We start from the raw sequence: 230,686 nt of genomic DNA, 5'->3' as shown, positions 1-230,686 counted from the left end.
GAATCATGATTCCTTATAAAGTTCCAAAGCCCTTCCCAGCTTTCTCTGTCCAGTGCAACAAACTCTTCGATCTCCATTACTTTTTCTTTTATTGAATAAAGGATATAACCTGCACCCTCGTTGTTGCTTTGCCTGTAGAGTGCTATTTTCGAGTTTGAAAGCACATTATTATTCCACCACACTTCATTTCGCTTCAATGAGCCGTTATAGCGTTCTGAGAATCTCTCATATATTGGAGACAGTATAGGTGAACTGTCTTCAGATAGTCGTTCTACTCTGCCGCTCACTTCATGAAAGGGCGGAAATTGGGTTTTATGTATTTTATATTTTTTGTAATCACATGTTAGTTCCCATCCAAAACTCCGGTAAAACTTTACTGAAAACGGATGAAGCATGGATAGATAAGTACCCGTGTTATTCATCACTTCCAATGAATGTCTGAGCAGCTGCCTGACCAGTCCCTTTCTTCTGTTCTCAGGCCAGGTTGCTACTCCCGCCAAACCGCCCATTTTTACGGATCTTCCCCCTAAATAAGCATCAAACGGAAGCAAATGCAGTTTAGCCAGCAGCTGGCCATTTTCACCAAACGTACCGTAAACGCTTGCAGGATCGAGATTTCGAAGTCTCTTTTCTATATCTTCTCTTGTTAATGAATATCTGAATGCATACTGTGAAAGCTCAAGAGAATGCATCAGTTCTTCCTTTTGAAGGTTTCTAATCACTGGTTTTCCTCCTTTTTCTCTCTAACAACTAGTTCGACATTATACGGTCCAACTCTTTTTTTTTTCAAAAAAAAAAGTTAACCGGCTGCCGGTTAACTTACTGTCTTTATGAATGATTTGCAGCAGCACTCATTTTGATCAGTGCTAAATCTTCTTTGTCTTTCGCCCGTTCTCTTTTTACCCACTTATAAAAAATGTGTCCAAGCACTACTCCGTAAACCACTTCCTGAAGAATTTTCATAACAATTCCTCCGGTCATCTGGTCTTCTAATGGAGGAAGAAACGATACCAGTTCTGGCGCATGAGCATACGTTGAATAGAGCAGATGGCCGGCAAACATGATCAATGCACAGGCTGGCGTCAGTAAAACACCGCTTGCGAATACATATCCAACCTTCTGTAAATCAGACAATGAATTCAATTCTTCAATCGGACAAAGAACTGGCCACCACATCGTAAATGCCGTGATAAACAAGATGGTATGGCTGAGAAAAGCCACAAATCCATTTGCCATGACTGCGTCAAAGACGACTGGCATATGGTAAATGGAAAACAGCGTAATAAAGACTAAGATCGCAATGAGCGGTTTTGTTAAAAAGCGGACGATGTTCATCAGTGAGTTCTGAAGGCTAAACCATTTCAAATACAAACCATGCGGCATACCGAGGATCATAAGCGGCGGCACCACAAGATAGCTTACTGCCATTTCAATCATATGCACGCTGAATAAATAATGATGGCCGATGACATTTAAAGGACTGCCTTTGGAAATATACAAAAATACAAGACCTGCTGAAAAGAAGAACTTTTGCAGCTTTGTTGTTTTTAAAGCCGAGTTTTTGTTGCCGTAATATTTAAAATATAAAATGCCAATGATCAAAATTAGGATGAAAATATCCGGCCGGTAAAGGCTGTAAAAACCAAAATCACTGATTTTTTCATGACTCATGTTATGGTCCATTATATAAACTCCTTTCCCACGGAAAGCAGGGATGTTCAATATTTATGAAAAATGGCTGCTTTAAGCAGCCATTTTCCATTTAAGAAGTCCAGATCATTCCTGCAATACCAACAACCGTAATGGCAGCAACAAGGATTCCGCACATCATTCCCCAAAGCGGGAAATCATGTCCCTTATGACTTAAATGCATCCAGATATACAATTGAAAGAATACTTGAACAACAGCAAGTACGAGAATAAATAGTACCGCAAAAGAATCAGCTACTTTATCACTCCAAATGGCGTAGAACGCAATCAGTGTTAAAAGGATCATCATAATGAAAGAAACATTATGGTGTTTCCTCTCTTCTTTAAACGCCAATTTACGCTGCAGTGCCTCGCTGCGGTGAACATTGGTTTCAGGGTTGCTATGATTAGCCATCTCTTAACCCACCTTCCCCATAAGATACACAACAGTGAAAATGAATACCCAAACGACGTCAACAAAGTGCCAATAGAGGGCAAATAAATAATACTTTGGTGCGTTTACAAGCGTAATTCCGCGATTCCAGTTGCGTACTAGCAATGTAATGATCCATAAACAGCCGAAAGCTACGTGGCCTCCATGGAATCCTACAAGGGTATAGAAGGCAGAACCAAAAGCACTGCTTGTAAAAGTATGCCCTTCATGGACATATTCATTAAATTCATATACTTCCAGGCCAAGAAAGCAAAGACCCAAGAGTAAGGTTACAAAAAACCATCCTTGCAAGCTTTTTACGCGGTTTTGCTTTAATGCAAGTACCGCATATACGCTTGTTAAAGAGCTTGTTAGCAGGAGCATGGTAGCCAGGAATACGGTTGGAAGCTTGAATAGTTCTTCAGTAGTTGGGCCATCCATATTCATATGGCGAAGGCCTAAGTACGTTCCGAACAATGTTGCGAACAAAACGGTCTCTCCACCTAAGAACAGCCAAAATCCTAAAAATTTATTTTTGCCTTCAAGGGTGGCTTTTTCGGGATGTTTCGGAAAGTTAGCATCATTTAATCGTTCATCTGCGTGCATTATTCTTTAACCCCCTTTAAATCGTCTTCCACTTCTTCTTTGTGAATATGGAAGCCATGGTCGTCAATAATTGAACGTAAGAACATGCAAATAAACGTGGCGATTATTCCAATGATTGTTACAGTTATAGTGTTATAAATTAATCCTAACGCTGCGCTAAAAAGCCCGATTGACATAAAGAGCGGGAGGATGGATGGATTAGGCATGTGGATATCCCCGACTGGTTCTGCAGGGGTCATGCCTTTATTCCCAGCTGCTTTTTCAATCCAAAAGGCATCAAGTCCCCGAACTAATGGTGTTTGTGCAAAGTTATATTCAGGTGTAGGATACGGAATGGCCCACTCCAGCGTTCTTCCATTCCAAGGATCGGAAGAAGGTGCATATTTTTTTGAAGCTGAAATGATTATGTTAATTAATAATACAATCGTACCGATTGCCATTAAGAAGGCACCGATTGAACTGATAAAGTTTAATTGATCCAGGTCCTGGCCGGAAAGGTATGTAAATACCCGGCGCGGCATACCCATCAGGCCCAAGAAATGCTGAGGGAAGAATGTAAGGTGGAAGCCGATAAAGAACGTCCAGAAATGAATTTTCCCAAGAGTTTCATTCAAAACCCTGTTAAACATTCTAGGATACCAATAGTATAGGCCTGCAAAAAGACCAAGTATTACGCCACCCACAATTACATAATGGAAATGGGCTACTACAAAATAGCTGTCATGGAATTGGTAGTCAGCTGAAGGAATGGCAAGCATAACACCTGTTACCCCACCCATTACGAATGTCGGGATAAATCCAACCGCCCAAAGCATGGCTGTTGAGAATACGATTTTCCCGCCCCACATCGTGAAAAGCCAGTTAAAGATCTTAACACCTGTAGGAACAGCGATAGCCATAGTTGCTACGGCAAAAATAGAGTTAGCTACAGGTCCAAGGCCGACCGTAAACATATGGTGGACCCATACCATGAATCCTAAGAAACCGATCAATACGGTCGCGAACACCATGGCGCTGTATCCGAAAAGACGCTTTCTTGAGAAGGTCGCAACAACCTCACTGATCGCACCAAATGAAGGCAAGATGAGGATATAAACTTCAGGGTGTCCGAAGATCCAGAAAATATGCTCCCAAATCAAAATATTACCGCCATTGTCCGGGTTGAAAAAGTTTGCATCAAAAACTCTGTCAAAAGATAACATAAATAAACCAATAGTTAATGGAGGGAATGCAAATAGAATCAAACCTGATGTAACGAATGCTGTCCAGGTAAACAACGGCATGCGCATAAATGTCATACCAGGAGCACGCATGTTGATGATTGTTACCAGGAAGTTAATTCCGCCTATAAGGGTTCCTATCCCCGAGATCTGAATTCCCAGTACATAAAAGTCCACCCCCGGTCCCCCGGACGTTGTTGAAAGAGGCGCATAAGCCGTCCAACCAGCGTCAGGAGCTCCTCCTAAGAGCCAGCTTAAATTCAGTAGTACTCCTCCGAAGAAAAACAGCCAGAATCCTAATGCGTTAACAAACGGGAACGCAACGTCCCTTGCCCCGATCTGCAATGGGACTACAGCATTCATAAAAGCAAAAATCAACGGCATGGCCGCAAAGAAAATCATTGTAGTACCGTGCATCGTCAGCAATTGGTTAAACGTCTCAGCAGCGACAAAGTCATTTTCCGGTTTTATCAACTGAATTCGCATTAACATTGCTTCGATTCCTCCAATGATGAAGAAGAATCCCCCTGCAATAAGGTATAAAATACCAATTTTTTTATGATCGACTGTAGTGAGCCAGTCCATCAGCCCACTTCTCTTTTTGTGACTTGCATGAGTAGACACCTTTTTACCTCCTTTTTACAAACCGCTCCTCTTGCCTATTGAAGTTTTAGACTTAGAAGATAGTCAGCTACTGCGTCAACTTCTTCATCATTAAGGGGCACGTTCGGCATGTTATTGCCTGGTTTTACTTTTTGAGGATTTTTAATCCATTTTTCCAAGTTGGCTTTGTTGTGCTCAAGTACACCGGCAACACGCTGTTTATCACCAAAACCAGTAAGATTAGGTCCGGTATTACCGCCGTTTTTGCCTACCGCATGACAAGACATACAGTTCTTTTTAAAGATTTTTTGCCCTTCAGCAGCATTTCCGGTAGCATTGCCGCTTGCATTCTTGAATGAATCTACCCAAGCCTTGTATTTTTCTTTTGAAACGACTTTTACTTTGAAATCCATAAGGGCATGAGAAGCACCGCATAATTCAGCACATTTCCCTTTATAGATCTGTTCTTTCTTTCCTGTTTCAATCCACATGTAGTTCTTGCTGCCGTCACCAGGATTGGTGTCTGTTTTCCCAGCAAGCGATGGAATCCAGAATGAGTGGATGACATCAGAGGATGAAAGCTCCACATGCACTTTGGTATTAACTGGAAGAACTAGTTCCTGAGAAGTAATAATCTCTTCTTTAGGATACTCAAACTCCCACCAGTACTGATGGCCTGTAACCTTGAGAGCCAGTTCACTCTTTTTAGGTTTATCTTTCGCAGATAAATCAAAAGTTTGCATAACTGTCGGAACTGCAAGAATAATCAGTAAAAGAATTGGAATCGCAGTCCACAGAATTTCGAGCAGATGATTTCCTTCTACCTGTTCAGGAATCGTGTCATCGCCCTTGCGCCTTCTAAATTTGATCAATACAAATACATAAATGATAAAAACGACCAACAATACAAAAATCATAATTGCTAAGCTCAGCACCATTAATGAGTATTGTTTGTTGGCTACTTCACCTTGCGGCATAAGCGCAGACAGTGTTGGATCACCACAACCCATCAGCAGAAGCGCCAGCATTGCAAACAAAGGGATTATTCGCCCTTTACGCAGCAAATTTCTCATCACTTCATAAAACCCCACTTTCTCGTTGTAGTTCAGCTACTATTATCTATTACCTGCTTGTCATAAACGGCATGTGTCCGTTTACATTAAGCAGCAAATAGCAAAAAAAAATGTAAGCCCTTTAATATAAAAGGTCTTTAATATATTCATCCAGTCGGTTCAAGGAGATGTTCCGTACTGAAGTCGATATTATATGTTTACGAGAATCATAGCGACGAACAATATAGTCAAGTAATTAAGAGAGTAGACAAACATCTGCCTTGCCCACTTGATGTCATCACTTGTCCGGATACCAGATAAACCAAGAGCTAGCCAGCCAAATCCCAGGACAGTGGCTAAAATAGTAAATACCTTGCCAAATGGATACAAATATAAGGAGACAGGGATGAGAGCTGCTACATACCAGATCATCTGGCGCTTCGTCATTTTAAATCCCGATACGACAGGAAGCATTGGTATTCCTGCATTTCTGTATTCTTCACATCTCTTCATCGCAAGCGCCAAAAAATGCGGCGGCTGCCATAAAAACAGAATCAAGAACAGAATCCAAGCTTTTATATCCAGGTTCGCATCCACTGCGGCCCAGCCGATCAGCGGCGGCATCGCTCCGGAAATTCCGCCCACAACCGTATTAATAGAATGGGTTCTTTTAAGCCACATTGTGTAAACAACCACATATACAAATAAACCAATCAATCCAAAAACGGCGGCTGTTAGCGTTGTCATGGCTAGAAGAATAACGCCAATGGCAGATAAAATAATCCCCATCCATAATGCCTGGTGTGCTTCAATCTTACCGGTTACTGTCGGTCTGTCCATGGTACGATCCATCAAACCGTCAATATCGCGGTCTATGTAATTGTTTAAGCAGCAGCCTCCCGCGATTACAAAGGCTGAGCCGACAACGGCCAGAGCCAAAACATTCAGCTCATCCATAAAGAGCAGACTGTTAAACTTAATGGCAAGAAATATACCTGCAAAAACTGTGATGAGATTTGAAATAACGATTCCCATCTTGGCAATTGCAAGAAAATCTTTCCATGTACCTGTCGGATTAGCTTCCGGTAGAGAATCAGCCTTGATCACTTTGTCAGCATCATCAAATGTCGTTTGAGTTTTGCTCACCGTATACACCTCCTTTACAGGTAAGTTTCCTTCCATTTCCGGTTTTTGTTAAACTATCCAGGTAAAATGCCATATTTTATTCTAAATAGTAATGAAATGGAAATCAATATGTAAAACGCATCCCTTTTTTCACATATTTGCGAAATTTATCACATATTGTTGTGATATGATAGACATGTTTCTAAAACATTATAAAACAATTTAGAAGGTTTGTATACTTCGACTCGGATAGACATATTCCTATAATATTCCTATGTTTTGGCAAACTTTAGTATAAGGCTGAAATTTAACAAATTTGTGAATTTTCTTTGAACAATCTTATTTAACTATAAAAAAGCATTCCCCCCCAAAAGGTGAAATGCTTTTTTGTCTTTCCATTTAGCCAGTTCAATTAATAAATCCCCAATGGATTTATTGATGCTATCTATTTAGCTAACTCGATCAATAAATCACCCGGTGAAATGGCTTCGCTGTTGGCTGCGTAGATTTCTTTAATGATTCCATCATATGGCGCCTGCACGGTTGTTTCCATTTTCATCGCCTCTGTAATCATCAGATGATCTCCTTTTTTAACCTTTTCACCCTTCTCTACCAAAACCTTCACTACGGTGCCAGGCATACTTGCACCGATATGGCCTGGATCGGACGGATCTACTTTTCTCTTGGCAGCGACAGCCGATTTGATGCTTTCATCTTTAACGACAACTTCCCTCGGCTGGCCATTCAACTCAAAGTAAACGACTCTTGTTCCATCCATTTGCGGTTCTCCGATGGACACAAGTTTAACAATAAGGGTTTTCCCCTGTTCAATTTCGATCTCGATCTCCTCTCCAAGCCTCATGCCATAAAAGAAAGTCGGTGTATCGAGGACTGAAATATCCCCGAATTGCTGAAACATTCTTTCGCGATCTAATAATACCTTTGGATAAAGAGCGTAGGATATCGCATCAAAACTGGTTACTTGACGATTGAGTTTATGGAAGAGCGTTTCTTTAATCTCTATAAAGTCAGCGGCCTCCAGCAATTCTCCAGGACGCTTCGTTATATGCTCTCTTCCCTTTAAGATCAGCTGCTGAAGTTCTTTTGGGAACCCTTGGTATGGCTGGCCGATATAACCCTGGAAAAACTCAACGACAGAATCAGGGAAGTCCAGTTTTTCACCTTTTTCGTATACATCGTCTTCTGTAAGATCATTCTGAACCATGAACAGTGCCATATCTCCTACCACTTTTGAAGAAGGAGTTACTTTTACTACATCACCGAACATATCGTTCACGCGGCGGTACATCCGCTTTACATGGTCCCACTTTTCTTCAAGACCAACCGCTTTTGCCTGTTGTTTAAGATTGCTGAACTGGCCGCCAGGCATCTCATGCTCATAGACTTCTGGATCAGGAGCGTTCATCCCGCTTTCGAAGCCTTGATAGTACTTGCGGACATCTTCCCAATAGGAACTTAGCTCTTGAAGATTGCTGATATCAGCATCCGGCTGCCGTTCATTTCCTGCAAGGGCATAGTACAACGAGTTGGCAGAAGGCTGCGAAGTTCCCCCAGCCATAGAACTGACTGCCACGTCTACTATGTCTACCCCGGCATCAATCGCCTTTGAGTAGGTGAATATTCCGTTACCGCTCGTATCATGAGTATGCAGGTGAATAGGCAGGCTTACATTTTCTTTTAAACGTGAAACAAGTTCATAAGCAGCCTGCGGTTTAAGCAATCCGGCCATATCCTTGATTGCGAGAATATGAGCACCTGAAGCCTCTAATTCCTTTGCCATTTTTATGTAGTACTCTGCATTGTACTTTGTCCTCGAGGAATCAAGAATATCGCCTGTATAACATAGAGCAGCCTCGGCAATTTTTCCGTTCTTCCTTACTGAGTCAATGGCGACAGTCATTCCATCTACCCAGTTCAGGCTGTCAAAGATTCGGAACACATCAACTCCTGCAGCGGATGATTTTTCCACAAACTCCTCAACGACATTATCTGGATAGTTTTTATAGCCAACCGCATTAGAAGCACGCAGCAGCATCTGAAACAGGACGTTTGGAACTTTTTCTCGAAGCTTTAAGAGCCGCTCCCATGGGTCCTCGTTAAGGAATCGGTAAGCCACATCGAAGGTAGCTCCTCCCCACATCTCCAAAGAAAACATGGAAGGCCATAGTTTGGCTGTCGGTTCCGCCGCATGCAGCAGGTCATTTGTCCTTACTCGAGTGGCTAAGAGCGATTGATGTCCATCCCTGAAGGTCGTATCTGTCAGAAGAACTTTTTTCTGTTCTTTAATCCAGTTAACGAGTCCGTCGGCACCATGCTGATCAAGGATTTGTTTTGTTCCGTCTGCAGGCTGATCTATCAGCTGTAAATTCGGAAGACGCGGATTTGTAAATGCCGGTTTCTTCATTTTTTCAATGCCGGGAAAACCATTAACTGTCGTTGAACCGATGTAAGTCAGCATCTTGGTACCCCGGTCCTTCTTCTTAGGGAACAAGAATAACTCACTTGATGTGTCAATAAAAGAAGTATTATAGTTTCCGGATATAAACGATTTATGTTTTACAACATTTTCAAGAAATTCGATGTTCGTTTTTATACCGCGGATCCGGAACTCTTTAAGATTCCTGAGCATTTTAGCAGCTGCTTGATTAAAGGTTAGAGCCCATGTTGACAGCTTAACGAGCAATGAATCGTAATGAGGCGTAATAACAGCTCCCTGAAAGCCGTTTCCAGCATCCAAGCGTACCCCGAAGCCTCCTCCAGAACGGTAAACATTGATCTTACCAGTATCCGGCATAAAATTGTTCGCAGGATCTTCTGTTGTTACCCGGCATTGAATTGCATAGCCGTGGCATGCAATATCCTCTTGCTGCGGAATTCCAATTACATCACCATGAAGCATATTGCCCTGAGCGATCAGAATCTGCGTCTGAACGATATCCACACCTGTTACCATTTCGGTAATGGTATGTTCCACCTGTACACGGGGATTCACTTCAATGAAATAAAAACGGCCGTCCTCCGTAACCAAGAACTCCACCGTTCCTGCATTTAAATAGTGGATATGCGTCATCAGCTGAACGGCGGCATCACATATTTCCTGCCGAAGTTCCTTACTTAGGGCAACACTCGGTGCAACTTCAACTACTTTTTGATGCCTTCGCTGAACAGAACAGTCCCTTTCAAACAAATGCACAATGTTGCCTTCTAAGTCCGCAAGAATCTGAACTTCAATGTGCTTTGGCTTCTCAACAAATTTTTCAACGTAAACCTGATCTTCTCCAAACGCAGCTTTGGCTTCGGATTTTGCTCTTTCATATCCTTCAGCAAGCGAATTTTCACTTCGTATGATCCGCATGCCTCTTCCGCCGCCGCCTAAAGAGGCCTTTATAATGATTGGATAGCCATGTTCTCCTGCAAATTCCCTCACTTCATCAATGCTGTTTACTGGCCCGTCAGACCCCGGTATGACTGGAAGTCCGGCACTGACAGCTACTTCCCTTGCTTTTACTTTATCGCCGAACATAATGAGGTGTTCTTGTTTCGGTCCGATAAACGTAATCTTTTCTTCTGCGCAGCGCTTTGCAAAATGGATATTTTCTGATAAGAATCCATAACCAGGGTGAATGGCATCTATCCCGTTTCTTTTTGCAATGGTGATAATACCTTCAATGTCCAAATAAGCATCAATCGGTTTTTTTCCTTCTCCAACCAAATAGGCTTCATCTGCTTTGTATCGATGATAGGATCCTGAATCTTCCTTGGAGTAAATCGCTACCGTACGAATTCCCAGCTCTGTACATGCACGAAAAATGCGGATGGCAATCTCTCCGCGGTTGGCAACTAATATTTTTCTGATTTGCTGTTGTGACATCGGTACCTCTCCCTCTAATAATTCCTGGAATTACACTGCGTGAAGATTTGCTTTTGCAGGTGCTTGTTCCGGCTTTTGATGCTTCCTTTTATAATTAACATGGCAGGAAATATTAACTAAAATCCCCATGGAAATTAACAACAAGACTAGAGATGAACCACCATACGATATAAAAGGCAATGGTACGCCTGTAATCGGAAGCAGACCAATGGCTGCCCCAAGATTTACTGAAGACTGGATTCCGACCATACCAGAAATACCAAAGGCAAGCAGGCTTCCATAAGTATCCCTGCTTCTAAGGCCGGTTATAAAGCCTTTAATAACAACAAATCCAATCAAGCCGACAATAAGCGCGACTCCCCAGAATCCTAGCTCTTCCGCTATAACGGCAATAATGAAATCTGTGTGAGGTTCCGGAAGAAAGCCATATTTCTGAATACTCTGGCCCAGTCCATTGCCGGTGATCCCTCCAGAACCGATGGCCAAGTAGGAATTGACGAGCTGAAAACCGTCCCCTTGTGGATCTTTAAACGGTTCATAAGCCGCCGTAAAACGCGACTTCTGCTCATGTGTCAAAACCTGGGAACCAAGTCCGATGATCATTAGTGCAGATACAATCAAAATCAGTTTGTGTCCTGGTTTCATACCTGAGCTCAGGATAATGATGCCGGTAGTCGCTGCAATAATCAAACCGGTCCCCAAATCTGGCTGTTTCATGATCAGAATAAACATCACTGCAAATACACTCAACGGAGGTGCGCTGGCCGCAAAATTTTCAAGCTTGTCCTGCTTTTTTGAAAAAATCGCAGCAAGGTAAATCGTCAGCCCAAGCTTCACAAATTCTGCCGGCTGAAACCCGATAGGTCCTATGTAAATCCAGCTCTGTGCGTTGTTTGTCGTTTTTCCGATAAACAGAACCGCTATGAGCAGGAGGATAGAGCCGAAAACAATCGGTACGATGAGTTTTTTATAGAACTGATAGGGAATAATCATCGCAGCCAAAAAACAGACAAGCCCGGCTCCCAAAAAAACAAGCTGGCGGATAAAAAAGTAATTGCTGGAATAGCCGAAGCGGTTAATCGAAACAATGATGCTCGCGCTGTAAACCATCACGAGACCAAGACCGCATAAAACTAAAATTGCAATCACCAGTGAATAATCATAGTGCCGAAACATTTTTTTTAACATTATCTTACATCCTTTATGTAGTCTTTTCCTTAACAATGATTCGTATATAAAACTTCCTTTCCCTCTGTATGATAAAGTTAAAAATATTTTAACACAACTTTGTAAAATGCTCCTGTAATAAAAAAGCTGTTTACGCTGTTTTCACAATCTTTGTTGTTCTTGATAGTGGTTGATTTCCGTTTCAGGCTGCTCGCTTTCCGCGGGGCGTGAGGTGAGCCATTTTCGAGGAGTCTCGCACCTTGCACTCCAATCAACTTGGCAATGAAGATTCTTTACAAAACTGTTCCCAAAGCAACAATCTTTTAGAAGAAAGCCAAATAAAAAAACCCAAACCATTTTGCCAACGGTTTGAGTTATCTATTATTTCCGCATAGAAGCTTCATGCAGTGCGGAAAGCTGACGTTCAAGTGATTCCAGCAAGCCTTTGCCATCTTCCTCATCAACGAGGTTAAGCCTTACTGCAAAATCAATCTCCCGGGAGAGTCCAAACATTTGTGTATCAAGCACTTCCTCATAGAGGGGACATTGCGGCATCGTCAGGTTTTCCATCTGCACCTCAATTAACTTCAGTATCTTTGCAGCATCCGCCTGTAATAGTTCAAATGCCTTTTCTCGATGTCCTGTTGCCATCTCAGGTGACAATATAATCCCTCCGTTCTACTCTGGCTTTCTACTCTTTAATATAGCGCTAGACAGCCAAAAAATCAACATATTACAGTATTAACTCTATTCATGATAGAATGAATAAGAATGAAACAATAACTATACGTCAATTAGGAGCATGGTAATATGGATTTTGTTTTAGAATTAAAGGGGAAAGTTAAGTATATTCTGACCATCGATCCAGGTGTATTTATATTCGATGACAGAAAGTTTGATCTGACCAAATATTTTGATGAAAAAGAGAATGTTGAGAGTGAAGAAGAAAAGTATTTAAAAGCCGTATCTTCCCATTGGGATAAAGAAATTATTGAAGGGTCTGCTCCTCCAGAGAAAAAGCCAGCGTCTAAGAAGACTCTGAAAGAGAAAATTGCAACGGGTACATTCGGCATTGGCTTTGCACACTTCATAAAGAACGCTGAACCGGATAAAACGGCCTCTCATATTGAGATCCATACAGCAGACGGCATGGAAGAAATCACATTGGAAGAAGGCCTCCAATCTGTATTGGGCTTCTCTTTAAATGGAAAGCCTTTAAAAGAAGACGGTCCCGTCCATTTCTATTACGGTGATGGAAGAAATAAAGAAAATCCGTTAAAAAACATTAGAGGATTCATTATTAAATAAACCTGCCGCGGCAGGTTTATTTTTTTCGAGCATCCTCTAAAGCAGATCCGCCGCAAGCTGAGCCAGGCTTGATCGCTCCCCTTTTTCAAGTTTTACATGCCCACTGATGCTCTGGTCTTTGAATTTTTCAACAACATATGTGAGCCCATTCGTAAATTCATCGAGATAAGGATGATCAATCTGTTTCGGATCACCCAGGAGAATTACCTTGCTTCCTTCCCCTACCCTCGTTAATATCGTCTTCACTTCATGTTTTGTAAGGTTTTGTGCTTCATCAATAATAATGAACTGGTCAGGCAGGCTTCGACCCCTGATATAAGTAAGCGCCTCTACATGAATAGATCCTATGCCCGCAAGGATTTTTTCAAGTTCTCCCTGCTTTTTAGCATTAAATAAATATTCAAGATTATCATAAATCGGCTGCATCCACGGCTTTAATTTTTCGTCTTTTTCACCTGGAAGATAACCGATGTCTTTTCCTACCGGTACAATAGGTCTTGCAATAAAGAGTTTAATGTATTTTTTCAAGTCCTCGGTCTGCAGAAGACCTGCTGCCAATGTTAAAAGGGTTTTGCCGGTCCCTGCTTTTCCGATCAAAGTCACGAGGTGAACATCCTTGCGCAAGAGCAATTCGATCGCCATTTTTTGCTGGACATTCCTTGGCTTAATTCCCCAGATTGAATCCCCTTCAAATAGAAGCGGCTTTAGTTTTTTTCCGTTATCTTCTACCCTCGCGAGTGCAGAAACCGAACTCCGGTACATGTCTTTCATAATGATAAACTGGTGGGGGTAGAAAGAGTGGTTGGCAATCTCCAATACAGTAAGCTCCTGATTCTCATAAAATTTATCCAGCAGTTCGCTGTTTACGTATATTTCCTTGTAGCCTAAATAGGTTTGTTCGTCGCGATCCACTACCCTGTCACTCAGAAAATCTTCTGCTTGGATGCCAAGTGCATCTGCTTTGACTCTGACGAGTACATCCTTACTGACCAAAATTACCTCCTTGGCGTTCTCTTTTCCTTTTTCCTCATTTAATAAATTTAAAGAAACAGCCAAGATCCTGTTGTCATTGGTGGGCTCAGCAAATGTTTCCTGAAGCCGCTGGAAGGACCGATGATTGAGTTCAACCCTCAATATCCCCCCATTTTCCAAGGGAACATTTTCATGGAGTTTCCCTTTCGCCCTAAGTTTATCAATTAGCCTTGATACTTCCCGTGCGTTTCTTCCGATCTCATCCATGTACCTTTTTTTTGAATCCACTTCCTCGAGCACGATTGCAGGAATAACGACCTCATGATGGCCAAATGAGAATATTGAATATGGATCCTGTAAAAGAACATTGGTATCAAGGACATATATTTTATTCAATCCTACACAGCCTCCTGACAATTGATTTTCTATGGTTTTGGCGGTGTTAATGAATGATGATTGCATGTCTATTTCCAGCTGTATAAGAAAAGCAGCCGGGACGGACTATAGTTAAATGTATGAACTGTTGAATAAAGATAGAAGAAAACACAGAAAATAACGGAAAAGATCATGCTCGAAAGGATGAAAGTATTGAAAACATTAAGGATTATAGCCGTTATGAGTTCACTATTGCTGCTTTTTGCATGCAACAGCAACAAAAGTGCAGAACAAACGGATAAAACCACACCTAAATTAACCAAGGTTAACCAGACAGCCAATAACGGGCAAAAGCAAGGGCCAAGGAACTCACAACAAGTTTCTCAGCATCTGGTTGAACTGATTACCGGCATACCGGGTGTAGAAGACGCTACAGCGGTTGTACTTGGACGTTATGCAGTTGTGGGAATTGATGTCGATTCTAAACTGGACGCATCAAGGACAGGAACAATCAAGTATTCTGTGGCAGAGGCATTAAAAAAAGACCCCTACGGAGCCAATGCGGTAGTAACTGCCGATCCTGATACCGTTCAGCGTCTAAGAGAAATGGGAAGACAGATCAGACAAGGTCATCCTATAGGCGGAATCATCAGAGAACTTTCTGCCATCGTTGGAAGGTTGATGCCGCAAGTTCCAAACAATATGGATTCACGCAAACCTTCACCGACAGAAACCAACAACAGCCAGCTTTCAAATAACGAGAAAAGGAACCTGAAAAACCAACAGCAAAAACAAGAAAAAGCCACAAAAAATCAGCAGCAAAAATTAAAAGAAACACATTAACCCATCTTTTCCCCGCTGGACAAGCGGGGTTTTTTATATGGAGATTTGTTATTTATTAGTGTTTATAGAGGCTTCTTTGATATAATGGCTTTAACACCAAAAAGACAGAGGTGATTGGTATGCGAGTAAAATGTGTGTTATGTGACACCATTCAATCCATTGAAGATCAATCCTCTTTGGCTAAACGGCTGCGAAACCGGCCGATCCACACGTACATGTGCGAAAAGTGCCAGGAGAGGATCACTGATAAAACAAACAAAAGAATTGCAACAGGAAATTTTTTGTTATACCGTTCTCCTGCAAAAGAAAATGAATGGTAAACTGATTGCTGCCGGTTTTTGGGCCGGCATATTATCCGGCTGTCTTCTAGTTATTTTTCTAAAGGCAGCTGAATCACTGACAGGAAAACGGGTCTACACGCTCCTGATTAACATCGATTTTGTTCCTTCGCTTCCCTCTTTTATGCAGACTGAACTTTCTCAGTTTCTTCTGCATCTCCTTGTTTCATTTTTAATCGGGCTTGCCGCCTGTTCCTTCTGCAGCATATTAGAATGAATGTCTATCTTTTATCGCTCACGCTTAGCGCTGCGTCTGCCTTTTTATACTTTCCATTAACCATCCTGTCATTGCAGCCAACCCCTGCGATTACTGACTTTTATGCTCTTTTTCTCTGGTTTGCAGGACACCTGCTGTATGGATGCCTCTTGGGCTTTCTAATAAAAAGAGCCATGAACAAGTAGTGTTCATGGCTCAATATAAAATATAATCTAATTATACTTAGGCTCTGCTTCAATCGATTCCCAAAGTGCATCAATATAGTCGCAAGGAAATTTTTTATGAAGCTGTGAATCCCCAATTCTGTAATCCACTTCATAACAGCCATTGCTGATACGCACAGCAATTTGTTCTAACCCATGGTCATCCCGCAGAATTTCATCGAAAAAAAGCAGTGTATCTGCTGCAGCTTGATCATCAGTTCTTTCTTCTGCCACCTTTTTTATACTTAGCCAATTGTAAAGCGCATCCTGTAAGGTCATAGAGGCTCTCCTTAAAGGTGTTCGGCTTTATTTTTTTTGCTCTGGTGCAGCCTGATCTTGTAAATAATCAATACTGCGGCAGCACACAAAAGACCCTCTGCAACCGGCAGGCCTATTCCGAAAAAGGTAAGCGGAAAACAGCCCAATATCAAAAGAATATAGATAACTGCAGATTTAAGAAGTGGAAGCTTTTTAGCAAATCCCAGCTGATAGACAAGAATCGTTAATACTGTAATGACCAGATACAATAGAAAGAAACCTGCTACAGGATGTTCGTTTATTCCTAAAAGAAGAGCGATGGGTGAAGAATCCTCACCCGTCGCAGACATTACTTTTTTATCATCCACCGCTCACACCACCAGACGAAATCTTAGTTTTGCTTGGCTATTTTACTTTTCTTGCTTGCACGTTCACGCTCATTTTTATCAAGGATTTTTTTGCGAAGACGGATGCTCTCAGGTGTAACTTCACAATACTCATCTTCATTCAGATATTCAAGTGATTCCTCTAACGACATAACCTTTGGTTTTTTCATGCTTACAGTCTGGTCTTTGTTAGCAGATCGCATATTTGTCATTTGCTTCACTTTTACGATATTTACCGTAATATCATTTTCTCGTGTATGTTCACCGACGATCATTCCTTCATAAACCTCAGTACCCGGTTCTACGAAGATCGTTCCGCGGTCTTCCACATTGATAATACCGTATTGGCTCGCCTTGCCGTGTTCCATTGATACAAGAACTCCCTGGCGGCGTCCTCCAACCTGGCCTTGATGCATCGGCTGATAGCTGTCAAATGTATGATTCAATATTCCATAGCCTCGAGTTTGTGTTAAGAATTCTGTTGAATACCCGATCAAACCACGTGCAGGAACCATGAATTCGAGTCTAACCTGACCACTACCATCATTGATCATGTTCAGCATTTCGCCTTTTCGAGCTCCGAGAGATTCCATAACGGCTCCAGTATACTCTTCTGGTACATCAATTTGAACACGCTCTACAGGTTCAGAACGAACTCCGTCAACCATTCGAACGATTACTTCAGGTTTTGATACTTGAAGCTCGTAGCCTTCTCTTCTCATGTTTTCAATCAGAATGGAAAGGTGAAGCTCTCCGCGTCCAGAAACAATCCAAGCATCCGGTGATTCCGTGTTATCAACACGCAGGGAAACATCAGTCTCCAACTGTGAACGAAGTCGCTCTTCAATTTTTCTTGAAGTAAGGTATTTCCCTTCTCGTCCTGCAAAAGGCGAGTTGTTCACAAGGAAGGTCATTTTCAATGTAGGCTCATCAATTCTAAGAACCGGTAAAGCTTCTTCCTGGCCTTCAGGACAGACCGTTTCACCAACATTGATTTCTTCCATTCCTGATACAGCTACGAGGTCACCAGCTTTTGCTTCCTGGATTTCCACTCTCTTCAGTCCAAGGAAACCGAAGATTTTAGTTACGCGAAATTTTTTAACGGATCCGTCAAGCTTCATAAGAGACACAGCCTGACCTACATGCATTGTACCTCTGAAAACACGGCCAATCCCGATACGGCCAAGATAATCATTGTAATCCAAAAGGGAAACTTGGAATTGCAGCGCCTCATCACTGTTATCAACCGGTGATGGAATATTTTCAATAATGGAGTCGAATAAAGCTTTCATGTTTTCATCTTGCTGATGCGGATCCGTGCTCGATGTACCTTGGATTGCAGAAGCAAATACGACAGGGAATTCAAGCTGGTCTTCATTTGCACCAAGCTCGATAAACAAATCAATGACTTCATCCACTACTTCTTCAGGACGGGCAAAATCACGGTCAATTTTATTTACGACTACGATTGGAGTCAATTTTTGCTCAAGCGCTTTTTTCAAAACGAATCGAGTTTGCGGCATACATCCTTCGTAAGCGTCAACGACTAGAAGAACACCATCAACCATTTTCATGATCCGTTCTACCTCTCCGCCAAAATCGGCATGTCCAGGAGTATCCATGATGTTAATGCGGATCCCTTCATAATTGATCGCCGTATTCTTTGCTAAGATTGTGATTCCGCGTTCTTTTTCCAAATCATTGGAGTCCATTGCACGTTCATTGACATGTTCATTTGAACGGAAAGTTCCTGATTGGTGAAGCATTTGGTCCACGAGCGTTGTTTTCCCGTGGTCAACGTGCGCGATAATCGCGATGTTTTTTATATCTTGTCTCAAATTCAAAATAATCTCTCCTTAAAAATCCTATCTTTTATTTATTAAATTTCCAGAACCAACCTGGATATTTATTTCTCTATTGGAATTCAACTTTACTATTATACCACAAAGAACTACAATCTTTTTCTTTTTTAAAAAATTAGTTACACTATAGTTATCGTTTGTATGATTGGAGGCCCTTATGAAAATTGAAAATATGATTTTTTTGATCATTGCCGTGTTAACAACGTTCAGCATTGCTTTGATCGGAGTGGCAATCGGCCAACATAGCTGGCTGATTGGTATCATTGCGATCATTGCTGTATTTTTACTTATGGGATTAGGTTTTACACTAAAAAAAAGATTCAGGGAAAGAAATCAGTCTTAGTCTGAAAGGACTTTAACAAATTTAATATATTCTTTTCCTTTTTCATCATTTTCTAATCCCGCCTGTTCAAAGCCATTGTGATTCAGGAAGCGGATCCAGGATGTATTTTCCGCAGGACAGGCTGAAAACAATACAGGGCTATTCTGTATCACCATTGAGGAAATCTCCTCTATGATTTTTTTGGCAAATCCTTGTTTTCTTTTTTCAGGATGGATGACAATGGTGCCAAGCCATGGTTTTTTATTGGAAGGAGCAGCGTATACAAGATACGCTGCTCCAATTTTTTGCCCTTCCCCACTCCAGATCAGCCATTCTCCGCCTGTTTCATCATAACGATGCAAATAAGACCGCAAATGCTCATCATTTTCTTGGCCTGTCAAGCCTTCTTCTTCCATCCAAGTGTGTGAATGGCGGATTATTTCTTTAAAAAAATCGAAATCTTCATCCCTTATTTTTCTATTCTCCATCTTGTGGTGTTCCCGTATGGATGGTATCCAAAATTTCTTGATGCAAACCAGGCTTCGCAGCAAAAATACTTGTTTTGCTCAAAACCTCCACTTTCTTGCCGTCCATCGTGGAAATGATTCCACCGGCTTCCTGAATCAAAATATATCCTGCTGCAAAATCCCAAGGTGAAAGCCTCATCGTCATATAGGCATCCAGCCTTCCGCAAGCGACATAGGCCAGTTCGATGGCTGCTGTACCATAAGATCTTGTTCCGCGCGATTTTCTGACAAGGGGAAGAAGCAGATGATGATCTATCTTGCGGTTTGGTGTAATCCAGGTGGCGTTTAAGCCGATGACCGCTTTGTCCAACGTCACTTCACTGAGCAGAGGAAGTTTTTCTTCATTTAAATACAGCCCGTTCCCTTTTATGCAATGAAACAATTCGTTGCGGACCACGTCATAAATAAACGCCGCTTTACCTTCACCATTATGAAAAATCCCCACTGAAATGGCAAAGTTATTCTGCTGATGGACAAAATTAGTGGTTCCATCGATCGGGTCAATGATCCAGACGGTTCCGTCTAGATCCTTCACCTCATCGCCATAGCCTTCCTCCCCCAATATTTCATGGTCCGGGTATTCTTTTTTAATTTTATCGATAAAGAACTTTTCTATGGCTTTGTCCATATCTGTCACTAAATCGGCATAATGTGATTTATATGTAATGTTCAGCTCATTAGAAAATGAACGCTTAATAACTTCTCCGGCTTCATACACCCAGTTCTTGGCCGTTTGGTATAGATCTTCAAGTTTTGTATTGTCCATTATCATCAGCTCCAGTTTCGTTCAATGTTTTATTATATGTTACCACTAGTAAGGCTTAACATAACCATACCATGCACTTTTGTCAGAAGGAACTTTATTGTTCACCCAAAAAAAACGACCCTGCAATAGATCAGGTTCGTTTTTTTACCCTGTGTCAGTTATCATCATGCTTCCAGTCTCACTAGTTCCTGGCGAAGTTTTTCCAGCTTCCGCTTGGATTCGTTGATCTGCTTCGTATTTTTATTTTGCAATGCTTCGAATAATGTCGCTAATTCATAATCGATCTCAAGTTTCAGTACCGGTATTCTTCGCTCGGCGTCCGTTCTTTTCAGTGTTTGAATGACTTGTTTCATACATCCCACATCCTTTCTATCTTTTGTAAGAATACTAAATATTCTGATTTTTGATATTGTCTTCTATCATATGATTGACTTTCACTTAATGCAACCTTAATCTCTTTTTTTAAAAAAATTATATAAAAGCAGCATATATTGCGGATTTTCTTTTACAGTATCCCTTGTGGTAAACTACTAACCACAGTGCACAAAACAGTTCTAGCAGGAGGAAAAGAAATGAGCTTTACAGGATTTAAAGAGAGCGATTTTAAGGTGTTTGCTATTGAAGGACTTGAGGCGAGAATGGAGAAACTGATTGAGCGGGTGCGGCCAAAGCTTGAAGCATTAGGCAGCCATTTCGCGGCAGAACTTTCTTCTTTAACGGGAGAGGAGATGTTTTTTCATGTGGCAAAACATGCCCGAAGAACAGTTAATCCCCCAAATGATACATGGGTGGCATTCTCGAGCAGCAAGAGAGGATACAAAAAACTTCCGCATTTTCAAATCGGACTGTTTGAGACCCACGTATTTATCTGGTTTGCTATTATATATGAATCCCCAGTAAAAAAAGAGTATGCCGCTTCGCTCAAAAAAGAATTAAATACGATCACTGCCTCCATTCCGGATGACTTCGTTTGGTCACAGGATCATATGAAGCCGGATGCTGTGCATCATCGTGAAATGAAGAACGGTAACCTTTCAGGCTTTGTGCGTACTTTGGCAGAAGTGAAAAAGGCCGAACTGCTATGCGGGATTCATATACCTAGGGATGAGGCGGTTCAGTTGAACGGAAAGGACTTTATCGAAAAAGCAGATAGCGTCTTCCGAACCCTGATGCCCCTTTACGAGTTAAAAAAACAGGTGTATTCCGAGTAACATATGATTTGGCAGGAAGGGGAGAGAATCTCTCCTCTTCTTACCATTAGTATATTGTTGAGAGCAAAAAGTGTTTGGGTAAAACGTTCAATAATTTTATTTAATCACTGCTCCCCATCTCTCTTTAATATGGCCTGCTTCAGAAAGTATCCTGGCAAAGAGTTCTTCAACTGAAGGAACATCTTGAATTCTCCCCATGATTTGGCCAGCCCATCCAAAACCTTCGTTTGAGTTTCCATCATAGATGTATTCCTTGTTCCGTTTTCCGCTGATAAGATCTTTTATCTCTTCGTAACCCGCAGCTTTTTCTTCTTCTTGCAAAATAAGGTCTGTCCAGCTGTTGCTGATCGCTCTGGCTGGTGCACCAAGCTTCCGTTTAATGACTACTGTCCCTGTTTCCGTTCCATGAACCAGAGCTTCCTTATATACAGGATGTGCGTGTTCACATTCCTTAGTAGCAATGAACCTGGTCCCCATTTCCACACCTTCAGCACCAAGGGCCAGGGCAGCCATCAAACCTCTCCCATCTCCTATGCCTCCTGAAGCAATTACCGGTATGGAAACCGCATCAGCTACCTGAGGAATGAGCACCATCGTACTGACATCATCTTTTCCAATATGTCCCCCTCCTTCCTGGCCAACGACCATGACGGCATCGGCACCTAGCTGTTCTGCTTTAACAGCCTGTCTTGTGGATGCAACGAGAACAAGTTTCTTCACCTCAATTCCCTTTAAAAGATCAAATATGCCTGACGGGTTTCCGCCTGTCATACTGATCACAGGCACTTTTTCTTCCACTGCAGCTTCAACCATATGTTCAAAGGACCTTCCATGTTGTCCGATTGCAAAATTTACTCCAAAAGGGCTTGAAGTCATTTCTTTCGTTTTTTTAATCTCCTCTTTTAATGATTCTGGAGAATCTAGTGACATAGCCGTAATTTGTCCTAGGCCGCCTGCTTCTGAAACCCCAGCTGCAAGTCTCGAGTATGCTAGATAGGCCAGCCCTCCCTGAATGATGGGATAACGGATACCCAACAACTCCGTCACTTTTGTTTTCATTTCCATGCTTCTTCCCCAACCTTTCTTTTTTTATATTCTTTGCATACAAAACTGTTAGAATCTGATATACTTCTTTTGTTTTACTATGTATTTTCATGAGGATAAGATTATTTTTATTATAGATGAGGTGTCAAAATTGTCACAACACGAAACCCCTTTATTTACTGGTCTAAAAGAACATGCTAAACGAAACCCGTATCAATTTCATATTCCCGGACATAAAAAAGGCTACGGAATGGACCCGGAATTCCGGGATTTTATCGGCGAGAATGCCCTGTCCATAGATTTAATTAATATTGCTCCCCTTGATGATCTTCACCAGCCGAAGGGCATGATAAAACAGGCTCAGGACTTAGCGGCTCAAGCTTTTGGAGCTGACCATACTTTCTTCTCTGTTCAAGGAACAAGCGGTGCCATCATGACGATGATCATGTCGGTCGTATCTCCCGGAGATAAAATTATCGTACCGCGCAACGTCCATAAATCCATTATGACAGCGATCGTTTTTTCTGGTGCCACACCTGTTTTCATTCATCCGGAAATTGACAGGGAGCTAGGGATCTCTCATGGAATAACCCCTCAAAGCGTTAAGAAAGCATTGGAGCAGAATCCTGATGCTAAAGGGGTGCTTGTCATTAATCCGACCTATTATGGAGTGTCAGCCAATCTTAGTGAAATTGTTGAAATCGCACATGGCTACCGTGTACCCGTTCTTGTCGACGAAGCTCATGGTGTCCTTATTCACTTTCATGACAAGATGCCGCTCTCCGCGATGCAGGCAGGAGCGGATATGGCTGCGACTTCAGTTCACAAATTAGGCGGCTCACTTACAGGGAGCTCTATCCTTAACATAAAAGAAGGTCTTGTTTCAGCCAAAAGAGTTCAAACGATCCTGAGTATGCTCACGACCACGTCAACGTCTTATATTTTGCTCGCCTCTCTTGATACAGCAAGAAAACGTTTGGCTACTGAAGGATACAGCATCATTGAAAAAACCATCAAACTGGCCAATGAGGCACGAGAAAAGATCAATAAAATACCTCGCCTTTATTGTGTCGGTGAGGAAATATTGGGAAAAGAAGCGACCTATGACCTGGATCCGACGAAACTTCTTATTTCTGTTAAAGAACTTGGGATAACTGGATATGATGCTGAAGTTTGGCTTCGCGAAAAACATAATATAGAAGTCGAACTGTCCGATCTTTATAACATCCTTTGTCTCATTACGACTGCTGATCACGAGAAGAATATTATGGTATTAGTAAACGCACTTGAAGAAATGTCCCAGCACTTTGAGAATACAGATGAGAGGGCTGCACAAGCTTTGCCTGTACACGTTCCCGATATTCCTGTGCTTGCATTATCTCCTCGTGACGCTTTTTACGCAGATACCGAGAGTGTTCCCTTTGAGGAATCAGCAGGCAGAATCATTGCCGAATTTATCATGGTTTATCCCCCTGGAATTCCAATTTTCATTCCTGGTGAAATCATTACACAGGATAACCTGGACTATATTAAGGAAACCATTGAGGCAGGCCTGCCTGTTCAGGGTCCAGAGGATCCTGAATTAGGAATGCTAAAAGTGATAAAAGAACACATCGCGATTCGATAGAAATAAAAAAATCCCGGATGATATCCGGGATTTTCTTAATTTATTTATTATCGTTCGTATGATTTGCGCAGTTTGGACATTTATTTGCGTAAAGCTTTGTTACCTTTTCGTCTTCAAAATGTTCAATCGTGCTATCACATGTCTGGCAAATGATTTCTCCCATCTAAAACATCTCCTTTTCATGTAAGCGCTTTTATTCTTACCTTTATAATATTATGTCACATTCAATTTGTCAACCCTGATTAGCATAACACATTAAATTATTTATGATGTTTAATCATATTGCTCAGATGCAAGTATAGACGGAAGAGACTCTTCAAAGAAAAGGGAAAGATCTTTCGCTTCCTTTAATGAGTGAATACGAAACACCTTCTGCAGGTACTCATGGTTCTGAAGATCATTTGCATCAAGCAGGGCCGACCGCCCAGTCTGCATACAGACAACCAAGGGCTTACCGAAGAACATGTTCGTATGGATAATACCAAAGTCATACCGAACCTCTTCTGTTGTAAAACCAACAAAACGCACGTTGACATTTTCATGTTCATCATAAAGCTTTTCAAATACTTCCACAGAAACCCCTCCCTAACCATAATTTTTGAAGCGGGCCGCTATGTTTGCAGTATATAACAACTATATTCGCTGAGATGTATTTTATAACAAACTTAATTTATATCTTTTTCCCCAGTATTTCCTTAGTTAAACCAATTAACGTAATATTGTCATACTATTTAAAATAATGGTAAAGTAGTAGGTAAGGTATACTGGCCTCATCCGTTGTTAAATCGGGGGAAAGCGGGGTATTAAATTGCAGCAGCACGCTTATATCAAACTCGTACCGTCATCGAAACAGCATTCTATTACAAGTGAAGAAGTGAAGAATCTTTTTCGTTATTACAAAGAGATTACCTCTAAGACAGGCACCCAGCTTGGATGGGAATATGGTCAATCGGCATTTCCTTATTCAATGGAAGAAAAAAGCGAAGGCAAGGACCGATGGTTTTATTTAAAAGGTACTGACAGACAGCAATTTAAGTATATTATTATTGGATTGGACACTGAGGAAACAGATGAAACAAATACCTCCTATATCCAGGTCACTCTGCCGGAAGGGTTTACACATGGAGACAAAGGAAAAGCAAATGAATTCTGTAAGTTCCTGGCGAAACAACTAGAGGGAGAGCTGCATTTATTTAATGGCAGAATAATGTATTACTATAAGAGAAAATAAAAAAGCAGCAACTTTGGATGCCTGAACCAGATGACAGGCATCTTTTTTTGCATTAACCATCAAGAGAGAGTAAACGTCCCAAAAAGCAGCATGGTCCATTTAGCCAGCAAAAATAAAGACGAGGACAATATCGTGCTTTTAATGGCTACCGTTCTTTTTTGAAACAACGTATGAGAGAACAGGTAAGACAGGTATAAAAACATGAGAAACAAAATAATTTCAAAAAACGTTCGATCATGTCTGGATAATTCGATCACTGTAAAGTAACCGGCCCACAAAACACAATGTACTGGACTGATTAAAAGAAACCATTTCATCGTACACCCCTCCTCTCTTACACTATGCTGGATTTTAAAGGAACAAAACCTAAAAAAGGCCTTCCCTAAGGGAAGGCCTGATAGAATACAATTATTTTACAATGTGGATTGGAGATCCAAGCGCTACTTCAGCAGCTTCCATGGAGATCTCTCCGAATGTTGGGTGGGCATGAATCGTCATAGCAATATCTTCTGCTGTCATTCCAGCTTCGATAGCCAATCCAAGCTCAGCAATCATGTCAGACGCGTTTCCGCCCGCAATTTGAGCGCCAAGAAGCAATCCGTCTTCTTTTCTAGTGATCAGCTTCATGAAGCCGTCAGTTTCATTCATGGACAGCGCACGGCCGTTTGCAGCGAATGGGAATTTGGACGCTTTTACGTCAAATCCAGCTTCCTTCGCGCTCTTTTCATCATATCCTACAGTAGCTAGTTCAGGATCGGTAAATACAACCGCTGGAATAGCTAGGTAGTCGATCTCAGAAGGATGTCCGCTGATCGCTTCAGCTGCAATTTTACCTTCATAAGAAGCTTTATGAGCAAGAGCTGGCCCCTCAACGATGTCACCAATCGCGTAAATGCCTTTTACATTGGTTTGAGCTTGCTTATCGATCTTGATTAATCCGCGCTCAGTGATTTCAATCCCGACTTGCTCAAGTCCAAGCTCTTCAGTGTTTGGACGGCGTCCAACAGTTACCAATACATAATCTGCATCAAACGTTTTGGTTTCACCTTTGATTTCAGCAGTTACGGTAACTCCGTCTTTTGTTTCTTCCACGCCTTTAGCGAGAGCTTCTGTAAAGATTTCTACATTGCCTTTTTTCTTCAAGCGTTTAGAAACCACTTGGCTCATCTGCTTTTCAAAGCCCGGAAGAATCTGCTTGCTTCCTTCCAATACTGTAATTTCAGTACCGAAGTTAGCAAAAGCTGTTCCAAGCTCCATTCCGATGTAGCCTCCGCCGATTACGACCATTTTCTTTGGAACTTCTTGCAAAGCAAGAGCACCTGTAGAAGAAATGACACGGTCACTCCATTTGAATCCAGGAATTTCGATCGGACGGGAACCTGTTGCAATGATACAATTTTTGAACTTGTACGTTTGAGAATTCTTTTCATCCATGATACGTACTGTATTTTCGTTAACGAAGTAGGCTTCACCGCGAATAATTTCCGCTTTGTTTCCTTTAAGCAGGCCTTGAACTCCAGATGTTAATTTATTAACGATACCGGATTTCCATTCTTGAACCTTTGAGAAGTCAACAGTAACGTTCTCTGCTTTAATTCCCATGTCGTCAGAATGCTTCGCATGTTCAACGCGATGGCCGGCATTGATCAGTGCTTTAGAAGGAATACATCCTACGTTTAAGCATACACCGCCCATTTCGCCTTTTTCTGCTACAGCAACCTTTTGGCCAAGCTGTGCTGCACGGATGGCAGCCACATATCCCCCTGGACCTGATCCTATAACAAGTGTGTCTAATTCAATCGGAAAATCACCTACAACCATTTCTCTACGCCTCCATTACCAAAAGTTGTGGATCGTTCAACAAACGTTTAATATGGTTCATTGCGTTTTGAGCAGTTACACCATCAATTAAACGGTGGTCAAAGCTTAATGATAACGCAAGAACCGGTGCAACGACAACTTCTCCGTTTTTCACAATTGCTTTTTCTGCAATACGGCCGATTCCTAGAATCGCCACTTCCGGATGGTTGATGACAGGAGTAAACCATTGTCCGCCAGCTGATCCAATATTTGAAATTGTAATAGATCCGCCTCTCATTTCATCGGATGAAAGTTTTCCGTCACGGGCCTTAACAGCCAACTCATTGATTTCTGCAGAAATTTTGAAGATGGATTTACGGTCAGCATCTTTTACAACTGGAACCATTAGTCCGTTATCTGTATCGGCTGCAATTCCAATATTGTAATAGTGCTTCCAAACGATTTCTTCATTCGCATCATCAATAGAAGCATTAATTGCAGGGAATTCACGTGCAGCAGAAACTAAAGCTTTAACAACGTAAGGAAGGTAAGTAAGCTTAATTCCTTTATCCGCTGCAGCTTGTTTGAATTTCTTACGGTGTGCCACGAGCTCGGTAACTTCAATTTCGTCCATCAACGTCACGTGAGGAGCAGTATGCTTAGAATTAACCATAGCTTTCGCAATCACTTTACGAACGCCTTTAAGTTTTTCACGAGTTTCATTGTCCCCAGTTGGGATCGCTTTAGGAGCTTCTTTTGCAGCAGGTGCTCCTGCTGCAGGTTCTTTTACAGCTTCCTGCTCTTGAGTTCCAGCATCGCCGCTTAGGTATTTGTCGATGTCTTCTTTCATTACACGGCCGTTGTCTCCTGAACCGGAAACTTTACGGATTTCAACGCCTTTTTCCCGTGCGTATTTGCGCACTGACGGCATTGCGATAACACGTTTATTTTCATCGACTGTTTCATCAGAAACCGGCTCTGTTTTTGCTGCTTCTGTTTGTTGAGTTGCTTCTTCTGCAGCTGGTTTTTTCTCTTCTTCAGCTTTTGGCTGTTCTGGAGTATCATCACCATGTGCAGATGGAGGCGGCTCACTTTCTGATTCGATCGTTACGAGAACATCACCAACGACAGAAACAGTGCCTTCGTCAACTTTTACTTCTAGAATCTTACCGTCAACCGGAGACGGAATTTCAACTACTGCTTTATCATTTTGCACTTCAAGCAGGATGTCGTCTTCTTTAACTTCATCTCCCGCTTTAACAAACCATTTTACAATCTCGCCTTCGTGGATACCTTCACCGATATCGGGAAGCTTAAATTCAAATGCCACAAACAACGCCTCCTATAGTAAAAAATTAATCATGCTTTAAAGGGATAAAATGCTGAAAAAGAAATCAAATAGATTTCTTTTTCAGGCATGTTGTCCAGCATTAGAAGTTATAAACTGTCTTTGCCTTCTCAACAATATCTTTATAATCAGGAAGCCAAACATCTTCAGCTGAAGCAAACGGGAATACCGTATCAGGAGCAGCTACACGAAGTACAGGTGCTTCAAGGCTAAGGATCGCACGGTCATTAATTTCAGCTACAACCGTTGCACCTACACCAGCTTGTTTTTGAGCTTCTTGAACGACGATCGCACGTCCGGTTTTTTCAACTGAAGCGATGATTGTGTCGATATCAAGCGGGCTAACCGTACGAAGGTCGATAACCTCAGCAGAGATCCCTTCTTTTTCAAGCTCTTCTGCCGCTTTAAGGGAAGAGTGAACCATCGCTCCGTAAGTAATGATAGAAACATCCTTACCTTCACGTTTCACGTCCGCTTTACCGATCTCAATTGTGTATTCTTCTTCTGGCACTTCGCCGCGGAAAGAACGGTATAGTTTCATATGTTCCAAGTAGACAACTGGGTCGTTATCTCGGATCGCAGAAATCAAAAGTCCTTTTGCATCATAAGGCGTTGAAGGAATAACAACTTTCACTCCGGGTGCTTGTGCCATAAGGCCTTCAAGGTTATCTGCATGAAGTTCTGGAGTTTTTACGCCGCCGCCAAACGGAGAACGGATCGTAATCGGAGAATTATAAACTCCGCCAGAACGGTAACGCATACGTGCAGCCTGAGCCACAACAGAGTCCATTACTTCAAATACAAATCCGAAGAACTGAATTTCCATAACAGGACGGAATCCGGTAAGTCCCAGGCCAATTGCAAGACCGCCGATACCGGACTCAGCAAGAGGAGTATCAAATACTCGGTCTTCACCAAATTCAGATTGAAGACCTTCGGTTGCACGGAACACACCGCCGTTTTGACCAACGTCTTCACCGAACACAACGACATTTTCATTATTTTTCAATTCAGTGCGCATCGCATCTGTAATTGCTTGAATCATGGTCATTTGAGCCATATTATTTCGACTCCTTTGCTTTATATTCTTCAAGTTGCTCTTTCAGATTGTGCGGAAGCTCTTCAAACATAAATCCGATAAGGTCTGTAACCTTTTGCTTCGGTGCGCCATCCGCTTTTTTGATCGCTGCTTTAATGTCTTCTTTTGCTTGATCCATTACTTTGTTTTCCTGCTCTTCAGACCAAAGACCTTTATCTTCGAGGAATTTGCGGAAACGGACAAGCGGATCTTTCTTCGTCCATTCGTTATCAAGGTCTTCTGTACGATAACGGGTTGGATCGTCACCTGCCATTGTATGTGGACCATAGCGGTAAGTAAGTGTTTCGATAAGTGTTGGTCCATCTCCATTTAAAGCACGCTCACGAGCTTGTTTAACTGCAGAATAAACAGCCAATACGTCCATTCCGTCTACTTGAATTCCTTCAATCCCAGCTGCAACTGCTTTTTGAGCAATTGTTTTAGCTGCAGATTGCTTCTCTACAGGAACTGAAATCGCGAAACGGTTGTTTTGAACGACAAAAATGGTTTGTGCATTGTAAGCTCCAGCAAAGTTCAATCCTTCGTAGAAGTCACCTTGTGATGCACCGCCATCACCTGTATACGTGATCGCAACATTCTTTTTGCCCTTCTTCTTTAAACCTACTCCGACGCCGGCAGCTTGAACGATCTGTGCGCCGATGATGATCTGAGGCATTAGAACGTTCACGCCTTCAGGAATCTGTCCGCCTTGGAAATGTCCGCGGGAATATAGGAATGCTTGGTATAGCGGCAATCCGTGATATACAATCTGAGGAATATCACGATATCCTGGAAGAATCCAGTCCTCTTTATCAAGCGCAAATTGAGAACCAAGCATAGAAGCCTCTTGCCCCGCAACCGGCGCATAGAATCCTAAACGTCCTTGACGGTTTAAGGAAATCGCTCTTTGGTCCCAAATACGCGTATAAATCATACGTGTCATTAATTCCTGCAACTCATCATCTGAAAGTTTAGGCATAGCAGATTTATTAACTACTTTCCCGTCTTCTGATAAGATTTGAAAGGTTTCAAATTGTTTTTCAACCTGTTCAATCAAACTCATTAACCTTCACCTCATCCTTCCTTACACCAATGTTATCCGCCATGTATATATAGGCGCTTCTATTAGAATGCCCATAATTTTCCGTATACATGACAAAGACTATAAAAAAGCCTTAAGGGTCCGATGCACAAATCATTATTGCTGTTTCCCTATTTGATCATGGGTAAACATGATCTTGTGCACCCCTCCTGTTTCTAAGGGCTTTCAAAAACTGTATTACTATATTATTGAAATCAAAGTAATACAATTATGTTTATCACATGATTAGTTTACACCAGCGTCCAAACAGCGTCAATTGTTTACTATCAATATATTTTTGAATTTTTACAGGCCAGTTCAAGCCCTTCTAGCACACCTCAATCATCACTGTATCACTTTCCATATCACCCTGTTTCAAAACAGCATTTTTCAAAAGCTGGCTAACCTTAGCGTCAAATTACCGATTGAAAGCTATTCTTTTATGGTAGAATACAGAAAAAGCCATTATCATATGAATAAAGAAGAAACTTTGAAAAATTGGGGGAAACCATATGCTAACCATGAAGGACGTTGTCCGAGAAGGCCATCCTATACTGCGCGAAAAAGCAGAAAATGTTGAACTTCCTCCTCAGCAAGAGGATATCGAAACCGCAAAAAAGATGCTTGAATTTCTGAAGAACAGCCAAGACCCTGATATTGCCCAGAAATACAAACTCCGCCCGGGCATCGGGCTGGCATGTCCGCAAATTGGAATCTCAAAAAGGATCATCGCTGTTCATACTACTGACGAACAAGGGGAACTATTCAGCTACGCCCTTTTTAATCCAAGAATCGTCAGCCACTCTGTTAAAGTAACTTACCTTGAAGGCGGTGAAGGCTGCCTCTCCGTAGACAGAGAAGTTCCCGGCCTCGTTCCGCGCTATGCAAAAGCCACAGTTAAAGGAACAACAATAGATGGAGAGCAGGTCGAACTAAAGTTAAAAGGTATGCCTGCTATCGTCTTCCAGCATGAGATCGATCATTTAGATGGAATCATGTTTTATGACCGGATCAACAAAGAGAACCCGTTTACTCCGCCCACATCGGTAACGCTTCACAGATAGAACAATGAAAAAAGCTCCAGCCGATCAGGCTGGAGCTTTTTTCACTTGACTTCATCCACTATTTACCTAGCAAGAGAAAACAGACCAGCGGCATACTACTACAAACTACGCATAAAAAGGATGGTCGGCTGAAATGAAACGAAAACGAAGATTTATGAACAAGCTAAAAAAACTAATGCAAGAATATCCTTATTTAAAAAGAGCAAAAAAACCTTTTTGTCTGCAATAAACTGGCTTTTACCGGCTTAACATTGTCCGATTTATCATGATAAGATGAAAAAAACATGAAAAACATACCTAATTCATTTATAATAAAACGAAGATATTGATAATACTAGCACGGTAAGGAGACGAAAAGATGATTTTTAAAGTTTATTTCCAGGAAAACAAAAACGAGGTACCTATCCGAGAGAACACAAAATCCATCTATATGGATGCCAATTCAATCGAGGAAGTCAGAAAAAAACTGTCTAATACCAATTACAATATTGAGTTTGTTCAAGAAATCAAAGGGAAATTTCTTGAGTACGAGCAACAATCAGACTCTTTTGAAGTGGAGAAAAGATAATATATGAAATTTGTAAAAAACCATCAAACAGCAGTGTTTGCTCTGGGCGGCTTGGGAGAAATCGGAAAGAACACATACGGCGTACAATTCCAGGATGAAATCATCCTGATTGATGCAGGTATTAAATTTCCTGAAGACGAGCTGCTTGGAATTGACTATGTGATCCCAGACTATACGTATCTGGTAAAAAATGAAGATAAAATTAAAGGTCTGTTTATTACCCATGGACATGAAGACCATATTGGCGGTATTCCATACTTGCTCAGACAAGTGAACATTCCTATTTACGGCGGAAAACTAGCCATCGCCCTAATCAAAAACAAACTTGAAGAACACGGTCTATTGCGCAGAGCCAAACTTTATGAAATCTCAGAAGACCAAGTGATTAAATTCAGAAAAACGTCTGTTTCATTCTTCCGGACAACACACAGCATTCCGGAATCTTTCGGAATTGTTGTCAAGACACCGCCAGGCAACATCGTACATACGGGAGATTTTAAATTTGATTTTACTCCTGTAGGAGAACCTGCCGATCTAACGAAGATGGCGGAAATCGGAAAGGAAGGCGTACTGTGTCTGCTTTCAGACAGTACAAATGCTGAAGTTCCGGGTTTTACTCTCTCTGAGCGAAAGGTTGGCGAGAGCATTAATGATATTTTCCGTAAGGTCAACGGCAGGGTCATTTTCGCAACGTTCGCCTCAAACATCTATCGACTTCAGCAGGTAGTCGAAGCCTCTGTACAAAATAACAGGAAGATCGCTGTTTTTGGAAGAAGCATGGATTCTGCCATAACGATCGGACAAGAACTCGGATTCATCAAGGCGCCGAAAAATACGTTTATTGAATCTTCACAGATTAACAGACTTCCTGACAACCAGGTAACCATCCTGTGTACAGGAAGCCAAGGAGAACCGATGGCTGCATTATCAAGGATAGCCAACGGTACTCACCGTCAAATTCAGATCATTCCAGGAGACACCGTTGTTTTCTCATCATCGCCGATTCCTGGTAATGCATTGAGCGTTAATAGAACCATTAACCAGCTGTTCCGGGCAGGCGCTGAAGTGATTCATGGATCATTAAACGATATTCATACTTCCGGCCACGGAGGACAGCAGGAGCAAAAGCTCATGCTGCGCCTGATGAAACCAAAATACTTCCTCCCTATCCATGGGGAATACAGGATGTTAAAGATGCATATCAATCTCGCAACATCCTGCGATGTTCTGCCTGAAAATTGTTTTACAATGGATAACGGCGATGTGCTTGCTCTTTCAAGCAATGAGGCAGCGGTTGCCGGCAAGATCCCTTCTGGTTCAGTATATGTCGACGGAAGCGGCATCGGGGATATTGGCAACATCGTACTCAGGGACAGAAAAATTCTATCTGAAGAAGGACTGGTTGTTGTTGTCGTCAGCCTGAATATGAAGGAATTCAAAATTGAAGCAGGACCTGATATCATCTCACGCGGTTTTGTGTATATGAGAGAGTCAGGTGACTTAATCAATGATGCACAAAACCTGCTGAACCAGCATTTGAACGGGCTTATGGAGGAAAAACGGACAAGGCAATGGTCTGAGATCAAGAACGAGATCACTGATGTACTTTCTCCTTTCCTTTATGAAAAAACAAAAAGACGTCCGATGATCCTGCCGATCATCATGGAAATCTAAATAGAAAAAGCATGAAAGGACAACCTTTCATGCTTTTTTTATGTAATAACTTTTCCGCTAAGCCATTAAATCTTTCTCAAGCCGGCTGATGTCCTTTTCGCCTCCTATGACAATCAATACATCCCCTTCCTCCACCTTCTGATCGGCATGAGGTGAAACGATTACTTCATTGCTGCGCTTTACGGCCACCACATTACAACCGTACTTAGCGCGGATGTTCATCTCCTGTAATGACTTTCCGCTCATCTTCTCACCTGCTGCCATCTCGACAATGCTATACTCATCAGACAATTCCAGGTAATCCAGAACATTTTTTGAAACAACCTGGTGAGCGATCCTTATTCCCATGTCTCTTTCAGGATGTATGATACGGTCAGCTCCGATTTTCAGCAATACCCTTTCATGGTAATCATTCTGTGCCTTCACAGTAATTTTTGAAACCCCCATATCCTTAAGTATTAAAGTCGTCAGTATGCTGGATTGAAGGTTTTCCCCTATCGCAACGATGACGTGTTCAAAATTTCGGATACCCAGGTTTTTAAGTACGCCCTCATCTGTTGAATCCGCAATGACTGTATGAGTGGCAATGGATGAATACTCATTAACCCGATCTTCATCCATATCGATGCCCAGCACTTCCATCCCCTGATCGCTTAACGCACGGCAAATGCTTCCACCAAAGCGGCCGAGGCCGATAACTGCATATTGGCGTTTCACCATCTATTCCCCCAACTATTTATTTATGTAAAGTCTTTTATTTTAGTATAGATTCTGAATTGGAAAAAGAAAACAACATCTCTATCAACAAGAGAGTTTTCAAATGAGAAAATGAAAAAGACGGCCAAGAGTAATCCTTGGCCGTCCTCACATTGATTGTATTAAACGTTCAGTGTTTCTTGTCCTGGCTTCCAGTTTGCAGGACAAAGTCCGCCAGTTTGTAATGCTTGAAGAACACGCAATGTCTCATCAACATCACGGCCGATGTTGTTGTGGTTAACAACGGCATACATTAGTTCGCCTTCTGGTGAAATAATGTAAAGTCCGCGCAATGCGACACCTTCTTCTTCAATTAGAACACCATAGTCACGCGCAACTGCGTGGTTCGTGTCAGCAGCCAATGCATAATTAAGTTCACCGAGACCGTTAGAATCACGCGGAGTGTTAATCCAAGCTTTGTGAGTATGAATAGTGTCAGTAGAAACACCGATAACTTCTGCATCCAGATCTTCAAACTCATCGAAACGATCGCTTAAAGATGTAATTTCAGTAGGACATACGAACGTAAAGTCCATTGGGTAGAAGAAAAGCACGGTCCATTTGTCATTTTTCATATTTTCTTCAAGACTTACTTTTCCGAATTCCTTGTTTGGTAATACTGCGTCCATTTCAAATCGTGGAGCTTGTTTTGCTACCATACGTTCTGCCATACTAAATCCCTCCAACTAATTGTGTTATTGCTTCGTTGTTATTATAAAACAACCTTACTTTTTAGTCAATATTAAATAATAATTAATTTAAATAAGGAGTTTTATTCACAATCCAACATTACTTTCCCCAATATCATAACAAGTTAATCAAAAGAAGTGAAATAATTGGATTACACACAGTTTAGTCAGTTATACTGTTATGCATAATAAAAAGGATACAATGACTAAAGGAGGACATTGTTTTAATGCCAGATTACAAAAATTTTACGGAGATTGACTTTGGCGCACTTTCATTAAGTACTGGAATTTTAGTTTTAAAGCTTTTAGCCATCTTTATTGTATATATTGTTGTACGAAATATAGGAAGGAAGATCATTAGTACGACCTTTGGACGAATGTCCAACAGGAAAGGCATGTCAAATTTCAGGGCAAAAACCCTTGCAACGCTTGTGATCAGCGTGTATACATATGCTTTGATATTTATGGCCTTCGTCGCCGTTTTTGGATTGTTTAGCATAGATATCCGCGGTTTGCTTGCAGGTGCCGGAATCGTAGGACTCGCGATTGGTTTTGGTGCCCAAGGACTTGTCAATGATGTTGTCACCGGATTTTTTATTCTGCTCGAAAAACAAATCGATGTTGGAGATTATATTACGACCGGAACCTTTAATGGCATCGTTGAAAATGTAGAACTCCGTACAACCAAGGTACGCGGCTTTGACGGAACCCTTCATTATATTCCTAACCGCTTAATAACAAGTGTAAGCAATCACTCAAGAGGCAATATGAGAGCTCTTGTGGATTTCAAAATCCCCTCTACTCCTCAGGTAGAAGAAGCGCTGCAGATCGTTAAGGAAGAAAGCCGCTTATTACAGCAGGAAGAACCTGCGATCCTCGAAGGGCCTAACGTACTGCCGGTAGTCGAAGCCGATACTGGCCTGACGGTTCTTCGAATTCTTGCAAGAACCGAAAATCTAAAGCAATGGAGTATGGAACAAAAGATCAAGGATCGGCTTCAGCAAAGATTCAGACAAGCTGGCATCAGCCTTCCATCACCTGAAGAAGATTCAAATGAAGGGTCCAGCGAGCCCGGCGTGTGATGATTAAACAGGCAGTTCTTCGGGTATTCTTTTCAGTAAGAATGACTTTTAGGGAGGTTAACTGATGCCATATGATTCCATTAAAGAATTGCCCGACCAAGTGAAAGACAACTTGCCCCATCATGCGCAGGAAATTTTTAAAGAGGCTTTTAATTCAGCTTCAGACGAATATAAAGAAGAAGAAACTGCCTTTAAAGTGGCCTGGAGTGCTGTCAAAAAGAAATATAAAAAAAATGACAACGATGAATGGGTAAAAAAAGAAGACCAATAAAAAGAAGCTGACTGGTCCGCATCATGCGGGAAGTCAGCTTTTTGCGCCGGAAATAAAAACGGGACCTTTCCCATTCTGCGGGTTAAGATTCCGTCTGTGATTCTTCTTCTGATTTTTTCAGTACTTTTAACTTTTTAATCTGGTGGCCATCTGTTTCAATCACCTTAAATGAATAACCTTCATGCTCTATTTCTTCATCCAGCCCAACCTCTCCACGCTGGCTCAGTATCCATCCGCCGATCGTATCTAAATCAGTATCATCTAAATCCAAATGGAATAATTCGTTTACTTCCGAGATGAGTACTTTTCCATCCAAAATCGTCACATTGTCATTTATCTTTTTAATTCTTGGCTCTTCATCTTCATCAAACTCATCCCGTATCTCTCCGACAATTTCTTCAATAATGTCCTCAACTGTAACGATTCCGGAGGTTCCTCCATACTCATCCATTAATACAGCCATGTGTACTCTTTCCTTTTGCATCTTTACAAGAAGCTCCTGGATAGGATATGATTCATGAACGGAAATGATAGGCCTTATGTATTTTTCTAATTCTTCTTCTTCATTCGTAACATGCTCATTAAAGAATTCCTTAATGTTGACAAGACCGACAATATGGTCTTTATCATCCACGGCTACCGGATATCTAGTGAATTTCTCTTCCCTCATAACATTTAAATTCTCTTTAAAACTGTTTTCTTTATATAAGCATACGATCTCTGTCCGCGGCACCATGATTTCTTTTGCCAGGCGGTCATCAAACTCAAAGATCTTGTTTACATAACGATATTCTGATTGATTGATCTCTCCGCCTTCAAAACTTTCTGAGAGCAGATGGCGCAATTCTTCTTCATTATGAGCAATTTCATGTTCTTCACTTCTTTTCAGTCCTAACATCCTTGTCAGCACTGCTGCTGAGCGGTTAAGGACAAAAATAAACGGGAACATGACATAACTGAAAGCGATTAAGGGCTTGGCTACTGCAAGGCTGATCTCTTCAGCTTTTCGGATGGCAAATGATTTTGGCGCCAGTTCACCCAGTACCACTTCAAAATAAGTGATGGCCGTAAAAGCTATGATAAAGGAAATGGTATGAAGAACCTGGGGAGGCAGATTTACGTGATGAAATAACGGCTTCAGCAGCGTCTCTACTGTCGGTTCTCCAAGTCCGCCAAGAGCAAGTGATGTAATGGTAATCCCCAGCTGGGTCGACGATAGATAGCCATCTAAGTTGGAGAGAATTTTTTTAACTGCTTTTGCATTTCCATTGCCTTGCTCTGCCAGAAAATCGATTCGAGTTGCACGAACTTTTACGATGGCAAATTCAGAAGCTACAAAAAAAGCGGTTATAAGAATTAGTGCGATAATCATTACAATATTAAATAGTGCCATTTGATAATCCTTAACCAGACTGATTAAGGATCGTCACCTCCTGCCAATAGAATTAGAGTAGGGATAATAAAGGTTACCCTCTCTACCTTACAGATAAACGCACAGACAAGACGAAGGAACAGCCCGATACCGGCTGTTCCCCTTCCGTTTTATTGCTGAAGTTTGCTTTCTACCGCTTGGCAAACATCGTCTGCGCTCATTCCATCCGCGTTAATAACAGAACCTTGCACTACTGCATTTTGCATTCCCATGACATTTTCATCCTGCCCTGAGATGACGCAGCAGTCACATCCATTCACATCATTTTCCTGGCGAAGTGCCACTACATCATAGCCTTTAGCTTTTAAAGCATCGGAAACATTAGTTAAGGATTCCTCCACACCAATTCTAGCCATCGTTTCCACCTCCTTAGCATTTTTTAATCTGTCCAATGAAATGCCTGCTTATCCCTCTTCACACAAATAAAAAAGCGGCCAGGGGCCGCTTTTTAAATTCAATCTGATCATTGGGATGTAGCTTTCCATTCAATATAAGAGGACAGCGTGCGCATTGCAACAGGTATAGCCTCTTCTTTTGGTTCAATGCAGGAATGATGCAGACCATATTCACAGTCCACTCCCAGCCAGAACATAAACCCAGGTATTTCTTTTAAGAAATAGCCAAAATCTTCTCCTGTCATGGCTTCTCGGCATCGATAGAAATCCGCAGGTTTGCTGGACTCGAGAAATGAAATAAATTCTTTGGTCAGCTCCTCATGATTATAGACTTGGTAATAGTTGGATCCATAATCAATGGCCGCTTCACATTCAAAAGAAGCTTCAATTCCTTTTATAATGGCTTCAATACGTGATTTAACCTTGATCATTGAAGCTGAGGAAAGAGTGCGGATCGTGCCTTCTAATCGAGCTGTTTCAGCAATGATATTCTGCTTTGTGCCGCCTGTAATTTTTCCGACGGTTATCACGGCTGAATCAAGAGGATCTATGTTCCTTGAAACAACAGACTGAAGCTGTGTCACAAGGTGGCTCGCCGCCACGACCATATCATTCGCAAGATGAGGATAAGCCGCGTGTCCGCCCTTCCCTTTCAAATCAATAAAAAGCTCCGACGTATTGGCAAACAAAAGACCTTCTTTAACAGCCACAGTTCCAACCGGGTATTCTGGCGCAATATGCAATGCCAGCATCATATCCGGCTTTACAGCTTGAAACTCTTCACTTAGCAGAAGGGGCAGCGCTCCGCCCGGACCCTCCTCTGCTGGCTGAAAGATAAACAGCAGATGATCGTCTACCGGATGATGCACAAAGTGATCAAGGAGACCTAAAGCAATGGTCATATGCAGATCATGCCCGCAGGCGTGCATATAGCCGTTATGAACAGATGTAAAATCATAACTTGTTTCTTCTGAGATCGGCAAGCCGTCCATATCAGTGCGGTAACCAATGGTTTTTCTCGGATTAAGCCCGGGAACTTTTACGAGCACACCCGTTTTCCATGTCTGAACCTCCATCCTTTCCTTTGGAAGGCCTTTAATAAAATCCAGAATAAATTGCTGTGTTTTATACTCCTGAAAACCAGGTTCCGGAATCTGGTGAAGCTGTCTTCTGATCGTTATAAAACGCTCTGTATCCATATTCATCTTATCAGCACCTGATAAATTAGTCGTTTAGCTGGCGAAGTTCTTGTTTGATTTCTGTTTTTGATTTTGTTTTTTCATCAATTTCTTTAATTACGCGTGCAGGCGTACCTGCCACAACAGTATAAGGAGGCACGTCTTCAATTACGATAGCTCCCGCTGCCACAACAGCACCTTTACCAACGGTCACTCCCTCGAGCACAACCGCATTTGCGCCAATGACCACATCATCTTCAACAACAACAGGCTTTGCAGATGGCGGTTCGATGACTCCTGCAAGTACGGATCCAGCTCCAATATGGCAGTTCTTTCCGACTGTTGCTCGGCCGCCAAGAACTACGTTCATGTCGATCATAGTGCCGTCGCCGATTACCGCACCAATATTAATGGAAGCGCCCATCATGATAATGGCATTATTCCCAATTTCTACTTGGTCACGGATAATGGCGCCCGGTTCGATACGCGCGTTCACATGCTTCATGTCCAGAAGAGGGATCGCTGAATTGCGGCGGTCATTTTCTACCACAAAGTCCTCAATTTTGCCTTCATTGTTTTTCAATATTTGTTCGATCTCTTTCCATTCTCCGAAAAGCACTCCAGTACTTCCGTTTAGGAATGACTTGGTGTTTTCCCCAAATTGGAGCCCTTCCAGATCACCTTTTACATATACTTTTACAGGTGTTGATTTCTTGCTGTTTTGTATAAATGAAATAATTTCATTTGCATCCATCATTTTCATGTGTGTGCTCCTCCTTAAATACGTTCTGTCTTGTATTAAACCATTATTTCAAACAACATTCAAACCAAAAATCCTTTTTTATGTTCTGTTGACCAGTTTTATGAAAGCCTCCACTTGTTTGAGCTCAAGTGTACCTCCATGAGATATCATCCAAGTGTCGCGCTTCATTGATTCTCCATTTTTATTGTGCAGCGGAACCTTATAGAATTCGTCTGTTTCACGCAGAGAAATCGAAGGAAGAATGGCATAGCCGACTCCGTGGAGAGCCATCTGCTTGCATGTTTCAATCTGGTCCACGATGATGGTCTTCTTTGGGGGAATACTAAAATGATCCTGCCACCATTCCTGAATATCCTGATAATAGGTAGAATGGCTTTTGAATTGAATAAAAGGCTTATCTGTTGTTTGCAGCTCTTCAACGGTGGAAATGTCTGTATCCGTCAAATAAAGGCTGTCTGAAAACAGATGAATCTTCTCTCCCCGCCATTCAGGATTTCCTCTCACGATACCAATGTGGATCTGATCCTCATAAAGATGTTTGATAATTTCACTGCTCCAGCCTGTGATCAAGGAAATATTTACTTGAGGATATAAACTGACATACTGCTTAAGAGCATTTGGAAGCCAGTATTGCCCTATGATTGATGCTACCGCCAGCCTTAACGTACCAAAGACTTCCTTGGTCAATGACTGCAAGTCTTCTCTCACACGCTCTTCTTCTTTCAATGTATCGTTTACGTGCGCAATGATCTTCTCTCCAGCTGCTGTAATCGCTAGTCCCTTTTGTGACCGTAAAAAGATTTTTGTTCCCCAGCTGTTTTCAATCGTCTGAAGACGCTGGCTCAAAGCCGGCTGTGAAACATACAGCCGTTCAGATGCTTTTCGCATATTCAATTCCTGTGCAAGGACTTGAAGAATTTTAAATTCAGAAAGCTGCATGCTGTCCCTCCTTTACAATAGCAATCGTCACATTTAAGCAATAAGAAAAACTTATGAGTTTTTACTATTATATTCTATTTTCAATTATTTGACGAAATATTTATGATAATGGTAGACCATTCCATATATAGAAAGGAAGTACCAGGATGAAATTAAATATTAAAGGGATTCATCACGTTCAACTGTGCATTCCTCCAGGAGAAGAAGAAAGGGCAAGAGATTTCTATACTGGTGTGCTTGGTTTCAGCGAAATTGAAAAACCAGAGAGTTTAAAGAAAAACGGCGGGCTTTGGTACCAAGCAGGGAACCAGGAATTGCATATCGGAGTAGAAAACCCAGAATCGTCCAAAGGAAAAAGCCACCCCGCATTTGAGGTGACTCAGCTAGAGCTCGTAAAACAGTATCTCCAATCCAAAGAAGTAGTGGTGAAAGATGAAACTGAAATCCCTGGAATCATCCGTTTTTCTTTTCGTGATCCGTTCGGCAACCGTATCGAGCTCCTGGAAACATTACAATAAACCAGGAATCAATCTAACAGGAGAACTATTGATCTCCTGTTTTATTATGGGTAGGTTTAGGAAGCAGTGCCGAGAAAAGAAAGCTTAACACGGACAGCACAAGAACCCCTTTATAAACATCGTCCAAGGAAAACGAAAGTCCGTGCTGCAGAAGATCAATAACAGAGCTGCTCAGTTTGCTTCGTTTTTCTTCATCCAAAAGAATGTTTGCTGCATCGAGGGATACCTTTTTGTCCCCATGTTCTTCAAAATAAGTGCTCAATCTGGTATTTAATATGCCTCCAAGCACAGCAGCTCCCAATGCACTGCCTACGATTCTCATAAACATGTTAGAAGCAGTAGCAATACCCCTTGTTCTCCAATCCACATTATTCTGTATGGCAACGATAAAAGTCGTATTTGTCAGCCCCATACCGCAGCCGATAAGAAATGATCCAGCTCCTGCCCAGACCGGCCCTTTGGAAGGATCCATAAACACGAAGACGATCGAGCCAGCAATTAATGCGATGCCTCCAGCAGTTGCCACCGGCCGGAAGCCTACTTTAAGCAGAAGCTTTCCACCAATGGTTGAAAAAATCGGCCAGCCAATTGACATAGCAGTGAGAGCAAATCCTGCTACGACTGGAGGCTGTTCCATTACCCCTTGAATATACGCGGGAAGAAAGCTGGAAATGCCGATCAGGATTGCACCATTGGTAAGCGATGCAGCGTTTGAAAGAGAAATCAGCCTGTTGCTCCACAGGAATACAGGCATCAGCGGTTCAGGAAACTTTGATTCATGAATCAAAAACCAGAACAGTACGCCCGCGGATAAAATACCCAAAAAATAGGTCTCCCAAGAATTCCACGGCCAGGCGGTTCCTCCCTGTAGGAGCAGGACCATCAAAGCACTTACACCGACTAAAACGAACAAAGATCCGAGGTAATCAATATGTACTCTCTTTTTCTCAATGTTTTCATGCAGATATTTACCGACACCTATCATCGCCAGAATTCCCAGGGGAATATTCATCCAGAAAACAAGGGACCAATGAGAAAATGTGACAAAAAAGCCTCCAAGCAATGGTCCAAGAATAGCAGAGATTCCCCACACACTTGCCAGATATCCTTGTATTTTTGCACGTTCCTCCATGGAATACATGTCACCTACGATGGTTGTGGCTATCGGCTGCACAGCTCCAGCTCCAAGTCCCTGAAGAAGCCGGTAAACAATCAGCTGTTTCATAGATGCCGCAAAACCGCACAGCAATGAACCGATTAAAAAAACAATAATTCCAATAATAAAAACAGGTTTCCGTCCGTATAAATCAGACAATTTGCCATAAATAAGGATGGTCACCGACTGCATGAGCAGATAAGCAGAGAAAACCCAGCTATATAATGCAAAACCACCCAGGTCCCCTACGATTCCCGGCATAGCTGTTGAAACAATGGTTCCTTCAATCGCTGCCATAAACATGGCGATGATCACTGACGCAAGGACCAATGGCCTTATTGTCTGCCTCTCTTCTTTCCTGTCAGGTACAGTCTGCCTGAAACTCTCATTCATTTCTCTCTACCTCTTTCTTCATCTCATGCGGCTCTACATGAACAGATATGCTTCCCACTTTATACGCCTGCTTGAGCATTGCTTCAATATTCTCAGTGATCTCGTGGCTTTCAATGACATTCAGCGAAGGATTTACATGGATGGTTACATCAATAATAGCAGAACTCCCATGATTTCTTGCTTTTAAGTCTGTTACTTGCTTTACACCAATTACCTGCAAGATCTTTTTTTCCATCTCTTTTCCTTCTTCATAATCAAATCCGTCCGAAAGATTATGTGAGGTTTCGTAAAAAATATCCCAGCCGGTTTTGATGATCATTAGTGCCACAAGCACAGCAGCAAGAGGATCCAGCCACACAATGCCAAATTGAGCTCCGAATATGCCAACAGCCGCTCCAATGCTTACGAACGCATCGGAGCGGTTATCAAGGGCTGCCGCCTTTAACCCTTGGCTGTCTGTTTCTCTTGCAAGTTTAATGTTATAACGGTAGACCGCAAGCATAACAAACGCTGAAACAATGGCAGTAAACCCGGCTATGGTTGATGGAGGCTTTATTTTAAATTCCACGATACTCTTTACTGCAGAAATAAAAACTTCAAGCCCGATAACCACCATTATAAAGGATGCAATCATGGATGCAATGGTCTCAGCACGAAGATGTCCATAAGGATGGTCACGGTCCGCGGGTTTCCTTGAAATTTTCAAACCGACCAGAACTGCGACGGATGCCAAAATGTCCGTTGAGTTATTTAATCCATCTGCAACCAAAGCTTCAGAGGAATAGAACCAGCCAACCCCGAGCTTCAGCAGGGATAGGACGATGTATGCCGATAAACTGAGATATACCCCTCTCTCAACTTTACTCTGTGTCTTTTCAGCTGGCACAGTCTCTCACCCTCTTATTCTTCATTCACCTAAAAAAGGCTACGTATAGCATTCCTTAACTGGATGAATTCATCCGTTCGGTTCTATCTTAATGGTGATAGATCATCTTTCTTGTCATTCCTCCATCGATCACCAGGTTCTCACCATTAATAAAGTTATTATCAGGGGCTGTTAAATATAAACAGGCGCTAGAGATATCAGATGGTTTTCCAACCCTCTTTGACCAATGCTGCTGATGGTCAACATCTCTTAAACCTTCATAGTCTTGGGTTTCAATCCAACCTGGGCTGATGGCGTTAACCGTAATGCCATGTTCGCTGAACGATGCGGCCAATGCATGAGTGAGAGCTGTAATACCGCCTTTTGTTGCCGCGTATGCCTCACTGTTAGGTTCTGACATGGCTGCTCTGGTCGATGCGATATTGACGATGGAGCCTCCCCCATTTTCTTTCATCTGTTTCGCGGCTTCCCGCGAACATAGAAATACACTTCGAAGATTGGTTTGAATGACATTATCCCATTCTTCCACGTCCAAATCGAACGGAGACTTCCAAATCCCTTTGCCGGCATTATTGATCAGAATATCAACTGGCCCAAATTCCCTTTTTGTCTGCCCCATAAGTGAGATAATATCTTCAGGCTTGCGTACATCTGTTGGAATAAAGAGAGCTTTTCCTTCATTGGACTGTATCTTTTCCAAAGTCTCTTTCGCTTCCATTTCCTTTTGGTCAGCCAGCACCACTTTTGCTCCCGCAGCCGCAAAATCAATGGCAATTTGCCTGCCAATTCCCTGTCCTGCTCCAGTAACGATGACAACTTTATTCTTAAACACCTGCATCATCCTTTTATCTTCATTTACTATAAATTAGATTTTTAAAATATTCCCTTCTCACAGCTTAAAAAAACAAAAAAATAAACCCGTCTAACTGAAGGGTTTATTCATTGCGGCTTACTACTACTTTTCCTATCGTCTTACCGGATTCTAATTTCGAATGTGCTTCTCTCATCGTTTCTGCATCGATCGGTTGAAGTGTTTCCGTTAATGTTGCCTTTAATATCCCTTCATCGAACATGTTGGCCATATCTGTCAGGATCTCATGCTGCCTTTTCATATCCTCCGTTTCAAAGAGCGATCTCGTGAACATGAATTCCATGACAAACGTTACACTCTTCTGCTGAAGTAAGCTTATGTTCAGTGGTGTTTTCGTTTCTACAATCGAACAAATCTTACCTTGGGGAGCAATTGCTTCCATCATACTTTCCCAATGCTGATTTGTACTGTTCAGACAAAATATGTAATCCACTTCAGACATCCCTATTTTTTTCAGCTGCGGTAAAAAGTCCTCATAATGGCTGATTGTATAGTCCGCTCCATGTGTTTTAGCCCAGACTTCGGTCTCTGCTCGTGAGGCGGTCCCAACCACGGTCAATCCTGCCCAACTTGCAAGCTGAAGCGCAATAGAACCTACTCCACCGGCTGCACCTATAATTAATATGGATCGACCTTTATTTTTATCCTTCTTCATAGCAATACCGAGGCGTTCAAATAAACCTTCCCAGGCTGTAAGACTTGTGAGCGGCATTGCGGCAGCTTCTTCAAAGCTGAACGTTTTTGGTTTATGGGCCGCAATACGTTCATCCACAAGATGGAATTCACTATTTCCTCCTGGTCTACCAATGGAACCAGCGTAGTATACTTCATCTCCAGCTTTGAACATACTTACTCCAGAACCCGTCGCTTCCACTATGCCCGAAACATCCCAGCCAAGAATTTTCGGTTCCTTTTCTATGGCGTTTTTCGGGCTGCGCACTTTCGTATCAACGGGATTAACAGAGATTGCTTTTACTTTTACGAGAAGATCTCTTTTACCTGGAGTTGGTTTATCAATTTCTACATCTAACAGACTCTCAGGATTATCAATCGGTAAATACTTATACAAACCTACCGCCTTCATTTTTCCCCTCAAAACTATCATCCTTTCTTTCTGTTTATGTTTCCCTCAACGATACAGAAAAAAACAGCGGGACACCATTAAAAAAGACTGGTTAAACGAAAAAAAGAAGCTGAAAAGCCCTTTAAGGTCAGCTTCTTTTATGTTTACCAACGTGTATTTGTCCAAATTTTGCTGCCCGTCCAAACCAACAATGATCGGAACGCATAAACTATGACAAGTACAAGTTCTAATTTTTAAGAAGGTGGTTGAAAAATGAATTCCTCAAAACATTCACAAACTTGTAAACGATTTAAACACCTTAAATCGGGAAACAAAGTGACTGTTCGTTTACATGATACATCGGTTCAAATTACCTTTAGACATTATGACTCTAATAAGGGTCTTGTTACAGGAGAGATTGCTGATGGGAGTATTGTAAAATTTAATTGCTGTGACGTAAACTCCGTAAACTCTATCAAAAAGACTCCGTCTCAGAATTGGTTCATTGAAGGGCGAACCTGAAGTTATTGCGATCATGAAGGTTCTCGTGCTTAGGTAGACCAACTTGGCACTAACAAAAATGGCAGAGAATATCACGAAAGGACAGCTGAAATTAGCTGTCCTTTTGACATTCGATTTTACGAAAAGACGATTATCGTTTTTCCTTTAACGTGTTTCGATTTATTGTAGTATAAAAATTCAATACTCTGTAATACAAAAAAAACCTTGAAAATCAAGGACTTTGAATAAACTGTTATGGTGACCCGAGAGGGGTTCGAACCCCCGACCTCTACCCTGTCAAGGTGATTTAAGAAGCGGTGTCTTTAGAGCTATTGTCTTAGTAGGCTTGAGTCTGTAATGGACTCTGTACAGTTTAAACTTTCAGTCTTTATTGTACAGTGTCCACTAAGAAGGTGTCAAACTCACAAGTATATGCTGTGCTGGTGAAAAATAATACAACTCTTACCCATTTACTTCAGCAAGGGGGAATTCACCTTTGGATTTACTAATTAATACAGCTATATTTGTCAAGGATTGTTTATTCTCTTCAGGAATTAAATGCTCGTGTTTGTTGTTAATGTGCTGAAGCAATCTCATAAAGGTGAGCGAGTAAATAGTTATTGAAAGGTTTAATACTTTTAGCTCAAGTTCAGGGTCGGTTCTGGATAAATCTAAAATAAATGCAACGGTATTTGGATATTCTTCTACGACAGTTTGTCTATATATTTCTAGTGAAGCAAAATCTGAGTGCTCATATTTACTAGCTTCCCTATAAAAGGCTAAATAGTGAGCAAACAATAGTTCATCCGAATCAGCCATACTCTTAATGGTAATTAATCGAGTGTCAGCTCTCACTTTTTTACCTCTAGTCTGAATAAAGCCTTCTTTTATCAGTATTTTTTCATTGTTCTTAATTCTGCTTTCTAAGGTTGGATAATCACTTTTTATCCATCCCTTTTTTATCCCTTGTGAAATATTCTTAAGGAAAGCTGTTTCTGATTTCAATGGCTGTATCATGTATTCTCTATATCGCTTTTTTTCATCGTTATCATGGCACAAATAGTCAATCAGCATTGAATTATTTAACATTGATCTCAATAAGATAAAAGCTTCCTCAGCGTGATTGTTCTCTAGCAATAAAAGTGTACTTTCAAACAAATTAGACTGCTTTGCATAAAGAGTAATCACCTCACGGAGATACTCCATATCCGGTAGTATTATGTAAGGTTCATCTTTTTGTAAAAACCATTTAGTGATGTCCTCGATTAAAAAATGTGCATATTCAATTTTCTCTTCTTTGTTCAATTTATTCGCACCCTCTCATCGTATAATAAAAAAGCACTTCAATTAAGAAGTGCTCTAAATGCTCCCTAAAAGCGGGTTCTAGGAAAATATCTCATGAAAAATGGCTACATATAAGGATACAGATACCCCCATAGTTGTAATTTTCAAGGATTACTTCAAATTGATCTTTTCCGTCTCAGTACCCCATGCACCTGTTTGAACCTGAAGAGTCAAATCTCCAGCAGCTGCAACTTCAGGTGCAACATCAAATACGACTTTCCCTGAGATAGTGGAATCCGGGTTTAGCTCCTGCATAAAGAAGCTATTCTCAATAGTTCCATCTTCTCCTTGATTTGCTGACATGCTCGCTGCTGTATCAGCCTCATAAGTTTTCTTACCTCGCATTAACTTGAAAAAGCTACTATCAACAGTTACAGCTTTATCTCCATTATTCTTTAAAGAAACCTCAATAACTACGAATTTACCGCTTGCCTTCTCAGGTAGCGCAGAAGGTCCGACTTGAGCTAGTGATTGCTTCTTATTTACTTTGTAGTTCATCTTCCCTACTTTTACACTATCCCCAATTTTAAATTCTTTTTTAGTTTCCTTTTTTGGTGCTTCCTTCTTAGTTTCCTTCTTTGGAGCTTCCTTTTTAGGTTCAGCTGAAGTTGTTTCTGCTTTCTTGCTGTCATCTTTGGAGGCTGTATCATCCCCAGTACCGCCACCAGCAAAACCTATGACAACAATTACAGCAATCACCCAAACCCACCATTTCTTATAAAATGGCTTTTTAACTTTCTCCCCCATCGTTCAAATCCCCCTTGTAAGTTAAAATCTTTATAACAAGAATATTATAGCACCTATGGAAATGTTTTCAATATAATTAGTAAACATTTCACGGGGCTATAAGCCTTCTTTAACAAAACCAATCAACAAGAGAAAGACGCCACACTCCTTATTATGGAGAAATAAAAAAAAAGCCAGCTCTTGTGAGCCAGCCTTATTAGTCAAACATCTGAGCTTTCATTTGTCTGGATCTGCGACTGGTGGAGCCACCTGAAGAGTTGCTCATCATTAGATTCTCATAGTTCATCAAGTCAGCCTCATAGGTGACCTCAGTAGCCTTATCATGGGTGCTGACAATTATAAAGCTGTAAGACTTGAGGAGATCCTTAATGGCGAGCTGCACATCTTTAGAATCCACCTTCAAGTTTTCGCTCAGGGTGACTAACAGGGTGCTTCCCATTTCAAATTCTTCTTTGAACATCTGACCACCTCCAGTACTAATAATCAAAAGAAAAAAGAGCTACTCCTCTGAGGTGACCTCTCAAGGCTCCGGCTCATAAATACTGCCTTCTGCACCATTGAGAGTTAACCCAGAGGAGCCAGCTCATGTTTAAGATCCTTAGACTTTCCATCCAGACTGTCTTAGCTTTGCTTTTACATATCCTTCAGTCTCTTTGTTCTTTCTCACGTGTTGCATGTACTCAAATTCGCTGACTCTATCTAAGGTTATACCTAAAATAGTCCCACCTATTTGTTCAAATATTGGAGTTTGTTCCTTTAAGCACGCTTCAATAAACTGCTCATCTGTTACTTCTCCATCATTGTGAACGCTCGGAATGTGAATCCAACAAGAATAAACTTGCTCAACCTCGTCATCTCCAGTAAACCTTGTGTTAAATCTCAAATAAACATCTCCTCTATTCATTTGCTTCCCCTCCATTTGCTTTTTTAAGTAAGACGCCTCATAGGAACAAACTCCACTCATTTGAGCTTCTGCATCCATCCCCTTGAGGTGTCTCACCTTTTATTGCCTTCTATCCTCGTCTCATTACTTGACGTAAGTCTTTAAAAACATTGTCCTGAACGTTCTGGTGTACTTGCATACCAGCAAACGAAACAACCTCTTTGTTATCTCCACCGTTCACCGCAACAGAGCCCTCTACTTTATGAACTACTGTTACTGTTTTTCTGTTAGACATTCCAAAACTTTGGAGTCCAACACTCGCAGAACCAACTCCACTTTCAAGTTCCCGGTTCATTGTGCTCATAGCTCCACCAATTGCTCTGGTCATCTGAGGAACCTTAGCAAGCGCACCATTGTACCAAGTAGGGAAGAAGCTTTCTCCTGACTTGTCAAGGTCACTCAAAGGACCTTTTTTGGCTGGTGAGAATGGCAAGAAAGAACGGATCTTACTCATACCATTTTTAACAGCTCCAACTGCTTTGGAGATCCCTGAGGAAATACCTTTAGCAAAAGCATCAAGTAATCCTTTCCCTGAGGAGACAAACTTGGCAGCCCAACCTTTAATAGCTGAAATCATGCTGGAAATCCCTTTAATTACAGCTGACTTAGCTGCTGTCATGGCTTTTGAGAAGGTAGTAGAAATCTTGGAGCCTAGTGAGCTAAGCGCTGAGATTGCTTTCCCGGGTAAACCCTTAAAGAAGTTAACCACTGCTGAGATTCCTGAGTAGGTCAAGCTCTTAGCTTTACTCCACAATTGCTGAAAGAAATTAGCTACTTTCCCCGGCATTGCTTGAACAGCTGAAATCATTTTTTGTACACCTGACTTGGTGGCTGAAGTGATCTGGCTCCAAAGTGACTTTATCTTGTTCCACATGTTAGAAGCCCAGCTCGTAATGGCTGACCATATCTTGGAGGAAGCTCCAGTAATGGCTGAAATCATTCCGTTCCAAGCTGCTTTAACTGCTGTCCACATGATCTTGGCATATTTCACAACAGTGTCCCAGTTCTTATAAAGGAGTACTCCAATAGCAATCAGAGCAACTATCCCAAGAATGATCCAAGTAATTGGATTGGCTAGGAGTGTGGCGTTGAAGAGCATAAACGCACTACGTACTACAGTAATAACTGTTTTCATAATCTTAAATACTGCTATGATGTTTTGAACTAGTGTTATTACAAACATGACTGACCTGAAAGCTACAAAGCCAGCTACTACAGCAACCACTACAGTCCTTACAGCTCCCAAGTGATCTGCTAAGAACTTACCTGTATTAGAGAGCCCTTCGAGTATCCCTGCCATGGTTCCTGAAGTGTTTGCCCACTGTAAAAACCCTTGAGCCACTCCTACTATGACTGTGGAGAGTGGAGCCAGTGCTGCTACTAGCTTAATTAAAAAACCCCAAAGGTTGCTTATCAAGTTCATCACCATTGGAGTGTTCTCTTTAACAAAGTTTATGAAGTTCTGGAAACCTTGACTTTGTGACAGCCCCTCAGCCCACTTCCTGAATCCTGCTGTTAACTTGACTAAGCCACCGTTCACTGAGTCACTCAGAGGAGCAAAAGCTTTCATTACCTCCATAAACCCTACAAAGAGGTTACTCCCCATATCAAGGAACGCTTGCAGGTTCTTCCCAGCAGTTCCATTAATGTAATCAAAGAAGCTTTGTACCTGATCTGTCTTAAAGGAAGCATTCACCTTCTCAAGGAAGCCACCAAGCACATTCCCCACAGAGTTAATCGCTGGAGTTAAAGCTGTCATGGTGTTCTGAATCAGCTTCATCCCCTCTCCAAACACCTTAAACACAGGAGTATCAAAGGAAGCTGTAAACTTGCCCCACCATCCTTGGAAGTTCTGCAAGTCCTTGAGAGCACCCTTTTGAGCTGTACTCATTCCTTTGTATAACTGAGCTAGTTCCTTTTGAGCTGCAATCCTTTCTTTAGCTGAAGAAGCATTCTTGATCTTCTCCTCAGCTTTTGCCACCTCATCAGAAGCCTTCACGACTTTACCAATAGAAGAAACTGCTACAGCACCAAAAGCACCAGCTCCAATACCAGCACTCACGAATGAAGAAGAGAGAGCACCTACTGCAGCAACTGCTGGAGCCAAAGCCGAGATGGAACCCACTAGTCCTGTTGTTATAGCTGCCACCTTTCCTCCGTTCTTACCTAAGTTGTCAATGGATCTGTTGATCCGGTCAATGTCATCACTGGCTCTATCTGAAGCATTTATGATGATGTCAATTATCGAACTACCCATTTAGTTCACCTCCATAATTAAAGCACTCAAAAAAGAATCTTCCTATTGGAAGACCCCCTTGTGAGTTAGCTTTTTAGTTTATTAATTGAGTGGCTTCTCAGCCTTCGTGCTTTCTTGGTTCCCTGAGGAGTCAAGTCCGTCTAGCTTATCCAGCCACTTGTTGAGTACCTCTTGGGACTGGTTCTGAGGGTTACTCGCCTTTTTGTTCCATCCCATCTCTTTAATTGTTTTCATCATGTCCATGAGAGGCTTTGCAGTGTGCTTAGAAGCTTTTTCCAGTCTCCCAGTGTTAACCATGCGAAAGTGAATCACAGCGTCATGGAGTAGCCCCTCAAGCATCACATCTCCAAGACCTTCTTCCACCTCATATTTTTCTCTTACATTATTCTCGAGCCATGCCATGAACTGAAGTTCCCCTTCAGTGAGTGACTCAACAAAGTTTGACTTCTCAGCGTACAATCCATGGATCATGTGAGCGTCTGGTCTCAGGTGCTTAATCTTTGCAAGCTTAGACTCCTCAGGGAGTGTATCATGATGAGGGACTCTCCCTCCATGAGTGCCACACCTAGGGCGTTTGTGTAACTCTAAGCTGTGCTCAGTGGGTGCTTTGGTGCAAACTGAGTAAATGCCGTCTTTTTGACCAAGAGCAAAGCACGCTATCTCAGACTTCCCGAGTTCCCTCCAGAGTTGTTTGCAGTCAGGGTCATCTTTGCCCTCCGTGTTCGCTAGGTGCTCCATTTGCCTCATTTTGAGTTGTAACTCTTTGCTTAATTCTCCAAACCGTGGCATATTATATCTCGCCTCCTTTGTTTTCTCCCTTGAATACCTCTGACAGGTACACATCAATTACGAAATTCCCGGCTCCAAGGTTAGCTTTAGCTAAAGCTTCAAGGAACCCTAAAGAAAAGGACTCACCAGCTAGGCTAGTGAGCTCCCCTTCGTATTGAAACATTAATGTCAGGCTCTGCTCATTGAGGACAGCTTCCTGAAGGTTTTTCATAGTTTCAGCTATGAGGGTTTTCTGATTGTTATCCATTAGACACCACCTCCTAGAGTTCTTTACCGAACTGTTTAACATGCTCCTCATAGAATTTCTCATCAGCTTGCTTCTGTTTTAGCTCCTCATGCTTCCTCATAGCCTCTTTGTAAGCCCAGCTATTTTTAAACTGTTCCATTTCCTCTTTGAGTGCTTTTAAGCGGACTCCAAAAGGTTGCTTTTGTTGGTTTAACTCTAGAGCTTTATTTGCGTATGACAGCTTAAGTCTTAAGTCAATCTTCTCAGACAGCGTATACTCAGAAGCTTTCTTCTCGTCTTCAGCTTCCTTAATGGCTCCTAGTTTCTTAATAAGAGCTTGAAGATCCTTTATCTCCTCCTCAGAAAGGCTGCCTTGTGACTTATCAAGTGCTTTGCTTACAATTTGTGAAAGACGTCCTTCTTCTGCTTCTGTTAATCCTCTATTCATAATCAATCACCTCAATAGTTTTTTTAGTACTAATAATCTTTGAATATTAACTCACCACAAATAACTTAAATTAATGGTGCATCTCCCAAATAATAAATATTGCTTTTTGAGCCAGCTCCAAGAGTAATGTTCTCGGTAAGAGGTTTCACATAAGGTGTAACAATATCATTTTTGGCAAGCTTATAAATGAACTGTGCATCTATGAATGGAGTCCCATATACAGTATTGATGTGGTAAGGTCTGTCTTTCAGATCATAATCTGTGATGGTGCCTCCTCGGTTAACTCTTAAGCCAAAGCGTATATATCCATCTTTGGTGACTGCTGCTCCAATCTTGGCGGTTATATCAAAGTTGTAAACTCCTGCTCGTGGTACTGTGTAGTTAATCCCTGTGAGGTTATCTGCTGGGAAAACTGAGAAAACATTATCAAGTATAGTCATAAGGTTAACAGCGTTCTGAGTAGCCACCTGAGTGTCAGTTCCATCAGTTCCCAGCATACAGTGGTGAGTAGCATTGCCTTGGTGGTACACCTCACGAGAAGGAGTTTTATTAGTGTGATCAGCATTAAGCTCCTGAACAACTTCAATCTTTGGTACCTTAAAGGAGATGTACTCCTCAGCAATAAACCAAGCCTTTGGGATATTGTAGTCACCTACTTTGAATATGTCATTCTGCTCCATTGTCACAAGGTTGGCATAGGTGCCATCTGACATGTAAGCAAAGAAGTTAGCGTCATTTGGGAGGTAAACACTATCAAGTAACTTCATAGCGTTTCCTACTGTGGTATAAGGAATATCTACATTAGTGCCACCACTGGAGTCTCCTAGAGCACCAACCACCACATAAGTTCTTCCCATACTAGCAAGCAATACTCTTTCTTTTGGCTTTGGCTGGTAAGAGTTGAGCTTTGTATATTGCTTTGTGCTGGGTTTTGTTTCCCCATCGAATATAATTCTCGGGTTACCATTTGTGTAAGTTGGATCAATCGTTCCAAGCTTAAAAGGTTTACTACCCATCTTTTTGTCTATAATTTTATTCATTAGAACTACAAACTCTGAACTGTTCATTTTATATTTCACCTCTTTCGTCTGTCTTTTTTAAATCTGCAAGCAAGTTGTCAACTCCAATTACTTTGAGCTGTATCAATGCTAACTTTTCTGCAAGCTCCAGCTCTTTATCTGCCAACTGCTTTCTAAATTCTTGAACAAAATTCTCTCCCATACTCCTCTCCCCCATAGTTAACCGTATTAGTTGAAACTAATAAGAGGAGCCTTTACAGCTCCTCCTCCTCCTTAGTAGTACCTTTATTAGTTTTTCTTAGAGTCCAATAGCTTTTCTAAGCTTGCTTACTACCTCTTGAGCTTCCTTCTCAGCCCGCTCTCTGCCAGCCTCCTCAGCTTTGTTACGAGCTGCAATCAAATCAGCTTCATCTGAAGAGTCAAGACTCTCACCATAACCCAAACCAGCCATACGCTTAAGCTCAGCGGGTTCAACTAACCCTGAGACGTTATCAAACATCGGGAGCAGCTTTTCCATCTCCTGTCTAATCATAATGGCTCTGTAAGCCTCAAAGACTGCATTCTCATGAGCTTTTCCTGCTTCTGCTACTTGTGCTTTACGCTGTCTAGCTTCCTCATCAGCAATAGCTTGGTGGAGCTGCGAGAGGCGCTCTTGAAGCTCAGCTATGTCCTTCTTTGTTTTCTCCTCAGCTGCAGTTAATTTTTTAAGGCGTTTCTCTAATGCACTGTCTGCTCCAAGTGTAAGCTCCAGCTCTATGCCCTCTCGGATCTTAGTGAGGTCAATCATGTGAGACTGAGCATCTGCAATACGACCATTTACCACTGAGATTTCCTCCGCGTTTTTCTCCAATTCGCTCTTCTTGTTAAATAATGCCATAGTGGTATCCTCCATAGCTCAACCCTTTTGGGGAGCTCCTGTTATTTTTTTTGAATGCTAAATAACCTCATCAGAGAATCAATGAGGGTGTGCTTTTTATAGGTGGTGCTTAGTTGCTTAGATTGCCTGCCAGTACTCTTTATTTCTTCTAGCCAGCTCCTCACAATTTCTGAGGAACCCAATATACTGAGCTGGACTCATATCATTCTTACCAGCTAAATATTGAATTGTCTTCTTGAGCTGCTCCTTATCAACAAAGCCTTCAGAAAGACCCGAATCAAGGAACTCAAGCAGTGACTTCTTGTGCTTTTTATTGTTCACCTGAGGAGACACCAAAATAATGTTCCCCGGAGTTGAACCTAGCCAGTCATGACTCAGAGGTTGCACGTGGTCTATTTCTAACTTCTCAACCTTCATCCCAGTAAGCATGCATCTTCCATCAGCAAAAACTTTAAGTTCAATAATGTCCTGCTCAGTAAGGTTGTGAGGTAATCCTTTTTCACTTGCTCTGAAGTTCTGTTTACTAGCCACCCTTTTGTTTTCAATACTTTGAGAATACTCTCTGTGGTGCTCTCTGTTGCAGTCATAGCACCTTGGTCTGTAATTTCCCTCGGTGTATCTTGGAAAGTTGCTTATTAACTTGACCTTGCAACAATCAAGGCATACCTTTTGAGCTACTTCTCCAGTTGGACTCAAGAGCTCCAGCTGCTTTGTTCTCCTTGACTCTTGTACTGTGAAAATTTCTCCCTGTTTGTTCATTTCCGTACCCTCCATTAATTTTTCTAATCTTTGACTTCCTTGTAGAACTGCAGGAACACCCAATAACCCACCAATTAGTTTGCTGGGGTGTGTTCCACTATCTATTTTTGTCTACCACTGCATACGTTCTTTTACGTTTAACTCATTTCCAATAATATCAGTGACCTCTTCAATGCTTACGAACTTCTGTTGCCTTGACACCAATTTTGGGGAAATGATTATAGCTGTTCTACAAGTTCTCAAGCCAATCAAAGCTTGCTTCTTGAGAAGGTTAGCAATCAACCTTTTTACCTGTACTAATGAAAGTCCTACCTCCTCAGCGAAACGTTCTCGGTCAAATAGCTCCACCTTACTGGAATTAAGCTCATAGGGGTTCTGACAAAGCGTGTAGTACTTTGTATTGAAATAAGGGATCATTAAGAACAAGAAACCTAACTCTTGAACTGTGAGCTTTTGAATCAATTCCCTGAGGTGCACATTGTATAGCTTTGAGAAGAGGTCTTTTTCCGTTCTTACTCCTCGTTTGGCTATTTGAGGGTTAACTGAATAGAAAACCTTTCGTCCCACTTTTTCATCAATTACGTACCCCAAGTTAACCAGCTCAGAAATATTTCTTTTTAAGCTCGTTTTGCTAACACTGAGTAGCTTGGAAAGTTGCTCTGTACCCAGCCTTTCGCCTCTAAATACTAAATTGCCATCTTTATCATCTAAATAAGCCATGAGACTAAATAACGTCCCTGCTTGAGTTAAATTTAAAGTTGACTTCACATGTACCACTCCTCTGTCATTCACTTGCACAAAACTTCTTGGATCTTGCTGACTCATTCGCTTTTTATATGCCTTGTCTGAGTTGACTCTTTGAGGAGACTTCACTTCTCCCCCTGCTTCAATCAATTGCCCTACAGTCATGTTTAAGTCCATTTCCTACTCTCCTGCTGTATTTACAGCTTCTTATATTTATTTTTCATTCAGCTCCAGTATCATATATGAGCTCTATTAGCCTTTTTCAGTATCATATATGAGCTCTATTAAAACAGCCTTAAACCCTTGGGGCTCTAAGGTTGAACAGCTATCCACCTCAACAAATGCTCTTATATCTTTGTGTAAATTATTGAGGCATCTCATTACTTTTCTTCTATAACTCTGATTACCTTTGAGATGTCTGTCTCGCCAAGTGCTTCTAGTACTTCTTGAAGTCGCTCAAGAGTGTACCTCTTTTGCTTGCACATCCGGGACACTGTTGGCTGATCTACTCCAAGTTTTTCAGCGAATTGTACTTGAGTGTAACCTTTGGAGCGGATTGCATTAGCTAGATCATTAATAACAATCATTTTCATTTTCCTACCTCCTTTTTAGAATGTAATTTAGTTAGCTTATAATCATATAAACCATAAGAAAAAAACCACCCTTCAGAGTGGCTAAATGGTCAAAGATTATAAAATGAATGGAAACGATACGTGTTAAAACCTATGAAGGAGAAGCTCCAGTGGGAGGAGCCACTGAAGCCCTCTGGGAGAGTGTGGGGCAATAATGCCCGATACGGTGTTGCTTATTAACCCTTCTACTACTATATAACAGCAACGGTCAACCAGACTAAAGTCCTATGAAGGTTAAAACTCATAAAGTGGCTTATTAACCTTCTCATATTACTTAACAGCACCCTGTCTACAAACAAGTGTTCTAGCTCATAAAAGTGGTTTATTAACCCCTTCACTATATATTTCAGACAAGTGTTTACTCCCTCCCGAGTAACACCTCCAAAGCCTTGATAATACTGGGCTTAAGGAGTTGGCACCTCAAGAAACAATAATAAAAATAAAAACAGCTCCCTTGAGTAGCTGCACTATTAGTTGTCACCTCAAGAAGGGAGCTATATTTCTTTTTTTTATTCATTTACGAGCCGGGATAACTTTAAGTTAAACTCCAAAACTAATCATCTCCTAAATAAAGTTTCTTTACTGAATGATGAGTTTTAAGAGACAACCCAAGACAGGAACCACTCAAGAGCCCCTGATTGATTACCTCCCTAGCTCCTGTCTCAAGTATTGACTGAAGAGTGTACTCCTCAATTGTCCTCGCTTGTCCTATGAGTGCTACTTTGATGGGAATATTACCAGAGGTAATAACAAGGAGTGTGGCTTTATCATTTAAAAAAGTAACATTTACTAAAGAAATTCTATTTACTCAATGTTACCTTTTGAGTTTGCCATCTCAGTAAATCAATAAAATAAAGACAGCTCCCCTTAGAGCTCCACCTCAAGAAGGCACCTATTTTTATTTTTAATTTATTCCTTGAGCCGGGTAACTCCTAGCTCCACTCCAAAGCGGGGTTCTAGAGAAAAAATTTTATAAAAAAAATATGAGCTGGATTAATTAACCCCCCCCCATCCTAGTTGTACTCACTAGTCTCTGGATCATTGAGGTGGACTCACGGGGGAGTAATTTAGCACACTAACGTATTACACTAATGGGGTGGACTCCAAAAGCGGGTTCTAGGATTTTATTTCATCTATAAATCACACCATGCGGGAGCGAGATACCCCCCCGGTCTCATGATTTTTCGCTTTCCCTGAGGAGGGAACTATGTAGGCGAACATTTATCATAAATTATGAGCTGGTAATTACCAAGGTAACACCTTAATAATACAAGGTATCTTTGCTTGACTCCTTATGTAAATCCTCGAGAAGATATAAATAATAATGGATTGCTACAAGGTTCTATAAGGAGTGAAGCTTATGAAGAAATCTAAAAGAGAAAAAGTTGGAATGTTGACTAAAGAGGAAAGAGAAAAGAAAAAACGACTAGAAGAACTTAAAGCAATGAACAACATAATTAATGATCCTGTTGAGAATGAAAGGATAAGAAATAAGTTCAATAGTAAGGCTCAACCTACTGTAGGTAACTCTAAGGAAAATAAAAAATGGGATAAGATTAGAAAGGAAAGATACAATCAGTCTGTATGGAAGGAATGGAGAGTAAAGGATGATAAGCCCTCTCCAGTGGTTACTTACAATATTTACGATATTAAAGAGTAATCTCGAGCCCCATACCATCACTCTGAGGAGCGTTTGTAGCATTCTAATGGGATTGTATTAGATAAACCTAAAAAGCCTACAGGAGCCCGCTGATGGGCTCTCCTGAGGCGTTACTCATATTCGCTACTCTAAGCCCTCTGTAGAGCCTATATAAGCCTCGTGAGGGTTCTTTGTGGTGTTATATTGGGGGATTGTATTAGACGTAAGCGAAAACTCATATGAGCTCCCTGAGAGCCTCTCGTGGGGTGTTACTCCTCAGTGATCCTCCTAGCTATTTGAGCTTGTTCTGTTATCCCTGATAGCTCTGTATAAAGTTGCTCTGCTTATCTTTGTTATTTCACATATCTCATCTACAGTCATTTTATTATTATCCCTATTGGAGAACAACTCCAGAGCGTGCTGTAAGCTTTTATTCTTATCAGTGTACTTTTTTGGTCTACCTTTATATACTCCTCTTTGCTTAGCAAGTTCAATACCTTCGAGCTGGCGTTCCTTGATTAACCCTAATTCAAACTCAGCAACACCACTAAGCAATGTAACCATGAGCTTTCCTGTCGGGGTTGTAGTGTCCAGAGTGTCTCCTCCCATGTTGAGGACTACGAGACCAACTCCTTTATCGTTTAGCATATCAATAATATTAAGGGCATCTTTAGTACTTCTCGCGAAACGGTCTAGCTTGGTAACTACAATCGTGTCACCTTTTTGCACTGTCTCAAGGAGAACTTGGAATTTTTCTCTATTGTCTGCACTCTTACCACTTATCTTCTCTTTGAATATCTTCTCACACCTGTTCTCAGTAAGCTGCTTAAGCTGCGCTTCTAAGTTTTGACCTGAGGAGGAAACCCTTGCATATCCGTATCTCATAAGTATCACCTTTTCCATTTTAATTATGATACATGTATATGATACATTGTAAACACTGATTCTTACTGAGTCAATAATTTGTATCATATGATCTTACCCAAATGATACATATGAGGTGGATTCTAGGAAGAGTAGCTTTTCAGTTTACTCTGGAAGGAACAGGATAGAACAAGACATTTAGACCACTGCCAAATTTGGGATGCAGTACTTCAGGGTGATGAAAGAGAAAATGCTGTCTGTAATAGCTACTTCCAAAGAGCTGTAGAGAAAGAGTAATCAGGAGCCAACTCTCAGGGTGGTTTTTGTTTGATCTTATGAGCCAGTTATATTCTGTGACTCAAGAGTGACACCTCAGGGAGGGGAGTAGTGGTGCTACTGTGATACTTTACTACACTGATACTCTGAGGGAGACTTTCGAGCTCATCGAGGGAGGTGTTCTTAATATTAAATGTGGATATTGCATACGAATAAACATAATATACAACTTTATTTAAGTAAGCTATTCTTATCGACTTTTATATTTGTATCAGGATATTGCTTTTTCATTGTTTCCTCTGACTCATTTATTAATTCCAACGCAAAGTTCCTATTTTCTCTTCTCCGCTGCTTTAAATCCTTCTTAGCCTTATCCCAATTTTGACCCGCCAAATATTGCAACTCAGCCCCCAAAATAGAAACACGCTCATCCATATGATAATAAAGAGAAATAAGCTCAAAATAACTATGTAACATTTCTTCCGGGTTATTAGATTTGAAAGTTAAATCATTATATATCTGAGAAGTGGTTCCGGTATTTGATATTAAAAGGTCTTGGAACTCCCTATCATTTTGCTTTATTGTATATTTACGTACATCAGAAAGGAGAATGTCCTTTGCATCACTTTCATTATATACACTAAACTGCTTTCTTACGTAGAATTGCTTTTCTTTTTCATCGTTATTCTTACTTTCCTCAAACAAAACCGTTTGGAAATCGTCTAATGTCCTTCCTAGTCCAGCTCTTTGTTGCTTGGATTCCAATATTAAAGCATATAACCTATGAGTTAGTTTAGATTGATCTTCCCTGTCCTTTACTATTTCTTGAAAAGCACCTGATAAGGTAAAACCAACAAAGGTTGTAATAAGACCCAGTATCAGAATCCAATAAGGGTTACTATAATTTTTAAATTTTCCTTTGAGAAAACCAATGCTTAAACCAGTAATTACTAGTAAAACAAAGGATATGCTTAACAATGCATTGCTCAAGCCCACCCCATATTTGATAAGCCCTACCGAGACTATAAGAGGTGGTACAGTTATGCATATCATCCAAAACACCAAAAATATATATAGCCTTTTCCCTTTTAGTTTATCCTCAATAAAAGATACATTTTTTGTGTTTTTACTTTTTAGACGATGCTTTTTTCCTTTTCTCATAATTCATTTTGTTCCATAGTTTTGTTTTGAGGAAGTTGAAGTTTTTTAGCCCTTTCGATCTCTCTATTGATCGCTTTTAAAAGTCCTTCTAGCTCTTCAATATAGTTATTTTCGAGCTTGTAGAACCCAAAATCTAAAGTAAGCTTCATACCCTCAATTTCCTCTTCTAAGGCAACCCACTGAGCATATTCACTTGGGGAATTATCAGATGATTCCATAAGTCTTGCTCTTTTTAGGTCATATGGAAAAGTCAAGGCACTTGAAAAATCTTTGTAAAAACTTTTACACTTAATCAAATTAGTCTGCATATCAATATCCACTATTCGATCTAAATAAATCCAGTTATCCTCATCAATTGACTGAGCAGTATATTTAGCAACACTGTTTGCATTATGTTTCTCAAGCTTCCTCTTTGTTACAGTCGCAAATTTTAAAGTAGTAATGATAAGTTCTAATTCAATCTTAATACGTACCAATGCTGGCAATTGATTAATTATTCTAGCTCTTTCTTCTTTGTGTAAATCATTCTGAAGCTGTTTATTAATTTGTGAACTGGCAACAAAGAAAGCGACAATAGCACTTATCACTCCTCCAGTGTAATTCCCCCAGAAAGAGAGCCAATTATCCTCATTTCCAAACACCCAAGGGAGTTTTGCTGAGAATACTGTGAAGTTGATAACAACAGGAAAAAGTAATAAGATTAAACCGTACTTGATCACACTCTTGATATTTAAGCCAAACATAATATATCCCCTTTTTAAATGATAATAAAATTATACACCTCAAAAGGAAATATTTACTACAGCAGATGTCACTCAAAAAGCTTCCAACTAAATGAAGAAACTATTTAATAAGGTAAAGATTTTCATCAATTTGACTTACACCTTGCTCATTTAACACCAACAAATAAATCTCATCAGCTATAAATTCGATTTTAGCAATTTCTTTTATTAACTTGTTAACAAATTCTTGAGAGCTATTGTCGTAAATCTCAAAATAATCAAATGTATTTACAACAAATAATATACAAACACCACTATAATTTTTTTGACTCTTCTTTTTTATGTTTTCAACAATTTTACTAAAATAAACTGGGGTTCGATCATCTAGGCTATTGTTATCATTAAAGCGAATATCACCATACCCTCTTAGGTTTAGCCTTTTAGCATCCTCAAATTCCCATTTACCATCCATGTAAGAAGTAATTTCAATCATTTTTTCTGTCCCGTCTTGGTGAATAATCGAGCCATCATATCCTTGATTACCAAGGATTATTTTACACTTTGAATTAACATCACAGTATTTTGATTGACTAAATAAATATAGGGGATAGAATTCCTCTAAAAATTCCTTGATAAGACCTTTTTTTAGCCTAGCAAGTTTCACATATTCATTATTTTTGTTTATATTTTGTTTCTTCTCTTCAAAATACCTTTTCATTTCTAAAGGTGTTCTATATTCTTCTAGGTCATTAAATAAGTGATTAATGTTCTTCATCAATCTTCCTCCTAGCATAGTGAAAGACCTAGCTCAAAGAAGGTCTCTTTTTCATAAGTTCCAGAATGGTACATTCACCGAGCTAGTCTCAGTTGTACGGTCTCCTTTGGTGGTGTTGCATTTGCCACAAAGTAACTGCATATTAGAAGCGTCATTACTACCATAAACGTTCAGAGGAATGATATGGTCTATATTTATTTTGTTCTGTATTCTAATTAAGTTCGATAGGTCACAGCGACAAATTACACATGTTCCTTTATCTCGATAAAAGACTCCTGTTTTTAGCCACTCCGGGAAGTATTGTCGCTTGAATCTTCTTTTATTGGTTACGTATTCTGGATAATTCTCAATAATCATACCCATTTCTTCTTCAATTAGGTGAGATAATTCGAGGTGAAAATCATGTAAGAACTTTCTATCTTGAAAAATAAACTGAAAAGCAGAATGAATAATAAGCTCATCTATCTCATGGTTATTTTCATTAATATAATTGATCCACTTATCGATTACCTCTGAGCAATCACAGTCAAAGTGACCACACTCATCAGCACAACCCTCAAAGTCTGGAACCTGAAGGTTTGGTCTCAAGTTTACCTCATCTAAAACATTTCTCATTACATTAAAAGCATATTCCATATCCAAGTTATTCTTTATTTGATGTATCTCTTCTGAAATATCTTGGAAAAATGATAGATACCAATGAACCGCTGTTTTTTTGTTTGGTTTAACAATACAGTCAATAATTTCTTCTTTAAATACTTTAAACGCTTCTTGGCTGTAACTCCAAAAGTTAGTAACAGCCATACCAGCTAAACCAATCCCAGAAGTAAGAGCCAAGTGCTCATCTTTTGCTGTCATAAATCCCCCACCTTTCTATTTTGATTTTATCGAATCCTGATTTTTCTAGCCAGCTCCAACTCAAAGGTAGTCAGTCATTTTCATTACAATAGCCCTCTTAGTGGGTTAGCCTCATCAAGGCATTCCTTTAATTCATGACTAAAGTAGCCAACATACTGACGAGTAACATCTATCTTGCTATGACGAGCGAGGAGCTGAGCCTGTCTCAGATTAAGACCACCCTTGAGAACACCCTTGATAAAGTAATTCCTCAGAGTATGGGGTGAGAAATGACCTTCCAAGCCTACACTGGTTCTGAGTCGCTTAAATACATTTTGGACGGAATCCTTTTTTAAAGGCTCCCCTTCCTTTGTAGAAAACACTGAAGCGGGTAATCTTTTGAGTTTATTCTCTAGATAGTGCTGGTAATCCAAAAGCTCAGCTCTCAAGGTATCACTCAAGGGTACTGATTGTGTTTTCCGGCTCTTACTTGTTCTTATCATGATCAGGGAACTATCAAGGTCTATATCGCTCCAAGTTAATGAACACACCTCATTGAGCCTCAAACCTGTCCCAGCTAAGAAGATAATAAGCGTGTAGTTCCTTCTTGCTGTGAAGCTGTGTTCTCTTCTATGCTGCCTCCTCAGGTGCCTCAAAACGTCCCTCAAGTCATTATCAGCCAGTATCTTTGGCGAGTCGTCCTCTCGTTGCATTTTTACTCCCTTTGTAAATAACTCCTCAGTGATCTGCTCCTCATGAAGCCATTTAGCAAAAGACCTCATCAGCTTTAACTTTGTATTCACTGTCTTGGGTTTATTGCCTCTTTCCTCAATGCACCACATGAGAAAGGCTTTTGAGTTCCTACTATTAAGCTGGTCAATTCTTTCCAGACCTTCTTGAGCCAGCCACTCATTCCACAACTTAAAAAAGTCAATGTAGCTCCTCAAACTGTTTTCGGTTAACCCTTGGAACTTCTTCTCAGCAAGGAACTCTTTTTCCATCATCTCAATTGAAGCCAACAAAAAAACCTCCTTAATGTTCTCTTTTCGGATTAAACCGTACAGAGTTCACTAAGAAGGTTATACAAGCTCACAGGTTGAGCCCTGTGCACTTTTAGCTCTAAATATGTATGGTGACCCGAGAGGGGTTCGAACCCCCGACCTCTACCCTGTCAAGGTAGCGCTCTCCCAGCTGAGCTATCGGATCAATTGATTATGTATCGGACAAATAGAAGTATACCTCATTTTTCACTTAGTTTGCAACTGCTTTTTTAAAATTAATAAAAAGACCCTAAAAAAGGGCCTAATTTGTAAACCATCACTTTTCTTCCCATTCAAAAGCTACAGTAGATTTCAGGCTGCTGTCATCGCATGTAGAGGTAAGGAAAACCATTACATTTGTTCTTGATGCGATGACCCACAATCCATCCAGATCAACGGTAATACTTTTGTATGGAGGAATGATTCTGGATGCTGCTAAAACTCCGTTCACTGGAGAGTTAGGAAGCGAACCAAATTGAATCTGTCCTTTTGGCCGGGCGGATGGAGTTTTTGACAAGTCTGCAGGAGTAACATTTCCTGACATTCTTCCATTGAACGGCAGCGTTGGCTTAAAATAGATTTGAGCGTTTATCGGGCTGCACGTCATATTGGAGATGGTGATTCGCTGTAACGCCAGATCTACACCTGAACCTTCCGGATTAACGAGGGCCGCCCACACGTTCTCTCCTGGAGGACATGGGCAGACGGAAAGCGTCTCTGTGATCCCTAGAAAATTGTTGGCTTTCGTCACCTCTGCCGGACTTACTTCTGTCGGCTTTTCTTCTTTAGGGTATTTCATTTGGGGGCTGAACGGGATATTTACATTCATATTAGGACTTACCGGATAATTCATATTGGGGCTGACAGGATAATTCATGTTTGGGCTTATGTTAGGGTTCGGATAATTCATATTGGGATTCACGTTTGGGTTCCCATAGTTGCCTTGCCCATAGCCGTAACCCGCCCCAGGACCATACGGGTACATTCTATTTTGCATATGCATTTTCCCTTCTATAAAGTTTCACATTACTACCATATGTAGATAAGCTATACTTGGTCCATCCATACTGGAAAAATGGGTGATGAAAAAGCTGCCCCTATTCGGGACAGCTCCTATTTATCCTATTTTTTCTTCTTGATCGTGCTGTTCCATTTCCTGCTTTGACAGCCGCTCTTCCTGATCCCTGAGCCGATGCGCAAGCCGGCTCGAAGCATTTGCTGCAATGCTTGCAACGAGGTCGTCCAGAAACGTATGGATGCCTTCGGATGTTTTCGTATCCAGCTTTCGAATGATACCCATTTTATATTTATCAAGGTGTCCAAACGTCGTAACCGCAATACTCCCATATCCAAAGACTGCTCCAAGGGCAATCGTTTCATCTACACCAAATAATCCTTCATCCATCTCCACAATGGATTGCAATGGCTCAGAGAGCATCCTTCTTTCTGCTAATTTATCGAGCTCAATTCCAACCAATAAAGCATGCTGGATCTCTCGTTTTGTTAACACGGCATCAACACTTTCAATACATTCTGTCATCGTTAATTGTGGAGAAAAGGGAGACTGCATTTCAAACACAATTTCAGCGATTTCCGGAATCGTTACACCCCGCTCTGCAAGCAGGGCTCTGGCTGCAGACTCAACATCACGGCTATGGACTCGTTTTGCCATTGGGCTCACCTCTGTATTTTCCTTGGATTTTTCCCAAATAATACTTATATCTTGATTACATTATACCACTGTATGATAGAATGGAACGGATACAATGAAAGCGCTGTTTTTAGATAGGAGAATTTTTATGCCCACTTTTCAAGGAACCGTCTATGAAGAAACCATACATAGTAAAGAACTTAATGAAGAAATTCCTTTATTGATCTATTTGCCTCCAGCGTTTACCACACTAAAAAAATATCCTGTATTGATCGCACAGGACGGACCTGATTATTTTCAGCTCGGACGGCTTGCATCTACAGCGGATGATATGATTCAGGCGAATGAGATCGAGGAAATGATCATCATCGGTATTTCCCATAAACGCGGAGAGGACAGGCATCATAAATATCACCCAAAAGGAGAAAAACATAACGCTTATATTCGTTTCATGTCACTGGATCTGCCTTCCTATGTTCAAGAGAAGTTTAATACTTACTTATTGGGATCCGGGATGTGCCTTCTCGGAGACTCGCTTGGAGGCTATGTATCCCTCAGATGCGGGATATCTTTTCCCCGTACTTTCGGCAAGCTGATCGTACAGTCTCCGTACGTTGAGCAGCAAATCTTGAACGATGTCCGCTCTTTCACTGGGTATGAACTGCTGACGCTCTATCATTCCGTCGGAAAAGAAGAAAGCCGCTTTGAATCTGTTGATGGCTTTATAAAAGATTTTTTATCGCCGAACCGTGAACTTTCGGACTGGTTTCTGAACAAAGGATTTGATTATTGTTATGAAGAATTTGAAGGAAGTCATCTATGGTCAGACTGGCAAGTAAACCTTAGGCCTGCTTTGAAATTTATCTACGGAAAATAATTCGATTTGTGAAGTTGTAAGAATTTTTGATATACTAATTCAAAAGATAAGGGAGGAAGTTTTCAATGAAATACGGTATTGCTATATTCCCATCAGAAGAACTCAAAGATAAAATAAATTCTTACCGCAAGCGCTATGATCCTCATTATTCTATCATAGCACCGCATATTACACTCAAAGATCCATTTGAAGCCAACGATGCAGAAATCGAAGAAATTGTTGAATATATCGAAACAGTCGCCAAGGATATTCCTCCGATCAATATTCATATCACCCGAGCAAGTTCTTTTCATCCTGTCAACAATGTTATTTACTTGAAAGTGGATAACAATGATGAACTAAACTCCTTGCACGAGCTTCTCTATGAAGGGCCGCTCGAACACGAACATCCGTATAATTTCGTTCCTCATCTCACCCTTGCCCAAAAGCTTTCTGACGTGGAGCATGCGGATGTGCTGGAACGGTTAAAAATGGTGGAAGCAGAATACCAAGAAACCGTAACAGAATTTCATTTGTTAAAAATGGATGAAGAATCTGACCGCTGGAAAGTCTACAAGACTTTTGCGCTCGGAAAGGACGTTTAATTTTGGAAGTAAAAGTACTAACAACGGAAGATCCATCTTACAAGGACGCTTTGTTTGTTCGAAAACAGGTTTTTGTAAATGAACAGAACGTCTCCGAGCAAGAAGAGATTGACTCGCTTGAAGATCAATCAACCCATTTTGTCCTATACGATGACCGTCGTGAACCAATTGGAGCAGGCCGTTTACGCCCAATAGAAGGCGGAGGGAAAATTGAAAGAGTCTGTATTCTGGCCAGCCGCCGTAAACAGGGGCTCGGCGAGTTGCTGATGAAAAAGATGGAACAGGCAGCCAAACAGTCCGGTTATCCATCCCTTACATTATATGCACAGGTCCATGCAGAGGATTTCTATAAAAAATTAGGATATGCTACAACTTCAACAGAACCCTTTCTAGACGCCAATATTTGGCATGTTGCCATGAATAAAGCATTGAACTGATCTTGAGTCAGTTTAATGCTTTTTTATGTTCACGATCGGTTTATTTTGGACAAACAGGAGAACACTAACTTTAACTTCGCACCAGTGGGGGCTGTCATGAGGCTTGGTACAATTACAATTGAAATGATCATTGGTTTTTTTGCTCTTTTCTTTTTAACTAAATTATTAGGAAAAACACAATTATCACAGCTTACACCTTTCGACTTTATTTCAGCTCTTATCCTCGGTGAACTTGTCGGAAATGCGATGTATGACCCTGATGTGCACATTTGGATGATCTTATTTGCGATTAGCGTATGGGGAGTACTTATGTATTCATTGGAGATGCTGACACAAAAATCAATGACACTGCGCAAGGTTCTCGAAGGTTCTCCCTCTATCATCGTCCGAAACGGCGTCATTGACCGTAAACAGCTGAAAAAGAACAAGCTTGATATCAACCAGCTTCAAGATCTCATCCGGCAGAAAGGCCATTTTAGCATGAGAGAAATAGAATATGCCATTCTGGAGACGAACGGTTCCATTTCTGTACTCTCTAAATCCAATGTACAGCCGGTCACCCGCAAAGACTTAAAGCTTCATGAAGTTGAGGTTACACTTCCTGTCACTTTGATCCTAGATGGTAAAATTATTTATGACAATTTAAATACAGCGGGAGTTGATGAGGAGTGGCTGCGGGCACAGCTTTTAAAAAGAAAAATAAACTCCGCTCAAGATGTTCTCTATGCGGAATGGAAAAAGGGACATGAACTGCTAGTAATGAAAGAAAAGGACTAATTGTTTTTTATAAAGCAAAAAAGAACACTTTGCGTGTTCTTTTTTTGTTTGCATGCTTAGATCCAGGAACCTCCACAGCCGCAATCTTTATGCTTTTTATGCTTTTTATGCTTCTTTTTAAAGCAAATATAGCTTGAAGAAGATTCGTGTTTTTTGAAGCTGGATTCTGACTTAAAATGTTTGGAACAGGATGAAGAAGATTCTTTCTTTTTGCCGTGGGAACTGGAAGATTCATGTTTTTTACAGCTGGAAGATTCTTTCTTCTTAGGAGAATATACGTGATCCGGAGTCCATGTTTCTTTATAGTCGTACTTCTTCTTTTTTTCTTCTACTACGATCACTTTCTCTGCTTTAATAAAGACTTTATCTGCTTTGATCACTTTCTTTTTCTTTTTCTCGCAAGACATACTCTAACCTCCTCTATAATTCCCATAGTATGCAAGATTATAGAGAAGGGACATAGGCTTAATTATCAAAAATTGATAGAAATGTGATTGGCTGCCTTTACTTTATATTGCTGTTTATTGAAGAAAACAAAGGCTTCAACCGTTAGATTGCCTATGACTTCTTTCTTAAATGGAATCTGATAGTCTTGTATCACGGATTTCTCACCAGGTTCTATGATCATTTCTCTTATCGGGCAGATCCAGATTTCTCCGCGCTCTTTCGCTTCTTGCGCCCAGTCGTTGTCGATAAACATCCAATGAAAGTTCGCGAGGTTGTCTTGATTAACCTCATGATTTTCACTGGAGTAAATCTTCCCTTTTAAGACGTTGGCTTCACCTGGATTGAAGCGCAGACAAACAGATGGATTCTGAAGTGTAATTAATCCTGTGTTTTCAATGATAAATGATCCCTTAATAAAGCCTGATTGATTTTCATTCATGATGATGGAGTAATCAAACAGGCAGAGACACTCATAATCCTTCTTAACGAAAATATTCTCTTCTTCGTCTTCCTCTGCTTTCTTCATAAAGGGATCAGGCCTTCCTTGAAGTGAAAGCTTTTTTTCTAATGCCCTTATTTTTTGCTGGCTGAGATCCAGTTTGTTCTCCTTATCGTTTATCTCCTTTTGCACTTCAGCCAGCAATGCCTCATAATCCGCTGCTCTTTTGTCATAATCAATGCTTTTGGCTTGCCCCAGCTCATTTTTCAAGTGTGCGACCTCTTCTGTCAGCCGCACCCGTTCAGCTTCAAGTGCCTGTATCTCTGTATCTTTTGAAGAATCCGCTGCCTCTTTTTCAAGTTTTTCAATCAGTTCCTCTGCAAACACTAATTTTTTTTCCAACTCTAAAGACTTTTCCTGATAAAACTGGGCCCGAGCGATAAGACGGTCATAGCTTAACCGTTCTTTTTGAGAATGCATACGTGTCCCCCCCTAAATAGGCTCCCATCTTTTATCTTATGTAGGCGTCACTGATTCGTTCACTATTTAAAGAAAAAAGAGCAGGATGGTTCCCTGCTCTTTTATTGCGCTTAAGGATATTATTTTAATTTGATATCATCGAAAGTCACGCAATCTTCAACCTCAAGGCTTCCTTCATCTACTTTCACAATTCCTGATTCGAATACAGTGACCCCTCTTTCATCAATAAGCTGAAGCTGAAAACGGCTTCCAGAGTGGCGGCTTACGGCTGCGAAGTTAAAGTCAAATTCTTCACCCTCATTTGTCGTACCTACACCTGAGACCATCAGCTTGAGTCCCTTGCCTTCGCAAGGCTCGCAAGTTAGAGAATCCTGTTCAAAGCTATCCGCTGTGAAGTCGAAGTTGTTTAATCCCCCGTTTTCATCTTCAAACGAAAAGCGAAGTGAACTGTCACTCAGGCTGCAGTTTTGGCAGATATCAGCAAGCACGCTAAGGCGGCCTTTTTCAGTAGAATTGCTTCCGGTGCGTCCGCTCGCTTCGCCGCTGACACTGCAATCGCAGTTAGGGCGAGGGAAGATATCCGGACATTGTGCAGGGAATTCGACCTCCGGACAAGAATCCATTTCAGCTTCTTCAGCTGAGAGGTCATTATTTCGAGGTGAGCAGAACTTAGCAAGTACTTCGAGTTTCACTTCAGCTTCGATTTGGATATCCACACAGAATGTAATGGTGATGTTAAAGGATCGTGGTGCTGGGGCGTTTAGAAGTACAGTTCCTGTTTGGATTTTGCAAAGAATTCTGGTGATTTTGCAAAACAGGTCTGTTCCGTCTGGATAACAAAGTACAAACGGTTCGAGCACAGATGCATCCGTTGTAAGGTGTGTTACGACTCTTCCGTTACGGTCCACAACAGCTACCCTTACCTCAGAAGTGAATAACAGCTCCACGAGCTGTGCATCAACAAAATTACCGTTTAGCGAAACCGTTACATCTCTTTTCTCACCAACCTGCTCACACAGGAAGGTCTCGCATTCTGCCCTCGTTTCTTCTCCGTTTAACGGGAATGGAGGCGGAGCCGCCGGTGTTTGACAAGTCAGTCGCAAAGGACGCCGTGCCGGATCTTCTAATGCTTCCTCGATCTTTCTGAGCTGCTCCGGATTGAAACTAACTTGTTTCGTTACTGAAAATGTATCAGTAACCCAATCATACACTTTCTGTACTCTTATGCATTCTTCTTGGAGACTATTGGCAGCCTTTGGTATAGATTTCTTATGATTTAAACCCATAGTTTCCCTTCCTTTCCTCATCATGTTCTGAAGATTCCCTACATACTATGGGAATACGATAGGTTATGACACAAGAATGAATGCCTATTTTTCGGGCAGCTAGGAGGAAAGACATCATGATTCTTACATTTGCGGGCAAACAGATCGGACAGATGGACACCAATTTTTTTCAGCATATAAAACCATTATTAAATTATTGGGGGTTGGATTGGAATGAAAACTATCATGACATTGAACCCGCTATGTATGACCAGTGTTTTGTGATTTCAGGTCTTGAGCAAAGGGACCTGGAAAGAGTTAAAGAAATTCTTAAGCATACTGATGTTATTATAGAAGAAAACCCCTCGGGAATGAGTACAACAGCCTCAATATCGGTTTCATTTGTTGCTGATCAGCCTGTACCCATCATCATTCAAACGGAAAATTCCAAACTCCTCTATATTACTCCAGCCGAGAATACCGAAAATGCTGTTCAAAACATGATTCATAAGAGCATCCTATGCAAAAGAAAAGCAAATCACTATTCTTTTTCCTTCAGATGGCGAGAAAAAGAATGTATTCCTGAATGGATCAGCTACCTCATCCTGCAGATTGGACTCTCCAAGACATTTTCATCACTCGCTTCCCTCTCTATTGGAGAATACCAGACAGGGATAAACCACATCTTAAGAACGATAAATCCCATGCTCGCTGATCTGCAATGCGTAAAAGAAACAAAAAAAATGAAAAAGCCAAAAATTGAGCCTGAATTTAAGGTGCCTGACACCTTCATCGCTCCTCAGCAGCTTATACCTGTCCGAAGCAGACCCGCAATAGTAACACGAAATAAAAATCTCCATAACGGGCCAGCCATAAGCCCTTTTAAAAGCGTACAAACCCCTGAATCTACTATCAATCCGTTTAAACAAAAAAATAGCAAAACTTCAACAGCCATTAATCCCTTTCAGCCAAATACCTATACCACTCGGAGAAGTAAAGAATAGTATAGAAGCAACTTACTGGAAAAGGTGTGGGTGGAATGGACAAATCTCAAATACGAAAGCTATATCGTGATCGCCAGCAGGAAAAATCAAAAAAAGCGGCAAGCAGACCGTCATTGTTTGAACCTGTGAAAAAAAAGAAGGGCTGCAAAACGTGCGGAAAAGTAACGTGGAAACCTAAAAAAAACAATGATGGCCGCTAAAAAGAAGGATCTCACCCTTCTTTTTTTCTATTTTTCTAGTAGAAAAACCTATTTTTTGTACAAGTAGGTACTTATCCATGCAAATTTTAAAAAACTCAATATACTATATTACCCCTGAATGATCAGGAGTACGAAAGACAAATAAGGAGGAAAAGTAATGGGTTCATTATTTAAAAAACAAGGGTGCAGCTGCAACGAAGAAAGTTCTAGTTCTAGCTCCAGCTTTGTACACAAGAAAAGAAAAAAACACGAAAGCTCTAGTTCTAGCTCAAGCTCAAGCTCAAGCTCAAGCTCTAGCTCTAGCTCTAGCTCAAGCTCAAGCTCAAGCTTTAAACACAAAAAGAAAAGAAGAAAAGAAGAAAGCTCTTCATCTTCATCTTCTTCTCATAACCAATGTAAAGGTTGTGCGTGTGATCAGATCAGAAAGCTAACACCTGGTTCATTAGTACAAATCGTACTAAAAGGCGGAGAGGACTTCTTTAATGACGAGTTAACATTCGCTTGTTTCGATCATAAAACTTGCTGTGCGACTTTCATCTTAGACGGATATCCTATCATCATTGACTGCCGTCAAATTACTGCGATCCAACTATTCACGTAATAGGTTAGGTTATTACGCAAAAATCAGGCCTAAAAAGCCTGATTTTTTTTATTGTTGTTCGACAATCTCTTTAGATAATGAAAAATTCAAAAACAGGCTGGCAGCCTGCCTGATTTTCTAACCATTAGAGAATAGGTTTTTTAGTAATATAAGGCCGGAAGTCATCGGTTTTAGCGATCACGCTGCAGAATTTCAAAATCGTGTTATTTTTAATCCTCCATGTATGGCTTTCTGGTTCATAGCTTCTTAAATAAACATAGTTATCTTTAGTTGCTGAGTAAAGAGGAATTCCATTCTCAATACATGATTTACAAAAAGCTGAATCCTCAGCAATATTGGTGGAACTGAATTTTACCGTATTAAAAACTTCTTTTTTAAAAACCAGCGTCCCTCCCATTAATAAATGATTATTGTATGTCTCCTCATTTTTCGCAACTGCCCCCCCAAATTTATTCGGATTAAATTCGGTAAGCAGGCTTTGATCTTTAAAGTACATAAAAATGGAGGTTTTTCCAACTACGGATGCTTGAGAATTTCTTAAAGATTGAAGTGAATCCAACAAGTAATAAGGCGAATAGTAATCATCATCATCAAATTTAGCAATTTGGCTGAACTTTGCTTTTTCTACACCAAAGTTTAAACATTCTCCCAGCGTAGTATCAGATCGTAATTGATAGATAGAAATGTTAGAAGAATCAGCTGCTCTTTCTTTCCATTTTTCAGCATCCATATTATCTTTATTTAAAATGATAATTAATTCTTTTTCTACATCTTGCTGCCGATCAAAATTAAGGAAAACCTCTTCCATACAATTATCCCTTATCGTGCAAGTGATGACGGAAACCATACAAGCCTCCCCTGTTCCTCATAAGTGACATCAAAACTTTGATACAAACGGTTTGAAATCATCTGTCTTTGTAATAAATTGGCTTATGCTTAAAATAACTTCCACAGGCACCTTCCACGTATGCTGTTCCTGATCATCATTCCTTACATAGGTGAAATTTTCTTTTGTTGTTGAGTAAACCCTTAAGTCCGCCTTCACACAGTCCCTGCAAAAAATCCGGTCTACTTCTTTAACCTGATCGGGAAACCTTACTAGGTCCAAAATTGCTTTATAAAAAACTAATGTTCCTCCTTGTAAATATTGCTTTGCAAAACTGTTTTGATGATTGACATATTGATTTTCATTGCCTGGATTGAAAACAGCTAATACTTGCTTGTTTTTCAAGTATATATATACCGATGTCTTTCCTATAACATCCGCTTTCATAGAATTCAATACAGAAATAGAATGCTGCAGATATGCTGGTGCATAATAATCGTCATCTTCAAAATTTGCAATTATATCATATTTAGCCTGCCCCACTGCAAAATTGATACAATTACCTAAGGAGGTATGTTCCGGGAGTTGAAAAACAGAAACATTATCATAATTTTTTGCTTTTTCACGCCATTTTTTCAAACACATACTGTCTTGATTAAGCACAATGATCAGTTCTTTATGATCGTAATTTTGATTCTTGTAATTATCAAATATATTATCCATGCACGAATCCCTAATTGTACAGGTAATGACAGATACCATATAATCCCCTTTCTTTTTACGGTTTTTTATAACCTTTTGGATTATTTAAAAACCATTGACATGCTGATTCAATCATATCTTTCAGGTCAAACTGCGCCTTCCAGTTAAACTCTTTTTTTAACAAATCTGCACTGGCTATGAGAGCAGGAGGATCTCCATCACGCCTTTTTGCATATTCCACAGTGGCTTTTCTGCCGATTATCGTTTCGCACATTTTTATTATTTCATTCACACTTATTCCTTTTTCATTTCCTACGTTATAAACTCTGTTGGCAGCCTTACTATCCAGCAGTGCTTCAAGTGCAAGAATGTGGGCATTACTTAAGTCTGTAACATGGATATAGTCTCTTATGCATGTACCGTCTCTTGTTTCATAATCATTACCATACACAAAAATTTTTTTCGTCTCTCCGAGTAAATGTTTTATGATATTGGGAATTAAATGGGTCTCAGGTGTGTGGTCCTCTCCCAATTCTCCTGAGTCAATGGCGCCTGCTACATTAAAATACCGCAGAGCAATATATTTTAGCGAATATGCTGTTGAAAAGTCTCTTAATAGTTGCTCCCCAATTAATTTGGTCCAACCATAAGGATTAATGGGAATTGCAGGAGTACTTTCATTTATCATCTTGCAAGGCGGTTTCCCGTAAACTGCACATGATGAGGAGAAAACAATTTTCTTAACATTATATTGCACCATCATCTTCAATAGAGTTATCATTCCATTGACGTTGTTGCTATAATATACTGCAGGTTTTTCAACCGACTCTCCTACGTATGCATTTGCTGCAAAATGCATAACTGCACGAACAGGGTATTTTGAAAAGATTTCTCCTAAATCTTTAGGGTTTCTTACATCCCCTTTTACAAATATTGCTTTAGGATCAAGTGCTTCCTGATTGCCTGTTGACAAATTATCAATAACAACAACCTGATAATTTTTCATAATTAAAGCTTTGACTACGTGACTCCCAATATATCCTGCTCCTCCTGTCACAAGAATCATGGCACTCCTCCTATTCTTTATTATCCTATTCTGTATTAATTTCTTTTTCGAACAAGTGCAGAGCCCTGGCTACGATTTGGTCCATATTATAATACTTGTATTCTGCCAATCTTCCGGCAAATATCACTTTGTCTTTAATGGTTTGCGCTTCAGTTTCATATAATATATATTGCTCCCTGTATTCTTTTTTGGGAACGGGATAATACGGGTCATTAATACCTTTTTTGTAGACTTCCGGATATTCTCTTGCAATCGTTGTTCCCAGGATGTTCTTTTGGTGTGTTAATTTTTTAAATTCCGTAATACGCGTAAATTCATACTCATTTGGATAATTGATCTGGCCTGCTTCTTGAAATTCCTCCTTATTGTGAAATTCAAATTCGAACCGTAAGCTTCTGTATGGCAATTGGCCATATTTATATTCAAAATACATATCGATAGGGCCTGTAAAAATTAATTTGTTAAACTGAACATCTGCTATGATTTCTTTGTAGTCAGTATTCAACAATAATTTGATGTTTGGGCTTTTCAACATTCTTCTAAACATTTCAGTATATCCATGCTTTGGCATCGCTTGATATTTATCTTGAAAGTACCGATTGTCTCTGGAGATGAGAATAGGTACCCGTCCTGTTACAGACGCATCCAGCTCTTCGGGTCTTAACCCCCATTGTTTTACCGTATAACCATGAAATACCTTTTCGTAAATATAATCTGCGAGATTTTGCAGCTGTTTATTTTTGTTATTTTGAAGCTGTAGAATCGTTATCTTTTCCCCAAACTTATATTGTTCCAACAGGGCGTTTTCTATTGCTTTGGCTTTGGTTGAAGGAAATAGTATATTTAGTGAGTTGAGGTTAAATGGGATTGGGACCATTTCTCCATCAAGCATACCAAGTACTCTGTGATAATAAGGAATCCATTCCGTATAGGCTGAAAGATAATCCCACACTTTCTTCGAATTCGTGTGAAAAATATGTGGACCAAATTTATGAACGAGAACTCCATTTTCATCAAAATAATCATAGGCATTACCTGCAATATGATTCCTTTGTTCGACAATTAGAACCCTTTTCCCCAATCTACTGGAAATTCTTTCAGCCATAACACAACCTGAGAAACCCGCTCCAACAATTAAATAATCGAATTTCATCTTTTCCTCCCCAGAATTGGGATTATATGATTTATGTATGCAATAAAGGAGATTGCTATGTATTTTCCAAGGAAATAAAAGAAAAAATCCTGTTTTTTATACAGGATTTTGCTTTGGAATAAGCTGTGCCAGCTGTTTCCAGCCACAATATGTTCTAAAAACAGGGGTATACAAGTCACCCCAATTTTTTAAAGTATTATAGATGTGCCATTCAAAAACTTCATTATATAGATCTATTTTTTTGGTAGCATTATTTGCATGCTGCCTGTAATTATAAAGCATCTCATTTATCCAGTGAATTTCAAAATGTTCAATAAGCAATGCATCCATTCGTTTATCTTCAAGATGACGTCCTTCCCATGGATCATCGGTTGGCCATCCACCCACTTGTTTTAGAGCGGACGTTCTGTAAAAACGGGGAAAGGGTACATCGTTAGATAATAAGAATTCATACCTATCACTATAGGAACGTCCCCCGATGCGCGGTACTTCCAATAGTTTATTCCCTTCCCGATCCTCATAAATATCTGTTTTATTGCCCCAAATAAGTGCAACGTGATCTGAAACCTTTTCTGCTTCATTTCTTAGTTTTTCAATTGTGTCAAAAAAAAGCCAATCATCTGAATCAAGCTTCATTATGAAAGGCGTATCAATAACGGCAAGGCCCTCATTTTGTGCTTTTGACTGACCTGCATTTTCGTTCAAACGAATTAAAGTAACCCTCGGATCATTTAAATAGTCTTCGACAAAAGCAAGACTTTGATCTGTGGAGGCATCGTCTACCAAAACTATTTTCCATTTATCATAAGTTTGCCGGAACACACTTTCCAATGCATCCTTTAAAAATATTCCAGGATTATAGGAAGGTATCAAAACGGTAACATCATAATTTTCCATAAACCTCTCCATGTTCTTCATTATTCTTTTCTAATTTTCATAAAGTTGAAAGCTGGTTATTGGGGTGTACTTTATTAAAAGATACTGGGTTTACATCTTTATAAAAAGACAATAAAACCGGGTGGTTAAATAAATATTCCCTTTTTACGAACAAAAACATATTTTGAGCATACCACCATCCAACTGTATCACTGCTCCACACCTTATCTCGTATACAGTCAATGACCAGGAAATCATGTTTTTTAAATTTTTCAATCCAATAATCTGGCCACTGTTCGTTAACATGGTGATCACCGCCCTGATCAGGTATAGCTGCTGAAAATAATACAACTGAGCCATGATTCACAAGGGATTGCACAAAGGTTTCAGCACAATGCTCAGGGAGATGTTCCGCTACTTCAAGCGATACAACCAAATCAAATGTTCTTCCCAAATCAAGAAGATTCTCCAAGTTATACGGGAAGAACTTTCTTCTTGGTATATCCAGCTGCCTCCTGTCCACATAGTCACCATCAACGCCAAGAATATCTCTTATTCTATATTTCTTCTTAAAAACCGTTAACCACGTTCCCGTCCCACATCCAACATCTAAAACTGATTTTGGCTGGATTAATTCCATTACGATGGGAACAACCCCGTTTGCGGATGATAATGAATCTTCTCTTTTACTTTTATAGAACTCTTTTGAATACATTTATTTGCTCTCACCTCGAATAAAAATTCCTCTTTTTCTTTTAAATTATTCCAAAAGCTACAAATTGGTTGGGCATATAATAGATTTTTATATCCATATGACATCACCTATTTATGTAACGTTTTTCAGTATAAATGCATAATGTAACATATATTTTGATGATAGATACAATACTATTTAGTCAGTCTGGTGGTGTTTTTTTATTGAAAGGATTAATATTAGTAGCCGGAAAAGGTACTAGACTTCGGCCATTTTCACTAGCAAGGGCTAAAACTTTAATACCAGTTGCTAATAAGCCCTTACTAGAATATTGTATTGAAAGCCTGAAAAAAATAGGCATAAACGAAATTGGTATTGTATTAAACCCTTTACAAAAAGATATTTGTGAGTATATAGATAATCGACGAGCCGACAATACTTCAATTACACTTATTTATCAGCCGAAAGCAAAGGGTATTGGAGATGCGGTAAGGCAAGCATCGGATTTTTTGAAGACCGAACCATTTATTCTTTTATTAGGAGATAACCTGATCAATGAATCGCTTTTATCCCTTAAAGAAGCTATCCTGTCTAGTTCAATCAACGGTGCTGTTATGATTACGAAGGTCTCTAATCCTAGTGAATTTGGAATCGCCCATGTAGAAAACAACCAGATCATTAAAGTGGAAGAAAAACCAAAAAATTCAGCATCCAATCTTGCAATAATTGGAGCTTATGCGTTTGACTCCAATGTGCTCACTGCCATTAACCATATACAACCCTCCTCAAGAGGAGAATACGAAATTACTGACGCCATTCAATGGTTAATTAATCATCAATATAATATCTCTTACCAAATTACAAAAAAGGAATATTCAGATGTAGGCACAATAGAACGATGGTTAGAAGCCAACCGTTGGGTTTTAGATTCCCTGAATCGATCAGAGGAGACTACAGACCCTTCAACCATCATCAAAAACTGCAAGTTGATTCCGCCCGTTCATATTGATAAAAACTGTGTGCTAACAAATTCGACAATAGGTCCGTATGTATCAGTTTCACAGGGTGCCGTTATAGATAACTGCAGGATTCAAGACAGTATAATTCTGGAAAATGTTTATGTAAGTGATGTCTCTTCTTTAATAACTCATAGTATTTTCGGAAAAGGGACAAAAATCGATAAACTGCACATAGAAAACACTTCCATTGAATGCATTTTTTTTGATGACACTAAAATAATTTCCAAGTAAGGTGATGTGAAATATGGTTTTTTGTACATCCGTCTGTTTAAATCATTTGGCAAAGGCAAAGGTATTGGCCAATTCACTAAAAGAGCATATGCCGGAAAGTAAATTGGTTATTTGTTTACTAGAAAAAAGCTTGCCTGCCCATTTATTGGACGATCAAGATTTTCATGAAGTGGTATTGGCTAAGGACATGGGCTTTACAAACTTTGAAACCACTATATTTAAATATAATCAATACGAAGCGGCATGTGCTTGTAAAGGACAACTTATGAAATATGTCTACAACAAGTATAAAGATGTGGAATTTTTCAGTTATATTGATTCAGATACTCAAGTGTTTTCCCGTTTTGATGAAGTATTTGCTGCCTTTAAAACGCATTCCATTGTATTGACTCCCCATTATAATGAACCGCCAAAAAACACATACACCATTTGGGGGGAAAATGCAGAAATTTTGATTCTGAGAGTCGGGATCATTAACGGCGGGTACATTGGAGTTAAACGTTCAATGGAAGCAGAAGCAATGCTGGATTGGTGGACAGCAAAACTTGAACGCTATGCTTTTAATGATGCGGAACAAGGACTGTTTACCGACCAGAGATGGCTAACAGCAGCCTTAATGTTGTTTGATAAGATTTATGTACTGAAACATGACGGTTATAATGTGGCGTTCTGGAATATAAACCAGCGCAACATCAGCATGAAAGATGGCGTATATTATGCTAACGGTGAACCTTTTCGATTTTTTCATTTTTCAACATTACATTTTCTCCGGGATAACCTTCCAGACAACCCGTCTATATATAAAGTTGTACATCAATACATTGCTCTAATGGAGGAAAATGAAAACCTCTATCCTACCCATTTTGAATGGAGCTATAATTTTTTTGATCATGGTGAACGGATAGATGATAAATCACGATCAGTATTTAAATATAATTCTGAATTAGAGGCACATACTACAAACCCCTATTCACTAACCAATAAAGCCATTAAACGGTTAAAAATACGAAAAACGCAGGTGAGAAAACATTGATTTTCTGTACTTCTGTTTGCATGAACCACCTTGCTATGGCCAAGACATTAGCACAATCCATTAAAAAGCATATTCCGGAATCAAAGATGGTCGTCTGTTTGATCGAAAAAAATCTTCCTGTTTCTATAAGGAGATTAGACCTGTTTGATGAAATCGTTTTAGCGAAAGATATGGGATATCTTAATTTTGAACATACCATATTTAAATATAGTCAATATGAAACAGCAGGGTTCTGTAAAGGACAGCTGTTTCGATATATTTTTCAAAAGTATCCAAAAGAAGAACATGTCATTTACCTGGATAGTGATACCCTGGTTTTTGGACCTTTCATAGAGGTTGAGGATACCCTTCGCTTACATTCTATTGCTTTAACTCCACATATTTTAAATCCAGTAAAAAATCCAGCCCATTTATTTGGGGAATTCGCACTCTTGAACTCCGGAAATTTCAATACTGGTTTTATCGCGCTCAAGCGATCTACAGAATGTCAGTTTTTTTTGGATTGGTGGTGTGATCGGCTCAATCAATACTGTTATACCGATCCTCCAAGAGGGTTATTCAATGAACAAAAGTGGATGGATCTTGTCCCTGTTTTTTTTGACAAAGTCATGAATTTAAAACACCCGGGATACAATGTTGCGTATTGGAATCTAATTGAAAGAAATATTACAAAAACAAGCGATAACTATAAGGTAAATGACCAACCTTTACGATTTTTTCATTTTTCCGGACTGCCTTATATATCTGACACCTTGTATTTAATAAACAATGAAACAACAACTCACGGCATTAACATACTCAATGAATATCAGAGATTGTTAGAAGATCATGGCCATCGGGATTTATCAAACATTCCATGGAGTTATGATTACTTTGACAATGGAAGACTTGTAAGTGATAAAATACGAAATATTTATAAAAATAATCATTTAGCACAATCTCAGATTATCAACCCATTTAGTGAAGACCGGCGTGTCTTTAAAAAATATAAAATTTGACTAATTACAAACTATAGCCGTTTCGTTTTATTGCTTAAAATCATAATTTAATATAGTTACATTTTAACGGGGGTGTTTCATTGAATGTTTTAATCATTGGGGCAGGATATGTAGGAACAACTACTGGTTTACTATTTGCTGAATTGGGACATTCGGTAACAGTGATAGATGTTGATCAAAAGAAAATTAATGATTTACAGAAAGGAAAACTTTTTTTTTACGAACCCGGTTTAGATACGCTACTTACTAAGCACTTAGCTTCTGGAAAAATCACATTTGAAAATGATCATCAAAGAGCTATAAAAGATAATAACCTTATTTTCATCTGTGTCGGTACTCCGCAAAATCAAGATGGAAGTGCCAATTTGCACTTTTTACGGGAAGCTTCTGAATTTATCGCTTCAAACCTGAATGAATACAAAATAATCGTCATCAAAAGCACTGTGCCCGCGGGGTCCTCTAAACAAGTTAAGCTGTGGATCGAAAATACCAAGAAAGATCCTGTCTCTTTTGATGTATTATCAAATCCAGAGTTTTTAAGAGAAGGCAATGCTTTACACGATGCCCTTTATCCAGACCGAATAATACTTGGAAGTGAAAATGATAAAGCAACCGCACTCCTTCAAGAACTCTATAAGGGAATAAAGTCACCATTTTTTGTTACTACACCAAGTGCTGCAGAATTAATTAAATATACTGCTAATTCATTTTTAGCAACTAAAATTTCATTCATTAACGAAATAGCCATCCTTTGTGACAAATTGCATATTAATGTCCAAGATGTGGCTAAAGGGGTTGGATTGGATTTAAGAATCGGCCAATTATTTTTAGAAGCTGGTATTGGCTATGGGGGATCTTGTTTTCCAAAAGATGTGCTGGCCTTGATCGATACTGCAAAGAAAAATAATATAGATCTTTCAATTCTCGAGAAAGTTCATGCTATTAATGAGAACCAGCCGGGCTACCTCTTTAAAAAAGTAAAAACAAGATTAATCAGCTTGGCAGCAAAAAAAATTGCTGTATTGGGTCTTTCCTTTAAGGCTCAAACAGATGATATAAGACAGTCGCCATCCTTGAAGATCATACAAAACTTAATAAATGAAGGAGCAATTGTAGAAGTACACGATCCCGTTGCTAAACTCCCTGGCAATCTAGTGGATACTGTTTGTCAAAAAGATTCTGCAGAAGAAGCAATCACAAATGCAGATGCAATATTAATCTGTACTGACTGGCCTCAATATAAAAATATAAATTGGGCAGGTATAAAAAATAAAATGAATTCCCCTATTATTTTTGACGGGAGAAATATGCTCAATACAGCAGAGATGAGATCTATTGGCTATATTTATGAAGGAATAGGTTACAATTAATCACTTGAGAGGTGATAGGTGCATTGAAAAAAATAATTATTACCGGAGTGGCCGGTTTCTTGGGATATCAGCTGGCAGAAACTCTTTTATCCGAAGGCTGCTGCATTATAGGAATTGATAATCTTTCTACCGGCAGGATGCAAAATATTGTTAAGTTAAATGCTTATCCAAACTTCACCTTTATAAAACTTGATGTTTGCTCTGATAACCTCTTTCCATTAAAGGAAATAACAGACATAGACCAAATTTATCACCTCGCTTCTCCTGCATCCCCCAAATACTATCAACAATATCCTTTTGAAACCATTGAAATCAATACTATTGGAACGAAAAACATGTTAGAACTCACTAAAACTCATAATGCCAAAATGGTATATTTAAGTACAAGTGAAGTTTATGGCGACCCAGAAATCCATCCTCAGACGGAAGATTACAAGGGCAATGTTAATACCTGGGGGCCCAGAGCCTGCTATGATGAAGGCAAACGGCTTGGGGAAGTTTTTTGTTATTTATACCACAGCCTCTTCGGGGTGAAAATCAAGGTTGCCCGGATATTTAACACGTATTCTGCTGGTTTGCGAAATGACGATGGACGTGTAATTTCTAATTTTGTAAATCAGGCCATAAAGGGAGAGGAAATTACTGTTTATGGAGATGGCTCACAGTCAAGGTCATTTTGCTATGTAGACGACACCATCCGTGCAATTATGTTAATGATGAAGAATGATGCCGCAAACGGAGAAATTATAAATATAGGTAATCCAAATGAGATTACCGTTTTAAATCTAGCTAAATTAATAAAAGAACTCACAAATTCCTCTAGTGATATTGTATTTCTCCCTCTGCCAAAAGATGACCCTAAACAAAGACAGCCAAACATTGACAAAGCAAAAAAAATTCTTGATTGGGAACCTAAGGTAAGCCTGGAAGAAGGATTACGAAGAACAATAAATGTTTATAAATCCTCTTTTAGTAACTAAATGAATCAAGACGTGGAAGAGCTGACAACTCCGGAAATCAACCAAATAAAAAAGAAGGCTGCCTCATTCAGATCGTTTTAAACGAACTTCTTGAGTCAGTCTTTTTATACGGATTGGAAAATGGGGTCTATGCTATGTTTTTACTGGAATAAGTGAACTCAATTCAACCCAGCCGTTTTTATTTATTGAGAATTGTGGCTCAAACTCATTCCCCCATTTATTTAACGCATAATGAATATTCCATTTAATCATCTCATTTAAAATAGCCTTCTTATTAACGGTTACGTTGTTGATATGTTTCCTATAATTATAAAGCATTTTATCGATCCATCGAATTTTATAATCTTTAATCAAAAGGACATCCATGCGACGGTCTTCCAGATAACGCCCCTCATATGGGTCATCTGTTGGCCAGCCTCCTACGTTTTTAAGCGCGGATGTTCGGTAAAAACGGGGATATGGAACAAAATTTTCCAACAAAAATTCATAAGGATCTTCATATGAACGACCCTTTATATCCAGTATCTTATATACAACTTCACCCTGATCATTTTCTAATACGATTGTTTTTTTGCCGCAGATCAATGCTACCTCATCGGGCAACCTTTCCGCCTCATTCATCAGAATTTCAAGTGTGTCTGGAAAAAACCAGTCATCACTATCCAGCATTATTGTAAAAAGAGTATCTATTTGCTCTAAACCAGCGTTTTGGGTTTTGGACTGTCCTAAATTTTGCTTGTTTTTTATAAGGACTATACGGGGATCGGATAGATAGTCCTGTATCGTTGATAAACTATCATCAGTCGAAGCATCGTCTACGATGACCATTTTCCAGCCTTGATGCGTCTGGTTAATTACACTCTCTATTGCATTTCTTAAATACTTGCCAGGGTTATACGAGGGGATTAGAACCGTTACTTTTTCGTCCATTTTCACCAACCCTTCCTATTCAATCCGGTTTAACTTTTTAACTACTCTCCAACCGCCTCTTATTTCCTTAAATACTGGTTCATATTCATTTCCCCACCGGTGAAGAGCATCGCGTACGATCCACTCTACAGCCTCTCTGTAAACGTCTTTTTGATGTGTGGAATTCCTTGCATGTATTCGATAGTATAAAATGGTTTGTGGTATATAGTAAAAACGGTATTCTTCTATTAGTCGTAAAAACATACGAAGATCTTCTGCATGCCTGCCTTTAAACGGGTCATTAACTGCCCATCCGCCCATCTTTTTTATCAATGATGTTCGGTAAAACTTTGGCCAGGGAATATAGTTTGAAAGCAACAGTTCATATTTTTCCTGCTGAATATTGTCCCATTCATTAGAAACATATCGGTACCTTTTTCTTTTTCTGTTTTCTGTCACTTCTATAACATTGCCAACAATCAATGCTACTTCTTCAGGTAAATTTCTTGCTGTATCCATTAATAAATCCAGTGTGTTTTCTGGAAGCCAATCATCAGCGTCTAATTGCATAAAGAATTCTGTATTTATTCTTTCAAGCCCAATGTTTTGTGACATAGATTGGCCGACGTTTTTTTTATTCTTGATAAGTGTAATTCTTTGATCTTCCAACAGATCAGCAGCATGGGACAAGCTATCATCAGTTGATGCATCATCCACTAAAATAATTTTCCAATAGGGATATGTTTGATTAAACACACTCTCTAAAGCTTCTCTTAAATATATTCCTGAATTAAATGAAGGTATTAAAATGGTCACTTCTTTATCCAACTACTTAAACACCTCTTAAAATTTATAATATCCTGTAAAAAAAATATTCCTTATTAATTTATATGCACTTAATTCCAATCCTGATTGTACTGATGTTTGTATCAAATAAAAAAAAGAGCAATTCATCATTTGCTCTTTTAAACATTATTTTTTAACTATTGCAGTTAGAATCACCTGGTAATGTTCATCCTTAATGCCTAAAATGGCTTCAGGGATTTCATGAACGGCCAAACAGTCAAGAAATGCTTTCGCTACAGCAACATTGCCAAATACATCTATCTCTATCTTTTCTTCATCAACGAGCTCATTCAACAGCATCCGCAATGAAGTATCCGTAAATCTCCAATAGTCTCCATGAAAATCTGTTCGGCAGCTTGGGCTTAAACCAGTCGTAGTTATCAGCAATGTCCCTCCTGGTTTTAACGCTTTTATTGTATTGTTTAATGCCATTTTAATATCGTATATGACATGAATGACCTGGGTTAGTATAATACAGTCAAAAACCTCATGAGGAATATTTTCTCCTGTTGCCAAGTCACCTACAATGGTCGCTTCAGGTGAAGGAATGAGGTTCAGCACATCGCTTTTCAAAACGTTAGTTCCATAGGTCCTCGTATAATAATTATCTCCTACTTCCAGAACATGTCCTTTTATCTCTGCGCGGTTATTCTCTAAAAATTTCTCAATATAAAATCTATCAATAGGTTTTCCCCGATCGAATCCAAAATTTCTGCTTTTGGGTCTTATTGAAAAGTTATTCAGCAAAAATTCCTCCTTAATAACTCTTTTATTCCTGGCAGAATGCTAAAAAAGCTTTGCACGTAAAATATAATATTTCTCAGCATATTGGGACCCGTTCTCCATCCCTCTTTTTTCTGCCCATTTCTTTATACTTTCTGGTGAAATAAGATGTTGAGACTCACGGATTTGGGAAACATGCATTTTCATTGCTTCTACTTTCATATCTATTTTTTCACTAAGATCCAAGAAAAGCTCACCGGCATTGTTAATTCGAGGATATTGCCAGACGATTAAAGGGTACTCATACATAGCAATCAACTTATAATTTAGATGAGGCTGTGGCCTTAAGCTGGCCATGCAGGCATGAAAAAGCGCCTTATGATCCTGATGAAAACTCGGATATGGTATGAACACCATTGAGGGTTTAAAACTCATCAAGATATCATCAATTTTTGAGACTAATTGTTTTTGCGGAATGGTGTCCAATATCCCTTCTTTATCTTCAAACAAGACTTCATAATCTTCACAACCCAAAAACGATAAGGCATCGGACAGTTCCTTTTTTCTAATATCGGCTGTCACTTTCATTCCGGAATGGATGAATGTTGTTTCTCCTAATGCTGCAATGACAACTTTCACATGATTTCCTAACCTGCATGCTCTCTCAATCAATCCTCCACAACCCAATACTTCATCATCGGAGTGTGGTGCTATGATTAATATCCGTTCATTCCCAGTGTTAAGCATCGTACACCCCCGAAACTTAAATACATTGTATTAGTTTAATCTATTCAGCAATTAAGGGGATGTATAGGCAAAAAACCACGGAGTTATACATTACTATGATTGCATTATAGTAAGAAGATATCTTACACCATGATCCTGAACAAATTATCGTTAAAAATCAATCCTTGTTGTTTTAACTGCTCATAAATTCCTAATAATTTATAACTGTTAAGAAAAATTACAGCATCCACCTTACCGGTGCAATAAAGTTTATAAATTTTAGAACTTAAACTTCTATTGTTTTTATAGTAAAAATCATAGACTGAGAGAGAATTTTCTGTACACGCAATGTTTTTAAATTCTTTACATGTCTTTCGGTCGCCGATAATAACAAAATTGGGGTTATGGTTTAAACCATCCACTAATTTTTTTTGAATATTTTTACTGGAAATCAGCCAAACTTCATTAACTGTGTCCTGCCTTTTTAATCGACTAAGTGAATCCGGGTGTATTCGGTATTCATATAATACTTTAGGCAGTTTATGAATCGGCAATATTTCAAGCATACGCATCCAAAGATCATAATCATAGGCGATTCTATATGCCGGATTATAACCGCCCAATTTATCAAAAACAGATTTAGAAAACATAACGGAACCATGACACATAAAACAGGAAAAAAAACGGTGTTCTTTTAAATGTTCACTGGAGGCATTATATCCTTCCTCTTCCATTAATAATAATTCATTTGAGATTAATTCTTTTCCATGTATACAATGAATAAACGAGCCGACTGCTGCTATCCCGGCATGGTTTGTAACATACTTTACCTGTTCTTCAATGCGATTTGGAAGACTTAGATCATCGGCATCCTGAATCGCAATCCAACTTCCGCTAGCTTGCTTAATTCCGATATTTAAGCAATGAGCAGCTCCCTGATTTTTATCTAAATGGATAACCTTTACCTTTTGATCTTTTATTGACTCAAGAATTTCATATGACCGATCAATAGATGCATCATTAACAATAATTAGCTCTATTTGATCATATGTCTGATTTAAGATACTTTTAATAGCCTCTTCAACATAGTCTTCAGCATTGTAAACAGCCATTACAACTGAAACTAACATTCAAACACTCCTATAACTGAGTCATTTTTTGTCAATAAAGCCATATAAATTGTTCTTCTGCCAATTCCAGGCATCAGCACACATTTCATCAATCCCCTTTTGGGCTTCCCATCCTAGCATCCTCTTGGCTTTTGCCGGGTCTGCATAACTGACAGCAACATCTCCAGGCCGGCGGTCCACCACTTTGTAAGGTATCTTTTGTCCAGTTGCTTTTTCAAACGCTGCAATCATTTCCATCACACTATACCCTTTTCCAGTCCCAAGGTTATAAGCCTCTACACCATTGCCGGCCAACACTTTATCTAACGCCTTTAAGTGTCCCTTTGCCAGGTCAGTGATATGGATATAATCCCTGACTCCTGTACCATCTTTTGTTTGATAATCATTGCCAAAGACATTAACTTCCTTCAATCTCCCGACAGCGACCTGTGTGATATAGGGTGCTAAGTTACTAGGAATTCCGTTCAGATCCTCCCCAATTCGCCCGCTTTCATGTGCTCCAACCGGATTGAAATATCGCAGGAGAGCAATGCTCCATTCGCTATCTGAAACATAGAGATCTCGAAGTATTTCTTCGATCATCAGCTTCGTCCGGCCATAAGGGTTATCCGGACCAAGCGGTGCATCTTCTGCTATTGGCATTTGCTTGGTTGTACCATAAACTGCGGCAGAAGAACTAATCACCACATTTTTCACACCAAATTGCTGCATTGCCTCACAAAGCAAAATCGTACCCATGACATTATTTCGATAATAATCAAGAGGCTTTTTCACTGACTCTCCAACTGCCTTTAATCCGGCAAAGTGGACGACAGCTTCAATCTTATTCTCGGTAAAAACTCTTTCCAGTTCCTTTTTCTCTACAAGATCAACATTCTCAAATTTAAAACTTCTGCCTGAAATCTCCATTACTCGGTTGACTGATTCTCTTTTACTATTGGACAATTTATCTAACACAACAATGTCATAGCCTTTATTTAAAAGCTCCACACACGTATGGGTGCCAATATAACCTGCACCTCCCGTAACTAAAATGGCCATGCTGCTGCCTCCCATTCAAAACTATTGTTACTTTCTTATCCTTACAGCAAGTGTTATTTATAATATCCTGCCCAAATTTTATACAGGTTTTTATTCAGCTCTAATCCTTTTTCCTGCAGTTTATAAAACAGGCTTATCAGGCTAATATCTTCCAAAAAGATTATCCCATCGATGTTCCTCTCATAATAAAGCTGCAGCATACCATCATTTTCAAAATCCTTATAAAAATATCCTGATACATCTATTCTGTTCATTAAACTGACTTGTTTAAAATCTTCGCAGGCCTCTTCTTTGCCAAATACGATAAAACTCGGCGCTCTTTTAAAACGCTCCTGTAATTGTTTTTTTAAATGTTTAGAAGCTACTAGCCAATCTTCATTTATCGTTTGCTGGTTTTTCCGGCTGATCGACCCAGAATGAACTCGATACTGGTACAACACAATAGGTATTTTATGAATGGGGTTTAACTCAAGCATCCTTAACCATAAATCATAGTCATAACATATTTTATATTGAGGGTCATAGCCCCCTATTTGATTAAAAATAGATTTAGAAAATAAAACTGATCCGTGGCAAAAAGGGTTTAAATAAAAACGATAAGCGTGAATATGCTCTTTGGAAGAAAGGTGATTTCTAGTGGCTTCTATTTGCAGATTTCTCATAGGAACTTCAGCATGGCCTGAAATACATTCTATAAGGGAACCTACAGCGGTTGCATCCGGATGTTCACAGATATAACGTATCTGTTCCTCTAACTTGTTCGGTAAACTGATGTCATCAGCATCCTGAATTGCTATCCAATCCCCTTTGGCTTCCTTGATGCCAATATTTAATGCATTTGCAGCTCCACCGTTTTTTTCCAGATGAATACTCTTTATTCGATCATCATTCAATGAACTCAGAATATCTTTCGTACGGTCTGTGGATCCATCGTTTACAACGATTAATTCGAAATGTTTATAGGTTTGATTTAGGACACTATCAACAGATTCCATTAAAAAAGCTTCACCATTATAAACAGGCATTACAACAGATACTAGCATAAAACCCTGCTCATTCTCTTCAACGAAACCATCCCTCTTTCCAGATGCATTTTCCTATAATCACTTTATGCTATCCGCTTGTCCTCGGTTATTTATTCACCGTTGCCTATTGGACGCCATAGGCGGTGGAGGGTGGGGGCCGATCACTACTCCGGTCCTGCTCTCAAAGGATTGGAACCAAGAAAAGCAATCGGTTCTGTAAATTACAGTGAATTTGCCATTTCATTATCGGCTACGATCGGTTTTCTAATCTCATTGGATTCTAAAACTATGAACTATCCCTTGTATTGCCTATTATGATAGGGCTGTTGGTTCATGCTCACTTTGCAGCCATCCCCGTAAAAAAAATACCAGCCAATATACTGGGTATATTGGCTGGCGGATTAAATATTATTATACAAGGATTAGTTTCCTAAAATGCTGTACCCACTGTCCACATGAATCGTTTCCCCTGTGATGCCTCTTGAAAGATCACTCATCAGGAATAGAGCTGTATCGCCAACTTCTTCTGGAGTCGTTGTACGGCGGAGAGGGGCTTTTTCTTCAATTTGCTTTAAGATGCTGTTGAAGTCGCCGATTCCTTTCGCAGCGAGCGTACGGATTGGACCGGCCGAAATCGCGTTTACACGAATGTTTTCTTTTCCAAGGTCACTCGCAAGGTATTTCACGCTGGCATCCAGTGAAGCCTTGGCAACACCCATTACGTTGTAGTTCTGAAGGACACGCTCTCCTCCAAGGTAAGTTAATGTTACGATGCTTCCGCCTTCTGTCATTATGCCGCGTGCTTCTTTAGCAACCGCAGTAAGCGAATAAGAAGAGATGTTATGAGCGAGTAAGAACCCGTCTCTCGTCGTATTGAGGTATTCACCTTTTAGTTCATCTGTATTCGCAAAAGCGATGCAGTGGGCAAGCCCATGAATTACCCCGACTTCAGCTTTAATCTGCTCAAAAGCAGATTTAATTTCATCATCGTTCGTAATGTCACAAGGGAGAACCAGCGAATCCTTGCGCTCAAGCGTTTCAGCAAGATCCCTTACGTTTTTCTCGAGGCGCTCGCCAGCGTATGTAAAAATAAGCCTTGCTCCTGCTTTAGACAGCGACTGGGCAATCCCCCACGCAATACTTCGTTTGTTAGCAACTCCCATAATGACATATGTACGGTTTTCAAGTGATAGATTCATTTTGTAGTTCCTCCTTATTAAATATGGCAGGATAAATTTCATTCGGACCATATTAGCAATTGTTATTAGTACCTAGTCCTAATATTAGTATAACAGATTTTAAAAGAAAGGAAATACTAGAACCCTCTTATCTTTTTTATCCTTTGCTCGTTTCAATATTTCGGGCTTCATAACCGCAGCCGGGACAGTTAAAGATTACATTTTGATTGGACTGAGCCGTCAGTACGGCATCAATCTCTGCTTCTTTATGGCATTGAGGACATCTAACGATTGGCAAACTCATTTTCATCACTCCTTTTTATCGTTAGTATGGACGTAATTTCATACAAAAAGACGCCGAAAGCAGGCTGCTGAAAAAAAACAGCATGCTTTCGTACGTCTTCTTTTACCTTAATACACGCTTTAACTCTTTAATATGTTCCCTGCTGCCTGTCACGATCAGCTTATCACCGAACAAAATTTCGGTATCGCCATGAGGAACGATAGAATCCTTGCCTCGGAAAATCCTGACGATGATCGCATCTCCAAAATGCGGGAAGTTTCGGAGTGCGGTTTTATGATAATCCATATTTTTCACTGAAATCTCATATAGAGAATTGTCATTATGGGATAGAAAGCTCGCGACCGATGGATTCTCAATCATCATCTTAAGCAGTACCTGAGAGCTGAAAAAGGCAGAGTATACTTCAATATTTTTATTGCCCAGCTCTTCCCTTTTCAAGGGATCCTCAATTCGGGTGATGACCCGTTTGATGCCATAATTGCTGGCTTCATGGGCGATCGATTCGTTCACACCGTCTTCACCCGTAGCTACGATCAGAATATCCGAATCAAAGGCACCGCTGTTTTTTAGTGTATCTGCTGAATAGTCCTCCAGTTCGATGATCTCAAAGGATTCCAGCTGCTTCGGATCTTTTTCTTCTTGTCTCGTGTGATAGACCTTCTTTTCATAGCGCCCGCTGTCGAGTTCTTTGGAAACTGGCAGTGTAAATTGATTGGCACCGATGATGGCCAATCTTTCTTTGGCGTTTTCGATTTTTTTTCTCGGCAAGAGCTTCTTAAAGAACACCGGTGTGATAATACAGCTGATGACCGCCGTCAAGATCAAGGCTGATGATGTTCTAGAATCGATCACTTTAATCCTTTCACCAATCTTTGCCGCAGCAATTACGAGTGATAAGGTAGACGTCAATAAAAATCCTGATGCCAGTACAGTCTTCCAGTCATACCATTTTCTCAGCACTAATATAGGAACAAATTTAGAAATCAAGAGCCCTAAAAGCAGCAACGGAATCAAGATGAGCACTTTCGGGTCCTTTAATACAGAAACCAGGTCCAGCTCCACACCGACCATAACAAAAAAGATCGGAATAAGAAATCCGTAGCCAAAGGAATCCAGTTTATGGACCATATGCTGATTCGGAGAAAGAAGTGAGACTAATACCCCAGCCAAAAAGGCTCCCAGGATGTTTTCAGCACCTACGGATTCAGAAACACCGACTAGAACGATGATTAGCGTGAATACGGCTCGTGTATCAATTTGTACTGTCCCTTTAGAAAGTGTTTCAAGAAACGTATGATGGCGCATGTACTTTCCGATAAAATACAGTACAATGCCAGCACCGAATAGAATAAGCAGAAGCCACATCTGTCCGCTGTCTCCCGATTGAAGAGAAACGAATACAGCGAGCAGGATCATCGTGACGAGATCGGCGATGACCGCGATCAAAAGAATAATCTGGCCGATTCCAGTCTTGGACAACTCCTCTTCCTTTAAAGTCGGTACAACTACTCCCAATGATATTGTCGAGATGATCAGCGTCATAAAGAACGCATTATCAGTAAACCCGGTCCATACAAAGACCATGGATAAAGCAAAAGAGATGACGAAAATCAAAGTAAAAATAATGGTGGAGACAGCCAGCCGGTTCGGTTCTGTCTTACCGTTCGCCAGCTTTTTCTTCTCTGAACTTGGAGCAAACACCGAGAAATCAATCTCGAGCCCGCTTAAGAACATTAAAAAGATGAAACCGAGCACGGAAAGGATATCCAGCCATGTTCCCGCATGAACAATATCAAATCCGCTTTTTCCAATGATGATTCCGGCGATGATCTCCGCGACCACTACCGGTAAAAACCTGATCTTAAACTTGTTGAGCAGAATTGGTATAAAGAATGCTGTTAAAATGACGATGACGAGTGAAGAAATTGAAGCATGGCCTCCCATAGCTACCTCCTTTTTTACAATAAGTACTTATTTACCCAAGATGTATGACATAAAAACTCCTTATATATCAGTATGCACCACTTGATTTTGTCCACTATAAAAAAGAAGTAATGTAATTGTCAAATTAATGTCCCCCTTTTCAGTATGCAAACTTCTCATTTTTCGGTAAGATAGAACATGTTATCCGAGATAAGGAGTATGAATGCAATGGAAAATAACAGGCAGTCCCCGCTGCAGCAGATTGATTATAATTTAATATTTTTACTGTTTCTAATGATATGCATAAGCTGTATGGCCATATACAGTGCCCAGGAAATTGCACAATATGATTCTAACTTTGTTATCAAGCAGCTTATGTGGTACGTAGTCGGCGCTTTCGCTGTTGCCGGTGTAATGATTCTGGATTTTGACCAGTTTAGAAAACTATCATGGTATTTGTACGGTTTCGGCATCCTGCTCTTGATCGGGATTGTAATTGCTCCTGAATCTCTAGTACCGAATATTAATGGGGCAAGAGCTTGGTTCCGCTTCGGTCCCTTCGCTCTTCAGCCATCAGAGCTGATGAAGGTCGCCTTGATTATTTCGATCAGCAATACCATTGCAACCCATAATGAAAAATATATTGTGCGGACCTTGCATGAAGATTTGCTGCTTATCGGTAAAATTGCGCTGATCGTCATGCCTCCAATGCTCCTCATCCTGATGCAGCCTGACCTCGGTACAAGTTTGGTGTTTATCGCCCTTACACTGAGTCTGATGCTCGTATCCGGAATCAGGTGGCGGATTATTGCCGTGATCATTTTAATAGGCGTTCTTTTTATCACCTTGCTGGTTTGGATCTATTTTACCTTCCCGCAATTTTTCCTGGATCATATCCTTGATGAATATCAGCTGGAACGCTTTTACGCCTGGCTTGATCCCTATGGACACAAAGATGAAGGTTACCATATCCGGAACGCCTTAATGGCCATCGGTTCAGGACAGCTGTTCGGAAAGGGCTTTACCCATGGGTCTGTTTACCTTCCAGAGGCACAGACGGATTTCATCTTTTCGATCGTTGGTGAAGAATGGGGCTTTATCGGTACAAGCGTATTGATTTCTTTATTCTTCCTTATGATCTACCGAATGATCAATACAGCGTTAGAAAGCAATGAAGCATTTGGAAGCTACCTGTGTGCAGGTGTAATTGGGATGGTCACGTTCCAGGTTTTCCAAAATATCGGAATGAATATTCAGGTTATGCCGATCACAGGAATTCCACTCCCCTTCATCAGTTACGGAGGAAGTTCGGTTCTGGCCCAGATGATCGCTTTTGGCCTCGTGCTCAATGTTCGATCAAGGACAAGAAAATATATGTTTGAGTAAAACACCTGTTTTTGCAGGTGTTTTTCTTTTCTCTTGAGGTTATAGTAAGTAAAGGATAATTGAGGTGACGAACATGAAATACGATGTAATCGGAGACATTCACGGCTGCTGGGATGAATATTATGAACTAACCATGAAGCTAGGATACATATGGAAAAATGAAATGCCTGTACATGATGAGGATCGGAAACTGGTTTTCGTTGGTGATCTTACGGACCGTGGCCCCTCCTCTATCAAAGTGATGGAACATGTCTATCAGCTGTTCAAGGCTGATCAAGCCTTGTATGTTCCGGGAAACCACTGCAATAAGCTTTACCGCTATTTCCTGGGCCGTAATGTTAAGATTACTCACGGACTGGAAACAACCGTAGCTGAGCTAAATGAACTTCCGCCCAGCGAGTTTAATCAGGTGAAAAATCATTTCATGGAGCTGTATGAAAGCTCTCCGCTTTATCTTGTACTTGACCATGGCCAGCTTGTGATTGCCCATGCCGGAATTCGAGAGGATTATATCGGGAAGACCGGGAAGAAAGTTGAGACCTTTGTATTGTACGGTGATATTACAGGTAAAACCAATCCGGACGGAACACCCGTTAGAAGGGATTGGGCAAGTCATTATAGCGGGAATGCCTGCATCATCTATGGCCATACTCCTGTCTTAGAACCGCGGGAAGTGAATGGCACCATTAACATTGATACCGGCTGCGTGTTTGGCAACCGCCTGACCGCCCTGCGCCATCCTGAGAAACAGACCGTTTCTGTACCTTCGACTATGCCATTTGTTGAAGAAAAGTTTCGGAGTTTCTTGTAAGAACTGGACCAACAAAAAAAAGCCCCCAAAAGGGCTTTTTTTTACTGTTCTGCTACGTCTCCAAAAAGCTGCTGTAAATCCTGCGGCAGCGGTGCCTCTACGTTCATCATCTTCTCCTCTAATGGATGATAGAAGGAGACCTGCCAGCTGTGGAGGGCCTGCCGGACAATCAGATCTACCGGTCCACCATATAGGTCGTCTCCGAGCAGCGGATGTCCGATATGGGCCATATGAACGCGTATCTGATGGGTCCGACCGGTTTCAAGCTGCAGAGAAACAAGACTGTTCCCCGCCAACTCCTTCAGCACTTTAAAATGAGTAATGGCCATCTGACCTTGATCTGTGACCATCCTTTCAACCAGACTATCAGGATTCCTTCCAATGCTGGCGTCCACTGTCCCGCTCAGACTTTCAAACCTGCCTTCCACACCAGCTAGATAGGTTCGCTTGATCGCTTTTATCTTCTGCTGCTGAGACAATAACGAATGTGCAAAACGGTGCTTCGCAATCATGACGAGACCCGAAGTATCCTTATCAAGACGGTTGACGGCATGAAATGTGCTCTGAATCCCTTCCTGTTCATAATAGGAAAGGACTCCCTGGGCAAGGGAGCCGTTCTGCTGGTAGCGTGATGGTATGGTAGGAATCCCTGCAGGCTTGTTTACGAAGAGAAGATGTTCATCCTCATACAGGATATCAAGCAGCATAGGAATCGGCTCCATATGAGAACTGATTTCCTCGGGTGGAAACCGGACCTCAACCTCATCCCCGGTGTTCACACTTTTTCTGACAGTAGAAGGTACTCCATTTACGAGAAGCTCTCCTCCAGTAAACTTAATATCAGCCAGTGCGCTTTTAGAAATATTTTTATGAAGCCGCAAAAATTCACGCAGCAGACCAGCCTCATTTTCTTTAACCTTCCACTTTATTGTAAATGTGGTCATAATGTCTCCTGTTAATCGGTAACGAAGGCTTCTTTCACCCGTTTCCAGAATGGGAAAGGACGGAATCGGGCAAACCGGATCTTTTCTTCAGCTACCCGGCATTGTATCGATTTGACTTTCTTTTGCAGCAGAAACAAATGGTCGATGGTAATATGGAAATCCACATCGTTCACCGGTTTCAGCATGCATGTATGATGCTGAGGAAGCACCAGGGGTGAACCAATTGTACGGAATACACGGTTATTGATCGAAGCCATTTCCGAAAGCTGGATGGATGGAAGTGAAGGATGAATGATCGCTCCTCCAAGAGCCTTGTTATAAGCCGTACTTCCTGATGGTGTAGAAATACAGAGTCCATCCCCGCGGAATGTTTCAAACAGATCACCTTTAATTTCCACATCCATGACAAGAGAGCCCTCGCCGCTTTTGACTGTACATTCATTAAGGGCGAGATAGCTTTTTTCATCAACATCATCCAGATAGCGGACTGTCACTTCAAGAAGCGGATATTCTACAATTTGGTAGGGTGTTTTTGCAATATGAATCACGAGCTTTTCCACTTCATCCGGCACCCAATCGGCGAAAAAGCCTAAGTGGCCCGTGTGAATCCCGACAAATGCCGTCTGGTCAATCCGGTGTACATAGTGATGGAAAGCGTGAAGCAATGTGCCATCCCCGCCAACCGTAATCACGATATCCGGTTCCGTCTCATTGTATTGCAGTTCAAATTCCTGCAGATAGGTCTTAATTTTTTGTTTCAGCGTATTTGACTTTTGGTCGCCTTTTGAAATAATGGCAAAATTCACGAATGGATCACCTTCTTTCGAAGAAATTATGTAGTCGGACTGGATCCTTTCCCATCATCCGTTCTTTCCGAAAATACGATTTGTGCCTCCTGAACCTCGCCTCTGATCTCAGCCATTTCTTCATCCAGACGGCCTGCGGCCTCCGCTGCCCGCTGCAGGCGCAGCTGAATGTCTTTCGGGATCTGTCCCTGATATTTATAGTTTAAAGAATGCTCAATGGTTGCCCAAAAATTCATCGCCAGCGTACGGATTTGAACTTCTGCCAGCAAGGGCTTCTCCCCTTCCAAGGTCTGCACAGGGTAACGGATGACCAGATGATAGGATCTGTAGCCGCTTGGCTTTTTGTTCGTGATGTAATCCCGCTCTTCAACTATTTCGAAGTCTTTGCGGTTCCTGAGCATATCTGTCACTTTTTTAATATCATCCGTAAACTGGCACATGATGCGCAAACCGGCAATGTCCTGAATTTCTTCTTCTATTTTTTCAAACGGTATATTTTTTTGCCACGCCTTATTCAAAATAGAATTAATAGGCTTTACCCTTCCTGTGACGAATTCAATCGGTGATTGCTTTGTGGTCTTCTGAAATTGTTCCCTTATTCCTCTGAATTTTACTTTTAATTCATCTACTGCTTGTTTGTAGGGGGCGAGAAGGGTCTCCCAATCCATTGCCTCATCCACCTTCCTGTTATTACTTGCTATTCGCTGGAAACAATCGTTCTACAGCCTCAAGCATATTATCGCCATAATTGCTGTTGCCTTTTATGTTTTCGAGCAAATAGGACAGTTCAGAATGCAGAGCAGACAGCTCGAAGGAATGGTCTTCTTCAGCTGTTTTTAGTACAACGGGAAGTTCTTTAGAAAGGGCTTCACTCAATTGTCCCCAAAACTGCTCTGGCAGCGAAATATATACGAGGTCATCCTCTGTTTCCATGACATAGATGAATGAAAGCTGATCCGAATCAACAAGCATCCTGCTGCCGTCTTTCCATTCGGAAAAGCCTTCACCCTTCTCTATGCTCAGCGTAAGCTGTTCACCTATTTCTGCTTGATTTATGTTATGTCTGATTGCCATGCTGTACCTCCTAAAAACAATTATTCTACTCTTTAGTTTAACACAATTATAGAGACAGTTTGTCATTTGAGAATCAAATAAGGCTGTGTCATAATGGGATTCGTGCAGTACATATACGAAGGAGTGCTAAATATGGAGCAAGAAGTTGAAATAGAGTTTAAAAATATGCTCACCCCTGATGAATTCTTCCTGTTATCTAATGAACTTTCACTCAAGGAAGAGTCTTTTACCACACAGACGAACCATTATTTCGATACCCCCGATTTTTCACTTAAAAGTCACCGCTGTGCCCTGCGAATCCGCGAAAAAAACGGATCTTTTGTTTTAACCTTAAAGCAGCCTCATCCCGATGGTCTGCTCGAAACGCATCAACAACTCAGCGAAGCAGAATACAGCTCTTACATGAATAACGAAAAGTTTGCGGAAGGCCATGTTTATTCCATCCTGACCGATTTAGGCGTTGATCCGAAAAGCATCGTTTACCTTGGAACGCTGAAAACGAAGCGAGCGGAAAAAGAAACCACCGACGGCCTCCTTGTCCTCGATGAAAATCAATATCTTTCCGTTATCGATTACGAACTGGAATATGAAGCGAAAGAAAGAAAAAAAGGTGAATTTGAATTTAGCACTTTCTTGAAGCAATACGGAATACCTGAAAGAAAAACACTCAATAAAATACAACGTTTTTTTGAAGCTAAAAACGGCGAACTCTAATTGTTTAATTCTTCCTCATTTGATATGATTATACATATAGTTTGAGGAGAGAACAAAAATGAAAATTGATGCTATAAAAATGCTGATGGAGCTTCAAGCGCTTCAGCAGTTAAATGTAAATGGGACAGCAGCTGCTCCTGTATCTTCACCCTTTGCCATGATTCTTCAGCAGTTGAGTGAAGCCGCGGGGTTAGATCAGCCTGGTGGAGAACCAGTAATACCAGTGAAGACAGTCTCTGCATTGCCGGCTGTTCCGAATACCAAGCCTTCATTACAGCTAACGCACCCATCCGGAGCAAAAGATATCGATTCAATTCTTGAAAGAATCAGTGCTAAATATGATGTAAACCCCAGCCTGATCCGGTCGGTCATACAGCATGAATCAGGTTTTAACCCATTAAGCAAAAGCCCGGCAGGTGCCATGGGATTGATGCAGCTCATGCCTGAGACGGCAAAGGCGCTTGGTGTACAGAATCCCTATAACCCTGAAGATAATATCGAAGGCGGCGTGAAGTACATTAAACAGATGCTTGACGACTATAACGGTGATGAAAAGCTTGCTCTCGCAGCTTATAATGCTGGCCCTGGCAATGTAGCTAAATATGGAGGCATCCCTCCTTTTCAAGAAACACAAAATTATGTAAATAAAGTGATGGAATCATACCAGAGCATGAATGCTTGACCGCCCTTATGAAAGGTGCGGTTTTTTTATGGGCTTTTCCGGGAATCCTATTGTTTGCTAATCCGGCTATACCCTTGCTACAATAAGTTTATCGCATCATCAAATGCGGAGTTCGAAAACAAACTCTGAGGATTTTTTGAACGTGATCAGAGGTCACCCAAATCCCAGTTATGAATCTGATTTTGTGAAAAATGCTTGAAGGAGTTTTCACCATGAATGAAATGGATATGACCCCATATGAACATCTGGGCGGAGAGGATGTTCTTACAAAAATGGTCACCAATTTTTATCAACATGTCAAACAAAACGAGGATCTAGCGCCCCTGTTTCCTGATGATCTTACTGAAACTGCACGTAAACAGATTCAATTTCTTACTCAGTTTCTTGGCGGTCCCTCATTATACACAATGGAACATGGGCATCCTATGCTAAGAGCACGGCATATGCCTTTTCCGATTACAGAGCGCCATGCAAAAGCTTGGCTGGAGTGTATGGGGAAAGCAATGGATTCTGTATCCCTTGAAGGCCCCCTCAGGGATTTTATTATCAGCCGTCTAACCATGACTGCTTATCATATGGTAAATACGTCCGATGATAGCCATGGAAAGGAGAATAAATATTGACACCTTTTGAAGCCGAATATCCTTATGAAGCGAAGCACAAGGGTAACTTTACTGCTTCCAGCTGTCATAAGCCCTTGGAATTATACTCTGTCATTGACCCATTATGCCCCGAATGCTGGGCGCTGGAACCTATCTTAAAGAAATTGCAGGTTGAGTATGGACAATATTTCACATTAAGGCACATCATTGGCGGGAAATTGGACTCCTTAAATTCATTTCGAAGACGGAAAGGCTATCAGTCTGCTGAACGAATTGCAGACCGATGGGAAAAAACAGCAAATATGACGGGCATGAGCTGTGACGGTGATCTCTGGTTTGAAGATCCCATCCTTGCGCCCTACCTTGTATTCCTTGCCATTAAAGCAGCGGAACTTCAAGGCAAGCAGTCAGGAAACAAATTTTTGCGCAAGCTTAGAGAGCATTTATTTTTGCAGAAGCAAAACATTTCAAAAGAAGAAGTGCTTTTTGAAATCGCCAAGAACGTTGGCTTGGACGCTTATGAATTCATAAAAGATATGCATTCACAATCGGCTATAAAAGCCCTTCAATGCGATTGGAAATTTACAAATGAAATGGAAATCGACCAGATTCCTACCCTTATCATATTTAATGATAAGGCCGAAGAAGACGGAATAAAAATTGCCGGCAGCTACCAATATTCGATTTATGTTGAAATTATTGGCGAGATGCTTGGGTTTCATCCTGAACCCAAATCCCCTCCCCCTCTTGAAGAGTTCATGAAAATTTACCGGTTCGTCGCTACGAAAGAGCTTTCCGTCGTGTACAACTTGGCAGCCAATGAGATAGAAAAAGCCATGAAAAAGCTCGTTCTTCAACAGGTGGTAGAACGTGTTCCGGTAAAGTACGGTACATTCTGGAGATACAATTCATCACAAGTCGGTTGACTGACGGACCTTTCACATAAAGGTTCGTCTTTTTTTGAATAGCGGCTGAACAGGGTGAATACAATGGAGACAAGGAGGGTCGCCATGTATTTGTTCTTATTCACGATGTCCTTATTCTTTATTGCCGGCTGCTTTTATTTTTTTCTCCTTTCATTGTTAAAAATGATTTCTCTTGCTTTATCCGTTCCCTTGCTTTTTCTTTCCATCCTTCTTTTCATGTTATGTATCAATTACCGAAACAAATTGAAAAGACCCTTTCACAATTAAAGGAGCACTTTACCGGTCTAACCGGTAAAGTGCTCCTCTTGTTTTTATTTCTCAAATAACAGGTCTTCCATCTCATCCAGAATTTCTTCAAACACTTTTAATGCATCCTCGATCGGTTTAGACGTCGTCATATCAACTCCTGCTTTTTTCAGCACTTCTATTGGATAATCAGAGCTTCCGGCTTTTAAGAAGTCAATGTAACGGGAAACTGCACTTTCTCCTTCTTCCAGGATCTGTTTTGAAAGAGAAGCTGCCGCACTGAAGCCAGTAGCGTATTGATACACATAAAAATTGTAATAGAAATGTGGAATCCTTGACCATTCCAGGCCGATCTCTTTATCGATCACCACATTCTCACCAAAATATTTCAGATTTAGATCGTAATAAATCTTGGTGAGAAGTTCTGGTGTTAATGGCTCACCGTTTGCTGCCTTAACATGGATAGCTTGTTCAAATTCTGCAAACATGGTCTGACGGAATACCGTCCCCCTGAAGCCTTCCAAGTGGTGATTCAACAAGTAAAGCTTTTCCTGCTTATTTTTTGTTTTATTTAACATGTAGTGATTTAACAGCGCTTCATTACAGGTAGAAGCTACTTCAGCGACAAAGATGGAATAATCAGCATAAGGATATGGCTGATATTCTCTCGTATAATAGCTGTGAACCGAGTGCCCGATTTCATGTGTCAATGTAAACAGGTTATTAACATTGTCCTGCCAGTTCAGCAATATATAAGGCATCGTCCCGTATGCTCCAGATGAATAGGCTCCGCTTCGTTTCCCTGCATTTTCATGTACATCAATCCAGCGCTTTTCCAAGCCCTCTTTCACGATACCCACATACTCTTCGCCCATCGGCTTCAGGCTTTCTAACACAAGGTTTTTCGCTTCCTCATAAGGAACTTCCATCTTCACATCCTGAACTAGCGGTGTATACAGATCGTACATATGAAGTTCATCTACATTCAGTGCCCGCTTTCGGATGTCGACATAACGATGAAGGAGATGAAGATGGTCATTCACTGTTTTAACGAGATTTTCATACACTTCTTCAGGAATATTATTGCTGTCTAAAGCGGCCTGCCTTGCAGTCTCAAACTTTCTTGTCCTGGCAAAAAAGTTATCTTTTTTCACGGTACCTGCCAGCGTGCTTGCAAACGTATTTTTAAATCTATCATACGTTCCATAAACAGCTTTAAACGCATCTTCCCTTACACGTCGGTCGCTGCTTTCCAAAAACCGGATGTACCTGCCATGTGTAACCTCGACTTCATCTCCGTTCTCATCTTTGATTTCAGGAAATTTAAGGTCGGCATTGTTGAGCATTCCGAATGTGGTACTGGCACTTGCCGTCACTTCACTGACATCAGCCAGAAGAGCTTCTTCCTCTTTAGAAAGAACATGCGGCCGCTGGCGGTTGATTTCATCCAAGGCATGCTTGTATAAGGCCAGTTCTTTATACTCTTTAACATAGGTTTGAATGGTCTCCTCGGGCAACGACAGAATTTCCGGTACAGCAAATGATAAAGAACTGCTTACCTGAGTTGCTAGATTTGATGCCCGGTCATTCAATCCTTGGTAAAAAGAGTTTGTTGTGTCTTGATCGTACCGCATATGGGCGTATGTATAGAGCTTCCCAAGCTTTTTTGTGAGCTCGTCCTGTTTTTGAAAGTAATGATAGAGCGTTTCTGCCGATTCTCCAAGTTTTCCTTGAAATTCCTTCAATTCAGGCAACAGGCCTTTAACTTCATTGAATTCTTCTTCCCATTTGTCATTTGTTGCGTAAATGGCTTCAAGATCCCATGTATCCTGCTGTAATAATTCTTCTCGTTTCGGAAGAGATTTTGATTTTGTTTGAGCCATGCAGCGGCACCTCCTGCTTTAATTTCGTGCATACCTACATTTTACCAGAAAACAGAATATTCACACCATGTTTTACCCCTGACTCCATTAAAATAAAATCATTGGCCAATGCCTGATCCATCGTATTTGGGAAAACGGGGTCTCTGATCTTTACAAACTCTTTTTTTCCAACTCGTTTAATGATCCCATAAAAGCAAAGCAGGTTAAGATAATGCATGACAGCAAATGAATAATGTACATCTGCAATGAGCGGCAGTTCCCGCACAGTTATTATTTTTTTATGGATAAGCCATTTCATATGGTTAAATACGCTGGAGAACTGAATGGATTCACCAATCTGTACAGGAATGATGGAGTACAGCAGCACATATGACTGCCATATAAATGAAGGTTCCTTTAGAGTATAAGCAAAAGGGACAGGCATCCCTGCTTCAGAAGGAAAGTAAGTAAGCGTTGAATGATTTTTTAAAAAAAGGATTTTCAGTTGGCGGTAGGTTTGATGGTTTTGTTTAAAGGCGTGGAGTCTCCATTGTTTTTTTGCGTTCAGCCAGGATTTAACTTGAAACAATGGGGAATCTCTTTTTGATGGTTGAAGATGATAAGGAGTTTGAAAGGAATATTCACATAGGGGATATGAATCAAGCTTTCCATACACTCTTGTTGATGTAACAGGAACAATGGAGGAGAGATGATACACTTTTGCTTCAACAGGACAGAAGTAATAAAGTGAGGGCAAGTGGTTAACAGAAGAAATTCGGGCGGTCAGCCAATCAAATGATGAGATCTGAAAAGTAGTGGAACTAAGTGTTTTAAGCCTTTTCTTACCGAGGATCCAAAAAGGGGTCATTCCCCTGCTGATGTAGCCTTTGGATCTTTCAATCAAAATGGGGGATGGAATAGCAGAGCATTGAAACTCTATGGGAATCTGGGGTGGTATCCATATATCGGGGCGCTGGGAGATATCCGGAAAGAATGGTTCCAGAAGTGCATTGGGAAATTCCTTATTGACATGTTCATACAAGAGCTTTTTGCCGAGCAGATGGTACATTGATTCTCCTTTGGATAAAGTACAATTGGTAACGCCGGGAATGTGTGAAAAATGCCAGATCTTCATGTTCCCCGCTTTGATCTGAACTTTTTCATTGCATTGAGGACAATAAAAACCGCTGCTTTTTTGAATAGACCTCAGCTCTTCTTTAGAGTAGCCGGTATGAAGACTGATTCTTTTACCTGTGCTCGTATGGGCAACAAGCATAGCATCACCTCTTTTTTCTTTTATTTTATGGTAAAGAAATCCCATTTTCAAGAAGATGGTTGATTTAGAGTGGAAATATTTTCATGTATTGCTATACTATATTTGTCAGACTATCAGTCAACTTGTGAGCTTAAATATGAACAGAAAGAAGGTATGATCATGTTTAAATCCGGAGAAACCGTAAACGTAAATGGGACATATGCTGAAGCAGGCCATGGCGGCGGCAAAGTAAAAAGAGGACAGCGTGTGGAACTTCAAGAAGGTTCAACGTTTCCTGAACTAAAACCTTACACAATAGAAATTTCACACGGCGGCGAGACCAAAACCCGCAATCGGCAGCACCAATGGAAGCTAGTTAAGTAAAACAGGCGATCATCGTCTGTTTTTTTCAATGAACTGCATAGATATATTGTCCAGCTCCAGCTCTAGTTGGAGTAAACAGGGAACTGGCTTTCTTCAAAATAAAAACACCGATTCCAAGTAATGAAATCGGTGCGTGCTTACAATGTAAAGTGAGCCGAAATGTCTTCAAGGGCCCGCTCAGCAATAATCTGTTTTCCGTACTCTTGAATTCGATGGATGGATGCATCAGAATCTGTGCCATATTCGAGCAGCTGAGATAATAAATCATCCTGCTCCCTATCCGTTGTTTCTGGATTGAACGTAACATACAAGTAATACTTATTATCAAAGTGATAAAGGGAATTTGCGAATAAAGAACTGTCAATGTTGTGGGATAACATGATCATATCTTCAAAATCACTGAAGATTAACAGAAAGGACAAATAATCTTCGTCTGCAAGTTCAATATCTTCAGCTTCCACTTGATCATCTGGCGTAAACTGCTGATCAAGCATCTTTTCGATATTTTTATCTACAGGAAGATCGACTTTTTCATCACCTAGAGGCAATTCAAGCTTGGTGCCGTCTTTTGACATCTGTGCTCTAGTTACAATAATCTCCAGCCCTTTATCCATGGCCTGCACCTGAATCCAAAGCGGACCCTCTAAAGGAAACTGTTCCTGCTGGTGGGCTTCGTCCATCATTTCCCAGAACAATTCTTCCCCCCGCTCACGGTCGGACCAGATTTCCTCACGATCAAAACCTCGGTCTTCAATATCTCTATACGTTATGAAAAATTTAATTGTAAATTCATTGACTCTTTCTATTTCCATTTCGTTCTCTCCCTTCTAACCGTATTGTAACCTATGAAGGGATAATTTCCCCTGGGTATGATGTATTGTCACTTTTCCCTAAAAAAAGAAAATTCAATCCAAAGCTGGCTCATTCTTGTACTTCTATTCTATGACAAAACATCGAAGTTGGAAATAAAAATGCTGACCATTTTTTTGCCCTTTTTTTTAGATTAAACGGGCTCTTTTAACGATTAAATGACTTTTCGAAAAAATAAATGGTCTTAATTTGAAAGAAGTTTTGTACATTTTAACATACATAGTCCCGTTTAGCACTTGAAAGGGGTTTGGCATTCGTGGAAACAGATTTCCTCATATCCCTCTTACAGATCATCGCCATTGATATTCTGCTTGGGGGAGATAATGCGATTGTAATCGCTCTGGCCAGCCGTAATTTGCCTGAGCATCAAAGAAATAAAGCGATTTTTATTGGGACAGGCCTCGCAATCATCGTCAGAATCATCTTAACCGTTCTTGTGGTCTATTTGCTCAAGGTTCCCCTTCTTTACCTGACAGGGGGAGTTCTGTTAATTTACATCGCCTTCCAGCTGCTGGTACATGATGAAAACGGAAATAATATTAAACCAGGCATGTCGTTGATCAGCGCCATCCGAACCATTGTTGTAGCCGATATTGCAATGGGCCTTGATAATGTACTGGCTATTGCTGGAGCTTCACATGGATCGGTTCAGCTCGTCGTGATTGGTCTTATCATCTCTGTACCTATTATTATATGGGGAAGCAAGGCCATCCTTCATATGATGGAACGCTTTTCAATCCTGATTTATATCGGCGCCGGTATTCTGGCCTACACAGCAGCGGGTATGATCTGTTCGGAAAAAGAACTTCAGCCTTTATTCCTGTCCAGCCCCCACATCAAATCCGCATTCAGCATCATTATCGTAATCGGAGTGATTGCTGCAGGCTTTCTTTCAAAATCGAGAAGGACCGGAAAACATAAATGATTGATAAAAAAAGCCTCTACAGAACTTAATCTGTAGAAGCTTTTTTAATTAACCATACGCTGCGCTTCGAGCAATTGATACGTACGGACTTTTCTAGGTAAAAACCTTCTGATTTCATCTTCATTATAGCCTACCTGGAGTCGTTTTTCATCCATGATAATCGGCCTTCTTAAAAGCCCAGGGTTATCTGCGATAAGCTGATAAAGATCCTGTAGAGGCATCGTCTCGACATTCAAGTTTAATTCCTGAAATGTTTTTGAACGGGTTGAAATAATTTCATCCGTTCCATCCTCAGTCATACGAAGGATTTGTTTTACTTCCTCTATGCTCAAAGGCTCTGAAAAGATATTTCTTTCTTGGTATGGAATGTCATTCTCTTTTAACCACGCTTTTGCCTTACGACAAGATGTACAACTCGGCGAAGTAAATAAAGTAACCATATGGATCTTCTCCTTCCCCATCCTACTGATTTAACCCCTACTTTAAAATAGTTATTAAATCATATTTTTTATTATACTACATTTTCTTTAAACAAGAAAGGTCTTCACAAAAATGTAATAAAACTTATACAACCCAACTAAAACAATGTGTTCCATCTATATAGACGTATTACCCCAAAAAAAGTTTCACAAAACATAAAAGAAATAGGATGAAATAGTTTTCATCCCATAATCACTTTATGCAATTGATTTGAATTGAGATGCCGGCCCTTTTTTCGGACCCGTGGATAAGCCTTTTAAATTCTTTCTCAACATCTCTTTCAATAGTTCCCGCTTACTCTGTTTTTTCTTATCCTTGGCTTTCATGCAGATACCTCCTTGCCATAGAAATTACTCGGTTATGGCGTCTTTACCGTGCTGAAAGGTGAGCACATCGGCTACATCCTGATAAGCTTTACCGTACAATTCTTTATCTTTGTACGTGTGTATCTCATTATACGTCTTTTTCATGTTTTCATAAATACTTTCTTCACTTTCTCCTTTAGGAGCCCAATACAAAATCTCCATTTCATTCACTTGATCAGTAGCAAGTGACTTTCTTCTGTAACCAATCTTTGATGCATGCTTAAATCCTTCCCGCCGATAGAACCGCTGCCGTTTTTCGGTATCTGTATCTTCATAGTCAATGGGTTCAACTTCAAGTATGATCGGTTTTTCTTTTTCTTTAAGCTTTTTCAGCAAGGCCTTTCCCAGCCCCTGGCCGCGTGATTCTTTAGACACGAACAAATAATCAATGAAAATAAAATCATCGAGTTCTACATACATCAGCACATGATGGGGGCCTTCATCTTTATGATAAATATCTCCTTTGTCTTCTAGAAGGAGTTCCATATGTTCTTGAGATTTCATTTCTTCAATTGGGAAATATTGATTTAATTTTTCGTACCAGTTCATTTTGTCCTGACAGCTCCTAACTGAAATGATTTAGTTATAGAGAGAGTAAAAAGAATTTGATTTAGTTTTCCCTCTTTCCAAAGGGATAAACATCTTATACAATAAAGAGGAAATGTATGCCTTTTCAATGGAGGGATTAGATGGTGATGTTTTTCCGTGATTTACTCCTGCTCGCTGTTTTTGTCATCGGATTGACTGCTTTTATGGGTATACTCGCACATTGGTTCTCACTTAAAGTATTCGGCGGAAAATCTGTTTTTAAATTCGTAGACCACTCTAAATCTTTTCAGTCCAATTGGAGTAACGTACAAAGAAGAAACCGGTAAACAACTTCTACTTTACGAGAAGTTGTTTTTTTGTGAAGATAAAAGAAGATTATACATACTAGAGGTGGAGATTCATGCATATCAATTTACGAACGTTTATTCAGCAGTTAAAAAAAGAAAATGAAATTATTGAAATAAAAGCCGAGGTTGATCCATACCTTGAAATCCCAGAAATTCACCGAAGGGTCATCGATGAACAGGGGCCAGCCCTGCTTTTTACGAATGTTAAAGGCAGTGATATCCCTGTTGTAACCAATCTATTCGGAACAATCCGCCGTGTAGATATGGCGTTCGGCCCTAAACCGGAAGCTCTTGTTAAGCAGCTGGTCGCATCAATTGATGACCTTCTCCCTCCTTCTGCTTCAAAACTGTGGGGAAAAAAAGGGATGATCAAAGACATACTGAAAATTGGCACAAGAACTGTAAAACCGGCAAAAGCTCCAATCATGGAAACCTACACAGCTGACGTGAACATGAAGAAGCTTCCTGCTTTAACCGGCTGGCATATGGACAGTAACCCGTTTGTTACGCTCCCTCTTGTTTACACCGAACATCCTGATAAACACGAGCACAATCTTGGAATGTATAGAATCGAGATTAAAGAAGAAAAGAAAACCGGCATCCACTGGCAAATTCATAAAGGGGGCGGCTTCCACCACTTTGCCGCTGAACAAAATAACGAGGAGCTTCCTGTAACATTATTCCTTGGCGGGCCTCCTTCCCTAATGATCAGCGCAATTGCTCCGCTCCCTGAAGCAGTTCCGGAGCTTATGTTTTCCTCTATGCTGATGGGAGACAAGCTAAACCTTACACATGCGCCGGGTTATTCCCACCCGCTGATCGCTGAAGCAGAGTTTGCATTTGGAGGAGTTGTTCCACCACATATCAGGGAACCCGAGGGGCCTTTTGGTGACCATTACGGCTATTATTCATGGGCACACGACTTCCCTGTATTCAATGTGAACCATATGTGGAAACGAAAAGACGCCATCTACCCCGCAACAGTGGTTGGAAAGCCAAGACAAGAAGACTACTTTATCGGTGAATATCTGCAGCGACTGATGAGCCCTCTGTTCCCGGTTGTCATGAATGGTGTTAAACAATTGTGGACCTATGCAGAGACAGGCTTTCACGCCCTTGCAGGTGCAGTTGTCCGAGAATCCTATTATAAGGAAGGGCTCGCACATGCTTTAAGAATCATGGGTGAGGGTCAGCTTACATTAACTAAATTTCTTATGGTAACCAATAAGGAAGTGGATCTTCAGGATTTCTCCCAGCTTCTCGAAGCGGTGTTAGAGAGATTCCTGCCTGAGCGTGATTTGCTGATCCTGCATGATACATCCATGGATACCCTGGATTATACAGGACGAAAATTCAACACCGGCAGCAAAGCGATCATGACAGGGCTTGGAGAGCCCGTACGAGAACTGAAAAGAGTATATGAAGGTGGAACCATTCCAGGAATTCATGACGTCCAGGCGTATTGCGGAGGCTGTTTATGTGTCTCTGGACCAACATTTGAAGAAGAACCCGAATTTGGTGAAAAACTGCTTCAAGCTGGCGAACAGCAGCTTAATAAATGGCAGCTGGTGTTTTTAGTGGACGATGCCTCCATCGCCTCATCTCAATCCCAATTTTTATGGACAACCTTTACGCGTTTTGATCCAGCATATGATCTTTACGCCAAATGTGAGGTTGTACGAAATAAAATTAAATACAGCGGACCAGTCATTATCGATGCAAGAATGAAGCCTTTTTATCCCGAAACGGTTGAAACACGGCCAGATATTGACCAATTGGTTTCAAAGCGCTGGAAGGAATATTTTTAATGGAAAAGCTCTGTTAGTTCATGTGTTGTTTTGGTGGGGTGTGATTGAAGAAAAAGACTTGAGGATCTCTTTTAAGGATCAGTATGCGATGCCCAATATGATTGAAAATCAACAATATGCTTTAACAAAGTTAATGGAAAGAAGGGCTCCCATGAGAGCCCTTCTTTTTGTTTTATTTTATTGATTAAGAGGCAAAACGGTGGTATAGTATTTAACAATATACATTTTTAGCATCCCTCGTATCCTACCTGTTCGAGGAGTTTGCAGAAAGGAGAAAAATTGATGAGAAACGTGACATTAACCGATATATTTCTTCATCCATATGCTCAGAAATACTTGGACCGTTCTGGCCTTGTGCATGCGATCTCAACAGCATACCATGCGTTTTCACTCGCTAAAGAGCATGGCGTCAACCCGGATCTCGCAACAAAAGCTGCACTTCTTCATGATGTCGGCCACTATACTTGGTATACAAACGGCCAATGGGATTACTCCCTTTATAAAGAAAATGACATTCATGCCATTAAAGGTGCTGAAAGAGCGCATAAATTGCTCATTGAGCTGGGAGAAGATCCAAGGAAAGCAAAAGAGATTGCGTTAGCCATTCTTTTGCACACTGATTCTTATCTGCCGGAAGGACAGCTTCAGCTTCTGCCGCTACAGCGTGTAGTTGCGCTTGCCGACGAAGCAGATGAGGAGCCTGGCGGTTTGCATCATTATCGAAAACTGGATAAAAGTACGGCACTTAACCGAATTAAAAATCTGGACCGATTGGTGGATGCTCATTATGAGACACAAAACCTAAAACACTCCGTATAGATCATATCCATACGGAGTGTTTTTATTTATATATTAATGAAAGATGAACCCGATCGCGTTTTGGCTTGCATACGTACCAATCGTACTGCCAAATCGGGTGAACGAGATCGATTTAAACGCAGAGAATGTAAACAGTTCACCAAACTCCTTAATTACTTCTTCTTTGGAAGGAAGACTATGAATAATAAAAAGCTCTTTTTCAGGATGCTTTTGCTTCCATTCCTGCAGCAATTCTTTCAGTTTCATTAATCCTTTTTTCTTCCCTCTGTACTTTCCAACCGTTTCAACGATTCCGTCCTGTACGGAAAGAAGGGGTTTTATATTCAGAAATTCAGCAATGGCTCCCTGAACAGCAGATATCCTGCCGCCCTTTTTCACATTTTCCAGCGTTTCCAATAGTACATAAGCCAAAACCGTTTCTTTTTTCTCATTGATGGATGCTTCTATTTCTTCAGCACTCTTGCCTTGCTGAACAAGTTTTTCCGCTTCTTTTAGCAATACATGAATTCCTGCAGAAGCTGTTCCTGTATCGATAATATGCACTTTATGCTGAACGGCTTCATCTAGCATTCCTTTCGCGATTCCGGCACTTTGCACAGTACCGCTCAGGTTTGATGAAAGTCCTAGATAAATCAGCTCGTTTCCTTTTTCAAGTTCAGAATGAAAAGCATTATAGAAAGCCTGTGGAGATGGCTGGCTTGTCTTAGGAAGATTCTCCTCTCTTGCCATCCGCTCGTAAAATTCATCCATACTGATATCGACCCCATCTAAAAAATGACCGTCTTTAAAAGTAATATTAAGCGGAACAATGACAAAAGGGACGGATAATGTATGATGATCTACACAGTAGTCGCTTGCACTATCCAGAATAAAAGTGATATTCATTCAATTACCTCGTTTCAAATAATCCTTATAACCCTCCTTAAACATATCATAAAACGACCTCCTGATATACAGGAGATCGCGTCATTTGTTACTGTTTATTCTCATTGTTCAATTCATTGTCATAAAGATGGCAAGCTACCCAGTGGCCTTCTCTTGCTTCCTGCCATTTAGGAACTGTACTTGCGCAAACATCCATTGCATGCGGACAGCGCGTACGGAAACGGCATCCGCTTGGCGGGCTGATTGGGCTCGGAATATCACCTTCAAGAATGATTCGCTCGCGGCTTCGTTCTACTTCAGGATCCGGAACAGGAATGGCTGAAAGAAGCGCTTGAGTATACGGATGCAGAGGCTCTTCATAAAGCTCATCACTGTCTGCAAGCTCAACTATGTTTCCAAGATACATAACACCCACGCGGTCGGAAATATGTTTAACCATGGAAAGATCATGGGCGATGAATAAATACGTTAGTCCGCGTTCTTTTTGGAGTTTCATAAGCAGGTTTACAACCTGCGCCTGAATGGATACGTCCAACGCTGAGATCGGTTCGTCAGCGATGATAAAATCAGGATCCACTGCAAGGGCACGGGCAATACCGATACGCTGACGCTGTCCGCCTGAGAATTCATGCGGGTAACGGCTGGCATGTGCACGGTTCAGCCCTACCGTTTCAAGAAGCTCGTAAACACGCTCCATACGTTCCTTATCGTTCTTTGCCAGACCGTGGATATCTATTCCCTCGGCAATAATATCTTTGATCGTCATCCTTGGATTTAAGGATGCATAGGGATCCTGAAAGATCATTTGCATCTTGCGGTTAAAGGATTTTAATTCTTTACCGGACTTTTTGCCATGAACATCAACACCTTCATAAGCGACATTTCCGTCTGTAGCATCGTATAGACGAATAATCGTTCTTCCAGTCGTAGATTTTCCGCAGCCGGATTCTCCAACAAGTCCGAGTGTTTCACCTTTATATATATCAAAGCTAACATCGTCAACTGCTTTTAACACAGCATTCTTGCCAACTCTAAAATGCTTTTTCAGGTTCTTGACTTCTAATAACTTCTCTCTTTCTACAACTGCCATTAACGGGCACCTCCTACTAATGCAGCTTCAGGCGGTTCTACCTTAGGCGCACGCTCATCCAGCAGCCAGCAAGCCGATTTATGAGTTGAAGTAACGTCTGAGGCATCCGGCATATGGTCCACACAAACCTGCATCGCATAAGGGCAGCGTGCAGCAAACGGGCAGCCTTTCGGCGGATTAAGCAAGTTTGGCGGCGTACCAGGAATCGCCAGCAATTCTTTGTCGTTCGTGTTTAACTTTGGCATGGAGGATAGTAATCCCCAAGTGTAAGGATGTTTAGGATTGTAGAACACTTCATCCGTTGTACCTGTTTCAACAATCGTTCCACCGTACATTACCGCGACCCTTTGTGAAAGATTGGCTACTACACCAAGATCATGGGTAATCAGAATAATAGCTGTTCCGGTCTTTTGCTGCAGATCTCTCATTAAATCAAGGATCTGTGCCTGAATCGTAACATCAAGTGCCGTTGTTGGCTCATCGGCGATTAATACTTTTGGGTTACACGCAAGCGCGATGGCGATGACTACACGCTGTCTCATCCCACCAGAGAATTGGTGAGGATATTCTGTAATGCGGAGTTCCGGATTTGGAATTCCTACAAGCTTTAAGAGATTGATTGCTCTTTCTTTCGCTTCGCTCTTAGACAAGTTCTGATGCTTGCGAAGACCTTCCATGATTTGCTTCCCGACTGTCATAGTCGGGTTTAGGGAAGTCATCGGATCCTGGAAAATCATAGAAATCTCAGAACCACGGATTTTCTCCATCTCGCGGTTGGAGAGCTTCACTAGATCTTTTCCTTCAAAAAAGATTTGGCCTTCCTTAATCTCACTCGTTTTTTCAGGCAATAATCGCATGATTGCTTTCGAAGTAACAGATTTACCTGATCCGGATTCTCCTACTATCGCAAGGGACTCACCCTTTTCAAGATGCAGACTTACCCCGCGAACCGCTTTTACTTCTCCTGCAAATGTATGAAAGGAGACATTAAGATTGTTAAGTTCTAATATATTCTTCATATTTTCTCCCCCTATTTACGCATCTTAGGATCCAGAGCATCACGTAATCCGTCACCCAATAGGTTAAAGCTGATCATGATCAACGAGATAATGACAGCCGGGTACATTACTAGGTGAGGATAGATCTGTAATGATTTAAATCCTTCGTTTACTAATGACCCTAGAGAAGCTGTTGGAGGAGCAAGTCCAAGTCCGATAAAGCTTAGGAATGCTTCAAAGAAAATAGCGTTAGGAATAGTAAACATGGATGTAATGATGATCGCACCCAAAATATTCGGGAACATGTGCTTTGTCAAAATACGGGAACTTGTTGCCCCCAATGATTTTGATGCCATTACAAATTCCTGGTTTTTCAATTTTAAGATCTGTCCACGTACAATACGGGCCATTGTTGTCCAGCCTGTAATAACCAATGCCATTGTGATGGATAAAATACCTGGATCAAGAATTAGAATGAAAAGGATAATGACGATTAAGTTGGGGATACCGACTACGATCTCAATAATCCTCTGCATAATATTATCCGTTCGTCCGCCAAAGAAACCTGAAATGGCTCCATAAGCTACACCAATAATCATGTCAATGGCTGCAGCTAAGAATGCGATGTAAAGAGAAATCTGTGTCCCTTTCCATATTCTTACGAACTGATCCCGGCCCAGAGCGTCCGTTCCAAACCAGTAGTAATTTTTTGTCTGGTTTTTCATTTTATACTGATCGACGCCTCGGATGTCCACACCATCAACACCAAGGAAGCTTACCTTTTCAAGTAAAGGAATACGCGGCGGCAAATTGGTTCTGCTTGTGTCTTGATCATCAAAGCCGTTATGACTCATAACTGGACCTAAAAAGGCAAAAAGGAGAATAGCTACGATGATGATAAGCCCAGCAACAGCTCCCTTGTTTTCAAACAAACGTCTTCTGGCATCCTGCCAAAAGGAAGTGCTCTCTTTCGTTATTTTTTCAGAAGCTTCCGCAGAGATCACCGCAGGCTGGAACAAATCATTGTTAAGTTGTTTTTCACGCATGCTCATTATTCCTTGCCTCCTGCAACCCTGATTCTCGGGTCAATAATTCCGTACAAAATGTCAACAATTAAAATGACTACAATGAAACATACACTATAAAAAATGGTAGTTGCCATAATTACCGGATAATCATTAAGTGTGATCGAACCTACGAATTGGTATCCCAGGCCAGGCACTGCAAAAATTCGTTCGATGATCAGCGTACCTGTGATCAGGTTGATGGCAAGAGGCCCTAAAATAGTTACTACCGGAATCATTGCATTTCTAATCGTGTGTTTCCAAATAACAACAATATTTTTTAAACCTTTGGATTTAGCAGTTGTAATATAATCTTGTCCCAACACTTCTAGCATTTCCGTTCTCATGAACCTCGCAACTGTTGCTATTACAAAAACCGATAACGAAAGTGCTGGCAGAACATGATATTTCGGACCATCCCAAAGGGCTACGGGCAGCCAATCTAGCTTAACTCCCACGTAATATTGAAGAACACCGGCAAATACAAATGAAGGAATGGATATCCCTAATACAGCAAATAGTGAAGAAACGTAATCAATCGCCGAATTTTGCTTTAATGCAGCGGCAATTCCTAGGATCAATCCGATAATCGTTCCAAAAATAGTTGCTTCAACACCCAGAACAGCAGAAGGCCCAATTCTCTCTGTAATCATAGTGGATACAGGCCGGTTGTCATACTGGAAGGAAACACCCGCGTCCCCTTTTACGAGATTGCTCATATAGTTAAAGTACTGTACAGGAATCGGATCATTCAGCCCGTATTTTTCATTCAAGATAACTTTTTGCTCTGCTGTCAATTTTTCCTCGTTGTTAAACGGAGAACCTGGCAGCAGCTTCATTAAGAAAAACGTAAATGAAGAAATAATAAATAGTGTGATCAACATGTAAACCATGCGTTTGAGTACAAAACGAACCACTATTGCACCTCCTAATAATAAACCCCAGCTATATACCTATATATCTATAATAGTTGAGATTACAATATCCTACAATAGTTTTATTTGAAAGTTCGACAAATTTCAACTAGTGAGAATTTTGCAGTTAAAAGGAGAGTATATGGCTTACTGACATATACTCTCCGCGTATAGCTATTTAACCATTTAATATTATTTTTTACTTAACATCCCAGTTTTTATAGCTGAAATCTCCGCCAAATGAGTGGTTTACTACGTTTTTAAGGTTTGGCTTAGTGATGTAAGCAAGACCACGTTGGTACATTGGGCTGATTGCAGCATCATCCTGAATCAAGATTTTCTCAGCGTCTTGCATCATAGCCCAACGCTTTTTAAGGTCTGTTTCAGATGAAGCTTTTTTGATTAGTTCGTCATAATTTTTGTTTGAGTAATTCATTTCGTTATGAGGACTTCCAGTTACGAACATATCTACGAATGTCATTGGATCTGGATAGTCAGGTCCCCAACCAGCATAGGAGATATCGTAATCAAGTTTCTCTTCAAGCTTAAGTTTTTGTTTAAATGGTTGTGGCTTAATTTTTAGAGATAGACCAGGAAGGTTTTTCTCAAGTTGGTTTTTGATGAACTGCGCATCTTTTTGTGCAGTATCGCTGTCATAGTTAAGTAGAGTAAGCTCTACTTTCTTTGTTCCAAGCTCTTTCAAGCCTTTTTCCCAAAGTTCTTTTGCCTTTTTAGCATCGCCTTTATTAAGGTCACCATACTTCTCACGGAAGTCAGATCCATCTGGACCGTTAACGAACTTAGAAGGAACTAGGAAGTAAGCAGGAACAGATCCGTTGTTTAAAAGAACGTCAGTAAGCTGTTTTTTGTCCCAGCCCATATCTAGTGCGTGACGGATGTTTTCATTAGCCAACGCTTTGTTCTTTTGGTTCATACGCAAGAAGAATAATGTTGATTCAGGAACAGTACTGAAAATATCTTTCTTGTCTTTGTATTGATCCACGTACTCAGCAGAAATGGTAGTACGGTCTGCTTTTCCAGTTTCAAACAGGTTAATGCGAGTTGCTTCTTCTTTAACTACGTTTACGTTGATTGTGTCAACTTTAACGTTGTTCTTGTCCCAATATTTAGGGTTCTTTTTCAACTGCCAGCCTTTTTCATGCTCCCATTTAGAAAGAGTGTAAGGGCCGTTATAAAGCGCTTTGTCTGCTTCAAGAGCAAACTCTTTGCCTTGTTTTTTAACGAAAGCTTCATTTTGCGGATAGAAAGTAGGGAATGAAAGAACCGCTTTAGTGTAAGGTTTTGATGCAGGGTCAACTGCGAATTTAACTTCTAGCGTGTGATCGTCAATTGCTTTAACGCCAAGCTGATCCGTTTTGTTGTACATTTTGTCTTCAGGGTTAAGTATTTTATCTGCATTCAGGATGCCTGCTACTTGATAAATGAAAGAGTATTGAGTAGCTGTTTCTTTCGCTACAGCTTTTCTCCAAGCAAATACATAATCATTTGCCGTTACTTTTTCACCGTTGCTCCAAACAGCGTCATCACGAAGTTTGAATACCCATGTTTTACCGCCGTCTTTTTCTTGCGGCTCTTCAGCAGCACCAGAAAGGACTGGCTGATCTTTGTCATCTAAAGTGTAAAGACCTTCGTAAACGTTGTTTGCAACGTTTAGAGATACAGAGTCATCCGCCATGATGTTATCAAGGTACGGAATTTCTGATGAGTCTAACAGGTTAAGCACCTTTTCTTTAGATGAACTACCATTACCTTCAGATGCATTGCCATTTGCTTTGTCATCTTTACCGCTCTTTCCGCTACACGCAGAAAGAAAGACGCTCAATACGAGCACGATCGTTAGAAGTAACGACCATTTTGACTTCTTCATGAATTGACCTCCCCTTTTTCTGTTTACCTAATTAGTGGACCAAAGCTTCGTGAATTATCAGACATTTTGCCCACAACCGTATTATACAAGTTTTCTAACTATTATGCATATACTTTTTTTTACGACTTTTACAAAAAGCCCATAATATTTACGTTTTATTAACAAAAAATAGGAATAAAGACCTATTATTGTCCGTCGTTTTCTTTCTGTTTTTAAGACAGTAATTTCCAGAATGTTTGGTGATATATCCTCCTTTATTACCCCATATTTTTTTCGCCCTCCCGCTGTTTTGAATCAAAAAGCTCACTTCAAGAAGATCGACAGGGGGATTTACTAGGTAAAAAGTATTACTTCATTCGTGAATTTTCATGTTAAAATGTATAAAACAAACTTGAATTTTTCAGATAGGAGAAATTTGATGTCACGCTTGACTTCCTCATTGTTATTAACCGCGGGATCCATAATACTTTCGCTCATTATAGAGCTTGTCTCTGAAAAAAAGATCCACCTCATTCATTTAGTGAACAGCCTTTTCATGGTTTCCCTCGCCCTCCTTTTAATTGGCTTAACCCTTTTTGTCATCAGGGGAGGATTATTCGATCTGTTTTCCAGGACACTGAAAAAAGTTATGAAGAGTTTCTCTAAGTCTGCAGAGTATGCAAGCAGCCATGAAACCGAATCGAACTTCTATCTTTCAGAAAGAGTATCAGGAGAATTTGTTTTTCCGCTCCTCTCTTCGGGTCTTTTTCTGTTTGTGGTCTCTAGCCTGGTTGCAATTCTGTCTTAAATTTACTATACTTATTTTAATTGAATGATCTTGGCGATGATAAAGAAAAGTACATGTTTTTGAAGCTCTCAGAGAGCCTGTGTGTGGTGTAAACAGGCAGTGAATAAGCATGGAATGGGCTTTTGAGCTCCTGTCTGAACTTACAGTAGGAACAGGCGTGTTTGTCCGCACGATAGAATGGTCACCGTATGACAGTACGGCTTTGAGAGATTCTTTATGAATAAGTAAGGGTGGCACCGCGGTCCATTCGTCCCTTTTAATGGGATGGATGGGCCTTTTTGTATTGATTTTGAAGTAAAAGGAGAAGGATATTTTATGGCAACTATATTTTCAGGCATACAGCCAAGCGGTACGATCACACTTGGCAACTATTTAGGAGCACTGCAGCACTTTGTAAACTATCAGGAAGATAACCACTGTTACTTCTGTGTGGTAAACCAGCATGCAATTACAGTTCCGCAAGACCCGGTCCAGCTGAAAAAGAACAGCCGCAGCCTTGCCGCCTTATACCTGGCTGTTGGAATTGACCCGGAGAAGTCTACACTATTCATTCAGTCTGAGGTTCCTGCTCATACGAAGATGGGATGGATATTACAGTGTATCGCTTATATTGGAGAACTTGAACGTATGACTCAATTTAAAGACAAATCCAAAGGAAAAGATGCTGTTTCTGCAGGGTTGCTGACATACCCGCCGCTGATGGCTGCTGATATCCTGCTGTATGGAACTGAACTAGTTCCTGTTGGGGATGATCAGAAACAGCACATTGAGCTTACAAGAGATCTTGCAGAACGTTTTAATAAAAAGTACCGTGAGATCTTTACGATTCCTGAGCCTCGAATTCCCAAAGTCGGTGCGAGAATCATGTCCCTCGTTGATCCGGTTAAAAAAATGAGCAAATCAGACCCGAACGTGAATGCCTTCATCTCTATTTTAGATAATGAAGCGGTCATCACAAAAAAGATCAAGCGTGCGACAACTGATTCAGAAGGTATCGTTAGGTTTGATAAAGAGAATAAGCCAGGAATCTCAAATCTCTTGACAATCTACTCTCTTTGTTCCGGAGAGTCCATTTCCGAGTTGGAGACCAAATATGAAGGAAAAGGTTACGGAGATTTTAAAGAAGGCACAGCTAAAGCGATCATTGAACGTTTACAACCGATTCAAGACCGGTATTTCAGCCTCATCGAATCTGATGAACTTGATCAAATCCTTGACCAAGGGGCAGAAAAAGCCAACCGGGCAGCAAACAAAATGCTGAATAAAGCAGAGCGTGCAATGGGCTTGGCCAGAAAACGAGTGTAAAACCCGGAACACGTGAAGAAACCTCCACTTTAAGTGGGGGTTTCTATGTGTTTATTGAAGTTTGAATCTCGCGGAAAAGCAGTTGTTAATTTAGGGATTTAATCGGATCTTGATTTAATTGAGCGTTACTCGAAATGAGTATTCACATAACCCCACCCCTGGCTTCAATCCTGAAGATCATAATAAAGGAGACTCACACAATGAGTCTCCTTTATTGCTTCATGGTCAGTTTACGTGTGTCCCGTTCTCAAGTTCCCATATCTTTTCAAAGTAAGGCTGCCCTTTTACTAATCGTTCACAGATTGCATAATGCTGGTCGCTCCAGCCGTCTTTAATTTCAGAATAAAGTGCTGCCCATGCTTCTTCAAATTCCATTCGCTGAATGGCCATGTAATTCTCAGGCATCCACTCCGTATACCAATAACGCACTTCCGCAACATTTTTAGTTGTATGAAGCTGATCCAGCACCATGAACAAGAGCTGCTTTAACTGTCTTTCTTTTCTTGTGAGCCCTCTCATGATAATCGGTTCCGGTGATAGGATATGATGCTCTTTTTCTTTGATTTCTGGTTTGAACGTGTAAGTTGCGGTCTCCATTTGTTCCGCCATTTCATAGACGAGCTGTTCCTGTCTCGGAATCAGTCTGCTCTTTCGTATCGGGATACGATAGCCCATCGTGTCAATCACCATCGTTTTCTTCTCATCCGTTATGATAAAACAATGATCAAGCTGCACTCTCTGGTTGTTTTTTCTTACGTATGCTTTTTGGTGTACTTCCTCTAAAAGGGAATCTGGAAGATCGCTAAGTTCATTTTCAATATAATGAAAGAGTGAAGAATCCATTTTCACGATTGGAACTTGATCGAGCAATTCAATAAAGTCATCCTTTCTCCACTCATGGAACTCACAAACGTTATAGCCATTTTCTTCACCTTCGAACCAATTCACCCAAACATCTCGTAAATATAACATCTGCAACCCCTCGCTTAACCGTTTTGTTAAAAACAGTATAGTCAGAGGTTGTCCAATTTATTCTATGGCATGGGAAGAAAAATCCCGAAAGGAACACAAAACCCTGGTTAATAGAATCAACCAGGGTTTTGTATTACAAACAAATATCTTGGTTGAAAAAATCAACCATCATTTTGTACACAAACAAAAATCTTGGTTGAAAAAATCAACCAAGATTTTGTACTACTCACTGTATTTTTTAAAGATAAGTGTTGCGTTATGGCCGCCGAAGCCTAAAGAGTTGCTGAGCACAGCGTTAACTTCTGCTTTTCTTGCTTCATTCGGCACGTAATCCAGATCACACTCCGGATCCGCTGTTTCATAGTTAATGGTAGGGGGAATGATACTGTTTTGAATGGATTTTACTGAGAAAATCGCTTCAATTCCACCTGCCGCGCCTAAAAGATGCCCTGTCATTGATTTTGTTGAACTGACAGCCACTTTATAAGCATGCTCTCCAAATACTTCTTTGATCGCCATCGTTTCAAACTTATCATTATAATCTGTGCTTGTTCCATGAGCATTGATGTAATCAATTTCTTCTAATGCAAGACCGCTGTCTTCAACAGCTTGTGTCATGGCTCTGACTCCGCCTTCTCCTCCTGGAGCCGGGGCTGTAATGTGATGGGCATCACCGGTGCCTGCATAGCCTACGATTTCTGCGTAAATTTTCGCTCCGCGTTTTTTGGCAAACTCAAGATCTTCAAGGACAAGAATACCTGCACCTTCACCAATGACGAAACCGCTGCGGTTCGCATCAAATGGACGGCTGGCTGTTGCAGGATCCTCATTGTAGGAGAGTGCTCCAGCTTGGCAAAAACCAGCCAATGCCATATCTGTGATCGGTGCCTCAGTTCCTCCGCAGATCATCGCATCCGCATCTCCGCGCTGAATCACTTTAAACGCGTCACCAATGGAGTTTGCACCTGATGCACAAGCCGTTACCGTACAGGAGTTCATACCTTTTGCTCCAAGAATAATGGAAACCTGTCCTGCTGCCATATCCGGAATCATCATCGGTACAAAGAAAGGGCTGACCCTTCTGTAGCCTTTTTTCTCAAAAACACGGAATTGTTCTTCATGCGTATCCATTCCGCCGATTCCAGAACCGATCCACACCCCTACACGCGGTGCGATCTCATCTGTAATGTCAAGCTCTGCATCTTCCACTGCCATTTTAGAGGCAGCTACTGCAAATTGAGTAAAGCGGTCCATTTTTCTTGCTTCTTTGCGGTCCATGAATTCCTGGGGATCAAATTCTGTAGCTTCTGCAGCTACTTTTACCGGGAATTTATCCCGGTCCCTGCGAGTTAGCGGGCCAACACCAGATTCACCTGCAACGATTCGGTTCCATGTTTCTTCTACACTATTTCCAAGGGGAGAAACGGCTCCCATTCCTGTAATTACTACGCGTCTTTTCATTTTTAATTCAACTCTCCTTTGAAGAATAGTTAGCTATTATCTTCCCCACCGAAGTGCAACTGCACCCCATGTAAGGCCGCCTCCAAATCCAACGAGTACTAGCAGATCATCATCTTTTATTTTACCATTTTTTAAGGCATCAGAAATAGCCATAGGAATAGAAGCTGATGAAGTATTTCCATATTTATTTACGGTTACTGCCATTTTTTCTTTCGGTAGATCAAGCCGCTGCCGAGCTGCTTCCATGATCCGGATGTTGGCTTGATGCGGAATAAGGTAATCTACATCATCCTTAGTCAATCCAGCTTTTTCAACAACGTTCATGGATGATTCACCCATTTGGCGGACAGCAAATTTAAACACTTCCCGGCCGTTCATATAAAGATATTTGTCCTGATAAAGGTGTTTCGCTCCTCTGCCGTCTGAACCCAGTTCAAAGGAAAGGATCCCTCTGCCTTCAGAAACTGTCGACATTACAGCAGCACCTGCTCCGTCACCAAACAGCACTGCTGTATTTCTGTCATTCCAGTCTGTAATTCTGGACAATTTTTCAGCTCCGACTACCAAAACATTTTTGTAGGTTCCCGATTCAATGAATTGTTTAGCGATCACCATTCCATACATGAACCCAGAGCAGGCTGCACTTATATCCATAGCAACAGCATTAACCGCTCCCAGCCTATCCTGGATCATACAAGCAACGGAAGGAAAAGGCCTGTCAGGAGTGACGGTAGCCACAACAATCAGATCAATGTCCTCTGCATTCATATCAGCGTTTTTAAGCGCCTCTCGTGCAGCATTTTCAGACATGTGTGATGTATTGATATCGTCAGATGCTATTCTGCGTTCTTCAATTCCTGTTCGAGTACGAATCCATTCATCACTTGTATCTACCATTTTTTCCAAATCGAAATTTGTTAACACTTTCTCAGGGACATAAGCACCTAAACCCAGTATTCCAGCATTCATGTCATTACCCCTTTGGTTTATTTTTTATATTTTGTTCGCCAGCTAACTTAGTATCAATTTTTAAGACCTGGTACTAATGTAAGATATTTTTTGTTTTTTGTCCAGTACCGAGATTTCCGGTACAAGATACCAACTTCAAATCAGGGCATATCCTAGAGAGAGATGTAATCAGTCTGAAAATAAGGAGTGGTACATTTGAATTCGCCTCGCTATGGGCCTCCTTCACCAAGGCATCCAAGGCCGCTGATGCATGCAAGAAGCCCATTTCCTCCACCGCGGCAAACAAGAGAACAGCTTCCAAGTGAGCCGCCCTTTATACCTATGGCTTACCGCCAGCCCTTTCAGCGACCCAATCCCTTATTAAGTGCATTCCGGACGAACGATGGGGCGTTTGATTATAACAAGCTGATGGCTGTTATTGATCAGACCGTTAAAGTAGCACAGCAGGTCTCACCACTCTTTAATGCCTTTAGGAAAAAATAAAAGAGCCAACACAGAGTTGGCTCCTTTTTCCGTTTTCTTAATCCTGTTTTCCGAGCTCATAAGCATCGTTCATTACTTTAAGCAGAAGATTCAACATAGGCTGGATATCCTCCATGGATAATTCCATTCCTTTTTTTTCCAAAAACTCTTTTCCTTCTGGCAGATGCTTCATGGCAATTTGCATGAATTTCATATTGAGTTCTTGATTCATTGTTCTTCCTCCAATACATGTTCTTTCATTACTTTTCCGTTGGGGAGCTTTCCGGATTTTTTGTATTCGTCAATTTCTTGCTTTATCTTCTTTTCAAAAGAAGCAGGCACTTGCGGGCTGAACCTGCCCAGAGAAATGGCTTTCTCCTTAAATCCATATTGCAGATTCCCGGATTTCAGATCGCCTTCATTAAACTTGTCAGCGACAAATCCATACACATATTCAACATTTTGCACCGTACTAGTCAGTACTGTAGCGCGGCCGAGATCCGATTGGTCAGATACATAGCCTACCGCGTAGAGTGCTTTCTTTTTCACTTCTTCAATAACAGGGATGGTAAATCCGTCACCTGCAGGATAGAAGACATCTGCCCCGGAAGCTTCCATCTTACGGAATGCGCTGATGGCCTTCTGTTCATCGCTCCAGCTGTGTACCACATTCTTATCCACTTTAATTTTGGGCTTTTGGTAACGAGCACCTTCTATAAAGCCATCTATTTCAGGCTGCCAATCCTGGGCGGCAATTACTCCAAGATGGTTGGTGCGGCTCATTTTGGCTGCTGCCATTCCAGCGAAAAAACCCATTCCATATGAATTAAAATGAATGCTCGTTACATTTTTGCCATGTACTTTTCCATTAAAGCTCACAAAGTGCATCTTGGGAAAATCACTGCTGATCTGATCAAAGATATCAGCATAAATCTTACCATGGCCAAAAACGAGGTTAACCTTTTTCTTCTGAAACTCTTTTACTGCTTTAAGCACCTGGCTTTTTGTTTCTATTTTTTCTTTATAAAAAACTTCATTCCCATATGTATCCTGAATCTTTAAAAGCCCTTTATACCCCTTGTCACCCCAGCCCTGATCATTGATTGTATCCTGAATCAGGAGCCCGGTGTTTTGAAGGTTCTGTGAAGATTTTTCCTGGCATCCTGTGAGACCTAACAGTATACAAGCTGCCAGGAGCAATGTTTTAATCTGCATTTTGGATGTTCACTCCCATTTCCTCGCTTGCCGGATATCCCCTTTAATAGTATAAAGAATAATGGGAAAAGCGCAAGCGCCCTGATAAGGTCCGACAAGCGCTGGAGCTCTTACACAGCAACACGCTTTTTGTGTTGAGGTGTAAGAGTGAAGCGACCTCGAGGACCTAGGCGCTGAAGCTGGACAATAAAAAAAGGGAAAACATATTTTCCCTTTTTATGCCTTAAACCTATTTTTGAGCCTTTCCTTGCTATGCTGAATCTGCTTTTTCAAACCTTCTTCGATTTTAACATCTGAGCGGAATCCAAGTTCTTTAGCTGCCTTTTCTCCTACAACCACCATGTTTCGCTTTTCTTTTGGAATTTCATCTTCTTTAATAGATAGGAGTTTTAATCCTTTGCGCCATTCTCCGCTTGTTCCGCTGACTATATTATATATCGCATTTCTGCTTTCGTTTTCTGCAGCCATACATAAGGCTCTGACGGCATCTTCAACGTAGATCGCATCCTCTGTGACAGAATCTTTTTTTACCGTCATAACATCACGTTCTCCTTCGTCTGCGCTGATGATCTGCTGAAAAGTCATCCCCTCAGGCTGCCAAGGGCCATATACTGTTGGGAATCTTAGAATGACGTATGAAAAATGCTTTTTTGCAGCAGCCATCCGAATATAATTCTCTTCTGTGAGTTTAATCAATCCGTACAATGTCTCCGGATTCGCTGCAGAGTTCTCTGTAACTTCACCTGTTTTTTTTCCATACACATCATAAGAAGAGGAAAAGATGAATTTCGTTTTTCGGCTGTCTATTGTTTCAGCTAACAGCCGCATACAATGAATATGGTCCTTTACTCTATCTTCAATATCACTCCATTGTTCATTTGGCTGAATCCCACAGGCAAGATGGAAAACCACATCGACCTTTTGCATAATCTTCATCAGGTCCGCCTGTTCGATTCGTTGATTAATGAGTTCAAAGTTTGCGTTTCTTCCAATATAATCTAATTTTTCGGTTGATTGGGAGCCATCGATTCCTATGACCTCCACATCATCCTCTAAAAGTTTGGTACATAAGTGGGAGCCAATAAAACCTGCTGCTCCTGTAACGAGTGCTCGTTTCATGAACAATCCTCCGTTCTTTAGCCTTCTCTATATCGTATTTTTCAACTTAAGGAGTATGCATCTTAAGAAAAGCACATAAAAAAACCTGCAACAATAAAGTCACAGGATGGTCTCAAAGCGGCTGTAAAAATAAGGGATGGAAGTATACCGTTCTGCACTTTTACCCGGCATCTGTATGGTCAGCGAAACAGAGAAACCTTTTTCAAGGCAAGAGGATTCAAAGGGCCGGCTATGCACTTTGAAAGGATAAACCGAACCTGCCGCATCATGAAAAATTTTAATCGGTACATTGCTTTTCAGGTTGAACCGAGAAATTTCTTTGTCTAGAAATCCATCGATCTGTTCGTTTTTTATTCCGTAAGCCTGGCTGATTTCTTTGCGGATTCGCTTTAAAAATAATTTGTTTTGCTTTTCCTGCTGAAAATGCCCCTTAAGATCCAGGCAGGGGTTGATAAAAATGGCAGACCGGATGTATCCTTCCATATCATTGATAAAATCGAGTGCGGTTAGAGCACCCATTCCTTCTGCCAGGATATGAATCTTCGGATTTAGAATTTCATATTTCAGAACATATCGGTAAACTCTTCTCGCAAGATTTACAGCCTCTGGGTTCCCCCAGTTGCGTCCGTATAGATGAGAGTAAAAAACGGTGTATCCCATTTCCATCAGAGTACGGATGAGCATGAACCGGTCAGTGTTCTGTTTCCATAAACTTGTATGATTATCAACAAAATGATTGCAGTCTCCAAATACCATGACAGCAAAACCGTTTGGCTGTTCAGGAAGATGTATTGTATTCCATTGTCCATCTAAGCTGAATGATCTCTCTTCGATACTCACTTTTCTCCCCTCATCCAAAGTTTTCTTACTTATTCTATGTCCGTTCTGTGAAATGGAGAAGGGATATGCCTATTCCTGGCTGATTTCCTAAAACATTTAAAGACAAAACATTGATTTTTTGTTACTATATCAGGAGAAGAATTCGTTTATATAAAGCTGAGGTGAACTAAATGCGCTATTTCTGGACGTTAATCTGGTCATTACTTTTAAGCAACATGGCATTTTATGTACTGGCTTCCATGCAGGGCGGAGCATACGACTTCGCAAAAGCTACAACATTTGGCGTGATCTTTGCCGTATTTATCATGATCATCGGTGCTGTACTTCCAAATGAAGCAGAAACTGCAGAATAACCAAAATAGCAGCCCATCACATCCGTGAAGGGCTTTTTTTCATAATAAGGACGTATCTGGAGGTTATCGAATGAAAGAATCCATTACCGCTTTCCTGGATGACAATTTTGACTTATTTAAAGAAGTTGCCCGCTATATTTGGGAGCATCCCGAGCTTGGCTATAATGAATATCAGTCATCCAATAAACTCATCGGCACATTAAGATCATTTGGCTTTGAGGTTGAACAGAATATCGAGGGAATGGAAACGGCATTTATTGCTGTTTATGACAGCGGGCAATCCGGACCTTCCATCAGCTTTCTTGCAGAATATGATGCACTTCCGGAAATTGACCACGCTTGCGGCCATAATTTGATTGGTACGATGAGTACGGCTGCCGGAATTGCACTTAGCCGAGTGCTCGCCGAGACCGGAGGAAAAGTACTTGTATATGGAACGCCTGCAGAAGAAACTGGAGGAGCCAAGGTTCACCTTACCGATAAAGGATACTTTGACCGTGCAGATGCTGCTCTCATGTGCCATCCATACAAAGCCTTTGAACGAAGCGGATCGAGTATGGCGATGGAAGCTCTGCAATTTGACTTTAAGGGCAAATCCGCGCATGCTGCTGCTTCACCTCATGAAGGAATCAATGCTCTGGATGCTGTCATTTCATTGTTTAACAATGTGAATGCTCTCCGACAGCAGGTCACCCCAGATGTCCGCATCCATGGAGTAATCACGCAGGGCGGTACCGTACCCAATGTAATTCCGGATCGAACACAAGCTAAATTCTATGTGCGTGCGTCCACTGTTGAACAATTGCCAGACCTGGTGAGAAGAGTAAAAGACTGTGCTGCAGGAGCAGCTATGAGTTCGGGCTGTGAATGGGAAGCCTCACATTATGAACTCGGCTACGCCAACCTGTTTACGAATGAATCCATGTCAGATGCGTTTACAAAAAATCTCGTTTCACTCGGCATTCCGCTCGAAGAAATTGAAACAGGGAATGACCATGGATCACTCGATTTAGGTAATGTGAGCCAGGTTATACCAGCGATCCACCCGTATATTAAGATTACGGATGCCTTTCATAATCTCCATACGAGAGAATTTTGCACTGCAGCCAATTCAGAAAAGGGCTATGATGGAATGCTCATCGGTGCAAAATCACTTGCACTAACCGGCTATGACCTCCTGACGAATCCACAGCTTCTAAAGACTGTCAAAGAAGAATTCAAAAACCGCGAAAAAAGGACCTGATCCCAGGTCCTTTTTTCTTTTACGCGCCAATTCGTTAACATTACGCGCTAATCTGGTTGATTTACGCGCCATTCTCAGCATTTTACTCGCCGATGCCGGCAATTTACGCGCCAATCTATATTTTCAGCAGAATCAAGGCTTTCTTTTATAGGTCCAAACACGGTTATGATTTGAATTTTTCGGAAATGGATCCCCCGTACTAAGCTGGACCTCTTGCGGATCGTTGACCATGCTTCCGGTTTCGCCGATTTCTACATAGATGCCATTGTTTGGAGCCTTTTGCCCATGTTTAAATTGATGATTCTGACCCAATGTTTCCACACTCCTTTTTACATTTTCGTTGTTTACTATTCCCAAAAACACACAAAAAAACCAACCAATACTGGCTGGCTCGGAAATTAGTAATAAGGAACAGGCATGACGTTCGCCAGGTTGGATACCGGGATGATAAACCGTTCAATTTCATAGCTTCTTACAGGCTGTGAAAACCCGTAATATGGATAATCGTATTCGGTTTCGTTGTTCTCTCTTTCACTGTCCTGCCCCTCATCAATAATGGGAGAAGCAAAATAAATATTCTGTCCGTCCATGAATTCAATAAATCCATCGTATACATTGCCATCGAGCATGGTTACCGAAACAAATCGCTGAATGTTCTTCCGGCACAGCTTCTGCATCTTTTTGGCCATTTGAGGATTGGGCGGGAAGCCTTGCTGCTGATAGCCCGGCTGCGGTTGCTGGTAGCCTTGCGGCTGGAAACCTTGCTGTTGAGCATAATAAGGATTCTGGTTATTAAACATGGGGCACCTCCTTACTAACACATGTTATTCACCCAGCCCCAATGTGTTCATCCCTTTACATGACAGATGCAAGCAGTGCTTTTTGAACATGCAGACGGTTTTCTGCTTCCTCAAAGACAACGGAATGGGGCCCATCTATTATTTCACCTGTCACTTCTTCCCCTCGGTGTGCAGGCAGGCAATGCATGAAAATATAATCCGGATTTGCGCCTGCTAAAGATTCGCTGTTTACTTGATAATCTTTGAAGGCTTCGTGACGCTCATTGGTTTCGTCTTCCCAGCCCATGCTTGCCCATACATCGGTATACACGATATCGGCATGTTGTATGCCTTCTTTTAAATCATTGGTCACAAGAATCTTCGAACCCGATTCTTTTGCAATTTCCTGCGCTTTACTTACAATCTCCGCTTTCGGCTTATAATTCTTCGGAGTCACAATGGTACAGTCCAGTCCCACTTTAGCCGAGCCGATCATTAAGGAATGGGCCATGTTGTTTCCGTCCCCAATATACGTTAATTTTTTTCCTGCAAAAGCGGATTTATATTCAAGAATGGTCATGAGATCAGCAAGTACTTGGCATGGATGATAATCATCGGTCAATCCGTTGATTACAGGAATATCTGCATGCAGAGCAAGTTCTTCAACAATCTCATGGTTAAATGTTCTGATCATAATTCCATCAAGATACCTTGACAGCACTTTAGCGGTGTCGGCGATCGATTCTCCTCTTCCCATTTGAATGTCACGGGAACTTAGGTGCAGAGCATGCCCACCCAACTGAAGCATGCCGACTTCAAACGAGACTCTGGTTCTGGTCGATGATTTTTCAAAGATCATTCCTAGGGTTTTTCCTGCCAGCAGGTGTTTTAGCTGGTTTTCTTTTTTCAGCTGAAGGGCATAGTGAAGGATTTGTTGTATTTCATCCGCCTTCCAGTCCGCCAGGGTTAACAGGTCCTTGCCTTTGAGTGACGTTTCCGCAATGGATGCCATCGGATTCATAGTTTAACTCCCTTTCTTTCTTGTTTTTCTTTTATATGAACAAAATTCTCGATTGGGAGATTTAGCCCATGCTGATAGAACGCGCATGTTTCCCATTGTGTAAAGATATAATTGCCCGCCAGGCTGGCTTCCATTAATCTTTCATGCGATTGTTCATCACTGCCCGTTGAAAAATAAATGCCCGTCTGCCTCGATTGGTTCCACTCTGAAAAAGACAGCTGTGAAGGAAAGAACACCTCCATGCCTTTCTCTTTCCAATTTTGAAGAAGTTGAGTTTCTTCTATAGAAAGCAGTTCTTCCTCCATGTCTGCAAAAAGGCTGGCTGGCATCGAAGCATCTCCTGTTCGCGCAGCTGGATTGCATCCTGTAAAGATTTTTTGTACGGCTTCCCCTACAGAATCTCCAATTCCCAGCACCTCTCCGGTTGAACGCATGATTGGTGCGGTTTTTGGCGAGAGTCCTGGAAGCTTAACATTGGAGAATACCGGTGCTTTTACAGCAAAATAATCGCTTTCATTTAGTCCGGCTTCTATTCCGATTTCAGGCAATGTTTTACCAATCATGACTTGTACTGATGCCTGTATAATGTTCACACCTGATATTTTATTAAATATTGGTGCAGTCCTCGATGCGCGAGGGTTGATCTCAAGGACATATACCTGGTTTCCATCGATGACGAACTGGATATTGAATATTCCTTTGAATGGCATAGAACATGCTATAATTTGGGTGTATGTGACGATATGTTCTATCGTGCTTTTTTGCAGGCTGACTGGAGGTGTGATAGCTGTGCTGTCTCCAGAATGGATGCCAGCTGGCTCGATATGTTCGAAAATCCCAGGAATAAATACCTTTTCTCCGTCCGTCAAGACATCCACTTCCGCCTCTTTTCCGGCAATATAACGGTCGACTAGGACGGGAAACTCGATGGCCTGTGTGTTCATATAATTCTTCAGTTCCTCATCACAGTGAACAATCATCATTCCTTTCCCACCGATTACGTAGGAAGGGCGAAGCAAGACCGGGTAGCCGATCTTCTGTGCGGATGTCAGCACTTCTTGCTGATCATACGCTGTTTCCCCTGGCACATGAGGGATGCCGCATTTTTTCAGAAAGTGATAAAACCGATCCCTGTTCTCCATTTCATCGATCAGATCCGCATTTGAACCAAGGACTTGGATACCCGCTTCTTCCAGCTGATTTGCTACATTAATAGCTGTCTGTCCCCCAAACTGAAGGATCGCTTTTTCGGCTCCTTCAAACTCCAGTACGTTCATAATGTCCTCAAATGAAAGAGGTTCAAAATAAAGCGTATCCGCCACTTCAAAATCAGTACTTACAGTCTCCGGATTATTATTGATCAGAATGGTCTCATAGCCTTCCTTCTGCAAAGCAAGCACGCCATGAACACAGCAATAATCAAACTCTACCCCTTGGCCGATCCGTATCGGTCCAGATCCGATGATTGCAATTTTTTCTTTCTTTCCCGGAAGTTTGTCGCTTTTCCCTTTCCAGCTTGAGTAATAATAAGCCGTATCAGCAGTAAATTCTGCCGCACATGTGTCGACCATTTTATATGAAGGAACGATTCCTGATTGAATCCTTTTTTGTCTTACTTCATTTTCAGTCACGTTCCAGGCCGCTGCGATCGTCTGGTCAGAGAATCCCGCAGCTTTCCATTCAGAAAGCTGGTTTACTTCCAGGTCTTTCATTGAACTGCTCTTTATCTGCTGATCGAGGTCTGCCAGTTTTTTAAATGAAGCAAGAAAAAATGAATTGATTTTCGTCCATTCATGAATCTCTTCAACCGAAGTTCCCCTGCTGAGCAATTCGGTGATCGCAAAGAACCGGCGGTCGTCCGCTTCTAATAAAAGATTTTTCAGCTTCCCGCTCCCCCATGTCTTAAGCTCCTGCAAAAAAATACTTTCCGTCTCCAGTTCCAACGAGCGTACAGCTTTTTGCAATGCCGCTTCCAGGTTCCTCTCGATGGCCATCACTTCTCCGGTGGCCTTCATTTGCGTTCCGAGTTTTCTTTCTGCTTCCGGAAATTTGTCAAACGGCCAGCGCGGCATTTTAACCGTAATATAGTCCAAAGCAGGTTCAAAGCTGGCAAACGTTGAACCAGTAACTGGATTTTTCAGCTCATGAAGCTGATAACCAATGCTTAACTTGGCTGCTATTTTTGCGATTGGATATCCTGTTGCTTTTGAAGCCAGGGCAGATGATCGGCTTAAACGAGGGTTCACCTCAATCAGATAATAGGCTTTGCTTTCTGGATCAAGAGCGAACTGGATATTGCAGCCGCCGATAATACCAAGTGCCCTGATGATTTTTATGGCTGACGAACGCAGCATGTGGTATTCCTGGTCTGTCATTGTTTGGCTTGGTGCGACAACCATCGAATCGCCGGTATGTATGCCTACCGGATCAATATTTTCCATATTGCATATCGTGATACACGTATCATTGCAGTCGCGTACCACCTCATATTCAATTTCCTTAAATCCGGCAATGCTTTTCTCGATCAGACATTGGCCGATCGGACTTGCTGATAGACCTTTTTTAACGATGACATTCAGTTCGTGCTCTGTATGCGCAGTACCGCCCCCGAAGCCTCCCAGCGTGTATGCTGGACGAATAATGACCGGAAACCCTATTTTTCCTGCAAACGCAGCAGCTTCTTCAGCTGTTGTTACAATTTCACTGTCGGGTACAGGTTCATCAAGCTCATGCATCAATGCACGGAAAAGCTCGCGGTCTTCTGCTTTTTTAATGGACTCCAAATTTGTCCCAAGCAGTTTTACATTGTGTTCCTCTAGAATCCCTTTTTCCTGAAGCTCCATTGCCAAGTTCAACCCGGTTTGACCGCCGACTGAAGCCAAAAGTCCGTCAGGTTTTTCCTTTGAGATAATGCTTGCCAAGGACTGGGCATTCAGAGGTTCAAAATATACTTTATCGGCATACGTTTCATCCGTCATGATGGTAGCCGGATTATTATTGACGAGAACAACATGTATTCCTTCTTCTTTCAGCGCTGCACAGGCTTGTGTTCCTGCATAATCAAATTCAGCTGCCTGCCCGATGACGATAGGCCCCGAACCAATCACCAGGACACTATGAATCTCTTGCTGCTTAGGCATAAATCTTTTCGCTCCTCTTTTCTTTGATTAGTTCAATAAAACTGCTGAACAAATGAGCATGATCTTCCGGTCCTGGATTGGCCTCAGGATGAAACTGGGCCGTCATGACCGGATGTGTTTCATGAAACATCCCTTCTACACTTCCATCATTGATATTTTTATAGAGCACTTGAAACCCGGTATGAATTAAACTGTTTTCCTCCACAACATAGCCATGATTTTGCGAGCTCATCGCCACTTTATTCGTTCTCACATTAATGATGGGATGATTCGCTCCCCGATGGCCAAATTTTAATTTTTTAGTATTTCCGCCGAAAGCCAGTGCCAAAAGCTGATGACCGAGACAAATACCAAATGAAGGGTAGAGCTCGGCTAGCCTTCTGTACACTGGCATATAGGGTGCCAGTTCTTTTGGATTGCCCGGTCCATTTGAAAAGAGAAGGCCATCCGGTTTTAGTTTATGGAGAACTTCTTCTTGTGTATCATAAGGGACGATGGTCACTTTGCATCCGGACGAGATTAAGGCATCCAAAATGGATTTCTTATATCCGAAATCAATCATTACGATATGTGTTTTTCCTTTGCCGTACACCTCAGATTTTGTCACGGCTACTTCTTTTACCAGCCTTCCCTGCATCCCTTTTTGTTCTTTGAAATCCTGCAAAGTTTGTTCACTGCTGGTTAATAACCCTTTCATGTCTCCCTCGGAACGGATCAATTTTATTAGAGACCGGGTGTCTGCTCCGCTCAAATGCGGTATATTATGCTTCTTCAGCAAAGCTGAAAATGACTCCTGGCTCTGATAGTGATGGCCTTCTTCATCTGCAGAGCATGTCACCACTCCGGCTGGCTGAGGAACGATAGATTCAAAGTCTTCTTTATTGATCCCATAATTTCCGATGAGAGGATAAGCAAAAACAACAATCTGTCCGTGATAAGAAGGATCGCTCAGTACCTCCTGATATCCGGTCATTCCGGTAAAAAACACCACTTCACCGCTCGAGCATTGCGGCTTCCCGTGCCAAATCCCTTTAAAACTTTCTCCATTAGAAAGCTGCAAGTATCCTTTCATCATTCCTTCTCCTTTGTATATTAATTTATATATTTGGGTTTTTATGCATTTCCTTGTAAAAAAAAAAAAGTTATACTAGGATGCTTTTCTTTTTAACAGCTTTAGATATTTTTTTGACGCCTTCCGCCAGTTCTTCATAACTCATGTTTAGAGGCGGGAGAAGACGCAAAACACACTCTCCTGCCGGCAGTGCCAGCACCCCATCGTTTTGAAGTTCCTGAATGAGTGGCGCGGCTTTATGACTGAATTCAATACCTGCCATCAACCCCAGCCCTCTGACTTCTAATACTTCCTTACAAGGAGATAGTTCTTTCTGTAATTCTTCAATTAAAAAAGCGCTTTTTTTCATCACTTCATCCAGAAATACGTCAGAGAACACTTCTTTTAGTACGGCACTCGCTGCTGCCATGGCAAGCGGATTCCCCCCGAAAGTCGTTCCGTGGCTGCCTGGTCCAAACGCTGTGCTTACTTCCTCAGTCCCCAGTACAGCACCTACTGGAAAACCGTTGCCTAGTCCTTTTGCGGACGTAACGATATCAGGTTTTAATCCATAATGCTGAAAAGCAAAAGCTTTCCCAGTCCGTCCAATCCCAGTCTGCACTTCATCAATGATCAAAAGTATGTCATGATCCTTGCAATGCTGCTGAACCCTTTGCAAGAAGGATTCATTTCCCGGTATGACACCGCCTTCTCCTTGAACCACTTCGAGCATTACCGCAGCTGTCTGTGAATCAGCGTATTTGATCAATGAATCAAAGTCATTAAAAGGAACCGTTTGAAAGTCCGCCAGCATCGGCCCGAATCCTTTTTTAATCTTATCCTGCCCTGTTGCTGCCATTGCTCCATAGGTTCTTCCATGAAAGGACTGCTCAAACGTTATGATTTTTGTTTTCCCAGTAAATTTTCTTGCCAGTTTAATAGCAGCTTCATTCGCTTCCGCTCCGCTGTTGCAGAAAAACACTTTATTTAGATGAGTAGGCTTAACCAGCAGTTCTGCAGTTTCTTCCTGAAGATCAGATTGGAACAGGTTAGATGTATGCCAGACTTTTTTCAATTGTTTTTCAACCGCAGCTGTGACCTCTGGATGAACATGGCCTAAATTGCAAACACCGATACCGCTCGTAAAATCAAGATAAGACTTGCCCGCCTGATCGGTCAACGTACTCCCGCTTCCACTTTCAATCTGCAGGTCCCATCGGCCGTAGTTTGAAAATAGTGCACTCAACTGTATACCTCCTCTTTTATGATCATCGTCCCTTTCATTTCTTTTCCTACGATCTGAATCTCTTTAATTTTGGATTGCAGACATCCTATAGCCGCCTGTACTTTTGGAATCATCCCTCCTGTTATGACCCCGTTATTAATCAGCTCATGTATTGAAGCGATGGACGCTTTTTGAACAGTCTTGCCTTCTGCCATAATTCCGTTGACGTCTGTCACAAAAATCAGAGATTCCGCCTCCATCGCAGAGGCAACTTCAAAGGCGACTGTATCTGCATTTAAGTTCAAGATTTCTCCAGTAAGATTCCTTGATACTGATGCGATGACAGGGATAAAACCAGCTTTGATCAGCTGCGTCAGCGTTCCGCTGTTCACCTTTAAAATCTTGCCCACATGGCCCCATTGTTCTTTTTTCAGATAGTCACATTCCAATAGCGCACCATCATTGCCATTTATTCCGATAGCTTTGAGCCCCAGCTGGTTCAGCTGATACACAAACCAGGGATTCAGCCGGCCTGCAAGTACCATTTCGGCTGTTTCTGCCGCTCGGCCGGAGGTTCGCCTCACACCGTTGATAAATTCATTTGGTATGGACAGGACATTCATAAATTTGGTAATATCCGGTCCGCCTCCATGAACAAGTATGATTTGTTTTCCTTCTTCCTGCATATCTTTTAACCTCTGAAAAAATGAAGGCTCCAGCGTTTTCAGAACGCTCCCCCCGCACTTAATGATTACCAATTGATCCATCCTGTCTCCTCCTCACGTCGTATAGCTGGAATTGATTTGTACGTAATCATAGGTTAGGTCGCAGCCCCAAGCTTTTCCTATTCCGTTTCCTGTATGGAGGTTGACTGTTATGGAAATTTCGCTCCCTGTTAAGTAGCCAGAGATCTCTTCATTGTTAAAGCGTTCGATTTCACTCTGCACCAGTACAGGAAAATCTCCTATATAAAGATCAATCGCTTCTGGACTCATTTCGATGCCTGCATATCCAAGGACAGCTACGATCCTTCCCCAGTTGGGATCACAACCGAAGATGGCCGTTTTCACTAGCGGTGAACCAACGATGGACTTTGCTGCCGCTCTAGCTTCCTCACTGCTTGCCGCCCCTTCCACCGTCACCTCGATCAATTTCGTTGCTCCCTCTCCATCTCTTGCGATGGCTTTCGCAAGTTCGGTGCACGTTAGTGTCAATGCTTGAAGGAATGTTCCCCAGTCAGGGTGATCAGGAGTGAGTTCCTCATGATCTGCATATCCATTGGCAAGTATGAGAACCATGTCATTCGTCGATGTTTCACCATCAACAGTAATACAGTTGAAGCTTTGATCTGTCACTTTTTTCAGTGCGTGATGAAGGTTTTCGGGAGATATGTTAGCATCCGTTGTTAAAAAGGAAAGCATCGTCGCCATATTCGGATGAATCATTCCAGATCCTTTCGCTGTACCCGCCAGCACCACCTCTGATTCGCCTACAGTAAAAGAGTAACAAGCGTTTTTTGTCTTCGTATCGGTCGTTAAAATCGATTGGCTGAACTCCAGCGCTTGATTCAGTTTGGATGCGGGATTCAATTGCTGAATTCCTTTTAATATTGTATCGATCGGCATTGTCTCGCCGATAATGCCTGTGGAGGCTACCCCAACATGATTCTGTTGCAGTCCAAATCGTTCACTCACTTCATTGCGCATGGCATAGGCATCCAATCTGCCCTGTTCTCCCGTAAAGGCGTTGGCATTCCCAGAATTAACAATCACAGCCTGCAGCAATCCTTCAGTTTCAATGCTTTCCTTCGTGACCTCCAGGGGAGCTGCCTTGATCTTATTTGTTGTATATACTGCCGCAGCTGAAGCTGGTTTCTCGCTCAAAATAATACCTAGATCTTTTTTCTTGTATTTAATTCCGCAGTTCATACCCGCAGCTGAAAATCCTTTTGGCAATGTAATATTTGATCCTGTAACTTTTTTTAGATGAGATGAAACGATAGAAGCCACATCGGCTCTCCTTTCTTTATGGAAAAACTGGACTTGCCGGCAATCCGGCTGCTTCCGGAAATCCATTCATTAGATTAAAATTATGTACAGCCTGGCCTGCTGCACCTTTCATCAGGTTATCGATGACCGATACAGCTGTTATGCGCTGTGTCCGGTGATCAAAGGACCAGCCGATGTCACAAAAATTGCTTCCGTACACCTGCCTGGTGGAAGGAAATCCTTGTGATGGAGAAAGCCTGATAAAATCATGCTGTTCTGCATACTCGATATAGGTTTCCTCAATCTCCTTCGAACTGACCCCCTCCTTCACTTTCGCATACATCGTATTCATGATTCCACGCGTCATAGGAACCAAATGTGAACTGAACGTAATGGGCTTGTTCGTTTCACAATAGTGATGGAGCATTTGTTCAATTTCTGGAATATGCTGATGCTGGTTTACCTTATAGATTTGCAGATTATCGTTAGCAAACGGAAAATGTGCCGAAACAGAAGGAACCGCCCCAGCTCCTGATACACCAGACTTTGCATCAATAATAATTGTACTGACTTCTATTAAACTCTTTTTGATCAGCGGCAAAAGGCCGAGCAAAGCTGCCGTCGGGTAGCACCCGGGGTTGGCGATCATCTGAGCGTTTCTTATTAGATCTGTGTTCCACTCTGATAGTCCATAAACCGCTAGATCAACCCACCTGGCATCGGGCGGTTCTTTTTTGTACCACTGCTTATATTCCTCACTTTTCTTTAAGCGGAAGTCGCCTGCAAGGTCAATCACCTTCATCCCCCGCTCAAGAATCGGAGGCAGCAAACTTGCAGAGACCCCCGTAGGTGCTGATGAAAACAGAAAGTCAACCTGTTCAGGAATTTTGTACGGATCAATGTCTTCCAGCTTTCCCTCCTTGATGCCGTTCAAATGGGGATAGATTGTTTCAATCGATTCTCCTTTTTTACTTGATGAATACAACGTAAGCTTTTTTACACCGGGATGCTGCAGCAGCAGCCGCACAAGTTCAAGACCCCCGAAGCCTGTTGCTCCTACAATACCGACATTCAAAACTTCCACCTCGTTTTTTTAATGTATGTTTCATTATATGTATGTATAAAGATAAATTCAACTGTATATTTATAAATTTTTATTTTTTCTGAGTTGATTGCACAAATCGTTGCGTTTAAGATAAGGAAAAGGAGGTGGGAGAATGAAGGAATACGTGGGAGAATGCAGCCAATGCAAAAAGCCCATCTATTGTTTAGAGGGCTTTTTAAATGGCATTCATGTGGACCAAACGACATTATTATGTTTTTCGTGTGCAGAACGCGAAAATTAACCTCCGCTTACCGGAGGAATAAAGGCGACAGTATCCCCTGTGGACACTTCTGTATCATCATCGGCAAATTCTTCATTGACCGCCGATAGACAGCCTATAAACATTTTTGGAAAATCATACTTTTTTTCTAATGCGGATTTAATATCAGAAATACGGAGCCGTTCTTCATCCAACTGAAGCTCAGCCGTGCCTGCGCGTTCCTGCATGCCGGCAAACAACAACACTCTAATCATTTTTATCTTCCTCGCTTTCAGGATGGCCTTTTGAATAGGCCTCTGTTTCAAGCTGATCTCCCACCCACATCTCTCCGTTATCCCAATGTTCTTTTTTCCAGATGGGGACAATTTCTTTGATGCGCTCGATCGCGTAGCGGCATGCATCAAAGGCTTCTGCCCGGTGAGGTGTAGAAACCGCGATAACAACAGCAATATCAGAAATATCCAGGCTGCCGATTCGGTGGGAAATGGCCGTTCTTGATCCCGGCCAGCGGGCACTAATCTCATCGCCTATCTTCGCAAGCTGTTTTTCTGCCATCGGAATATATGCTTCATACTTTAAATAGACCGTTCTTTTACCCTTCGTCAACTCTCTGACAGTTCCTATAAACGTATTTACTGCACCGGCTTCCGCCCTGATCACTTTGTCTATAATGTCCTGTACCAAAATTGGTCCAGTGACAATTTCAAATCGTTTCATGTATTCAACCCCTTAAACAAATCCAGAAGAAAATCTATATATTGTTCCTTTTCGCCAATCCTGAAAAATGGAAGATCTGCTGATATCAGCTGCCTGGAAACAGGCGGCCATGCAATCACCGCAAGAATTTTCACACTGTCTTCAAGAAGTTTTAGATCTGCATTCTCCTTTAGCAGGACGATGCGGGGCAGTTGATGTTCCTTGAATCCCTCTAGCAGCAGCAAATCAAGTCCCAGCGGTTCATAGAGTTCCAGCAGCTTGCATAAGCTTGCTTGCATATTAAGACAAAGCTGAAAAGCATTCCCGCCTTCAACCCCTGAAACAACTGCCCCCGCTCTGCGGTGTGCTGCGGTATCCGTTTCATCGTCTCGAAATTCAACCCGGCCGCCATGTCCATGATGCTTAAGCGTTCCGGTCATGATTCCAGCCTTGGCCGCAGCCTCTAATAGGTTTGTAATCAAAGTTGTTTTTCCGCTGTTCTTATATCCTACGACTTGGACTTTACTGCCAGATCCCATGGCCATACACTGCCTTCCCCGTCTAATAAGAGCGTGGTCACTTCCGATCCTTTTTCCCACCCCCTCGTTCCCCCAGGCAGAACGATTAGCGCATTGGCGTCTGCGAGGGAGGAAACGGAACCCGATTTATCCAAGCCTACTGGAACAGAAGATGGTGCAGAGCCCCTCCATTCCACTCTGCTTCGCACAAAACGTGTAAATGGATTCGGTTTAAGGAAATCCTCCTGTAACTCTGTTTTTAAAACGCCAAGATGAACCTTTTCGGCATTCAAGGCATTCAAAAGATAAGGACGCACGAACAACTCACAGCCCACAAAGCATGCTGACGGGTTGCCGGAGAGGCCAAATAAAAGTTTCCCCTTGTAAACCGATGCTGAAGTAACGCTCCCCGGCCTCATCGCGATTTTATTAAAAAGCAGCTTTGCCCCCATCTTCTTATAGATTGCCGGCAAATAATCAAAATCTCCCACTGAAACGCCGCCTGTCGTGATTAACACATCACATCGTTCTAAAGCGCCGACAATACCCGTATACGTTTGCTCGAAATCATCCGGTAGTTTGCCGAGTATGTGAGGTTCACCGCCTATTTTTTTGATCTGTGAGGCAATCATGTAGGCATTGCTGTTTCGAATCTTTCCGGGAACGAGCTCCTCCCCAACATCCAGCAGCTCTGTACCAGTTGCTAATATCCCCACCACCGGCTTCTTCATAACCTTCACTCTTTCATAACCGAAGGTAGCCAGAAGAGCCACAACACCCGGATGAATTTTTGAGCCTTTTTTTAAGATCGGAGTTCCCTGTTTTGTGTCTTCACCCTGTTCAGAAATATTATCACCTGGGTGGACAGTTCGTCTTATCTCAATATGCCTGCTGTCCCTCTCGCTCACGAGCTCCAGCATGATGACGGCATTTGCACCTTTTGGGATCTCAGCCCCTGTCATTAGGCGTACGGCCTCTCCCTCTTGAACTGTTTTTTCAGAAACATGGCCTGCTCCGATTGAATCGATCACGTTTAAGATTACAGGAGCTTGTTTTGATGCACCATTTGTATCTTCAGCTCTAATTGCAAATCCATCATAAGGAGAACGATCAAAAGGAGGCACATCATGGGTAGCTTTAATGTCTTCCGCTAAATAACGGTTATCACTTACTTCAAGAGGAATCTTTTCGGTCGGCAATTCAAATGTTTGATCCAGTACACTCCGTACTGCTTCCCAGACGGGTATGATTTCCCGTTTTTCAATCGGCATCATGCTCACCTCTCTCTCTTTGGTTATTTCAGATCTATAAATATTTGGCAAACCATTTTACCGTTTCGAGATACGCCGTCCTAGATACTTTATGCCCTGAGGTTTCATCCGCGATGTATTGGATTTTCTCAGGATTTTTATAAACAGCCTTTGCTTTTCTATAGAAATCGCAGCTTTGGCTGAAAGGTACCACTTCATCGATCTTGCTGTGCCATAATAACAGAGGCCGATTATCAAGCTTTTCCATGCACGATGTTAAATCAAAGGGCTTAATGATGGAGATGACCTTCGCGAGTGCCTCTTCTGAAAAAGGAAAGGAAACTTCCTGCTGTTTCATCTTTTCAATCTGCCAATAAGCAAAATCTTCATAGTACGGTGTTCCCATGAGTGTTACAGCGGCTTTTATATAAGGATACTGCGATAGAGCTCCAAATGTAATGATCCCTCCCATGGAAGTACCTGAAACCCCTACCCTCTTTGGGTCAATTATGCCTTCCCGATCAAGAGATTGAACAAGTGTATGTATGTCCTGGATACCTTGAACGACGATATCCCAGAAGGAATACATCCTTTTATCTCCTGAAACGTCAGACATTCGTTCACCATGATGAAGCATATCCGGCAGAACGACACGGTATCCTTTTTGGGCAAGGGCATAGGCAAAGTGCAGGTTATGCTCCTTTGCGCTCGTGAATCCATGGATAAACAACATTAAAGGAAGCTTTTCATTCTCTTTGCCCGTTTCAAAAGCATGCAGCACCGGAATGTTATCAATTGTTCGTGTTTCTATGGTTACCATATACTCCTCCTTTGCTTATTGTTTTCTCTATCATAACAAGTTAATCGAAATTTGCGTATTAGAAAAGCTCAATCGCCCGTTAAAGTCCGACAGCGCTGGAACTCTTACCCAACAACACGCTTTTTGTGTTGTTGGGTAAGAGTGAAGCGACTAAGACGAAAGGGTAAATATTTTTCGTCTCTCGAGAACTTATGCTGAAAACTGAAGTTCGTTTTCAGCACTGGGTGATTGAGCTAGACATTACATCTATGCATGCTAAGTTGCTTTATACTTTCTTACCTTGGTCATTGCCTTACTGTTTCTTTTTATTGTAATAATTCACGGGATACATGCTTCCTTCCGACACCATTTCATTATCATCGATATCATATGGATCGGGATGGCCCGCTTTATTCACAGGCAGTTTCTGATCTTTTTCCTCTTTTTTCATAAAAGGAAGGATTTTATCTTTCATGTCATTGACCATCATTTTAGCCATAGCCCTGTTGGAACCCTTACGCAAGAGGTAGGATGTTACTCCGGCAGCGGACAATGCAAAACCAGATAGTAGCAAATATTTCTTCTTCATGGAAACTCCTCCTTCTTGAACCTATATGTATGTAGCATTACCCTTGAGCCGATACTGTAAAACTTCCTTATATTGGACAGTGATTAAGGAAAGCATTACACTAAACTTGAGAACCGAAGAAAAGGCAGGAATCTGAATGAAGAAACCGTATTTAATCGCGTTAGATCTAGACGGCACCTTACTGAATGATAAAAAAACGATTTCGGATCGAACAAAAAACGCCGTTCTTCAGGCTAAAAAAGAGGGCCATATCATCTGCATTTCAACCGGCCGCCCTTATCGTGCAAGCACCATGTATTATGATGAACTTGGCTTAAACACACCAATTGTAAACTTTAACGGCGCATTTGTCCATCACCCCCACGATAAGAAGTTTGGTGTGTACCATTCCCCATTGGAACTTTCACATGCGAAAAGAGTCATTCAAACTGCTGAAGACTTTCTTGTGAAAAATATTATGGCTGAAGTATTGGATGATGTGTATTTGCACAAAGAAGACGAGGTCATTGTCAATACGTTTATCATGGGAGAGAACCCGGCACAGACGGGGGACCTTCAAAACATGCTCACTGATGACCCTACCTCCATTTTGATTCATCCTCAGGATCATCACGTTGCTGAATTACGGGACCAGCTGAAACAGGAACATGCTGAAGTAATCGACCAGCGTGTATGGGCTGCTCCTTGGAACATCATAGAAATCATACGTGCCGGTTTAAACAAAGCTGTAGGATTAAAGAAGATCGCCGAATATTACAACATACCAACAGAAAGGGTCATTGCATTTGGCGACGAAGACAATGACTTGGAAATGATTGAATATGCAGGACACGGAATCGCAATGGGCAATGCCATTTCCGAATTGAAAAATATCGCAAACTTTGTAACGGCAACAAACGAAGAAGATGGAATCGCCCTTTACTTAGAAGATGTATTGTCATTAAAATAATGTAATCCATTAAACCCGGCAAAGACTAATCTTTGCCGGGTTTTTATAAATTTTGGAAGGGTGAGCTTTCTACATAAAACTCGTGCTTGTGTAAAAACTAATATAAACCGTTAGGAGGCCAAGATGAATGAGCAAGCACAGCAAATCAAAACGTGCTATACAGCAAGGCGCTGATGAAGTAAAGCATAATGACGTTCAGCAGCAGCTAAATGAAGACATTAAAGAAACGAAGCAAGAAGTTCAAAAAAATATTACATTAGGAGGAAATTAACCGATGGGTAATAATATTTTTCAGAGAGCAAGAGAAGCAGTTTCCAATCTGGTTGGGAAAAATGAAGAGGGGCAACACGAACAGAATGAGCAAATCAGCCAGCAAAACAATGACTTCAGCAACGAAGACGTTTCAGTAGCACAAAATATTATCTCTTCCGCCATGGCTGACTCTTCTGATGCAGAACGCCAGCAGCTTGCTGAACTGCAGGAAGAGCTTGACCAGACAAAAAGCAGCACACAAGACCAGCAGTAAAAGGCCGAGAGTTTTCTCTCAGCCTTTTTTTATGGGTTACCCATTATAGCAGTAACATTCGTTTCGAAGCTTGGGAACTTGTCAGCTTTTCCATTTTTCGGATGACGAGATCTGCAAGGAGTTTATAGCCCTTTTTATTAAAATGCAGGCCATCATTGTTAAGCATCTTGCAATAATCTTTGTTGATCATCTCTGTCCATAAATCCACGAAATGGGTATTGTACTTTTTTGCCAGTTTCCTTACCGCTAACGCGTAATTCTTCAACTCCTCATTTGATCTCGCATGTTGAAAACGTTCGTCAACCGGTGACGGAGAAACAAGGATGACCTTTGATGGACCAAGCTTTTCAATCATGTATTCCAGGTTTTTTTTATATTCTTCCACTTCGATTAAACGATGGCTGCTCGCGTCATTTGCACCAAAAAGAATGGTCACCAGATCAGGGTCATGCCGTAAAACGTCTTCCTGAAAACGGGTTAACGCCAATCGTGTGGTTTCAGCGGGTACACCTGCATTAATAACATTCCATTTCTGCAGGGACAAACGCACCCTTGAAGTCAGCCTAAGTGTACCATCATCGCTTTTTTCCTCAGAAGTGATGCTGTCACCGAAGCACACCAATGTTTTCATGAACTCCCCCCTTGCCATTTTTTAGTTTCATTATAAATATTCGCCTGTAAAATTCATTTGCTCACAGTCGCAAAGTGATTATTTTGTTATAATGTAGCTACAAAACCTATTTGCATGGAGGATTTTAATGTTTGTCTATGAAGTTCCGGCTGACGCCACTGAGGATTTAACCAAGAAAATCGCGGATTTGATCTCTCAGCAGCGGACGCGTTCAGAGGATGATGGCAGTTATCAAAAAGTATTAAACGGCATTTCTCTTGCCATCCAGAAGGATTCCAACTCAGGCGTCATCATCGCCGAGGAAGCAGGAGAAATTCTCGGAGTTGCATTCTACAACATCGGAATCAGTTTGCCTCTCGGCGGCCCCTATCTTTGGTTAAACGAACTTTTCGTCCGGGAAAATGCGCGAAACAAAGGGATTGCCCGCAAAATTTTGCTGCATCTGATCCATTGGGCAGAACGTGAAGGGATTAAGTCCATAGAGCTGGAAACAGGAATCAACAATTCAGTCACGAAACACCTGTATAACTCCCTTGATTTTCATGATATTGTATCACAGAGGTATCGTTTTAATTTTTAATAACAGGAGATGAGAAGAATGGCAGTAGAATTTGGAATACAACCAACCCCAAACCCAAATGCTCTTAAATTTTCAACAAGCCAGCCCTTTTTAGAAGGCAGATTATCAGCCAGAGCAGGAGACACACCTGATTCAGAATTGGCACAATCCCTTATTGGCATTGATGGTGTGGAATCCATCTTCGGTTTTCAAGACTTTATTACCGTAAACAAATTTCCTGAAAGTGATTGGGACGAACTGGTGCCCCAAATTCAAAAAGTTCTGGAGACGTTATAATGAAAAAAAGAGTACCTGGCAGGTAAAATTTCCTGAAGGTACTCTTTTTTCTATTAATCATCTCTTCGAAATAACCCGAAAACTCCAGTCGTGTTCACAATATTGGTGAATGCACTTGGATCGACTTCTTTAATGATGTTTTCTAAATCATATAGCTCATAACGGGTTACGACAATAACTAGCATCTCCTTGTTTTCGTTTGAGAATGCTCCTTTTGCAGGGACAATCGTAATTCCCCTAACCAGCCTTGAGTGGATGGCTTCTTTTAATTCGCTTCCCTTTCTTGTCACGATCATAGCCGTCAGTTTCTCATGGCGGGTATGGATTGCATCGATGACACGTGTACTAACATATAAAGTAACGAGTGTATAAAGGGCTTTCTCCCACCCGAAAAGCAGCCCGGCCGCAAGGATGATGCAGCCGTTTAAAATAAGAAAATATGTTCCGATCGGGCGGTTGTGTTTACGTGACAAAATCATGGCAACGATATCAAGGCCGCCTGTTGAAGCACCATATTTTAGCGTAAAGCCAACACCAACAGCTGCAATCACTCCTCCAAATACTGCGTTGAGCAAAATATCCTTTGAGATTTCAACAACAGGAATGATTTCAAGAAAAAAAGACATCATAAAAACACAAAAAAAGCTGTAGATGGTGAACGATTTACCAACCTTCATCCATCCTAGAATAGCTACCGGAATGTTTAGAGCAAACAAAAGCATCCCAGTTGAGATAGGAACTGGTGAATGGATAAGCAAGCTAGAAACGAGCTGTGCCACACCGGTAAATCCGCTCGCATACACTTTGGCGGGTATTAAAAATAAATTAAGGGCGGCTGCATTCAACGCAGCACCTAAAATAATGACGATAATTTTCTTGATTTCTTGCATGGGTGTGTAATTCATTATTAAATTTCCTTTCGATTCATTGCTTCCCAACTATACTTTTTTATCAGAATTAACTTCTGGAGTCAATAGGCACAAAGGTTTTAGCTTGAAACATTCTATTGCCATTACCAATAGTGAAGTATACACTGAAGATATCATACATAATTGAAGGTGATTGATATGGGAGTCCAGATCATTACAGACAGCGGCTGTGATCTGCCGCAGCACATAATAGACGAACTTGAAATTAATATGCTTCCTTTAGTCGTAACCATTCATAGCCATGAAGAATATGACCGTAAAACCATACAGCCGCTTCAGCTGTATAATCAGATGCGTGAAGGTGCGGCACCTAAAACGTCCCAGGTTCCTCCTTTGCTTGTTAAGGAAGCCTTCCAAAAATGCGCAGAAACTGAAACGCCTTGTGTTTATATCACGCTTTCTTCAGGTTTAAGCGGAACTTTCCAGACCGCTGAACTCATGCGCCAGGAGGTGCTTGAGGAATATCCTCATGCAAATATCAGTGTTATCGACAGCCAATGTGCTTCTCTTGGTTTTGGCCTTGTTGTTTATCAGGCGGCAAAGGCTGCAAGGGAAGGAAAAAATCTAGAAGAAGTAATAAACACAGCGAATTATTACCTCAGCCATACTGAGCATATTTTTACCGTAGATGACTTGGAATATTTATTAAGAGGCGGACGTGTTAGCCGGACAGCAGCAGTAATGGGAAGCCTGCTGAAAATAAAGCCGGTTCTTCATATGAAGGAAGGAAAACTCTATCCGATCGAAAAAATACGTGGCAAAAAGAAAGTGTTTGGCCGGATGATCGAATTGATGAAAGAACGGGGAACTTCATTTGAAGATCAAATTATCGGGATCAGCCATGCCGATGATCAAGAAGCAGCAAATGCCTTAAAAGAAATGATTAAAGCAGAAACCGGCTGTGAACAGATTATGATATCCATGATCGGCTGTGCCATCGGCTCTCATGCGGGTCCAGGCACCATTGCCATGTTCTTTCTTACAAAGCCCTATTCCGATGCATAAAGTTACTCCTGCCCGCTCATGTTAATTCATGAGGAGGCGAGACTTTTGACACATAAATACACGAAAGACAATCATAAGAAAAAAAACGATCGTCAAGCGGATCAGCAGTTAAAAAATGAAGCTGAACAAAAAAACAAAGCAGCTGGTAAACATTCGTTTTCTAAAGAAAACGATCATTTGTAAATTTAAAAAAAGCATCCTTTGCGGATGCTTTTTTTATGCTTTTACTCTTTCGGTTTCTGTAAGTTCTGCTGCTGGCCCGAAAAATTCAAAATGAATCTGCTGTTCGTGGATTCCAAGATCCCTTAGGCAGTGATACACAGCCTTCATGAATGGAAGTGGTCCACAGAAATAATAATCCGCATTAGGATCGAGATTCAGTCCTTTCAGCCAGTTGAGATCGATGTAGCCCTTTTTGTGGTACAAATCTTTTTCTTCGTCTTCAAGAGTTGGATTCTCATAGACGACATAACTTTTAATATGATCAAGCTCTGCAGCCAAATTCTTGACATGGTCCCTGAATGCATGAAATGTACTGTCGATGGCAGCATGAATGAAAGTAATGTTTCTCTCTGTTTGTTCTTGAGCCAATGTGTTCAGCATGCTGACCATCGGGGTTAAACCCACTCCTCCGCTTAGAAGCACAACAGGAGTTTCTTTTTTTGTATCAAGATAAAACTCTCCGGCAGGAGCACTTACCTGCAGAATATCCCCTTGTTTAATATGGTCATGAAGATAAACAGAAACCTTGCCTGGATGGGAGCCGCCCGCTTCTTTCTTGACACTGATCCGATAATAGCCGGTTCCCGGAGCATCTGATAAGCTGTACTGGCGAATATGATTGTATTCTTCGCCATCGATCACAAACTTGATACTGATGTAATGTCCAGGTTTAAACGCAGCGATGGCTTTTTGATCTTCCGGCACTAAATAGTAAGAGGTAATAACTGAACTCTCTTCTTCGACCCGATCCACGATAAAATTCCGGAATCCTTCCCAGCCTCCTGGCTGATGTTCTGCTTCCTGATACATTTGGCTTTCCACTCCGATGAACGCGTCTGCAATTACACCGTATGCTTTTCCCCATGCCTCTATAATTTCAGAAGTTGCAGCGTCGCCAAGCACTTCCTTGATCGCTATAAGAAGGTTTTCGCCGACGATCGGATAATGTTCAGGCAGAATCCCTAAGCTTCGATGCTTCTGGGCAATTTGCTTCACTGCTGGAATAATCGATTCCAGCTGATCAATATTGGCAGCAGCCGCATAAACGGCGTTCGCTAAAGCCGTCTGCTGGCGGCCCTGTTTTTGATTGGCATGATTAAAAATATTTAATAGTTCCGGATGTTTAGTGAACAAATTTTTATAAAAACGGGTAGTGATCTCCTTTCCGTGAGTTTTAAGCACAGGTACGGTTGATTTAATCACTTCAATTGTCTTTTGATCCAGCATGACAAAGTCCCCTTTGGTTTCAATATTGATTACATGTTCATTATAAGAAAACGAAAATATCCTCATAGTGATTACAATCACTTTTCTTATGTCAGATTTGTGAATCATAAGAAAGGTGCAAGCCTCTGCTAAAGTCCGTTCGTCAAGCATCGAATCTAGATATTACTTCATTGCAAAAAAAAACACCTTAAAAAGATGTTCTTTCGATTGCTTCTGGAATACTGATGGAAAAGGTTGTATATGAAGCATTGGAGTCAACAAGGATTTGGCCATTATGCTTTTCAACAATTTGCTTGCAGACCGATAATCCAAGTCCGGTCCCCAGCTCCTTGGTTGTAATGAAAGGTTCAAAAATGTTCTCGAGCAGGTGGGCTGGAATCTGTGAACCATTGTTTGATATTTCAAGCCTGATTTTTTCTGATGATCGATAGGCTTTTACTTTAATAATTCGTTCTTCCGGAAGATCACAAAGCTCCTCTACGGCGTTGTTCAGTATATTCAAGATGACTTGTTTCAATTGGTTCTTGTCCCCTTCAACCTTTAGATCCGGAGAGATTTCTACCATTAGATTAATTTTCACTTCTAGAAAACGAGGGTACATAAAGTCGATCATTTCATGCAAACAGATAGATAGATCAAAGATAGCGATAAGGTCGTCCAGTCCTTTCATCTTGGAAAGCAATAGGAACTGGCTGATCTTGTCCTGCAGATTTTCCATCTCATCATTGATGATAGAAATATAATGGTCGGTTTTTTCATTCGGTACAAGCTCTGATTCCAAAAGATAAATGAATCCTTTAATAGAAGTTAACGGATTCCTAAACTCATGTGCAAAGCTTGCCGCAATCTGCCCTAATATCGTAAGCCTGTCACTGTGCATTTCCTGAATAAACTGGTTTTTATTCTCGATGATAACATCATTCAATGACGAAAACTCTTTTATGGCATAGTAAAGAAGCTGGTCAAAAAAATGGTTGATGGTCATGATGATCCACTTCTTTTCTTCAGGAAGAAAAATGGAGTTCAGTGCCTTATCGTTTACGATTTGCCTGCCTATGTTAATGTTATAAACAAATTCACTAATGTCTGTTTTGGCTTCAATCCGCTCAGGGGCAATTTTTTTTGTAAGGTCCATAATCAGGGCAATATCCGGTTTTTCTATATACTGATAAAGCAAATCAAGGGTGCGGTTGCCGTTCTTAACGACCTCTTCATAAAAAGGGTCTTCTTTTTTTATTAAGGCATGGTCCAGCCATTCCCAAACAATCTTTTCATGAAGCGTTCGAAAGTGATTTATTGCTCGATACAGTTGTTCGCTGGACAACGCTTCAACACCAACCATGAAACCACTGCCTCTCTCTTTGTCATCTTTTATTTCATTATGCAACACTTTGAAAAGATGAACAATATTTGTCTACCTTTTTTTTAAAAAGGTTTGATTGCATAAGAGATGTGGAAGAATAATGTCGTATTCAAACCATGGACAAAGGAAGGATGAGAAAATGAGCGACCAGCAAGGAAGAAAAATTGATCCTCCGGCACAGCACCAGAATCATCAGCCGGGAACAGAATCGGAAATGAATCCAAAACCGCAATCTCAAGCTAAAACATATCAAGGCAGTGGCAAGCTCAAAGGAAAAGTCGCCCTAGTCACAGGAGGCGACAGCGGGATCGGTAAGGCAGCCGCGATTGCCTTTGCAAAAGAGGGCGCTCAGTTGTCCATCATCTATCTTGATGAACAGAATGACGCTGAAGAAACAAAATCGCTGATCGAACAGGAAGGCGTTCGCTGCCTTTTATTTTCCGGTGACATTGGAGACGAAAACTTCTGCAAGGAAGCCGTTGAAAAAACGGTAGGAGAATTTGGACAGCTAGACATTCTTGTTAATAATGCTGGTGAACAGCATCCACAGAACAGCATTGAGGATATTTCAGCAGAGCAGCTGGAGAAAACCTTTAGAACAAATATCTTCTCCATGTTCCATCTGACGAAAGCCGCTTTAAAGCATTTTAAGGCTGGAAGTTCCATCATCAATACCGCTTCCATAACTGCTTATAAGGGCCACCCTAAACTGATCGACTACTCATCGACCAAAGGAGCAATCGTGTCGTTTACTCGCGCCCTTTCCAATTCAATCGTCGAAAAAGGCATTAGAGTAAATGCAATTGCCCCAGGACCGATTTGGACACCACTGATCCCTTCTACTTTTACTGCAGAAGAAGTGGATGTATTTGGAAAAAACTCCCCTATGAAGCGTCCGGGCCAGCCTGAAGAACTGGCACCAGCCTATGTCTACCTGGCAAGTGACGATTCATCCTATGTTTCAGGTCAGACTATCCACATCAACGGAGGAACGGTTGTTAACGGATAGATTAAGAAAAGCTCAAGCAACCTGGGACGAAATGGTGTTTATATTTCGTCTTACGAGGACCTTAGCTGAAAACATGAAACTCGTTTTCAAAATTTGCGCTGGAGCTAGACATAGCCTCAATGCAAGCTGTTTCTCACATTCTGAAAAGCCGATAAAGATCGGCTTTTTTTATTTGGATAAAATGGCAGGCAATTGTCACACACTAGAACAAGAACACTAGGAAAGGGTGTAGACAATGCATACCATGTGGAAGGGAAGCATCAGTTTCGGGCTGGTTAATATTCCAATAAAGCTGTTTGCAGCGACTGAGGACAAAGACATTAAGATGAGGTATCTTCATAAAAAATGCCATAATCCGATCAAGTATGAAAAAACTTGTCCGGTTTGTGAACAGCCTGTCGAGCAAGAAGACATCGTCAAAGGCTATGAATATGAGCCGGGAAAATTTGTGCTTGTAGAAAAAGAAGATCTCGACAAAATCGCCGGGATTAAGAATAAAGCGATCGAAATCATTGATTTTGTCTCATTGGAAGAGATCGACCCGATTTACTTTAATCGTTCCTATTTCATCGGCCCCGGAGAGAATGGCGCAAAACCTTTCACTTTGTTAAAAGAAGCAATGAAAGAAAGCGGAAGGATCGGACTCGCAAAGATTACGATTCGTTCAAAAGAGAGTTTGGCTGCCGTAAGGGTTTATGATAAAGGGCTTGTCATGGAAACGATATATTACCCCGATGAAGTTCGTAATGTCGAGCATGTTCCAGGACTGGATGAGGACATACAGGTGAATGACAAAGAACTAGAAATGGCAAAGCAGTTAATCGAACAGCTGTCTACGCCTTTCGAGCCTGGGAAATATAAAGACGAGTATCGTGAAGCGCTTCTAAACATCATAGAAAGCAAGATTTCCGGTGAAGAAATCAAAGTATCTGAAGAACGGCCGCGAACCAATGTGGTTGACTTGATGGAAGCACTGCAGGCGAGTATCGACCAGTCCAAGACAACAGAAAAGAAACCGGAAACTCAAACAAAAAAGGCTAAACCAAAGAAGAAGAAAGCTTAAAATAAAATGCCTATACCGATCAGACCAATGCTTGCTTCCTTAGGGAGTGATCTGCCAACGGGATCCGAATGGATTTATGAGATAAAATATGACGGCTACCGCTGCATTGCCCATTGGACCGAATCAGGAGTCGATCTTTACAGCAGAAACGGCCATTCATTAAACCTTTCGTTTCCAGAAGTCGTGAATGATTTAATCCTAATGACTGAGGAGATCAAATCCCTCCTCCCACTCATATTCGATGGAGAATTATGCATCTTGGAAACCCCCTATAAGGCATCATTTGAAGCTTTGCAAAAAAGGGGAAGGTTAAAGGATCTGAACAAAATCAAACGGGCCGCTGCAGATCATACTGCCACCTACCTTGTCTTTGATGTGCTGAGTGTACGGGGAGAGCGAGTAACCGAAACCCCTTTGCTTCAGCGAAAAGAAAAGCTCCAAGAGATTTTCAAAAAAATGTCTGCACGCGAAGAAATGAAAACAAAACCCATCGAATTTTTCAGTAATGGGGATGAGCTCTGGTCTCTCAACAAAAAAGAAAAGAGTGAAGGGATTATAGCGAAACGGTGCAAAAGCAATTACGTTCCAGGAGCACGGTCAGAACAATGGATAAAAATAAAAAATCCACAAACCGGCATCTTTTTTATCACAGCCTATGAAAAGAAGAACGGCTACTTTCATGTTGCTGCACGTAAAGATGGTGAAACGGTTTCTGTCGGCTTGTTCTCTCATGGCTTATCTTCAGAAGAACGCAGAGTTCTGATCGAAGTCATAAAAAGCAACAAGTCTGGGGAAGACAGCAATTTTATCAAGGTTTTACCATCAATATGTGTTGAACTTCAATATTTGGAGATCTATAAAGATCAGCTGAGACATCCAAGATTTGTTGCTTTTAGACTCGATGTCAGCTGGGAGGATTGTACATGGGAAAAAGCAATCAGCAGCAGGAGCTGAACATCAACGGCTTTAAAGTAGCCGTCACCTCTCCAGATAAGCCTTTGTGGCCGAAAAAAGGACTTCAGAAGCTTCACTATCTTGAGTATTTGGCCAGGATAGCGCCTTACCTTCTTCCCTTTTTAAAGAACCGGGCACTGACGGTCATCCGCTATCCGCATGGGGTCAATGATGAACGTTTTTATCAGAAGAATTGTCCTGATTATGCTCCTGACTTTATCGAGACCGTTGTTGAAGACGAGATTCATTATATTGTTTGCAACACCCTGCCTGCACTGCTTTGGCTAGGAAATCAGCTGGCATTCGAGCTCCATATCCCCTTTCGTAAAATCGGTACTGAAGCACCCTCTGAGATTGTCATGGATCTAGACCCGCCATCAAGGGATGAGTTCGTGCTCTCAGTCGAAGCTGCCTTGCTTATCCATGAGGTTTGTCAAAAGCTGAAGTTAGAAGCGTTTGTCAAAACAAGCGGAAACAAAGGGCTGCAAGTATATATCCCTTTGCCTGAAAACCAGTTTACCTTTGATGAAACAAGAAGGTTCACCCATTTTCTGGCTCAATATCTTATTACGAAAGAACCGGGCTGGTTTACTGTTGAACGGCTTAAGAAAAACAGAGGCAACAAATGCTATATTGATTACATTCAGCATGCGGAAGGAAAAACCATCATCGCCCCTTATTCTGTGAGGGGCAACGAGGAAGCACTCGTCGCTACACCTCTTCGCTGGGAAGAACTAAATAGAGATCTTCGCCCAGAAACCTTTCCGCTGGACTCGATCCACCAGAGAATATTGGAAAATGGCGATCCGTTTGCTGAATTTGAAGATGCAAAATCCAACCAGCACTTCGGGCCAGTACTGGACTGGCTGAAGGAACAAGGTATATAACAAAAAAGATCCTGGCATGGGCAGGTTCTTTTTTTATTCATCATTTGCTGTAAAACACCCGAACTTCAAACGGCTGCAGTTCACAGTTCTTCAAACCACTGCCACTGTACTCATAATTCGAGATCAGCAACACAGCTTTGTCATCTTTTAAGCTTTCTGGCAGCTCAACTTGTGTGCATTGGCTGCTGAAGTTGCAAAGCACCGTAAGCTTTTCATTATCTAGTGTACGAGTGTAGGCGTATACGTCAGGATGGCCATCAAGAACCAGGTCGTACGTTCCATAGACAATGATGCTGTGTTCTTTTCTAAGCTGGATCAGCTTTTTATAAAAGTTTAAGATTGAATTCTCGTCAGCCAACTGCTGTACCACATTAATCTCAGGATAGTTCGGGTTCACAGAAATCCATGGTGTCCCTTCAGAAAAGCCACCGTTTTTAGCGTCTTTCCATTGCATTGGAGTTCTGGCGTTATCACGGCCTTTCACATAAATGGACTTCATGATTTCAGGAACACTCTTTCCGTCAAGCTGAGCTTCCCTGTACAGGTTCAGGATTTCCACATCACGGTAGTCTTCTATCGACTCAAACTGTACGTTGGTCATCCCAATCTCCTGTCCCTGATAAATATAAGGTGTTCCCTGCATGAACTGATAAAAAGCGGCCAGCATCTTGGCTGATTTATTGTGGTATTCTTTATCATTGCCAAACCTCGAAACTGACCGCGGCTGATCATGATTTTCAAGATATAGGCTGTTCCATCCGCTTCCCTCAAGGCCTTTTTGCCATTTGGTAAGTACGTCTTTCAAATCAGAGAGCTTCCAAGGAGCAAGATCCCACTTACTTTCTTCCGTTTGATCAAGACCCATGTGTTCAAATTGAAAGACCATATTAAATTTACCGATTTCTTCATCCACGTACTCTCTTGCACCTTCAGGACTAACGCCTGGCGTTTCTCCCACCGTCATGATTTTATCATTCATGAAGACATTCTCTTTCAGCTCTTTCAGGAAATCCTGGATTCCAGGCTGATTGAGGTGGCCGTCCCAGGAAGGAACGTAGCGTTTATTGCCCGGATTCGGAAGATCTTCGAGCCCTTGAGCTTTCTTAATGTGCGTGATCGCATCCACACGGAATCCATCGATTCCTTTATCGACCCACCACTGAACCAGTTCATAAAGCTTTTGACGGACCTTTTCGTTTTCCCAGTTAAGATCTGGCTGTTTTGTTGAGAACAGGTGCAGGTAGTATTCATCGGTCTGTTCATCGTACTGCCATGCTGAGCCGCTGAAGATACTCTCCCAGTTGTTCGGCTCTCTGCCGCCTTTCCCCTCCCTCCAAATATAAAAGTCTCTGTAAGGATTGTCTTTAGATGAACGTGATTCAATAAACCAAGGATGTTCATCAGATGTATGGTTGATGACAAGATCCATGATAAGCTTGATTCCCCGTTCATGGCATGCTGCCAGCATCTCTTCCCAATCTTCCATCGTACCAAAATCATCCATGATCTCCTGATAGTCGCTAATATCATAGCCGTTATCATCGTTCGGAGATTTATATACTGGCGAAAGCCATATGACATCGATTCCAAGGTCCTTTAAGTAGTCCATTTTTGAAATAATTCCTTGTAGATCCCCAATTCCGTCCCCATTACTGTCCATGAAGCTTCGAGGGTATATTTGATAGACGACGCTTTCTTTCCACCATTTCTTTTTCATTTGAATAACTCCCTGTTTTTGTTTTGTGCAAACGTTTGTCCTAAGTCCCATCCTTATTGTATACGATTACATAAACATTAAGCAACAGGTTTATTTAATTAGTACCCGTTAAGGCCCGACGAGCGCTGGAATATCATCGATCTATTCATTCCCAAAGAAAAAAGCCTGTTTATTTGAACCATAAACAGGCTGCCTTCTTTTTTATATGGTTTTCTCTTTTGGGGCAGATATTGCCATACAAGACTGCCGTTCGACAAGCCGGTACGGAACTGCCACCCTTCTTGGTTTGAGGTCTGGTTTTGCGATAAGATCCATCAGACACTCTGCTGCTTCATATCCCAGTTGAAAAATATTGATGTCAACAGAGGTTAACGCTGGTGTTGAAAAGTCTGCCAGCATCACGTTATTAAAGCTAAGTACGGAAATGTCATCAGGTACAGAGATGTTCATCTCGCTGAGTGTACTCAGTACACCAAACGCCATCAGATCATCCATGACGAGAAGAGCAGTCGGGGGTTCCTCTAGTGCCATCAACTTTCTGATCGCTTCCTGGCCGCCTTCTTTTAAAAATTCTTCATGAATAATGTATTCATCACGGTATGGAATCTGGTGGATTCTCAACGATTTTTCATAGCCGAGAAGCCGGTCGATGGTTACAACCAAATGAGAACTTCCACCAACGAATCCGATCTTATCATGGCCGAGCGAGATCAAATAGTCTGCCATCTCTCTTGCCGCTTTAAAATTATCATTATCAATGTGGGTAATCGCATCTTCATTCTTAAACGGCTTGCCGATCAGTGTAAAAGGAAACTTCTTCTCGATCAGATAGTTCATTACTTTATCATCTACGCTTGAATACAAGAGGATAATACCGTCCACTCTGCCGCCCTGGACCATTCGAACGACCCCATCATGAATTTCATCTTCTGTCTGGCCTGTGGACATATACAGTGCATATTCTTTTTCATGCACAATGGTGCTGATGCCGCGGATAACTTCCGGGAAAAATGGATTTTGAAACGCTTTGTCTGCGGAACCGGGCATAACAAGACCGATCGCCTGGGTTGAACGGTTAGCGAGACTTCTTGCATTAAAGTTTGGATGATACCCTAAATGCTCCATCGCTTCCCTTACTCTGAGCTTTGTTTTTTCAGATATCCTTGGGTTGTTGGCAATGACACGCGAAACGGTGGATGGGGCTACATTTGCGAGTTTAGCTACATCTTTAATCGTAACGGTCATCATCATCCTCCTTCCGTGTTTACTCTCAATCATGCTGCAACGTTCCTTTAAAGATTACTGTATCATTGACATTTAACCTGTTGCCTTTCACCGTTTGTCCATTTAACTTAATTTCTGTATCTGGCGCAGGATGGTGGATAACAACCTCGTATTCTGTCCAATCAGGAGTATAGCCGCTGCTTTCTTGGTTAAGTTCTATTTTAATCAAATTTTTGGAAAATGAACAGTTGATATTTATTTCTGCAAAGTGATCATCTTCATAAGCAAAAGTCTTGGCGTCATCTTCATACAAGCTATACTCCGTACTTCCATCAAGCTCTGCATACACATGGAACGTCATCTTCGTTTCTTTTACGGCAGAGTTTGGTTTTACCGTACCATGCGGCAGGATAGAGCCGGCTTTCACAAAGATCGGCAATACATCCAGTTCCGCCTTTATAAGGACATGCTGACCGCCTTCATATACGGTGTCTGTCCAATAATCATGCCATGTGCCATGTGGGAGATATACCGCTCGATGGGTGGTTCCCGAAGCATAACCGGCTCTGGTCAATAGAAATGGCCTGTCTCCGCCGATCAGCTTCTTCATACCATTATAGGTGGATTCACCCATTAATAAACCATACACATTGTGAAGCTCTCTGTGCGTTTTCGGATGACCGTTATTCCCATGCAACACTTTAACATCCATCGTCTTCGTCTCATTGAAGACAGCCGGTTCATTCATATCATTCCAGATGCCGTGGATTCCCATATCACTGTAGAATTTGTGGTTCTGACCCCACCATTCCCTTGTTTTCGTGTTCGTGAAATCAGGAAATGCTGACTTTCCAGGCCAAACGTCACCAAAATAATGGTGTCCTTCGATGTATTTACAGAAATGATCTTCATACGTTCCCTCTTGATAAGTTTTATACTCCGGATCCTCTTTGACACCCGGATCGACAATCGGAACCACACGAATACCCATTTCAAGCAAATCCTGAACCAGCTTCTTCGGATTAGGAAACCTCTCATGATCAAACGTAAAAACTCGGTACCCGTCCATATAGTGGATGTCGAGATAAATCGCGTCGACGGGAATTCCTTTTTCCTGAAAGGATTGCACAAGAGCTCTGACTTCAGCTTCGGTCTCATAGCTGTAACGGGACTGATGATACCCGATCGCCCATTTTGGCGGCATGTTCATCCGCCCTGTCAGCTCTGTGTATTGCTGTAAGACCTCTTTTGGCGTTGGGCCTGCCATTACATAATAATCAAGCTGACCGCCTTCTGCACCAAATGAGTATGAATCCTCATCTGTTTTCAAGTCAAAAGTAGATTTAAACGTATTATCAAAGAATATTCCATGCGCCCTTCCATTTCGCAGTGTCGTAAAAAAAGGAATCGATTGATAGAGTGAATCTGTTTCAGGATTGTGAGGGGCATAGACATCCGTGTTCCACATGGTCATCTTTTCCCCCCGCTTATTTAAAAAGCCGGATTTTTCACCGAAACCGTAAAAATGGTCTTCATGATCCATCTCTTTATAACAGATAACTTCTTTTTTCTCATTAAAACCCATTCCTCTTGCCCCTTCGGATACGAGAAGTGTGCCATCCCCCCGATATACTGAGATGCGAAAGGGTTTCTTCTGGATGGCAACACTGATTCGGGAAGCAGCTAAAATCATTTTGTCTTCTTCCTCTGTCATCTTAACGTTTATGTTTTCAGGTTCTTTTATAAGAGCAAAGCTTGAATCGAATGAAGGATATCCCGCAGGATTCATCGTCACTCTGACCGTACCTTCTGTATAAAACGAAACTCTTACAAAGCCGAATTCGCACTGAAACAAAAAAACCGTCTCTTCCTTTTCCGCCTTCAAGAGCTTTCCTATGTCGGTATAGGAACTGTTCAATAATTTGGCCTTTTTCCCTGGATGTATGGCAAAGCTTGTATCTAGCATTCTCATTTCCTCCAAAAATAATAGAATTCCATTCATTAAAAAACGGGAAAAGCGTATGCAGCTTTTTCCCGTTCATATATTGAGGCGCTTTTAGCCTTTTGTTCCTCCAGCCGTCAGCCCAGAAACGAAGAAACGCTGCAATGAAAGGAACAAGAGTCCGATCGGAACTGCAATTAATACAGATCCAGCTGCAAACAGTGTAAAGGAATTTCCAAACTCATCGGATACCATATTGAAAAGACCTACAGCCAAAGTCTTTTTCTCATCTGACTGGAGCAAGATGGACGCAAGAATGAAGTCCGCAAATGGCGAGATGAAACTGAACAAAGCAACCACAGCCAGAATTGGCTTGGCAAGCGGAAGAATGATCTGCCAGAAAATGCGGAAGTGTCCTGCTCCATCAATGCGTGCTGATTCATCCAGTTCTCTTGGGATCGTATCAAAGTAACCTTTTGCCAGCCAGGTGTTCATAGGAATCAATCCCCCAACGTACACAAGAACAAGTCCGAAATGCGTGTCAAGAAGTCCAACAAGGTTTGCAAGGATATAGATTGCAAGAATTGCCACAAACTGAGGAATCATTTGCAATACAAGGAATAGAAGCAGACCATTTTTTCGCCCGAAGAAACGGTAGCGAGAAAATGCATAGGCTGTCAGACCGATAAAGATTACAGCAAGAACCATAGTGCTGATACAAATTTTCAATGTATTCCAATACCAAGTTAAATATTGAGTTTTCGTGAACAGTTCTTTGTAATGCTGCAGTGTTGCATGCTCCGGTATAATCGTTGAACTCGTTAAACTGTCTCCGGGATTTAGTGATGATCCGATAACCCAGAGGATCGGATAGATCACTATTGTAATCGCAGCAAGAACGACCAGATAGGACAGAGTGAGACGTATAATTTTTCCTCGTTTAATGCTCATCTTACATCATTCCTTCATCTTTAAATGCTTTCGTTCGCTTAAAGTTAATAAGCGCAACCGTAACGATAACGACAGACAGCAGAACTGTAACAGCTGCAGCTTTGCTGTACTGTGCAGAAGTCATGGTCAAATTATATATCCATGAAATTAAAATGTCTGTTCCGCCCGCACTTTGTCCAGCAACGGCTGGACCGCCCTCGTTAAAGAGATAAATGACGTTAAAGTTGTTAAAGTTGAACGTGTACTGTGTGATGATGATCGGTGCAGTAGCAGCCAGAATCATCGGAAGCGTAATGGATCTGAATTTAACCCAAACTGTCGCTCCATCAACGGTTGCTGCCTCATACAATTCTTCAGGGATGGATTGGAGTACCCCGGTTGTCATTGCCATGATGAAAGGGAATCCCAGCCATGTCTGGATAAAGATGATCGCGACTTTCGTCCATTGCGGATCGGTCAGCCACGGTATGGGATCGATTCCAAAAGCTGCCAGAATATCGTTATTAATGGCTCCAAAAGAGTCGTTGAACATTCCACTGAACACTAGGATAGAAACGAAAGCAGGAACTGCCCATGGAAGAATTAATAACGTACGGATGATTCCTTTAAATTTAAGATCCTTTTGATTAATAACAACCGCAAGAAAAATCCCAACGGCAACCTGCAGAGTAGTTGCTGTAAATGTCCAGATAATTGTCCAGGCAAATACAGATACAAATGTATTTCTCCAGATATCCATCGTAAACATGTCACTGAAGTTCTGAAATCCTACCCAATCTACCAGTTTGGCAGGCGGCGAATGGTACAAGTCATAGTTGGTAAACGCAAGGAAAACCATGAACAGAATCGGAAATACAACAACAAAGATCAGGATAAAAAAGCCCGGCCCTACTAAAAGATAAGGGAATCCTTTATCAATCACATTTTGATATTGCTCTTTAATAGTTGTGACTGCAAAACCCTGATCTCTCTTCTTGCCATTTTGAAACGCATCGTAAATGTTAAACACATAAAAAGCGATGCCGAAACCAATCACGATAAATGCGATGACCCCTTGGACGAGAAGGATGATGGAATGGTCACGCGGAAGCTCTGTTCCGAGGGTAAAGAATCCCCAGAGCCCCATGTTCAACAGGTTCCCGAAAACAACGAAATAGGAAGATGCCAGAATAAGGAATAAAGCCCCTTTTATTCTTTGTTTATTATATATCTGGCCGATCCCAGGAATGATAGAGAGCAAAGCCGCAGTTTTACGATGGTTGGATTGATTTGCTAACGCCTCCATGATGTAGGCTGTCCCCTTTCTGAATCACTTGATATAGATGCATCTTTCAATGTCTGAACCTTCAGGTATTAGAAGATGCACCTATAGTGAAAGCAGTACCCAGATTATACTGGGTACCGCCTCCCTCTATATTATTTACCGGTGTGTTTTGCTTTAATGTTTTGCTCGATTGTTTTTGATGCGTCTTCCAATGCTCTCTTGGAATCTTGTTTACCTGTTGCAGTAAGCTGCAGCGCGTTTCCTACTGGTACCCAAACTTCAGCCATTTCTGGTACGTTTGGCATTGGAATACCGCGTTCTGATTGGACAGCAACTGCTTTTGCTGCTTCGTTATCAGCAATGATTGGATCTTTCATAAGAGCTTTGATCGGAGGGATCTCCTGAGTTTTTTCGTAGCGGATTTTCGCGTTCTCTTCGTTCGTTATCCACTCTACAAATTTTTGAGCCCATTTTTTGTGCTCAGAGTATGCACTTACGTTCCAGCCTTTAACACCGATGAATGTTTTTACATACTCGCCGTTAGGAAGCTTCGGCATTGGTGCAACACCGATATCGATTCCTGCATCTTTATAGCCTTGGAATGACCAAGGTCCGTTCATTACAGAAGCAACTTTCTTTTCATTGAATAGACCGTCAATGGTTTGTCCTGCTTTTTTCCCGATGATACCTTTAGGGAATAATCCTTCTTTGTACCATTTGGAAATGTAATCAGCACCTTCAAGAGAGCCTTTGTTTGTTAAACCAAGATCTTTCGTATCAAGTGTTCCATTATTATCCTTAAATACATAACCACCGTAACCGCTTAAGATGCCATGTGCGAAGTAGAAATCTGTCCAGTTCGCCAAGAACCCGTATTGCGCGCCGCCTTTGTCGCCTTTAGAGAACTTGTAAAGATCGTCAAGTGTTGCAGGCGCTTCTTTCATATACTTTTTGTTGTAGATGAAAACAGGTGTTTCAGTAGATTTTGGAAGACCATAAAGTTTTCCTTTAAACGTTAAAGCCGAGATTGATGAGTCAGTATATTGGCTTGTAATATCACTTGAAATATTTAGAGGCTCGATCAAACCTTCAGTAGCCAATGGCCCAATACGGTCATGTGGTGTTGTGATAACGTCCGCACCTTTGTGAGTCGGTCCATCAAGACGAAGCTTATCTTGTTGATCAAGCATTGGCATTTCTTTAAATTGAATTTTAATTCCGTATTTCTTTTCAAAGCTTTTCGCAGCTGGTTCAAGGCCTACACCTTTATCTGTATCTTCCCAGACTACTAATTTATCCGGTTTTTTCTCTGCTTTTCCTGTATTGCTGCTGCTTCCGCTGCTGTCTTGTGGACCGCAGGCAGAAAGAACACCAAAAGCAAGCACTGGCGTTAACATATAGGCCATTATCTTTTTCATTCTTGTTCCCCCTATTTTGTTTAAGATCTTGAACAACCGTTTGCACAACCAAATCAAAAAAAGGATTAGGCCTTCGCCTAACGTGTTGTGAAAACGATTGCATCAATTCCTAATTTCATTATACATCCCTTTTTTTTTTTGACAACTGTTTTCAAAAATTTTTATAAAACGCTTTCAACTCTTTCGTTGACATCAATTTCAGTATATACTACATTAAAGTTGAAATTAATTGCATCGGGGCAATGCTACCGCAGGTACAACCTCCACACAGAGTTTGTACCTTTTTTATATCCTATACGTGCAACCGATTGCAAAAACTAGTCAGGAGTGATGATATGCAGCGAGAAGTCCTGTACCATAGACCAAAGAATAACTATGCCTATGCCTATGACGAAAAAACGCTTCACATCCGTTTACGAACGAAAAAAGGTGATGTTCAGTCTGTACATCTTATCTATGGCGACCCTTATAATTGGATAGACGGGCGCTGGCAAATCCAGAAAAGTGAGATGACCAAATCGGGATCTGATGAATGGTTCGATTATTACTTCATTGAAGTATCTCCCGAGTTTAGAAGACTTCGTTATGGATTTGAGCTGATGAATGAGAATGAGAAGCTGGTCTATACGGAAAAAGGCTTTTATGAAGAAGCACCTATGGATGATACATCGTATTATTTCTGCTTCCCTTTCCTTAACAAAGCAGATGTATTCAGGGCACCTGAATGGGTAAAGAATACGGTTTGGTATCAAATTTTCCCTGAACGATTTGCGAATGGCAACCCTGCCAATGATCCTGAAGGGGCACTGGCATGGGGCTCAGCTGCACCATCCAAGACCAATTTTTTTGGTGGAGATTTTGAGGGTGTCATCCAGCACCTTGATCATCTCGCCAGCCTTGGAATAACCGGCATTTACTTCACCCCTATTTTCAAAGCAAAGTCGAATCATAAATATGACACGATCGATTATTTTGAAATCGATCCGCAGTTTGGAACAAAAGAAACCTTCCGGCAATTGGTGGATGCTTGCCATGAAAAAGGCATAAAAGTAATGCTGGACGCTGTTTTCAATCATAGCGGCTTCTACTTCGAACCCTTTCAGGATGTTCTCAGAAACCAGGAAAACTCGCAATATAAAAACTGGTTCCACATTCGCGAATTTCCGGTCATCACAGAACCTAAACCAAACTATGACACCTTTGCCTTTGAGAAAAACATGCCGAAACTAAATACTGAAAATCCTGAGGTAAAAGAATATTTATTGAAAGTAGCCCGGTTTTGGGTCGAAGAATTCAATATTGACGGCTGGCGGCTGGATGTGGCCAACGAAGTGGATCATCAATTCTGGCGCGAGTTCCGCAGCACCGTGAAAAGTGTAAAGCCTGATGCGTATATCCTCGGAGAAATCTGGCATGATTCCATGCCTTGGCTGCAGGGTGATCAGTTTGATGCGGTTATGAACTATCCGTTTACGACAGCAGCCTTGGATTTTCTAGCATTTGATAAAATAACAGGCAGCGAATTTGCTGACAAGATTACAAACGTTCTACAGTCCTATCCTGCAAACGTGAATGAGGTTGCTTTTAATCTTCTTGATTCACATGACACACCAAGGGTACTGACACTAGCCAAGGAAAATAAAGAAAGAGTCCGCCAATTGTACACACTCATGCTGTCCTTCCCTGGAACTCCCTGCATCTATTATGGAGATGAAGTAGGGATGACTGGCGAAATGGATCCCGGCTGCAGAAAATGCATGGAGTGGGATGAGGAAAAACAGGACCGCTCTTTATTTGAAGATATTCAAAAACTGATCACGTTCAGATCTGATCATTCTGCTTTTGGCAATGGTGGAACCCTCTCTTTTATCAAAGGGAGCCATACACCTGGAACGCTTCTTTATAAGAAAACATCTGCTGATGAAACCCTTTTATTCGCCTTTAATTCAGAGAGCGAACCCATAACGCTTGAAGAAGGTCTATTTGACGGATTCAGCAATGCCGTTAACCTTTGGACCGGAGAAAACATCAGCCCAGCTCATGCGGTTGTAAATGCCAATGATTCCTTGATTTTAAAATTAAGTTAACGTAGAACAGTGCAAGCGTCCTGTAAGGCAGTCAGCATGTACTTGGATTTTTGCTAGTCCTATTCATCAATAAAGCCCCTTTGACCATGAACGCTCACATGGCGCATATGAACCAAAGGGGTTTTTTCCCTCGGATGAAATTTTTTTCATCAGGCATATAGATAGGACTTTACATCACTCCCGGATAATTCCAATCAATGTCAGTGACATTGCCAAACATTTGATCGGACACATAATAATTTCCCTGCTGATCAACCTTAATTCCCGCCGGCATACAATTTTTCCAATATTGATTTACCTCAATTTTTTGATCAATAAAATCCCAATTTAAATGATACCAATGAAAAACCATGCGATAGCGGCCGAATTTACTTAAATCCTGCTGTGGGTTATACGATGGCTGGTAGGAGAAAGGCTGTGAAGGATATTGTCTGAATGGCAAGGAAGGATGGGAAGATGAAAAATAGGGTTGATGATAAAATTTTTCATCGTAGAAGGGAAATGCAGGCTCTTGCATAAAAAAAGTGAAACTCTCATCCGGATTAAAAAAGGTTTGACATTCTCCTATAGGCTCGCGGGCTGATCCCTTCCAGTTTCTTAAATAGCTTTGAAAAGTATGCGGCATCTTCCATTCCACACTTCCCTGCAATACCACTCATTCTTAATGTTGTTGAACTGATCAGGTTCTTGGCCATATTCATTCGGTATTGATACTGCAAAGGGGTAATCCCAATGGTCTGCTGCATGCATCTTGTTAAATAATCCTGAGGTTTTTCATTGAAAAATGTTCGTTGTAGTGCTGATGAACATAATCGATAATGCTCTGGGTAACCCAAAAAGTCGTAATAGTACAAGATATATCGGCGAACTCACTTTTTAATACTGTAATCATCCTTTAGAATAGGTAAAGTTCAATATCGTTTTTGTCAAAAGGAGATTCTACATTATGAGTAAAGCAAAAACACTAAAACCTGTCAAACTCTCCTTGATTGCGATTACGTGGCCCATTTTCATTGAAATCATGCTTCATATGCTGATGGGGAATGCCGATACACTTATGCTCAGCTACTATTCCGATCATTCGGTAGCTGCGGTCGGCCTTTCCAACCAGCTTCTGCAGATCATCATTGTTATGTTTGGATTCATAGCTACGGGTGCGAGTGTCGTTGTTGCCCAATCACTTGGAGCTTCCAAGGTGAAACAATCTTCGGAAGTAGCAGTCATGGCAATCACAGTCAACTTAGGGTTCGGATTATTGTTGAGTTTAATTTTATTTTTGTTCGGAAAAACGTTCCTCATCTGGATGAACACACCTGATGAACTTATGGATCAAGCGTATTCCTTTTTGGTCATCGTCGGCGGGTTTTCGTTCGTGCAGGCCGTTATCATGACCATCGGTGCCATCATTAGAACCTATGGTTTTACCCGTGAGGCCATGAATGTGGCGATTTTCATGAATGTACTCAATGTCATCGGAAATTGCCTTGTTATTTTCGGACCATTTGGATTTCCTGTTTTGGTGTTCAAGGGGTCTTCTCTCCATTTTCACACATGATCATGCCATTATAGCCGCAGGGGCCACGCTGCTTTATGTCACAGTTATCTTAGAGCCTGGCCGGTCGTTTAATCTTGTGGTCATCTCGTCACTTCGGGCGGCCGGAGACGCTAAGTTCCCTGCCCTGATGGGAGTCATATCGATGTGGGGAATCAGTGTCCCGCTTGCTTATTTTTTAGGAATTGCGATGGAGATGGGACTGCTTGGCATATGGATCGCCTTTATCGTAGATGAATGGCTGCGCGGACTTCTTATGCTTTGGCGCTGGAGGTCAAGAATCTGGGAGCGGAAGAACGTATTGGATATTCAGCCCGGCGCAGCTCACACATAGAAGGGGCTGTCCAAGAAGTCTGTAAGCTGTTGATTTCCGTTCCAGGCTGCTCGCTTTCCGCGGGGCGTGCGGTGAGCCTCTTGGTGCAAGCACCGGCGGGAGTCTCACCTGTCACGCTAGTCCCGCAGGAGTCTCGCATCTTCCACTTCAATTAACTTTTCATTGAAGATTTTTCAAGCCAAAAAGGGGCTGCCTGAAGGTCAATTTTCGACTTTCTGGACAGCCCCTTTTTCAATCGATAATATTAATGTTATAGTCGTTCAGCCAAGTATCGATTTGAGACAGATGGGCCATGAGCTGTGGCCCGGTCATTAGCTGGCCGAACCAAGGAACTTTAAATGCTTCACCGTTTGTATCAATAATCGCCTGAACTTTTTCTTTTTTTATCAATTCCAGTATAGGTGAACTGCTGTTATCGATGATCGACTGAAGCCACTCTTTCACACTTTGCGTATAGTTTGGATTATGTGTTTTCGGATAAGGGCTTTTCTTTCTATGAAGAACTTCATCCGGCAGGATTCCGGTAAGCGCTTTTCTGAGAAGGCCCTTTTCCCGCCCTTCCAGCATCTTCATCTCCCACGGTATGTTCCAGGCGTATTCAACGATCCGGTGGTCAGCAAACGGCACCCTGACCTCCAGACTTGCCCCCATGCTCATTCGGTCCTTACGATCGAGCAATGTTGTCATGAACCAGATCATGTTTAAGTAAAAAATCTCCCTGCGTTTCGCCTCCACTCCCGTTTCTCCATCAAGCCTTGGCATTTCCGCGAGTGATTCTTGGTACCGCTGTTTCACATAGGAAGATAGATTGAGCTTATTCTTCCAATGATCATGCAGCAGATCTTCACGCTCAGCCGTTGAACTCATCCATGGAAAAAGGGGCCGGTTCATAACTTCTGGTTTATGAAACCATGGATAACCGCCAAAAATTTCATCGGCACACTCACCGGAAAGTGCAACCGTGGAATGATCTTTAATCAGTCTGCAGAACCAAAGCAATGAGGAATCAACATCTGCCATTCCCGGAAGATCCCTTACTGCTACTGATTCCCGAAGGTGATTGACCAGCAGCTCTGTGTCAATGACACAATTGTGATGGACGGAGCCTTTGGCTTCCACCATCTTTTGGATAAATGGACCGTCGGCGTTCGGCTGGAAATCACTCACTTTAAAATACTTGTCATTATCCACATAATCGATGCTGAACGTGTGGAGCCGGCCTCTATTCTCTGATTTAAAATGCTCTGCCGCAATCGCGGATATCACACTTGAGTCAAGGCCTCCCGATAAAAAGGTGGAAACCGGCACATCGGCAACAAGCTGCCGTTGAACAGCATCCACCACCAGCTCTCTCACATTGGATATGGTTTCCTCCAGCGAATGAGGATGACGCTCGCTCTTCACGTTCCAATACCGCCAAAGCCTTTGACCGTTTCTATCAAATGTTAAAGCATGGCCGGGCCTGAGTTCACTGACCCCTTTAAACACACCATGTCCCGGAGTCCTTGATGGCCCCAGCCCGAAAACTTCCTGAAGACCTTCGCTCTCCAGTTCGGCTTTTACATCAGGATGAGCCAGGATCGCTTTTAATTCCGAACCGAACAAAAGACGCCCTCCCGCTATAGAGTAAAACAGCGGTTTGACACCAAGACGGTCTCGTGCAAGAAACAATTTTTCTTTTTGGGAATCCCAGATCGCAAAAGCAAAGATCCCATTAAAGTGATCAATACAGCTTTCTCCCCATTCAATATAGGAAATGAGAAGCACTTCGGTATCAGAATGACCTTCAAACCGATACCCTTTTTTCAACAGTTCTTTTCTTAAATCCTCTGTGTTATAAAGCTCACCATTATAACAAAGTGTGCAAGGGGCGTTCTCTTCTCCCCTCGTCATCGGCTGTGCGCCGCCTTCAAGATCCACAACCGCCAGCCTTGCATGGCCGAAGCCTGCATGAGTGCGGCTCCATACGTTCAAAGCGTCCGGACCGCGTTTCGATAATGTAGCTGCCATTTTAATCAATGTTTTATTTTCCTGTGAAACGTCGCGCTTCCAGTCTATCCATCCAGTAATCCCGCACACCGTCATCACCCTTTCCATTCGGATGCTGATTCATCCTTCCATAAGCGCCCAATACTTACTTTATGCAGGTAAGTGATAATGGTTCACCGGTATGAGTGGGTAATTATGCAAGATTGAAAAGCTTGCAAGCTAGCCATTAAAAAAACTGCAGCAAAGGAAGCTCCCTTTGCTGCAGTCTAGTGTGTAATCTGATTATTTAACGGCTGTTTCCTGTTTATCGTAGAGGGGCACCCAGCCTTCCTTTGATTTAAAGATTCGGACGGCCACAACTTTGCGGTCATCCATGAGTGTAAAGTAATGGCGATAGTTTTCAGGTACAGAAATGAGATCTCCTGGCTCTAGCTCGACGTCAAAAAATCGTCCCTCTGGCCCTTCAATCGCAAAAATACCGTGTCCGCTCACAATAAATCGTACTTCATCATCGGAATGGTGATGCTCTGCCAAAAAGTTTTTCAGCAGCTCATCAAGATTTGGAGTATCCGGTGATAGGGCAATTATATCTTCTGTCACGTATCCTCTCCTTTCTGACAGTTCATCAATTTCTTTTCTGAAGACCTGAATAATTTCTGCTTTCTCTTCATCACTTAAAGAATAGTTTTCTTTCAGGTGTGCAGGAAGTTTTTCAATATCCCAATTTTCGTAGATTACTCCCTGGCTTTCAAGATAAGCACTAACCTTCTTAAGTTCTTCATATCTTTCATTGTTATCATGAAAACGTAATTGCGCCATATGGCATCCCCCTATGCTCTTTCGTTTTATATAAGTGATGGTTGTCCATCATGAAACTGCATTATTGATTTCATTTTAATATGATAGGAAAATAGAAACTCTATTGCTTCCAAGTGCCTTTTCGCCTCAAATCCCGATTTGCCCCAAACGGTGATTCCGTGGTTTCGAATAAGGACAGCTCTTGTATCAGGACCAATTGCCTTTCCGAAGCTTTCGGCCAATATCTTAAGATCCGCATAGTTCTCAATAATGGGAACCGTGATGGACCCAGCTTCTTCCCAGATGTTAAAGGCCTTGATCAGTTCCTGCCCTTTGAAAGTAACCTGCCCCTCTCCTGCATACAATTCTGAAATCACATTATTGTCCACAGTATGCACATGGAGACAGCAGCCCGCATCGGTCAGCTGATATACTTTTGAATGAAGGCCGGTTTCAGCTGAAGCGCGGAGATGTGTCGGATCAGCCGCATTTCCCTCTGAATCCACCAATAGAAAGTCCTCAGTCGTCCTTCTTCGCTTATCCTTTCCGCTTGCGGTAACCAAGAAGGTAAGCGGTTGATCGCTTACCTTAATGGACAGGTTTCCGCTTGTTCCTGGAAACCAGTCCCTTAATGCCAATTCATCTTTAATGTCCGCCAGTTCTGTCCATAGCGCATCAAGCGTACTCAAACTCTCACTTCCTTTTCCTCAAGATACTGTACAATCTCATAAAAAGTAGAGAAAGGATCGTATGCAATGCTGAGTTCTTCGCATTTCTCGATCAAGAAATCTCTGGCAAACACTTTATCCGCAATCTTGGCGGCCTGCAGGTCTGTAATGGAGTCACCGATCACAATTTTTTCATAACGGGAAGAATCGTAGCCTCTCAGTATAGTAGGTTTACAGGATCCACAATCATTGCCGCAGGAAGAATCGCAGGAGTGCGGCCAAAGAATCTGTATTGTCTCTCCATGAAAATTACTCCCGTTGCAATAAATCTTATCTTGATTAATTATTCCATCAAGCATTGGATAAACGAAAAAATCAATTCCACCGCTGACGATAAACAGTGGGATATTGTGCTCTTTTGTATAAGCTACAAATTCTTTAAATCCTTCTCGAATTTTTGCTGTTGAGAGGACATAGTCCACAATCTCATTCTTCCTGTCGGATGGAATAAGGGAAAAGAGTTTCCCTACACCTTCCCGGATAGAGATCTCCTGATTTAGAATTTGATCTTTAATGAGTTCCCAGCCGTTCGGAGCAAAATTCTTCATGATATCGATAATATTATCTTTTTCGGTAATCGTACCGTCAAAATCACAAAAGATAATTTTCGTTTTGCTCATGCCTTTACCAATCCGCCCCACAAATCAAGCGCTTCTTTTAAAGGTTTACTTTCCTGGCTGATCTGTTCAAGAGATTTGTTTAGCATCAATCCATCGATTGCATCCCGGAAAGCTCTTCCGCCATCCACAGCCCCTCCTGGATGGCCGTGAACACCCCCACCAGCATTAATAATGCTTTCAATGCCAAAATCCTGAAGCAAGAGCGGTGTTAAACCAGGATGGATTCCTGCTGATGGTACCGGGAATGCCCCTTTCCAGTTTGCATCCTTCTCAGTCAGTTCGCCTGCAATGCCGATTGCATCTTCTTTTCGAAGGGCGACACTGCCATATGGTGACGGGAACAATACGAGATCCGCTCCTGCAAGGCGGAGCAGTTTACCAAGAAGCAGACGGTTGGAGATCCCATAAAATTCCGATGGTGTAATGGCGCCTGATAAGGCAGGATGTGCCATGATCGGAAGGCTGACGTCTGGATCTTCTGCTAAGCTTTGCAAGACGTCAAGCCCATAGGCGAAAACGTTAAAGAGCAATGCGCTTGCCCCGAGCTCTGCCGCCTTTTTTGCTTTATCTTTCAGATCATACGTACGCCCTGTCAAATTCACTGCATACAGTGTCTTATGTCCGGTCTCTTGTTCAGTTGCCGTTAATACTTCTTTAGCAGCTTTTATTCGTTCTTCAAATGGTGTCAGCGGATTATCGAACAGAATTTCATCATCTTTTACGAGGTCCACTCCGCCCAGCGCTTGTTCCTTCAGCTGATTCTTGAAATATTGAAGATCCCTGCCGATCACACCTTTAAAAATACTCATTAGAAGAGGCCTTTCAAAAACCCCTAGCTGATTGCGAATTCCATCAATTCCAAAAGAAGGTCCAGGAAAAGCCGAAGCCAATTCAGGGGAAAAATCAAGATCGATCAGCTTTACTTCTCCATCCAACGATAGTTTACCGAAAACAGTCGTCAAGATTGCCGGCAAGTCCGCTGTGAAGTTAGCGGCAGGATACGCGATTTTAAGAAGAGCCTGTTTTCTGGACGAGCCAAAGTATTGATTTACCCTCGTATCTTCGGGCAATTCATTGATTTCCACTACGTGGCCTTTATGGTTTCGCAGCTGTTCTTTCTGAAGATCCGGCAAGTCCGTCCATGAACCGACCGTCAGTCCGAGTGCAATTCCTTCAGCTTTTTTCTCAAAGTTGCCTTTTGGATCATGAACCAGATAGGTTGCAGTTATTGTCGACATGCTGAAATCCCTCCGAAAGCATAGATTTATATTAGAAAGGCGCAATCGCCCTGCTAAGGTCCGACAAGCGCCGGAACTCTTACACAGCAACACGCTTTTTGTGTTGTGGAGTAAGAGTGAAGCGACCAAAGACGAATTGTGTTTTTCAATTCGTCCTCTGAGGACCTGTGCCGAAAACAAGAAACATGTTTTCAGCCCTGGGCGCTGGAGCTGGACATTACTTCTATGCCAGCTGAATTTTGTACTCGCTTTACACTTAACTTAAAAAACCTCTTCCCGAGGGAAGAGGCATAATAAACACAGAGATACCGCTTCCTCTCATCTGTCAGCTGCCGCTGCAAGAATTAGCACCGTTTTTATCCTAAAGGATAAGCCGGTTGCCGGGCTTCATAGGGCTAGTCCCTCCACCTGCTCTTGATAAGAGAATAAATAAAATTATTCGAATGTTAGAATTACTTGTGATTATGACAGGTAACAAAAAATCTGTCAATCTCTTAAATGTTCAACACTATCAAAATAATTTTAGCTGACCTATCCGATCAACGGCTTCCTTCAGCTTGTTCTCATCCGTTAATAGCCCTGCTCTAACATAACCGTCTCCTTCTTTGCCAAAACCGATGCCTGGTGCAACAACGACATGTGCATGCTCCAGAAGATAATCTGCAAAACTTTCAGATGTGAATCCTGAGGGAACAGGTAGCCAACAAAAGAAGGATCCTTTAGGGGCAGTCACATCCCAGCCGATCTCCTTCAATCCTGAAATAAACACATCACGCCGTTTTTCATACATGGCGACCAGGTTTTCCACGCACTCCTGCGGCCCCAGGAGTGCTTTAGCTGCAGCTTCCTGTACAGCTGGAAAAAGGCTGACATAGAAGTGGTCCTGAAGAAGATTAATGCTTTCAATCACACTCTCGTTCCCGATGGCAAAGCCTACTCTCCAGCCAGCCATGTTATACGTCTTACTCATCGTATAGATTTCGATACCCTGTTCTTTCGCACCAGGAACCTGCAGATAGCTGACCGGTTTCTCGTTTTCAAATCCGATGGCTCCATAGGCAAAATCATGGACGACTAAAATATTATGCTTTTCAGCAAAGCTTACTGTATCTTCAAAGAACGGCACTGTGGCTACACCCGCCGTTGGATTATTCGGATAGTTCAAGAACATGAGTTTTGCCCGTTCTGCATCCTCTTGTGAGATTTCAGCGTAATCAGGCAGGAAATCATTTTCCTCTTTAAGAGGCATCATGCTCATCTCAGCTTCCGCCATGGCAAGTCCTGACCAGTAATCGGGATATCCAGGATCCGGGACCAAGGCTAGGTCACCTTTGTTCAAAAAACATTGTGAAATCTCTACTAAACCCGCTTTACCTCCGAATAAGACAGCTACTTCTTTTTTAGGATCAACGTCTACGCCGAATTCTTTCTTGTAATGTTCAGCTACTGCCTCTTTTAAAAAATCATAACCCCTGAACGGAGAATATTTATGATATTGCGGGTTATGAGCAGCCTCCTGCAAAGCTGCCACAATATGCGGAGGCGTTGGCTGGTCAGGGTTTCCCTGGCCAAGGTTGATAATATCATGCCCTTTAGAAGCAGCACTCACCTTGCCTACCAGCTTTGCAAAAAATTGTTCAGGCAGCCGCGATAAAGCTTCTGCTTGCTGGAATTGTTTCACGGTTACACATCCTGTCTTTCGTAATTTTCTTGAAATTCTAATCAATTATGTTATACGCTTAATTAAAATCTGTCAAAACGTTTTAATGGAGGATAGCATGAAACTTACTGTTGCAGCGATTCAAATGGATATTCAGCTTGGCAATCCCAAGGAAAATATTAAGAGGGCTTCAGAAAGAATTGAACAGGCAGCAATGAAAAAACCTGATGTGATTGTTCTTCCTGAACTGTGGACTACAGGCTATGATCTAGAAAGGCTAGATGAGATAGGAGATACAAACGGCGATGAGATCAAACGATTAATGAGCGGCCTTGCCAGCAAATACCAAGTGAACATTGTTGCAGGTTCCATCGCTAAGAAAACGGATGAAGGAATCTATAACACCATGTATGCCTTTAACCGAAAAGGTGAGCAGACCGGCGAATACAGTAAACTCCATCTGATCCGGCTAATGCAGGAAGAAAAATATATTGCTCCGGGCTCCCGCAAAGGAAATTTCATGCTGGAAAACGTTCCTGCTGCCGGTGTCATCTGCTATGATATCCGTTTCCCTGAATGGATTCGCGCCCATATTCTTGAAGGCGCCTCTATCCTGTTTGTTCCTGCCGAGTGGCCGGCGCAGCGGCTGAGCCACTGGCGGAACCTGCTAATAACAAGAGCCATTGAGAACCAATGCTACGTTGTGGCATGCAACCGGGTCGGCAGTGATAAGAACAACACGTTCGCAGGTCACACGTTGGTCATTGATCCCTGGGGAGAAATTATTGCAGAGACAGACGGAGAAGAAGAGACCATTTTGTTTGCTGAGGTCGACACTGATCTTGTTGAAGAAGTAAGAAACAGAATCCCTGTGTTTGAAGACAGACGTCCAGAATTTTATTAAAAAAGATTTGACAGACAATGGATAAGATTGTATGATTGCCATTGTAAATTATTATTGCATTCTGTTTTTTCTAACAATTTTATATTTGTTGTCTCTTATCAAGAGCAGGTGGAGGGAATTTGGCCCGATGAAACCCAGCAACCGACCGTAATACCATTGTGAAATGGGGCGTCTATTACTAGAAGCCTGGAGATCCAGTATGGCACGGTGCTAATTCCAGCAAAACTTTGTTTTGCAAGATAAGAGGCGTGGAAACTATACATCCAGGCCTCTTTTCTTACAGAAAAGAGGCCTTTTTACATACAAAATATTCCGGAGGTAGTATAGATGGCAACAACCCTCAAACAATCTTACGAACGACTGAATGAACAAACCGTGGTGGAGCTGGCACAAAAACTCGAACTGTTATCTGATTATCAAAACATTAAAGTCAATGAGATTGGTGACGGTAATCTTAACCTTGTTTTTCGGCTAATCGAAGAAGATACAGGTAAATCCATTATCGTAAAGCAGGCACTTCCCTATGCCAAAGTCGTGGGAGAAAGCTGGCCGCTTACACTGGACAGGGCAAGGATTGAAAGCAGCTCTTTAATAAAATCAGCAGAATTTGCTCCTGAGCATGTTCCAGAAGTTTTTTATACAGACCAGGATCTCGCTCTCACTGTAATGGAAGACTTATCTTCTCACGTGATTCTGCGGAAAGGTCTGATCGAAGGGGTCAAATATCCTCATCTTGCACAGCACATCGGCACATTTATTGCCAAAAGCCTGTTCTATACGAGTGATTTTTACTTGCATCCTTTCGAGAAGAAAGAGCTTGTCCAGACGTTTACAAACCCTGAACTTTGCAAGATTACCGAAGACCTTGTATTTACTGACCCGTTTTATGACATCGACACCAACGATTTTCCTTCCGAGCTGAAGGAGGCCGTTTCCGAACTATGGAGTGATACTCTCCTCAAACAGAGAGCTGCCTCTCTAAAATATAAATTTTTGACGCGTGCAGAGGCTCTGTTGCATGGTGACCTCCATACCGGAAGTATTTTCGTTACCGAAACTTCTACAAAATTAATAGATTCCGAGTTTGCTTATTATGGGCCTCAAGGCTTTGATATCGCCCACTTTTTTGCCAATATTGCATTGAATCATGCCTCACAGTCCTTTCATATCTCTGACTCTCTTAGGCGCGAAGAATATCAGAGCTATTTGCTCAGCGTGATCAAAGACACTTGGGAAACCTTCACTGCCCGTTACAGAGAACTGTGGAAAACAGAGGGTGTAGAGTCTGCAACCAAACTTCCTGGATTTGAGGAAGAGATTTTAAATAGCATTTTTACAGATATGATTGGTTTTGCCGGTTGTGAAGTGATCCGCCGCACGATTGGGCTTGCCCATGTCGAAGATCTTGATTCCATTGAAGACTTCAATGGCCAAATCGAGTTAAAAAAACGTGTGCTGAAGCTTGGAAGCGATTGGGTAAAGAACGCTGAGAGCATAAAAAATATCGATGAATTTATCACATACATCAGGAGTGTTTAATGATTATGAGTACGACAGAAACCTGGATTTCATCACTGAGATATAAAGGGGATCATCTTCTGCTGCTTGATCAGCAGCAGCTTCCCCGCCATACCGTCTACATTAATGTTACGACAATTGAACAAGTGTGGGATTGCATAAAAAAATTGCAAGTGCGAGGCGCACCTGCCATTGGAATCGCCGCAGCTTTTGGAATCGTGTTATGGGCAAAGGCCAACATATCCATGCCGTATGACGAGTTCAAGTCAAAGCTGTTGCAGCAAAAAGCTTACCTTGCCGGATCCCGGCCCACTGCGGTTAATTTGTTCTGGGCCCTCGACCGGGTCACAGGCTCTGCCGAACAAGCCCGAGATACTGAGGAAGCGGTTCAGCTGATCGAGCAAGAGGCTCTTCTCATTCAGCGGGAAGATGAAGAAACTTGCCGTAAAATCGGGGAATACGCATTGACCTTGCTGAAAAACGGGGATTGTTTGATGACGCACTGCAACGCTGGCGGAATTGCAACTTCCCGGTATGGTACAGCTCTGGCTCCCATGTATTTAGCAAAAGAAAAAGGCTGGGACCTCTCGGTGTACGCTAATGAAACAAGACCGGTATTTCAAGGGGCGCGTTTAACAGCCTGGGAGCTGCAGCAGGCAGGAATTAATGTAACATTGATTACGGATAACATGGCTGCCCATACACTTAAAACAAAAAACATCGCTGCGGTCATCGTCGGCTGTGACAGAGTCGCTGCCAACGGAGATACCGCAAATAAAATCGGGACGTTCGGACTAGCCTTGCAGGCAAAAGCACTCGGCATTCCCTTTTATGTAGCCTCTCCTCTATCAACGATCGATTTGAACACATCAACAGGAGATGATATTCCCATTGAGGAAAGACCGGCAGAAGAAGTGACCCACTTTCAGGGAGAACCCATCGCACCAGAAGGCGTGAAGGTATTCAATCCGGCTTTTGATGTCACTCCCCATGAGTACATTACCGCCATCATTACCGAGAGGGGAATTGCGTCAGGAAATTATAAAAAACAGCTTGCAAACTTTTTTAATAGCTAAAAAAAGCTCGCGGCCCTTTTGGGTCACGAGCTTTTTGTATGGTACGTATGAAACAATTCTTCGATTTCTGCCGCACAGACCGGTTTCCCGATGAAAAACCCCTGTACATGATCACAGCCATAATCCTTCAGAACAAGAAGCTGCTGTTTTGTTTCCACCCCTTCAGCAAGAGCTGTTACGGAAAGCCCTTTGCACATCGTGATGATCGCTCTGACGATGGCTGCATCTGTGGAACTGTGATCAGATTTCGTAAGGTTGCGGATGAATGATTGATCAATCTTAAGAATATCGATCGGAAAATCTTTTAAGTAGCTCAATGAACTATATCCCGTGCCAAAATCATCGATGGATATTTTAATGCCGAGCTCCTTCAGTTCTTTCATGATGTTAATGCCATATTGTACATTTTCCACCATCATGCTTTCTGTCAGCTCCAAATGAAGGAACCTTGGGTCAATTTTAGATCGCTGAAGCGCTTCTTTCACTTCATACACAAAATCCAGCTTTTGAAATTGCCTGCCTGAAACATTCACGGATATAGAGATCTCACTGTTCATCGTCTCATGCCATTTTTTCAGCTGCTGACATGCTTCATTTAATACCCATCTCCCAATGTTCCCGATCAGTCCGGTCTCTTCAGCAAGAGGGATGAAGTTCCCCGGGGAAACAATTCCAAGACGAGGATGGTTCCAGCGGACCAAAGCTTCGAGTGCGATGACCTTGCCATCATCCAAACTAATCTGGGGCTGAAAATACAGTGACAGTTCACCTTTTGGAATGGCATTCCGGAGAAAGCTCTCCATGGCAAGCCGTTCAATCGTGAACTCGTTCATCTCGCCTTTAAAGAACTTCCGCTCTCCCCTGCCTTTTGCTTTTGCCCGGTGAAGAGCAATTCCGGCATTTTTGATCAAAACATCCGGAGTAAGTCCATCATCCGGATAAATGCTGATTCCCATCGAGGCTGTCAGAACAAATTCCTGATCATTATAAATAAGAGGAACAGCCAGAGTTTCTGATAATTTCTCACTTACCCTTCCGGCTTCTTCCACACCTGACAGCTCGTTGATGACAACCATGAATTCGTCTCCGGCATATCGTGACAGCATACATTGCCGTCCGATTCTTTTTTTCAGCTGTTTTGCCGCATACTTAAGAAAATGATCTCCGGCTTGATGCCCAAGACTCTCGTTAATCATTTTGAACTGATCAAGATCAATAAAAACAACCGCAGCCTTTTCTCCGATTTCCATGGTTTTCCTTAAGCAGTTTTCCAGATGCTGTTCAAATAGCATTCGGTTTGGAAGTCCGGTCAATAGATCATGAAACGCAAGGTGAACGATTTTTTCTTCTGCTTCCTTTTGCTTTGTAACATTCTTACCGATCCCATAAACACCAACCACTTCTCCGTTAACGATAATCGGAAGGTTGGTGATGCAGAATTCGAGCGCATGCCCTTTTTTATGATAAAGCTTAGCTGTGAAACATTGCGTCTGCCCATGTATGGTGAGGTTAAAGCAGTTGCTTACCTTTAATTTATCTTCCTCTGAAACATAGGTGATCGCCGTTGTTTTCAATACTTCCGGCTGTCTGTACCCAAGCATTCTGGTCAAAGAGGCGTTCACACTCGTAATCATGCCTGTGAGATCCATAGAGTAGATCAAGTCAGGGTTATGATCAAACAGAGATTTATAGCGCTGTTCAGATTCTTGAAGGCTGGCATTTAGCTTAATCATTTCAACAGTTGATGCTTTCACTAAATGAGACAGTGCCATTATTTCTTCGTTATCATTCTTCATCATGAGCACCTCGATCTATTCAAATGCCAATATACAGTTCTCTGTATTCTATATCGGCATCGGCTGCTCATTTGTTTACACAAACATCATCGCTTCATTAAAAGCTCATCGGCAATACAGAATAGCCGTAATAAAACACAAGAGCCAGCGCAAGAACAAAGGTGATCCAGCGGGTTTTTTTCAGTTCATTGCGTTTTTCACCGTAAAGCATAAGCTCCATCTGTCCAATGACAGCCAGCCCAAGTACACCTTTAACAATAAGCGGACCAATATTCACGGCACCGGCCTGAATCCACAAATAAATGAGCGCAGCACCCGAAAAAATGGTCGTTACATAGAGCAGGCGCAAAATCATATGAAGAATTTTAGAAATTTTTTTATTTTTTCTTTTGTATAGGCTATAAGTCACAAAGAACAGAATAAGCGCTATACCCCACGAAAAGACATGCATATGCAACATATTTATTTCCTCCTATGTATAATCCTCCACTTTACTATACCACGAACTTTTTCAGCTCGGGAAATACGAGAATTTAAGGTAGGAAGAAAGCCTTTTCATTGCTATAATGTAAAAGGATTCACCATAAACTACAGATTGGAGTGAGAGATATGATTAAAACAGAAAACATCATCTCCAAAACAGAACAATTCGGGGCGAATAACTATCACCCACTTCCAATAGTCATTTCCAAAGGCGAAGGTGTTTGGGTTTATGACCCGGAAGGAAACAAATATATGGATATGCTCAGTGCCTACTCTGCGGTAAACCAGGGGCACAGACATCCTAAAATTATTCAAGCCTTAAAAGATCAGGCAGACCGAATCACGTTAACATCTCGTGCTTTCCACAATGATCAGCTTGGTAACTTTTATGAGAAAGTAACTGATCTCACAGGAAAGAACATGGTTCTTCCGATGAACACAGGTGCTGAAGCGGTTGAAACAGCTATTAAAACTGTCCGTCGCTGGGCGTATGATGTAAAAGGCGTTCCTGCCAACCAGGCAGAAGTCATCGCTTGTGAAGGCAACTTCCACGGCCGTACAATGACAGCGGTTTCCATGTCTTCTGATGAAGAATATAAACGCGGATTCGGGCCGATGCTCCCTGGCATCAAACTGATTCCTTACGGTGATCTTGAAGCGTTGAAGCAAGCGATCACACCGAATACGGCAGCTTTCATCATGGAACCGATCCAGGGTGAAGCAGGAATCGTGATCCCGCCGGAAGGTTTCTTAAAACAAGCACGAGAGCTTTGTAAAGAAAACAACGTCCTTTTCGTAGCGGACGAGATTCAATCTGGATTAGGCCGTTCAGGTAAGCTGTTTGCCTGCGACTGGGAAGAAGTTGTTCCAGACATGTACATTCTCGGAAAAGCATTAGGCGGCGGCGTTATGCCAATTTCCTGTGTAGCTGCTGATAAAGATATTCTTGGCGTATTTAATCCAGGCAGCCACGGATCAACGTTTGGCGGAAACCCGCTTGCATCTGCTGTTTCTGTTGCTTCTCTTGAAGTTATTGAAGAAGAAAATCTGGTTGAGCGTTCATTGCAGCTAGGAGAGCACTTCTTGAACGAACTAAAATCGATTGATAATCCGGTCATTACAGAAGTCCGCGGACGGGGATTATTCATCGGGGTTGAGCTTAGCGAAGCGGCCCGGCCATATTGCGAGAAGCTGAAAGAAGAAGGGCTCCTCTGCAAAGAAACACACGAAAACGTTATCCGTTTTGCTCCACCACTCATCATTTCAAACGAAGATTTGGATTGGGCGATCGATCGTATAAAAAAAGTATTATCTGTTTAACACAATAAGCAGAAACAGGCTGGAAGTACTTCCAGCCTGTTTTTTTGTTGGACTACTGATTTTTATAGCGCCTTCACCATACCTCCGTCAATCAGGAACGATTGTCCTGTAATGTAGGTGTTGGCTTCCGAGCCTAAGTAAACAATGGTCTTAGCAAATTCTTCTGGTGTACCATATCGGCCGAGCGGAATGCTCTTTTCCATCTGTTCCTTCACTTGTTCAGGGCTCACTGAATTCGCATCTGCAGCTTTACTGTCTAGCTCCGCCACCCGGTCGGTACCGATACGGCCAGGGCCGATCGTGTTAATGAGGATGCCGTCCTTGCCCAGCTCCTGAGATAAGCTTTTCGACAAGCCATTGATGGCAGTCCTGAACGTGTTGGATAGAATGAGCCCATCAATCGGCTGTTTAAATGAAGAAGAGGCAATGTTAACGATTCTGCCGCCACCATTCTCCCTCATATAAGGAAGAACCTCACGAACAGTACGAACCAAACTCATAAGGGTAAGATTGAACCCAAACTCCCACTCTTCATCCCCGAACGAATCAAAAGTCCCAGCCGGCGGTCCACCAGCGTTGTTTACGAGGACATCAATTTTCCCGAACGCGTCTGCGGCCGCTTTCACGAGCCGCGTAATCTCTTCTTTTTGAGTAATATCACATACAGCATACTCAATCCGGCTTCCTGTTTTCTTTCTGATCTCATTCGCAGTTACCATCAAAGCTTTTTCATCACGGCTCGTAATCATGACAGCCGCACCTTCTTCGGCAAATTTCATCGCTGTTGCCCGTCCAAGTCCTTTGCTGGAGGCAAGAACGAGCACTGCTTTATTTCTTAACCCTAAATCCATAATTTAATCCCCTCCCACTTCCTGCGCTCACTAAAAATAAATTCAGATGACAATGCTAACGTACTTCGTTTCAAGATACGCTTCCATTCCTTCCGTACCGCCTTCTCTGCCGATGCCGCTTTCCTTGAATCCTCCAAATGGTGCCTGAGCAGCGGAAGGGACACCATCATTCCAGCCGATGATGCCGTAGTCAAGCCCTTCGATCAAACGTGTGCCTCTCGACATACTTTCTGTGTAAACATACGCCGCAAGGCCAAATGGACTGCTGTTTGCAAGCCTGATTCCCTCTTCATCTGTACTGATTTTCTGCACAGGAAGTACGGGCCCGAATGTCTCTTCATTCATAATAAGCATGTCATGGTTTACATCTTTTAGAACAGTAGGTTCATAGAAGCAGGCATTGCCTTCGTCCTTACCTTTTCCGCCCAGAACACAAGCTGCTCCCTTTTCAACCGCATTACCAACATGCTCTTTGATTTTTTCATAGCCGTCCCTGTTGATGATCGGACCAATGTCTGTGCCTTCATCCATTCCATTTCCGACTTTCAACTTGCGCGTCGCTTCAACAAGCAATTTTGTAAACTCTTCATATTTGTTCTCATGGACATACACACGGTTGATACAAATACAGGTCTGGCCTGCGTTTCTAAATTTGGAAGCGACGATGCCTTTCACCGCTTTATCAAGATCCGCATCATCCAGGACGATTGAAGGAGCATGGCCGCCTAGTTCCATGGATACATTTTTTACAGTCTTGGCACTTTGCTCAATCAGCATTTTTCCCACTTCCGTCGATCCTGTAAAAGTCACCTTTTTCACCTTGTCACTGTCCATAATCTCTTCGGCTATTACCGAAGACGGACCAGTGAGCAGATTTACAACGCCTTTTGGAAAACCAGCCTTTTCACAGAGTTCTACCAGTTTAATAGCCGTCAGCGGAGTTTCTTTCGGTGGCTTTACAATAAATGTGCAGCCTGCAGCCAAAGCCGGGCCAAGCTTTCGGGTAATCATCGCCGCCGGAAAGTTCCAAGGCGTTATCGCCGCCACGACACCAACCGGCTGTTTGATCACCTGCATCCTTTTGTTTTCAGCAGAAGCCGGGATAGAGCGGCCATACACACGCTTGCCTTCCTCTGAATACCACTGAATGAAAGAAGCTGCATATTGAACCTCACCCAGCGACTCCTTCAATGGTTTACCCATTTCTTTTGTCATTATTTCCGCGATCTCTTCCTTCTGTTCAATCATCAGATCATAAAGCCTGTCCAAATAGGCCGAACGATCATAGGCTGTTAAGCGGGACCAAGGGCCAAAAGCTTCATGGGCAGCTTCGATCGCTGCACGGGTTTCCACCTTGCCAGCCGAAGCAACCGTTCCAACAAGCTCTCCGTTCGCGGGATTTAACACCTCAATCTTTTTTAAATCACTGCCGGTCCATTCTCCATTAATATACAGTACTTTTTCCATCGGCCTTGCCTCCTCAATCGTTGAATGTCTTTCTACTCTTCCTTTTCTACATGACCTTAAAACGTGCTAGATTACTTCATTGCTGAGGGTTCCGATTCCTTCTACCGTAATTTCCACTTGATCTCCACTGTTAAGAAGTCTAGGCGGCTTAAATCCTTTACCTACTCCAGCCGGTGTCCCCGTTGCGATAATATCACCAGGTTCAAGGGTTGTGCCGGCCGAAAGCGCTTTAATAATTTCTGGTATGGTGAAAATAAAGTCTTTCGTATGGCCATCCTGCCTGACCTCGCCGTTCACTTTGGTGATCAGCTTCAGTTCATGGGGATCACCCAGGTATTCCTTCGGCACGATGCATGGCCCCATCGGGCAGGAACCATCCAGGCTTTTTCCGATTAGAAATTGCTTATGGCGCTTCTGCAAGTCTCTGGCCGTTACATCGTTGATAATTGTATAGCCGAAAACATAGTCCATCGCTTCTTCCGCCGGGATGCCGATTCCTATCTTCCCTATGACAACTGCCAGCTCACCTTCATAATCGAGCTCCTCTGTAATACCTTTATGCCTTGGAATGCCTGCTCCATGGCCGATAACAGACGTAGGAGCTTTAGAGAACATCATGACATGTTCTGGAATATCGGCTTCACTGCCCATCTCAATGGCGTGATCCTTATAATTTTTTCCAACACAAAAGATATTCTTTGCCGGCCGCGGAATAGGAGCGAGCCATTGTAGATCAGGGTCGTCAAGACCGTATGTAAAGAGCAGGTTTTCGTGAAAAGTGTCTGATAATTGATTGATTTTATCCAAAAATGCAGCACCGAGCTGTATTCCTTCCAGCATGGTTGCAGGTAATTCCATGTTTTTTTCTTTCGCAGCCATACTAAGATTGAACACTACATTTTGTTCCTCGATCAGTTTGCCTAAAAATAAATCATTCTGATAGCGAGCTGTTACTAATTTCATAGGCTTCACCTTCCGTTTCTTTCTTTAGAGTTTACTGAATGCTTCATCAAAAAGGACGGCCATTTTGAGGTCTGTCTGCGTCAGCCCGCTCAAACTCCACGTTGTAAGCTTAACGGTGACAAGCTTGTAGTTCACTGTAATATAAGGATGATGCTGAAAACTCTCTGAAAGCTGTCCCACTTCACTGACAAATTCAATCCCGTTCAAATAATTTTCGAATCGGTATTTTTTCACCAGCCATTTTCCGTTTGTCAGCTTCCAATCCGGATGCCTCTCAATAAATCGTTCAATCACTTCCTCTGACAGCACTTCATCCATCCGAAATCCGCCTTTCTGCCCCTTATTAAAACTATAACTGAGCGATTGTTTAAACGTCAAAATATTCGGTTAACAGATCCGTTTTATTTCCCTATTTTTTTATGATAAAATAATTTGTTGAATAAAATTAACAGATATGAGGGATTGCTGTGAACATTGTAGTGAGCACACTCAATGCAAAATATATTCATACCTGCCTGGCACTCAGGTATTTAAAGGCTTATAGCGAACCGGATTTCCAAGTTGAAATGGCCGAGTATACCATTAAAGATCCCGCGATTAACATCGTGAGTGACCTCTATATGAAAAAGCCCGATGTACTTGGCTTCAGCTGTTACATCTGGAATATTGAAGAAACGATAAAAGTCATCGAGATGATCAAAAAGATCAGCCCGGAAACAGCCATTATCCTTGGAGGCCCTGAGGTTTCCTATGACGTGGCCCATTGGTTAGACAGAATTCCAGATGCTGATTTCATTATCGTAAACGAAGGTGAAATCTCGTTTAAACATTTTCTTTCAGAGCACTCCGGAGAAAAACGCTATGAAAAGGTAGCGGGCTTGGCCTGGAGAAAAGAAGGAAAGCCAACGATTAACCCGCCGCGCGAAAAATTAGATCTCAAAACCGTTGCAAGCCCCTACCGTTTCCATGAAGATTTGGATCAGCTTTCCAAGCGGGTGACCTATTTTGAGACAAGCAGAGGCTGTCCATATTCCTGTGCGTTCTGTCTCTCTTCCATTGAAGTGGGTGTCCGGTATTTTGACATCCAAAAAGTAAAGGACGATCTTATCTTTCTTATGGATAATGGGGCGAAGACGATCAAATTCGTCGACCGTACCTTTAACATCAAACGTGACTACGCGCTTGAAATGTTTCAGTTCCTTATTGAAAACAGGAGACCTGGCGTGGTATTTCAGTTTGAGATCACAGCAGATATCATGCGGCCTGAGGTCATTGCCTATCTTAATGAAAATGCACCTGCAGGGCTTTTCCGTTTTGAAATCGGCGTACAATCCACCAATGATCATGTCAACGAACTTGTACAGCGAAGACAGAACTTCGAAAAACTTACGCGGACGGTAATGACCGTAAAAGAAGGCGGAAAGATAGCACAGCATCTTGATCTCATCGCCGGGCTTCCAGAAGAAGACTATGCTTCCTTCCGTAAAACGTTTAATGATGTTTTCGCATTCGGTGTGGAAGAAGTACAGCTCGGCTTCTTAAAGATGCTTCGAGGAACCGGTTTGCGCCTGACTGCTGACCGTCATGACTATGTTTATATGAATCACTCTCCTTATGAGATTTTGGGCAATAACGTGCTTTCGTTTGACGAAATCATAAAGATTAAGCGTGTAGAGGATGTGTTGGAAAAATACTGGAACGACCACCGAATGGACGAGACGCTTCACTATCTCATCCATCATGTGTTCGAATCACCGTTCGATTTTTTCCAGGAATACGGAGATTATTGGGAAAGCAAAGGCTGGTCACGTATTGGACACCAGCTGGAGGATTTATTTGCACGGCTTAAGGAGTTCTTGCAGCATAGCGGGACAGTACATGAAGAGGTGATCGAGAGTCTAATGAAATACGATTATTTCTCTCGTAAAAAACACCGTCCGCACCGCTCGTGGTGGAAGGAAACCCTTTCTAAAACAGAAACAGACCACTATAACCGCTGGATTAAAAATCATCCTGAACTTGTTTCGGAAGAGTTCAAAGCGTATGGTTTAAGTGAGAAGGATCTTATAAAGCATACCGTGCTCGATCTAGTTCCATTTGATCTGCAGCACTACCTCCAGACACATGAAATTAAAGAAAACCCTGTTCTTTCTTTGATCTATTACCATCCGAAGACCCATGAACCGGAACACTACATCATTCCGCTTGAGCGCATTGTGCTTGAAGAACTGCATTCTGTATAAATAAAAAAAGGATGCTCTTAATGAGGGGCATCCTTTTTGCTGTCTTTAGCTTTTTTCGCTTTAGGAACGTTGACTTCCGTATTTTCCGTCAAGTATGACGTTGGGTCTGAGACAACTTTTTCCTCCGGACGGATTCCTGCTTTAATCTCTATCCATTTCCCGTACGATAAACCTGTGCGTACTGCCCTTTTCTTTAAGTATCCTTCTTGCACCGTGTAAACAAATGGCTTTCCTTTGCTTTTTATAAGGGATGACATTGGGATGACAACGGCTTTTTCTCTTATAACAGGTTTCAGCTTCAGCTGCAGATGCTGTCCGATCTTAAAGTTATTCGCCTGATCCATTTTTACCGTGAAAGGAAAAGCTGATCCTTCATTGCTTTTTTTGGCATATTGAAATTGTGAAACAGTTCCTTTCCACTGCTTGTCTTCAATAGCTGGAGAAAGGATGACCGCTTTTTCACCTGCCTCTACGATCAGGGAATCTTCTTCTGTCAGATTTCCTTTAATCTGAACATCATCTTTGGAAACGATCTCTACGATCGGCATACTTCCCTCGGAGGCGCCTTGATTGACGCTCTTCACTACTCCCTGAGTATTGCTCTTAATGGATAAGTTTTCTTTTTCTTCAGCAAGCTTTGTAAGCTGCTCATCGATGGAAGAGTTCCTTGCAGCGGCCAGTTCACTTTCCATTTTTGCTTTCGCCTGATCTTTTTCAAGCTGGTTCTTCTTTGTTTCTTCTTTTTTATCCGTACCAAGTGCATCAGCCTGTGCCTGAAGCTTTGTTTGCAGATCTTTATAATACGTTTCTTTTACTGCAGTTTCTTCCTTTTTCTGTTCCAGGCTGCGGACTTCCTTCTCAAGCTCCGGATTCTCATACGTAAAAAGGACAGTGCCAGGTGTAACTTCGTCTCCTGCTTTTACTTCCATCTCTTTAACATATCCTAGCTTATCCTGGACATAGAATGTTTCATTTTCTGCCGGAACGACAACACCTTTTGTCATGACTGTCCGCTTAATATCCATCACATTTGCAGACGCAAGGTGGACATTCTGGACTCTGGCAAATGCACTTTTGTCTTTCGAGAAAATCCATCCATTCAATGCCAGTAATAGAACGGAGAACACTCCAATTCCTAAAAAAATGATTTTTTTATTCACAATGTGGGCCCCCATTATAAAGTAAGCTGGCCATATTGCATTGCATAGGTCAGTGAGGACAACAATATGAACCCTATGTATAAAAGCGATACAGCAGCAATGATATAGGTCTTCGATTTATAGCTCGCCTGTTTTAATCCGGTATACGTTAAATAAAATGCCCAAACGGTAAATAGCGACATAAATCCAAAAAGGGATATGATAAACGCGTTATTGGTCATGTAATTGGCGATGACTCCTAGACTTAACGGGCTGAGTACTTCATTCGTGTCAAGCATCCCTTGAAACGGAAGCTTAATGAGGGCGGAAATTAAGAAAACACAATAAACAATCGATTGAAGAACAAAGAGTTTCTTAAAACCAACCTCTCTAAAGAAGGGAAGAAAAACAATCGACATCAAAGATATAACAACAGCAGGCGTTATTAAGCCGATCAAGCCTCCTGCCACCATTAATAAATATTTGCTTGCCTGCAGTTTGGTTTCTGTTAATTTCACTTCTTTTACAATCGGCATATCCAGCAGATGTTCTGCTGAAAGAAAATAACTGATCGCAGTCATAAAGGCACTTACGATACAGATCATCAAAAACCGCAAAAAAAATCCTTCCGCTCTGTTAAACCGGCGGAAATAACCAAATTGCTCCCTGGGCTGAACCAGACTTTTCAAAATATGCACTTCACCCGGCAACTTATGGTCCCCCTCCATTACTTTCTTTTTCCTCCATCATATCACAATTTTTTTATCTGTTTTGTCTTGATTTGGCAAATAACGTATTTTTATTTTTACAAAACCCTCTATTCCGAATGATTTTAAAAGGCAAATTCTTACACGATTGGCATCGGCCGAGAGCTGAACGCCTTTCATTCAGATCTGGAAAAAAACCGATTGGGAGAAGGACTTTCCCCAAATTGCTCTATCCGCGAAGGTCACTGTGAATATCGTGGATCACGGGATCATCTACTAAAAAAACGCGTTCCTAAATCGGAACGCATTTTTTTACGTATTTTCAATTGCTGTCCGGCTGCCATTTCCTTCGGCATTAGCAGGGGTGACAATCAATTTCTTCGTTAATCTTGCTTTGAGTTCCGGCACATGAGAAATGATGCCGACTGACAAAGCGTTTGTATGAAGCTTTTCCAATGCCGTGACGACCGTGTCCAGCAGCTCCTGATCGAGCGTGCCGAACCCTTCATCCAAGAAGAAAAACTCAAGCGGATATTTCCCTCTAAGCTGGATCTGTGTGGACAAGGAAAGCGCCAACGCAAGGGACGTCAGGAACGTTTCACCACCGGATAGCGTTGAAACAGGTCTTTTAACACCGCCGTTCGCATCATCTCGGATGACAAATCCATTATACGAGTCCACTTCAATCGCATACCTGCCGCGGGTTAGCTGGGCAAGACGGTTTGAAGCATCAAGGCTTACTTGAACAAGCTGCTCTTCTGCAACATATTCAACAAAGCTGTTGCCTCTGAAGACGGCTTGCAGTTTACCGAGAGTTTTAAGCTGTTCTTCCACTTCTCTTTTTTCTGTTTCAAGCTCATTGTAGCGGACATGTCTCATTTCCAGGTCCTTATGATACTGTCCTGCTTCTCCCATCTTCTGAATGGAGGTCTGAAGCTCTTCCTTAACACGCTGTAAAGAAGCGGTGATTTCATCCCATTGCTCCTTCGTCAACAATGCTCCATTTAATTCATTTGCTATTTTTCGTTTCTCTGATTCCGTCCGTTTGCATTGATCATAATACACATCAATCTCTGACTTCCATGATTTCTGAACCTGTTCAGATGCCATGCATTCTCTTAATTTCTCCAGTGATTCAAACTGCGAAGACTTTCTTTTTTTTTCCCATCCGATAAGACATTCTTCTTTTCTTTGTTCACTTTTTTCTTTTGCATCCAAAGCAGAACGCCATTCTTTATCCTTTGTATGATAATGATCCAAGGCCGCTTTTCTTTGTGCTTCAAGCTGTGTCACTTGTTCCGAAAGACTGCTGAGTTTTTGCTCAGTCTGCTGAAGATAAGCCTCCGCATCCTGTCCGCCCGTAATTCGTTCTGACTTTTCACTTAATCGCGTGTATTCCTGAAGCAGACTGCTATGCTCTATTTCAAGCTTAGTAATGCTGCGGTCGATATCGATGCTCTGTTTTCGGCAATCCTCGATAATTTTTTCTTTTTCTTCAATAAAAGGCACTGCTTTTAGAAGACCTTCTTCTATCTTCTCCCGCTGGGCATCCAGCGACCGTACCCGTTCTTTTTCTTCTTTTACCTGGCCGGGAGGAAGGTCTGGAAAACGCTCTTTCCAACCGGTCTGCTGCTGCTTCAGTGCAGACTCCAGCTCAACAAGCTTCTCCCTGCGTTCCTCTGCTTCATTCTGTAAATTATCAAGCTGTGCATTTACCTTATGTTCAACGGAAGATAATTCATGGAACTCAGAGCGGATCCTTTTCGTTTCATCTTCGATCTGAAGGATGTCCTGTCGCAATCCTTTGACACTCACCTTTGCAGCCTGCAGCTGCTGATTTAGATCTGAAAGGGAATGAAGAGATATCTGCTTTTCTGATGGAGAAGAAATCAGGCCCGCTGCAGCTTCAGATTTCTCTAGAAATTGATGGAGATCTTCGGACATCCGTTCCATCCTGTTTTTCATCAATAGAATTTCATTTTTCAATTCTGCTGAATCCCTTTGTATCACTTTCATCTGCTGGATCTGTCCGGCTGCCTCTTCGTCAGGTTTAAAATGCTCCATTGGATGAGGATGGTCCAGTGATCCGCAAACCAAGCATGGCTCACCGTCTATTAACTGTTCAGAAAGTTTTGCCGCCAGGACTTTCGCCTGGTCCAGCTCTCTTTTAGACACGAGCTGCTCTTCCATTTCCTCGGCCGTATGAGTCATCAGTTCTTGACCATACTGAAGATCGGACAGCTCATTATAAAGTGCAAGAATGCGGTTTCCTGTTTGCTGAATCTTGTTTTCAAGCTGTTTTTTCTTTTTGTTCAGCCGCTCCGATTCGGCTTCGTTTGTACCCAGGAGTTTAATGGTTTTATCAAAGGCTGCATTTGCTTCCCTGAACTGTTTGGCTGTATAGTCCATTTCCAAAGCATACTCAGCTGCACGGTTAATCCTCTCTCTGTCTGCGGAAGAAACATTTGTTGCTTTTAACTGCATTTGCAGTTCATTCTGCCGGTTAATGGCTTTATGCAATAATTCTTCTGCCGCTTTCTGCTGGCTGTGGACCGAACGCTGCTGTTGCTTCTGTTCTGTTAGAATTTGCCTTTTTTCTTGTGCGCTCTTCTTTTTCAAACGCGCTTCTTTTTCCATTTCTATGGCTGTAAGAAGCTGTTCTTTCCTTGCGATCAGAAGCGGTTCTTGGTTCTCTTTTTCTTTTTTTGCTTCTTCATACCTATGATCCGTATCATCCGCCCGTTCTTTCGCCTGATAGGTCTGAACGCGCAGTTCTTCTTCTCTTTTTATATAATAAGCCCATTCTTGCTCGGCCTTTTCAGCGGCATCACCATAGGGCATCAACAGATCTGCAGTCCTTGCGTTCTGCAATTTTTGTTCAAAGGTTTGAATCCTGCCGGCATTTGTTTGAAGCCGTGCTTCTTCCTCTTCCAAAGCTTTCAGCTGTACCTGTGCTTGCCAGATCTGTCTGTTTTTTTCGTAGCTTTGTTCTTGTGCCTCTGTCTCTTTCCTCTTTAAAGCTACCTCTTGCTGAGCTTGATTCCAGGCCATCTCAGCATCCTTGAGGGCTTCCTTGGAGGCATCGCCAAGACCCGCCTGCTCTGCAGACAGATGATCCTTGACCCCTTTTGCCTCTTCCACACGTTTCTTTAATTTCTGGTTTAAACTGTCTCCGTACTTTTCAAGCTGAAACAGCCGCTGAAGCATCTGTCTCCGTTCTGCTCCCTTTAACGATAAAAACTCAGCAAATTTTCCTTGGGGCAGGACAACTGCACGCGTGAAATCTTCAATGGTAAGTCCAAGAAGCTGCTGCACCTGCTGTGTTACATCCCGTTCTTTATCAGCATGGACCACCCAGCTATCATTCTCTTTTTCGAGCAGCCTGCATGTGCTGGTGCGAATCGTGTGCTCTCCCGTCCGCTTATAGTTCCGTTCAATTTTATACCGTGAAGGAGCTGATCCAACACCAAGCTCAAATGTAAACGATACAGAAAGTGTGTCCTCGGCATGGTTCAGTATGCCCTGTGTGCCGCCAGCTGCCCGTTCTACTTTTCCATACAGCGCAAGGGTAATGGCATCAAGAATGCTGGATTTGCCGCTGCCGGTTGGGCCGAAGATTCCGAAGACCCCTCCCCCGCACAGCGTATCAAAATCGATGCTCTGTTTTTCGCGAAAGCTTTGCAAACCTGCCACCTGCAATAAGATCGGCCTCATTCTGCAGCACTCCTTTCCTCTTCTTCATCTGAAATCAGCTCGAGAAAAAAGGACATCACCTTTTCATCCGGAATACCGCCGCCTGTCTGACGTTCGTAAAATTTACTGAACAGCTCGTCGATGGGCAGCTTCTTCTGTACAGCCATTTCCTGTGAAGTGCTGTTTTCAAAAATGGGTTTGATATGAATAATGCCTTTATGGGCTTTTCTGATGTATTGTATATCTTCCATCGCGATGCTGTCCTGCACAGAGATAGAGAGATCCACCCAGGCACTGCTGTTCAGCCCTTCCTCCAGCCAGCGGTAAACCTCTGCTACTCCTTTTGCCTGATAGACGACCAGCGGCTTTCCGCATGTCAGCGGAATCTCTTTTATCTCAGCAGCTTTACCTGGTTCAACATCAACAATAGTGACGGATTTCGTGTGGCCTGCTTCCGAAAAACTGTAACTGAGCGGCGAACCGGAATACCGCGCGGCCGTTTTGGCCCTCTTGACGTTCTGGGGCCGATGGAGATGGCCAAGAGCTACGTATTGTGCAGCTTCCGGCAGTGTTTCAGCCGCGACTGTATAAGCTCCCCCTATATGTACTGGCCGTTCTGAGTCACTCTCGTTGCTGCCTGCAACATATAAGTGGCTCATCGCGATATTGACGCATTCAGGTGAAAAATGGCCCGACATCATTTGAAAATATTTTCCGACCCAGCTATCGTACTCATTTCGTAACTGCAGTTCTTCTCCGGAATCAGAAAGCATTTCTCTTAATCTTGATTCTGAGGGGTAAGGCAAAGCACAGACATTCAATTTCTCCTGTGTGCGCTTAATGCCATATGAATACATTTCCGTCCCAGGCAGCCCGACAAGTGTAATGCCGAGATTTCCTGCAAGGGGTGAGGAAGCGGAAAGACGGTCAGGATGGTCATGATTTCCCGCAATGGCGATCACATGCCGTTTTCCTTTATCGCTCAGCCGTGCCATCGTATCATAAAACATCTGTTCCGCTGCAGCCGGCGGGTTGACTGTATCAAACACATCACCCGCCATGATCACTGCATCTACTTTTTCTTCCTCTGCGATGCTGACCAGTTCATCGAGAAACTGCTGCTGTTCTTCCAGTCTGCTGCGCCCTTCCAGTGTTCTTCCCAAATGCCAATCTGCCGTGTGAAGCAGCCTCATTCTGCTCCCTCCTTTTCTTTCTTTTGCCACTCTATTTCACTTGCAATAAATGGCCTCCGTCAAAGAAATACAAATAACTCTCTTTAACCGGCTTCTTTAAGATCCGCTCTATCGCTTTTCCATATAGCTCCAGCTGCACACGATACCGTTCAAGCAATATCTGCTTCGCTCCATCAAATCCTCCGGCAAAGCGGTTGCTGATGGTATCCGACTTATAATCTATCAAAATAAACCCATCTTCTTCTGCAATCATACAATCGATAACACCTTGTACAAGAATAGTTTCCTTGGCTGTACCCTGCCATGTCAACGCGGCTTCCTCCACGGGGAGCGCCATGCTGAACGGCATCTCTCTTATGATGTTTGGTGCCTGGCTTACCCTTTTTCCAATGTCGGTTTCAAAGAATCTGGAAATGGCGCCAAAGTCAATATGAGCAGCCTGTTCGTCTGTTAAAAGTTCCTTGTTCACCATTTTTGCAAGCAGCTCTTTAATCTGTTCGGGTTCAGCCTGCAAGGACAGATCAATATGCTGCATAACAGCATGCATGGCCGTTCCCCGTTCTGCCGCTGTCAGCGTTTTTTCCTGCATAAACCTAGGCCTGCTCGCATTTGCCGACGAAAAGCCGCCAGCCAACGGACGATCGCTGTACTCATCGAGGAACTGATACTGTTTTTTAATTTCGGTGACCGACTGCTTCGATAAAGTCGCCGTCGATAGTTTGTAGCCATATTCCCAGTTCAGACGCCGTTCTGCTTCTTCTTTTTCCTCAGAACCGAGATCGACAGACTTGTATTCTTTAATAGCTGATAGAATTTCTTCCTGAAGAATTTTTCTGCCTTCGTGTTCTTCTTCATAATCCGCAGCATCAAAGATATCGATCCGCCACTTCGCCGGGTCAATATAGGTTTCGCCTCTTCCATGTTCTGCACTTTGCAAATGGTTTCTCAGATCGCCGCTGTCTTTGTGTCTGATTACCGCGCGGCCAATCCAGTCCAAATAGCTTTTTGCCTGTGAGCGGTCATAGTCCGGGAGAAGCCATTCTTCGCTTCCCAGTGCTTCTCCCCATTGATTGACGGACTTCTCCAGATCGTTGAGTGTCCCCAGCAGATAAAGCTTTTCTTTCGCCCGTGTTAAGGCGACATACAATACCCTCATCTCTTCTGCCAGCAGCTCCATTTTCTTTCTGCGCTGAATCGCTAGCTGCGGAAGCGTAGGATAGGCCACCCTGAATCTCGGATTAATATACCGTGTGCCAAGCCCGAGTTCTTTATGCAGAAGAACGCTCTCCTTCAGGTCCATCGTATTAAACTGTTTATTTAACCCCGCTGCAAAAACAACCGGGAATTCCAGACCCTTACTCTTATGAATCGTCATTACCCGCACGACATCTTCCTGTTCTCCAAGTGCACGGGCCGCACCCAGGTCCTTCCCGCGGTCCTGCATCCGTTCGATAAATCGAAGAAATCGGAAGAGCCCGCGGAACGATGTTTTTTCGTATTGCCTTGCCCGGTCGTATAGCGCACGAAGGTTAGCCTGCCGCTGTTTGCCACCAGGAAGGCCCCCTACGAAATCAAAATAGCCCGTTTCCCGGTAGATTCTCCAAATTAATTCTGCGAGAGAACCTTGTCTCGCGGTTTCACGCCACTGACCGAGCTTCTTCGTAAAGTGCTGCAGCCGGCTGATGATGTTTTCATCTTCTCCGGTGGCGATGTATTCTGTCACTGCGTCAAAATAGGTGCCTTTTTTATCTGCCAGCCGGACAGCGGCCATTTCATCCCCGGTGAACCCTACAATTGGAGAACGCAGTACAGAAGCGATCGGGATATCCTGCAGCGGGTTATCAACGACTTTTAACAGGGAAAGCATAATGTTGACTTCCACAGCTTCGAAATACCCGCTAGAAAGCTCCGCGTAAGAAGGGATGCCCTGGCGCTTGAACTCTTCCAGGATGATGGGAGCCCAGGAGCTCGTTGCACGGAGCAGAATAACGATATCTTTATATTTTACCGGCCTCATGTTTCCTGTTGTCTTATCAAGAACCTGATAAGAGGCATTACTCTCTGTGCCGATCAGCTGTTTAATTTTCTCTGCCATTACCCTTGCTTCAAGCAGTACTGTTTCACTGTCCGATTTCTCGCTTTCACCGGTCGCCTCACCCTCTTCATCAAGTACAGGGGAACTTTTATTGATGAGCAGAAGTTCTGCTTCCACTTTAGCGGTTTCCGGATAATAATTTGCACCAAAAGAAAGTTCAGCTTCCTTGCTGTATGCGATTTCGCCAACAGACTCATTCATGATCTGCTTAAAAATATAGTTAGCAGCATCAAGTACTTCCGAACGGCTCCTGAAGTTTTTGGCCAGGTCGATCCGCAGTCCGTTTCCTCCATCACCCTGCTTGGAAAATTGCTTGTATTTCGATAAGAAAAGTCCTGGTTCAGCCAAGCGGAAACGATAAATGCTCTGCTTCACATCCCCGACCATAAACAGGTTCCCTTGTTCTCCTTTTCCTTTGCTGACCAGCCTGACAATGGTTTCCTGCACGAGGTTCGTGTCCTGATACTCGTCAACCAGAACCTCTACAAAACGGTTTCTGTATTCAAGCGCTGCAGAAGAAGGTACAGGGTTCTCAACTGTTGAAGAAGGCGCGCTCAAGATCTCCAGGCAAAAATGTTCAAGATCCCCAAAATCAAGCAACCCCTTTTCCTGCTTTTCTTTTAAAAAACGGCGGCCAAACTCTTGAACCAGTTCTGCGAGATATTTTACAACCGGGGCCATCTCCTGCAAGTGAATCACATACGACTCCGGCGGCCTGCTGAACAGATCTTCTTTAATTTGAGAGACTTTCTTTTTTACCTGGTCCCGCATCTTCTTTACTTTTTCTTTGAGAACAGGATCCACCTCTTTTCCGCGCACCTGTTTCATCGTTGCAAAAGCACCGGATTGAAACACGTCATAAAGCTCTTGCCAGGATAAGACTGCAGCGGCTTCAAGGCGCTTTACAAAAACCAGATCGTTTTCAATCGTTTCTCCGTATGCGGCAGGTCCTTCAGGAGACCGTGCTGTGTCAAGTGCACGTTCAAGCACGGTTCCTAAGCCTTTCAGCTGCATCGCCACATCTTCCAGCAGCTCTTTCGTCCAAGGCAGATCATCGATTATCGCCACTTCACCAGCATCATACTGAGCCGCCATTTGCTGCAGCCATTGTGCCGGTTCAGGATGGCTTCTTGAAAAATCATAGAGCTTTAGAATAAGGCGCTGCAGTTCAATATCATTCCGATCTGAACTGTATGCATCAACCACATCAAAGAACGCATGGCCCTCTCCCTTGCTGTACTCTTCTTCAAACAGATTTTCCAATACTTCCTGCCTGATTAATTCTGCTTCGGTGTCATCGGCAATCCTAAAGCCCGGATCCAGATCGATCTGATAATAATACTTTCTCAGTACTTCAATACAAAAGGAGTGAAGCGTGGAAATGGAGGCTTTATTCAGCAAACCGAGCTGCCTTCGCAGATGGAGCGAGGCCGGATGCAGAGAAAGCTCTTTTTCAATCGCATCTCCTATCCTTTTTCGCATCTCAGCAGCGGCGGCGTTTGTAAATGTAACGATGAGCAGTCTGTCGACATCAGCGATTTCTTTTCTGATCATCGAAATAATCCGCTCAACAAGCACGGCTGTCTTTCCCGATCCTGCTGCAGCAGCAACAAGAATATCCTGCCCTCTCGATTGAATCGCTTGCCACTGGTCATCTGTCCATAAGCTGTCTGCGGGCTTTTCTGCTATTTTAATCATCGCTGCTTCCTCCTTCCTCGTTCATTTTGGCTAATATATTCTCATCACTTTCGTCTTTTAACAGCCTGTATTGATTTTCTTCGAGCGACTGGTCGAACTGGCATACCGAACGATAGGAGCAGAAGGTACATGGCACTTTACTTTTCATTTGATAAGGGGAGATATCTATGACCCCTTCCGTAATGTCTGTGCCGACATCCTTAATGACCTTTCGAACATAATTCGTCATCGTTGAAAACTCTTCCTCGGTTGCTACAGATGAGTGAGTAGGATGAAAACCTTTCGAAGTAATGGAAACAGGTATGATATCTGATTTCTTTTCAAAGACCGTATCCATCAATTGCACCGTCTCAGTATCTGCCAGCACCAAGCCTTTCATCTTGAACTTCTTGTAAAGTTCGTGCTGCACCTCTTCAAGCGTCAGCAGCTTTTTGTTTGAAACTAATGGGTTATGGATGTGGAAATACAGAACACCGGCCGGGTGTGCTTCCCTTCCGAGCCATTGTTTGGAGTGGCTGATGACAACATCAAGATACGTAAGCATCTGCAGGGCGATCCCATAATAAACTTCTGAGAGGTTTAACCCTGTCGAGCTTGATTTATAATCAATGATTCTTAACATCAGTCCGTCTGACCCTTCGGCGGAATCCACACGGTCAATTCTTCCGATAATCTCCATGGTTGTGCCGTTTGGCAATTGATATTTAAGCGGCGGAAGGGGCTGCTGTTTGCCGAACCCCAGTTCAAGGCCGATTGGAGCAAAGCCGCTGGCTCGCGCATGCTCGCTTAACATATGGGACGCTCTGCCGACAATATCCTTTAATTTGCTCTTTATATATAAATGGCGTTTCGTACTGAGCAAGATCTGGCTCTGAAGTTTTAATGCGAGGCTTTCCACCATGTCTCCCGCAATGCGGTAACAATCCTTCATGGAAAGATCGCGCCAGCTCATGTGGTTGGAGCCCAGAAAATCATCCATGTTCTTTAGAGCAGCATGAAACAGCTGACCGATATCAGGTGCTTCCAATCTATACAGCTTTCTTTCCTGTAGCTTCAGCCCATAGGAAAGAAACTGTGAAAAAGGACATGACTGGTGCAGTTCCATCCTTGAAACGCTGGCCGTAATCTCATTTCCGTATAACTCTTTCGTTACAGCCGGTGTGAGGTTGTTTTCCTGATTAAAATAAAATAGACTTCCCAGCACGGTTTCTCCCAGCCATTTCCACCTATCCTGAACGGTAGCCCAATTGTAAACATCCCACCAAACCCCTGAGATGGGATAGCCTTTCTTCCATTCACGCAGCTGGGTATTGAGATAGGAAATCGCCTTTTGAGGATGCTGGATATAAGCCAAATCGTTGCCGTTTTCCGGATCGCTTTGAATCAATTCTTCTTTAAGTCCAGGGAACAGTGATTTCACCCTGCCGATCACCATGGAAGGAAGCAGATTCTTCCCCTCCTCATCTGCCAGCGGATAAGAGATATACAGCTTGTCTGTGGCATTCGCCAGTGAAAGATAGATGAGGAATTGTTCATCTAAAAGCTGCCTTCTTGAACCAGGAGCAAGAGGCAGGCCGTTCTTTTCAAGAACATTCCTGTCATCTTCTGAAAGTATTCCTTCCTCCTTCGGCTTTGCCGGCAGAATCCCGTCATTGACACCCAATATGAAGTGGCATTTTACGCCTGAGTAACGGGAGCGGTCCATCGTTCCGGCGAGCACCTGATCGAGGGCAGGAGGTACGAGGGCAAACTTTAGGCTTTCTAAGCCTGTATCCAGCATTTTGATCCATAGATCAAGCTTGATGCTTTCTTCACCCGTAATCTCTACCATCTCATCTAGAAGCTCTACGACTGCATCCCAGACCTGATCATGTTCTCGCGCAATCCTGAGCTTGCCTTCCTGCTGTGCTCTTTGACTGAGACGTTCAAGCTTCATCGGGATATGCAGACGTTCAAGATAAAGAAACAGCACCTCACAGAACCCCCGGACATTGTCCGCGTTTTTCAAGTCATGTGAAAGTTTGTCCAGCGGAGACGCAACCATATGCCTGACTTCGTTCAGCCGCTCCTGCTTTTCTTTTTCCTCATCTGTCTGGACGAATTCATGTTCTTCCAGCGCCTGAAAACGCTGCACCTTCCACGGCTTCTTCTCTATCCAGCGATATCCCTGAATGCCGTATGCGAGCACAAAATTCTCCAGTTCATCCATTTCATGGCGAAGTTCTGCCCATGAAAAATCACTGTCTACAGGATAAAGCAGATCTGTTTTTACAGCACGGAAAACCGATTCGTACCGCCAGTTGCTTGTCACAGCTTCCAGCGACGACCGTATCAATTCAACGAGTGGATGGTGAAGCATCGGTTTCTTCTGATCTAAAAAGACGGGAATTTCATATTCCTCAAAGACCGTTTCAATCAGTTCGTAATAATCATTCATGTTTCGAATGGAGAGGGCGATCTCCCTGTATCGGTAGTTTTCATCACGGACAAGGCGGATGATCTCCCTGGCAGCGGCCTCGATTTCCGTTCTCCGATTAACGGCAGATTGAACAGAAATACCGTTTGGCGCATCAAATTCCATAGCTGGCCTGCGGTCGAACTGGCTTTCTAAATGAGCCAGAGACGGTGTACCGCTGAACCTTGGCGTTTTTTCCAGAATAACCGGCTCTCTTTCAAACACACCCTCTTCCTGTGCTATTTTTTTAATGGAGAGAAGTGTATTTTTCGGAGTATAGAACAGATCAAGCTCATGGGGATGTCCAGCACTTTCGTATGAATCAAGAGTCAGGGCAACTGTTACATGATCTGCATGTTTCAGCAGCATCCGAATGACTTCAAGTTCCTGCAGCGTGAACTGGTGAAAACCGTCTATGTAGAATTCAGCCTCTTTTATATACTCTGAATAAGGAATCTTCTCTGCCAGCAGCCTTAAATAATCCTCGGTATCCACGTATTTATGAACCAATGCTTTTTCTAATTCTCCGTAGATCAGGGCGAGGTCCGTAAGCTTGTCCTGAAGAACAGTTCCTTTTGCGTCGCTGTTAAATTGCAGCAGCGTCTGAGCGTTCCAGTCGAGCTGCTCGGCATCCACGCAGTATCGCTTGAATTCAGTGATCATATTTTCCATAAGTTCATAGAATCCATTCTGATCTGACGCTTTTTTAAATACCTTTAGATCCTGTTTTTTGTTTTCTATTATTTTTCTGAGCATCATGTTCATTCCGACACTTGTAATATGAAGTCTGGTCATCCCTCCGACATCACCGAGGACTTTCCATGCCAGACGGGAAAAACTGAACACCTGGGCACGCATCATTCCTTCGAGGCCAGGTGTCTTTGCCAACTCATATTCGGATTGAAATGTCATCTGATCGGGCACCAAATAGATAATGGGTTTTCCCTCCGGATTTGCAAAAAGAGACTCTCTGATCTCGCTTAAACTGCGGTCACTCTTTCCGCTTCCGGCTCTTCCAAGAATAAAGCGCAAACTCATATCCTCACCTCTGTCAACCTAATAATCTTAAACCTATTATCTCATAAAACAGTATGTAAAAGAATGATAACGACTGCAGAAAAGCCTGCCTTTAACTGGAACAAGGCAGGCACTGAACATTCTATTCATTATTGCTTTATGTTTCTTTTATTCATGTACATTCTTTCATCCGCAAGACGCAGGTAATGATCAATATTGTCAACCGCATCCGCATGAAGGCAAATGGTTCCATAGGCCAGCGAGACCTTTTCATTCCACGAACGCAAATACAGATCAATCTGGCCGGCCAGCTTATAGGCCGTTTGTTCAGTATGGCCGGGAATCAAGAATACAAACTCGTCGCCTCCAAACCGAAAGCCGAGATCCATTTTCAGCTTTTCCGCAAAGAAAGCGATCTGCTGCAGCAGCTCGTCTCCCATATGATGGCCGAACTGGTCATTGATCTCTTTAAAATCATTGATGTCCATCATAATCAGTGACAGTGGATATTGGCCCCTTTTTGCCTTCAGGACCTCTGTTTCCAGGCAATGATAAAAGTAGCGCCTGTTATATAGGTTTGTTAATGGGTCTCTGATGCTCAGCTCTTTCAGATCGGTTACTTGCTTTGAAAAATAACCGCTTAAAACCCCGATCATTAAAGAATTGGCAGCATGTCCCCATCTCTCCAGGAAAAACAGTTTGTTTTCAGCTGTTTCTTCCTTAATCAGGTTCTGAATAACACTGTTGCCCGCCTGCCTCAGACTCTTTGCTAAAAGAGGAAGGAGCTGATGGGGGATAGCCCTTTGCCCGGCAAAATCATGTCCCTGCTTGAAACCCCGATCTTCAATTCGTTCCATGCAGGAGTTAAATTCTTCATTATGTATAAAAATGCCTTTTATCAAGGCAGTTAACATCCATTTAAGATGCATCTGGTATTCTGAATCTGTATAGGTCAGGAAGGGAACAAACAGTTCATTCTTTTCCAGATGAAGAAGGTGCCTCTCGATAATGCTGGGAATGGATTCGATATGAAGGTTATAAAGACGGCTTTTGAGGTCGGCAATGTCCGTTTCTGGCATAGGTTGGATCCCTCTATTCAATATAGTATTTAAGAAGTGACCGGCTTTAGAACAAGATGTATTTGGCCGAACATAACAAAAAAGCCATCTCCCCTGCAGGGAAATCGCTCTTTCCCCTTTGGCAACCCGGCTGCCATAGTTTTTACAAACATTAGGCCCGCGGCTTTGCGTCCCACCTTTTCAGATGGTTTGCTCTGAGACAAAGGTCTCTTCTATTTATCCAATATAGTAATTATATACCATATAACCTATTTTTACCAACATCAAACACGAACCTTAGACCTATTTTTTCGTTTTCCATCTTTTGTACCATCGATAGCCGACTCGTACACCATTCAGCACCGGATAAGGAACTCTAAGAGGGAATCTATAAAAGAACGGCTGATAGATTTTATAATAAGCCTTTCTTAAATCTTTCCATTTATAGCATTCCTCTTTCTTGCAAAAATCTGAAACATCCACAATGATTCCCCGCCCATTAGAAATCATTACATTTTTCCCGTGAACATCCCGGGGAAAAAGGCCGCGGTTTCGAGCATAGCACAGTGCTTCATCCACGTCACGAATCACGTTTTCGGAAATTTTCACCCCTTTATGCAGGCAATCATAAAGTGTTATTCCTTCGATTCGCTTTAGGATCAAGTGGCGTTCTCCATATCCGTAACAGCGTGAATATCCAGGGTGCTCACCCAGCTGCCGGTAAACAGATATCTCTTCAAGCAGGTCTTCATGATTTCTGCCGTAAATCTTAACGACTTGGTCAGGGAAATCAGGATGGACGAAAACGGCAGCATAATTGCCGCAGCCCAGAAGCTCCCACGGTTGAGGAGCGAACAGAACTTCCACAGGATCACCGGGATTCCTGCTAATTATTTTTACTTCTTGTGTTAACTCCTCTGATAACTCTGTATACTTTTTCATGATTCACCTGGCCCGATTCCTAAGTCTCTCGCCGAAAGCTTTGAACAGCTTTGCTATTTGCGCTCTATCATCGTACCAAAAAGAAAATGTTTCATCAGCAATTCTGCTTTATTTCGAAGATGGACGTTCGGGAATCTCATGACTTCCTGATATCCCCGGATAAAAATCTGATATTCTGTGATGTCATCCACTGGCCTTCCATCCGTTACTTTAATTTTACGGGCCATCATTTCTTTTTTCACATCTCTTAATTCAAAACTGATGGCATTCATCACGTTCTCGATGAGGGTGACATACGGCTGCCTTAATTTGAAAGGAGAAACGGCTATCACTTTTAAATCACGGTTAAAGATGGTGAGCAGCATAGGATACATAATATATTTATCTACTAGTATACGATCTCTTTCATCGCCATATAACATTTTTGTTCCTCCCGATCGCCGTTCAACCCGTTTTTCCGGCAACCGACAAAATATTAGACAGCTTAAACGTACGGATTTGTTTTCGAAGACAGCAATAGGCGGTTAACGTTTCTCCTTCACAAGAAACCGGAAAAACGTAACGCTTAGTAAACTGCCCGCCGCCAGACTGATAGATCATCATAAAGGGAGAACGTTCAGACACACAACGCATCAGCAATCGATTCATTTTAGCCACCGCCTTACCATTTATTTATTCACAGTATATGCGAACAAACGTTCTTTATGCAACTAGAAAAATATGCCTACCCTTAGTAAGGATAGGCATAAACCCTAATATTATTACACGCTTTGCAATAATCCTTTCTGTCCCAGTGCCTGATGAAGGCTTCCTGCGATGGAAAATCCCTCAAAGCTAATTCCCAGAGCAACAACGGTCTGAGCAAGTTCTGGCCGCATGCCTGTCAATGTTACCTCCACACCGAGAAGCTTTAAGGATGTAATCACTTGAAAAAGGTTATGGGCGACCATCGTGTCAATGATTGGAACACCTGATAAATCAATATAAAGGTGCTCAATCTGCATCTCCATACATTCATTAAGAGCGATTTCCCCAGATGATCGTCCGGTAAAGCCGTGTAGAATCGAGGGCTGTATCAAGGGACAAATTGATTTCTACCGCAATTTCCCCGCTTTTTTTTCCCCATTCTAAAAATCTTTTTTCTGATTGTTCGAGGTTTGAGAATAATGCTTCACCGATGAATTGAAACAGTTCGATGCGCCAATCGATTAAAAGCTGCTTTTGCTGGTCATTCGGCGGATTGATCCCATTCTTTATCCGATTCTGCGTTACGGCCTCAGCAGAATAATGTGTCTCCTAGAGCTCTTAAGTTCTTGTCCATCGTCTACCCCTCATATCGTTTATATTGTCCTATCATCATACACTATAGAAGGCTTACAATAAACGATTTCCTACCTTTGACGACGAGCCTCATCATAAGTGCCTAAATATTCTTTGATCTCTCCTTCATGCACCCAGGCCACACGGTTGAAGAGCTTATTTAAGAAGTACCGGTCATGCGAGACAGCTACGACAGTTCCGTTATATTCTTCCAGAGCATCCTCCAGGACTTCACGTGAATCAATATCCAGATGGTTGGTCGGCTCATCAAGCAGCAGCAGATTAACATCCTGGTGGACTAGCTGTGCAAAGCGAAGGCGGGTATTCTCTCCTCCGCTTAAATCCCTCACCTTCTTGAACACGGACTGTCCATAAAATAAAAACTTGGCAAGCAAATGCCTTGCTGCCCCTTCATCAACAGGAACAGCTTCACGAAAAGCAGACAATACCGTTTCATCCGGGTGACTGTTCAGTCCGGTCTGGGAAAGGTATCCAAGTTTAACGGATCTTCCAATCTCGATAAGACCAGTGACTTCCTGCTCCCCTAAGATCGCTTTTAACAAGGTAGACTTTCCTGTCCCATTGTTGCCTACAATTGCAACCTTTTCACCAAAACGGATAAAAAGATCAACTTGTTTCAGTATTTCCCTGCCAGGATAGCTTGCCGTCACATCCAGCATAGAAAGGACTTCTTTTCCGCTTCGATCCTTCATCTGAAACGAGATTTCTGTCTTTCTGCGGTTAAGTAACGGACGTTTGATTTTCTGCATCCTTTCTATAGCCCGTTCCATGCTGCGGGCCCGTCTGTGAAGATCGCCATTGTCACCCCTGATCGCCCAGTCGCGCAGACGCTTAATGGCCTCCTGCATTTTTTTTATTCTTTTTTGCTGTTCCTGATACTGAGCAAATTCAGCAAGCAGGCGTTTTTCTTTTTCAGCTGAAAAAGCACTGTAATTCCCGTGATAGAGGATCACTTCTCCGTCTTCCAGATCATAAATTTTGTTCACGGTACGATCCAGGAAATAGCGGTCATGGGAGATGATGACGACAGCCCCCTTGTATTTCAGCAAATAGTCTTCAAGCCATTCCATCGTACTTAAATCAAGATGGTTGGTCGGTTCATCAAGCAAAAGCAGATCCGGCTCCTTCAGAAGCAGGCATCCGAGCCCTGCCTTTGTCTTTTCGCCTCCGCTGATGGAAGAGAATGGCTGGTCTTTTACAGCTTCAAGACCGAGGCCTTTTACGATTCCGTTAATCTTGGATTCGATGGAATACCCCCCCATTTCTTCATATGTCTCCTGCAAACCATATAGCTGATTCAGCCATTTATCCAGCTGTTTTTCGTTTGGAGTCTCACTCATTTTTGCAGTCAGAGCATGTATTTTTTCTTGAATTTCATGAAGTTCAGAAAAGGACTGCATAAACACCTCATAAACCGAGGCATTATCCGATCGGACCGGCACCTGCTCCAAATAGCCTGCCGCCGATCCTTTCTTGAGATGAACACTTCCTTCGTCCGGATGCTCTGTACCCGCAAGCAGTTTAAATAATGTACTTTTTCCGGTTCCGTTACGCCCGATCAGGCCTATCCGGTCTGTGCTATGGATTTCCAGAGATAAATTATTAAATACGGTATGTCCTCCGAAGCTTTTTGTGAGTCCGTTCGCGGAACAAATAATCATAGGTAAACACTCCTCAAATTTGGTGGTTACCCATTCTTCAAATAAATTAAAACACAAAAAACCATGGGCAAGCATACCTGCCCATGGTTGATCCGTTGATGAGGAATGGGTATGGAAAACTTACTGATGCACTAATGTTGTATGAAATTTGGACAGACTTCTCCCGTTGACAGCTATTACATGTGTAATAGAGCGTACTTCAACCGTCAGCCAATCCACCATACAACGTACACCATTCAGCATTCCTACCCCTCCTTTCATCCAAAAGTATATTTGTTCCAATTATACCATTTTTAAATTTTGTATTGCAATAGGCAGCGCGCCATTTTATGAAGATTCATCCACATGAATAATCGCATCAAATCCTGCTTTAATGGCTTTCCGTGCTGCCTCTTCTGCATTCCCTTTTTGTTTAAAACAGCCAATTTGGACACGATAGAGCCTGTCATGCTTTTTTTCGTTAACCCGATGCACGCCTTCTCCTTTACTTTTTATGCTTTCCAATTGATCTTTTACATCCTGAAGAAAATCTTCAAAACTCTTCCCGTTCCTTTTTAACGCGTTCACAGGGTCTTTCCGCCTGCCGGGATCCAGCTGAAAATGTCCTTTAATATGCAGAGTGGGATTCCATTCATAGGTTTGGCAAAGCCAGGAAAAAAACCAGACATATCGTTTGTATGCTTCTACCCATGAAATCTTTCCGCCGTAGCATAGCTCCACTCCTATAGCCCAGTCGTTCGCATCAGACACCTGTCTTCTGATATGCCAGGCTTTCTCGCGCAGCGGGATGATGATCAGGATGTCCTGATCATCAATAAATACATGAGCAGAAGCGGCTAAATGCCTGCTGTTAAAATAGTTGAAATTTTGCAGGGCAGTGGAGCCTTCATTTCCAGTATCATGGGCAACCGCGTACCTCGGTATTCTGTTGCCGCCAGGCCTGTGCCTCCACTTTTTATCAATCAGCATAGAAGTGATACTGTAACGATTCCCGATCAAACCTATCCCTCATTTCCTTTTTACCTATAAGTAGGCAAAAAAAAACAAAAGGAGCTGCCTTTACAGACAACTCCTCCGCCTTTAATTCGCCGCGAACACCCACACCCAGTAGATGATTCCTGCGAGAAAACCAATTCCAAGCAGCAAAAACCATAATGTACTGTTTTTCATCTTCCAACCTCATTCTTATTTCATTTCCACATCGAGGGTACCATATCGGAAACGAGAAAAGAAGTTCCAAAACAGGAAACTTTGTGTCAATAACAGATAAATGTTTGAGTAAATGGCCGCCACAGTATACTATATTTAATAGAAGCGTCAATATTGAACTAAACGTAGAATAGGTGAATGATATGAGTGATAAACGCACGGAATCTATTGCAGAGCTCGAAACCAGCTTCCAAACCGTCTTTCGGACATTCAGGAAAGACATCAATGACCTTTTTTCTGATGATGTCCCCTCCAATGAATTCGGAGTACTGAATCTGTTAAAAGATAAAGATTTCCTTACTGCATCTGAACTGGCAGCAGAAATGAAGGTGTCTTCAAGCCACATTACCGGAGTAACAGACCGTCTAATAAAAAAAGGTATGATCACAAGAGAACGTTCGGTTACTGACCGAAGAATCGTATACGTTAAAATAACAGAAAAAGGCCATTCTGTTGCAGAAAAACTGGCTTCCATCCGCCGGGGCTATTTCAGAGAAAAGTTCTCCGGGCTCTCTGATGAGGAAATGGAAAGAATGATAGACTATTTAAACCGAATGATTTAGTCTTAGAAATGGCAAAAACACTTAACCAACAAGTGTTTTTGCCTTTTTCAGTGCAGAGATTTTAAATTCAAATTCTTTTCCGCACCTTTAGAAAGACGAACCTAGGCTTCGAACGCATTGCAGCATTCTTTCTCTCTCTGATTCGGGAGACTGGATTACGTTGCCAAAATAGATGGATCGCTTGACCTCCATTCCGCAAAATTCAAAAATACTATGATCCCGCGCGAGATTCATTGCATAATGCATACCGTTCTTTTCGTAGATCTCAGAAGGCGTTCCAGTCGTGCAGATTGAAACTGCGGATTTTCCTTTTAACTGCGGAATGGGTTCTTCTCCGTCCAGTTCATAAGCAAATCCGTAGCTGAATACCCTGTCGATATACCCTTTAAGCAACGCAGGCATGCCTCCCCACCAGACCGGATAGATGAGCGTAAGGCAGTCACACCAGGTAAGCAGCTCCTGTTCTTTTTTTATATCAGTGCTGTACATATAAGCCAGGGACTGTTCATATTCCTCCTGTGTCAGAACCGGCTGAAATCCAGAAGAATACAGATTTCTGACAGCCACTGTGTGCCCGCTCCTCTTTAATTCCTCTGTATAAGTCTCCAGCAAAGCCATGTTGAAACTTTCTTTAGCTGGGTGGCAGTACAGTATGACATGATTCATCTAATCTCTCCTTCCTACATTGACACGTATACGACACTTCCATTATTGTTGAAACCAGATAAAGCAGAGTAAAAACCCGCCGAGGGCGGCGGGTTTTGTTTCATATTAGATGAGAAATAAAGATCGACGCAGTCCCAAAATAGACAAGCAATGAAAAAATATCGTTGAGTGTTGTAATCAGCGGCCCTGAAGCGACGGCTGGGTCGACGTTAAAACGATATAAAAGAAGCGGAATCAGCGTTCCTGCAAGGGTTCCAATAATAAGAGTCAAAAACAGCGAGCTTCCAACCACCAATCCCAAAATGGAATTTCCCTGCCAGAAAAAAGCAACGAGTGCGATAAGAATTCCGCAGGTAGTGCCAATGATCAGCCCGACTCCAAATTCACGGAGGATGAGGCGCCAGACGACCTTTTTATCGATGTCATTGGAAACAAGCCCACGGACCACGACAGCGAGTGATTGTGTACCCGTATTTCCGGTCATTCCAGCGATCATCGGCATGAAGAATGCGAGCGATACGACCTTTGACAGCGTATCCTCAAAAGCAGAAATAATACTTCCGGAGATAATGCCGATGAACAGGAGCAAGATCAGCCACGGAAGCCGGCGGTAAGAAGCAACGAAGGCACTGGTGTTAAAATCAATGGATTTTCCTGAAGCTGATAGCTTTTCAATATCCTCATTCGCTTCTTCGATCAAAACATCAAGCACATCGTCTACCGTTACGATTCCAAGCAAAACATCATTATCGTCCACTACCGGAACAGCAATGAAATCGTACTTTTCAATCGTGCGGGCCACTTCCTCCTGGTCCATGTCAGCAGCAACAGAGATGACCCGGGTAAACATGATGTCTTCAATCCGGTCGTTGAGGTCTCCCAGCAGCAGATCACGATAGGAAACGACGCCGGCGAGCTGCTTTTCTTCATTGATGACATACAAATAATAAATATTTTCAGCAAATCCGGCGAACGTCTTCAGTTTATCGACCGCATCGCGAACTGTAAACATCTGCGGGATCCAGACGAACCGATTGGTCATAATCCCGCCGGCGGTGTCGGCAGGATATTGCATGAGTGATTGGACCGTACGGGATTCATCCGCCTTCATGGATGCTAGAAAATCCTGAATCTCTTCAAATGAGAAATTACTTAGCAAGTCCGCCAGGTCATCGTTTTCCATCTCATTCATGATATGGGATGATCGTTCGATTCCTAATTTATGAAGAATCTCGATTTGAAAATGGCTGTCCAGTTCCTGAATGAGAGAAGCAAGCTGCCTTGTTGTCAGGAACGTAAGAAATTTATGCCGGTGTTTCTCCGGCAGCGTCTTATAGACTTCCGCGATGTCGTATGGGTGCAGTTCGTCCATTAATTCCTGGAACTCTTTCTTTCGAAGTTCTTTTAAACTTTTTATAACAAAAAGCAGGATCTGATTTTCCGTCATTTCCTTGAACACGAATGTCACCCCCTTGATATCGTTCTTATTATATAAGAATCTCCAAGAAACTGCGAATGCAACATTGATTTTTAAAAACGTGTTCTGCTGTATTGAATCTGTGGGAAAACTTGATGTATAATGAAAGCAACATAAGAAATAAGAGGGCAGCAACTGACGAGAACGTGTGGAATTGACCACAAGGAAGCTGCATTTTTTTAACCTAAAAAGCCGTTCGTCTGGGCAAAGGTAAGGAATCACTGTGTATATTCCTTGCCTTTTTTCTATTCTCAGGAGGTAATTGGATGGAAAACAAGCTAATACTCGATGGCACCCGTGTCGCAGCAGAAATTAAAGAACAGTTAAAAGAAAGAGTTTCGTCATTAACCAGCCAAGGCACCACACCGTGTCTGGCAACTGTTTTAGTAGGAGAAGACCCTTCTTCTGCTACATACGTGAAAATGAAAGGCAACGCTTGTGAAAAGCTAGGGATCCTATCAAAAAGGATTCATCTTTCATCAGAGATCACCACGGAAGATCTATTAAACACTATCCATGAATTGAATCAGGATGAGAACGTGCATGGCATCCTTCTTCAGCATCCTGTACCTTCCCATATTGATGAAAGAGCCGCGTTTGAAGCGATCGACATTGAAAAGGATGTGGATGGCGTAACGAGCTGGGGATTTGGACAGACTTCGTTCGGATTTGGCAGCTATCCATCCTGTACGCCTGTAGCCATTATGGCCATTATGGATTACTATGACATTTCGATTGAAGGCAAGCACGCTGTCGTTGTCGGCAGGAGCCCTATACTCGGCAAACCGGTTTCCATGCTGCTCCTTAACCGAAACGCTACTGTAACCACCTGTCATTCCTACACTCAAAATTTGAATGAGATCATAAAACAGGCCGATATTGTCGTAGCGGCCGTAGGAAAGCCTAAGTTCATCCAAGGAGATTGGATCAAGCGAGGGGCCGTTGTCATGGACGCCGGCTATAATCCGGGCAACATTGGCGATGCTGATTACGAAGAATGCGAGAAAAATGCCGGAGCCATCACCCCTGTTCCAGGCGGTGTCGGTCCAGTCACTATCGCGATGCTGCTGAAACATACAGTGGATGCAGCTGAGAAAAAACAGGAGAATAAGTAAAATAGAAAAAACTGATCTGTGAATTTTCGCAGATCAGTTTTTTTGTGTACCGCTTAGAGCCGCCAAGTTGACCATAAAGGTGTTTTGGAGGGTATTTTCTCCGTTTCGGCGGGTAAATGCTCTATTTTCGCGGGTATTTTCATCTTAAACAAAGCAATAGCTGAGTGTATGCTTTTCAGGCATACAACAGTATGAAATCTCCCGACTCAGATGGACATATTCACTTACTGAAGTTTCATAAGATAAAAAAACACGAGGAACCGGTGCTTTTCCAGCCAGTTCCTCGTGTTTTTATCTTTTTATTTACATTGCATATTATTGAGCAGTCAGAATGAGCGGACCTTCTTTTGTTATGGCAATCGTATGCTCATATTGAGTGGATAGCGAGCCATCAAACGTACGGGCGGTCCATCCGTCATTATCTATTTTTACATAGCGTTTGCCTGTGTTCAGCATCGGCTCGATCGTAAGGACCATTCCTTCTTTTAAGAGGGTGCCTGTTCCTTTTGTACCGGCGTGCGGCACTTGAGGATCCTCATGCATCACCCGTCCGATCCCATGTCCGATAAACTCGCGGACGACTGAAAGCCCTTCTCCTTCTGCATACTGCTGGATGGCATGAGAGATGTCTCCGATCCGGTTGCCAATCACAGCTTTTTCAATGCCGAGATAAAGTGATTTTTCGGTGGCCTCCATCAGATGGCGCGCTATTTCAGATACTTCCCCTACAGTATACGACCACGCGGAATCAGCAAGCCAGCCGTTTAATTTCACGACCATGTCAATCGTCACGATGTCTCCTGATTTCAGTTTCTTCTTGTTCGGAAATCCGTGGCAGATGACATCGTTCACAGAAGCACAAGTGGCAAAAGGATATCCCTGATAACCTTTTTGTTCAGGAGTTGCTCCGTGTTCTTTAAGAAACCTCTCCACAAAAGCATCAATTTCAAGTGTTGAAATACCCGGCTTGATGAGTTTCTTGATCTCTTTGTGGCAATTCGCCAGCAGCTGTCCGGCTTTGTGCATTTTTTCAATATCTCTTTTTGACTTATAAGTAATCATGAGTATCCTTTCCCATCCTGCAAATAAGTAAGGTGTAAACTTACTATATTCTTTGTTTATCTATTTGTTCCCAGCAAACTTGCTAAAAACAGCGCAAGGCGCAAATCAATGGTTGATTTACGCCTGGTGGCTTTGTTTCATTCTCGATTCGACAACTTTTCCGCCAAGCCATAGGACAAAGATGCCAAATACCGCGAGCCCTAGTTTCAATGGATTTTTTATCACATCCAAAAAATCATAGCCGATGAAGGAGATGATGGCGATCATTACGAGCTTCCCAAGAGCTACGGATAAAATGAATGTCTTTTGGTTGATCCGGGACAAACCGGCAATGACATTGATCAAAGCAGAAGGCGTAAATGGAAAACAGTAGATGAGGAAGAGTGTGCCGAAACCACGGCGTTCCATCCATCCCAGCAGCTTTTCAATCTTATGATGCTTTGTAATAAAATGCAGAAATCTTTGCTGGCCCAATTTCCGTACCAAAAAGAACACAATCAGCGAACCGATTACTGCGCCCAGCCAGGAAAAGAGGGCTCCCATCCAGAATCCGTAGGCCGCAGCGTTTCCAGCTACGATAATGAACAGCGGCAATACGGGAATAATGGCCTCAAGCAGCGGGAGAAGCACGCCGGGCAAGAAGCCTAAATCCCGGTATTGCTCTAAAAAATGCAGTATGTTTTCCTGCGAAAGATAAGTTTTCCACTCACTCCAATTCATAGCCCGGTCTCCCTTCTATATAGCTATCATCGTTTCCATTTCAGCCTTTATTTAATCTCATTATGCCCATCTAAATTATCGCCAAAATTAGACAGACTTTTCACCTAGTTTACCATATTCACTCAATTAGTCCTAGTAAACACGCAACAAAAAAAACCATCCATTCTGAAGTGACCCCAAAAAGTTAGACAGCTTTTTGGGGTCACTTCAGAACGAACGGATAGTTTTTTTGCTATCTTATTTCATTAGTGCTTCGTATACCTGCAGATCGAGTTCTTTTGCCTTTTCCGCGTTCGTGGTCTTTTCATACTCCGGTTCCTGAACAATCTTTGCTCCCCAGAACATACTTTCAAAGACATGATCGATCACCACTTCAATCTTGGCAAGTTTTAGTGGCACACCTTCCATTTTTTCCTCAAGAACAGCAGCTTTCCCATTGATGGAATACACGCTCTCCAATCCGACAATGGTTAAGACAACCTGTGGATTCTTCTTAATGTTAGCCACAATTCTCGAGTTGTTCGTTACTGTAAACCTGATTCTTTTTTCGTCACAGCTTTTTACCCATGATATGGCAGAAATTCCTGGGGCCTTCGTTTCTGCATCAACCGTACCGAGCAGCACAAGTTTCTCCCCCTGCAGATATTCAAAAAGTTCTGTGGAAAGCTGAGCAGGTATTTCCGGTTTGGCCATTTGAAAGTGCTCCCTTCTTCATCCGAGAATTTTTATGTACCATTTTATCTTCTCATAAACTGGTTTGGTAAGTAACGGATACAGCAAGAAATTCCAAAAAAACTGTCATAAGATAACTACTCTTATGACAGCTCTTCTCTATTTCCACGCTGTATCATGTCACAAAATCAGGTTTTTGCTGAGCAAGGACGGCTTTAGACTGGCCGACAGGCAAGCCGCTCTCCTGCTGAATAAATTCCGTTGCTTCTTCAAACCAGCTGTCAGGTGCCTTATGCCCCCAGAACGTCTGGCGCCGGGGGTCATTAATATCCCATTTAACCGGCTCAAAATCAGGGTCACACGTTAAATAGTCTCCATTATATAGTTCCAGCCGGTTTCCATCAGGATCCCGAATATAGAGGAAAAAGGCGTTCGATAAACCATGGCGCCCAGGTCCCCTCTCGATACAATCGGCATATCCCATGCTTGCCAGCACATCACAAGAATGAATAAGGCTCATGGGATCAGAAAGCCAGAAACCGATATGATGCAGACGGGGCCCCTCTCCGTTCATAAAGGCGATGTCGTGGACAGATGGTTTGCGATGGAGCCAGGCAGCCCATGTTCTGTCGTCCTCTGTAGCCGTATACTCTGAACAGCGGAAGCCAAGTTCATCAGTATAAAAAGCGACAGCCTTCTCCACATCAGGTACCATGCAGTTAACATGGTCAATCCTCTGGATACGTGCTCCCTTGTATAGATCGTACTTTTGCAGGCAGCGTTCCACCGTTTCCATTTTTGAAAAGAATTCAAGCGGCATACCAGAAGGATCTGTTGCCTTAAGAACGGGGCCCAGCGCTCTTTGCTTACCCGCCTCCTCCCACTGCGTAAAAAGATTTCTTCCTTTGAAAAGTCTCTCAATCTTCTCAAGATCTTCTTCATGCCAAACTTTATAGCCGATGGAATGGACACCTGGCTGATCCGCTTTCTTCAGTACGAGGCAATGATGACAGTGTTCTTCCAGGCCCCTTAAATAAATGTGCTGTCCGTCGCTTTCCGTCTCAATAAAGCCTAACGCATTGACATAGAAATCTCGGGAAGCGTTCAAGTCGGTCACGTTCATGACTATCCGGGCCACTCGAATGATATTAAAGTCCATAAAGCACCTCCTTAAATACGAGCATAGTTGTGGTCGGCGGTTTTCACACGGCTCAAGAATTCCTGGACCATTTGTTTGTACGGTTCCTTGTTGAAGCCATCATAATAAATGTTGGACATGCGTGCGGGATCGCCAAAGAAATAATATTCGTAAAGCGCCTGCCTGCCGCCAAAGGAGCTCATGCAAACATCCCATGCAAGCCTGAAAAGCTGTACCCTTTCATAGCCATTGATGTTCGCTCCCTGTGTGTAGCGGTGTACGAGTTCCCCGATGTCTTCCGCTTCAAAGTCAGACTCTGTCGGTATCCCCATTAAGCCGGAGGCCCCTAAGATTCGTACGATTTCCACCATCCGTTGATACATTTTAGGGAACCAGTTTCGAGCTGCATTGAGCGGAGCAAAATCCGGGGTCATGTTTCCATAGGCATCAAGGGATGCATTTTGTTCAGCACGGAACAGATGAGATTGCATCGTTTCAAGAATGAGCATGACCTCTGACGCTTTTTCTTTTACGTGCGGAAACACATCGATGCCGATCGCATCCATAATGCTTAAGATGATGCCGAGAACGAATTCCGTTTTTACCGTATTTTTAGCTACTACCTGATGGGCCATATGCACGATCGCATTTGTTTCCACGTACGTACGATTACAGATGTCAGAGCTTCCCCCGACAAACACACGGTCCCACGGAACAAGCACGTTATCAAACACAACGATCGCATCGCTCTCTTCAAATCTTGAACTCAATGGGTGATCCCACTGGTTTCTTCCTTGGTCAAATGATTCACGGCACAGGAACTTCAAACCTTCTGTGTTGTTGGGAATCGCGAAAGCCATTGCGTATGGATCATCCTCAGATACCGCTTTGTTCAGGGTAGAAGGGAACACGACGATCTCGTCCGTCACACCGCCCAGCGTGGCTAACAGACGCGCCCCTTTTATCACGATTCCCTCTTTGTTCTTTTCTACGATTCTTGCAGACAGAAAAGGATCCTTTTGTTCTGATTGTTTTTTCGAACGGTTAGTCTGTGGATGGATGAGCGTATGTGTGAGGCTAATATCGTTTTCACGGCAATAGTGATAATAGTTTCTGGCGTTCTCCGCAAACATCGGGTCTCCCTGAGCAAAAAACGAATCTGCTGTACCAAACGCCATGACACTCGTATTCAAGTAATCTGGTGTGCGCCCCATCATTCCGCCCGTGTACCGCGCCCATTCTGTAAACATTTCACGGCGCGCGATTAAATCGTCCTTGGTTTTAGGGGCGATAAAAGATAAACCGACTTTATCTCCTGTTGTATCTGAGGTGTAGAGCATTTTATCCGCTTTTTCATGCTGGAGATCGAATAGATTGGCAATCGAACGTACCACGTTCCTTAAGGCAGGATGTTCTGTTACATCTGTTACTCGTTTTCCATGAATCCAAACGTTGTTGTTTGCCGTTTTTAAACCGTTGATATATTGTTCTCCCGTGCGTGCAGGCAATGTCATTCCCTCCCGGATATTAGTAGCTTGCTAGCGTTCTGGTCTCTGGCGTTGGTATTCGCTGAAGCAGCTATGTTCTTTTTTCCGAACTGCTGAATATGGTGATCACCGACGGCCACATGAACGACTTTCATTTCTGTGTAAAATTCAAAAGCATAATGCCCGCCTTCTCTTCCAATGCCGGATGATTTAGAACCTCCAAATGGGATTCGCAAATCACGAACATTCTGTGAGTTCACCCACAGCATTCCAGCGTCAACGGCACTAGCGACACGATGGCCTTTTTTCATATCGTTCGTCCATACATAGCCGGCAAGACCATATTTCACATCATTGGCCATCTCGACCACTTCTTCTTCTGTCTGAAAGGTCATCACCGTTAAGACCGGACCGAATATTTCTTCCTGTGCCACCGTCATGTCATTCTTCACATTCAACAGGAGGGTCGGCGGAATAAAGTTGCCTTTGGAAAGATGCTTTGGCACTTCAGCAGCAAATACCTCACTGCCTTCATCCTCAGCAATTTTCAGATAGCGTTTTACATTTTCATAATGATCCTTATGAATAAGAGGGCCTACTTCGGTATCTGCATGGGAAGGATCACCAACAATAATGTTGAGAACTCTTTTCTTTAAAGCGCTGATAAAGGTTTCACTTATTGATTCCTGAACAAACAGTCTGGAGTTCGCCGTGCACCTCTCACCATTGAAAGAGAAGATCCCCCATACACACGCATCAAGGGCACGTTCAACGTCACAGTCGTCAAACACAATGATTGGTGATTTTCCGCCAAGCTCCATGGAGAACCGTTTAAGAGAATCTGCTCCGTTCCGCATAATTTCCGAACCTGTCTTCGTCTCACCGGTAAACGAGATCAGCTGTACATCCTGATGTGCGACCAATGCTGCACCGGCAGTCTCGCCAAACCCATGAACAATATTAAACACACCTTCTGGAAGGCCTGCCTCATGAATGATCTCTCCAAGCTTGTTGGCCGTCAGCGGCGACCATTCAGCGGGCTTGAGTACAACCGTGTTCCCCGTAGCAAGAGCCGGGGCAACTTTCCATGTTTCAAGCATGAACGGTGCGTTCCAAGGGGTGATTAAGCCTGCTACACCTACAGGTTTCTGGATGGTGTAATTGATGAATTCATCGTCCACATGGTAGGCTTCACCGACCATTCTGTTCTTTACCATCTCGGCATAAAAACGGAAGTTGTCCGCAGCTCTTGCAACCATTTTCTTCGTCTGTGAGATCGGAAGGCCGGTATCCAGGGACTCCAGATGTGCCACCTGCTCAATATCCCGGTCGATGAGGTCCGCGATCCTATGAATGTGTTTCAGCCTATCACTGAGCTTCATTTTTCCCCAGGTTCCTGTTTTGAAGGCCTCCTTCGCCGATTTAACCGCCGAGTCGATTTCTGTTTTTGTTCCTTCTGCTACGGGATTAATCGCCTCATTTGTAAAAGGATTGATATTTGTAAACGTTTCTCCTGATGCTGAAGGTACAAACTCACCATTTATATAATGAAGGACGGTTTTTTCATAGCTGCTGCTCATGCTTCATCCCTCCTGCCGCGGTACCAGTATTGCGGCCATCAAGAATTTTATTTTCCAAACTTCCGATATAATCGATTTCAAGCCGTACTGAATCACCTGGATGAATGTGAGAAATCCCCTTTGGAGTCCCTGTCCAGATGGTGTCATTCACTTCAAGGGTCATAAAGGAAGAAATGAACTCGATCAGCTCAGATATGGTATAGATCAAATTCTTTGTGTTGCCCTGCTGTCTCAGTTCACCGTTTACATAGGTTCTTAGTTCGAGATTGTTAGGATCGGGGATATCCGCCGCATCAACAAAGTATGGCCCAAGCGGTCCGAAGGTGTCATGTCCTTTTGCCCGAACTGGTGGACGGTACATGTTGTTTACGAAATCCCGAACCGTTACATCGTTCGCAATGGTGTAACCGCTTACAAATTCCATCGCGTCCTTTGCTTTAATATTTCTGCCTTCCCTGCCGATGACCACAGCCAGTTCATTTTCATAATGCATATAGGTAGCGCCATCCGGATAATATACCGGTGCTTTATGTCCGACAAGAGAACTGTTCGGCTTAATAAAGAGAACAGGTTCAGCGGGTTTATCCAAGCCGAGTTCTTCCGCATGATCAGCATAGTTTAATGCCAAGCCAATCATCTTATTTGGCTTGAGCGGAGGAAGCCAAGCCTCTGCTTCATCCATGGAGATGGTCCGTCCGCAGCTAAGCAATAGCTGGTCATCCTTCACCGTGGCAGTCCGCTCTCTGCCCTCGAATATGATACGTGCGTGTTTCATTGCATCTCACTCCCAACTTTATTCAATAGACCATAACTGTTTAACACCGTACGAATTTCTTCTTGAATGCTGTCAGACGGCAGATCCATCGGAAGTCTCAGCCTTGGCTGAATTTTACCCATCATTCCCAATGCCGCCTTTAATGGTGCCGGATTGGTATCCCTGAACAGCACATCATTCAGCGGCATCAGTTCATAATGAAGCTGCATGGCTTCTTCAATGTTGCCAGCTTCCCAGGCATTATACACTTCTGCAACTTTCCCTGGCAGAACATTTGCTGTTGCGCTGATATAGCCTTTTCCGCCGATCGCAAGCATTGGATAGCAGAGCAGCTCAATCCCGGAGAACAGCAGGAAGTCTCTTCCACAATTCAGAAGAACACGGTTCACATGTTCAAAATCCTTGTTCGACTCTTTCACTCCGATGATGTTCGGGCAGTCCTCTTTCAGCCTGGCGAGTGTTTTAACTTCCAGATTCACACCTGTTCTTCCTGGAATGTTGTAAACGATCAATGGGATATCAACAGATTGTGCAACAGCTTTAAAGTGATTATATAAGGCATGCTGTGAGGGCTTGTTATAATAAGGAACAATAACCATCGCGGCATCTGCTCCCATTTCCTGGGCTCTCTTAGTCAGATGCCTTGTTTCCTGATGATTGGTTGACCCTGTTCCCGGAACGACTGGCACCCTCCCGGCAACAGACTGGATCGTCGTTTCCATCACTTGCTCTCTTTCCTGCAGCGTCAATGAGCTCGGTTCTCCTGTTGTGCCCGTAACCGAAATTCCATGGCTCCCGCTTTCAATATGCCAGTTGATCAAATCACGAAGAGTTTCCAAATCAAGGCTGTCATCCTCTTGAAAAGGCGTAATAATAGGAGCAACAGACCCTTTCAACCTGCTTTTTATCTCATCAAATTGACCAGTTTTCAAAATTATCATCTCTCCTTTGTAAGTAGCTGAAGTTTCCGGTTAAGTGCTCATAGACACTGAAGCCCGAACACCAGCAGTGCTTAGTGCCAACCTTTCTGTTTTTCTCCTCCTTATGGATAATTCCGTAATTCTTCCTCACCCTTTTTTTCTTCCAAAAATGACTGGACGGTGTTTAATTTGTGGGTCCGGACATAGGCTTCGATTTCTGAAAAAGAATGACGGTTAAAAAGCATCTCAATAATCTTTTCATGTTCTTCGATGGATTTTTTTGCTCTAGAGGGCTTGGTGGCCGCCCCCATCTTTCTTACACGGTCGAGCCTGTTCCAGATGGATTTGATGTTTTCAACTAAAAAGTGGTTATCGCAGTATTGGTAGGTTAAGCTGTGGAATTCCCGGTTGAAGTTTCCGAACATGAGAAAATCAAATTCATCCAATGACTCTTTCATCCGGTTGTTGATCGCAATGAGGTCAGTAATCTTGTGGCGGGGGAAATGCTGTGCTGAAATTGCAGTAGCATGGCCTTCTAAAACAGCCAGGACAGACAGCGTTTCCAGGTACTCTTTTTCATTGAAGGGGGTGACAACAGCGCCGCTGTAGGGTTTAAAATGAATGAGCCCGTCAGTCTCCAGATTACGAATGGCTTCACGAACTGGGATGGCACTTGTCTGCAGTTCTCTTGCCAGCTGGTCGATCACAATCCTGTAACCCGGCGGATAACGTCCATCCAGAATACGTGACTTAATGACCTTATAGGCATACTGCTGTTTGCTGATTTTGTTGTTATTTTCCATAAATTTATGATAATCGAAAATCATATATGATTTCAATCTAATTTTCAGAAAATAATATATTATTTGTAAATTTAGGTAAAAGGAATCATCCTTTAACTAATTAATTTACAGATGTAGTAAAAATAAGCTATTCTAGTTCTATCTTATTAAAGGGGTAAATAAAGCCATGAAAGTCAGAAACGCGATGGAAATTCTTGTTGAAGAAGCGTTAAATTATTATTGGAAGCAGCTCGAACTCCCATGTAAATGTGATCTATGCAAGACCGATGTTTATGCCATTACACTGAATCAGCTTCCCCCGAGATATGTTTCCAATGAAAATGGCTATGCTTACGTAAAAGCACAAAATTTTAATGATCAATCAAGAATAAACATATTGAACGAAATCGTAAAAGCTACAGGAAAAGTAGCCGTACAACCTTCTCACCCTCTTTCCCGTCCATCGGAAGATCATCATCCTTCAGAGGAGTAAACGCTTTTTAATTTTTCTGACAAAACAACTTGCCTATGATATTTTTCTATGATATAGTAGTTCCAACCATTTAGACTTTGATTACATATTTATGTGCTGTAAGTAAATGTTTGAAAGGTTCTATGGTAAAAAAAGCACACCGTGCAAAGTTTTAGGAGGCATAGTAATGCAAACAGGTAAAGTAAAATGGTTTAACGCAGAAAAAGGTTTTGGTTTTATCGAAGTTGAAGGTGGAGACGACGTATTTGTCCATTTCTCAGCAATTCAATCCGATGGCTTCAAATCATTAGATGAAGGCCAGGAAGTTGAATTTGAAATCGTTGATGGTGCACGTGGACCACAGGCTGCCAACGTTGTAAAAAGATAATCAACTTAAATTGAGGGACTGGCTTGTTAGCCAGTCCTTTTTATTTTGGAAAAAAAATTTTAAAATGAGTCCCTTTACCGATTTCGCTAGCAGCCTCAATCCTTCCGTTCATTTCAGCTGCCATTCGGTAACTTGCCATCAATCCTAAACCTGTCCCGCTTGTTTTGGTAGAAAAGAATGGATTCCCAAGCATTTTCAACTGTTCCCTTCCCATGCCAATCCCTGTATCTGATATATTGATAATCACTTCTTTGTCCTCTATAAAAGCGGATAGCGTTACCGTTCCCCCTTCCGGAGTTGCTTCAATCCCATTTTTAATAATGTTCATCAAAATTTGTTTTATTTTTACGGGATCTCCCACCACATGAATAACATCCCCAGGTTTTTGAACAAGATCTACACCCTTTAACAGAGCATATGGAAACATGACACTTCTTAACGAGGATATTAATTCGGAAACATTCAACCGCTCAATCCTTGAAGAGTTGGTCTTAACGAGAGACAAATAATCAGAGATAATCATTTGTGCCCTGTCAATTTCTTCAATCATCATCGTTAAGAAAATCTTTTTATCTTCAGGTATGTATTTTTCTTTTTGGAAAATCTGCATAAAGCCGCGCGCAACAGCCATGGGATTACGGACTTCATGGGTTACAGAGGCTGCGAGCTGCCCTACAGAATGAAGCATTTCAGATTGCTGCAGCCGAAAATTTAGTGCATAACGGATATTTTCAATCAAGGAAATGACAACAATAAGTGCCGCTGTTTGAAGTAAAGGATAAAATGCATAAATCATAGCCTTCTTCATATCCCAGCTCAACGAATGGAATAATGCCAAGTAAAGCATGAGAAAAAGCAGCTTGGAAAGTGTAATTCCCAATGTAATGCCTGTAATTTTCTTTAATTTTTTCTTGATCGGAAGCAGATGATACGTTTGATACTGACTGCTCGTTATAAGCCCGGCTGCCAAGGTGAAGAGGACTGCAATGATCATACCCTCGCCTCCCAGGAACAACCGATACCCTATCAAAAGAACAGCTGTCAGGCATCCTGGTACGATTCCTCCATATAGAAAGCTGATGAACAGCGGGACGTAACGAAGATCGAAAAAAACACCTTCCGAAAAAGAAACAGGGAATGTCATACAAACGAGAACAACACCTGCATTAATAACTTGGAACAGAAACGATGCTCTAGTCCGGTTTACTGTGGTGTTTTTCTCGAATAAAACAAATTGCAGGCAAATTATCGGAACGAGGATGACCAATAAATTAATGATCAAATGTTCTATCATTCATGTATTGCCCCCTCTCCGGTAATATATAGATAATTCTTCAGAATTCCCTATTTCCCTTCATTTTTTTTGACAAAATATGCATCTTCAGTCAGAATATTCATTTACTTGCCTATAGCTCAGCAATGTCAAAAGAATACTGCTGGCTATAGAAATAATGTAGAAATAATAGCTGGCATGCGTAACAAAATAATAGACAGCAAAACAGGTGATCGCCAGAAGAGCCAGAAAGAATTGAAACATCCATTGACGCATACGGGATTTCCCCTCTCTACCGTTTCTAACAAACTATTCCGGCAGCCCTCCTTTTGTGTCTGTCTAAGGAAGACGAATTAAACCGTTTTTCTCTGTTTATATTGATGGATTTTATCCAGAATTTCTTTCTTTTCCCCCTCATTAAATACACCTAATCGGTGCAAAAAACGGGTATAATGTTCAACCTTCTTCAAGGACATCCTGCTGCTCCAGTTCATGCTTTTCCTCCTTTTTCCTCAAGGAAACTTTTTTAATGATAATAAACACTATATGCTAAAAACAAAACATTGGACACCTTTTCAACAAACTTGTACTTTTTTTAAAATGGCTTAGTTAAAGCATATTGTTGATTTTTTATCATATTTGACATCGCATACTGCTTAAAAGAGACCCTCAAGTCTTTTTCTCCAATAATAAGGGGTGATGGCCGGCGATGATAAGAGCCGGCTGATTTGTGAAACAAATGAAAGTAACAGAGCTTTAAAAATAAAAAAAAGAGCATGATTCATGCCCTTTCTTTCTTCCTTTATCTTACTTTTTAAACGCCAGAGAACCAAGCATTGACCAGAACGACGGCTCGATTCCTTCAATTGGTTCACGGACAGGCAAGTGAACGGTGTATTTCACTAGATGTCCGTCTGTTTCCTGGACGATGATATACTTGATGAGTTCATCGGAAGCTGCCTTTAGTACGAGTTTCGCCCCGCCGAACGCTCCGCTGTCTACGTCAGATCCCTTTAACTCATCTGGTTTTCCTATCTCTTCTAACTCTTTTATTCCCAATGATTTAATGTCTGCTAAACTGGCAGCATCGTCAAGAGGCTCGATCCTTACAAAATATTCTTCATCCATCTGAGAGTATAATAGGTCCCGGCCCGGCTCCTCTGCTGTAAAATCAAAATGATCAAATTTGTAGAAGTAATATCCTTGGTCACTTTCAGCCAATTTGGCAGTTCGTTTATCTTGTTCTCCTTCAACGTTCACAATAAGTGTTTTTGTTTTCGGAAGAACGGTTTGCTCAGGCCTAGGCTTTGGCTTAGATGGCTGAGCTATTGGAGCCTTAATCAATTTAATGGTCTCGGCTGTGTATTGATGATTTTCTGCTTGAAAAGATATGGAAACGGTAGAACCCGTTTTTATTGTTTTAATAGCCTCCTTGGATGCATCTGTCAGCTGCAGGAGGAGAGTCCCGTTGGAAGCTGTTTTTATTTCAATCGTTTGATCATCCATTTTCTTTGTATAGATTCCCTCATCGGTAATCATTTGCGCTTTTGTATCAGCTGGTTTGTCTGATTGTTCATTATTCTTATTTTCTTTTTGTATTTCTGATGGGGCCGCTTCATCTTTTTTTGTTGTTTCAGTACTGCAGCCGGCAGCTCCGAAAACAAGAGTCCCTGCACACAGCCCGGCAATCCATATTTTATTTTTCAATTTTATCACCTCATAGAGTTAGACGAATCCGTTTAAGATTAGTTACATCATTCTTGTGTTGTCATGTGCCTCTCTTTCTATATCGGCTGTTATGTATCGGTCTTTAATCCTGCTAAAATACGATCGCTCTATAGCAAAAGAAAGCCGAAAAACGGCTTCCTCTGTGTTAGGAACATACAAAGTATGCGATACGGTTTGAATCAATGCCAAAGTAGTTCCATCTGAATCCGTTCCATCTGAACCCTGCGACCGACCGGAATCCCGCAAACGTAAGCCATGCCCAAAAACTTTGTCCGTTGTTCAACCAGATATAGACATATCGGTATAAACAAGGCCTTATAGCACCTGGATCAATGGCAAAGGTACCTGGCTGTCCGGAAAGCAATGCTGGTGAAGCTTGAGGAACAGCAGTTGGCGGAGGTCCTGGGGGATACATCCCAGCTTGCTGGCTTCCTGGGCCTTGCTGCTGGCCACCTGGAAATGGCGGAAACTGCTGGCCTCCCTGTCCACCCGGAAATGACGGAAACTGCTGCCCTCCCTGTCCGCCCGGAAATGATGGAAACTGAAATTGCCTTTCGTTCAAATTCTCTCAACTCCCTTTCTGTATTACCCTATCATCCTATGCCCCCCTGTCCTGTATGTATAGGCATCGGGCTACAAACAGGAAAGTATTTGCCTGGTTTGCTCCGCCAAATTCAGGGTATGGTAGAGAAAGGAGAGATAGTATGCCGCGTGTAAGAAATGGAGTAAAAGGAATCCTAGTTGCTTTTTTAATCAGAGAAGGGAAAAAAAGAGTCCTTCCTTATGTACTTCGAAAAATTAAAAACCGCCATAATAAAAGGTGATCCTGTAATAGGGTCACCCTTTTTACCGGTTCAGAAATACTTTTTTGCGGTTTATCCGATAGATGTCATTTTCATCTTTTAGAAACCTGGATTGAAAGAATGCGAGCGTATTTCCCGTCTCCTTCTCAAAAACATGGTAAAAAGCTTGCTGATCTCCAGTAAATAACAGCTTTAAGATGCTTTTCTTTCCATAATCATGAAGCAGCTGATCGATAGCAAAGTAACTCTGCTCATACGGTTTATAAGGTGAATTGATTTTATTCGCTTTTTCCCAATCTTTGACCGAACTCAATTGTTCAAATGGAACCAGTTCAAATGGCCTGAAAACCGGTTCCCGGCCGATGCTTTTATAGCTGATATATTCAGCGAGACCCTCTTCCAGCCATCTTGGAACGTTTTGATTATCAGTGCCTCTCTCCGTTAAATACGCAATGATAAGATGGTGGGCATATTCATGGGCAAACAGTTTTTTAATCGTCCGCATATGTTCAGTTTGAGCAGGAGGAACGAGAAGGTGGATGGTACTCTCTTTAGGCACGTACATCCCATTTAACGATTCATAATGATTTGGCGGTAAATTTTGCTTCATGATTAAAGGATTATGGTAGAGAATCACCCTGACTTTTGGGACATGATTTAAGTGCAGGACTGCACTGACTGCTTTTTCAGTGGCCTGGCTCTGGTTGATCAGCTCTTTGGCATAGATTGAATCTTCCGCAGGATAATAGAGATCCACATTCTTTTCCGTTTTGTTCTGGAGAGAAGAAAGATACCTCATACTCCGCTGCAAATAATCATACTTGTATAGGAATGCTTCCTGATAATAATCCTTTTTTACTTGGGCATTGATCGTTCCGTCTTGCAAAAAAGAGTAAAAGGAATAATTGGACAAAGAAAGAACAGCACTTGCCACACCTGCTCCAATCGCTAATCCCATTCGAGATACCATTTTCCGTTTATCAGGTGAGCCGCTGATCAGCCTCAAAAATCCGTGCATAAACCAAATAAAACAAACGGCAAGAAGCACTACGGCTAATAGTATCCCCATCATGCCGTCCAGCCGCAGATAAAGGGTGAACAGGCAGGCGATCATCATTACAATTTTGCCTAAATAGGAGAGAATTGCTTTGATAACGTCCATCTCATTCACCTCCTGTCACTTTAATACATTTGCTCCATTCATCAAACAAAATTGGAAGTGTGCTGATTTTCCGTCCTGTTTTTATTTTTTACTTTCTGTCCTACCTGAAAGAAAGGCAAGGCCAAAAGGGAAAGGAGCGTTAAACATCCGAATACATAGAAACCATGGCTAAAACCAAATGTTTTCAGCAAAAGGCCGCCGATCCAGGGTCCTGCACTAAAGCCGATAGAGCGGAAGGACATTGCCCCAAAATATGTTCCTCTCATATGATCGGGTGCCAAGTCGTCCAGCAAAGCATCACTGATCACAAATACAATAATCTCCCCAAGAGTGAGAACAACCATAGAAAGGACGAGAAATAACCAGTTCGAGGATAATCCGAAACCAAGCAGGGCCAGACTGAAAGCAGCGCTTCCTATCCGCAAGGCAAACATCGGATCAAATCTCTTTACATAATTCGTCACCGGATACTGCAGGATTAAAACACTCACAGCATTCGTCACAATTAGATAAGAAAATAAGGTCACTCCATGATGGAATTGGGGTGAGTTCCCCATATACTGGGCGAGCGTGGAATCCATCTGAGATTGCGCCATCAGGACTGCTATATTTCCAAGAAGAAAATACAACAAAACTTTGTCACTGCTGATGACACTTACAGCCTTCTTGATGGTCAATTTATTCTCCTGCTGCGGCTGAAGACTTCCTTTATATTTTTTCATTAGCATCAGGACGATCACTGCATAAAGAAAATAGACGGCAGAAGTGATAAAAAAGGTGGCCATCGAAGTTGAACTGCCTAAATATGTACCTGCCACTGGCCCGATCGCGGCTCCCGCATTAATGGAAAAATACCGGGCATTAAACACACTCAACCGGTTTTCTTTTGTTGTCACGTCGGCCAACAATGCTCGGGAGATGGGCTCAAACCACGATCTGCACAGACCGTTTATGGAATTCAGCACAAAAAAACTCCAAACAGTATCTGCCATCGCAAAACCCGCGAAAACACCGCTCCAAGTAAAGATCGCAATAATCATGACCGGGAACCTGCCGATACGATCTGATAAGTAACCGCCAATGAAACCGCCAAAGGTGCCTGTCAGTGCACTGATACCGATGATCAGTCCGACAGTCTGAGGATCAATGCCCTTCTCCTTGTATAAAAAAATAGCCAAAAATGGCATCGTCATAAAAAAAGCTGCTCTGGAGAAAAAAGTCCCCATTATAATAGTAGTTACAATAGGATGCCAGTGCTGCATAAATGTTTTTCTGCTCATCGCGCATACCCCATATCTTTTTACATTGTGAAGCTTTTTCTCTTTTTAATTTAATTTAACATGACTTACATTCTTTACCTATCTTTTTTTAATTTATTTGAAACTTTTTCAGAGTGGATTCGTCTAATAGAATGTAACCCCCCTTTTTTAAATAGAAGCGTAAAAAAAGCCTCTGACCAGGGCTTTTTTTATTTTTCGGCTCTATTCAATTAACGCATACTGATGCTTGAAAGAGACCCTCAAATCTTTTTCTTTATACAGTAGGGTGTGATCGCTGGCGATGATAAGAGCCGCAATCAAGCACACCTTTAAATATCATCAACATTGACAAACACCTCTATTTTTTCGTGATATTTCATACTCATATCAAAAAAATCACACATTCCCTATATCAATTTTAAGCTTTGATATATTGTACTCATCCCTATCAACCCCTTTTTCATCGTAGAATGAAAAAAGAGCCTCACAGGCCATACCTGTGAGGCTCTTTTTTTGTTTATGATTCTATTGGCATTCGTCACCTTCACAGAATTGCATCTTCTGATCCCTGATCGTGCATCTGATCGCTTTTTCAATGGAAGCCTGTGGATACAGCCCCTTTAATATACGCTCTCCGATTACGATCGTGGGAGCAGCCGTAATGTTGTCTTCCTTCGCTTCTCCCTGTTCACGTACTAATTTTTCTTTGAATTCCTCTGATGAAAGAGCACTTAGGAATCCGGAGCGATCCAGCCCCGCTTCCATCGCGATCTCCGCTAAGACGTCTTTCTTTTCAATGTCCTTGCCTTTTTCAAAAAAAGCAGAAAAGACGAGCTGTGAATACAATTGATCTTTGCCTTGTTCTTTTGCATATATAAAACCTTGATGAGCTAAGCCGGTATAAGGTAACGCTGGAAGATCGGGAGTATTAATTGTTCTTCCCAACTCTCTAGCATGGGGCAATACAGAAGTTTCCCAATCTGCACTCCATTCTTTAATTGCCTTTCGGTCTGAAGGAAAAGGGTGCAGTTCAAACGGCTTCCATTCCACTTTAACGTCCTTGCCTTCAACTGCTCTCTTGATTGCTGTTTCTGCCAAGTAGCAGTATGGGCAAGTATAATCAGAGTATACTTTTAGTTTGATGGTCATGATACACACCTTCCTTGCAGTTAATCAGTGATGAAAACATACTCTTTCTCTTATAATAGCAAAGCAGCCGCCAGAAATGTACTATTCAGCTTTCCACAAAAGTGATATATTTAGAAGGTGTTTGCACTTTTAGCACCATATATAGACACAATCAATATACATAACAAGAAATGGATACATACAGGGGGCTTATTTAGTGATTTTAATGGCTGGAATGATAGGAACTGGCAAAACAACATTCGCTGAACTGATCAGCGAATCTCTCGGAAGCCAGGTTTTTTACGAGAGTGTAGGCGATAACCCCATTTTGCCTGACTATTATGTAAATCCTGAACGGTGGGCTTTCCCACTTCAAATTTACTTTTTAAATACACGGTTTAAAACTATTCGGCAGGCAATGTCTGATCAGCACCATGTCCTTGACCGCAGTCTTTACGAAGACCTGATCTTCGCGGAACTGAATTATGAAGCGGGAAATATGACCAAACTGGAATTTGAAACGTATGTGGATCTGCTGGAAACGCTAATGAATGAAATCAGTTCTTCACCGAAACAGCGTCCAGATCTCCTTATTTATTTGGACAGTGATTTGGATACTGCCTTAAACCGGATCAAAAACCGCGGCCGGGATTATGAACAGATAGAGAACCATCCCGAGCTTCTGGAATATTATAAGACGCTTCACGGCAAGTATAAAGACTGGATTCAAAATTATACGAAAACGCATGTCTTGATCATCGAAAGTAAAAAATACGATGTCCATAACAAGCAAGATGCGGAGAAAGTCCTTACTTTAGTAAAGGAAAAACTCTATTCTCTTGAACCCCTGACCGTTTAACCAGCCCCTCCTTCTGTAACTTATGAATAATCAGCTCCTCCTTTTAAAAGACTAGAAACAACCACAAAAGCAAGGAGCTGAACTCACGTGTTACTATGGATTCTCATGGCTGCTGGCCTCATTCTATGCGGCGGCGGATTGGTCTGGACATGGAAGGTACTGCAGTCCAAACGGACCAAAAATGCAGCAGACGGCAATGTTAATGCTGCCATCGCAAGGCATACCGTTGTCCTTAATCCAGTTCTATTGGCTTTTATCTTCTTTTCAATTGCGGTAATTATTATCATTTACGCCGCATTCTTCATGTACTCGTGATAAGAAAAGCTGCTCCCTGACGCTAAACCTGGCGTTACGAGCAGCTTTTTCTTTATTGGCGTTCGCCAAGAATCCCCATCGACTCGATATGCTCTTTTGTCAATGGCTGTCCATGATCATGTATGAACTGGTATATGTCCTTCAACGTCTGATCGTAACGGTGGTTATCAGC

General features: G+C 42.0%; 240 protein-coding genes, 1 tRNA gene, 1 pseudogene, 4 riboswitches and 1 other annotated feature (2 of these 247 running past the window's edge). Of the genes and pseudogenes, 68 read left to right on the top strand and 174 right to left on the bottom strand.

Features of this window, described 5'->3' with window-relative positions; genetic code table 11:
• The 10 genes from M1K46_RS25735 to M1K46_RS08270 form a co-directional block, all read right to left on the bottom strand.
• On the bottom strand, positions 1-722 hold the 5' portion of the coding sequence (locus M1K46_RS25735) for a GNAT family N-acetyltransferase (protein WP_256225684.1). The gene continues 466 nt to the left of window position 1, outside the view; the window shows 722 of its 1,188 coding nt (coding positions 1-722); its start codon is at positions 720-722; its stop codon lies beyond the left edge, outside the window.
• A 106-nt stretch (positions 723-828) separates the two neighbouring features.
• Positions 829-1,683, bottom strand: a complete 855-nt coding sequence (locus M1K46_RS08310; RefSeq protein ID WP_256225683.1) for a cytochrome c oxidase assembly protein — start codon at positions 1,681-1,683, stop codon at positions 829-831.
• A 79-nt stretch (positions 1,684-1,762) separates the two neighbouring features.
• Entirely contained in the window at positions 1,763-2,104 is a 342-nt protein-coding gene (locus M1K46_RS08305) for a cytochrome C oxidase subunit IV family protein (protein ID WP_053354618.1), read from the bottom strand.
• A gap of 3 nt (positions 2,105-2,107) precedes the next feature.
• Positions 2,108-2,728, bottom strand: a complete 621-nt coding sequence (locus tag M1K46_RS08300) for a cytochrome c oxidase subunit 3 (RefSeq protein WP_248252478.1) — start codon at positions 2,726-2,728, stop codon at positions 2,108-2,110.
• Positions 2,728-4,572 (bottom strand): cytochrome c oxidase subunit I, encoded by a 1,845-nt coding sequence (gene ctaD / locus M1K46_RS08295; protein ID WP_053354620.1) that lies wholly within the window; start codon positions 4,570-4,572, stop codon positions 2,728-2,730. Before ctaD ends, M1K46_RS08300 begins: the two co-directional genes overlap by 1 nt.
• Before the next feature lie 35 nt (positions 4,573-4,607).
• A complete protein-coding gene (coxB, locus tag M1K46_RS08290) occupies positions 4,608-5,624 on the bottom strand; it encodes a cytochrome c oxidase subunit II (protein WP_256225844.1) in 1,017 nt (338 codons plus the stop codon).
• A gap of 189 nt (positions 5,625-5,813) precedes the next feature.
• The gene (cyoE, locus tag M1K46_RS08285; RefSeq protein ID WP_256225681.1) at positions 5,814-6,749 is read right to left on the bottom strand and encodes a heme o synthase; all 936 of its coding nucleotides are present in this window, start codon (positions 6,747-6,749) and stop codon (positions 5,814-5,816) included.
• A 424-nt stretch (positions 6,750-7,173) separates the two neighbouring features.
• Positions 7,174-10,620, bottom strand: coding sequence for a pyruvate carboxylase (gene pyc / locus M1K46_RS08280; RefSeq protein ID WP_256225680.1), 3,447 nt, complete (start codon positions 10,618-10,620; stop codon positions 7,174-7,176).
• 30 nt (positions 10,621-10,650) lie between these two features.
• Complete coding sequence (gene ftsW / locus M1K46_RS08275; protein WP_053354623.1) at positions 10,651-11,808, bottom strand: putative lipid II flippase FtsW; 1,158 nt, start codon at positions 11,806-11,808, stop codon at positions 10,651-10,653.
• A 360-nt stretch (positions 11,809-12,168) separates the two neighbouring features.
• Positions 12,169-12,438, bottom strand: a complete 270-nt coding sequence (locus M1K46_RS08270; protein ID WP_369795790.1) for a YlaN family protein — start codon at positions 12,436-12,438, stop codon at positions 12,169-12,171.
• Positions 12,439-12,597: 159 nt separating this feature from the next.
• Between M1K46_RS08270 and M1K46_RS08265 the strand changes: the two genes are divergently transcribed.
• Positions 12,598-13,095 carry a hypothetical protein gene (locus M1K46_RS08265; RefSeq protein WP_091006703.1) on the top strand — a complete coding sequence of 166 codons (498 nt, stop codon included), beginning with the start codon at positions 12,598-12,600 and terminating at the stop codon, positions 13,093-13,095.
• A gap of 36 nt (positions 13,096-13,131) precedes the next feature.
• Here M1K46_RS08265 and M1K46_RS08260 read toward each other — a convergent pair whose 3' ends face one another.
• Positions 13,132-14,463 carry a PhoH family protein gene (locus M1K46_RS08260; protein ID WP_256225678.1) on the bottom strand — a complete coding sequence of 444 codons (1,332 nt, stop codon included), beginning with the start codon at positions 14,461-14,463 and terminating at the stop codon, positions 13,132-13,134.
• A gap of 192 nt (positions 14,464-14,655) precedes the next feature.
• Here M1K46_RS08260 and M1K46_RS08255 point away from each other — a divergent pair, with 192 nt between their 5' ends.
• The 3 genes from M1K46_RS08255 to M1K46_RS08245 all read left to right on the top strand — a co-directional run bounded on the left by M1K46_RS08255 (position 14,656) and on the right by M1K46_RS08245 (position 15,840).
• Complete coding sequence (locus M1K46_RS08255) at positions 14,656-15,285, top strand: YhcN/YlaJ family sporulation lipoprotein (protein WP_062231562.1); 630 nt, start codon at positions 14,656-14,658, stop codon at positions 15,283-15,285.
• A 119-nt stretch (positions 15,286-15,404) separates the two neighbouring features.
• A complete protein-coding gene (locus M1K46_RS08250; protein WP_082315925.1) occupies positions 15,405-15,605 on the top strand; it encodes a YlaI family protein in 201 nt (66 codons plus the stop codon).
• Complete coding sequence (locus M1K46_RS08245) at positions 15,595-15,840, top strand: hypothetical protein (protein WP_256225677.1); 246 nt, start codon at positions 15,595-15,597, stop codon at positions 15,838-15,840. Before M1K46_RS08250 ends, M1K46_RS08245 begins: the two co-directional genes overlap by 11 nt.
• A gap of 212 nt (positions 15,841-16,052) precedes the next feature.
• Here M1K46_RS08245 and M1K46_RS08240 read toward each other — a convergent pair whose 3' ends face one another.
• Genes M1K46_RS08240 through typA form a run of 3 tightly spaced genes read right to left on the bottom strand, consistent with a single transcriptional unit; the run spans position 16,053 to position 18,534 of the window.
• The gene (locus tag M1K46_RS08240; RefSeq protein WP_256225676.1) at positions 16,053-16,322 is read right to left on the bottom strand and encodes a hypothetical protein; all 270 of its coding nucleotides are present in this window, start codon (positions 16,320-16,322) and stop codon (positions 16,053-16,055) included.
• A gap of 11 nt (positions 16,323-16,333) precedes the next feature.
• Positions 16,334-16,651, bottom strand: a complete 318-nt coding sequence (locus tag M1K46_RS08235; protein WP_062232523.1) for a YlaH-like family protein — start codon at positions 16,649-16,651, stop codon at positions 16,334-16,336.
• 41 nt (positions 16,652-16,692) lie between these two features.
• Positions 16,693-18,534 (bottom strand): translational GTPase TypA, encoded by a 1,842-nt coding sequence (typA, locus tag M1K46_RS08230; protein ID WP_062231555.1) that lies wholly within the window; start codon positions 18,532-18,534, stop codon positions 16,693-16,695.
• Between the two features lie 172 nt (positions 18,535-18,706).
• On the opposite strand from typA, the gene M1K46_RS08225 reads away from it, so the two are divergent.
• Positions 18,707-18,892: a DUF5325 family protein gene (locus M1K46_RS08225; RefSeq protein ID WP_053354631.1), complete on the top strand. Its 186-nt coding sequence runs from the start codon at positions 18,707-18,709 to the stop codon at positions 18,890-18,892.
• On the opposite strand, the gene M1K46_RS08220 is transcribed toward M1K46_RS08225, so the two are convergent.
• From M1K46_RS08220 to M1K46_RS08210, 3 genes are all read right to left on the bottom strand, one after another.
• A complete protein-coding gene (locus M1K46_RS08220; RefSeq protein WP_091006697.1) occupies positions 18,889-19,359 on the bottom strand; it encodes a GNAT family N-acetyltransferase in 471 nt (156 codons plus the stop codon). The genes M1K46_RS08225 and M1K46_RS08220 overlap by 4 nt on opposite strands.
• The gene (locus tag M1K46_RS08215) at positions 19,349-20,164 is read right to left on the bottom strand and encodes an inositol monophosphatase family protein (RefSeq protein ID WP_256225675.1); all 816 of its coding nucleotides are present in this window, start codon (positions 20,162-20,164) and stop codon (positions 19,349-19,351) included. The genes M1K46_RS08220 and M1K46_RS08215 overlap by 11 nt, the downstream gene beginning before the upstream one ends.
• 164 nt (positions 20,165-20,328) lie before the next feature.
• Entirely contained in the window at positions 20,329-20,517 is a 189-nt protein-coding gene (locus tag M1K46_RS08210) for a hypothetical protein (protein ID WP_053354634.1), read from the bottom strand.
• 219 nt (positions 20,518-20,736) lie between these two features.
• Between M1K46_RS08210 and M1K46_RS08205 the strand changes: the two genes are divergently transcribed.
• Positions 20,737-21,375: a YktB family protein gene (locus M1K46_RS08205; RefSeq protein WP_091006693.1), complete on the top strand. Its 639-nt coding sequence runs from the start codon at positions 20,737-20,739 to the stop codon at positions 21,373-21,375.
• A gap of 96 nt (positions 21,376-21,471) precedes the next feature.
• Here the strand turns inward: M1K46_RS08205 and M1K46_RS08200 are convergent, their stop codons facing one another.
• Positions 21,472-22,440 (bottom strand): NAD(P)H-dependent flavin oxidoreductase, encoded by a 969-nt coding sequence (locus tag M1K46_RS08200; RefSeq protein ID WP_256225673.1) that lies wholly within the window; start codon positions 22,438-22,440, stop codon positions 21,472-21,474.
• A 130-nt stretch (positions 22,441-22,570) separates the two neighbouring features.
• On the opposite strand from M1K46_RS08200, the gene M1K46_RS08195 reads away from it, so the two are divergent.
• Complete coding sequence (locus M1K46_RS08195) at positions 22,571-24,046, top strand: aminotransferase class I/II-fold pyridoxal phosphate-dependent enzyme (protein ID WP_256225672.1); 1,476 nt, start codon at positions 22,571-22,573, stop codon at positions 24,044-24,046.
• A gap of 40 nt (positions 24,047-24,086) precedes the next feature.
• Here M1K46_RS08195 and M1K46_RS08190 read toward each other — a convergent pair whose 3' ends face one another.
• Both M1K46_RS08190 and M1K46_RS08185 read right to left on the bottom strand, forming a co-directional pair.
• The gene (locus tag M1K46_RS08190; RefSeq protein WP_256225671.1) at positions 24,087-24,209 is read right to left on the bottom strand and encodes a GapA-binding peptide SR1P; all 123 of its coding nucleotides are present in this window, start codon (positions 24,207-24,209) and stop codon (positions 24,087-24,089) included.
• Between the two features lie 110 nt (positions 24,210-24,319).
• Entirely contained in the window at positions 24,320-24,619 is a 300-nt protein-coding gene (locus M1K46_RS08185; RefSeq protein WP_053354645.1) for a DUF3055 domain-containing protein, read from the bottom strand.
• Between the two features lie 235 nt (positions 24,620-24,854).
• On the opposite strand from M1K46_RS08185, the gene M1K46_RS08180 reads away from it, so the two are divergent.
• Entirely contained in the window at positions 24,855-25,277 is a 423-nt protein-coding gene (locus M1K46_RS08180) for a DUF1885 family protein (protein ID WP_256225670.1), read from the top strand.
• A gap of 59 nt (positions 25,278-25,336) precedes the next feature.
• On the opposite strand, the gene M1K46_RS08175 is transcribed toward M1K46_RS08180, so the two are convergent.
• From M1K46_RS08175 to pdhA, 5 genes are all read right to left on the bottom strand, one after another.
• Complete coding sequence (locus M1K46_RS08175; protein WP_062231540.1) at positions 25,337-25,594, bottom strand: hypothetical protein; 258 nt, start codon at positions 25,592-25,594, stop codon at positions 25,337-25,339.
• 91 nt (positions 25,595-25,685) lie between these two features.
• Complete coding sequence (lpdA, locus tag M1K46_RS08170) at positions 25,686-27,098, bottom strand: dihydrolipoyl dehydrogenase (protein ID WP_091006683.1); 1,413 nt, start codon at positions 27,096-27,098, stop codon at positions 25,686-25,688.
• A 4-nt stretch (positions 27,099-27,102) separates the two neighbouring features.
• Entirely contained in the window at positions 27,103-28,407 is a 1,305-nt protein-coding gene (locus M1K46_RS08165) for a dihydrolipoamide acetyltransferase family protein (protein WP_062231538.1), read from the bottom strand.
• Positions 28,408-28,507: 100 nt separating this feature from the next.
• On the bottom strand, positions 28,508-29,485 hold the full coding sequence (locus M1K46_RS08160) for an alpha-ketoacid dehydrogenase subunit beta (RefSeq protein WP_053354650.1): 978 nt from the start codon (positions 29,483-29,485) through the stop codon (positions 28,508-28,510).
• A 1-nt stretch (position 29,486) separates the two neighbouring features.
• Positions 29,487-30,566: a pyruvate dehydrogenase (acetyl-transferring) E1 component subunit alpha gene (gene pdhA / locus M1K46_RS08155; protein ID WP_256225669.1), complete on the bottom strand. Its 1,080-nt coding sequence runs from the start codon at positions 30,564-30,566 to the stop codon at positions 29,487-29,489.
• A gap of 530 nt (positions 30,567-31,096) precedes the next feature.
• On the opposite strand from pdhA, the gene def reads away from it, so the two are divergent.
• From def to rnjA, 3 genes are all read left to right on the top strand, one after another.
• Positions 31,097-31,648, top strand: a complete 552-nt coding sequence (def, locus tag M1K46_RS08150; protein WP_256225668.1) for a peptide deformylase — start codon at positions 31,097-31,099, stop codon at positions 31,646-31,648.
• Positions 31,649-32,006: 358 nt separating this feature from the next.
• Positions 32,007-32,216 (top strand): DNA-dependent RNA polymerase subunit epsilon, encoded by a 210-nt coding sequence (locus M1K46_RS08145; RefSeq protein WP_053354653.1) that lies wholly within the window; start codon positions 32,007-32,009, stop codon positions 32,214-32,216.
• 3 nt (positions 32,217-32,219) lie between these two features.
• Positions 32,220-33,890 carry a ribonuclease J1 gene (rnjA, locus tag M1K46_RS08140; RefSeq protein ID WP_091006674.1) on the top strand — a complete coding sequence of 557 codons (1,671 nt, stop codon included), beginning with the start codon at positions 32,220-32,222 and terminating at the stop codon, positions 33,888-33,890.
• A 57-nt stretch (positions 33,891-33,947) separates the two neighbouring features.
• Here rnjA and M1K46_RS08135 read toward each other — a convergent pair whose 3' ends face one another.
• Entirely contained in the window at positions 33,948-34,607 is a 660-nt protein-coding gene (locus tag M1K46_RS08135; protein ID WP_053358287.1) for a potassium channel family protein, read from the bottom strand.
• Between the two features lie 161 nt (positions 34,608-34,768).
• Positions 34,769-35,317 carry a peroxiredoxin gene (locus M1K46_RS08130; protein WP_062231533.1) on the bottom strand — a complete coding sequence of 183 codons (549 nt, stop codon included), beginning with the start codon at positions 35,315-35,317 and terminating at the stop codon, positions 34,769-34,771.
• Between the two features lie 245 nt (positions 35,318-35,562).
• Here M1K46_RS08130 and M1K46_RS08125 point away from each other — a divergent pair, with 245 nt between their 5' ends.
• Positions 35,563-36,417, top strand: coding sequence for a mechanosensitive ion channel family protein (locus M1K46_RS08125; RefSeq protein ID WP_256225666.1), 855 nt, complete (start codon positions 35,563-35,565; stop codon positions 36,415-36,417).
• 64 nt (positions 36,418-36,481) lie between these two features.
• Positions 36,482-36,688 carry a ChaB family protein gene (locus M1K46_RS08120; protein ID WP_053354657.1) on the top strand — a complete coding sequence of 69 codons (207 nt, stop codon included), beginning with the start codon at positions 36,482-36,484 and terminating at the stop codon, positions 36,686-36,688.
• Positions 36,689-36,770: 82 nt separating this feature from the next.
• Here M1K46_RS08120 and M1K46_RS08115 read toward each other — a convergent pair whose 3' ends face one another.
• The 5 genes from M1K46_RS08115 to M1K46_RS08095 form a co-directional block, all read right to left on the bottom strand.
• The gene (locus M1K46_RS08115; protein ID WP_256225662.1) at positions 36,771-38,081 is read right to left on the bottom strand and encodes a hemolysin family protein; all 1,311 of its coding nucleotides are present in this window, start codon (positions 38,079-38,081) and stop codon (positions 36,771-36,773) included.
• A gap of 149 nt (positions 38,082-38,230) precedes the next feature.
• Complete coding sequence (locus tag M1K46_RS08110; protein ID WP_053354659.1) at positions 38,231-38,476, bottom strand: YkuS family protein; 246 nt, start codon at positions 38,474-38,476, stop codon at positions 38,231-38,233.
• Between the two features lie 107 nt (positions 38,477-38,583).
• Positions 38,584-39,714: an N-acetyldiaminopimelate deacetylase gene (locus M1K46_RS08105; RefSeq protein ID WP_256225843.1), complete on the bottom strand. Its 1,131-nt coding sequence runs from the start codon at positions 39,712-39,714 to the stop codon at positions 38,584-38,586.
• Positions 39,715-39,739: 25 nt separating this feature from the next.
• On the bottom strand, positions 39,740-40,456 hold the full coding sequence (dapD, locus tag M1K46_RS08100; RefSeq protein WP_053354660.1) for a 2,3,4,5-tetrahydropyridine-2,6-dicarboxylate N-acetyltransferase: 717 nt from the start codon (positions 40,454-40,456) through the stop codon (positions 39,740-39,742).
• A 78-nt stretch (positions 40,457-40,534) separates the two neighbouring features.
• Positions 40,535-41,395, bottom strand: a complete 861-nt coding sequence (locus tag M1K46_RS08095; RefSeq protein WP_256225661.1) for a LysR family transcriptional regulator — start codon at positions 41,393-41,395, stop codon at positions 40,535-40,537.
• A 146-nt stretch (positions 41,396-41,541) separates the two neighbouring features.
• On the opposite strand from M1K46_RS08095, the gene M1K46_RS08090 reads away from it, so the two are divergent.
• Complete coding sequence (locus tag M1K46_RS08090) at positions 41,542-41,913, top strand: VOC family protein (protein WP_256225660.1); 372 nt, start codon at positions 41,542-41,544, stop codon at positions 41,911-41,913.
• 25 nt (positions 41,914-41,938) lie between these two features.
• On the opposite strand, the gene M1K46_RS08085 is transcribed toward M1K46_RS08090, so the two are convergent.
• The 18 genes from M1K46_RS08085 to M1K46_RS08000 all read right to left on the bottom strand — a co-directional run bounded on the left by M1K46_RS08085 (position 41,939) and on the right by M1K46_RS08000 (position 57,529).
• Positions 41,939-43,462, bottom strand: a complete 1,524-nt coding sequence (locus tag M1K46_RS08085; RefSeq protein WP_256225659.1) for an MDR family MFS transporter — start codon at positions 43,460-43,462, stop codon at positions 41,939-41,941.
• On the bottom strand, positions 43,455-44,348 hold the full coding sequence (locus M1K46_RS08080; protein ID WP_053354664.1) for a cation diffusion facilitator family transporter: 894 nt from the start codon (positions 44,346-44,348) through the stop codon (positions 43,455-43,457). The genes M1K46_RS08085 and M1K46_RS08080 overlap by 8 nt, the downstream gene beginning before the upstream one ends.
• Before the next feature lie 88 nt (positions 44,349-44,436).
• The gene (locus tag M1K46_RS08075; protein ID WP_256225658.1) at positions 44,437-45,180 is read right to left on the bottom strand and encodes an SDR family NAD(P)-dependent oxidoreductase; all 744 of its coding nucleotides are present in this window, start codon (positions 45,178-45,180) and stop codon (positions 44,437-44,439) included.
• 103 nt (positions 45,181-45,283) lie between these two features.
• On the bottom strand, positions 45,284-46,303 hold the full coding sequence (locus M1K46_RS08070) for a zinc-binding alcohol dehydrogenase family protein (protein WP_256225842.1): 1,020 nt from the start codon (positions 46,301-46,303) through the stop codon (positions 45,284-45,286).
• Positions 46,304-47,245: 942 nt separating this feature from the next.
• Entirely contained in the window at positions 47,246-48,088 is an 843-nt protein-coding gene (locus tag M1K46_RS08065) for a DUF5677 domain-containing protein (protein ID WP_256225657.1), read from the bottom strand.
• A gap of 150 nt (positions 48,089-48,238) precedes the next feature.
• Complete coding sequence (locus tag M1K46_RS08060; protein ID WP_256225656.1) at positions 48,239-48,874, bottom strand: DUF4352 domain-containing protein; 636 nt, start codon at positions 48,872-48,874, stop codon at positions 48,239-48,241.
• A 196-nt stretch (positions 48,875-49,070) separates the two neighbouring features.
• Positions 49,071-49,334, bottom strand: coding sequence for a hypothetical protein (locus M1K46_RS08055; protein ID WP_256225654.1), 264 nt, complete (start codon positions 49,332-49,334; stop codon positions 49,071-49,073).
• A gap of 138 nt (positions 49,335-49,472) precedes the next feature.
• On the bottom strand, positions 49,473-49,778 hold the full coding sequence (locus tag M1K46_RS08050) for a hypothetical protein (RefSeq protein WP_256225653.1): 306 nt from the start codon (positions 49,776-49,778) through the stop codon (positions 49,473-49,475).
• Positions 49,779-49,887: 109 nt separating this feature from the next.
• A complete protein-coding gene (locus tag M1K46_RS08045) occupies positions 49,888-52,074 on the bottom strand; it encodes a hypothetical protein (protein ID WP_256225652.1) in 2,187 nt (728 codons plus the stop codon).
• Positions 52,075-52,155: 81 nt separating this feature from the next.
• The gene (locus M1K46_RS08040) at positions 52,156-52,863 is read right to left on the bottom strand and encodes a hypothetical protein (protein ID WP_256225651.1); all 708 of its coding nucleotides are present in this window, start codon (positions 52,861-52,863) and stop codon (positions 52,156-52,158) included.
• Between the two features lies 1 nt (position 52,864).
• Positions 52,865-53,110: a hypothetical protein gene (locus M1K46_RS08035; RefSeq protein WP_256225650.1), complete on the bottom strand. Its 246-nt coding sequence runs from the start codon at positions 53,108-53,110 to the stop codon at positions 52,865-52,867.
• Between the two features lie 13 nt (positions 53,111-53,123).
• Positions 53,124-53,537 (bottom strand): hypothetical protein, encoded by a 414-nt coding sequence (locus tag M1K46_RS08030; RefSeq protein WP_256225649.1) that lies wholly within the window; start codon positions 53,535-53,537, stop codon positions 53,124-53,126.
• A 65-nt stretch (positions 53,538-53,602) separates the two neighbouring features.
• Complete coding sequence (locus M1K46_RS08025) at positions 53,603-54,604, bottom strand: hypothetical protein (RefSeq protein WP_256225648.1); 1,002 nt, start codon at positions 54,602-54,604, stop codon at positions 53,603-53,605.
• 1 nt (position 54,605) lies between these two features.
• Positions 54,606-54,758 (bottom strand): hypothetical protein, encoded by a 153-nt coding sequence (locus M1K46_RS08020; RefSeq protein ID WP_256225647.1) that lies wholly within the window; start codon positions 54,756-54,758, stop codon positions 54,606-54,608.
• Between the two features lie 96 nt (positions 54,759-54,854).
• Positions 54,855-55,433, bottom strand: coding sequence for a hypothetical protein (locus M1K46_RS08015; protein WP_256225645.1), 579 nt, complete (start codon positions 55,431-55,433; stop codon positions 54,855-54,857).
• Between the two features lie 117 nt (positions 55,434-55,550).
• Positions 55,551-56,192 (bottom strand): HNH endonuclease, encoded by a 642-nt coding sequence (locus tag M1K46_RS08010; protein ID WP_256225644.1) that lies wholly within the window; start codon positions 56,190-56,192, stop codon positions 55,551-55,553.
• Positions 56,193-56,303: 111 nt separating this feature from the next.
• Positions 56,304-57,113 carry a helix-turn-helix domain-containing protein gene (locus M1K46_RS08005; protein WP_256225643.1) on the bottom strand — a complete coding sequence of 270 codons (810 nt, stop codon included), beginning with the start codon at positions 57,111-57,113 and terminating at the stop codon, positions 56,304-56,306.
• A gap of 203 nt (positions 57,114-57,316) precedes the next feature.
• On the bottom strand, positions 57,317-57,529 hold the full coding sequence (locus M1K46_RS08000; RefSeq protein ID WP_256225642.1) for an XRE family transcriptional regulator: 213 nt from the start codon (positions 57,527-57,529) through the stop codon (positions 57,317-57,319).
• 1,399 nt (positions 57,530-58,928) lie between these two features.
• Here M1K46_RS08000 and M1K46_RS07995 point away from each other — a divergent pair.
• The gene (locus M1K46_RS07995) at positions 58,929-59,228 is read left to right on the top strand and encodes a hypothetical protein (protein WP_256225641.1); all 300 of its coding nucleotides are present in this window, start codon (positions 58,929-58,931) and stop codon (positions 59,226-59,228) included.
• Between the two features lie 267 nt (positions 59,229-59,495).
• Here the strand turns inward: M1K46_RS07995 and M1K46_RS07990 are convergent, their stop codons facing one another.
• From M1K46_RS07990 to M1K46_RS07950, 9 genes are all read right to left on the bottom strand, one after another.
• Complete coding sequence (locus tag M1K46_RS07990) at positions 59,496-60,092, bottom strand: recombinase family protein (RefSeq protein WP_256225640.1); 597 nt, start codon at positions 60,090-60,092, stop codon at positions 59,496-59,498.
• 486 nt (positions 60,093-60,578) lie between these two features.
• Positions 60,579-61,508, bottom strand: coding sequence for a hypothetical protein (locus M1K46_RS07985; RefSeq protein WP_256225639.1), 930 nt, complete (start codon positions 61,506-61,508; stop codon positions 60,579-60,581).
• The gene (locus M1K46_RS07980; protein ID WP_256225638.1) at positions 61,505-62,251 is read right to left on the bottom strand and encodes a hypothetical protein; all 747 of its coding nucleotides are present in this window, start codon (positions 62,249-62,251) and stop codon (positions 61,505-61,507) included. The genes M1K46_RS07985 and M1K46_RS07980 overlap by 4 nt, the downstream gene beginning before the upstream one ends.
• Before the next feature lie 100 nt (positions 62,252-62,351).
• A complete protein-coding gene (locus tag M1K46_RS07975; RefSeq protein WP_256225637.1) occupies positions 62,352-63,005 on the bottom strand; it encodes a hypothetical protein in 654 nt (217 codons plus the stop codon).
• Between the two features lie 51 nt (positions 63,006-63,056).
• The gene (locus M1K46_RS07970; protein WP_256225636.1) at positions 63,057-63,863 is read right to left on the bottom strand and encodes an HNH endonuclease; all 807 of its coding nucleotides are present in this window, start codon (positions 63,861-63,863) and stop codon (positions 63,057-63,059) included.
• Positions 63,864-63,946: 83 nt separating this feature from the next.
• A complete protein-coding gene (locus tag M1K46_RS07965) occupies positions 63,947-64,861 on the bottom strand; it encodes a tyrosine-type recombinase/integrase (protein WP_256225635.1) in 915 nt (304 codons plus the stop codon).
• 111 nt (positions 64,862-64,972) lie between these two features.
• A tRNA-Val gene (locus tag M1K46_RS07960) sits at positions 64,973-65,048 on the bottom strand.
• Between the two features lie 111 nt (positions 65,049-65,159).
• Complete coding sequence (locus M1K46_RS07955; protein ID WP_053354714.1) at positions 65,160-65,879, bottom strand: DUF6143 family protein; 720 nt, start codon at positions 65,877-65,879, stop codon at positions 65,160-65,162.
• 120 nt (positions 65,880-65,999) lie between these two features.
• Complete coding sequence (locus tag M1K46_RS07950) at positions 66,000-66,554, bottom strand: phosphatidylglycerophosphatase A family protein (protein ID WP_256225634.1); 555 nt, start codon at positions 66,552-66,554, stop codon at positions 66,000-66,002.
• 127 nt (positions 66,555-66,681) lie between these two features.
• Between M1K46_RS07950 and M1K46_RS07945 the strand changes: the two genes are divergently transcribed.
• The 4 genes from M1K46_RS07945 (at position 66,682) to M1K46_RS07930 (ending at position 69,208) form a co-directional block, all read left to right on the top strand.
• Positions 66,682-67,410 carry an alpha/beta hydrolase gene (locus M1K46_RS07945; RefSeq protein WP_256225633.1) on the top strand — a complete coding sequence of 243 codons (729 nt, stop codon included), beginning with the start codon at positions 66,682-66,684 and terminating at the stop codon, positions 67,408-67,410.
• Between the two features lie 65 nt (positions 67,411-67,475).
• Positions 67,476-67,994 carry a 2'-5' RNA ligase family protein gene (locus M1K46_RS07940; protein WP_256225632.1) on the top strand — a complete coding sequence of 173 codons (519 nt, stop codon included), beginning with the start codon at positions 67,476-67,478 and terminating at the stop codon, positions 67,992-67,994.
• Between the two features lie 2 nt (positions 67,995-67,996).
• Positions 67,997-68,431 (top strand): GNAT family N-acetyltransferase, encoded by a 435-nt coding sequence (locus M1K46_RS07935; protein ID WP_256225631.1) that lies wholly within the window; start codon positions 67,997-67,999, stop codon positions 68,429-68,431.
• Between the two features lie 96 nt (positions 68,432-68,527).
• Entirely contained in the window at positions 68,528-69,208 is a 681-nt protein-coding gene (locus M1K46_RS07930) for a DUF421 domain-containing protein (protein ID WP_256225630.1), read from the top strand.
• Between the two features lie 56 nt (positions 69,209-69,264).
• Here the strand turns inward: M1K46_RS07930 and M1K46_RS07925 are convergent, their stop codons facing one another.
• From M1K46_RS07925 to M1K46_RS07915, 3 genes are all read right to left on the bottom strand, one after another.
• The gene (locus tag M1K46_RS07925) at positions 69,265-69,615 is read right to left on the bottom strand and encodes a hypothetical protein (RefSeq protein ID WP_062231468.1); all 351 of its coding nucleotides are present in this window, start codon (positions 69,613-69,615) and stop codon (positions 69,265-69,267) included.
• Between the two features lie 65 nt (positions 69,616-69,680).
• The gene (locus M1K46_RS07920) at positions 69,681-70,574 is read right to left on the bottom strand and encodes a hypothetical protein (RefSeq protein ID WP_256225629.1); all 894 of its coding nucleotides are present in this window, start codon (positions 70,572-70,574) and stop codon (positions 69,681-69,683) included.
• A 119-nt stretch (positions 70,575-70,693) separates the two neighbouring features.
• Positions 70,694-71,860, bottom strand: a complete 1,167-nt coding sequence (locus M1K46_RS07915) for a hypothetical protein (RefSeq protein ID WP_256225628.1) — start codon at positions 71,858-71,860, stop codon at positions 70,694-70,696.
• A gap of 116 nt (positions 71,861-71,976) precedes the next feature.
• Here M1K46_RS07915 and M1K46_RS07910 point away from each other — a divergent pair, with 116 nt between their 5' ends.
• From M1K46_RS07910 to M1K46_RS07900, 3 genes are all read left to right on the top strand, one after another.
• Complete coding sequence (locus M1K46_RS07910; protein ID WP_256225627.1) at positions 71,977-72,843, top strand: hypothetical protein; 867 nt, start codon at positions 71,977-71,979, stop codon at positions 72,841-72,843.
• 35 nt (positions 72,844-72,878) lie between these two features.
• Entirely contained in the window at positions 72,879-73,043 is a 165-nt protein-coding gene (locus tag M1K46_RS07905) for a hypothetical protein (RefSeq protein ID WP_256225626.1), read from the top strand.
• A 157-nt stretch (positions 73,044-73,200) separates the two neighbouring features.
• Entirely contained in the window at positions 73,201-73,644 is a 444-nt protein-coding gene (locus M1K46_RS07900) for a hypothetical protein (RefSeq protein ID WP_256225625.1), read from the top strand.
• Positions 73,645-73,768: 124 nt separating this feature from the next.
• Here the strand turns inward: M1K46_RS07900 and M1K46_RS07895 are convergent, their stop codons facing one another.
• From M1K46_RS07895 to M1K46_RS07870, 6 genes are all read right to left on the bottom strand, one after another.
• Positions 73,769-74,491: a glycosyltransferase gene (locus tag M1K46_RS07895; protein WP_256225624.1), complete on the bottom strand. Its 723-nt coding sequence runs from the start codon at positions 74,489-74,491 to the stop codon at positions 73,769-73,771.
• Between the two features lie 30 nt (positions 74,492-74,521).
• The gene (locus M1K46_RS07890; RefSeq protein ID WP_256225623.1) at positions 74,522-75,193 is read right to left on the bottom strand and encodes a glycosyltransferase; all 672 of its coding nucleotides are present in this window, start codon (positions 75,191-75,193) and stop codon (positions 74,522-74,524) included.
• Positions 75,194-75,248: 55 nt separating this feature from the next.
• Complete coding sequence (galE, locus tag M1K46_RS07885) at positions 75,249-76,238, bottom strand: UDP-glucose 4-epimerase GalE (RefSeq protein ID WP_256225622.1); 990 nt, start codon at positions 76,236-76,238, stop codon at positions 75,249-75,251.
• Between the two features lie 25 nt (positions 76,239-76,263).
• Positions 76,264-77,391, bottom strand: a complete 1,128-nt coding sequence (glf, locus tag M1K46_RS07880; RefSeq protein ID WP_256225621.1) for a UDP-galactopyranose mutase — start codon at positions 77,389-77,391, stop codon at positions 76,264-76,266.
• Between the two features lie 96 nt (positions 77,392-77,487).
• A complete protein-coding gene (locus M1K46_RS07875) occupies positions 77,488-78,288 on the bottom strand; it encodes a glycosyltransferase family 2 protein (RefSeq protein WP_256225619.1) in 801 nt (266 codons plus the stop codon).
• A gap of 37 nt (positions 78,289-78,325) precedes the next feature.
• Positions 78,326-78,982 carry a class I SAM-dependent methyltransferase gene (locus M1K46_RS07870; protein WP_256225618.1) on the bottom strand — a complete coding sequence of 219 codons (657 nt, stop codon included), beginning with the start codon at positions 78,980-78,982 and terminating at the stop codon, positions 78,326-78,328.
• A gap of 203 nt (positions 78,983-79,185) precedes the next feature.
• On the opposite strand from M1K46_RS07870, the gene M1K46_RS07865 reads away from it, so the two are divergent.
• The 5 genes from M1K46_RS07865 (at position 79,186) to M1K46_RS07845 (ending at position 84,592) form a co-directional block, all read left to right on the top strand.
• Entirely contained in the window at positions 79,186-80,211 is a 1,026-nt protein-coding gene (locus M1K46_RS07865) for a sugar phosphate nucleotidyltransferase (protein WP_256225617.1), read from the top strand.
• Between the two features lie 46 nt (positions 80,212-80,257).
• Positions 80,258-81,244, top strand: a complete 987-nt coding sequence (locus tag M1K46_RS07860; protein WP_256225616.1) for a hypothetical protein — start codon at positions 80,258-80,260, stop codon at positions 81,242-81,244.
• Positions 81,241-82,242 (top strand): glycosyltransferase, encoded by a 1,002-nt coding sequence (locus tag M1K46_RS07855; RefSeq protein ID WP_256225615.1) that lies wholly within the window; start codon positions 81,241-81,243, stop codon positions 82,240-82,242. Before M1K46_RS07860 ends, M1K46_RS07855 begins: the two co-directional genes overlap by 4 nt.
• A gap of 80 nt (positions 82,243-82,322) precedes the next feature.
• Positions 82,323-83,612, top strand: a complete 1,290-nt coding sequence (locus M1K46_RS07850) for a UDP-glucose dehydrogenase family protein (protein ID WP_256225614.1) — start codon at positions 82,323-82,325, stop codon at positions 83,610-83,612.
• A 23-nt stretch (positions 83,613-83,635) separates the two neighbouring features.
• Positions 83,636-84,592: a UDP-glucuronic acid decarboxylase family protein gene (locus M1K46_RS07845; protein WP_256225613.1), complete on the top strand. Its 957-nt coding sequence runs from the start codon at positions 83,636-83,638 to the stop codon at positions 84,590-84,592.
• Between the two features lie 132 nt (positions 84,593-84,724).
• Here the strand turns inward: M1K46_RS07845 and M1K46_RS07840 are convergent, their stop codons facing one another.
• The 10 genes from M1K46_RS07840 to M1K46_RS07795 form a co-directional block, all read right to left on the bottom strand.
• Entirely contained in the window at positions 84,725-85,522 is a 798-nt protein-coding gene (locus M1K46_RS07840; RefSeq protein WP_256225612.1) for a glycosyltransferase family 2 protein, read from the bottom strand.
• 15 nt (positions 85,523-85,537) lie between these two features.
• Positions 85,538-86,329, bottom strand: a complete 792-nt coding sequence (locus M1K46_RS07835; protein ID WP_256225611.1) for a glycosyltransferase family 2 protein — start codon at positions 86,327-86,329, stop codon at positions 85,538-85,540.
• A gap of 144 nt (positions 86,330-86,473) precedes the next feature.
• Positions 86,474-87,094 carry a methyltransferase domain-containing protein gene (locus tag M1K46_RS07830; protein ID WP_062231437.1) on the bottom strand — a complete coding sequence of 207 codons (621 nt, stop codon included), beginning with the start codon at positions 87,092-87,094 and terminating at the stop codon, positions 86,474-86,476.
• A gap of 39 nt (positions 87,095-87,133) precedes the next feature.
• Positions 87,134-87,817, bottom strand: coding sequence for a PIG-L deacetylase family protein (locus M1K46_RS07825; protein WP_256225610.1), 684 nt, complete (start codon positions 87,815-87,817; stop codon positions 87,134-87,136).
• 122 nt (positions 87,818-87,939) lie between these two features.
• Positions 87,940-88,926, bottom strand: a complete 987-nt coding sequence (locus tag M1K46_RS07820) for a glycosyltransferase (protein ID WP_256225609.1) — start codon at positions 88,924-88,926, stop codon at positions 87,940-87,942.
• A gap of 21 nt (positions 88,927-88,947) precedes the next feature.
• The gene (gene galE / locus M1K46_RS07815) at positions 88,948-89,967 is read right to left on the bottom strand and encodes a UDP-glucose 4-epimerase GalE (protein ID WP_256225607.1); all 1,020 of its coding nucleotides are present in this window, start codon (positions 89,965-89,967) and stop codon (positions 88,948-88,950) included.
• A gap of 53 nt (positions 89,968-90,020) precedes the next feature.
• Positions 90,021-91,010 carry a glycosyltransferase family 2 protein gene (locus tag M1K46_RS07810; RefSeq protein WP_256225605.1) on the bottom strand — a complete coding sequence of 330 codons (990 nt, stop codon included), beginning with the start codon at positions 91,008-91,010 and terminating at the stop codon, positions 90,021-90,023.
• 404 nt (positions 91,011-91,414) lie between these two features.
• A complete protein-coding gene (gene fabI, locus M1K46_RS07805; RefSeq protein ID WP_256225604.1) occupies positions 91,415-92,191 on the bottom strand; it encodes an enoyl-ACP reductase FabI in 777 nt (258 codons plus the stop codon).
• Between the two features lie 136 nt (positions 92,192-92,327).
• On the bottom strand, positions 92,328-92,474 hold the full coding sequence (locus M1K46_RS07800; protein WP_091006588.1) for a hypothetical protein: 147 nt from the start codon (positions 92,472-92,474) through the stop codon (positions 92,328-92,330).
• Between the two features lie 102 nt (positions 92,475-92,576).
• Positions 92,577-94,418, bottom strand: a complete 1,842-nt coding sequence (locus M1K46_RS07795) for a monovalent cation:proton antiporter family protein (protein ID WP_256225602.1) — start codon at positions 94,416-94,418, stop codon at positions 92,577-92,579.
• Between the two features lie 207 nt (positions 94,419-94,625).
• On the opposite strand from M1K46_RS07795, the gene M1K46_RS07790 reads away from it, so the two are divergent.
• The gene (locus M1K46_RS07790; protein WP_053354740.1) at positions 94,626-95,783 is read left to right on the top strand and encodes an FtsW/RodA/SpoVE family cell cycle protein; all 1,158 of its coding nucleotides are present in this window, start codon (positions 94,626-94,628) and stop codon (positions 95,781-95,783) included.
• A gap of 73 nt (positions 95,784-95,856) precedes the next feature.
• Positions 95,857-96,594, top strand: coding sequence for a bis(5'-nucleosyl)-tetraphosphatase PrpE (gene prpE / locus M1K46_RS07785; protein WP_256225601.1), 738 nt, complete (start codon positions 95,857-95,859; stop codon positions 96,592-96,594).
• A gap of 41 nt (positions 96,595-96,635) precedes the next feature.
• On the opposite strand, the gene M1K46_RS07780 is transcribed toward prpE, so the two are convergent.
• From M1K46_RS07780 to M1K46_RS07765, 4 genes are read right to left on the bottom strand one after another with little or no spacing between them, the layout of a single operon-like run.
• A complete protein-coding gene (locus M1K46_RS07780; protein ID WP_256225600.1) occupies positions 96,636-97,538 on the bottom strand; it encodes an RluA family pseudouridine synthase in 903 nt (300 codons plus the stop codon).
• Between the two features lie 11 nt (positions 97,539-97,549).
• Positions 97,550-98,344, bottom strand: coding sequence for an NAD kinase (locus M1K46_RS07775; RefSeq protein ID WP_053354743.1), 795 nt, complete (start codon positions 98,342-98,344; stop codon positions 97,550-97,552).
• A 26-nt stretch (positions 98,345-98,370) separates the two neighbouring features.
• The gene (locus tag M1K46_RS07770; RefSeq protein WP_053354744.1) at positions 98,371-99,012 is read right to left on the bottom strand and encodes a GTP pyrophosphokinase; all 642 of its coding nucleotides are present in this window, start codon (positions 99,010-99,012) and stop codon (positions 98,371-98,373) included.
• Positions 99,013-99,034: 22 nt separating this feature from the next.
• Positions 99,035-99,418 (bottom strand): hypothetical protein, encoded by a 384-nt coding sequence (locus M1K46_RS07765; protein WP_062231418.1) that lies wholly within the window; start codon positions 99,416-99,418, stop codon positions 99,035-99,037.
• Positions 99,419-99,550: 132 nt separating this feature from the next.
• On the opposite strand from M1K46_RS07765, the gene M1K46_RS07760 reads away from it, so the two are divergent.
• The 4 genes from M1K46_RS07760 (at position 99,551) to M1K46_RS07745 (ending at position 102,342) form a co-directional block, all read left to right on the top strand.
• Entirely contained in the window at positions 99,551-100,132 is a 582-nt protein-coding gene (locus tag M1K46_RS07760; protein ID WP_256225598.1) for a CYTH domain-containing protein, read from the top strand.
• 58 nt (positions 100,133-100,190) lie between these two features.
• Positions 100,191-100,814 (top strand): lytic transglycosylase domain-containing protein, encoded by a 624-nt coding sequence (locus M1K46_RS25615; RefSeq protein ID WP_305584475.1) that lies wholly within the window; start codon positions 100,191-100,193, stop codon positions 100,812-100,814.
• A gap of 212 nt (positions 100,815-101,026) precedes the next feature.
• Positions 101,027-101,437: a globin gene (locus M1K46_RS07750; protein WP_305584473.1), complete on the top strand. Its 411-nt coding sequence runs from the start codon at positions 101,027-101,029 to the stop codon at positions 101,435-101,437.
• A complete protein-coding gene (locus tag M1K46_RS07745; RefSeq protein ID WP_053354748.1) occupies positions 101,434-102,342 on the top strand; it encodes a ClpXP adapter SpxH family protein in 909 nt (302 codons plus the stop codon). The genes M1K46_RS07750 and M1K46_RS07745 overlap by 4 nt, the downstream gene beginning before the upstream one ends.
• Positions 102,343-102,653: 311 nt before the next feature.
• Here M1K46_RS07745 and pepF read toward each other — a convergent pair whose 3' ends face one another.
• The gene (pepF, locus tag M1K46_RS07740) at positions 102,654-104,471 is read right to left on the bottom strand and encodes an oligoendopeptidase F (RefSeq protein ID WP_256225597.1); all 1,818 of its coding nucleotides are present in this window, start codon (positions 104,469-104,471) and stop codon (positions 102,654-102,656) included.
• Between the two features lie 34 nt (positions 104,472-104,505).
• Entirely contained in the window at positions 104,506-105,726 is a 1,221-nt protein-coding gene (locus M1K46_RS07735; RefSeq protein WP_256225596.1) for a competence protein CoiA, read from the bottom strand.
• 159 nt (positions 105,727-105,885) lie between these two features.
• On the opposite strand from M1K46_RS07735, the gene M1K46_RS07730 reads away from it, so the two are divergent.
• A complete protein-coding gene (locus tag M1K46_RS07730) occupies positions 105,886-106,089 on the top strand; it encodes a YjzC family protein (RefSeq protein ID WP_091006570.1) in 204 nt (67 codons plus the stop codon).
• Between the two features lie 137 nt (positions 106,090-106,226).
• Here the strand turns inward: M1K46_RS07730 and mecA are convergent, their stop codons facing one another.
• Positions 106,227-106,901, bottom strand: a complete 675-nt coding sequence (gene mecA, locus M1K46_RS07725) for an adaptor protein MecA (RefSeq protein WP_256225595.1) — start codon at positions 106,899-106,901, stop codon at positions 106,227-106,229.
• Between the two features lie 314 nt (positions 106,902-107,215).
• Here mecA and M1K46_RS07720 point away from each other — a divergent pair, with 314 nt between their 5' ends.
• The gene (locus M1K46_RS07720; RefSeq protein ID WP_053354754.1) at positions 107,216-107,884 is read left to right on the top strand and encodes a TerC family protein; all 669 of its coding nucleotides are present in this window, start codon (positions 107,216-107,218) and stop codon (positions 107,882-107,884) included.
• A 44-nt stretch (positions 107,885-107,928) separates the two neighbouring features.
• Here M1K46_RS07720 and spxA read toward each other — a convergent pair whose 3' ends face one another.
• The 3 genes from spxA to M1K46_RS07705 form a co-directional block, all read right to left on the bottom strand.
• Positions 107,929-108,324 (bottom strand): transcriptional regulator SpxA, encoded by a 396-nt coding sequence (gene spxA / locus M1K46_RS07715; RefSeq protein WP_007203028.1) that lies wholly within the window; start codon positions 108,322-108,324, stop codon positions 107,929-107,931.
• A 237-nt stretch (positions 108,325-108,561) separates the two neighbouring features.
• The gene (locus tag M1K46_RS07710) at positions 108,562-108,690 is read right to left on the bottom strand and encodes a hypothetical protein (protein WP_255357533.1); all 129 of its coding nucleotides are present in this window, start codon (positions 108,688-108,690) and stop codon (positions 108,562-108,564) included.
• Positions 108,691-108,714: 24 nt separating this feature from the next.
• Complete coding sequence (locus tag M1K46_RS07705) at positions 108,715-109,278, bottom strand: GNAT family N-acetyltransferase (protein ID WP_256225594.1); 564 nt, start codon at positions 109,276-109,278, stop codon at positions 108,715-108,717.
• Between the two features lie 140 nt (positions 109,279-109,418).
• On the opposite strand from M1K46_RS07705, the gene M1K46_RS07700 reads away from it, so the two are divergent.
• The 3 genes from M1K46_RS07700 (at position 109,419) to M1K46_RS07690 (ending at position 112,252) form a co-directional block, all read left to right on the top strand.
• Positions 109,419-109,604, top strand: a complete 186-nt coding sequence (locus M1K46_RS07700) for a hypothetical protein (RefSeq protein ID WP_053354756.1) — start codon at positions 109,419-109,421, stop codon at positions 109,602-109,604.
• Between the two features lie 74 nt (positions 109,605-109,678).
• Positions 109,679-111,433 carry a UbiD family decarboxylase gene (locus M1K46_RS07695; protein WP_256225592.1) on the top strand — a complete coding sequence of 585 codons (1,755 nt, stop codon included), beginning with the start codon at positions 109,679-109,681 and terminating at the stop codon, positions 111,431-111,433.
• A 282-nt stretch (positions 111,434-111,715) separates the two neighbouring features.
• Positions 111,716-112,252 (top strand): HD domain-containing protein, encoded by a 537-nt coding sequence (locus tag M1K46_RS07690; RefSeq protein WP_062231393.1) that lies wholly within the window; start codon positions 111,716-111,718, stop codon positions 112,250-112,252.
• 33 nt (positions 112,253-112,285) lie between these two features.
• On the opposite strand, the gene M1K46_RS07685 is transcribed toward M1K46_RS07690, so the two are convergent.
• From M1K46_RS07685 to M1K46_RS07660, 6 genes are all read right to left on the bottom strand, one after another.
• Positions 112,286-113,137, bottom strand: a complete 852-nt coding sequence (locus M1K46_RS07685) for a DegV family protein (RefSeq protein WP_256225591.1) — start codon at positions 113,135-113,137, stop codon at positions 112,286-112,288.
• Between the two features lie 88 nt (positions 113,138-113,225).
• Positions 113,226-114,227, bottom strand: a complete 1,002-nt coding sequence (locus tag M1K46_RS07680; RefSeq protein WP_053354760.1) for an ABC transporter ATP-binding protein — start codon at positions 114,225-114,227, stop codon at positions 113,226-113,228.
• On the bottom strand, positions 114,227-115,246 hold the full coding sequence (locus tag M1K46_RS07675; RefSeq protein ID WP_053354761.1) for an ABC transporter ATP-binding protein: 1,020 nt from the start codon (positions 115,244-115,246) through the stop codon (positions 114,227-114,229). The genes M1K46_RS07680 and M1K46_RS07675 overlap by 1 nt, the downstream gene beginning before the upstream one ends.
• 11 nt (positions 115,247-115,257) lie before the next feature.
• On the bottom strand, positions 115,258-116,271 hold the full coding sequence (gene opp3C, locus M1K46_RS07670; RefSeq protein ID WP_062232514.1) for an oligopeptide ABC transporter permease: 1,014 nt from the start codon (positions 116,269-116,271) through the stop codon (positions 115,258-115,260).
• Positions 116,272-116,276: 5 nt separating this feature from the next.
• Positions 116,277-117,206, bottom strand: coding sequence for an oligopeptide ABC transporter permease (opp3b, locus tag M1K46_RS07665; protein WP_053354762.1), 930 nt, complete (start codon positions 117,204-117,206; stop codon positions 116,277-116,279).
• Between the two features lie 196 nt (positions 117,207-117,402).
• Entirely contained in the window at positions 117,403-119,091 is a 1,689-nt protein-coding gene (locus M1K46_RS07660) for a peptide ABC transporter substrate-binding protein (protein ID WP_256225590.1), read from the bottom strand.
• A gap of 418 nt (positions 119,092-119,509) precedes the next feature.
• Here M1K46_RS07660 and M1K46_RS07655 point away from each other — a divergent pair, with 418 nt between their 5' ends.
• Together M1K46_RS07655 and trpS are read left to right on the top strand one after the other, a co-directional pair.
• Positions 119,510-119,878 carry a DUF3899 domain-containing protein gene (locus M1K46_RS07655; protein WP_256225589.1) on the top strand — a complete coding sequence of 123 codons (369 nt, stop codon included), beginning with the start codon at positions 119,510-119,512 and terminating at the stop codon, positions 119,876-119,878.
• A gap of 27 nt (positions 119,879-119,905) precedes the next feature.
• Positions 119,906-120,136 (top strand) — a binding site (T-box leader).
• A 57-nt stretch (positions 120,137-120,193) separates the two neighbouring features.
• Positions 120,194-121,183, top strand: a complete 990-nt coding sequence (trpS, locus tag M1K46_RS07650) for a tryptophan--tRNA ligase (RefSeq protein WP_053358293.1) — start codon at positions 120,194-120,196, stop codon at positions 121,181-121,183.
• Positions 121,184-121,408: 225 nt separating this feature from the next.
• Here trpS and M1K46_RS07645 read toward each other — a convergent pair whose 3' ends face one another.
• The 3 genes from M1K46_RS07645 to M1K46_RS07635 form a co-directional block, all read right to left on the bottom strand.
• Complete coding sequence (locus M1K46_RS07645; RefSeq protein WP_053354765.1) at positions 121,409-122,155, bottom strand: YjbA family protein; 747 nt, start codon at positions 122,153-122,155, stop codon at positions 121,409-121,411.
• A gap of 222 nt (positions 122,156-122,377) precedes the next feature.
• Positions 122,378-123,616 (bottom strand): beta-ketoacyl-ACP synthase II, encoded by a 1,239-nt coding sequence (gene fabF, locus M1K46_RS07640; protein WP_062231382.1) that lies wholly within the window; start codon positions 123,614-123,616, stop codon positions 122,378-122,380.
• Between the two features lie 36 nt (positions 123,617-123,652).
• On the bottom strand, positions 123,653-124,585 hold the full coding sequence (locus tag M1K46_RS07635; protein WP_053354767.1) for a beta-ketoacyl-ACP synthase III: 933 nt from the start codon (positions 124,583-124,585) through the stop codon (positions 123,653-123,655).
• 195 nt (positions 124,586-124,780) lie between these two features.
• Between M1K46_RS07635 and M1K46_RS07630 the strand changes: the two genes are divergently transcribed.
• Positions 124,781-125,068, top strand: a complete 288-nt coding sequence (locus M1K46_RS07630) for a YppG family protein (protein ID WP_256225587.1) — start codon at positions 124,781-124,783, stop codon at positions 125,066-125,068.
• Positions 125,069-125,105: 37 nt separating this feature from the next.
• Here the strand turns inward: M1K46_RS07630 and M1K46_RS07625 are convergent, their stop codons facing one another.
• From M1K46_RS07625 to M1K46_RS07610, 4 genes are all read right to left on the bottom strand, one after another.
• Positions 125,106-125,279, bottom strand: a complete 174-nt coding sequence (locus tag M1K46_RS07625; RefSeq protein WP_256225586.1) for a ComZ family protein — start codon at positions 125,277-125,279, stop codon at positions 125,106-125,108.
• Positions 125,276-126,262: a BMP family ABC transporter substrate-binding protein gene (locus tag M1K46_RS07620; protein ID WP_248252361.1), complete on the bottom strand. Its 987-nt coding sequence runs from the start codon at positions 126,260-126,262 to the stop codon at positions 125,276-125,278. Before M1K46_RS07620 ends, M1K46_RS07625 begins: the two co-directional genes overlap by 4 nt.
• A gap of 216 nt (positions 126,263-126,478) precedes the next feature.
• Positions 126,479-127,381, bottom strand: a complete 903-nt coding sequence (locus tag M1K46_RS07615; protein ID WP_256225584.1) for an NAD-dependent epimerase/dehydratase family protein — start codon at positions 127,379-127,381, stop codon at positions 126,479-126,481.
• A gap of 99 nt (positions 127,382-127,480) precedes the next feature.
• Positions 127,481-128,221, bottom strand: a complete 741-nt coding sequence (locus tag M1K46_RS07610) for a hypothetical protein (RefSeq protein ID WP_062231372.1) — start codon at positions 128,219-128,221, stop codon at positions 127,481-127,483.
• 170 nt (positions 128,222-128,391) lie between these two features.
• Between M1K46_RS07610 and M1K46_RS07605 the strand changes: the two genes are divergently transcribed.
• Complete coding sequence (locus M1K46_RS07605; protein ID WP_053354773.1) at positions 128,392-128,574, top strand: YjzD family protein; 183 nt, start codon at positions 128,392-128,394, stop codon at positions 128,572-128,574.
• A gap of 70 nt (positions 128,575-128,644) precedes the next feature.
• The gene (locus M1K46_RS07600; protein ID WP_256225583.1) at positions 128,645-129,817 is read left to right on the top strand and encodes a M20 family metallopeptidase; all 1,173 of its coding nucleotides are present in this window, start codon (positions 128,645-128,647) and stop codon (positions 129,815-129,817) included.
• 132 nt (positions 129,818-129,949) lie between these two features.
• Here the strand turns inward: M1K46_RS07600 and M1K46_RS07595 are convergent, their stop codons facing one another.
• From M1K46_RS07595 to argC, 9 genes are all read right to left on the bottom strand, one after another.
• Positions 129,950-130,129 carry a YjzC family protein gene (locus M1K46_RS07595; protein WP_062231369.1) on the bottom strand — a complete coding sequence of 60 codons (180 nt, stop codon included), beginning with the start codon at positions 130,127-130,129 and terminating at the stop codon, positions 129,950-129,952.
• Between the two features lie 86 nt (positions 130,130-130,215).
• Positions 130,216-130,617 carry a hypothetical protein gene (locus tag M1K46_RS07590; RefSeq protein WP_256225581.1) on the bottom strand — a complete coding sequence of 134 codons (402 nt, stop codon included), beginning with the start codon at positions 130,615-130,617 and terminating at the stop codon, positions 130,216-130,218.
• Positions 130,618-130,672: 55 nt separating this feature from the next.
• Entirely contained in the window at positions 130,673-131,608 is a 936-nt protein-coding gene (argF, locus tag M1K46_RS07585; RefSeq protein WP_375162189.1) for an ornithine carbamoyltransferase, read from the bottom strand.
• Between the two features lie 5 nt (positions 131,609-131,613).
• Positions 131,614-134,757 carry a carbamoyl phosphate synthase large subunit gene (locus M1K46_RS07580; RefSeq protein WP_256225579.1) on the bottom strand — a complete coding sequence of 1,048 codons (3,144 nt, stop codon included), beginning with the start codon at positions 134,755-134,757 and terminating at the stop codon, positions 131,614-131,616.
• On the bottom strand, positions 134,750-135,829 hold the full coding sequence (locus M1K46_RS07575; RefSeq protein ID WP_256225578.1) for a carbamoyl phosphate synthase small subunit: 1,080 nt from the start codon (positions 135,827-135,829) through the stop codon (positions 134,750-134,752). The genes M1K46_RS07580 and M1K46_RS07575 overlap by 8 nt, the downstream gene beginning before the upstream one ends.
• Before the next feature lie 70 nt (positions 135,830-135,899).
• On the bottom strand, positions 135,900-137,054 hold the full coding sequence (locus M1K46_RS07570) for an acetylornithine transaminase (protein ID WP_256225577.1): 1,155 nt from the start codon (positions 137,052-137,054) through the stop codon (positions 135,900-135,902).
• The gene (argB, locus tag M1K46_RS07565) at positions 137,051-137,800 is read right to left on the bottom strand and encodes an acetylglutamate kinase (RefSeq protein WP_256225575.1); all 750 of its coding nucleotides are present in this window, start codon (positions 137,798-137,800) and stop codon (positions 137,051-137,053) included. Before argB ends, M1K46_RS07570 begins: the two co-directional genes overlap by 4 nt.
• Before the next feature lie 12 nt (positions 137,801-137,812).
• A complete protein-coding gene (gene argJ, locus M1K46_RS07560) occupies positions 137,813-139,042 on the bottom strand; it encodes a bifunctional ornithine acetyltransferase/N-acetylglutamate synthase (protein ID WP_309144581.1) in 1,230 nt (409 codons plus the stop codon).
• A 16-nt stretch (positions 139,043-139,058) separates the two neighbouring features.
• Entirely contained in the window at positions 139,059-140,096 is a 1,038-nt protein-coding gene (argC, locus tag M1K46_RS07555) for an N-acetyl-gamma-glutamyl-phosphate reductase (protein ID WP_062231357.1), read from the bottom strand.
• 142 nt (positions 140,097-140,238) lie between these two features.
• Between argC and M1K46_RS07550 the strand changes: the two genes are divergently transcribed.
• Positions 140,239-140,367: a hypothetical protein gene (locus M1K46_RS07550; RefSeq protein ID WP_255357532.1), complete on the top strand. Its 129-nt coding sequence runs from the start codon at positions 140,239-140,241 to the stop codon at positions 140,365-140,367.
• Here the strand turns inward: M1K46_RS07550 and M1K46_RS07545 are convergent.
• The 6 genes from M1K46_RS07545 to M1K46_RS07520 form a co-directional block, all read right to left on the bottom strand.
• The gene (locus tag M1K46_RS07545) at positions 140,364-140,600 is read right to left on the bottom strand and encodes a MoaD/ThiS family protein (RefSeq protein WP_053354783.1); all 237 of its coding nucleotides are present in this window, start codon (positions 140,598-140,600) and stop codon (positions 140,364-140,366) included. The genes M1K46_RS07550 and M1K46_RS07545 overlap by 4 nt on opposite strands.
• Positions 140,593-141,063 carry a molybdenum cofactor biosynthesis protein MoaE gene (locus tag M1K46_RS07540; protein WP_053354784.1) on the bottom strand — a complete coding sequence of 157 codons (471 nt, stop codon included), beginning with the start codon at positions 141,061-141,063 and terminating at the stop codon, positions 140,593-140,595. Before M1K46_RS07540 ends, M1K46_RS07545 begins: the two co-directional genes overlap by 8 nt.
• Positions 141,060-141,587, bottom strand: a complete 528-nt coding sequence (gene mobB, locus M1K46_RS07535) for a molybdopterin-guanine dinucleotide biosynthesis protein B (protein ID WP_062231353.1) — start codon at positions 141,585-141,587, stop codon at positions 141,060-141,062. The genes M1K46_RS07540 and mobB overlap by 4 nt, the downstream gene beginning before the upstream one ends.
• Complete coding sequence (locus tag M1K46_RS07530) at positions 141,551-142,834, bottom strand: molybdopterin molybdotransferase MoeA (protein WP_305584447.1); 1,284 nt, start codon at positions 142,832-142,834, stop codon at positions 141,551-141,553. Before M1K46_RS07530 ends, mobB begins: the two co-directional genes overlap by 37 nt.
• A 31-nt stretch (positions 142,835-142,865) precedes the next feature.
• Entirely contained in the window at positions 142,866-143,630 is a 765-nt protein-coding gene (yjfP, locus tag M1K46_RS07525; RefSeq protein ID WP_256225573.1) for an esterase, read from the bottom strand.
• Positions 143,631-143,922: 292 nt separating this feature from the next.
• Positions 143,923-144,198, bottom strand: coding sequence for a hypothetical protein (locus M1K46_RS07520; protein WP_256225572.1), 276 nt, complete (start codon positions 144,196-144,198; stop codon positions 143,923-143,925).
• A 136-nt stretch (positions 144,199-144,334) separates the two neighbouring features.
• Here M1K46_RS07520 and M1K46_RS07515 point away from each other — a divergent pair, with 136 nt between their 5' ends.
• From M1K46_RS07515 to M1K46_RS07505, 3 genes are all read left to right on the top strand, one after another.
• Positions 144,335-145,147 (top strand): Cof-type HAD-IIB family hydrolase, encoded by an 813-nt coding sequence (locus M1K46_RS07515; RefSeq protein ID WP_053354789.1) that lies wholly within the window; start codon positions 144,335-144,337, stop codon positions 145,145-145,147.
• A gap of 127 nt (positions 145,148-145,274) precedes the next feature.
• Positions 145,275-145,418 (top strand): hypothetical protein, encoded by a 144-nt coding sequence (locus M1K46_RS07510; protein ID WP_156316220.1) that lies wholly within the window; start codon positions 145,275-145,277, stop codon positions 145,416-145,418.
• Between the two features lie 3 nt (positions 145,419-145,421).
• A complete protein-coding gene (locus M1K46_RS07505; protein WP_256225571.1) occupies positions 145,422-145,673 on the top strand; it encodes a DUF3813 domain-containing protein in 252 nt (83 codons plus the stop codon).
• A 43-nt stretch (positions 145,674-145,716) separates the two neighbouring features.
• Here M1K46_RS07505 and M1K46_RS07500 read toward each other — a convergent pair whose 3' ends face one another.
• Positions 145,717-146,304 carry an SGNH/GDSL hydrolase family protein gene (locus M1K46_RS07500; RefSeq protein ID WP_062231340.1) on the bottom strand — a complete coding sequence of 196 codons (588 nt, stop codon included), beginning with the start codon at positions 146,302-146,304 and terminating at the stop codon, positions 145,717-145,719.
• A 127-nt stretch (positions 146,305-146,431) separates the two neighbouring features.
• Here M1K46_RS07500 and M1K46_RS07495 point away from each other — a divergent pair, with 127 nt between their 5' ends.
• Together M1K46_RS07495 and M1K46_RS07490 are read left to right on the top strand one after the other, a co-directional pair.
• A complete protein-coding gene (locus tag M1K46_RS07495; protein ID WP_053354792.1) occupies positions 146,432-146,884 on the top strand; it encodes a GNAT family N-acetyltransferase in 453 nt (150 codons plus the stop codon).
• Between the two features lie 18 nt (positions 146,885-146,902).
• Entirely contained in the window at positions 146,903-147,160 is a 258-nt protein-coding gene (locus tag M1K46_RS07490; protein WP_256225570.1) for a NifU N-terminal domain-containing protein, read from the top strand.
• 53 nt (positions 147,161-147,213) lie between these two features.
• Here M1K46_RS07490 and M1K46_RS07485 read toward each other — a convergent pair whose 3' ends face one another.
• Entirely contained in the window at positions 147,214-148,065 is an 852-nt protein-coding gene (locus tag M1K46_RS07485) for a YitT family protein (RefSeq protein WP_082315953.1), read from the bottom strand.
• Positions 148,066-148,227: 162 nt separating this feature from the next.
• Between M1K46_RS07485 and M1K46_RS07480 the strand changes: the two genes are divergently transcribed.
• The gene (locus M1K46_RS07480) at positions 148,228-149,094 is read left to right on the top strand and encodes a DegV family protein (RefSeq protein ID WP_256225567.1); all 867 of its coding nucleotides are present in this window, start codon (positions 148,228-148,230) and stop codon (positions 149,092-149,094) included.
• A 45-nt stretch (positions 149,095-149,139) separates the two neighbouring features.
• Positions 149,140-149,277, top strand: a complete 138-nt coding sequence (locus M1K46_RS07475) for a hypothetical protein (protein ID WP_175501864.1) — start codon at positions 149,140-149,142, stop codon at positions 149,275-149,277.
• A gap of 33 nt (positions 149,278-149,310) precedes the next feature.
• On the opposite strand, the gene hmpA is transcribed toward M1K46_RS07475, so the two are convergent.
• Positions 149,311-150,543, bottom strand: a complete 1,233-nt coding sequence (gene hmpA / locus M1K46_RS07470) for an NO-inducible flavohemoprotein (protein WP_256225566.1) — start codon at positions 150,541-150,543, stop codon at positions 149,311-149,313.
• Between the two features lie 187 nt (positions 150,544-150,730).
• On the bottom strand, positions 150,731-151,885 hold the full coding sequence (locus tag M1K46_RS07465) for a histidine kinase N-terminal domain-containing protein (RefSeq protein ID WP_256225565.1): 1,155 nt from the start codon (positions 151,883-151,885) through the stop codon (positions 150,731-150,733).
• A gap of 160 nt (positions 151,886-152,045) precedes the next feature.
• Between M1K46_RS07465 and M1K46_RS07460 the strand changes: the two genes are divergently transcribed.
• From M1K46_RS07460 to ligD (M1K46_RS07445), 4 genes are all read left to right on the top strand, one after another.
• The gene (locus M1K46_RS07460) at positions 152,046-152,915 is read left to right on the top strand and encodes an SDR family oxidoreductase (RefSeq protein ID WP_062231331.1); all 870 of its coding nucleotides are present in this window, start codon (positions 152,046-152,048) and stop codon (positions 152,913-152,915) included.
• 235 nt (positions 152,916-153,150) lie between these two features.
• Positions 153,151-153,978, top strand: coding sequence for a Ku protein (locus M1K46_RS07455; RefSeq protein WP_256225564.1), 828 nt, complete (start codon positions 153,151-153,153; stop codon positions 153,976-153,978).
• A gap of 6 nt (positions 153,979-153,984) precedes the next feature.
• Positions 153,985-154,932 carry a non-homologous end-joining DNA ligase gene (ligD, locus tag M1K46_RS07450; RefSeq protein ID WP_256225562.1) on the top strand — a complete coding sequence of 316 codons (948 nt, stop codon included), beginning with the start codon at positions 153,985-153,987 and terminating at the stop codon, positions 154,930-154,932.
• On the top strand, positions 154,902-155,819 hold the full coding sequence (gene ligD / locus M1K46_RS07445) for a non-homologous end-joining DNA ligase (protein ID WP_256225561.1): 918 nt from the start codon (positions 154,902-154,904) through the stop codon (positions 155,817-155,819). Before ligD (M1K46_RS07450) ends, ligD (M1K46_RS07445) begins: the two co-directional genes overlap by 31 nt.
• 40 nt (positions 155,820-155,859) lie before the next feature.
• Here ligD (M1K46_RS07445) and M1K46_RS07440 read toward each other — a convergent pair whose 3' ends face one another.
• The 6 genes from M1K46_RS07440 to M1K46_RS07415 form a co-directional block, all read right to left on the bottom strand.
• The gene (locus M1K46_RS07440; protein ID WP_256225560.1) at positions 155,860-157,536 is read right to left on the bottom strand and encodes a glycoside hydrolase family 13 protein; all 1,677 of its coding nucleotides are present in this window, start codon (positions 157,534-157,536) and stop codon (positions 155,860-155,862) included.
• Between the two features lie 201 nt (positions 157,537-157,737).
• A complete protein-coding gene (locus M1K46_RS07435) occupies positions 157,738-158,781 on the bottom strand; it encodes a LacI family DNA-binding transcriptional regulator (RefSeq protein WP_053354799.1) in 1,044 nt (347 codons plus the stop codon).
• Between the two features lie 25 nt (positions 158,782-158,806).
• Complete coding sequence (locus tag M1K46_RS07430) at positions 158,807-160,726, bottom strand: TIM-barrel domain-containing protein (RefSeq protein ID WP_256225558.1); 1,920 nt, start codon at positions 160,724-160,726, stop codon at positions 158,807-158,809.
• Positions 160,727-160,816: 90 nt separating this feature from the next.
• Complete coding sequence (locus tag M1K46_RS07425) at positions 160,817-161,653, bottom strand: sugar ABC transporter permease (protein ID WP_256225552.1); 837 nt, start codon at positions 161,651-161,653, stop codon at positions 160,817-160,819.
• A gap of 1 nt (position 161,654) precedes the next feature.
• The gene (locus M1K46_RS07420) at positions 161,655-162,938 is read right to left on the bottom strand and encodes a sugar ABC transporter permease (RefSeq protein WP_256225551.1); all 1,284 of its coding nucleotides are present in this window, start codon (positions 162,936-162,938) and stop codon (positions 161,655-161,657) included.
• Positions 162,939-163,069: 131 nt separating this feature from the next.
• Positions 163,070-164,335, bottom strand: a complete 1,266-nt coding sequence (locus M1K46_RS07415) for an extracellular solute-binding protein (protein ID WP_256225549.1) — start codon at positions 164,333-164,335, stop codon at positions 163,070-163,072.
• Between the two features lie 335 nt (positions 164,336-164,670).
• Here M1K46_RS07415 and M1K46_RS07410 point away from each other — a divergent pair, with 335 nt between their 5' ends.
• Positions 164,671-166,422 (top strand): glycoside hydrolase family 13 protein, encoded by a 1,752-nt coding sequence (locus tag M1K46_RS07410; protein WP_256225548.1) that lies wholly within the window; start codon positions 164,671-164,673, stop codon positions 166,420-166,422.
• Between the two features lie 169 nt (positions 166,423-166,591).
• Here the strand turns inward: M1K46_RS07410 and M1K46_RS07405 are convergent, their stop codons facing one another.
• Together M1K46_RS07405 and M1K46_RS07400 are read right to left on the bottom strand one after the other, a co-directional pair.
• Positions 166,592-166,939, bottom strand: coding sequence for a hypothetical protein (locus M1K46_RS07405; RefSeq protein WP_256225547.1), 348 nt, complete (start codon positions 166,937-166,939; stop codon positions 166,592-166,594).
• Between the two features lie 25 nt (positions 166,940-166,964).
• A complete protein-coding gene (locus M1K46_RS07400) occupies positions 166,965-167,258 on the bottom strand; it encodes a helix-turn-helix domain-containing protein (protein WP_256225838.1) in 294 nt (97 codons plus the stop codon).
• Positions 167,259-167,368: 110 nt separating this feature from the next.
• On the opposite strand from M1K46_RS07400, the pseudogene M1K46_RS07395 reads away from it, so the two are divergent.
• Positions 167,369-168,308: pseudogene (locus M1K46_RS07395) on the top strand (MATE family efflux transporter).
• Between the two features lie 231 nt (positions 168,309-168,539).
• Here the strand turns inward: M1K46_RS07395 and asnB are convergent.
• The 6 genes from asnB to M1K46_RS07365 form a co-directional block, all read right to left on the bottom strand.
• Complete coding sequence (asnB, locus tag M1K46_RS07390) at positions 168,540-170,405, bottom strand: asparagine synthase (glutamine-hydrolyzing) (protein WP_305584435.1); 1,866 nt, start codon at positions 170,403-170,405, stop codon at positions 168,540-168,542.
• Positions 170,406-170,579: 174 nt separating this feature from the next.
• Positions 170,580-171,116, bottom strand: coding sequence for a 1,2-dihydroxy-3-keto-5-methylthiopentene dioxygenase (locus M1K46_RS07385; protein WP_256225546.1), 537 nt, complete (start codon positions 171,114-171,116; stop codon positions 170,580-170,582).
• A 26-nt stretch (positions 171,117-171,142) separates the two neighbouring features.
• Positions 171,143-171,784 carry a methylthioribulose 1-phosphate dehydratase gene (locus tag M1K46_RS07380; RefSeq protein WP_256225545.1) on the bottom strand — a complete coding sequence of 214 codons (642 nt, stop codon included), beginning with the start codon at positions 171,782-171,784 and terminating at the stop codon, positions 171,143-171,145.
• Positions 171,781-172,443 (bottom strand): 2-hydroxy-3-keto-5-methylthiopentenyl-1-phosphate phosphatase, encoded by a 663-nt coding sequence (locus M1K46_RS07375; protein WP_256225544.1) that lies wholly within the window; start codon positions 172,441-172,443, stop codon positions 171,781-171,783. The genes M1K46_RS07380 and M1K46_RS07375 overlap by 4 nt, the downstream gene beginning before the upstream one ends.
• A complete protein-coding gene (gene mtnW, locus M1K46_RS07370) occupies positions 172,440-173,681 on the bottom strand; it encodes a 2,3-diketo-5-methylthiopentyl-1-phosphate enolase (RefSeq protein ID WP_256225543.1) in 1,242 nt (413 codons plus the stop codon). Before mtnW ends, M1K46_RS07375 begins: the two co-directional genes overlap by 4 nt.
• A 315-nt stretch (positions 173,682-173,996) precedes the next feature.
• A riboswitch (SAM riboswitch) is annotated at positions 173,997-174,105 on the bottom strand.
• An 87-nt stretch (positions 174,106-174,192) separates the two neighbouring features.
• Positions 174,193-175,362, bottom strand: coding sequence for a pyridoxal phosphate-dependent aminotransferase (locus tag M1K46_RS07365; RefSeq protein ID WP_256225542.1), 1,170 nt, complete (start codon positions 175,360-175,362; stop codon positions 174,193-174,195).
• 85 nt (positions 175,363-175,447) lie between these two features.
• On the opposite strand from M1K46_RS07365, the gene M1K46_RS07360 reads away from it, so the two are divergent.
• From M1K46_RS07360 to mtnA, 3 genes are all read left to right on the top strand, one after another.
• Entirely contained in the window at positions 175,448-176,245 is a 798-nt protein-coding gene (locus tag M1K46_RS07360) for a carbon-nitrogen family hydrolase (protein ID WP_375162177.1), read from the top strand.
• Between the two features lie 92 nt (positions 176,246-176,337).
• Positions 176,338-176,491, top strand: a riboswitch (SAM riboswitch).
• 81 nt (positions 176,492-176,572) lie between these two features.
• On the top strand, positions 176,573-177,784 hold the full coding sequence (gene mtnK, locus M1K46_RS07355) for an S-methyl-5-thioribose kinase (RefSeq protein WP_256225539.1): 1,212 nt from the start codon (positions 176,573-176,575) through the stop codon (positions 177,782-177,784).
• Between the two features lie 5 nt (positions 177,785-177,789).
• Positions 177,790-178,839 carry an S-methyl-5-thioribose-1-phosphate isomerase gene (gene mtnA, locus M1K46_RS07350; protein ID WP_256225836.1) on the top strand — a complete coding sequence of 350 codons (1,050 nt, stop codon included), beginning with the start codon at positions 177,790-177,792 and terminating at the stop codon, positions 178,837-178,839.
• Between the two features lie 23 nt (positions 178,840-178,862).
• Here the strand turns inward: mtnA and M1K46_RS07345 are convergent, their stop codons facing one another.
• Both M1K46_RS07345 and M1K46_RS07340 read right to left on the bottom strand, forming a co-directional pair.
• Complete coding sequence (locus M1K46_RS07345; protein WP_256225538.1) at positions 178,863-180,635, bottom strand: bifunctional diguanylate cyclase/phosphodiesterase; 1,773 nt, start codon at positions 180,633-180,635, stop codon at positions 178,863-178,865.
• Positions 180,636-180,732: 97 nt separating this feature from the next.
• Entirely contained in the window at positions 180,733-181,095 is a 363-nt protein-coding gene (locus M1K46_RS07340) for a YisL family protein (RefSeq protein WP_256225537.1), read from the bottom strand.
• Between the two features lie 149 nt (positions 181,096-181,244).
• Between M1K46_RS07340 and M1K46_RS07335 the strand changes: the two genes are divergently transcribed.
• Positions 181,245-182,438: an ornithine--oxo-acid transaminase gene (locus tag M1K46_RS07335; protein WP_305584428.1), complete on the top strand. Its 1,194-nt coding sequence runs from the start codon at positions 181,245-181,247 to the stop codon at positions 182,436-182,438.
• 62 nt (positions 182,439-182,500) lie between these two features.
• On the opposite strand, the gene M1K46_RS07330 is transcribed toward M1K46_RS07335, so the two are convergent.
• The 4 genes from M1K46_RS07330 to M1K46_RS07315 all read right to left on the bottom strand — a co-directional run bounded on the left by M1K46_RS07330 (position 182,501) and on the right by M1K46_RS07315 (position 186,037).
• Positions 182,501-183,289 carry an SDR family oxidoreductase gene (locus M1K46_RS07330; protein WP_256225536.1) on the bottom strand — a complete coding sequence of 263 codons (789 nt, stop codon included), beginning with the start codon at positions 183,287-183,289 and terminating at the stop codon, positions 182,501-182,503.
• A gap of 42 nt (positions 183,290-183,331) precedes the next feature.
• Positions 183,332-184,756, bottom strand: a complete 1,425-nt coding sequence (locus M1K46_RS07325) for an NAD-dependent succinate-semialdehyde dehydrogenase (protein WP_256225534.1) — start codon at positions 184,754-184,756, stop codon at positions 183,332-183,334.
• Positions 184,757-184,822: 66 nt separating this feature from the next.
• Positions 184,823-185,719: a fumarylacetoacetate hydrolase family protein gene (locus tag M1K46_RS07320; RefSeq protein WP_091006470.1), complete on the bottom strand. Its 897-nt coding sequence runs from the start codon at positions 185,717-185,719 to the stop codon at positions 184,823-184,825.
• Between the two features lie 24 nt (positions 185,720-185,743).
• Positions 185,744-186,037 (bottom strand): 4a-hydroxytetrahydrobiopterin dehydratase, encoded by a 294-nt coding sequence (locus M1K46_RS07315; RefSeq protein WP_053354818.1) that lies wholly within the window; start codon positions 186,035-186,037, stop codon positions 185,744-185,746.
• Positions 186,038-186,192: 155 nt separating this feature from the next.
• Here M1K46_RS07315 and M1K46_RS07310 point away from each other — a divergent pair, with 155 nt between their 5' ends.
• The gene (locus tag M1K46_RS07310; protein ID WP_375162188.1) at positions 186,193-187,962 is read left to right on the top strand and encodes a B12-binding domain-containing radical SAM protein; all 1,770 of its coding nucleotides are present in this window, start codon (positions 186,193-186,195) and stop codon (positions 187,960-187,962) included.
• Between the two features lie 17 nt (positions 187,963-187,979).
• Here M1K46_RS07310 and M1K46_RS07305 read toward each other — a convergent pair whose 3' ends face one another.
• The 14 genes from M1K46_RS07305 to M1K46_RS07240 all read right to left on the bottom strand — a co-directional run bounded on the left by M1K46_RS07305 (position 187,980) and on the right by M1K46_RS07240 (position 207,960).
• On the bottom strand, positions 187,980-189,122 hold the full coding sequence (locus M1K46_RS07305; RefSeq protein WP_256225531.1) for an efflux RND transporter periplasmic adaptor subunit: 1,143 nt from the start codon (positions 189,120-189,122) through the stop codon (positions 187,980-187,982).
• 14 nt (positions 189,123-189,136) lie between these two features.
• Positions 189,137-189,811 carry a YIP1 family protein gene (locus tag M1K46_RS07300; RefSeq protein WP_053354821.1) on the bottom strand — a complete coding sequence of 225 codons (675 nt, stop codon included), beginning with the start codon at positions 189,809-189,811 and terminating at the stop codon, positions 189,137-189,139.
• 309 nt (positions 189,812-190,120) lie between these two features.
• Positions 190,121-193,522 carry an SbcC/MukB-like Walker B domain-containing protein gene (locus tag M1K46_RS07295; protein WP_256225529.1) on the bottom strand — a complete coding sequence of 1,134 codons (3,402 nt, stop codon included), beginning with the start codon at positions 193,520-193,522 and terminating at the stop codon, positions 190,121-190,123.
• Positions 193,519-194,694: a metallophosphoesterase family protein gene (locus M1K46_RS07290; RefSeq protein ID WP_256225528.1), complete on the bottom strand. Its 1,176-nt coding sequence runs from the start codon at positions 194,692-194,694 to the stop codon at positions 193,519-193,521. The genes M1K46_RS07295 and M1K46_RS07290 overlap by 4 nt, the downstream gene beginning before the upstream one ends.
• Positions 194,695-194,725: 31 nt before the next feature.
• Positions 194,726-198,487, bottom strand: a complete 3,762-nt coding sequence (addA, locus tag M1K46_RS07285) for a helicase-exonuclease AddAB subunit AddA (protein ID WP_256225527.1) — start codon at positions 198,485-198,487, stop codon at positions 194,726-194,728.
• Positions 198,480-201,980 (bottom strand): helicase-exonuclease AddAB subunit AddB, encoded by a 3,501-nt coding sequence (gene addB / locus M1K46_RS07280; protein ID WP_256225526.1) that lies wholly within the window; start codon positions 201,978-201,980, stop codon positions 198,480-198,482. Before addB ends, addA begins: the two co-directional genes overlap by 8 nt.
• A gap of 128 nt (positions 201,981-202,108) precedes the next feature.
• On the bottom strand, positions 202,109-203,038 hold the full coding sequence (locus M1K46_RS07275) for a GGDEF domain-containing protein (RefSeq protein WP_256225525.1): 930 nt from the start codon (positions 203,036-203,038) through the stop codon (positions 202,109-202,111).
• A 117-nt stretch (positions 203,039-203,155) separates the two neighbouring features.
• Positions 203,156-203,242: riboswitch (cyclic di-GMP riboswitch) on the bottom strand.
• A gap of 78 nt (positions 203,243-203,320) precedes the next feature.
• Positions 203,321-203,959: a hypothetical protein gene (locus M1K46_RS07270; RefSeq protein ID WP_062231270.1), complete on the bottom strand. Its 639-nt coding sequence runs from the start codon at positions 203,957-203,959 to the stop codon at positions 203,321-203,323.
• A 53-nt stretch (positions 203,960-204,012) separates the two neighbouring features.
• On the bottom strand, positions 204,013-204,381 hold the full coding sequence (locus M1K46_RS07265) for a hypothetical protein (RefSeq protein ID WP_053354828.1): 369 nt from the start codon (positions 204,379-204,381) through the stop codon (positions 204,013-204,015).
• 22 nt (positions 204,382-204,403) lie between these two features.
• Complete coding sequence (locus tag M1K46_RS07260) at positions 204,404-204,607, bottom strand: hypothetical protein (RefSeq protein ID WP_062231269.1); 204 nt, start codon at positions 204,605-204,607, stop codon at positions 204,404-204,406.
• Between the two features lie 113 nt (positions 204,608-204,720).
• On the bottom strand, positions 204,721-204,969 hold the full coding sequence (locus tag M1K46_RS07255; protein WP_375162187.1) for an STAS domain-containing protein: 249 nt from the start codon (positions 204,967-204,969) through the stop codon (positions 204,721-204,723).
• Between the two features lie 381 nt (positions 204,970-205,350).
• On the bottom strand, positions 205,351-206,961 hold the full coding sequence (abc-f, locus tag M1K46_RS07250) for a ribosomal protection-like ABC-F family protein (protein WP_256225523.1): 1,611 nt from the start codon (positions 206,959-206,961) through the stop codon (positions 205,351-205,353).
• A gap of 120 nt (positions 206,962-207,081) precedes the next feature.
• Complete coding sequence (locus M1K46_RS07245; RefSeq protein ID WP_256225522.1) at positions 207,082-207,204, bottom strand: hypothetical protein; 123 nt, start codon at positions 207,202-207,204, stop codon at positions 207,082-207,084.
• Positions 207,205-207,288: 84 nt separating this feature from the next.
• The gene (locus tag M1K46_RS07240; protein WP_256225521.1) at positions 207,289-207,960 is read right to left on the bottom strand and encodes an N-acetylmuramoyl-L-alanine amidase; all 672 of its coding nucleotides are present in this window, start codon (positions 207,958-207,960) and stop codon (positions 207,289-207,291) included.
• A gap of 353 nt (positions 207,961-208,313) precedes the next feature.
• On the opposite strand from M1K46_RS07240, the gene M1K46_RS07235 reads away from it, so the two are divergent.
• Positions 208,314-208,733, top strand: a complete 420-nt coding sequence (locus M1K46_RS07235; RefSeq protein ID WP_062231261.1) for a MarR family winged helix-turn-helix transcriptional regulator — start codon at positions 208,314-208,316, stop codon at positions 208,731-208,733.
• Between the two features lie 87 nt (positions 208,734-208,820).
• Here the strand turns inward: M1K46_RS07235 and M1K46_RS07230 are convergent, their stop codons facing one another.
• Together M1K46_RS07230 and mgtE are read right to left on the bottom strand one after the other, a co-directional pair.
• The gene (locus tag M1K46_RS07230; RefSeq protein ID WP_062231259.1) at positions 208,821-209,399 is read right to left on the bottom strand and encodes an NAD(P)H-dependent oxidoreductase; all 579 of its coding nucleotides are present in this window, start codon (positions 209,397-209,399) and stop codon (positions 208,821-208,823) included.
• 100 nt (positions 209,400-209,499) lie between these two features.
• Positions 209,500-210,858: a magnesium transporter gene (mgtE, locus tag M1K46_RS07225; protein ID WP_256225519.1), complete on the bottom strand. Its 1,359-nt coding sequence runs from the start codon at positions 210,856-210,858 to the stop codon at positions 209,500-209,502.
• Positions 210,859-210,997: 139 nt separating this feature from the next.
• Positions 210,998-211,089, top strand: a riboswitch (ZMP/ZTP riboswitch).
• A 53-nt stretch (positions 211,090-211,142) separates the two neighbouring features.
• On the opposite strand from mgtE, the gene M1K46_RS07220 reads away from it, so the two are divergent.
• Complete coding sequence (locus tag M1K46_RS07220) at positions 211,143-211,991, top strand: bifunctional 5,10-methylenetetrahydrofolate dehydrogenase/5,10-methenyltetrahydrofolate cyclohydrolase (RefSeq protein ID WP_256225517.1); 849 nt, start codon at positions 211,143-211,145, stop codon at positions 211,989-211,991.
• A 315-nt stretch (positions 211,992-212,306) separates the two neighbouring features.
• Here the strand turns inward: M1K46_RS07220 and map are convergent, their stop codons facing one another.
• The 9 genes from map to M1K46_RS07175 all read right to left on the bottom strand — a co-directional run bounded on the left by map (position 212,307) and on the right by M1K46_RS07175 (position 221,172).
• Positions 212,307-213,053: a type I methionyl aminopeptidase gene (gene map, locus M1K46_RS07215; protein WP_091006443.1), complete on the bottom strand. Its 747-nt coding sequence runs from the start codon at positions 213,051-213,053 to the stop codon at positions 212,307-212,309.
• 117 nt (positions 213,054-213,170) lie between these two features.
• Complete coding sequence (locus M1K46_RS07210; RefSeq protein ID WP_091006441.1) at positions 213,171-213,773, bottom strand: TVP38/TMEM64 family protein; 603 nt, start codon at positions 213,771-213,773, stop codon at positions 213,171-213,173.
• A 237-nt stretch (positions 213,774-214,010) separates the two neighbouring features.
• Positions 214,011-214,466 (bottom strand): pyridoxamine 5'-phosphate oxidase family protein, encoded by a 456-nt coding sequence (locus tag M1K46_RS07205; RefSeq protein ID WP_053354837.1) that lies wholly within the window; start codon positions 214,464-214,466, stop codon positions 214,011-214,013.
• Positions 214,467-214,620: 154 nt separating this feature from the next.
• Positions 214,621-215,604, bottom strand: coding sequence for a 3,4-dihydroxyphenylacetate 2,3-dioxygenase (hpaD, locus tag M1K46_RS07200; protein ID WP_256225516.1), 984 nt, complete (start codon positions 215,602-215,604; stop codon positions 214,621-214,623).
• 11 nt (positions 215,605-215,615) lie between these two features.
• Positions 215,616-217,091: a 4-hydroxyphenylacetate 3-monooxygenase, oxygenase component gene (hpaB, locus tag M1K46_RS07195; RefSeq protein ID WP_256225515.1), complete on the bottom strand. Its 1,476-nt coding sequence runs from the start codon at positions 217,089-217,091 to the stop codon at positions 215,616-215,618.
• Positions 217,092-217,093: 2 nt separating this feature from the next.
• Positions 217,094-218,650: a 5-carboxymethyl-2-hydroxymuconate semialdehyde dehydrogenase gene (gene hpaE / locus M1K46_RS07190; protein WP_256225514.1), complete on the bottom strand. Its 1,557-nt coding sequence runs from the start codon at positions 218,648-218,650 to the stop codon at positions 217,094-217,096.
• Positions 218,634-219,425: a fumarylacetoacetate hydrolase family protein gene (locus M1K46_RS07185; protein WP_256225513.1), complete on the bottom strand. Its 792-nt coding sequence runs from the start codon at positions 219,423-219,425 to the stop codon at positions 218,634-218,636. Before M1K46_RS07185 ends, hpaE begins: the two co-directional genes overlap by 17 nt.
• Positions 219,422-220,357, bottom strand: a complete 936-nt coding sequence (gene hpaI, locus M1K46_RS07180; protein WP_256225512.1) for a 2,4-dihydroxyhept-2-ene-1,7-dioic acid aldolase — start codon at positions 220,355-220,357, stop codon at positions 219,422-219,424. Before hpaI ends, M1K46_RS07185 begins: the two co-directional genes overlap by 4 nt.
• A 110-nt stretch (positions 220,358-220,467) precedes the next feature.
• Positions 220,468-221,172, bottom strand: a complete 705-nt coding sequence (locus M1K46_RS07175) for a GntR family transcriptional regulator (RefSeq protein ID WP_369795752.1) — start codon at positions 221,170-221,172, stop codon at positions 220,468-220,470.
• A 142-nt stretch (positions 221,173-221,314) separates the two neighbouring features.
• Here M1K46_RS07175 and M1K46_RS07170 point away from each other — a divergent pair, with 142 nt between their 5' ends.
• Entirely contained in the window at positions 221,315-221,620 is a 306-nt protein-coding gene (locus M1K46_RS07170) for a late competence development ComFB family protein (RefSeq protein ID WP_053354843.1), read from the top strand.
• 166 nt (positions 221,621-221,786) lie between these two features.
• Positions 221,787-221,987, top strand: coding sequence for a cold-shock protein CspD (gene cspD, locus M1K46_RS07165; RefSeq protein ID WP_053354844.1), 201 nt, complete (start codon positions 221,787-221,789; stop codon positions 221,985-221,987).
• 40 nt (positions 221,988-222,027) lie between these two features.
• Here cspD and M1K46_RS07160 read toward each other — a convergent pair whose 3' ends face one another.
• From M1K46_RS07160 to M1K46_RS07125, 8 genes are all read right to left on the bottom strand, one after another.
• Positions 222,028-223,281, bottom strand: a complete 1,254-nt coding sequence (locus M1K46_RS07160; protein ID WP_091006429.1) for an ATP-binding protein — start codon at positions 223,279-223,281, stop codon at positions 222,028-222,030.
• 87 nt (positions 223,282-223,368) lie between these two features.
• Positions 223,369-223,536 carry a hypothetical protein gene (locus M1K46_RS07155; protein WP_256225510.1) on the bottom strand — a complete coding sequence of 56 codons (168 nt, stop codon included), beginning with the start codon at positions 223,534-223,536 and terminating at the stop codon, positions 223,369-223,371.
• 77 nt (positions 223,537-223,613) lie between these two features.
• Positions 223,614-223,754, bottom strand: coding sequence for a hypothetical protein (locus tag M1K46_RS07150; RefSeq protein ID WP_156316224.1), 141 nt, complete (start codon positions 223,752-223,754; stop codon positions 223,614-223,616).
• 313 nt (positions 223,755-224,067) lie between these two features.
• Positions 224,068-224,967 (bottom strand): hypothetical protein, encoded by a 900-nt coding sequence (locus tag M1K46_RS07145; RefSeq protein WP_256225508.1) that lies wholly within the window; start codon positions 224,965-224,967, stop codon positions 224,068-224,070.
• 166 nt (positions 224,968-225,133) lie between these two features.
• Positions 225,134-225,550 carry a hypothetical protein gene (locus tag M1K46_RS07140; protein WP_053354847.1) on the bottom strand — a complete coding sequence of 139 codons (417 nt, stop codon included), beginning with the start codon at positions 225,548-225,550 and terminating at the stop codon, positions 225,134-225,136.
• Positions 225,551-225,834: 284 nt separating this feature from the next.
• Entirely contained in the window at positions 225,835-226,953 is a 1,119-nt protein-coding gene (locus M1K46_RS07135; protein ID WP_256225506.1) for a DUF2268 domain-containing putative Zn-dependent protease, read from the bottom strand.
• A gap of 41 nt (positions 226,954-226,994) precedes the next feature.
• Entirely contained in the window at positions 226,995-228,233 is a 1,239-nt protein-coding gene (locus M1K46_RS07130; RefSeq protein ID WP_256225504.1) for an MDR family MFS transporter, read from the bottom strand.
• A 504-nt stretch (positions 228,234-228,737) separates the two neighbouring features.
• Positions 228,738-229,361, bottom strand: coding sequence for a DsbA family oxidoreductase (locus M1K46_RS07125; RefSeq protein ID WP_256225503.1), 624 nt, complete (start codon positions 229,359-229,361; stop codon positions 228,738-228,740).
• 205 nt (positions 229,362-229,566) lie between these two features.
• Here M1K46_RS07125 and M1K46_RS07120 point away from each other — a divergent pair, with 205 nt between their 5' ends.
• Positions 229,567-230,199 (top strand): deoxynucleoside kinase, encoded by a 633-nt coding sequence (locus tag M1K46_RS07120; protein WP_256225835.1) that lies wholly within the window; start codon positions 229,567-229,569, stop codon positions 230,197-230,199.
• Positions 230,200-230,286: 87 nt separating this feature from the next.
• Entirely contained in the window at positions 230,287-230,514 is a 228-nt protein-coding gene (locus M1K46_RS07115; RefSeq protein WP_091006413.1) for a hypothetical protein, read from the top strand.
• 52 nt (positions 230,515-230,566) lie between these two features.
• On the opposite strand, the gene M1K46_RS07110 is transcribed toward M1K46_RS07115, so the two are convergent.
• Positions 230,567-230,686, bottom strand: the 3' portion of a protein-coding gene (locus M1K46_RS07110; RefSeq protein WP_156418807.1) for a hydrolase. It continues 198 nt past the right edge of the window; only the last 120 of its 318 coding nucleotides appear in the window; the start codon falls outside the window, past its right edge — the gene reads right to left on this strand; it ends in the stop codon at positions 230,567-230,569.

Source organism: Fictibacillus sp. WQ 8-8, from assembly GCF_024494405.1.
GTDB classification, from domain to species: domain Bacteria; phylum Bacillota; class Bacilli; order Bacillales; family Fictibacillaceae; genus Fictibacillus_C; species Fictibacillus_C marinisediminis.
The sequence above is the reverse complement of the archived record's forward strand: the minus strand, read 5'-3'. Positions and strand labels throughout refer to the sequence as shown.

Excerpts from the sequence above, each read along its gene's own strand:
- M1K46_RS07275 (WP_256225525.1), bottom strand. The coding sequence starts at position 203,038 with ATGCCAGAAACGGACATTGCCGACCTCAAAAGCCGTCTTTATAACCTT.
- addA (WP_256225527.1), bottom strand. The coding sequence starts at position 198,487 with ATGATTAAAATAGCAGAAAAGCCCGCAGACAGCTTATGGACAGATGAC.
- M1K46_RS08070 (WP_256225842.1), bottom strand. The coding sequence starts at position 46,303 with ATGAAGGCGGTAGGTTTGTATAAGTATTTACCGATTGATAATCCTGAG.
- M1K46_RS07485 (WP_082315953.1), bottom strand. The coding sequence starts at position 148,065 with ATGAATTACACACCCATGCAAGAAATCAAGAAAATTATCGTCATTATT.
- M1K46_RS07825 (WP_256225610.1), bottom strand. The coding sequence starts at position 87,817 with ATGCTTAACACTGGGAATGAACGGATATTAATCATAGCACCACACTCC.
- M1K46_RS07125 (WP_256225503.1), bottom strand. The coding sequence starts at position 229,361 with ATGACCATCAAACTAAAAGTATACTCTGATTATACTTGCCCATACTGC.
- M1K46_RS08175 (WP_062231540.1), bottom strand. The coding sequence starts at position 25,594 with ATGAAATGGTTTCTTTTAATCAGTCCAGTACATTGTGTTTTGTGGGCC.
- M1K46_RS07175 (WP_369795752.1), bottom strand. The coding sequence starts at position 221,172 with ATGATTTTCGATTATCATAAATTTATGGAAAATAACAACAAAATCAGC.
- M1K46_RS07440 (WP_256225560.1), bottom strand. The coding sequence starts at position 157,536 with ATGAAAAAGAAATGGTGGAAAGAAAGCGTCGTCTATCAAATATACCCT.
- M1K46_RS07600 (WP_256225583.1), top strand. The coding sequence starts at position 128,645 with ATGAAAGAATCCATTACCGCTTTCCTGGATGACAATTTTGACTTATTT.
- M1K46_RS07150 (WP_156316224.1), bottom strand. The coding sequence starts at position 223,754 with ATGAACTGGAGCAGCAGGATGTCCTTGAAGAAGGTTGAACATTATACC.
- M1K46_RS07480 (WP_256225567.1), top strand. The coding sequence starts at position 148,228 with ATGGGAGTCCAGATCATTACAGACAGCGGCTGTGATCTGCCGCAGCAC.
- M1K46_RS07320 (WP_091006470.1), bottom strand. The coding sequence starts at position 185,719 with ATGAAATTAGTAACAGCTCGCTATCAGAATGATTTATTTTTAGGCAAA.
- M1K46_RS08235 (WP_062232523.1), bottom strand. The coding sequence starts at position 16,651 with ATGTCTGCGACGGGTGAGGATTCTTCACCCATCGCTCTTCTTTTAGGA.
- M1K46_RS08105 (WP_256225843.1), bottom strand. The coding sequence starts at position 39,714 with ATGGATACAGAGCGTTTTATAACGATCAGAAGACAGCTTCACCAGATT.
- M1K46_RS07405 (WP_256225547.1), bottom strand. The coding sequence starts at position 166,939 with ATGCAAGAGCCTGCATTTCCCTTCTACGATGAAAAATTTTATCATCAA.
- M1K46_RS08300 (WP_248252478.1), bottom strand. The coding sequence starts at position 2,728 with ATGCACGCAGATGAACGATTAAATGATGCTAACTTTCCGAAACATCCC.
- M1K46_RS07795 (WP_256225602.1), bottom strand. The coding sequence starts at position 94,418 with ATGGGAGGCCATGCTTCAATTTCTTCACTCGTCATCGTCATTTTAACA.
- M1K46_RS08035 (WP_256225650.1), bottom strand. The coding sequence starts at position 53,110 with ATGGATAACAATCAGAAAACCCTCATAGCTGAAACTATGAAAAACCTT.
- M1K46_RS07710 (WP_255357533.1), bottom strand. The coding sequence starts at position 108,690 with ATGAAAGCCAAGGATAAGAAAAAACAGAGTAAGCGGGAACTATTGAAA.
- M1K46_RS07820 (WP_256225609.1), bottom strand. The coding sequence starts at position 88,926 with ATGTTAGTTTCAGTTGTAATGGCTGTTTACAATGCTGAAGACTATGTT.
- M1K46_RS08200 (WP_256225673.1), bottom strand. The coding sequence starts at position 22,440 with ATGGAAATGAAAACAAAAGTGACGGAGTTGTTGGGTATCCGTTATCCC.
- M1K46_RS07920 (WP_256225629.1), bottom strand. The coding sequence starts at position 70,574 with ATGCATTCTCAAAAAGAACGGTTAAGCTATGACCGTCTTATCGCTCGG.
- argB (WP_256225575.1), bottom strand. The coding sequence starts at position 137,800 with ATGGATCAATTGGTAATCATTAAGTGCGGGGGGAGCGTTCTGAAAACG.
- M1K46_RS07260 (WP_062231269.1), bottom strand. The coding sequence starts at position 204,607 with ATGAATCGATTGCTGATGCGTTGTGTGTCTGAACGTTCTCCCTTTATG.
- M1K46_RS07990 (WP_256225640.1), bottom strand. The coding sequence starts at position 60,092 with ATGAGATACGGATATGCAAGGGTTTCCTCCTCAGGTCAAAACTTAGAA.
- M1K46_RS08055 (WP_256225654.1), bottom strand. The coding sequence starts at position 49,334 with ATGTTCAAAGAAGAATTTGAAATGGGAAGCACCCTGTTAGTCACCCTG.
- M1K46_RS07415 (WP_256225549.1), bottom strand. The coding sequence starts at position 164,335 with ATGAAAAAGATAATGGCCTATATGTTAACGCCAGTGCTTGCTTTTGGT.
- M1K46_RS07750 (WP_305584473.1), top strand. The coding sequence starts at position 101,027 with ATGAATGAAATGGATATGACCCCATATGAACATCTGGGCGGAGAGGAT.
- M1K46_RS08210 (WP_053354634.1), bottom strand. The coding sequence starts at position 20,517 with ATGAAACAAGTCATTCAAACACTGAAAAGAACGGACGCCGAGCGAAGA.
- M1K46_RS07900 (WP_256225625.1), top strand. The coding sequence starts at position 73,201 with ATGGGTTCATTATTTAAAAAACAAGGGTGCAGCTGCAACGAAGAAAGT.
- M1K46_RS07290 (WP_256225528.1), bottom strand. The coding sequence starts at position 194,694 with ATGAGGCTGCTTCACACGGCAGATTGGCATTTGGGAAGAACACTGGAA.
- M1K46_RS08190 (WP_256225671.1), bottom strand. The coding sequence starts at position 24,209 with ATGGGAGAAATCATTTGCCAGACATGTGATAGCACGATTGAACATTTT.
- M1K46_RS07345 (WP_256225538.1), bottom strand. The coding sequence starts at position 180,635 with ATGAAGAATGATAACGAAGAAATAATGGCACTGTCTCATTTAGTGAAA.
- argF (WP_375162189.1), bottom strand. The coding sequence starts at position 131,608 with ATGGCATCCATTGCGGAAACGTCACTCAAAGGCAAGGACCTGTTAACC.
- pepF (WP_256225597.1), bottom strand. The coding sequence starts at position 104,471 with ATGGCTCAAACAAAATCAAAATCTCTTCCGAAACGAGAAGAATTATTA.
- M1K46_RS08215 (WP_256225675.1), bottom strand. The coding sequence starts at position 20,164 with ATGGACAATACAAAACTTGAAGATCTATACCAAACGGCCAAGAACTGG.
- M1K46_RS08085 (WP_256225659.1), bottom strand. The coding sequence starts at position 43,462 with ATGAATGAGAGTTTCAGGCAGACTGTACCTGACAGGAAAGAAGAGAGG.
- M1K46_RS07210 (WP_091006441.1), bottom strand. The coding sequence starts at position 213,773 with ATGAATTGGAGTGAGTGGAAAACTTATCTTTCGCAGGAAAACATACTG.
- abc-f (WP_256225523.1), bottom strand. The coding sequence starts at position 206,961 with ATGATTATTTGTTCCGCGAACGGACTCACAAAAAGCTTCGGAGGACAT.
- M1K46_RS07695 (WP_256225592.1), top strand. The coding sequence starts at position 109,679 with ATGCATATCAATTTACGAACGTTTATTCAGCAGTTAAAAAAAGAAAAT.
- ligD (WP_256225562.1), top strand. The coding sequence starts at position 153,985 with ATGCCTATACCGATCAGACCAATGCTTGCTTCCTTAGGGAGTGATCTG.
- M1K46_RS07700 (WP_053354756.1), top strand. The coding sequence starts at position 109,419 with ATGGTGATGTTTTTCCGTGATTTACTCCTGCTCGCTGTTTTTGTCATC.
- ftsW (WP_053354623.1), bottom strand. The coding sequence starts at position 11,808 with ATGTTAAAAAAAATGTTTCGGCACTATGATTATTCACTGGTGATTGCA.
- galE (WP_256225622.1), bottom strand. The coding sequence starts at position 76,238 with ATGATTCTTGTGACAGGAGGAGCAGGATATATTGGGAGTCACGTAGTC.
- M1K46_RS07800 (WP_091006588.1), bottom strand. The coding sequence starts at position 92,474 with ATGAGTTTGCCAATCGTTAGATGTCCTCAATGCCATAAAGAAGCAGAG.
- mobB (WP_062231353.1), bottom strand. The coding sequence starts at position 141,587 with ATGGCCATGGGATCTGGCAGTAAAGTCCAAGTCGTAGGATATAAGAAC.
- M1K46_RS07690 (WP_062231393.1), top strand. The coding sequence starts at position 111,716 with ATGAGAAACGTGACATTAACCGATATATTTCTTCATCCATATGCTCAG.
- M1K46_RS08025 (WP_256225648.1), bottom strand. The coding sequence starts at position 54,604 with ATGAACAGTTCAGAGTTTGTAGTTCTAATGAATAAAATTATAGACAAA.
- M1K46_RS07265 (WP_053354828.1), bottom strand. The coding sequence starts at position 204,381 with ATGTTATATGGCGATGAAAGAGATCGTATACTAGTAGATAAATATATT.
- M1K46_RS08225 (WP_053354631.1), top strand. The coding sequence starts at position 18,707 with ATGAAAATTGAAAATATGATTTTTTTGATCATTGCCGTGTTAACAACG.
- M1K46_RS07905 (WP_256225626.1), top strand. The coding sequence starts at position 72,879 with ATGGACAAATCTCAAATACGAAAGCTATATCGTGATCGCCAGCAGGAA.
- M1K46_RS07495 (WP_053354792.1), top strand. The coding sequence starts at position 146,432 with ATGTTTGTCTATGAAGTTCCGGCTGACGCCACTGAGGATTTAACCAAG.
- M1K46_RS08010 (WP_256225644.1), bottom strand. The coding sequence starts at position 56,192 with ATGAACAAACAGGGAGAAATTTTCACAGTACAAGAGTCAAGGAGAACA.
- mecA (WP_256225595.1), bottom strand. The coding sequence starts at position 106,901 with ATGGAAATAGAAAGAGTCAATGAATTTACAATTAAATTTTTCATAACG.
- M1K46_RS07335 (WP_305584428.1), top strand. The coding sequence starts at position 181,245 with ATGATTAAAACAGAAAACATCATCTCCAAAACAGAACAATTCGGGGCG.
- M1K46_RS08240 (WP_256225676.1), bottom strand. The coding sequence starts at position 16,322 with ATGACCTTACAGGATGCGCTTTACAATTGGCTAAGTATAAAAAAGGTG.
- M1K46_RS07420 (WP_256225551.1), bottom strand. The coding sequence starts at position 162,938 with ATGGAGGCGTTAGCAAATCAATCCAACCATCGTAAAACTGCGGCTTTG.
- prpE (WP_256225601.1), top strand. The coding sequence starts at position 95,857 with ATGAAATACGATGTAATCGGAGACATTCACGGCTGCTGGGATGAATAT.
- M1K46_RS07255 (WP_375162187.1), bottom strand. The coding sequence starts at position 204,969 with ATGGAGATGCAGATTGAGCACCTTTATATTGATTTATCAGGTGTTCCA.
- M1K46_RS07270 (WP_062231270.1), bottom strand. The coding sequence starts at position 203,959 with ATGAAAAAGTATACAGAGTTATCAGAGGAGTTAACACAAGAAGTAAAA.
- M1K46_RS07735 (WP_256225596.1), bottom strand. The coding sequence starts at position 105,726 with ATGCTTGTTGCCCATACGAGCACAGGTAAAAGAATCAGTCTTCATACC.
- M1K46_RS07430 (WP_256225558.1), bottom strand. The coding sequence starts at position 160,726 with ATGCTAGATACAAGCTTTGCCATACATCCAGGGAAAAAGGCCAAATTA.
- M1K46_RS07910 (WP_256225627.1), top strand. The coding sequence starts at position 71,977 with ATGATTCTTACATTTGCGGGCAAACAGATCGGACAGATGGACACCAAT.
- M1K46_RS07590 (WP_256225581.1), bottom strand. The coding sequence starts at position 130,617 with ATGTTTAATAACCAGAATCCTTATTATGCTCAACAGCAAGGTTTCCAG.
- M1K46_RS07160 (WP_091006429.1), bottom strand. The coding sequence starts at position 223,281 with ATGATAGAACATTTGATCATTAATTTATTGGTCATCCTCGTTCCGATA.
- M1K46_RS07765 (WP_062231418.1), bottom strand. The coding sequence starts at position 99,418 with ATGGCAATCAGACATAACATAAATCAAGCAGAAATAGGTGAACAGCTT.
- M1K46_RS08050 (WP_256225653.1), bottom strand. The coding sequence starts at position 49,778 with ATGAATAGAGGAGATGTTTATTTGAGATTTAACACAAGGTTTACTGGA.
- M1K46_RS07220 (WP_256225517.1), top strand. The coding sequence starts at position 211,143 with ATGGAAAACAAGCTAATACTCGATGGCACCCGTGTCGCAGCAGAAATT.
- M1K46_RS08125 (WP_256225666.1), top strand. The coding sequence starts at position 35,563 with ATGCCAGATTACAAAAATTTTACGGAGATTGACTTTGGCGCACTTTCA.
- def (WP_256225668.1), top strand. The coding sequence starts at position 31,097 with ATGCTAACCATGAAGGACGTTGTCCGAGAAGGCCATCCTATACTGCGC.
- rnjA (WP_091006674.1), top strand. The coding sequence starts at position 32,220 with ATGAAATTTGTAAAAAACCATCAAACAGCAGTGTTTGCTCTGGGCGGC.
- M1K46_RS08030 (WP_256225649.1), bottom strand. The coding sequence starts at position 53,537 with ATGAATAGAGGATTAACAGAAGCAGAAGAAGGACGTCTTTCACAAATT.
- M1K46_RS08220 (WP_091006697.1), bottom strand. The coding sequence starts at position 19,359 with ATGGAGAATAGAAAAATAAGGGATGAAGATTTCGATTTTTTTAAAGAA.
- trpS (WP_053358293.1), top strand. The coding sequence starts at position 120,194 with ATGGCAACTATATTTTCAGGCATACAGCCAAGCGGTACGATCACACTT.
- M1K46_RS07330 (WP_256225536.1), bottom strand. The coding sequence starts at position 183,289 with ATGGATTTAGGGTTAAGAAATAAAGCAGTGCTCGTTCTTGCCTCCAGC.
- hpaE (WP_256225514.1), bottom strand. The coding sequence starts at position 218,650 with ATGAGCAGCAGCTATGAAAAAACCGTCCTTCATTATATAAATGGTGAG.
- M1K46_RS07645 (WP_053354765.1), bottom strand. The coding sequence starts at position 122,155 with ATGTTATATTTACGAGATGTTTGGGTGAATTGGTTCGAAGGTGAAGAA.
- ligD (WP_256225561.1), top strand. The coding sequence starts at position 154,902 with ATGGGAAAAAGCAATCAGCAGCAGGAGCTGAACATCAACGGCTTTAAA.
- M1K46_RS07155 (WP_256225510.1), bottom strand. The coding sequence starts at position 223,536 with ATGCGTCAATGGATGTTTCAATTCTTTCTGGCTCTTCTGGCGATCACC.
- M1K46_RS07435 (WP_053354799.1), bottom strand. The coding sequence starts at position 158,781 with ATGACCGTTACGATTAAAGATGTAGCTAAACTCGCAAATGTAGCCCCA.
- M1K46_RS08095 (WP_256225661.1), bottom strand. The coding sequence starts at position 41,395 with ATGCAGCTTTCTGAATTTAAAATTCTTCAAGTCCTTGCACAGGAATTG.
- M1K46_RS08015 (WP_256225645.1), bottom strand. The coding sequence starts at position 55,433 with ATGGCATTATTTAACAAGAAGAGCGAATTGGAGAAAAACGCGGAGGAA.
- M1K46_RS07955 (WP_053354714.1), bottom strand. The coding sequence starts at position 65,879 with ATGCAAAATAGAATGTACCCGTATGGTCCTGGGGCGGGTTACGGCTAT.
- M1K46_RS07760 (WP_256225598.1), top strand. The coding sequence starts at position 99,551 with ATGGAGCAAGAAGTTGAAATAGAGTTTAAAAATATGCTCACCCCTGAT.
- M1K46_RS07840 (WP_256225612.1), bottom strand. The coding sequence starts at position 85,522 with ATGGACGAAAAAGTAACGGTTCTAATCCCCTCGTATAACCCTGGCAAG.
- glf (WP_256225621.1), bottom strand. The coding sequence starts at position 77,391 with ATGAAATTCGATTATTTAATTGTTGGAGCGGGTTTCTCAGGTTGTGTT.
- M1K46_RS07340 (WP_256225537.1), bottom strand. The coding sequence starts at position 181,095 with ATGTTGCATATGCATGTCTTTTCGTGGGGTATAGCGCTTATTCTGTTC.
- addB (WP_256225526.1), bottom strand. The coding sequence starts at position 201,980 with ATGAGTTTGCGCTTTATTCTTGGAAGAGCCGGAAGCGGAAAGAGTGAC.
- M1K46_RS07135 (WP_256225506.1), bottom strand. The coding sequence starts at position 226,953 with ATGGACGTTATCAAAGCAATTCTCTCCTATTTAGGCAAAATTGTAATG.
- M1K46_RS07575 (WP_256225578.1), bottom strand. The coding sequence starts at position 135,829 with ATGAAAGGATACTTGCAGCTTTCTAATGGAGAAAGTTTTAAAGGGATT.
- M1K46_RS07975 (WP_256225637.1), bottom strand. The coding sequence starts at position 63,005 with ATGAAGAACATTAATCACTTATTTAATGACCTAGAAGAATATAGAACA.
- M1K46_RS07460 (WP_062231331.1), top strand. The coding sequence starts at position 152,046 with ATGAGCGACCAGCAAGGAAGAAAAATTGATCCTCCGGCACAGCACCAG.
- M1K46_RS08110 (WP_053354659.1), bottom strand. The coding sequence starts at position 38,476 with ATGGCTAGAATTGGTGTGGAGGAATCCTTAACTAATGTTTCCGATGCT.
- M1K46_RS07915 (WP_256225628.1), bottom strand. The coding sequence starts at position 71,860 with ATGGGTTTAAATCATAAGAAATCTATACCAAAGGCTGCCAATAGTCTC.
- M1K46_RS07410 (WP_256225548.1), top strand. The coding sequence starts at position 164,671 with ATGCAGCGAGAAGTCCTGTACCATAGACCAAAGAATAACTATGCCTAT.
- M1K46_RS08270 (WP_369795790.1), bottom strand. The coding sequence starts at position 12,438 with ATGGCAACAGGACATCGAGAAAAGGCATTTGAACTATTACAGGCGGAT.
- M1K46_RS07945 (WP_256225633.1), top strand. The coding sequence starts at position 66,682 with ATGCCCACTTTTCAAGGAACCGTCTATGAAGAAACCATACATAGTAAA.
- hpaD (WP_256225516.1), bottom strand. The coding sequence starts at position 215,604 with ATGGACTTTAATATCATTCGAGTGGCCCGGATAGTCATGAACGTGACC.
- M1K46_RS07870 (WP_256225618.1), bottom strand. The coding sequence starts at position 78,982 with ATGTATTCAAAAGAGTTCTATAAAAGTAAAAGAGAAGATTCATTATCA.
- M1K46_RS07500 (WP_062231340.1), bottom strand. The coding sequence starts at position 146,304 with ATGAAAACATTGGTGTGCTTCGGTGACAGCATCACTTCTGAGGAAAAA.
- M1K46_RS07120 (WP_256225835.1), top strand. The coding sequence starts at position 229,567 with ATGGCTGGAATGATAGGAACTGGCAAAACAACATTCGCTGAACTGATC.
- M1K46_RS07550 (WP_255357532.1), top strand. The coding sequence starts at position 140,239 with ATGAAGGAATACGTGGGAGAATGCAGCCAATGCAAAAAGCCCATCTAT.
- lpdA (WP_091006683.1), bottom strand. The coding sequence starts at position 27,098 with ATGGTTGTAGGTGATTTTCCGATTGAATTAGACACACTTGTTATAGGA.
- M1K46_RS08145 (WP_053354653.1), top strand. The coding sequence starts at position 32,007 with ATGATTTTTAAAGTTTATTTCCAGGAAAACAAAAACGAGGTACCTATC.
- M1K46_RS07235 (WP_062231261.1), top strand. The coding sequence starts at position 208,314 with ATGAGTGATAAACGCACGGAATCTATTGCAGAGCTCGAAACCAGCTTC.
- pdhA (WP_256225669.1), bottom strand. The coding sequence starts at position 30,566 with ATGAGTTTGATTGAACAGGTTGAAAAACAATTTGAAACCTTTCAAATC.
- M1K46_RS07465 (WP_256225565.1), bottom strand. The coding sequence starts at position 151,885 with ATGGTTGGTGTTGAAGCGTTGTCCAGCGAACAACTGTATCGAGCAATA.
- mtnA (WP_256225836.1), top strand. The coding sequence starts at position 177,790 with ATGAGTACGACAGAAACCTGGATTTCATCACTGAGATATAAAGGGGAT.
- M1K46_RS08130 (WP_062231533.1), bottom strand. The coding sequence starts at position 35,317 with ATGGCAGAACGTATGGTAGCAAAACAAGCTCCACGATTTGAAATGGAC.
- hmpA (WP_256225566.1), bottom strand. The coding sequence starts at position 150,543 with ATGCTGGATCAAAAGACAATTGAAGTGATTAAATCAACCGTACCTGTG.
- M1K46_RS07455 (WP_256225564.1), top strand. The coding sequence starts at position 153,151 with ATGCATACCATGTGGAAGGGAAGCATCAGTTTCGGGCTGGTTAATATT.
- M1K46_RS07875 (WP_256225619.1), bottom strand. The coding sequence starts at position 78,288 with ATGGAAAATTATGATGTTACCGTTTTGATACCTTCCTATAATCCTGGA.
- M1K46_RS07730 (WP_091006570.1), top strand. The coding sequence starts at position 105,886 with ATGTTTAAATCCGGAGAAACCGTAAACGTAAATGGGACATATGCTGAA.
- M1K46_RS07810 (WP_256225605.1), bottom strand. The coding sequence starts at position 91,010 with ATGCTAGTATCTGTTGTAATGCCTGTTTATAATGGTGAAGCTTTTTTA.
- M1K46_RS07375 (WP_256225544.1), bottom strand. The coding sequence starts at position 172,443 with ATGAGCAAAACGAAAATTATCTTTTGTGATTTTGACGGTACGATTACC.
- M1K46_RS07510 (WP_156316220.1), top strand. The coding sequence starts at position 145,275 with ATGAGCAAGCACAGCAAATCAAAACGTGCTATACAGCAAGGCGCTGAT.
- M1K46_RS07185 (WP_256225513.1), bottom strand. The coding sequence starts at position 219,425 with ATGAAACACGCACGTATCATATTCGAGGGCAGAGAGCGGACTGCCACG.
- M1K46_RS07890 (WP_256225623.1), bottom strand. The coding sequence starts at position 75,193 with ATGGATAATATATTTGATAATTACAAGAATCAAAATTACGATCATAAA.
- M1K46_RS08205 (WP_091006693.1), top strand. The coding sequence starts at position 20,737 with ATGAGCTTTACAGGATTTAAAGAGAGCGATTTTAAGGTGTTTGCTATT.
- pyc (WP_256225680.1), bottom strand. The coding sequence starts at position 10,620 with ATGTCACAACAGCAAATCAGAAAAATATTAGTTGCCAACCGCGGAGAG.
- M1K46_RS25615 (WP_305584475.1), top strand. The coding sequence starts at position 100,191 with ATGAAAATTGATGCTATAAAAATGCTGATGGAGCTTCAAGCGCTTCAG.
- cspD (WP_053354844.1), top strand. The coding sequence starts at position 221,787 with ATGCAAACAGGTAAAGTAAAATGGTTTAACGCAGAAAAAGGTTTTGGT.
- M1K46_RS07790 (WP_053354740.1), top strand. The coding sequence starts at position 94,626 with ATGGAAAATAACAGGCAGTCCCCGCTGCAGCAGATTGATTATAATTTA.
- M1K46_RS08265 (WP_091006703.1), top strand. The coding sequence starts at position 12,598 with ATGGATTTTGTTTTAGAATTAAAGGGGAAAGTTAAGTATATTCTGACC.
- asnB (WP_305584435.1), bottom strand. The coding sequence starts at position 170,405 with ATGGAAAGGGTGATGACGGTGTGCGGGATTACTGGATGGATAGACTGG.
- M1K46_RS07205 (WP_053354837.1), bottom strand. The coding sequence starts at position 214,466 with ATGGCCAAACCGGAAATACCTGCTCAGCTTTCCACAGAACTTTTTGAA.
- fabF (WP_062231382.1), bottom strand. The coding sequence starts at position 123,616 with ATGAAAAGACGCGTAGTAATTACAGGAATGGGAGCCGTTTCTCCCCTT.
- M1K46_RS08250 (WP_082315925.1), top strand. The coding sequence starts at position 15,405 with ATGCGAGTAAAATGTGTGTTATGTGACACCATTCAATCCATTGAAGAT.
- M1K46_RS08245 (WP_256225677.1), top strand. The coding sequence starts at position 15,595 with ATGAATGGTAAACTGATTGCTGCCGGTTTTTGGGCCGGCATATTATCC.
- M1K46_RS07940 (WP_256225632.1), top strand. The coding sequence starts at position 67,476 with ATGAAATACGGTATTGCTATATTCCCATCAGAAGAACTCAAAGATAAA.
- M1K46_RS07130 (WP_256225504.1), bottom strand. The coding sequence starts at position 228,233 with ATGAGCAGAAAAACATTTATGCAGCACTGGCATCCTATTGTAACTACT.
- M1K46_RS07620 (WP_248252361.1), bottom strand. The coding sequence starts at position 126,262 with ATGCAGATTAAAACATTGCTCCTGGCAGCTTGTATACTGTTAGGTCTC.
- mtnW (WP_256225543.1), bottom strand. The coding sequence starts at position 173,681 with ATGTCGACAATAACTGCAACCTATCTGGTTCATGATCCAAAAGGCAAC.
- M1K46_RS08090 (WP_256225660.1), top strand. The coding sequence starts at position 41,542 with ATGAAATTAAATATTAAAGGGATTCATCACGTTCAACTGTGCATTCCT.
- M1K46_RS07360 (WP_375162177.1), top strand. The coding sequence starts at position 175,448 with ATGGAGGATAGCATGAAACTTACTGTTGCAGCGATTCAAATGGATATT.
- M1K46_RS08000 (WP_256225642.1), bottom strand. The coding sequence starts at position 57,529 with ATGAAAATGATTGTTATTAATGATCTAGCTAATGCAATCCGCTCCAAA.
- M1K46_RS07895 (WP_256225624.1), bottom strand. The coding sequence starts at position 74,491 with ATGGTTTCCGTCATCACTTGCACGATAAGGGATAATTGTATGGAAGAG.
- M1K46_RS07540 (WP_053354784.1), bottom strand. The coding sequence starts at position 141,063 with ATGAAACGATTTGAAATTGTCACTGGACCAATTTTGGTACAGGACATT.
- yjfP (WP_256225573.1), bottom strand. The coding sequence starts at position 143,630 with ATGGTAACCATAGAAACACGAACAATTGATAACATTCCGGTGCTGCAT.
- M1K46_RS07925 (WP_062231468.1), bottom strand. The coding sequence starts at position 69,615 with ATGTCTTGCGAGAAAAAGAAAAAGAAAGTGATCAAAGCAGATAAAGTC.
- M1K46_RS07680 (WP_053354760.1), bottom strand. The coding sequence starts at position 114,227 with ATGGCAGTTGTAGAAAGAGAGAAGTTATTAGAAGTCAAGAACCTGAAA.
- M1K46_RS07385 (WP_256225546.1), bottom strand. The coding sequence starts at position 171,116 with ATGGCGCAATTACGTTTTCATGATAACAATGAAAGATATGAAGAACTT.
- M1K46_RS07325 (WP_256225534.1), bottom strand. The coding sequence starts at position 184,756 with ATGGAAAAAGTACTGTATATTAATGGAGAATGGACCGGCAGTGATTTA.
- spxA (WP_007203028.1), bottom strand. The coding sequence starts at position 108,324 with ATGGTTACTTTATTTACTTCGCCGAGTTGTACATCTTGTCGTAAGGCA.
- M1K46_RS08310 (WP_256225683.1), bottom strand. The coding sequence starts at position 1,683 with ATGGACCATAACATGAGTCATGAAAAAATCAGTGATTTTGGTTTTTAC.
- M1K46_RS07995 (WP_256225641.1), top strand. The coding sequence starts at position 58,929 with ATGAAGAAATCTAAAAGAGAAAAAGTTGGAATGTTGACTAAAGAGGAA.
- M1K46_RS07315 (WP_053354818.1), bottom strand. The coding sequence starts at position 186,037 with ATGGATGAAGTGCTGTCAGAGGAAGTGATTGAACGATTTATTGAGAGG.
- M1K46_RS08060 (WP_256225656.1), bottom strand. The coding sequence starts at position 48,874 with ATGGGGGAGAAAGTTAAAAAGCCATTTTATAAGAAATGGTGGGTTTGG.
- M1K46_RS07615 (WP_256225584.1), bottom strand. The coding sequence starts at position 127,381 with ATGAAACGAGCACTCGTTACAGGAGCAGCAGGTTTTATTGGCTCCCAC.
- M1K46_RS07545 (WP_053354783.1), bottom strand. The coding sequence starts at position 140,600 with ATGATTAGAGTGTTGTTGTTTGCCGGCATGCAGGAACGCGCAGGCACG.
- M1K46_RS08005 (WP_256225643.1), bottom strand. The coding sequence starts at position 57,113 with ATGGACTTAAACATGACTGTAGGGCAATTGATTGAAGCAGGGGGAGAA.
- M1K46_RS07780 (WP_256225600.1), bottom strand. The coding sequence starts at position 97,538 with ATGACCACATTTACAATAAAGTGGAAGGTTAAAGAAAATGAGGCTGGT.
- M1K46_RS07930 (WP_256225630.1), top strand. The coding sequence starts at position 68,528 with ATGAGGCTTGGTACAATTACAATTGAAATGATCATTGGTTTTTTTGCT.
- M1K46_RS07705 (WP_256225594.1), bottom strand. The coding sequence starts at position 109,278 with ATGAACTGGTACGAAAAATTAAATCAATATTTCCCAATTGAAGAAATG.
- coxB (WP_256225844.1), bottom strand. The coding sequence starts at position 5,624 with ATGAGAAATTTGCTGCGTAAAGGGCGAATAATCCCTTTGTTTGCAATG.
- M1K46_RS07970 (WP_256225636.1), bottom strand. The coding sequence starts at position 63,863 with ATGACAGCAAAAGATGAGCACTTGGCTCTTACTTCTGGGATTGGTTTA.
- dapD (WP_053354660.1), bottom strand. The coding sequence starts at position 40,456 with ATGAAAATGATGGATGCAAATGAAATTATTTCATTTATACAAAACAGC.
- mtnK (WP_256225539.1), top strand. The coding sequence starts at position 176,573 with ATGGCAACAACCCTCAAACAATCTTACGAACGACTGAATGAACAAACC.
- M1K46_RS07635 (WP_053354767.1), bottom strand. The coding sequence starts at position 124,585 with ATGAATGCTGGAATACTGGGTTTAGGTGCTTATGTCCCTGAGAAAGTG.
- M1K46_RS07675 (WP_053354761.1), bottom strand. The coding sequence starts at position 115,246 with ATGAAGAATATATTAGAACTTAACAATCTTAATGTCTCCTTTCATACA.
- M1K46_RS07295 (WP_256225529.1), bottom strand. The coding sequence starts at position 193,522 with ATGAGGCCGATCTTATTGCAGGTGGCAGGTTTGCAAAGCTTTCGCGAA.
- M1K46_RS07530 (WP_305584447.1), bottom strand. The coding sequence starts at position 142,834 with ATGATGCCGATTGAAAAACGGGAAATCATACCCGTCTGGGAAGCAGTA.
- map (WP_091006443.1), bottom strand. The coding sequence starts at position 213,053 with ATGATTACTTATAAGTCAAAAAGAGATATTGAAAAAATGCACAAAGCC.
- fabI (WP_256225604.1), bottom strand. The coding sequence starts at position 92,191 with ATGAATCTATCACTTGAAAACCGTACATATGTCATTATGGGAGTTGCT.
- M1K46_RS07660 (WP_256225590.1), bottom strand. The coding sequence starts at position 119,091 with ATGAAGAAGTCAAAATGGTCGTTACTTCTAACGATCGTGCTCGTATTG.
- M1K46_RS07490 (WP_256225570.1), top strand. The coding sequence starts at position 146,903 with ATGGCAGTAGAATTTGGAATACAACCAACCCCAAACCCAAATGCTCTT.
- M1K46_RS07685 (WP_256225591.1), bottom strand. The coding sequence starts at position 113,137 with ATGAATATCACTTTTATTCTGGATAGTGCAAGCGACTACTGTGTAGAT.
- opp3C (WP_062232514.1), bottom strand. The coding sequence starts at position 116,271 with ATGCGTGAAAAACAACTTAACAATGATTTGTTCCAGCCTGCGGTGATC.
- M1K46_RS07625 (WP_256225586.1), bottom strand. The coding sequence starts at position 125,279 with ATGAATCAAGAACTCAATATGAAATTCATGCAAATTGCCATGAAGCAT.
- M1K46_RS08020 (WP_256225647.1), bottom strand. The coding sequence starts at position 54,758 with ATGGGAGAGAATTTTGTTCAAGAATTTAGAAAGCAGTTGGCAGATAAA.
- M1K46_RS07520 (WP_256225572.1), bottom strand. The coding sequence starts at position 144,198 with ATGAAGAAGAAATATTTGCTACTATCTGGTTTTGCATTGTCCGCTGCC.
- M1K46_RS07230 (WP_062231259.1), bottom strand. The coding sequence starts at position 209,399 with ATGAATCATGTCATACTGTACTGCCACCCAGCTAAAGAAAGTTTCAAC.
- M1K46_RS08305 (WP_053354618.1), bottom strand. The coding sequence starts at position 2,104 with ATGGCTAATCATAGCAACCCTGAAACCAATGTTCACCGCAGCGAGGCA.
- M1K46_RS07505 (WP_256225571.1), top strand. The coding sequence starts at position 145,422 with ATGGGTAATAATATTTTTCAGAGAGCAAGAGAAGCAGTTTCCAATCTG.
- M1K46_RS07985 (WP_256225639.1), bottom strand. The coding sequence starts at position 61,508 with ATGAGAAAAGGAAAAAAGCATCGTCTAAAAAGTAAAAACACAAAAAAT.
- M1K46_RS08160 (WP_053354650.1), bottom strand. The coding sequence starts at position 29,485 with ATGGCTCAAATGACCATGATTCAAGCAATTACAGATGCGATGCGCACT.
- M1K46_RS08115 (WP_256225662.1), bottom strand. The coding sequence starts at position 38,081 with ATGGCACTATTTAATATTGTAATGATTATCGCACTAATTCTTATAACC.
- M1K46_RS07605 (WP_053354773.1), top strand. The coding sequence starts at position 128,392 with ATGCGCTATTTCTGGACGTTAATCTGGTCATTACTTTTAAGCAACATG.
- M1K46_RS08045 (WP_256225652.1), bottom strand. The coding sequence starts at position 52,074 with ATGGGTAGTTCGATAATTGACATCATCATAAATGCTTCAGATAGAGCC.
- galE (WP_256225607.1), bottom strand. The coding sequence starts at position 89,967 with ATGGCCATTTTAGTTACGGGAGGTGCAGGTTATATTGGCACCCATACG.
- M1K46_RS07425 (WP_256225552.1), bottom strand. The coding sequence starts at position 161,653 with ATGAGCATTAAACGAGGAAAAATTATACGTCTCACTCTGTCCTATCTG.
- M1K46_RS07580 (WP_256225579.1), bottom strand. The coding sequence starts at position 134,757 with ATGCCTAAGCAGCAAGAGATTCATAGTGTCCTGGTGATTGGTTCGGGG.
- M1K46_RS07980 (WP_256225638.1), bottom strand. The coding sequence starts at position 62,251 with ATGTTTGGCTTAAATATCAAGAGTGTGATCAAGTACGGTTTAATCTTA.
- M1K46_RS08120 (WP_053354657.1), top strand. The coding sequence starts at position 36,482 with ATGCCATATGATTCCATTAAAGAATTGCCCGACCAAGTGAAAGACAAC.
- M1K46_RS07515 (WP_053354789.1), top strand. The coding sequence starts at position 144,335 with ATGAAGAAACCGTATTTAATCGCGTTAGATCTAGACGGCACCTTACTG.
- M1K46_RS07655 (WP_256225589.1), top strand. The coding sequence starts at position 119,510 with ATGTCACGCTTGACTTCCTCATTGTTATTAACCGCGGGATCCATAATA.
- M1K46_RS07950 (WP_256225634.1), bottom strand. The coding sequence starts at position 66,554 with ATGGCAAAACGAGTCCATAGCCGTGATGTTGAGTCTGCAGCCAGAGCC.
- M1K46_RS07170 (WP_053354843.1), top strand. The coding sequence starts at position 221,315 with ATGAAAGTCAGAAACGCGATGGAAATTCTTGTTGAAGAAGCGTTAAAT.
- M1K46_RS07245 (WP_256225522.1), bottom strand. The coding sequence starts at position 207,204 with ATGCTGAATGGTGTACGTTGTATGGTGGATTGGCTGACGGTTGAAGTA.
- M1K46_RS07770 (WP_053354744.1), bottom strand. The coding sequence starts at position 99,012 with ATGGATTGGGAGACCCTTCTCGCCCCCTACAAACAAGCAGTAGATGAA.
- M1K46_RS08040 (WP_256225651.1), bottom strand. The coding sequence starts at position 52,863 with ATGCCACGGTTTGGAGAATTAAGCAAAGAGTTACAACTCAAAATGAGG.